Consider the following 226,848-nt stretch of genomic DNA (forward strand, 5'->3'; position numbering starts at 1 on the left):
TGTGACAGTTGTAGTGACTGTTGCGTGGTAGCGGAGCGTTCCGTAAGTCTGTGAAGGCGGACCCGTGAGGGCTGCTGGAGATATCGGAAGTGCGAATGTTGACATGAGTAACGATAAAGGGAGTGAGAGACTCCCTCGCCGAAAGACCAAGGGTTCCTGCTTAAAGTTAATCTGAGCAGGGTTAGCCGGCCCCTAAGACGAGGCGGACACGCGTAGTCGATGGGAACCACGTTAATATTCGTGGGCCTGGTGGTAGTGACGGATCTCGTGTGTTGTACATTCTTACTGGATTGAATGTGCGGCGAAGAGGTTCCAGGAAATAGCTCCACCGTATAGACCGTACCCGAAACCGACACAGGTGGTCAGGTAGAGTATACCAAGGCGCTTGAGAGAACTATGTTGAAGGAACTCGGCAAATTGCACGCGTAACTTCGGAAGAAGCGTGACCCCATTTTACGCAAGTATGATGGGGTGGCACAGACCAGGGGGTAGCGACTGTTTATCAAAAACACAGGGCTCTGCGAAGTAGCAATACGACGTATAGGGTCTGACGCCTGCCCGGTGCTGGAAGGTTAAAGGGAGGGGTGCAAGCTCTGAACTGAAGCCCCAGTAAACGGCGGCCGTAACTATAACGGTCCTAAGGTAGCGAAATTCCTTGTCGGGTAAGTTCCGACCTGCACGAATGGCGTAACGACTTCCCCGCTGTCTCCAACATAGACTCAGTGAAATTGAATTCCCCGTGAAGATGCGGGGTTCCTGCGGTCAGACGGAAAGACCCCGTGCACCTTTACTATAGCTTTACACTGGCATTCGCCAAGGCATGTGTAGGATAGGTGGTAGGCTTTGAAGCAGGGACGCCAGTTCTTGTGGAGCCATCCTTGAAATACCACCCTTATCTTCGTGGATGTCTAACCGCGGTCCGTTATCCGGATCCGGGACAGTGTATGGTGGGTAGTTTGACTGGGGCGGTCGCCTCCGAAAGAGTAACGGAGGCGCGCGATGGTGGGCTCAGACCGGTCGGAAATCGGTCGTCGAGTGCAATGGCATAAGCCCGCCTGACTGCGAGACTGACAAGTCGAGCAGAGACGAAAGTCGGTCATAGTGATCCGGTGGTCCCGTGTGGAAGGGCCATCGCTCAACGGATAAAAGGTACGCCGGGGATAACAGGCTGATGACCCCCAAGAGTCCATATCGACGGGGTTGTTTGGCACCTCGATGTCGACTCATCGCATCCTGGGGCTGGAGCAGGTCCCAAGGGTATGGCTGTTCGCCATTTAAAGCGGTACGTGAGTTGGGTTCAGAACGTCGTGAGACAGTTCGGTCCCTATCTGCCGTGGGTGTAGGAATATTGACAGGATCTGTCCCTAGTACGAGAGGACCGGGATGGACGTATCTCTGGTGGATCTGTTGTCCTGCCAAGGGCATAGCAGAGTAGCTATATACGGAATGGATAACCGCTGAAGGCATCTAAGCGGGAAACCAACCTGAAAACGAGTGTTCCCTATCAGAGCCGTGGAAGACGACCACGTTGATAGGACGGGTGTGGAAGCATGGCAACATGTGAAGCTTACCGTTACTAATAGCTCGATCGACTTCTTCGTTCCCATTGTTCATGCTCATCAAAGATGAGCATCATCTGTTCTGTCCTGACGCGCATAGCGCTCCGGACGGGCCGCGCCACAGGGCGCGACGACCTCTGGTCTGTATGGCAAACATACGGATGGGTCGCAGAAAGACGTGTTAAATTAAATGAAGCGCAAGCTTCCCAGCTTCTCGAAACAACACTCATGTGAAAACATGAACTGTGTTGCGTTTTGCCGACCTGGTGGTTATCGCGGGGCGGCTGCACCCGTTCCCATTCCGAACACGGCCGTGAAACGCCCCAGCGCCAATGGTACTCCGTCTCAAGACGCGGGAGAGTAGGTCGCTGCCAGGTCTGCAAAACGCAACAAATATCTTCTCAGTCACAAAAAGGGCTTCAAGCCCTAATCAAAAGGCCGCTGAAGCGGCCTTTATGCTATAATAATGCAGCGCACAATGTGCCGAAACAAATCGGTCACCCAATTAGGGTGCGTCCCTTAAAGGAGACAAATCGCCTTCGGCAATTTGACCCCAAACAGATCCGTCTTCGCTAAAGCAAAGACGGAAGCGCGACATTCGGCAGAGCCGAATGCGATGGTAACGCGGGGTGGAGCAGCCCGGTAGCTCGTCAGGCTCATAACCTGAAGGCCGCAGGTTCAAATCCTGCCCCCGCAACCAATATTCCAAAAACCCCTCGCATTAGCCGCAGGGGGTGGGAAATACCTCAAATAACCTCCAAACCAATATAAGTCTGCATCGTCCACAATTGGCGCTCTTCTTTCTGCGACTGATTCTGCCTTTTTGCGTTGCGATAGCCCCTGATTTGGCCATGATGCGCAAACCGTCCAGCTCATAAGAAAGCCAACGTGATCACCGACCCCTTGCAGATTCTCAAGACCGTCTATGGCTACGATACGTTTCGTGGACAGCAGGCGGAAATCATCCGGCAAGTGATGGCAGGCAACAATGCTTTTGTGTTGATGCCAACAGGGGGCGGGAAGTCGCTTTGTTACCAGATTCCGGCGCTCGCCCGTAAGGGAATGGGGCTGGTTGTTTCGCCCTTGATCGCGCTGATGGTCGATCAGGTCGCCGCCCTGCGTCAGGCAGGTGTGCGGGCAGAAGCTCTCAACTCCGATCTTTCCCAAGAAGAGCGGCGGGCACTCTGGCAGGATATGCGGGCTGGCAAGGTCGATATTCTCTATGCCGCGCCCGAGACCCTTCTCAAGCCGGATGTTCTGGATGCGCTTCAACCTATCAGCCTGTCGCTGATCGCGATCGACGAAGCTCATTGCCTTTCGCAGTGGGGGCACGATTTCCGTCCCCCTTACCGCCAGCTAGACACGTTGATCGAGCGCTTTCCGGATACGCCACGCATGGCGTTGACGGCGACTGCGGACGAGCCAACCCGCGCCGAAATTCTGGGTCATCTGGGGATCAACGGAAGCGACGCCTTCATAGCCGGATTCGATCGGCCAAATATCCGCTATGCGATCATGGAAAAGGATAATCCACGTACGCAGCTGAAGCGCTTCCTGACGGGTCGCGAGGACGAAAGCGGCATCGTCTATTGCCTTTCCAAACGCAAGGTCGATGAGACGGCAGCCTGGCTGCGTGAGGAGGGGCGCGATGCGCTGCCCTATCACGCCGGCATGGACAAGGCCGCCCGGGAGGCGAACCAGACCCACTTCCAGCATGGTGAAGCGGTCATCATGGTTGCAACCGTGGCTTTCGGCATGGGCATCGACAAACCGGATGTGCGCTTCGTCGTGCATATAGATCTGCCCAGCAGCATCGAAGCCTATTATCAGGAAACCGGTCGTGCCGGCCGTGATGGTCTGCCGTCCGACGTGCTTATGCTTTACGGTTATGAAGACATCGCATTGCGCAACCGCTTCATCGAAGAGTCGGATGCGGGCGACCAGCGCAAAAACATGGAGCGCCGGAAGCTCGATGCGTTGCTTGGCCTCGCGGAAACAGCCGGTTGCCGTCGGCGGGTGCTTTTGTCTTATTTCGGCGACTATTGCGAGCCCTGCGGCAATTGCGACACCTGTGCGGAACCGCCGGACCTGTTTGATGGTGCCATTGCCGCGCAGAAGTTGCTGTCCTGCATTTACCGCACGGGAGAACGTTTCGGCCAAGCCTATGTCATCCGCGTATTACTGGGCATGGAAGATGAACGGATATCGAGCTTCGGTCACGATCGGATCACGACCTACGGCATCGGCAAAGAGCACGACAATCGCACCTGGCGGGCCATCCTGCGCCAGATGGTTGCGTTACGCCTGATCGAGGTTGATCTGGCCGGTCACGGGGGATTGTCCATTTCCGAAGAAGGGAGGCGGTTCCTGCGCGAAAAGCCGTCCCTGATGTTGAGGATACCGACCGCTCCCCGTTCGGCGCGACAACAGACGACTCGCAAGTCCACCGCCATTGTTTTACCGGAGGCCGATCGCAGTCTCTTTGAGGCGCTGCGTGCGAAGCGCATGGAAATTGCCCGCGCACAGAACGTTCCGCCCTATGTGATTTTTCACGACAAGACACTCATTGAGCTTGCGGCAGCAAGACCGGCCTCTGTGGGGGAAATGGCGCAGATACCGGGAGTGGGAGACACAAAGCTGGAACGATACGGCCCTGCTTTTCTGGCGGCGATCATGGAACATGCAGCCAGCGAGTGACCATTTGAATCCGGCAAAGAGTCCCGCCAGGAAATTTCGGTAGGGCCTGAAACCTCAGCCTGTCGTGTCCTTGAACAGAACGTTCTGGTCAATGAGATAACGGGAAAACAGGGGCAGGCTCGCTCCCCCGATGGCCCGGGCCTGGCTACCGACCGCTCCCTCGATTATCTCCGGCAGAGTAACACCCTGAAGATCGTGATGTTTGAGGGCAAGCCGGGTAGCGGAGACTATTCTTGCTCTGACCCAATCCGGAAAACCGCCATCAATGATAACGCTGGAAAAATCGATGATGGAGGCTGCAGCGATGACGGCTTGCGCAAGGGCCGCGGCCGTTTTTCCGATCCAGCTTTCCAGCGGCTCGCCGAAATCGATCCACTCGTCCGGGGAGAACCACAGGGGACGTGGATCGATGCCGCGTTCGCGCAGCATGTTTTCTAGAACGAAGATGGAGGCGATTTTCAGAAGCTGGACCGTGTTGCCGTCCTGCCCCTGAACCGGCAAGGGGCCGATTGCACCGGCGGTGCCCGTTTTTCCGGAAAACAGTGCGGAATTTAAAACGACACCGCCACCGATGAAGGATCCGATGAAGATATAGAGAAAATCGGGGTAGTTCTGGCCTGCACCAAAAACCAGTTCTGCACCGCAGGCACTGGTCGCATCGTTCTGCAGGAAAACCGGATAGCTGACGCCATCCGCAATTTCGGAACGGATATCGACGTCGCGCCAGCGCTCCATCTCATTCTGCGGCGCGCCCACCTCCTGCGCCCAGTTCCACAATTCGAACGGCGCGGCAATGCCGACACCGGCAATTTTTTGCCGTTCGGCCGGAGAGAGCTTGGATTCGAGTTCCGTGATACCCTCGATGACGAATGGCAAAATCCATTCCGGCATAGGATAGGGGTAAGTTCTGCGGAGCTTCAGCTTGATGCGGCCGACGAAATCCATCAGTACGAGATCGACGCTGCGACGGCCGATTTTCACGCCAAACGAGAAGACGGCATCGGGATTGAGGCGCATCGGCGTCGAAGGCTGCCCGACTTTGCCGCGCAGTCTTTCGCCACGAATAAGAAGACCGTCACTTTCGAGCGAGCGCATGATGACCGAGACGGTCTGCGCCGAGAGACCGCAAAGCCTGGATATTTCGGCTTTCGACAAGCCGCCGTGGCGGCGAACCAGCGACAGCACAAGCCGCTCGTTATAGGCACGCACCCCGATCTGGTTGGCGCCGCCGCTCATATCCATGTTGGTGGACGGCGCGGGCGGCGCCGTCTCGACAGATTGTCTCATAGTTTCATCCTCCCGCCCGCCATATCCGCCGCGACCGATACATGCAGGCTTTATGGCAATCTTGCTATCGCAACGTTAAACGACGCGGCGATATTCCTCCCTGCCGCTTGTTAGAATGCCATAGGGAATTAATAATTCAATCGGATTTATTTATTGACAGCCGTTTCCTTTGGTGGTTCCATCTGTGTCAACGGTCGCTGTTCTCGGAGGAGACGAGATCGTCGGGTAACCGTCACGGTACTCAAACATTCAATGGGAGGATTACAATGAAGACGACTGTTTCCGCTCTTCTGGGCGCGCTTGCGCTCGGCGTTTCTTTCGCGTCCGTCGCGTCCGCCGCCGATACTTCGGTTTGCCTGATTACCAAAACCGACACCAATCCCTTTTTCGTCAAGATGAAGGAAGGCGCCACCGCAAAGGCTAAAGAACTTGGCGTGACGCTGAAGTCCTATGCCGGCAAGATCGATGGCGATTCGGAAAGCCAGGTTGCCGCGATCGAGACATGCATTGCCGATGGCTCCAAGGGTATCCTGATTACCGCATCGGACACCAAGGGCATCGTTCCGGCCGTGCAGAAGGCGCGCGATGCCGGTCTTCTGGTCATCGCCCTCGATACACCTCTCGAACCCGTTGATGCCGCTGACTCCACTTTCGCTACCGACAATCTTCTGGCCGGCGAGCTGATCGGCAAATGGGCTGCTGGCACCCTCGGCGACAAGGCCAAGGATGCGAAAATTGCCTTCCTCAACCTCACGCCTTCCCAGCCAACCGTTGACGTTTTGCGCAACCAGGGCTTCATGAAGGGCTTCGGCATCGACGTGAAGGACATCAACAAGATTGGTGATGAAGACGACAAGCGTATCGTTGGTCATGATGTTACCAACGGTAACGAAGAAGGCGGCCGCTCTGCGATGGAAAATCTGCTGCAGAAGGATCCGACCATCAACGTCGTTCACACCATCAATGAACCTGCAGCTGCCGGTGCTTACGAAGCGCTGAAAGCCGTCGGCCGCGAAAAGGATGTTCTGATCGTTTCCGTCGATGGCGGTTGCCCTGGTGTCAAGAACGTTGCGGAAGGCGTGATCGGCGCAACGTCTCAGCAATACCCGCTGCTGATGGCGGCACTCGGCGTGGAAGCGGTCAAGAAGTTTGCCGATACCGGTGAAAAGCCGAAGCCAACGGCAGGCAAGAACTTCTTCGACACCGGCGTAACGCTGGTAACCGACAAGCCGGTCAAGGGTCTCGATTCGATCGACACCAAGGAAGGCCTGAAGAAGTGCTGGGGCTGATACTTCACCGTTGAAATCGGCTGGGGCAATTTGCCCCCGCCCTTGAACCGGAATGGTTAAAAAGAACGATCTGGGTGATCGGACAGGAACAAACGAGCGCGCCCGGCGTCCGTGGACGTAACTGAGGCACGCTTCTCAACAGTTTGAATCTACGCATTGTCCCCTCTGGAGAATAATCCCGGGTTCGGGGCTGATGTGATGGAGCGATCGGGAGGAAAATCCATGAGCGATCAGCCAGTGCGGGCTCAACCGCATAATGAATTTGAAAAAGTGCTGTCGGGAAGTTCGACCCAGGTCGCTGCTTTCGATACGCACAACAAGAGTTTGCTTGAAAAATTCCAGCACTTTCTGCATTCCAGCCCGGCAGCCGTACCGCTGATCGTTCTGGTGTTGTCGCTGGCTGTCTTCGGCATGACCCTGGGCGGCAAGTTTTTCTCGGCCTTTTCGCTGACCCTTATCCTTCAGCAGGTGGCAATCGTCGGCATCGTCGGCGCGGCACAGTCGCTAGTCATTCTGACAGCAGGTATCGATCTTTCGGTCGGTGCGATCATGGTTCTGTCCTCCGTCGTCATGGGACAGTTTACGTTCCGCTATGGTTTGCCTGCCGAACTCTCGATTATCTGCGGTCTCGCAGTCGGCGCATTTTGTGGCTTTATCAATGGCGTGCTGGTTTCGCGCATGCGGCTGCCGCCCTTCATCGTCACACTCGGCATGTGGCAGATCGTATTGGCCACCAATTTCCTCTATTCGGCCAACGAAACGATCCGCTCACAGGATATCGTCCAACAAGCGCCCATTCTCCAGTTCTTTGGCAACAATATCCGCATCGGCAGCGCCGTCTTCACCTATGGCGTCATTGCCATGGTTCTGCTCGTTGCCCTGCTCTGGTATGTGCTGAATCGCACCGCCTGGGGTCGACATCTCTATGCAGTTGGTGATGATCCTGACGCAGCCGAACTTGCCGGCGTTAACGTCAAGCGCATGCTGACGACCGTCTACACACTTTCCGGGCTTATCTGCGCCTTCGCGGGCTGGGCTCTCATCGGCCGCATCGGCTCGGTATCGCCGACCGCTGGTCAGTTCGCCAACATCGAATCCATCACCGCAGTGGTCATCGGCGGCATATCGCTGTTTGGCGGACGCGGCTCGATCATGGGCATGATCTTCGGCGCGCTGATCGTCGGTGTCTTCTCTCTCGGCTTGCGACTTATCGGAACAGACCCACAATGGACCTATCTGTTGATTGGCGTCCTTATCATCTTGGCTGTCGCAATCGACCAGTGGATCAGAAAGGTAGCAGGCTGATGGCAAAAGAACCTATCCTCACAGCACGCAATCTCGTTAAACGCTACGGTCGTGTGACTGCGCTCGACAATGCCGATTTTGACCTTTATCCGGGCGAAATCCTCGCCGTCATCGGTGATAACGGCGCTGGAAAATCCTCTCTCATCAAGGCGATTTCCGGTGCGGTAACACCCGACGAAGGGGAGATCAGGCTGGAAGGCAAGCCGGTACAGTTCCGCTCGCCGATCGAGGCGCGCAAGGCTGGTATCGAAACCGTTTATCAGAACCTTGCGCTGTCTCCCGCATTGTCCATAGCCGACAATATGTTTCTCGGCCGTGAAATCCGCAAACCCGGCATTCAGGGAAGCCTGTTCAGGGCACTGGACCGTCCGGCGATGGAAAAGTTTGCCCGTGAGAAACTCTCTGAACTCGGCCTGATGACGATCCAGAACATCAATCAGGCGGTGGAAACCCTCTCCGGTGGCCAGCGCCAGGGTGTTGCGGTGGCGCGTGCAGCCGCCTTCGGCTCCAAGGTTGTCATCCTTGACGAACCGACGGCGGCGCTCGGCGTCAAGGAAAGCCGCCGCGTTCTCGAGCTCATTCTGGATGTGCGCTCGCGAGGGCTACCGATCGTTCTCATCTCGCACAACATGCCGCATGTTTTCGAGGTTGCTGACCGGATTCATATTCATCGGCTGGGCAAGCGTTTGTGCGTCATCAATCCGAAGGACTATACCATGTCCGACGCTGTCGCCTTCATGACGGGCGCCAAGGAAGCGCCAAAGGAAACGCTGGCCGCATGACGCTGAAGCTTGAAACGATCGTCGAAGACGTTCTTCGGCGGGCAGAGGATAAATCTCGTTTTATCATTGCCATTGCCGGTCCCCCTGGGGCCGGCAAATCTACGCTGGCGGATGCCCTGTGCGGTGCCCTCGTGGCGGGCGGCGAGGCTGCGGCTGTCCTGCCCATGGACGGCTTCCATATGGATAACGGTATTCTCGAAGAACGGGGGCTCTTGCCGCGAAAAGGCGCACCGGAAACCTTCGACGTGCGCGGCTTTCTTGATATCGTCTCCGCAGTTCGTCAGGGCGGGCAGGAAGTTCTTGTCCCGGTTTTTGACCGCTCCCGCGAAATAGCCATTGCCTCCGCTCGCGCCATCGCGCCCGAGACACGCTTCATCCTTGCCGAAGGCAACTATCTGCTGTTGAACGAGGCGCCGTGGACGAAGCTTTCCGGCAGCTTCGATCTTACCGTCTTCGTAGGCCCATCCGTTGCGGTGCTCGAGGAACGCCTGAGGGATAGATGGCAGGGCTATGGTCTCGATGCGACCGAGATTCACGCCAAACTTTTCGAAAACGATCTTCCCAACGGAAAGCGGGTGATCGAGAACTCCCGCCCCGCCGATATTCGCATCGATATCTGGGAATAAACCCGCCGCTTCCGTCCGTAGGCGGCATCGAGCATTTCCCGTTAAGCCTTTGTTGACCATGTGTTGAATCTTTTTGATCCACAGGGTGGGGCTTTGGCATGTCTAATTATTGACGAAAAAAATTCCTCATATACTATATGTGGTGTTCAAGGTTCTTTCGATTCGCAAGCGTCGGGAGCTAAGACGGGAATTCGGTGCGCAACACCATTATGGTGAAGCAATGCCGAAACTGCCCCCGCAACTGTAAGCGGTGAGCATCGTTCCGATTTGAGCCACTGGAGCTAAAAGCTCCGGGAAGGTGGGAATGGATGTTTTGACCCGCAAGTCAGGAGACCTGCCTTGAGCGAAAACGTCCACGGGCGGGGTGTCCGGAAGGAAGGTGTATGACGCAAATGAATTGCGTGCGCCCTTTTCTGCCCCCTCCAGAACAAGCTTCGGGGTGAAGTCATGCCAGTGCATTTTTATGAGTTTCTACGCTCGTCGGCGTAGACAGCGATCTTACGCGGCCTAAGCCGCGCGCCTCGCCAGAATGAGAGAACCGTCGCCACCCGCTTGCGATTGCAGGCGGGCAATGTTGAGCCGTGCGTAAAGGCGGCTTCGAAAGAGGAAACAATGACCGTCACCGTTTACAGCAAACCCGCCTGCGTCCAGTGCACTGCCACCTATCGTGCGCTTGACCGCATCGGCGTCAGCTATGAGATCGTCGATATCTCCGAAGATGCGGATGCCCTCGATCGCGTTCGCGGCCTTGGTTACATGCAGGTTCCCGTGGTCGTTGCCGGCGAACGCCATTGGGCGGGTTTCCGTCCGGACATGATTGGCTCGATCAGCTGAGGAGGCGGTGCGATGGGGCTGATCGTCTATTATTCCAGCCGGTCTGAGAACACTCATCGCTTCCTTCAGAAACTGGGGCGACGATTGCTTCGCCTGCCGCTCGGCGCCGAGGAAGACGTTCCTCACGTGTCGGAGCCCTATGTTCTCGTCACCCCCACCTATGGGGGCGGCGGCATGAAAGGAGCGGTACCGAAACCGGTTATCCGGTTTTTGAACGAGCCCTCAAACCGAAATCTCATTCGCGGCGTCATCGCGGCGGGAAATACGAATTTTGGCGCAGCTTTCGCATCCGCCGGAGATATCGTGTCGCGTAAATGCGCGGTGCCGTTTCTCTACCGCTTCGAGCTTCTCGGCACGGAGGAAGATGTCGCCAACGTCAATCATGGATTGGAACGATTTTGGACACGCTGACCTCGAGCGCGGTGCGCAACACGGATGCCAAACAACAAGTAACCGCCGCGCAGAAACACCTGGACGCGGGACTGGACTATCACGCGCTGAACGCGATGCTGAACCTTTACGATGAAAACGGGAAGATCCAGCTCGACAAGGACCGCCTTGCGGCACGGCAATATTTCCTCCAGCACGTCAACCAGAACACGGTGTTTTTCCATAATCTCAGGGAAAAGCTCGATTATCTCGTGACCGAGGGATATTACGAACAGGAGGTGCTGGACCAGTATTCCTTCAATTTCGTCCGTGACCTCTACGACGAGGCCTATGCCAGAAAGTTCCGTTTTCCGACATTCCTCGGCGCCTTCAAATATTATACGTCCTATACGCTGAAGACATTCGACGGAAAGCGTTACCTGGAGCGTTATGAGGACCGCGTCTGCATGGTGGCGCTGGCTCTGGCGCGTGGCGACGAGCAGCTTGCCCGCGATCTGATGGATGAAATCATTTCCGGCCGCTTCCAGCCAGCAACCCCGACCTTTCTCAACGCCGGCAAGAAAAGCCGTGGTGAACTGGTTTCGTGTTTTCTGCTGCGTGTGGAAGACAATATGGAAAGCATCGGCCGGTCCATCAATTCAGCATTGCAGCTTTCCAAGCGTGGCGGTGGCGTAGCACTGTCCTTGACCAATATTCGCGAAGCCGGCGCGCCGATCAAACAGATCGAAAACCAGTCCTCCGGCGTCATTCCTGTCATGAAACTGCTGGAAGATTCGTTCTCCTACGCCAATCAGCTTGGCGCGCGCCAGGGCGCTGGCGCGGTCTATCTGCATGCCCACCACCCGGACATCATGCGTTTCCTCGATACGAAACGTGAAAACGCCGACGAAAAAATCCGCATCAAGACCCTTTCGCTCGGCGTGGTGATCCCTGATATCACCTTCGAACTCGCGAGAAACAACGAGGATATGTACCTGTTCTCGCCCTATGATGTTGAGCGGGTCTATGGCGTGCCGTTTACCGAGATTTCCGTCAGCGAAAAATATCAGGAAATGGTCGCAGACAGCCGCATCCGTAAGAAGAAGATCAAGGCACGCGAGTTCTTCCAGGTCATCGCAGAAATCCAGTTCGAAAGCGGTTACCCCTACATCATGTTCGAGGATACGGTTAACCGCGCCAATCCGATCGCCGGCCGCATCAGCATGAGCAATCTCTGCTCGGAAATCCTGCAGGTCAGCGAGGCGAGCGAGTTCAACGACGATCTCTCTTACAGCCATATGGGCAAGGATATTTCCTGCAATCTCGGCTCGCTCAACATTGCTTCAGCAATGGATTCGGCCGATTTCGGCAAGACGATCGAAACCTCCATCCGGGCGCTGACGGCTGTTTCTGACATGAGCCACATCTCGTCTGTCCCTTCCGTGGAAAAGGGCAATGATGCGAGCCACGCCATCGGGCTTGGTCAGATGAACCTGCATGGCTATCTGGCGCGCGAGCGCATCTTCTACGGCTCGGAAGAAGGCATCGATTTCACCAATATCTATTTCTACACGGTGACCTATCACGCCATCCGCGCCAGCAATCGCCTCGCCGCGGAAAGGGGCCAGAGTTTCAAGGGCTTTGAAAACTCCAAATATGCCTCGGGCGATTACTTCGATAAATATACCGACCGGGAATGGCTGCCTGCGACGGAAAAGGTCCGCGATCTCTTTGAGAAAGCCGGCATTTCCATTCCGACACAGGAGGACTGGAAAGCGTTGAAGCAGGCCGTCATGGAGACCGGCCTCTATAACCAGAACCTTCAGGCCGTGCCGCCCACTGGCTCGATCTCCTACATCAACCATTCGACGTCCTCGATCCATCCCATCGTCTCGAAGATTGAAATTCGCAAGGAAGGCAAGATCGGCCGCGTTTATTACCCGGCTTCTTATCTTTCGAACGATAATCTCGAATATTATCAGGATGCCTACGAAATCGGTCCGGAAAAGATCATCGACACCTATGCGGCGGCCACCCAGCACGTCGATCAGGGCCTGTCGCTGACGCTGTTCTTCCGCGATACGGCGACGACGCGCGATATCAACCGGGCGCAGATCTACGCCTGGAAAAAAGGCATCAAGACCATCTATTACATCCGTTTGCGCCAGATGGCGCTGGAAGGCACGCAGGTTCAGGGCTGCGTATCCTGCACGCTCTGACTTGAGGGACAAGACAATGAACATTGCCGTAAAACCCGCGTCCCGTATTCGCGCGGTCAACTGGAACCGCATCGAGGATGACAAGGATCTCGAAGTCTGGAATCGCCTGACATCGAATTTCTGGCTACCGGAAAAGGTGCCGCTCTCCAACGATATCCCGTCCTGGGGAACGCTGAAGCCGGAAGAGCAGACCCTGACGATCCGCGTCTTCACAGGGCTGACATTGCTGGACACGATCCAGAATGGCGTCGGCGCCGTGCGCCTGATGGCGGATTCGGCGACGCCGCATGAGGAGGCGGTGCTTTCCAACATCTCCTTCATGGAAGCGGTCCACGCCCGCTCCTATTCCTCGATCTTCTCGACGCTCTGCTCCACGCCTGACGTCGATGACGCCTATCGCTGGTCGGAGGAGAACGAATTCCTGCAACGCAAATCCGCGCTCATCATGCGCGAATATGATAGCGGAAATCCGTTGAAAATGAAGATCGCCAGCGTGTTTCTGGAGAGCTTCCTGTTCTATTCCGGCTTCTACCTGCCGATGTTCTGGTCAAGCCGCGCCAAGCTTACCAACACGGCCGATTTGATCCGTCTCATCATTCGCGATGAGGCCGTGCATGGCTATTACATCGGCTACAAGTTCCAGCGCGCGCTCGAACGTCTGGGCGAAGCGGAAAAACAGGAGATCAAGGATTTCGCCTTTGATCTTTTGCTCGAGCTTTACGACAACGAGACGAAATATACCCAAGACCTCTATGACGGCGTTGGCCTGACGGAGGACGTCAAGCAGTTCCTGCATTACAACGCCAACAAGGCCTTGATGAATCTGGGTTACGAGGCGCTGTTTCCGCCCGAGGCCTGCCGGGTCAATCCGGCGATCCTATCGGCGCTGTCTCCCAATGCCGACGAGAACCACGACTTCTTCTCCGGCTCGGGCTCTTCCTATGTCATCGGCAAGGCGGTCGCCACCGAAGACGAAGACTGGGATTTCTGAACCGGTTGTCGCCAAAAACCCGCAAAAGTTATTGCGGGTTCACGACCTGGCTCGCAAGCCGGAAGGGGCTGGATACTGTTGCTCCGATAGCATCGAACACAAAGGCACCCGCGCGGCCTATGCCATTTTCGCCGTTGCCGTTCCGGCTCGCCTCCAGTTGCGGCACCAGCGACGCGAGTGCCGCATAGCGGTCGTGGTTGAGCGGATCCGACGCCTTGAGGTTGGAGATGTCAACGAACTGAACGCCCTCTTTCAGGGCGGCTTCCTGCACTTGAGGATCGGTCACATCCAGCGCGCCGATGCGGGTTACGTCGGCTCCCAGGATGGAGGAAGCCTTCAGGGCGCGGTCGTCCTTGGAGACGAGAACAGTAAGCGGCGGATTGAGCCTTCCCACCACCTCGATCTGCTTGCGGAAAACATCGGCGTCGATATCCGGCGCGGCCAGCACCACCTGTAGTTTGGAGAGCACATCGTTCCTGCCTTCGAAGCGCAATTGTCGCAGCGCTTCCATGACCAGCCAGCCGCCCATGCTGTGACCGAACACGACAATGCTTTTTTTCGGTGTCTGCCTGGTAAGGTCGGTCAGCACCATGGCCAGCGCGTCTCGCGAATAGGTCGCTGATTCCTTGTCGGCCACGTAACCGGTGACGCTCGCCTGAGACGGCCAGGAAAAGACCAGCGGCACACCATCCATATTGGCATCGGCTGCCATTTGCGCCGCACGGAACAAGGCTTCCTGATAGCTGTAATTATAGCCATGCACAAAAAGGGCGATCTGCTTGCCGGAGCGGGTGACGTCGCCAAGATCGGAATTGAAACGCGTTTTCGTCAGCATATCGGCTTTGGTGACGACAAGATCCTTGCTCGGGTTCGGCTTACCTTTGGACCATTCGATATTTCCGCTTTTATGGCTGGGAGGAATGGAAATGTCGAAGCGCGCATAATTCAGCTCAGCCGCCCGCCCAGCGCCAAAGCCCTTTTTGGCCTCGTTGTTTTTCTCCCGCGTGCTCGCCACATAGGCTGTCACGATTTTCGTATCGGTGGTCTTGGTGTTTATGGCCTGCAACACATCCGCCCCCGGTCTGCCCGCGCAGGATGAAAGAAGGCTGAAAGCGAGGAGGAGCGAAAAAATCAGGCGCATGGATGGGGTTACCGATAATGAGGGACCACGCATAAATAACCGGCCGCTCAAAAAGTTGCTACTGGAGACTGGATTGCGGTGTGGTGGCATTGTGTTCAATGCGAACGACGCATTCCCCACCTTGCTATCCAGCTATGTTCGTTTTAGGCCGTACAGATGACGAATAAGGTGTCGCTTTTACGGCTGAAACTCACGGACTTCCGCAACTATGCGGCGGCGTCGCTTACGCTGGATGACCGCCACGTGGTGCTGACGGGCGACAACGGTTCCGGCAAGACCAATCTCCTAGAGGCCGTTTCGTTTCTTTCGCCCGGAAGGGGCCTGCGCCGCGCCACCCTGTCCGATGTGACGCGAGTGGGGGCGGAGGCCGCCGGTTTTTCGATTTTTGCGGATGTCGACGGCATGGACGGCGAGGTCGCCATCGGAACCGGGATCGAGGGTGACGGCGAGGTAGTGTCGCGCCGCCTGAGGCTGAACGGGACATCGGTGAAGTCGGTCGATGAATTGACGGATCATCTGCGGGTGCTGTGGCTGACGCCTGCCATGGATGGGCTTTTTACCGGTTCATCCTCGGATCGCCGGCGTTTTCTCGATCGGTTGGTGCTCTCGCTCGATCCCGCGCATGGACGGCGGGCAAGCGACTTCGAAAAGGCCATGCGCGGCCGCAACCGTCTGCTTTCGGAAGGCCGTTTCGATCCGGTCTGGCTGGACGGTATCGAGAAGCAGATGGCGGAACTCGGCATTTCCATGGCGCTCGCGCGCTATGAAATGTTGGGTCTTTTGAAGAGCCTCATCGAAGGCCGTTCCGGCAATGCTGCCTTCCCCTCGGCGGCGCTGGCGCTCTCGGGTTTCATGGACGACACGCTCAACCGGCCGGCTGTCGATCTGGAAGACGAGTATAGGTTTACGCTGCGCGAAGGCCGGTATCGGGACGCGGCGGCAGGCCGCACGCTTGATGGGCCACACCGTGTCGATCTGTTCGTGCGCCATGCGGAAAAGAACATGGAGGCAGAGCGTTGCTCGACTGGAGAACAGAAGGCGCTGCTGGTGGGATTGGTGCTTGCGCATGCCCAGCTCACCGCCAACATGACCGGCCATGCGCCGGTTCTGCTGCTCGACGAAATTGCCGCGCATCTGGATGAGGGCAGGCGGGCGGCTCTGTTCGATCTCATTCACGCGCTCGGTGGTCAGAGTTTCATGACCGGAACGGATGCGGCAATGTTCTCCGCCCTTGGCGACAGGGCGCAATTCTTCAATGTCTCCCACGGGGGCATCACGGCATGACGGCAAAAAAATGGAGTGCGACATGGACCCGCTGAGCCCGGACGAAATCGAACGCTACAAGCGCCATATTCTTCTGCCGGAAATCGGCGGTGCCGGGCAGCAGCGTCTGAAGGCGGCGAGGGTGCTGGTGATCGGGGCTGGTGGCCTTGGCGCGCCTGTCCTTCATTATCTTGCTGCAGCCGGTGTCGGCACGCTTGGCCTGATCGATGACGACGTGGTCTCCCTGTCCAATCTCCAGCGGCAGGTGATCCACGATACCGGCACGATCGGTGAGCTGAAAACGGCAAGCGCCCGCGCAGCCATCGCCCGGCTCAACCCGCATGTGCGTACCCTTGTTTTTGAGGAGCGTTTTTCGCAGGTCTGGGCGCACACCCATCTGCCATCATTCGATCTCCTTATCGACGGCTCTGATAATTTCGACACACGTTATGCCGCTGCCGATGCCGCAGAGGCTGCTAAAAGGCCACTGGTAACGGGCGCTGTCGGCCGTTTCGATGGTTCGGTAACGGTGCTGAAACCCTATGAGGCGGGTGCCGATGGTAATCTGCTGCCGGGGTATCGCGATCTGTTTCCGGAGCCACCGCCGCAGGGGCTTATTCCGAATTGTGCGGAAACGGGCATCGTCGGTGCTTTGACCGGCGTGATCGGCACGATCATGGCCATGGAGGCCATCAAGGTGATCACCGGTGCCGGCGAGCCATTGGTCGGCCGCCTGCTTCTTTATGACGCCCTGTCGGCCCGCTTCGAAACCGTGCGTTACAAGCGCCGCCCTGCTGGAAAAAAAACATGACCGAGATCACAAGGATTGGCGAAGAATTCGAGCGCTGGCAGGAGCTGCTTGCGCTTATCATGTCGTCCTTCGCCTATATGGACGGCGTCATCGACCCACCATCGTCGGCTCACCGTTTGACGCTCGAAAATCTCGCGGAGAAGGCGAGGGTGGAGACCGCTTTCGTGGCGCTGGATGGTGATGAGATTGTTGGCTGCCTGTTTTGCCGGCCGGAACCACCGGCCTGCCTTTACGTCGGCAAGCTGTGCGTCTCCCCGAAAGCGCAGGGCAAAGGCATCGGCAAAATGCTTCTGGAGCGGGCCGAAGCATTGGCCCGCGAATTGGCGTTACCGGCGCTGCGGCTGGAAACGCGCATCGAGCTTGTCGGCAATCACACGAAATTCGCCGCCTGGGGTTTCATCAAAACCGCTGAAAACGCCCATCCGGGTTATGACCGCACGACTTCGATTGAAATGACGAAATTCCTCGGCTGAGACGGCTCAATTTTTGCTCCGCTTAAAAGCCTGCTTTTCCCTCCCATGTCACGATCGGACACGGCTTGTCTGAACCGGTTCAGTTCCGCCCCGGCAGCACCCGGTTCGGCGGTCGGTGTCCGTCGAAAAGCGTGCGGATGTTGATGATGACCTTGTCACCCATCTCGATCCGTCCCTCGATCGTCGCTGAGCCCATATGGGGAAGCAGCACGACCTTGCCTTCTCTCGCGAGCTTGATGAGCTTGGGATTGATTGCGGGTTCGTTCTCGTAGACATCAAGACCGGCTCCGGCGATCTTTCCCTCGCGCAGGCACTGGATCATTGCCGCCTCATCGATGATATCGCCGCGCGCCGTATTGACGATGTAGCTTGTCGGCTGCATCAGCGCGAGCCGTCGTGCCGAGATCAGGTGATAGGTCGCAGGTGTGGAGGGGCAATTGACGGAAACGATATCCACCCGCGCCAGCATCTGGTCGAGGCTATCCCAATAGGTCGCCTCAAGCTCCGCTTCCGTCGCCGGGTTGACGCGTTTGCGGTTGTGATAGTGAATGGAGAGGCCGAAAGCCTTGGCGCGCCGCGCAACTGCCGTACCGATGCGGCCCATGCCGACAATGCCGATGCGTTTGCCGGAAATGCGCCGTCCCAGCATCCAGGTCGGCGACCAGCCCAGCCATTCGTCGGCGCCATTGGCAAGCACGCGCGTGCCTTCGATCAGGCGGCGCGGCACGGCCAGCACCAGCGCCATGGTGATATCGGCGCTGTCTTCGGTCAGCACATTGGGCGTGTTGGTCACGGTGATGCCCTTTCGGGCGGCCGCGTCCACATCCACATGGTCTATGCCGTTGGAGAAGCTGGCGATCAGTTTCAGTTGCGGCCCCGCTTTCTCGATCATGGCGGCGGTGATGCGGTCCGTGACTGTTGGCACCAGAACGTCGACCCGCTGCATGGCGGCCACAAGCTCTTCCTCGCGGCGCTGCGTATCGTCGATATTCAGTTCGGCATCGAAGAGTTCCCGCATTCTGGTTTCGACGACGTCAGGCAATTTGCGGGTGATATAGACTGTCGGTCTCTTCTTGTGGGTCATCGTTTGCCGCTGCCTTGTTCAGAAGTCATTAACCAGAAAGAGCGATAATTTCTTTCAATCAGGGCGTTTCTACCAGACCCACCGGCGAAGACAAATAAAACTCGCCGAAGCTTGAGGCGTGTGGAAACGAGCCTCCTCGAATTTAATCCGGTTTGCAGAAGGCAGGAAACGGAAATGGGCATGCGCAGTGTAGTTTCTATGGTTTGCATTGCATTGTCTCTGGGCCTCTTTGGTGTGGCGAACGAGGCCATGGCGCAAGGCGCTGCCAAAGGCGCAAGCGGCCTGCCTTTGCCCCGTTTTGTCAGCCTGAAATCCAAGCGCGTCAACATGCGCATCGGACCCAGCACGGATTATGCCGTTTCCTGGATGTATATGAAATCGGGAATGCCGGTTGAAATCATTCAGGAATATGAGAACTGGCGGCGCATCCGCGATGCCGATGGCACGGAAGGCTGGGTTAACCAGGCGCTGCTCTCCGGCGAGCGCACGGCCGTCGCCGCGCCCTGGATGCGCGGCAAGGGCAAGGATGTCTACGTGAACATGCGCCGCGACGCACAGTCGGGCGCCTCCGTCATCGCCCGGCTGGAGCCGGGTGTCGTCTTCAGGATCGGTGAATGCAACGGCGACTGGTGCCGCGCCGAGGCCGGTCAGGCCTCAGGCTGGGTGTCGCAGGGTGAAATCTGGGGTGCTTATCCCGGCGAGGCCTTTAAATAAGGCCGTTTTTCTCGCCCAGCGCCTTGAGCGATGACATCGGGCGCGGCCCGACCTGCTGAATGACGGCGGCAGCAGCAAGGCAGCCGAGTTTGCCGCAATCTTCCAGAGACCGATCCTGCGTGTAACCGAACAGGAAGCCGGCGGCGAAAAGATCGCCGGCACCCGTTGTGTCGACCACGTCATATACCGGATAGGCTTCTACCTTCACGCGTTCCGTGCCGCGCAGGATAACGGCGCCTTCTTCGCTCATCGTTACCGCTGCGATCTTGCAATCGGCAGCGATTTTCGTCAGCGCCAGCTCGAAATCGTCGGTTTCATAGAGCGAGAGAGCTTCCTGCTTGTTGGCGAAAACGATGTCCACGGTGCCGGAACGCATCAGGTCGAGAAATTCTTCGCGGTAGCGGCCAACGCAGAAACTGTCGGAAAGCGTCATGGAGACTTCACGGCCGTTCTCATGCGCAATGCGGGCGCAATCGCGAATGGCATCCTTGGCGCGCGGCGGATCCCACAGGTAACCTTCGAAATAGGTGATCTTCGTGTTCGCTACGACGTCTTCTTCTACATCTTCCGGACCGAGATCGACGCAGGCGCCGAGATAGGTGTTCATCGAGCGCTCACCGTCTTCCGTGACGAAGATCATTGAGCGGGCAGTCGGCGGAAACGTGCCTTCCGGCTTCGTTTCGAAATAGACGCCCTGCGCGCGGATATCGTGCTGGAAGATTTCGCCGAGCTGGTCTTCGGCCACCTTGCCGAAATAAGCCGCCCTGCCACCGAAATTCGCCACGCCCGCCGCCGTGTTGCCCGCACTTCCGCCGGAGGCCTCGAGAGCTGGTCCCATCAGCGAATAGAGCAGTTCGGCCCGCTCCGCGTCGATGAGGTTCATCGCGCCCTTGGTGATGGCGTTATCATTGAGGAAGCGATCATCACAACGGGAAATGATGTCGACGATGGCATTGCCGACAGTCAGTACGTCGAATTTCGTCATAGGCCCTATCCGGTTTGCAGGGTGCACATTTTTGAACGGTCTTAAACAATTCTGGCGGCAAGAAAAGCCCAAAGGGAAAATATGCGGTTCTCCACCAGAGACAGAAACGCGTCATGTGCCTGTAATGTGGTTAAGCTATCACTCCGATCAGAGCAAACGGTGTGTGAATACGTACCAGAATAGGAGACATGAGGTCTTCTGGCTCACCCGTTATCTCCGTCACGGATGTACTGACGGCGTATAACGGATATGACAAAAGGCGGGGGAAACCCCGCTTTTTCTTTTGGTCCACCTTTGCGGCGCCCCTTTCTAGAATGCCGCAAGCGGGTTTTCATTACAGACGGTACTCGAAAAACCGACCGCAGCGCCACTTGATCCAGTGACCGGTTTTGAGGGGCTTTCTGCAAAAATACCTCACGGAGCTACGTCGCGTATTGAATGAAACATCGGGGTGCAGCGTTTTCGCGATTCCATTCCTGTGGAAAAGGCTCTAAAGCGGAGTATCTCCCGCAAAAGCCGCGAAAGCTCTCCCTCCATGTCTGCCGTTGCCGCGAACGTCGCTCCGATTTTCATTCTCATCCTGATCGGCTGGCTCACCGTCAAGGCAGGCTTGTTCAGAGCTGATGCCGGTGAGATTCTCAGCGATTTCGTGTTCAAGATCGCCGTGCCGACTTTGATCTTCCGCACTCTTGCGGAAGCGAATTTTCACGGCGCATCGCCCTTCCGGCTGTGGCTGACCTATTTCGCCGGCGTTGCCGTAACCTGGACGGTTGGGCATATCGTCACGCGGTACATCTTCAAGCAGGATAGTCGCATCGCCGTCATAGCCGGCATATCCTCGGCCTTTGCCAACAATATCTTCATCGGCCTGCCGCTCGTCGGGCGGTCCATCGGGGATGAGGGGCTGGTCGCCCTCTCCATTCTGCTGGCCATCCATCTGCCGGTCATGATGATTGCCGGTACCATCCTGATGGAGAACGCCACGCACAAGGCGGTGGGCGGCGAAAAGCGCAGCATGGCTTCTGTCTTCAGGCAGGTCGGCCGCAACCTCATCACAAATCCGCTGGTGATCGGACTTTTCATCGGGCTTTCGACCAATGTTTCAGGCGTGACGCTCACGCCCATCCTCAAGACCGTGGTTGACCAGATCGCGTCCATGGCGGGACCGGCAGCGCTCATCTCGCTCGGCATGGCGCTGACGAAATACACCATTCGCGGTAATCTGGGGATTGCCGTCACCATGACGGTTTTCAAACTGCTGCTTCTGCCTGCCTGCGTGTGGGCCATGGGCCACGCTCTCGGCCTCAGCCGGGAATGGACGGCTGCCCTCGTGCTCACCTCGTCGGTGCCGACAGGGGTGAATGCATGGCTGATCGCCAACCGCTTCGGTATCGGCCACAGCGTTGCGGCCTCCACCATCAGCATTTCCACGGCGACCGGTGTTCTTTCCGTGTCGCTGTGGGCATGGCTGTTGAGCTGATGATGCTCGAATTGCTTACTTCTGGGCGCTCAGGATCTTGAAGCGCGCGTTGCGGCATACCTCGGCGCTGGTGCGGAATTCCGCCGCCAGAACCGGCTCATAGGGCATGCCGCGATTGGCGACCATTAGCAGCTTTCCACCGTTGCGAAGCGCGCCGGCCGCCGTCTTGATAAAGGCCTGACCGAGCGCGGGTTCTGCCGCCTGTCCTGCCGCGTGGAAAGGCGGATTCATGATGATGAGGTCGTACTTTTCTTTCGGCGGCTCGTTTGCAAGGTCCTGCCAGAAGAAGCGTGCCGTCAGGCGCGGATTGTTTTCAAGAAGATTGGTCTTGGCGAATTCAAGAGCGTTCCAGTCCGCTTCGAAAAGATCGATACGCGCCGTGCGCGGCGATTTTTCCGCCAGCATGACCGAGAGATAACCCCAGCCTGCGCCGAAATCGGCGGCGTTGCCGTCGAAGTCCGTCGGCAGGCGCGACGCGAGCAGCTCCGAGCCATCGTCCACGCGGTCATGCGAGAACATGCCGGGCATGGCGGTGAAACGGCCAGCAACCGTAACGGAATGTTGCGCGAGTTTCGACACGGCAGATGCAACGTCTTCCGGCCGTTTGAACCAGAGGGCGACGCCGTGGTACTTCGGCGTCGATTCCGCCTCGATGCCAAGCTTTGCCAGTGTCTTGCGCAGCGTCAGGATGCCGTCTTCCTTCGATCCTGCCGCAACGATCAACCCACCCGCCTTGACGCGCGAGAGCGCTTCAGCGACGCGGTTTTCGTTCTCGCCGCGATGTTTGCCGCAAAGCAGCAGTGCCGCATCGTAGTCCTCGCCGGAAATATCCGGGGTGACTTCTGCGTTCTGCGCCTGAAGAGCCCGGTAAAGCGGTCGAAAATTCTGAACCGAGACGATGTCAGCGTTAAAACCGTCTAGCCGCGGGCCGGCTTCCGCTCCCAGAAACAGAACGCGCTCGCCCTCTTTCGGCAAGTCGAGCATCTCTGCGGCAAAGGGATGGAAAAGGGTTTTAACAGCGTCACGGCTCATTTGGAGCGTCCTCAAGATGGAATAGAAAAAAGGCGCGGGCAAAACCCGCGCCTCGATAGGGTCTGGCGAGACTGCCTTATTCGGCAGCGGCTTCGCCATCTTCCTTCTTCTTGTCTGCGGCAACTTCCTTGCCGGTTGCCTGGTCGACAACCTTCATGGACAGGCGAACCTTGCCACGCTCGTCGAAGCCCATCAGCTTGACCCAGACCTTGTCGCCTTCCTTGACGACGTCGGAGGTCTTGGCGACACGCTCGGAAGCGAGCTGCGAGATATGAACGAGGCCGTCGCGGGCGCCGAAGAAGTTGACGAAAGCGCCGAAGTCAGCGGTCTTGACGACCGTACCTTCGTAGATCTGGCCGACTTCCGGTTCTGCAACGATCGAATGGATCCACTTGCGAGCCGCTTCGATTTCCTTGCCGGAAGCAGAAGCGATCTTGACGGTGCCGTCGTCTTCGATGTTGATCTTGGCGCCGGTCTTTTCGACGATTTCGCGGATGACCTTGCCGCCCGAACCGATGACTTCACGGATCTTGTCGACCGGAATGTTCATCACTTCGATGCGCGGTGCGAACTCGCCAAGCTGGCCGCGGCTCTCGGTGATGGCATTCGCCATTTCGCCGAGGATGTGCTTGCGGCCACCCTGTGCCTGCTCCAGAGCGATCTTCATGATCTCTTCGGTGATGCCGGCGATCTTGATGTCCATCTGCAGCGAGGTGATGCCGTCGGCTGTACCTGCAACCTTGAAGTCCATGTCGCCGAGGTGATCTTCGTCACCCAGAATGTCGGAGAGAACCGCAAAGCGCTCGCCTTCGAGGATAAGGCCCATGGCGATACCGGCAACTGGCTTGGCAAGCGGTACGCCAGCGTCCATCAGTGCAAGCGAGGTGCCGCAAACCGTTGCCATCGACGAAGAGCCGTTGGACTCGGTGATTTCGGAAACGACGCGCAGCGTGTAGGGGAACTGTTCCGCGGTCGGCAGCATCGGACGGATAGCGCGCCATGCGAGCTTGCCGTGACCGATTTCGCGACGGCCCGGGGAGCCCATACGGCCCGTTTCACCGACCGAGTAGGGCGGGAAGTTGTAATGCAGAAGGAAACGTTCCTTGTACATGCCGGTCAGGCTGTCGACATACTGTTCGTCTTCGCCGGTGCCGAGCGTTGCAACAACGATCGCCTGGGTTTCACCACGGGTGAACAGCGCCGAGCCGTGCGTACGCGGCAGGATGCCAACTTCCGAAACGATCGGACGAACGGTCGACAGGTCGCGGCCATCGATACGGCTCTTGGTGTCGAGAACGTTCCAGCGAACGATCTTCGCCTGAAGGTGCTTGAAGACAGCGCCGATTTCTTCCGGGCTATACTTCGCTTCGCCTTCTTCCGGCAGGAAGTGAGCCTTGACCTTCGCCTTTACGGCGTCGACGGCGGCGTAACGGGCAGCCTTTTCGGTGATCTTGTAGGCGGTGCGCAGTTCGGTTTCGGCAAGGCCGAGCATTTCGTTTTCGAGCGCGGAGAAATCTTCCGGTTCGAATTCGCGCGGTTCCTTGGCGGCAACTTCAGCTAACTTGATGATCGCGTCGATAACCGGCTGGAAGCCGCGATGGCCGAACATGACGGCGCCGAGCATGACGTCTTCGTTGAGTTCCTTGGCTTCCGACTCCACCATCAGGACGGCGTCCTGCGTGCCGGCAACAACCAGATCCAGAACCGATTCATCCATCTCATCAAGATGCGGGTTCAGAACATATTCGCCGTTGATGTAGCCAACGCGCGCGCCGCCGACCGGGCCCATGAAAGGAATGCCCGACAGTGTGAGCGCAGCGGATGCGGCAACCATCGACAGAACGTCCGGGTCATTTTCGAGGTCGTGCTGAATGACCGTTACGACAACCTGCGTGTCGTTCTTGTAGCCTTCAGGAAACAGCGGGCGGATCGGACGGTCGATCAGGCGGGAAACCAGCGTTTCCTTTTCCGACGGACGGCCTTCGCGCTTGAAATAGCCGCCGGGGATCTTGCCGGCTGCGTAGGTCTTTTCCTGGTAGTTCACGGTGAGCGGGAAGAAGTCCTGTCCCGGCTTCGGAGACTTTGCGGAAACCACCGTCGCAAGAACCATCGTCTCGCCGTAGGTTGCGATGACGGCGCCGTCAGCCTGACGGGCAACCTTGCCTGTCTCGAGCTTCAGCGGGCGGCCAGCCCATTCGATTTCCACGGAGTGTTTATTGAACATATCTTGTCCTTGTTTGTGTATGCCCGCCTTGCGAGGGGGCAACGAACGACGCAATCACGGGCAAGACAGCCGGAGGCTTTCAAGGTGCAAGCATCCGGCAATCCTGCCCCATGACAGGTCTGCGGTTGAAAAGGCTGCACCGGCCCATCCGGGGCTGCCTTATCGTCCGGGGGCCACATCTATGGCGAACGCCCGGAAATTGAAGATGACCTTCAAAAGGCCAGATATAAAAACCGGCGGGTATCGTTGCGAAACCCGCCGGATAAGGTTTTAGCGGCGAATGCCGAGAGCACCGATCAGCTTGCTGTAACGGGCTTCGTCCTTCTTCTTCAGATAGTCGAGAAGCGAACGGCGGCTCGAAACCAGCGTCAGAAGGCCACGACGGGAGTGGTTGTCCTTCTTGTGGTCCTTGAAGTGACCGGTCAGGTTGTTGATCCGCTCGGTCAGAATAGCGACCTGAACTTCCGGAGAACCGGTGTCGCCTTCGTTCGTTGCATATTCCTTGATGAGGGCGGCTTTGCGCTCTGCAGTAATCGACATCGGACGATCCTTTCTATTTTAAGGAAAAATGGGACGCCTAGAGCCGGGATGTCGTCCAGCTCTGGCCATTCGGCAGCATAGGCAAAGCCCAAGCTGGCGCTGCCTATAAACTATTCCGGGTACAATTGAAAGAGGCGATTGACGCCGCCCCTCAAGGCTCGTCTCAACCGAAAACGCGCTTCGGCCGGAATTCGCCCTCGCCGATCTCGCCGATGGCAATGAGCTTGCCATGCGCAGTGGCGTAGGCCTCCGGGTGATTGGCCGGCGCATCACGCCCGCGCAGCAGGATCGGGTTGCCCATCTTCAGCCGGTGTGCCTGATCATCATTGATGATGAGGTGGGGAAGGGATGAAAGCGCTTCCGCCGTGTTGATCAGAAAAGCATCGAGCGCTTCGAGCCGCTCGTCGCGGTCTTCGATGGCTTCGAGCGCCGTCAAGGTTTCGAGCGGCACCATCATGTCCTCGCCGAATGGCGCGACCATGGTACGGCGCAATTGCGAAATATGACCGAAACAGCCGAGATCCCGGCCCATGTCGCGCGCAAGTGCCCGCACGTAGGTACCCTTGCCGCATTCCACTTCGAAATGCGCTGTGCTGGCGTCGGGGCAGGCGAGCAGCGTCAGGCGGTGAATTTCCACCTCGCGCGCGGGAATCTCCACCGTTTCGCCTTCACGCGCCAGATCATAGGCCCGCTCGCCGGCAATCTTGATGGCGGAAAACTGCGGCGGCGTCTGCATGATCACGCCGGTATAATTGGGCAGAATATCGCGGATCGCCTGTTCGTCCGGGCGCTGGTCGGAGGAGTTGACCACCTCGCCTTCCAGATCGTCGGTTGCGCGTTCTTCACCCCAGGTGACGGTAAACTCGTAGATTTTCCGGCCGTCCATGACGTAAGGAACGGTCTTGGTGGCGTCACCGAGGGCAATCGGCAGCATGCCGGACGCCAAGGGGTCGAGCGTTCCGGCGTGACCTGCCTTCTGGGCGTTGAACAGCCATTTGATCTTGGAAACGGCTTCGGTTGAGCCGAAATCGAGCGGCTTGTCGAGAATGAGCCAGCCCGAGATCGGGCGGCCCTTGGGTTTGCGGTTCTGCTGTTTGCGTGGTTTGGACATGCTTCAGTTCTGTTCGTCGTCTTTTTCGTTCGAAGGTCCCAGATCGCGCTGCACCTCCGGTGACCGCAGGAGTGCGTCGATCTTCTGGTAGTTGTCGAAACTCGTATCGTCGCGGAAACGCAGTTCCGGCATATACTTCATCTGTCGCAATTGCGGGCCGAGGCGGCCGCGCATGAACTTTGCGTGGCGGTTCAGGGCGTTGATGATGTCGGTATGATCCGCAACGCCAAGCGGCGTCACGTAAGCGGTCGCTATCTTGAGATCGGGCGACATGCGCACTTCCGAAATGGAAATGACGGTGCCTTCGATCAGATCGTCGCGGACTTCACCGCGCTGGAGAATTTGGGTCAGTGCGGCGCGCACCTGTTCGCCAACACGCAGCATGCGTTGCGAAGGGGCCGATGATGTTGCTTTTGCCATGGGTAATGCCTCAAACGGAGCGAGCGCCGGTGAAGCCGGCGCCCGACAGAAAAGTCCTGTTTTGCGGCGAGACGCTTAGAGCGTTCTCGTGATGTGTTCGACGCGGAAGCACTCGATGGTGTCACCGGCGCGAATGTCTTCGTAATTCTCGAAGGCCATACCGCACTCCTGACCAACAGGCACTTCGTTGACTTCGTCCTTGAAGCGCTTGAGGGTCTTGAGCTTGCCTTCGTGGATAACGACGTTGTCGCGCACCAGACGCACACCCGCACCACGTTCCACCTTGCCCTCGACGACGCGGCAACCCGCGACCTTACCGACCTTGGTGATGTTGAACACCTCGAGGATTTCGGCATTGCCGAGGAAGGTCTCGCGACGTTCCGGCGAAAGCAGACCCGACATCGCCGCCTTCACGTCATCCACCAGATCGTAGATGATGTTGTAGTAGCGGATTTCGATACCGGCGCGTTCGGACGCCGTACGTGCCTGTGCGTTGGCGCGAACGTTGAAGCCGATGATCGCGGCGTTCGATGCCTCGGCAAGCGAGATATCCGATTCCGTGATGGCACCAGCACCAGAGTGAACGACACGAGCGCGGACTTCGTCTGTGCCGAGCTTGTCGAGCGAAGCGATAATGGCTTCGACCGAACCTTGCACGTCCGCCTTGATGACCAGCGGGAATTCCTTCAATCCCGAAGTCTGCAACTGGCTCATCATCTGTTCCAGCGAGCCGCGCTGACCGGTCTGACGGGCAACAGCCTTGTCGCGTGCCAGACGCTGGCGGTATTCGGAGATCTCGCGAGCACGACCTTCGTTTTCGACAACCGCAAAACGGTCACCGGCCGACGGCGTACCGGAGAGGCCGAGGATTTCGACCGGCATGGCCGGACCGGCTTCCTTGACGTGGTCGCCCTTGTCGTTGACGAGCGCGCGCACACGACCCCACTGGTCACCGGCAACGATGATCTGGCCGGGCTTCAGTGTACCCTTCTGCACGAGAACGGTCGCGACTGCACCACGTCCACGGTCCAGCTCGGCTTCGATGACCGTGCCTTCCGCAGTGCGGCTTGGATCCGCCTTGAGATCGAGGATTTCCGCCTGAAGCAGGATCGCTTCGAGCAGCTTGTCGAGGTTGAGCTTGTTCTTGGCCGACACTTCGACATCAAGAACTTCACCACCCATCGATTCCACGAAAACTTCGTGCTGCAGCAGCTGCTGGCGAACCTTTTCAGGGTTTGCCTCGTGCTTGTCGATCTTGTTGATCGCAACGACGATCGGAACACCGGCCGCCTTCGCATGGTTGATCGACTCGATCGTCTGCGGCATCACGCTGTCGTCGGCTGCAACAACCAGCACGGCGATGTCGGTTGCCTGCGCACCACGGGCACGCATTGCCGTAAAGGCGGCGTGGCCGGGGGTGTCGATGAAGGTGATCTTCTGACCGTTCTTTTCGACCTGATAGGCGCCGATATGCTGGGTGATGCCACCGGCCTCGCCAGCAACGACATTCGCCTGACGAATGGCGTCGAGCAGCGAGGTCTTGCCGTGGTCGACGTGGCCCATGATGGTCACGACCGGCGGACGGGAAACCATCTCGCCTTCATCGTCAGCCTTGTTGAAGAGACCTTCTTCAACGTCGGATTCGGAAACGCGCTTGACCGTATGGCCGAATTCGACCGCGATCAGTTCCGCCAGATCGGCGTCGATCACGTCGCCCGGCTTCAGCATCTGGCCTTCCTTCATCAGGAACTTGATGACGTCAACGGCGCGTTCGGACATGCGCTGCGACAGTTCCTGAATGGTGATGGTTTCCGGCAGGATGACTTCGCGCAGAACCTTTTCGCGGGTTTCCTGCATCTGGCTGCGACGGAATTTCTCCTGGCGGCGGCGCATGGATGCCATGGAGCGGCCACGCGGCGTACCATCTTCTTCCAGATTGGCGGCGGTCACGGTCAGCTTGCCACGACGGCGCTCTTCTTCGGTCTTCAGGCGGGCTGCAGGCTTGGCCGGAACCGGAGCCACGACCTTGCCGCGAGCCGGAAGGCTGCTGCCACGACGGACTGCGCCGCGATCGTCCTCGTCGTCGCCACCGGTGCGGCGTCCGCGGGGAGCGGCGGCATCGGGCGTGGCGGGAGCGGAACGGGGAGCCGCGGGCTGGGGACGGGCGTCAGCGCGTGGCGCCGGCGCAGCGGCCGCAGCCGGCTTTTCGCCGGACAGATCGGATTTCGCTTCCGTAACAGGCTGGCTCGCAGCGATCTTTGCCGCCGCAGCCTCTTCGGCAGCGCGGTTTTCGGCTTCGATCTTTTCAGCGGCGATGCGGTGTTCTTCTTCCACCTTGCGGCGGGCTTCGTCTTCGGCGCGCTGCTTGGCTTCGATAACATCGCGAGCCTGCGCTTCTATCAGCGCACGGCGGCGGGCTTCCATCTCGCCTGCGGACAGGTCGTGCAGAACGTTGCCGCGCGGACGGTCAGGCTGGCGCTGCTGCGGTGCGGACGAGCCGGGGCGCTGCTGCGAATGGGAAGAACCCGGACGCTGCTGTTGGTTGCTCGGCTGTTGAATGCGTTGCTGGGGGGCCTGCGGACGCGGTGCCGAAGGGGCAGGCGCTGCCGGCTTCGGCGCCGGTGCTGCCGCCACGACAGGCTGAACCGGCTTCTCGTCTTCGGGACGCAGGGGGCGGCGCTTGCGTGTTTCCACGACAACCGCGTTGGTGCGACCTCGACCCATGTCCTGCCGCACGGTGCCCTGATTCATCCCGCCCGGTTTCAGGGTAAGAGTCTTCTTGGCCGGCGCATTGAGTGTCTTGTCGTCGTTGTTGTCGGTCATTCCGTTCCCGTTCCTACGGACGAGAACCGGATGACATCCATCAGGTCTCGTCGTTCAATTGCTGCATCGGAACGCGGCGGCCGTTCATGTTTGGCAACCGCGTCATTGTACTGTCCGGGCAGCGTCGCGTTCCGCCTCAGGCTGACCGCCAAGGCGGTACTGCTTAAGCATCTTTGCGCGCTTCACTACACCCTCACCCGCCTGCCCCGCAAGCGCGCAAGCATGGATAAAAGCATTCTGGCCCATCAACTCGTCCATTTCGGCTTCGCTAAAGAGCCGGAAGGACGGAATTTCATTACCGGCATCGCTGCCGAGCTCCCAGGCCTTGCGGGCCTGGTCCAGTTTTCGCACGCCGTCTGCCGCGGCATCGGTTGCGTGGAACACGGCAATCGCATTCCCCGAACGGACGGCGGCATCGACCTTCGTCGCGCCGCTGATGAACTGACCCGCCTTGCGCGCCATGTTCATCATTCCGGCAAGCTGCTGCGACATCAGCCGGTCGAGAAGAGCGAGAAGCTCCGGCCCGGCCTTGACGTCGCGTTTGAGTGCCCGTGCGAAAATCTTCTTCGCGATGGCTTTCTCTATCAGGGCGCGCTCCGGCTTTACCCAGCATCCGCGCCCCGGCAATTGGCGTTTCAGGTCCGGAACGACGTTGCCGTCCGGCCCTGCGACGAAGCGGATCAACTCGTCTGGAGATCCGCTCTGCCTTGTCACAATGCACATACGTCCATTGACGTTGCCTTCCAGCCGCCCGTCCTCATCGGTTTCGGGCAGCTCGTCCGGCTCATGCACCTGCAATGTCATTCCTGTTCGGCGGTATCCGCCTCCTCAGTAGCTTCCGCATCGACTTCCTCTTCGGAAGCCAGATCCTCGGCCGTGATCCAGCCTGCCAGAAGACGGGCCTGCACAACCATGTTCTCAGCTTCGACGCGCGATACGTCGAGCTTGGAGAAGATGCCTTCGAACTTCTTCGTCTCGCCGTCCTTGCGTTCGCTCCAGCCGACCAGATCGTCTGCGGCGCAACCGGCAAAGTCCTCGATGGTCTTGATACCGTCTTCACCAAGGGCGACCATCATCTGCGAGGTCAGGCCTTCGATCTGGCGCAGCTCGTCGGCAACGCCGAGTTCCTTGCGCTTGGCGTCCATTTCGGCTTCCAGGCGTTCCAGATATTCGCGGGCGCGGGTCTGGATTTCGTCAGCGGTGTCGTCGTCGAAGCCGTCGATTGAGGAAATTTCGCCGAGATCGACATAGGCAAGTTCTTCAACCTGCGCGAAGCCTTCGGAAGCCAGAACCTGACCGACCATCTCGTCAACGTCGAGGGCGTCCATGAAGAGTGCCGTGCGCTCGTTGAATTCCTTCTGGCGACGCTCGGATTCTTCCTGCTCGGTCATGATGTCGATATCCCAGCCGGTCAGCTGCGATGCCAGACGTACGTTCTGGCCGCGGCGGCCGATGGCGAGCGAAAGCTGCTCGTCGGGAACCACAACTTCGATGCGCTCGGATTCTTCGTCCAGAACGACCTTGGCCACTTCAGCGGGCTGCAGGGCGTTGACGATGAAGGATGCCGGCTCCTGGCTCCACGGAATGATATCGATCTTTTCGCCCTGCAATTCGCCGACAACGGCCTGAACGCGCGAACCGCGCATACCGACGCAGGCACCGACCGGATCGATCGACGAGTCGTTCGAGATGACGGCGATCTTGGCGCGCGAACCGGGGTCACGGGCAACCGACTTGATCTGGATGATGCCGTCGTAGATTTCAGGAACTTCCATGGTGAATAGCTTCACCATGAACTGCGGATGGGTACGCGACAGGAAAATCTGCGGGCCACGCTGCTCGCGGCGAACGTCGTAGACGTAAGCGCGTACACGGTCGCCATAACGCATGTTTTCCCGCGGAATCATCTCGTCGCGACGGATGATGCCTTCGCCACGGCCCAGATCGACGATGACATTGCCGTATTCGACGCGCTTGACGGTGCCGTTGACGATTTCGCCGATGCGATCCTTGAACTCGTCATACTGACGGTCGCGTTCTGCTTCGCGCACCTTCTGAACGATGACCTGCTTGGCGGACTGTGCGGCGATACGGCCGAAATCCATCGGCGGCAGCGGATCGGCGATGAAATCGCCGAGCTTGGCGTCCGGGTTGCGGTCGCGGGCAAGTTCGAGCGGGATCTGGGTCGAATAGTCTTCGGCCGTCTCTACCACTTCCAGAAGACGCTGCAGGCGGATCTCGCCGGTCTTGGAGTTGATGTCGGCGCGAATGTTGGTTTCCGAACCATAGCGCGAGCGGGCGGCTTTCTGGATAGCGTCGGCCATTGCGGCAAGCACGATTTCGCGGTCGATGACCTTTTCGCGCGCCACAGCATCGGCGATCTGCAGAAGCTCAAGCCGGTTAGCACTCACTGCCATTTTTTTGTCTCCGTAAGTCGCATAATTGCGGGGATCACCCGTTTTCCGGGCTTTTACGTTGGAATTAGTCTTCGTCTGCTTCGTTTTCGTCGTTCTGGTTTGCGGCGGCGGCCTTTGCCGCCTTGTCTGCCCGCAGCGCATCACGAATAAGGTCGTCCGTCAGAATGAGCTTCGCATCGGAAAGCGCGCTGAACGGAATGGTGACTGTCGGTTCGTCGCCATAGGCGATCTGGTCGCGTTCCAGCTTGAAGCCGTCCGCATCCACCTCGACGATCTTGCCGCGAAACCGCTTGCGGTTTTCGACCAGAATGGAGGTTTCGGCCTTCACCAGATGGCCCTGCCAACGGGTGAAATCCGACTTGCGAACCATCGGCCGGTCGATACCGGGCGAGGAAACTTCGAGATGATACGCCTTATCGACCGGATCTTCCACATCAAGAACCGGTGAAATCGCCATTGACACGGCTTCGCAGCCCTCGACGGTCATGGTGCCGTCTTCCCGCTCGGCCATCACCTGCAGGGTCATGCCGTTCTGGTTGGAGAGCCGCACGCGCACCAGAAGATATCCCATGCCCGTCAAAACAGGCTCGATGATTTCGGCGATGCGCTGGTCGATGCCCGTTTCGGTTATCAGTCGCGGTTCATGTACGGTGTCTGCCATCTGGCCTTCCGGTCTTTAGATTTTCACCGGGCGCTCAGCCCGTGGTTTCCGGTTCGCCTAACGAAAAAGAGCGGAGCCTTGCGGCCCCACTCTTCATCAAGCGATCAAGAATTTCAAAGGTCATATAGACCCATCAGGGCAGGATTGCAAGGTTTTCGCGGGCAGGGCGCGTCAGTCACGGCTTCGGCCACATTTTCACCGTCACCGTGTCGGAAAGGGTGGCATGATTTCCGGCACTGTCTATAGTTGCCGTTTGACAAATCGCAGTTGCATCAAGTGGACTGATCGTGCCTGACCGTAAATCGCCACTCGCGCCTTTAAGGCATTTGACTTACAGACGAATCTGGATCGCGAGCCTTGCCTCGAATTTCGGCGGTCTCATCCAGGCGGTTGGCGCCGCGTGGATGATGACCTCGCTGTCGAGTTCCGAAAACATGATCGCGCTGGTACAGGCCTCCACCTCGCTGCCGATCATGATGTTTTCGCTGATTTCAGGCGCACTGGCCGATAGTTTCGACCGCCGCCGCATCATGATTTCCGCCCAGATCCTGATGCTGACGGCTTCCGTGCTGCTGACGGTTTTTGCCTGGTCCGGCTGGCTCACGCCGTGGTTGCTGCTCTTCTTCACCTTCATGATCGGCTGTGGCACGGCGCTCAACAATCCGTCCTGGCAGGCGTCCGTCGGCGAAATGGTGCCGCGTGAGGATCTGCCCGCCGCCGTGACACTGAACAGCGTGGGCTTTAACATCACCCGCAGCGTCGGTCCTGCCATCGGCGGCATCATCGTCGCTGCCGCCGGCGCCGCGGCTGCGTTTTTCGTGAACGCGCTCAGCTATTTCGCCCTGATCTACGCGCTGGTTCGCTGGCAGCCGCCCAAATATGCCTCGACCTTGCCGCGCGAGCAGCTTCTTGCCGCCATATCGGCCGGGATGCGTTATGTGGCGATGTCGCCGAATATCGGCAAGGTTCTGGTGCGTGGCTTTCTTTTCGGCCTTTCCGCCAGCGCCATCCTGGCGCTGATGCCGATCGTTGCCCGCGATCTGGTCGAGGGTGGCCCGCTGACCTACGGCGTCATGCTGGGTGCGTTCGGCGTCGGCGCCATCGGCGGCGCGCTCGTCAGCGCCAGACTTCGTGAGGTTCTGTCCAGCGAATGGATCGTGCGGGTTGCCTTTTTGGGCTTCGCCTTCAGTTCCGGCGTGACGGCGATCAGCACGAACGCGATCGTAACCTCGCTTGTTTTGACTATTGCCGGCGCCTGCTGGGTTCTGGCGCTTTCCCTGTTCAATACCATCGTCCAGCTTTCTGCCCCGCGCTGGGTGGTGGGCCGGGCGCTGTCGCTTTACCAGACGCTGACCTTCGGCGGCATCGCCGTCGGCAGTTGGCTGTGGGGCGAACTGGCGGAAGATTACGGTATTTCCTATTCCCTTCTCGGTTCGTGCGTGCTGATGCTGCTTGGCGTCGTCGTCGGCCTCAAACTCGCCATGCCCGCTTTTGCTTCACTCAATCTCGATCCGCTCAACCGCTTCGTCGAACCGCCGCTAAGGCTCGATATCAAGCCGCGCAGCGGGCCGATTGCCATTCTCATAGACTATGAAATTCATGACGAGGATCTCGGCGAATTCCTGCCGTTGATGGCCGAGCGCCGCCGCATCCGTCTGCGCGATGGCGCGCGCAACTGGAACCTGATGCGTGATCTGGAAAATCCAGATATCTGGACGGAAAGCTACCATGTACTGACATGGGTGGAATATGTCCGCCACAACCACCGCCGCACCCAGGCGGATGCGGAAGCCTGGGACCGGCTGCTGGCCCTTCATCGCGGCAAGACACGGCCCCGCGTGCACCGGATGATCGAGCGGCAGACCATTCCGCCGACAGATGACATCTTCCACAAGCCGCATACGGACCAGCATTGAGAGACGATAGGGCTAAGTAGTGGCGATGTCATGCTCGGGACAAGCCCGCGCATGACGGAGGAGAGGTTTTCAAGCGTCGCCAGTAAGCTGCTATTTCAGCTTCGCTTTCAGCGTAGCATCGGGAAAGCAGGTCGGTGACAGACCGTTTTTCGCCTGCCAGTCGCCCAGTGACCGGCGTGTCTTGAAGCCGGCCAGCCCGTCCGCCTTGCCGACATCATAGCCCTTGGCGACCAGCGCCTTCTGCATGGCAAGAACGTCGGAGCGCAACATCGATCCGACATTGCCCCATTCGCCCTTGAACGGCCCCGTCCCAAGGGAGATGCGGTCGGCGAGATTGCCGATGAACAGCGCGTAGAGATCGGAATTATTGTATTCCTTGATGACGTAGAAATTCGGCGTCACCACGAATTCCGGCCCGTGCCGCCCGGCCGGCACAAGCATCATGCCGTCGGCGGAGAGGTCATTGGATGGAAAGGCCTTTCCGGAAATGCGGGTGATCCCCATCTTCGCCCACGCACTCACCGGCCGGGCAAGATCCGGGCCTTCCTGGGCGCAGGAGACGTTGCCGGGTATAGACACTTCGAAGCCCCAGTCGCGATCCCTCTGCCAGCCGCGCTGCGAAAGATAGTTCGCTATGGATGCCAATGCGTCCGGCACGGAGTTCCAGATATCGCGGTGGCCGTCGCCATCGAAATCAACGGCATATTTGAGATAGCTCGACGGCATGAATTGCGGCTGACCGAGCGCGCCTGCCCAGGACCCCATCATGCGCGAGGCCGCAATATCGCCGCTTTCGACGATCTTCAGCGCATCGATCAACTCGGTGCGGAACATCTCCTTGCGGGTCGATATATAGGCTTTCGTCGCCAGCACATCGACGACCGAATGCGGAAGTTTCGCACGGCCGAAACCGGATTCGCGGCCCCAGATCGCCATGACGACATCGCCGGGCACGCCATATTTGGCTTCGATCCGGCGAAGGGTGACGGCATGCGTGGCGGCCAGAGAGCGGCCGGTGGCGGCAAGCCCCTGCAACCGCTTTTCGGAGAAATAAGCGCCGGGCGATGAAAATTCGGCCTGGCTCTGGCTCTGCTCCTTCGGCGGCTTCTGGCCGGGGATGACGAGATCAGGCAGGCTCCAGTTGATGGAAAGATCGCTGAGCGCAGCCTCCAGCGTCTTTTGCGAGATACCCGCCTTGCGCGCTTCCGGCCAGATTTCCTTTTTCAGCCATGCGTTGAAATCGGCATCGTACCGGGCAGCAGCGGCACCTGTCGGCGCGGATTGCGCTAAAGCGGCCGTTGCTGAAAAAACGGAAAGAATGGCGGCCAATGCCTTGAGGCTTTTCCAGGAAAAGTGGAGGCCGGTTTTCCGTCTGGAAATGCGCCAAAACAAAGAATCAAATCGGTTTCGCATTCGGTCTCCTCTTCGAGTGACGGACAGGGAAAGAAGGCGTCAGATCGTTGTGCGAGCGCGCAGCGCCGCCGTCAATGTGCCCTCGTCGAGATAGTCCAGCTCGCCGCCAACAGGCACGCCATGCGCAAGCCGGGTGATCTTGATTCCGAGATCGGCCAGCCGGTCGGTGATGTAATGGGCTGTTGCCTGTCCCTCCACCGTCGCATTGACGGCGATGATGAGCTCGCGAATACCGCCGGCGCTGACGCGATCGATCAGTCCCTTGATGTTCAGATCTTCCGGCCCGACGCCATCGAGCGGCGACAGCGTGCCACCAAGCACATGATAGGCGGTATTCATGGCGCCTGCTCGCTCCAGCGCCCACAGATCCGACACGTCTTCCACCACGATGATGACCGACTGGTCACGTCTATCATCGGCGCAGACCGTGCAGGGATCGATGGTATCGACATTGCCGCAGCACGAGCAAATCTTCACCTTGTCATAGGCTTCACCCATCGCGTGGCCCAGCGGTCCAAGAAGCTGTTCCTTCTTCTTGATGAGATGCAGCGCCGCCCGCCGCGCCGAGCGGGGCCCAAGCCCCGGCACTTTTGCAAGCAGCTGGATCAGTTTTTCGATTTCGGGACCGGTGACTCGTTTTGCCATGAGCGCTTTCTACTGCATAAATCGGGAAACGGGAATCATGAAGCGCGAAGGGCAGTCCATGAAAATACGGGCAGTGTGCCGGGGCGAGGCGAAGGCCCTGCCGGGAAAGACGGCAAAGACGGGTATTTTCAAACATTCCGTGCAGGGCGCGGTGATGGTCGATGCGCAAGGCATCGTCAGCGACGCTGTCTGCAATAGTAAACATCACGGCGGGCCGGATCAGGCGATCTACGCCATGGGCTCCGTCGATCTCGATTTCTGGTCGCGTACGCTGGGTTTTGCGGTTGAGCCCGGATTTTTCGGAGAAAATCTGGTTCTCGAGGGTGTCGACAGCGCAAAACTGCATGTCGGCGACAGGTTCTCAGCCGAGGAAGTGGTGCTGGAAGTGACCGCCGCCCGCATTCCCTGCGCCACCCTGTCAGCCCGGCTCGGCGATCCCGGCTTCGCGCCGCGTTTTCGGCAGGCGGGTCAGCCGGGCTTTTATTGCCGGGTTCTGAAAGGTGGAATGCTCAGCGCCGGTGAAGGCATCGCTTTCGAACCCTATCAGGGAACGAAACTGCCCATACCGGTCATTCTCCAGCGCTTCCGCCCCATGCAGCTTACCAGGGACGAACGTGCCGCATATCTCGGCACCCCGCTTGCGAGCCGGTTCCGCGCCATGCTGGAAGTCTGAATTCGTAAGAATATCAGAACGGCAGCTTCATGCCGGGTGGGATCGGCAGGCCAGCCGTGATTTCCTTGGTCTTTTCAGCGGTGATGGCCTCGGCGCGCTCCTTGGCGTCATTGTGAGCGGCGACGATCAGGTCTTCGAGAATTTCGACGTCGTCTTCCTTGAAGAGAGACGGATCGATCTTCAGGCCCAGCAGGCTGCCCTTGCCATTCAGCTTAACGGTGACGAGACCGCCGCCGGACTTGCCTTCGACTTCAAGCGCGGCGATATCCGCCTGCATCTTTTCCATCTTGGCCTGCATTTCCTTGACCTTGCCCATCATGCCCATGATGTCGCGCATGTGCCAAACTCCTGTTTTTGTTATGTATTAAAATTCGATGTCGTCGCCGGGAAGGATGTCGCCCTCGCTCGATTCGGCAACCGAAGGCGGCGGGGCGATCTCGTCCGGTTCGTCCTGCTGGGTGACGCGAATGCGCACGTCGGTGATTTTTGCACCTGGAAACTGTTGAAGAATGGCTGCCACGTCAGGGTCCTGCCTCGCATCCACGAGGCGGGCGTCGCGCGCACTGCCCTCGGCTTCAACCAGCGTCGGCTGACCCTGTTCCTTGCTAAGGCTGACGATCCAGTGGATACCGGTCCACTCTTTCAGCTTCACACCAAGCTCGCCGGGGAGCGATCCGGGTGCGCCATCGCCGAGGCGCATGTCGAGCCGGCCCGGCTCCAGCCGCACCAGTCGCACGAAGTTGCGAACCTTTGCCCGCATGACGGGATCGCGATTTTTCTGGCACAGGTCGGCAATGTCCTGAAGAGAGTTGACGGGAACCTTCGGCTCCGGCCGTTCTTCGGTTTTCGGTGCTGCGACCTGCATTTCCTGCGGGCGGCTGTCAGGCACGGCGCGCAGCATGGTCGAAGGCTGCGAGCTTGCCGGCCTTTGGGCGGAAAGCTCCACAGGTCTTCCTGCGGCCACTGTCTGTCCTGAGGAATAGGCGCGCGCACCGCCGCCATTGCCGCCACCCGAAGGCGCGCCATTGGAATAGCCGCCATCGCTGTTGGAAAGTTCGAGCAGGCGTCGCGCCGCGTCTTCCGGTGCCGGAAGATTCGCGGCATGCGAAAGGCGGATCAACACCATTTCGGCCGCACCCGCAGGACGTGAGGCATTTTCAGTTTCCGGAATACCCTTTAGCAGCATCTGCCAGATACGCGACAGCGCAGTCACGGCGATTGTCTCGGCAAATTCCGCGCCACGCACGCGTTCGATCTCGGACAGCGAGGGATCTTCCGCCGCATCCGGCACATATTTCATACGGGTGACGAGGTGAGTGAAATCGGCAAGGTCGTTGAGCACGACGACGGGGTTGGCGCCTGCCTCATATTGACCGTTGAATTCCGAAAGTGCCGCCGCGACATCGCCTTTGATGATGTGCTGGAAAAGATCGACGATGCGCGCCCGGTCGGCAAGACCCAGCATGCCGCGCACCGCCTCAGCTTCTACCCGTCCGCCGCCATGGGCGATCGCCTGATCGAGCAGGGAAAGACCGTCACGGGCGGAACCCTCAGCCGCGCGGGCAATCATTGAGAGCGCCTGTGGTTCGGCCTCGAAACCTTCCTTGCCGGCAATGGCGGTGAACAGGCCGACGAGATCGGCGGCGCTGATACGGCGCAGGTCGAAGCGCTGGCACCGCGACAGCACGGTAATCGGAACCTTGCGGATTTCAGTGGTTGCGAAGATGAATTTCACATGCTCCGGCGGCTCTTCCAACGTCTTTAGAAGACCGTTGAAAGCCTGCGTCGAGAGCATGTGCACTTCGTCGATGATATAGACCTTGTAGCGCGCCGAAACCGGGCGGTAACGCACCTGCTCGATGATCTCGCGAATGTCGTCAATACCGGTATGGGAGGCGGCGTCCATCTCGATCACGTCGACATGACGGCCTTCCATGATCGCCTGACAATGTTCGCCGGGGATACGGAGGTCGATGGTCGGTTTGTCGATGGTGTCGGTCTTGTAATTCAGCGCACGGGCAAGAATACGCGCGGTGGTCGTCTTGCCCACACCGCGAACGCCGGTCAGCATATAGGCCTGCGCGATGCGGCCGGTCTCGAACGCATTGGTCAGCGTGCGGACCATCGGCTCCTGGCCGACCATCAGATCGGAAAAATCCTTCGGACGATATTTGCGTGCCAGTACCCGGTAGCCGGTCCCGCCCTGGGATTCGCTTGATGTGGTGGGTAAGGTGTCGCTCATCGCCTCGCCAGTTTATTTTGCCAGTTTGTCCTAGAGCGCCGTGCGTCCCATTGGACGCATCAGGCACGCTCTATTCCTCTAAAGTCTGCACATCATGCCGATACGCAGGGGCCGCTTTCAGGCTGAACCGGCCCGGCGAAAGCTGAGCGGAATTTAAAAAAGGTGGGAGGCTGGCACGGCGACCCGTGCCTGGCTCGTTAGGGCTGCTTCCTTCCGGACCTGACCCGGTTGGCGAGTGGCTCGTCCACCACCAACCTCCCGGGGCCACATATCGGCAATATCGAAAGCAAATGCAAGCCAAGCCTTCAAAAAACTGCTATCACGATGAAAACAAACATGGAGGACGCCTTGGAGACATTCCGGCTGGACGACAGGCTGGCGCGAGACAGTGCGCTTGTAATGCGTTTGGGACTATGCGAGCTGCGTTTGCAGAACGACAGCCGCTGGCCCTGGCTGGTGCTGGTGCCACAGAGAGGCGGTGCCAGCGAGCTGTTCGATCTTACTCCGCTCGATCAGGCCGTGCTGACGTTCGAGACCAATCTCGTCGCCTCCGCGCTGAAGGACGTTACCGGAGCCACCAAGATCAATGTCGGCGCGCTGGGCAATATCGTCCGGCAACTTCACGTCCATATTATCGCCCGCAACGAAGGCGACACCTGCTGGCCCGGCCCTATCTGGGGTCACGGGACGCCAGTGCCCTATGGTCCGGGCGAAAAGGAATCCTTGATGAAAAAAATATCCGGCGCGCTCTGATGATATCAATGACTATTTTCGAAACCACTGCTCCCCATCCCGAAGCAAGCCTGCTGACAGCCTTTTCCAAGAACGCCCTCAACCGGTTCGCCGAAAAGCGGACGGAAGATTGCGTTGCCGATGCGCTGAAAGTCGATGGCACCCATATTTTTGCCTTCTCCGGCAACCGGCTTGTCCTGAAACATGACGAACAGGTCATAGATCCCCTGTTTTCCGCCTATGAGCTGGCGGAATTGCAGCCGGATTTCGACAATGCCGTTCTGCTTGGATACCGCGAAACCGGCGAACCGAGAATTGCGGTGCCGGTCGCCGTCACGGAAGACACGCTGGCGAGCCACTACAAGCTGGCCGATGCCCGCACCCTTTATCGCGACCATCTTCTCGATGAGGAATTGCTGAGCGAGGTTGCCCAGGCTGTCAGCCTTACGCACTGGAATGCCGATAACCGCTTCTGCGGACGGTGCGGCGGCACGATGGAATTGCGTATCGGCGGCTACAAGCGCATCTGCGCCGCCTGCAATCACACTATTTTTCCCCGAACCGATCCCGTCGTCATCATGATGACGATCGATATCGAGCGCGATCTTTGCCTGCTCGGACGCGGTGCGCATTTTGCGCCGGGCATGTTTTCGTGCCTTGCCGGTTTCGTGGAGCCGGGCGAAACGATCGAGCAGGCCGTGCGCCGCGAGACGCATGAAGAATCCGGCGTTGAAATCGGCCGCGTGCGCTATCACGCTTCCCAGCCCTGGCCGATGCCGCACACGCTGATGATCGGCTGTTATGCCGAGGCTCTCTCGTTCGATATTTCCCGCGATGAGATCGAGCTGGAGGATTGCCGCTGGTTCACGCGGGCGGAGGTGGCCGCGATGCTGGAGGCTGCTGCGGGCGAGGGCTTTTCCGCGCCTCCGGGCGGTGCCATCGCGCACCGGCTGATGCGCGACTGGGTGGAATGGACGAAATGAAGATTTGCGGCAGGCTCAGCTCTGGTTGAGCTTGCCGCGCATCGCATGACCCTTGTAGACGCCGAGAATTCGGACCTTCTCGGAAAAGAAGCGCAGCTCGTCCAGCGCGTGCCGCACCGGCTCGTCATCCGGATGGCCTTCGATATCGGCATAGAACTGCGTTGCCACGAACCTTCCGCCGAGCTGGTAGCTTTCCAGCTTCGTCATGTTGATGCCATTCGTCGCGAAACCGCCCATTGCCTTATAAAGCGCCGCCGGAATGTTGCGGACATTGAACACGAAGGTCGTGACGATGGTTTCATCTGGTGCTTCGCCTTGGGACTGGCGTTTGACCCAGTTCTCATCGCGCGAAAGAATTACGAAACGGGTAATGTTGTTTTCTGAATCCTCGACATTTTCAGCCATGATATCAAGGCCGTAGAGACCGGCGGCAAGACGCGGTGCAAGCGCTGCCATGCTGCGATCACCCTTTTCAGAAACCAGTCTCGCCGCTCCGGCCGTATCGCCGGCAACGACGGGCTTCCAGCCGTTGGAACGGATGATCTTGCGGCACTGGCCAAGCGCGTGGATGTGGCTGTGAACGGTGCGGATCTCGTCTTTCTTCACGCCCGGTATAACCATCAGCTGGAAGCGGATCGGCATGAAATATTCACCGATGATGTGAAGGCGAGATTCCGGCAGCAGATGGTGGATATCGGCAACGCGACCGGCCAGCGTGTTCTCGATCGGGATCATGCCGAGATCGGCTTCGCCGTTTTCGACGGCATTAAAAGCATCCTCGAATGTCGGGCACGGCAAAGGCTCCATATCCGGGAACATGTCGCGGCATGCCATGTCGGAATTCGCGCCAAATTCGCCCTGAAAGGCAATGCGGTTTGTGCTCAAGGTCATGGAATTATCCATTAGAGGGTTCGGTTTGCGAGAATAGTGCGGGCTTTTTCGAGATCGTGCGGCGTATCAACGCCAAGCGGCACGGAGTGAACGATTTCGGCATCAATACGCATGCCCGCTTCCAGCGCGCGCAATTGTTCCAGCCTTTCGCGCTTCTCGAGTGGCGAAGGCTGAAGCCTCACGAACGTTTCGAGGGCGGCGCGGCGATAGGTATAAAGGCCGATGTGATGATAAAGCGGTCCGTCGCCATAGGGCGCAGTCGCGCGGGTAAAATAAAGGGCGCGCAATCGCGTCTCGGAAAGCGGGCTGCCAACCACTTTCACCACGTTCGGATTGGTCTTTTCTTCCTCGTCGGTGATCTCCACCGTCAGCGTGGCAATGTCGACGGCGGCATTTTCCAACGGGCGCAACGAGGCGCGGATCGTTTCCGCTTCGATGGTCGGAAGGTCGCCCTGAACATTGATGATATATTCGGCGTTGCCATAGGGGTCAGCCTTCTGCAGCGCCTCGAAAATGCGGTCCGAACCGGATTGGTGATCATCGCGCGTCATCATGACGTCGAAACCGGCATTTTTAACGGCTGAAAATACCTGTTCGTCATCGACTGCAACGACGATGCGCGTCGCGCCAGCTTCACGCGCCCTGAGTGCAACCTGCACAATCATCGGTTTGCCGCCAATATCCGCGAGAGGCTTGCCCGGAAGCCGTGTCGATGCCATCCGCGCCGGTATAAGGACGACAGCTTTCTCGAAATCCCGATTCTTCATCCGACACCCTTCAAATCCCAACCGAAAAGTGTCAAAACGTCACGGAGTGGGGAATATTATTCAAGTTGCGCAGGCTGTGCAAAAGCCATAGCTTTTGAATAATTTCAAGATGCCCGGTTATATGGAGCGGATGCGAGGGAGCGCATATAGATGAATTCTTATGTAAATATGGGCGTTGGGGCGTTGCTGGGCACGGTTTTCGTTCTGATGTCGGTGTCAATTGCGTCTGAGGGCATTTTTCATGCGCCCACCCCGGAAAAGGAAGGTTACGCCATCGTCGCGGAAGCGAGCGGCGGCGAGGCTGCAGGCGAACCCGCTGCAGCGGCAACCCCGATCGCGAAATTGCTCGCCAGCGCGGATGCTGCCAAGGGTGAGGCGGTCTTCAAGAAGTGTACGAGCTGTCATACCGGAGAGAGTGGTGGTGCAAACAAGGTCGGCCCCAATCTCTTCGATATCGTCAACCGGCCGATCGCCAGCCATGCGGGTTTCAGCTACTCCGCAGCAATGAAGGATTTCTCCAAGGGCGGTTCCGTGCATTGGGATTACGATCATCTCAGCTACTTCATCGAAGCTCCCAAGAAACACGTTCCCGGCACGGCCATGGGCTTTGCGGGTGTGAAGAAGGAGACGGAACGCGCCGATCTCATCGCTTATCTGCGCACGCTGTCGGCAAACCCGGCGCCGCTGCCGGATCCGGCTGCGGCTCCCGTGCCGATAAACTGACGGAATATGGTGATTCAGAAGAAAAGCCCGGCATCGCTGCCGGGCTTTTTTGATTCTATGTGTCTGATTTCTGAAAGATCAGAAACCCTTGCCGCCGCGCAATTCGGAAATGACCGTTCCGATCATGATCTTGATATCCAGCCAGACGGAAAAATTGTCGACGTAATAAAGATCGGACACGATGCGGGCACGCGCCTTGTCGCTGCGATCCGTCGGGCCGCGTAACCCCCGCATCTGGGCAAGACCGGTAATGCCTGGTCGCATCCGGTGCCGCAGGTGGTAGTGGGGAACAAGTTCCTCATAAAGACGGCCGGCGGCCAGCATGCCGATGGCATGGCAGCGTGGACCCACCAGCGACATGTCGCCTTTCAAGACGTTGATGAGCTGTGGCAGCTCGTCGACATTTGTGCGGCGAAGCACGGCGCCGATCCGGGTTATCCTCGGATCGTTCTTTACCGTTTGCGCCACGCCGGTGGCATCGCCCAGCTCGGTCCGCATCGAACGAAATTTATAGACCCTGATCTTTCGCCCGTTCATGCCCCAACGGACTTGTGAGAACAGGACCGGCCCTTTGCTGTCGAGTTTGACCAGCGCCGCGACGGTCAACAATACGGGCGCGAGTGCGACAAGGGCGATCGACGCCCCTGCAATGTCGATCGTTCTCTTGAGCACAAACTGGCTGCGCAGGAACACCGATGTGTTGGTTTCTGAAATGGAAGGTTGCGTTTCCGCCGCGTCAAAAGTGACAGCCGCAGGATAAGGGGCGCCGTAAAACACGGCATGCGATGAGCTTTTAGTACCCAGCATAATATGAAGCCCTGAAAAGTTATTTTGAAACAAGAAAATTAATTTATATGATCGATTAATAATTCATTTACCGTAAAAAGTCATCCGAAATGTAATCGTTTTTGCGCAAATAGCAATCTACGGTTAACGTGGGCGCACGCATATGTTGCAAACACAAGCGCGGTCTCCGCTCTTGGCTGCGTTGGCTGCCCATTCGGTGTAATCAAGTCTTTGGAAAATTAGGTATTTGCGGGAAAGGCGACAGGATCGTTGCCGGCCCATCGCTTGCCAGGTAACCGGCGAACCGGTTACCCAAAAGGCAATTAATTTCCCATCAGAATATCAAGAAGGGTCGTCTGCTTCGGCCCGGAAGTTGCCGGCGCCCGGCCGCCGATATCGGCTGGCGGCACAGGCCCATTGTCGGCTGAATAGCCGGGTTCGATATCGCGGGAAGGGATGTTTCCAGGCGGCATGGGGACGCCCGGCTGACCAGCGTTTGGCGAGACGGGCGCTTCGGGATAGGCTCGGGTGTTTGTCGTTCCGCCGCCGCCGAGAGCATTGGAAATGATGTCGCCGATGGAGGAGGGCGCGCTCTCGGGCGCCGGTTGCTGTATTTCCCCAAGCGGCGGCACGCCGCCTGCGCCGAGACCGAAGAGCGGCGAGGGCGAGAGCCCGGAATGGGCGGCGGTCATGAAATCTTTCCAGGCCTTCGCAGGCAAGCCGCCGCCGGTGACCTTTTTCATCGATGTGCCGTCGTCGTTGCCGAACCAGACGCCCGTTGTCAGGTTGCTTGTGTAGCCGACAAAAAGCGCGTCGCGGAAAGACTGTGTCGTGCCGGATTTTCCCGCTGCCTGCCAACCCTGGAGGCGGGCGGCTTTCCCTGTTCCTTCGGTGATGACGCGCGACAACATGCCGTTCATCGTCGCGGCGATCTCCTCGCTCAGCACGCGCGGCGGGTTGTCGTATCTGTTTTCATAAAGCACCTTGCCGTCAGCATCGGAGATGCGTTTGACGATATGCGGCGTCGCCTTGTAGCCGCCATTCATGAAGGGAGCGTAGGAGGCGGTCAGCTCCATCAGCGACACTTCCGAGGTGCCGAGTGCGATGGAGGCGTTGTTCTGCAGCTCCGATTCGATGCCCATGCGATGCGCCACCTGCGTCACCCGCTCAGGACCGACTTCCATCACCAGCTGCGCGGCGATCGTGTTCAGAGAATTGGCAAGCGCAGTGGCAAGCGTCACTTCGCCACGATATTTCTTCTCGTAATTTTCCGGTGTCCAGTTTCCGATACGGACCGGCCCGTCATTGCGAATGGTACTGGGGGTCAGACCCGATTCGAGCGCGGCGACGTATACGAATGGTTTGAACGCCGATCCAGGTTGCCGTTTCGCCTTGGCGGCCCGGTTGAACTGGCTTTCGGCATAATCCGCCCCGCCGACCACGGCCCGGATAGCGCCTGTGCCATCGATGGAAACGAGAGCCGCTTGGGAAGCGCCCTGCTTTTTACCGTCACCCTGCAGAACATGGGTCAGTGCTTTTTCGGCGTCGCGTTCAAGATTGGGGTCGATGGTCGTATCGACGACGATGTCCTGCTTGACGTCGCCAATCAGGCCACGGACTTCCTCCATCACCATATCGGCAGCGTAATGTTCGGCACCGGACCAGAAACGTTTGGCCTTTGTTGGCGGCTGCGACATCGCGGTCTTGATCTCGTCATCGGTGATGAAGCCGACATCGCGCATGGATCTCAGCACGACCTGCGCCCGCTCCTCCGCCGCCTGCGGGTCGCGCGCCGGTGAAAGGCGCGAGGGGGCCTTGAGAAGTCCGGCAAGCGTTGCCGCCTCGCCAAGATTGACGTCGCGCGCGGATTTGTTGAAGTAGCGTCTGGAAGCGGCTTCGACGCCAAAGGCGTTGGAACCGAAATAAACGCGGTTGAGATACATCGCGAGGATCTGGTCCTTGGTGTATTTATGCTCCAGCCAGAAGGCCAGCAGCACTTCCTGCACCTTGCGCTCCAGCGTCCGATCCTGTGAGAGGAACAGGTTTTTTGCCAGCTGCTGCGTCAGCGTCGAGCCGCCCTGCACGGTTCGGCCCGTCATCACATTGGTCACGATGGCGCGGGCCAGGCCGAGCGGGTCCACCCCGAAATGCGAATAGAATCGCCGGTCTTCGATCGCCATGACCGCTTGTGGAAGGTAGGGCGACATGTCTTCAAGTGCGAGAGCCTCGCCACCCGTGGTGCCGCGATTGGCAAGCACGCCGCCGTTCACCGAAACGATCTTCACATTCGGGGGTCGTTCGGGAATGGTCCAGCTGCTGGCGCTCGGCATGCGCGCGCCGTAATAAAGGACAAGACCGGCAACGCCGATACCGCCCCAGATGCCGAGCACGATGCACCAGTAAACGAGGGACCGGATAAAGCCTGTTGCGCCACCGCCGGAACTGCGTGTGCGCTTTTCCTTTTTTTGCGATTTGGCGCGGCCGGATGTGGACTTCGGTTTTCTGGCGGGCTGCTTTGCGGTTCCGCCAATGCGCTCGCTGGCATCAAGACGCAGATCGTCACCGGATTCGTGGAAATCCCCGAAGGAAGGCTCTACCCGATCGCGTGATTTACCCTTGCCTGCCATCCAGCCGAAGTCGCTCCTTATATTCGCGAAACCGTTCGCACTTCAGGCTTCTATGCCTGCGCGATCCTTAATCCAGGATGAAGAGTTTAAATGCGGCAATTTAAGGCGGGGTTAAGTCCCTGCCGGATCAAATCGGCGTCATTGGCAGACGTCGACCCATTCCGCTCCCGTCAGTCGTGCCATCATGTCAGGCGAAATCCTCACCGCCGCATTGGTCGCACCCGCTGCAGGAACCACCTCGGGATAGTTTTTCAGGGATATGTCGCAAAACACCGGAAGGGGCGAAGGCAATCCGAAAGGGCACACCCCGCCGACGGGATGGCTGGTCACCGCAACGACTTCTTCCGGCCCCAGCATGCGCGGCTTGGCGCCGAAATGATCGCGGAATTTACGATTGTCGAGCCGTTTCGTGCCGGCGGCAACGACGAGAAGAATTGTGTCGCCCGCCTTCAGGCAGATCGTTTTGGCAATCTGGTCGGGATCGACGCCGTGCGCTTCGGCAGCCAAAGCGACTGTCGCCGAACTCGTTTCCGTTTCGATAACGGTCACTTCGGGGGAATTCTCGGTAAAAAAGGCTCTGACGGATTCGATGGTCATGCGTATTTATTAGGCGGTATGCCAAGAGGCTTCAAGGTGTCGAGAATTAGCTATGCATTTTATGCAATGCTGCGCTGCGATGAAACGTCTGTTTTTTGAGCGGAGATCCTGTATCTTCAAATCATCGAAGCGACGCACTCCTCCTCCCAGCGTCGCCCGATTGGACTGACAATACTCCTCCTCCCAATTGTCAGTCAGTTTCAAGAACCCGGCGCACCTCCTCCCGCGCCGGGTTTTTGCTGTTTAAAGTCTTGTTTCCCGCGACTTTTATTTGTCGACGCTTCACAAAAATCGGCGGGCTTTTTCAAAGAAACTTGACTTTCGGCCCCTTCCAACCTAGGTGTTCGCGCATCGATATTTGTTTGACGACCAGAGCTTCGGCGCCTTTTTTAGGTGCACACGACGATCTTTCCTTCAAATTCGACCCAAGACCGCACTGCGCGCAGTGCAAATACAATTTGCCAACGGAAGGAAATCGTTATGGCGACTGGTACAGTAAAGTGGTTCAACGCAACCAAGGGCTACGGCTTCATTCAGCCTGACGACGGTTCGCAGGACGTATTCGTTCACATCTCCGCCGTTGAGCGCGCTGGTATGACCTCCCTCAACGACGGTCAGAAGCTCTCCTACGAGCTGACGCAGGACCGCCGCTCGGGCAAGATGTCTGCAGGCGAGCTCGTCGCTTCCTGATAAGCGGCCTAGCCTGAACGGGTCATTCGCATGAATATGAAAGGCCGGATTTTTCCGGCCTTTTTCTTTTGGAAGGTGCACCGGGTCCGGCCGCTCTTGAAAAAGCTGGAGTGCATACCGATATAGGGTTCAACAGTGCTCCGCACGGAATTGTCAGGCTGGTGCTTTTAAAGTGCCGCTGTTGTTGCGTTAACCAAAGATTAACCAAAGCAGCCGATCCTGATCGTGAAAAGCAGCGTCGACTTTGTTGGCGCGCTCTGGAGCATCGGACCGTTTGAACGCTTTGACCACGGATGTACTGGCACTGACGAAAAACGGATGGAAAGGTCGGGCTTGCCCGGCCTTTTTGTTTTGAACCACCGAAATATAAGAGAACGAGGAGGCATCGGGTGACCGGCGCCTCCTTTCTTTTTGACTACTTCGCGGCCAGGGCGTCGAGAATGCGGATCCAGGAGCGGATGCCCTTGTGGAACGACTGGAGGTCATATTTTTCATTCGGCGAATGAATGCGGTCATCGGTAAGGCCGAAACCGACGAGCAGCGAATCCATGCCCAGCATCTTCTGGAAATCGCCGACGATGGGGATCGAGCCCCCCATGCCGATCACGACGGCAGGTTTGGGCCACTCTTCCGAAAGCGCGTTTTTCGCCTTCGTCAGCACTGGAGAATCATAGGAAAGCTGGATAGCCGGCGATGCACCATGCTCGTGAAATTCCACCGAGCAATCGGCTGGAATTTTGGAGCGGACATAGTTCCGGAAGCTCTCGCGGACCGCTTTCGGGTCTTGCTCTCCGACGAGACGGAAGGACACTTTAGCAGAGGCCTTTGCGGCGATAACCGTCTTGAAGCCGTCGCCGGTATAGCCGCCGATGATGCCGTTGACTTCCGCCGTTGGCCGCGCCCAGGTCTGCTCCAGCACGGAGCGGCCCTTTTCGCCCGAGGGAACCGAGAGGCCGACTTCGCCGAGGAAGGCCTCGGCGGTGCGGCCCAGCGTTTCCCATGAAGCCTTGATGTTGGCGGGGGTTTCTTCCACGCCGTCATAGAAGCCCGCAAGTGTCACGCGGCCGGTTTCGTCATGCAGGCCGGCGAGAATATCGGTCAGGATGTGAATGGGATTTGCGGCCGCACCACCGAAAAGGCCCGAATGCAGGTCGCGGTCGGCTGCGGTGATGGTGATTTCCTCGCCGACCAGGCCGCGAAGGGCGGCGGCGATGGCGGGCGTATCGCGGTCCCACATGCTGGTATCGCATACCAGTGCATAGTCGGCCTTCAGCTCATCGGCATTGGCGTCGAGGAACGGCTTCAGCGAGGGCGAACCGGATTCCTCCTCGCCCTCGAAAAGAATGGTGACGCGCACCGGCAGACTGCCATTGACCGCCTTATAGGCCCGGCAGGCTTCCACGAAGGTCATCAGCTGACCCTTGTCATCAGCCGTTCCACGCCCGGTGATCACCTGCCGGCCGCCGCCGATATCTTTCACGGCCGGTTCGAACGGATCGTTTTCCCAAAGATTGAGCGGATCGACCGGCTGCACGTCGTAATGGCCGTAGAAAAGCACATGCGGCGCGTCTTTTGTCGCGGCGTCGTGATGCGCCACCACCATTGGATGACCGGCGGTATCGCGAACGGAAGCCGCAAAGCCCAGTGATTCAAGCGTTCTAACCAGCCATTCCGCTGCCTTGCGGCACTCCGCCTTGTAGGCGGGGTCCGTGGAAATGGACGGGATGCGCACCAGTTCGAACAATCGCTCGAGGCTGGAGGTGAGGTTGTCGTCGGCCGTGGAAAGAATGGGGGAAACGTCTGTCATCGCTGATCCTGTCATGTCTGTCGTAACCCGGCGATGGACGAAACATCCTGGTATCGCGCATCGCGTGGGAACAAGGGGCTGACGTGTCGTTGAATCGGCAAGCGCGCAGCCGCCGGAACGATAGAGCAGTTCAGGAAAAGTGCGAAGTGGTTTTCCGTCCTAAATTGCGCGGAAACAAAACCTTGGAGGCTGCAGGCGATAGAAGGCCGGGAGCAAAGAAAGAGCGTTTCGAGTTGTAAATGCTATTTCGCTTTTTTGGCGCGGTCGATCGCCCGGCGCATATATTCCAGCAGAAGCTGCCTTTCGAAACGGCGGAAATCCGCCAGCAGCGTATCTTCCGTGGCTTCGGAAGCGGCAATGGCGTTCGCCTCGAGATCCCTGCCGCGCTGGGTCAGTTCGATGATCTGCGCGCGGCGGTCGCTTGGGTGGGATTTGCGCACGATCAGCCCGTCGCGCTCCATGCGGGACAGCGTATTGGCAAGCGTCGCCTGTTCCACGTCGATTCTATCCAGCAATTGCCGTTGCGTCAGTCCCTCCTCATGCCACAGTTCGATGAGGATGGGGAATTGTCCAGGAGAAAACCCCAGCGCTGCGGCTCTCTTCTGGAGCGCCATGGTGAATTCCCTCGCCATTTTTGCGGCGAGATAGATCGCCGATTCGTCCCGGGAAAAACCCATTCATCAATCCGTCTGGCATCTGGTCGGCGCAATCGCGCAATTTCGATAGTGGGATATATATCGCATGGTATGTTTATGCCAGTCAGAAACCCGGCACAAATAAAAACCGCCATGGCCGGGAGGGGACGGCCATGGCGGTCATATAAGAGGACAAAGGCCCGGAGAGGGGGGAAAGGCCTTTGTCCGGTCTGATGCGGCGGGGGACGAGCCTACAATCAGACTACGGCGTGATCAGGCGCCGTCCTCTAAGAAATGTGTGTGCAAATGCGGCTTTTCAAGGGAAAATCTATTACAAATTCGTAAGGTTCACGCGAATTTTTCCGGTGCCTCCAGCGGCTTAGGCACATGCGCTTTGCGGTGCGTTGTTTGAACTTTCTGTGGACGTCAAAACGGCCCCGCGCTATCCATATCGCCATGAAAAAAGGCGATCATCTCTTCCTCGTTGACGGCTCCGGTTTCATTTTCCGGGCGTTCCATGCCATTCCCCCGCTGAACCGCAAGTCGGACGGGCTGCCGGTCAACGCCGTTTCCGGCTTCTGCAACATGTTGTGGAAGCTCTTGAAGGATGCGCGCAATACTGATGTCGGCGTCACGCCCACGCATTTTGCCGTGATTTTCGACTATTCCTCGAAAACCTTCCGCAACGAACTTTATGATCTATACAAGGCCAACCGCTCCGCGCCGCCGGAAGATCTGGTGCCGCAGTTTGGTCTGATCCGCGAGGCGACACGGGCCTTCAACCTTCCCTGCATCGAGACGGAAGGCTTCGAGGCGGATGACATCATCGCCACTTACGCCCGTCAGGCGGAGGCGATTGGCGCCGATGTCACCATCATTTCTTCCGACAAGGATCTGATGCAACTCGTCACGGCCAATGTGCATATGTACGACGCCATGAAGGACAAGCAGATCGGCGTTCCCGATGTCGTCGAAAAATGGGGTGTAGCCCCGGAAAAGATGATCGACCTTCAGGCGATGACCGGCGATTCCACCGATAATGTTCCGGGTATTCCTGGTATCGGGCCGAAGACGGCCGCGCAATTGCTGGAAGAATACGGCGATCTCGACACGCTGCTGGCGCGGGCAGGAGAAATCAAGCAGCAGAAACGCCGCGAAAACATTATCGCCAATGCGGAGCTTGCCCGCCTTTCCAGACAGCTCGTGGCGCTCAGAACCGATGTGCCGCTGGAGCAGTCTCTGGAAGAACTGGTGCTCGAACCGCAGAACGGCCCGAAACTCATCGCTTTCCTGAAGGCGATGGAGTTCACGACGCTGACGCGCCGGGTAGCTGAAGCCACCGATAGCGATGCCTCTACCATCGAAGCCGCCAATGTGCCGGTGCAATGGGGCGCTGATGCCCATGGACCAGACCTCGACGCCGCGCCTGCAGTTGCCGCAGCTGATGACAAGACCGCGGCGCCAGCGTCAACCACCGCTCCGGCACGGAAGGTGACGGGGGAGGGCAGTGCGCCCACCGATCTCGCCACGGCACGGCAGACGGTTTTCTCCGCCGCCAAGATCGACACGACCGCCTATACGACGATCAGGGATCTGGCGGAGCTGGATCGTTGGGTTGCCGCTGCCCGCGAAACAGGGGTCGTCGCCTTCGACACGGAAACGACCTCGCTCGACCCCATGCAGGCGGAACTCGTCGGTTTCTCGCTGGCGATTGCCGATAATGGCAAGGATGCCTCGGGCACCGATATCCGCGCTGCCTATGTGCCCTTGACGCACAAGACCGGCTCCGGAGGCGATCTTTTCAGCGATGGCATCAGGCTTGCTGAAGGACAGGTGCCGTTTGCCGAGGCGCTAGCACGTTTGAAGGATCTTCTTGAGGATGAAGCCGTTCTGAAAATCGCGCAGAACCTCAAATATGACTACCTGCTGATGAAGCGCCATGGCGTCGTCATGCAGAGTTTCGACGATACCATGCTGATTTCCTACGTTCTTGAAGCGGGAAAGACCACGCATGGCATGGATACGCTGTCCGAACGCTGGCTGGGCCACACGCCGATCGCCTACAAGGACGTGGCGGGATCGGGCAAGTCGAGCATAACCTTCGATTTCGTCGATATTGATAAGGCAACCGCTTACGCCGCGGAGGATGCGGATGTCACCCTGCGGCTGTGGATGGTGCTGAAGCCCCGGCTTGCCGCAGAGCGGCTGACCAGTGTGTATGAGCGGCTGGAGCGCCCTCTGGTGCCTGTACTGGCGCATATGGAGGAGCGTGGCATCACCGTGGACCGACAGATCCTGTCACGTCTCTCCGGTGAACTCGCCCAGAAGGCGGCTGCTTTCGAAGAGGAAGTCTACCAACTGGCAGGCGAGCGTTTCAACATCGGATCGCCAAAGCAGCTCGGCGACATTCTGTTCGGCAGGATGGGCCTGCCTGGCGGCTCCAAGACCAAGACGGGCCAATGGTCCACATCGGCGCAGGTTCTTGAAGATCTGGCGGCAGAAGGTGCCGAATTGCCGCGCAAGATTGTCGACTGGCGGCAGCTGACCAAGCTGAAATCGACCTATACGGATGCGCTTCCCGGATATGTTCATCCGCAGACGAAACGGGTTCACACGTCCTATGCGCTGGCCTCCACCACCACGGGGCGCCTGTCATCCTCGGAGCCGAACCTTCAGAACATTCCGGTGCGCACGGCGGAAGGCCGCAAGATCCGCACGGCTTTCATCTCCACGCCCGGCCACAAGCTTCTTTCCGCCGATTACAGCCAGATCGAGCTACGTGTGCTTGCCCATGTCGCCGACATTCCGCAGCTTCGCAGCGCATTCGAAAACGGCATCGACATTCATGCGATGACCGCATCGGAAATGTTCGGAGTGCCGGTGGAAGGCATGCCGTCTGAAGTGCGCCGACGTGCCAAGGCCATCAACTTCGGCATCATCTACGGTATTTCCGCTTTCGGCCTTGCCAACCAGCTCAGCATCGCCCGCTCCGAAGCGGGGGAGTATATCAAGAAATATTTCGAGCGTTTTCCTGGCATTCGCGATTACATGGAAGCGACCAAGGCTTTCGCCCGCGAGAACGGCTATGTCGAGACGATTTTCGGCCGCCGCGCCCATTATCCGGAAATCCGCTCCTCCAACCCTTCCATGAAGGCCTTCAACGAGCGTGCGGCCATCAACGCACCGATCCAGGGGTCTGCAGCCGATATCATCCGCCGTGCGATGGTCCGTATCGAGCCGGTGCTGGAGGCGGAAAAGCTTTCCGCCCGCATGCTGCTGCAGGTACATGACGAACTCATCTTCGAAGTCGAGGAAGGGGAAATTGAAAAGACCCTGCCCATCGTCGTCTCGGTCATGGAAAATGCAGCTATGCCCGCGATTTCCATGAGGGTTCCGCTCAAAGTGGATGCCCGCGCGGCCGATAACTGGGACGAGGCGCATTGACGGGAATTGACCGGCCATTGACCGATTAATGTCATTGGTTTGTTGCGTGCGCAGATTAGGGGAAACCTCTCAAAAGGAGTTCCCCCATGCACGCCCCGCTCGTTTCAAAAGATCTGGAATCTTTTTCCGCTGCCAGTCACGATCAGCCGCCGCGCCATCTCGGTAGCCGCTATAACGCCGATGGTGAATTCCTGCCCGAGCCTGGCAATACCGTGGTCTGCCATCTCGCTGAAGGGTCGAAAACTGAAAGCGCGATCATCGGGACACGCCAGCGTTTTCTGGATATGCCCGAGGCACCGCAGCTGGCCTTCACGCCGGTTTCCAGCCTGCATATGACGGTATTTCAGGGCATTATCGAATATCGCCGTGCATTTCCCTACTGGCCGGAAGACATGCCACTCGATACGCCCATTGACACGATGACTGAGTATTATTGCGATCGTCTGGCGGATTTTCCGGCCCTGCCTGGTTTCAATATGCAGGTGACTGGTCTCAAGCCGACGGGGCTGGTGCTGATGGGTGCCACCGCCGAAGACGATCGTACCATTGCGCTGTGGCGTGATACATTTGCCGAAGCTTTCGGTTATCGGCATCCCGATCACGACACCTATCAGTTCCATATTACGCTGGCTTATGTCACGCGCTGGTTCGATCCGGAGTGCCTGCCGCGATGGCAGGCGATGCTGGATGAAGAGCTGGAAAAACTGCGTGCGGCAGCGCCGATAATCGAGATGCGCGCGCCAGCTTTCTGTGAATTCAGGGACATGAACCACTTTAGGGAACTCGTGGTTTTTGATAGGAAGTGATGCATGATTTGCAAAGGCCTGCCGCCTGCCCGTCGCAGCAATCCGGCTTAATCGGAAAAAATGCGCGTCAGGGCTGGTCAAAGCCCGTTTGGGCATGTATAAGCGCGCCAAATTTCCGATATCGAGACACCCGACATTCGGCCTTTGGTTATGGCCGGTTACGTTGTTTCGCCGCTAAAGTGGAGTAACAAAAATGGCTGTACCAAAAAGAAAAACAAGCCCGTCCAAGCGCGGCATGCGCCGCTCGGCTGACGGTCTCAAGGCTTCGACCTACGTTGAAGACAAGAACTCCGGCGAACTGCGCCGTCCGCACCATATCGATCTGAAGACCGGTATGTATCGCGGTCGTCAGGTTCTGACGCCGAAGGAAAGCGCATAAGCTTTCTGAAATAATCTTTACGGAAAACCGGCCCTCGTGGCCGGTTTTTTGTTTTCGGGCCGTTTAGCTGCTTTTTTCGGTTACTTGGAAAATCCGATCACTCCTCCTACACTCTGTTCGGGAGAGCAGGTCTGGTGCCTGCAACGGGGAGGGGAGCTTCGGTGAAATATCGCTGGATTTTATTGACGCTGCTCAGCCTCGGCCTCGGTTACGGCGCCGTGACCAAGGGCAGCGGCATCATTGCGGAAAGCTATTTCGGCGAAGTCTCCGATCAGGGCCGCACCACCCTCAGGCTGGCCGTCTCGGCTCTTGGCGGGCTTTTGAGCCGTTTCGAGCCGCTGCCCGCCCTGATCGCCGATCATGACGACATTGAGGAGCTTGTCGCGCATCCGCAGGATGAGGCGATGCGTCAGCGCGCCAATATATATCTCAAATCCATCAATACATTGCTGGAATCCTCCGACATCTACATCATCACGCTGGACGGAGTAACCATCGCCGCCAGTAACTATGATGGACCCACGAGCTTCGTCGGTGAGAATTTCAGCTACCGTCCCTATTTTCAGGATGCCGCCAAGGGCTTCCCGTCGCGTTTCTTCGCGCTAGGCACCACCTCCCACAAGCGCGGTTATTATTTTTCCGCGCCTATTCTCTTCAACGAGGAGATCAAGGGCGTCATCGTCTTCAAGGTCGATATTGAAGGCATAGAGGCGTCGTTCGGCGATGGTGAAAACCGCATTCTCGTATCGGACCCGGAAGGCATCATCTTCATGACCGGAACGCCGCAGTGGCTTTATTCCGGCCTGATGCCGCTGACACCGGAAAGGCTTGCGCGCACGGCGGCATCCCGCCGTTACGCCAATGCCGACCTGAAGGAACTGCCGCTGAAAAACGGCAATTTCGGCTCTCATCGGTTGATGACGATCAGCCAGAACGACGGTGACAGGGAATATCTCGTCCTGTCGCAGCCGATGCCCGACGCGGGTTGGACGGTCAGCGTGCTGATGGATACCGGCTCACTCAGGACGCAGGTCAAGACGGCGATGATCGCGATCATCCTCTGCCTGTGTCTTGCCGCCGCCGTGGTCGCCGCCATGCTGCAAAGACGGCGGCGCCTGCGCGAACGCCTGACCCACCAGGCCGAGGCTCAGGCGGAGCTGGAGCGGCGTGTGGAGGAGCGCACAGCCGATCTCGCGCGAGTGAACCGTGAGATCGAACACGAAATCGCCGAGCGCCGCCAGACGGAGAAACAATTGCGCAAGATGCAGAATGACCTGGTTCAGGCGGGCAAGCTTGCAGCGCTCGGGCAAATGTCGGCAGCACTTTCGCACGAGTTCAACCAGCCGCTCGCAGCCGCCAAGAATTATGCGGAAAACGCCTCTCTTCTCGTGGAACGTGGACGTCTGGAAGAGGTGACGGAAAACCTCAGGCGTATTTCAGGCCTTATCGATCGCATGGCTTCCATCAGCAGGCATCTGAGAAATTTTGCCCGCAAACCCAATGAGAAAATGGCTGCGGTCGCGCTGGATGCCGTCCTTCGCGATACGCTGGAAATTGTTGGAGCACGGCTGAAGGCCGCCAATGCGGTGCTGGATGTTGATCTTGGTCCGGTGCCGCTTGCGGTGAAGGCCGGGCCGGTGCGGCTGCAGCAGGTGCTGGTCAACATCATCTCCAATGCCGCCGATGCGGTGGAAGGGCGCGAGGATCGTCGCATCGCTTTGAAAGCCGTGCTGCACGGTCAGACGGTTTCGATTTTCATTCGTGACCGAGGTCCGGGCGTTCCTCCGGCGATTTCGGAGCGCATCTTCGATCCCTTCTTCACCACCAAGGGCGTGGGGCGTGGCCTCGGTCTCGGCCTTTCCATCACCTACAACATCATCAAGGATTTTGGCGGCCAGCTGCGTGTGAGAAACCATGAAGACGGCGGGGCGGAATTCGAGATCGAATTACCGGCAGCAGCCTATCGTGTGGAGGCGGCGGCGGAATGACCATGTCGCGGGTTCTGTTGATTGATGACGAGGAGGAGCTGCGCTTTTCCACCGCGCAGGCGCTGGAACTTTCCGGTTTTGCGGTGACCATGCTGGCAAGCGCCGAACATGCGCTTGAACTCATCGGCTACAGCTTCGATGGCGTCGTGGTCAGCGATATCAGGATGCCCGGCATGGATGGCATGACGCTGCTGCAGAAGGTGCGGGAGCTTGACCCGGAAATACCTGTCATCCTGATGACGGGCCATGGCGATGTGCAGCTTGCCGTCAATGCCATGCGCAACGGTGCTTATGACTTCATCGAAAAGCCCTTCACCCCGCAATATCTCGCCGGCATCATAAAAAGAGCCAACGACCGGCGGGCACTGGTACTGGAAAACCGCCGCCTGAAGGCGGTGGCGGGCAAGCATGACGATCTCGAAACGCGTCTGCCCGGCAGAACCCAGGTCATGGTCGATCTGCGCTACCGCATTCGCGCCATCGGTGCGACGGATGCCGATACGCTCATTGTCGGCGATACCGGTGCGGGCAAGGAAGTGGTGGCGCGCGCACTTCACGATATCAGCACCAGAGCCAACCGGCCCTTTGTCGCCATCAATTGTGCCGCCCTTCCGCAAACGCTGATCGAAAGCGAGCTGTTCGGCCACGAGGCTGGCGCTTTTCCCGGCGCGCTGCGCCCGCGCTACGGCAAGTTCGAGCATGCCCGCGGCGGCACCATATTGCTGGACGAGATCGGCTCCATGCCCTTTGAATTGCAGGGCCGGTTCCTGCGCGTGTTGCAGGAACGGGTGATCACCCGTCTTGGCTCCAATGAAACAGTCGAGCTCGACGTCCGCTTCATCGCCACCAGCAAGGTCGATCTGGAGCAGGAAGTCGCGGCAGGGCGGTTCCGTGCCGATCTTCTTTACCGCCTGAACGTGGCGACGCTTCTCGTGCCGTCCCTCTCGCAGCGCAGTGCCGACATACCGCTGCTTTTCCTGCATCTGGTGCGGGAGGCTGCCGCCCGTTACGGGCGGGAAGATATGGACGTTCCGCAGCATCTACTCTCAGTTATTTCCCTGCGCGAGTGGCCGGGCAATGTCCGGGAATTGCGCAATGCGGCGGACCGTTTCGTTCTCGGTCTGGAAAGCGATGTCTCCGAAACCTCGCTGCCATTTGAGGACGATGGCAAGTCGGCGCTTGCCGCAAGGGTCGCGGCTTATGAAAAAAGCCTGATTGCGCGCGCGATCGCCGCCCACGGTGGAAATCTGAAATCCGTCTATGAGAGCCTCGGCATTTCACGCAAAACGCTTTACGAAAAAATGCAGAAATACGAGCTGCACCGGCACATGACCGAGGTGTGATGGGTGGATTTCCACCCATGGATGAGCGCGTATGGGTAGAAATCCACCCATTGCTGCCCATGATGGCGATAAAAGCGCGCCTTGAAGCAAGACCACCGTTGCTGAACGGCAATCCCGGATCGCAAATGGCTCACCCCGGTCGCCATGGAGGAGCATGCGCGGCTGAAGTGGCGAACATTTTCATCCGGGAGGAATCGATGAAAATACTGAAGACAGTTACCGGCCTTGCTGCCGCCGCTGCCGTTTCCCTTTTTGCGCTTTCTGCATCCGCTCAGAACTACCCCGAGCGCAACATCACCATGGTCGTGCCCTTTGCCGCCGGTGGCCCGACAGATACGGTCGCGCGTCTTGTCGCTGAATCCATGTCGAAGGATCTCGGCCAGCAGATCATCGTCGAAAATGTCGGCGGCGCTGGTGGCACGCTGGGCGCTGGCCGCGTGGCGTCGTCGGATCCGGACGGTTACACCGTTCTGCTGCATCACATCGGCATGGCGACGAGCGCCACGCTTTATCGCAAGCTCGCCTATGATACCCTGAATGCTTTCGAATATGTCGGTCTGGTCACGGAAGTGCCGATGACCATTCTGTCGCGCAAGACGCTCGAGACCAAGGATCTCAAGGGTCTGATCGACTACGCCAAGGCGAACAAGGACAAGGTCACCGTTGCCAATGCCGGCATCGGTGCTGCCTCGCATCTGTGCGGCATGTTGTTCATGAGCGCGATCGAGACGCCGCTGGTCACTGTTCCCTATAAGGGCACTGGCCCGGCCATGACCGACCTGCTCGGCGGCCAGGTCGATATCATGTGCGACCAGACCACCAACACCACCAAGCAAATTCAGGGCGGGACCGTTAAAGCCTATGCCGTAACCTCGGCCAAGCGGCTCGACGTGTTGCCGGACGTACCGACAGTTGCCGAATCGGGCCTGCCGAAGCTTGAGGTGGGTATCTGGCACGGTATCTACACGCCGAAGGGCACGCCGGCCGAGATCAACGAAAAGCTCTCCAAGTCCCTTCAGGTCGCGCTGAAGGACAAGAACGTGGCGGCCCGTTTTGCCGAACTCGGCACCACGCCTTCCCCGGAAGCCGATGCGACGCCCGCAGCGCTCAAGACCAAGCTTGAAAGCGAAATCGCCCGCTGGAAGCCTGTGATCGAGGGCGCCGGCCAATATGCCGACTGATGGTTGAAGCAATTGCCGGCGGCACCCTGCCGCCGGCTTCTTGCCGTCAATTTAACGCGCGGAACGGTGTGTGGCCGGCCGCAGTGGAGGGGCATCTTTCATGAAGTCGTTTTTCATTGACCCTGCCGAGGCAGCCTGTGGGGCAATTTTCATCGGTTTTGGCGCTTTTTTTGCCTTGCAGTCTTTCGGGCTGGATATCGGAACCGCCTTCCGCATGGGGCCGGGTTATTTTCCGCTTGTTCTGGCAATCGTGCTGATCCTGCTTGGCGGGGTAATATTCATTCGCGCCACCCGTGTGCAGGGCGATGCCCTCGGTGCAATCGCCTGGCGGGGGATTTTTTTCATCCTGCCCGCGCCGATCTTTTTCGGTTTCACGGTCCGGGGGCTGGGTTTCGTACCGGCGCTTTTTTTCAGCGCCCTTATCGCAGCCTTCGCCTCGCACAAGATGAGCCCGCTCATGGCCGTCATTATTTCCGCCGCCATCACGGTCTTTTCCGTTGCTGTGTTCAATTATGGTCTCGGCCTGCCATTCCAGCGCTTCGGCCCCTGGCTTAAATTTTGAGGTGCCGCAATGGAATTGCTTGATAATCTTGCTCTCGGTTTCGTCACGGCCACGTCGCTGGCAAACCTGTTTTTCTGCCTGATTGGCGTGCTGCTCGGCACGCTGATCGGAGTGCTGCCGGGCATCGGCGCAACCGCGACCATCGCCATGCTGTTGCCGATCACCTTTCAGCTTGAGCCCGTCTCGTCGCTCATCATGCTCGCAGGCATCTATTACGGCGCGCAATATGGCGGCTCCACCACGGCGATCCTCATCAACATGCCGGGGGAATCCTCATCCGCCGTTACCGCCATTGACGGCTACCAGATGGCGCGCAAGGGCAAGGCGGGCGCCGCACTTGCGATTGCCGCCATCGGCTCGTTTTTCGCCGGCACGGTTTCCACCTTTCTCGTGGCAGTCTTTGCACCGCCCTTGACGGCGATTGCGCTGGAATTCGGCGCGGCGGAATATTTCTCGCTGATGGTCGTCGGCCTCGTCTCGTCCATCGCGCTTGCCCACGGTTCCATCGTCAAGGCGCTGGCCATAGTCGTGCTTGGCCTGCTGCTGGGTCTCGTCGGCACGGATATCTACAGCGGCGCGCCGCGCTTCACTCTCGGCATCCGCGAATATGCCGATGGGCTGAATTTCGTTGCGGTGGCGGTGGGCGTATTCGGTATCGCCGAAATCCTGCGCAATCTCGAAAACGAGCGCACGCGCTCGGTGCTGATCGCCAAGGTCAGCAGCCTGATGCCGTCGAAGGAAGACTTCAAGGCCATGGTCGGCCCGGTGCTGCGCGGTACGGCCATCGGTTCGGCACTGGGCATCCTGCCCGGCGGCGGTGCAATTCTCGCTGCCTTTGCATCGTACACCGTCGAAAAACGCGTCTCCAAGCATCCTGAGGAGTTTGGACACGGTGCGGTTGCTGGTGTTGCCGGTCCGGAATCCGCCAATAATGCCGGTGCCCAGACCTCGTTCATCCCGCTTCTGACGCTCGGTATTCCTGCAAACCCGGTGATGGCGCTGATGATCGGTGCGATGATCATTCAGGGCATCGTGCCCGGCCCGAACGTTGCGACCGAGCAGCCGGCGCTGTTCTGGGGCATCATCGCCTCGATGTGGATCGGCAATCTGATGCTCGTCATCCTCAACCTGCCCCTGATCGGGCTTTGGGTGAAGCTGCTGACGGTGCCTTATTACGTGCTTTTCCCCATCATCATGGCCTTCTGCGCCATCGGGGTTTACAGCGTCAATTCCAACGTCTTCGATCTCTACGCCGTCGCCTTCTTCGGCTTCATTGGTTATGTGCTCGTGAAGCTGCGCTGCGAGCCGGCGCCGCTGTTGCTGGGCTTCGTGCTTGGGCCGCTGCTGGAGGAAAACCTGCGACGCGCCATGATCCTGTCGCGTGGCGATCCGACGACCTTCGTCACCCGACCGATCAGCGCCACCCTGCTGTTTATTGCTCTGGCCGTGCTGATCATCGTCTTCCTGCCCAGCGTGAAGAAAAAGCGCGAAGAGGTTTTCGTAGAAGAAGACTGAGCGGGTCTCGAAAAATTTGGAACGCCGGTGATGGAAACGTCGCCGGCGTTTCTGCGTTGACGGAACGCTGTGAGGAATCCGGTTCACCAAAGCGGCATATGGTTGACTTGAAGCTTTTTAGGGCCAAGGAAGGGCGGGAAAGAGAGGTCGATATGACGTCGGAAACCGAAAAACGGATCATTGCGCTTGAGGAAACGATCGCGCATCAGGCCAAGACTATAGAGGAACTGTCCGACCAGCTGACGGAACAGTGGAAGGTGGTGGAACAGACCCGCGCCAAGCTAGACCGGTTGACGGAAAGGTTCCTGAGCCTCGAGGAGCAGTCGCTGGACGCGCCCGCAATTACCCGGCCGCCGCATTATTGATGAGGGAGACCCGATGAAGAGCGATACAGCCGCACTTGCCGCCGAAATTGTGGATTTCTGGAAGAAGGCAGGACCGGACAAGTGGTTCGACAAGGATGCCGCCTTCGACGATCACTTTCATGACCGTTTCCGCGATGCCCATTTTGCCGCTGCAAGGCGCGAATTGGATGGCTGGCTGGACGGTGCGGAAAGCAGCCTCGCGCTGATGCTTCTGCTGGATCAGTTCCCGCGCAACTGCTTTCGCGAGACAGCGCATATGTATGCGACCGATCCGCTGGCACGCATGTTCGCCAGCGAGGCCATCCGTCGCGGCCACGATCAGGCGGTGACCGAGGATTTGCGGGTCTTCTTCTATCTGCCCTTTTCCCATTCGGAAAGCATCGAGGATCAGGAGCGTGCCTGCAGGCTCAACCGGCCGCTTGGTGGGCTTTATCTCCACCATGCCGAAGAGCATCGCGATATCGTCGCGCGTTTTGGCCGCTTTCCGCATCGCAACGACATATTGCTGCGGGAAACGACACCGGAGGAACGGCAATATCTTGATGAGGGCGGTTTTACTGGCTGATACGAACGAAAAACGCCGCCAGTCCCGAAAGACGGCGGCGTTTTTTATGGTGGGTAACGGCCGCAGATCAGCCGTCGAAGAATTCCTTCATCCGGGCAAAGAAGCCGGTCGATTCCGGATTATTCTCCTGGGACGAGAGTTGCTCGAACTCCTGCAACAGCTCGCGCTGGCGCTTGCTGAGCTTCTGCGGTGTCTCGATCTGGATCTGGATGTAGAGGTCGCCCGTCTGCGCCGAACGCAGCACCGGCATGCCCTTGCCCTTCAGGCGGAACTGCTTGCCTGGCTGGGTGCCTTCCGGAACCGTGACGCGAGACTTCGTGCCGTCGAGCGTCGTGACATCGAACGTGCCGCCAAGAGCTGCCGTCGTCATGGAGATCGGCACGGTGCAATAGAGATCGGCGCCGTCGCGCTGGAAGAACTCATGCGGACGCACGGACAGGAAGATGTAGAGATCGCCCGCCGGGCCGCCACGCATGCCGGCTTCGCCTTCGCCTTGCAAGCGAATGCGGGTGCCATCCTCGATACCAGAGGGAATGTTGACCGAAAGCGAACGCTCTTCCGTCACGCGGCCCTGGCCGTGGCACTTGCTGCACGGATCGGAAATCGTCTGTCCACGCCCGTGGCAGGTGGGGCAGGTGCGTTCCACCGAGAAGAAGCCCTGGGCTGCGCGCACGCGGCCGGAACCCTGACAGGTGCCGCAGGTTTTGGGTTGCGTGCCGGGTTTTGCGCCAGAACCGGAACAGACATCGCAGGTGATCGAGGTTGGAACCCTGATCTGCGCCGTCTTGCCGGCAAAGGCTTCTTCCAGCGTGATTTCCATGTTGTAGCGAAGGTCGGCGCCGCGCTCGCGACCGCCGGAAGAGCGGCGTGCGCGTCCGCCGCCCATCATCTCGCCGAAGATGTCTTCGAAGATATCCGAGAAGCCGCCATTGGCGAAACCGCCGCCGCCCATACCGCCGCCGCCCATGCCGCCATTTTCAAAGGCGGCATGGCCAAAACGGTCGTAGGCCGCGCGTTTTTGCGGGTCCTTCAGCGTTTCATAGGCTTCGTTGATTTCCTTGAACTTACGTTCGGAATCAGCATCATCCGGGTTCTTGTCCGGATGGTATTTCATCGCGAGTTTGCGGAAGGCGCTTTTCAGCTCTTTTTCGTCCGCGGTCTTGCTGACGCCGAGTGTTTCGTAAAAGTCTGCTTTCGCCATTAAGATAACAAGCCTCGCAAATGGATTTCCGGCTGCACGTCGGCAGCCGGATGTCTTGCATGTATCGACAGGAGACGGGAAGTCACGCGATTATGCGGACTTCTTGTCGTCCTTGATTTCCTCATAGTCGGCGTCGACGACGTCGTCCTTGCCGCCTTCTCCGTCAGCGCCGGCTTCAGCCTGCTGGGCTTCGTAGATGGCCTGACCGAGCTTCATGGAAACTTCCATGAGGGTCTGGGTCTTTGCCTGAATGTCGTCGGCATCCGGTTCGGAAGCCTCAACTGCCGTCTTCAGGCTGGCAATGGCGTCTTCAATGGCCTTGCGGTCGGTTTCGGAAACCTTGTCGCCATATTCCTTCACCGATTTCTCGGTGGAGTGAACGAGGCTTTCGGCCTGGTTCTTGGCTTCGACACCCGCACGACGCTTCTTGTCGGCTTCGGCATTGGCTTCAGCGTCCTTGACCATCTTCTCGATGTCGGCGTCGGAAAGACCACCGGAAGCCTGGATACGGATCTGCTGTTCCTTACCGGTGCCCTTGTCTTTCGCCGAAACCTGCACGATGCCGTTGGCGTCGATATCGAAGGTTACTTCGATCTGCGGAACGCCGCGGGGTGCCGGCGGCAGGCCGACGAGGTCGAACTGGCCGAGCAGCTTGTTATCCTGCGCCATTTCGCGCTCGCCCTGCGAGACGCGGATCGTAACGGCCGACTGGCTGTCTTCGGCGGTCGAGAAGGTCTGGCTCTTCTTCGTCGGGATCGTCGTGTTGCGATCGATCAGACGGGTGAAGACGCCACCCAGCGTTTCGATGCCGAGCGACAGCGGGGTCACGTCGAGAAGCAGAACGTCCTTGACGTCGCCCTGCAGAACGCCGGCCTGAATGGCGGCGCCCATGGCAACCACTTCATCAGGGTTCACGCCCTTATGCGGCTCCTTGCCGAACAGCTGCTTGACGACTTCCTGTACCTTCGGCATGCGGCTCATGCCACCAACGAGAACGACTTCATCGATCTCGGCAGCGGTAACGCCGGCATCCTTGAGGGCAGCCTTGCAAGGGGCGACGGTGCGCTGCACCAGATCGTCCACCAGGCTTTCGAACTTGGCGCGGGTCAGCTTCAGCGTCAGGTGCTTCGGACCGGAAGCATCAGCCGTGATGAACGGCAGGTTGATTTCGGTCTGCTGCGAGGACGAAAGTTCGATCTTGGCCTTTTCGGCAGCTTCCTTGAGGCGCTGCAGAGCGAGCTTGTCGTTCTTCAGGTCGATGCCCTGATCCTTCTTGAACTCGCCAGCCAGATATTCGACCAGACGCATGTCGAAGTCTTCACCGCCGAGGAAGGTGTCGCCGTTGGTGGACTTCACTTCGAAAACGCCGTCGCCGATTTCCAGAACGGAAATATCGAAGGTGCCGCCGCCAAGGTCGTAAACGGCGATGGTCTTGCCTTCCTTCTTGTCGAGGCCGTAAGCGAGGGCTGCCGCGGTCGGCTCGTTGATGATGCGCAGGACGTCCAGACCGGCGATGCGGCCAGCATCCTTGGTGGCCTGGCGCTGGGCGTCGTTGAAGTATGCCGGAACGGTGATGACGGCCTTCTCGACCTTTTCACCGAGATAGGATTCAGCCGTTTCCTTCATCTTCTGAAGGATCATCGCGGAAATCTGCGAAGGGGAATAGTTCTTGTCCTGAGCCTTCACCCATGCGTCGCCATTGTCGCCCTTGACGATTTCAAAGGGAACGAGGGCCTTGTCCTTTTCGACGGTCGGGTCTTCATAACGGCGACCGATGAGGCGCTTGACCGCAAACAGGGTGTTGGTCGGGTTGGTGACCGCCTGGCGCTTGGCCGGCTGGCCGACAAGGCGTTCGCCATCGTCGGAAAATGCCACCATGGACGGCGTAGTGCGCGCGCCTTCCGCGTTTTCAATAACTTTCGTGTCCTTGCCGTCCATCACTGCAACGCAGGAATTGGTTGTGCCAAGGTCGATACCGATTACTTTTGCCATGCTCTTCTCTCCTTGAAGCGAGCTGTCGGAACCCCGTGAGGCATTCCATGGACAACTCCTTGACTTGGATTTGCAGTATTCGCTGCTGTTATGCGGCGTATATAAGGAGCGATTTTTCCTGCTGCAAGGCGCAAGAGAGGGTGAAGCGCTGCAAAAAAGCGGATGAAACCCCTGTCTGTGCAGAAGCATAGCCATCAAGGCTTGCAGAAGGGCAAAAACGTGACTTTGACTGCCACGGTAATGGCGATGCGGAGGCGCGCTTATAAAGTCATTGAGGTGAGGTGAAATGGCGGACAGGGTGGGATTCGAACCCACGGTACGCTTTCACGCACACACGCGTTCCAGGCGTGCGCCTTAAACCACTCGGCCACCTGTCCTTTTTTCAAATCTGCATGTTTTGAGGAATGCAAATCACTGGAACGGCGCGATATATACCGATGAATTCGCTGGGATCAACACGAATCTGACAGTTTTTTGAATTGTCGGCAATTTCCTGCCTTCCGATGCGATTGCAAACCGGTTTTCCCGCCTTTATCGATGCAATATATCTTTCAAAACATGGCTGTCGAAACGACGGGCCGCAACCGAGGTATCCTGATGAAAGCTTTTTTGCGGTTTTTGAGCTTTCTTCTTCTGATTGCAGCGGTTTTTCTTGGCGTACTCGATTCGATCCGCTCGGTTTCCACATCCTCGGTCAACATCACCGGCATCCTGTCAGTCTGGAACTATCTCCTTCCTGCCTCGCGCACCATGGTGGAAACGGCCTTGGCTCACTATATTCACCCTGAAGCGTGGCGCTTCATTGAAAATGCCCTGTCGGGACTGCCGGCATTCGCTTTTTTCCTCGCGCTATCCCTGCTTTGCTGGATGGCCGGTTACAGGAAGCGCAAAGTCATGAGGCGTTCGTCAGTCTGAATTTATCAACTGACAGCGCGCGCGCCCCGCAGATGTGAACCCTGAGAAGCGGCAGAACCGGCCGCACGGAGGACCGAATGTTCCTGTTCGATACGCTTTCAAAAAAGACGACGATGCCGACCGAAGAGACGGCTTTGCCCGGCCGTGAAGAGGCACTTGCCGTGCCTGAGACCCATTTCGTCAATGGCCGGCCTTTGAAGGGGCCTTATCCCGATGGTTTGGAAATCATCTATCTGGGCATGGGTTGCTTCTGGGGTGCGGAGCGCCTGTTCTGGCAGACGCCGGGTGTGTGGGTGACGGCGGTGGGTTATGCTGGCGGTTTTACCCGCAATCCCACCTATCAGGAGACGACGACGGGCCAGACGGGCCACGCCGAAGTGGTCAAGGTCGTCTACGATCCGGCCGTCATCTCGCTGTCAGGCCTGCTCAAGATATTCTTCGAGGAGCATGATCCGACTCAAGGGATGCGGCAGGGAAACGATGTCGGCACGACCTATCGTTCCGCCATCTATGCCAATACCGAAGGCCAGTTGCAGCAGGCGCAGAAGGCGCACGACGCTTTTCAGCAGGCTTTGGACGAGGCGGGGCATGGCCGCGCCATCACCACCGAAATTGGACCGCTTGAAACATTTTATTACGCGGAAGACTATCACCAGCAATATCTTGCCAAGAATCCGGGAGGCTACTGCGGGCTCAGGGGAACCGGCGTAAGCTGCAATATCGACTAGATTTTTTGCACGTTGCCCAGGTGGAAAGACCAAAAAAACGCCAGAATAAAGTTTTTCCACCGGGTCAAAAAAACCGGATGAATTTTTCATTGAGCCATGCAAGGATATGAGCCAAGCACAGCCGGGATAACGGCTGGCGGTTCCGCAGACATTCCCGGTCAACGGGTTTGCGGGAGGACCCTTAAAATATCAATTGCAACAACAGGGCTGCACAATGAAAAAATCCCTTCTGACGCTTTTTGCGCTCGCCGCCATGTCGGCTTCCGCGCTTGCTGCCGATATCAAGCCGGCATTGGTTTATGGTACGGGCGGCAAGTTCGACAAGTCTTTCAACGAAGCCGCCGCGGCTGGCGCTGAGAAGTTCAAGGCAGAAACGGGCATCGAGTTCCGCGATTTTGAACCGACCAGCGATACGCAGGGCGAGCAAGCTATCCGCAACTTCGCCAGCAAGGGCTTTAACCCGGTTGTTGCCGTGTCCTTCGCCTGGACGTCGGCCATGGAAAAGGTTGCAGCCGAATTCCCGGACACCAAGTTCGTCATCGTCGATTCCGTCGTCGAGCTGCCGAATGTCCGCTCGGTCGTCTACAAGGAGCACGAAGGCTCTTATCTCGTCGGTCTTCTGGCAGGCATGGCCTCCAAGACCGGTAAGGTCGGCTTCATCGGTGGCATGGATATTCCGCTGATCCGTAAATTCGCCTGTGGTTATGCGCAGGGCGCCAAGGCTGCCAACGACAAGATCGAAGTCTTCCAGAACATGACCGGCACCACGGGTGCGGCCTGGAACGATCCGGTGCGCGGTGGCGAACTGACCAAGAACCAGATCGACCAGGGCGCTGACGTAATCTACGCGGCAGCCGGTGCGACCGGTATCGGCGTGTTGCAGACCGCCGCCGACAACAAGAAATTCTCGATCGGCGTCGATTCCAACCAGAACCACCTGCACCCCGGCTCGGTTCTGACCTCGATGGTTAAGCGCGTCGATCTGGCCGTCTACAACGCCTACAAGGATGCCAAGGACGACAAGTTCACCCCCGGCATCGTTGCTCTCGGCGTCAAGGAAGACGGCGTCGCTTATGCTCTCGACGACAACAACAAGGCCCTGATCACGCCGGAAATGACCGCCGCCGTGGACAAGGCGAAGGCCGACATCATTGCCGGCACCATCAAGGTTCATGACTATATGGCGGACAATTCCTGCCCGAAATGATATGATATGTGTCTGGGGCGCATGGTGATTTTTCACCTTGCGCCCTTTTCATATCCAGCCTTCGGAGAGGTTTCGGTTTGAGTATGGACCCAGCAATCGAACTCGTGGGCATCGATAAAAAATTCGGTGCCGTTCACGCCAATAAGAATATCAACCTGACCGTTGCCAAGGGTACGATCCACGGCATCATCGGGGAAAACGGTGCCGGAAAATCGACCCTGATGTCGATCCTCTACGGATTTTACCAGGCTGATGCCGGTGAAATCCGGGTAAACGGCGCGCCGGTATCGATCCGCGATAGCCAGGCGGCGATCAGTGCGGGCATCGGCATGGTGCATCAGCATTTCATGCTGGTGGAAAATTTCACCGTGCTGGAAAACGTCATGCTGGGCGCTGAAGGCGGTGCTTCGCTTGCCAAGGGCCGGGCCGCTGCGCGCAAGGAGTTGAAGCGCCTTGAGGACGATTACGGGCTGGAAGTCGATCCGGATGCGGTGATCGAGGAATTGCCGGTCGGCCTGCAACAGCGTGTCGAAATCCTCAAAGCCATGTATCGTGGCGCCGAAATCCTGATCCTCGACGAGCCGACCGGCGTTCTCACGCCTGCGGAAGCCGATCATCTTTTCAAGATCCTCGGTGTCCTGCGTGAGCAGGGAAAAACCGTCATCCTCATCACTCACAAGCTGCGCGAGATCATGGCGATCACGGATTCCGTCTCCGTCATGCGCCGCGGCGAAATGGTGGCGACCCGCAAAACCTCCGAAACCAGCGTCGAGGAACTGGCCGAATTGATGGTCGGCCGTCGCGTGCTGCTGCGGGTGGAAAAAGGCGAGACGACGCCGGGCGAGGTTCTCCTTTCCATCCGTAATCTGACCGTCAAGGACAGCCGCGGCGTCACCATGGTGGACGATGTCTCGCTGGATGTCCGCGCCGGCGAAATCGTCGGCATCGCCGGTGTGGCCGGCAATGGCCAGTCTGAGCTCCTCGAAGCGATCGCGGGCATCCGCAAGCCTTATTCAGGCGAGATATGGGTGGCCGGGCAGAAGGTTGATCGACCCGATCCCTCCATTCTGCGCGAACTCGGTCTCGCGCATATCCCGGAAGACCGGCACCATATGGGGCTGGTGCTGAAATTCGAGGAATATGAAAATTCCATCCTCGGCTATCACCATGACGAGCGTTACGGCAAAGGCCCTTTCCTCAACCCCGAGGCCATCCGCAAGGATGCGGTCGAAAAAATCGAGAAATACGATATCCGCCCGCCGAACCCGCAGCTGAAGACCGCCAATTTTTCCGGCGGTAACCAGCAGAAGATCGTCGTCGCCCGCGAAATCGAGCGTGACCCCAAGATGCTGATCATCGGCCAGCCGACCCGCGGTGTGGATATCGGCGCCATCGAATTCATCCATCGCCGCATCATCGAAATGCGCGATGCCGGCAAGGCGATCTTGCTGGTTTCGGTCGAACTCGATGAAATCCGTTCCCTTTCGGACCGGATCATGGTCATGTTCGCCGGGCGTGTCGTTGGAGAAAAAACGGCGGAAGCCGAAGAACAGACGCTGGGCCTGATGATGGCCGGCATCGCCGCATGAGGCATGAATGAGCACCGCTTCTGTATCCCTGCCAAACTGGATCACCTACGGCCTCCTGCCGTTTTTAAATGTAGTTACCGCATTTCTGATTTCCGGCCTCGTCGTCTGGTCGATCGGTGAAAATCCGTTCGCGGCGCTTCGCCTGCTCATCGAAGGTGCGCTAGGTCGTGGCGATGCCATCGGCTTCACGCTGTTTTATACGACGAGTTTCATCTTCACCGGCCTCTCTGTGGCGGTCGCCTTCCATGCCGGTCTGTTCAACATCGGTTCCGAAGGTCAGGCCTATATTGGTGGACTGGGCGCGGCGCTGGTGGCGCTGGCGCTCGACCGTTACGTGCCGTGGTACGTTACGATGCCCTTCGCCGTCATCGGCGCTGCGGTTTTCGGCGCGGCCTGGGCGTTTATTCCGGCATGGCTGCAGGCAAAACGCGGTAGCCACGTCGTCATAACCACCATCATGTTCAACTTCATCGCTGCGGCTTTGATGGTCTATCTACTGGTGAACGTGCTGATCGTGCCTGGCAAGATGGCGCCGGAAACGCGCACCTTTCTGCCAGGTGGGCAATTGCCGAAGCTCGACTGGCTGATGGCGCTGTTCGGCCTGAAGCTTGGGCCGGCGCCGTTCAACGTCTCCTTCATCATCGCACTGGTCATGTGTTTTCTGGTCTGGGTGCTGATCTGGCGCACCAAGCTCGGTTATGAGATGCGCACGCTCGGCGTCAGCCCCTCGGCTGCCGTCTATGCCGGCATTCCTTATGCGCGCACCGTCATCATCGCCATGCTTATTTCCGGCGGTCTGGCAGGCATGATGGCGCTGAACCCGGTCATGGGCGCGTCCGCCCGCCTGCAGGTGGAATTTGTCGGCGGTGCGGGTTTCGTCGGCATCGCCGTCTCGCTGATGGGGCGAAGCCACCCGCTCGGCATCCTGTTTTCGGCGCTGCTGTTCGGCATTCTCTATCAGGGTGGTGCAGACCTCTCTTTCGAGATGCCGAATATTACCCGTGAGATGATCGTCGTCATCCAGGGTCTGGTTATCCTGTTTGCCGGCGCACTCGAATATATGTACCGGCCGGCGATCGTCCGCATCTACCAGCGCTTGGCAAAGGGGTGAGCTGATATGGATTTCTTCGATATGCTGGTCAGCATTCTCGGCTCGACCGTCCGTCTCACCATCCCGCTTCTGTTCACGGCGCTTGCGGGGCTGTTTTCCGAACGCGCGGGCGTGTTCGATATCGGCCTTGAAGGCAAGATGCTGGCGGCAGCCTTTGCTTCGGCTTGTGTCGCCTATCTCACCGCAAATCCCTGGGCCGGCCTGCTTGCGGGCATTGCCGTCTCCATCCTGTTCTCGCTGATCCACGGCTTTGCCGTCATCACAAATCGCGGCAATCAGATCGTGTCGGGCGTGGCGCTCAACTTTATTGCCGCCGGTCTGACGGTGGTTCTGGGGCAGGCGTGGTTCGGGCAGGGCGGGCGCACACCGCAATTGCCGGGCGAGGGCCGTTTCGCACCCATCATCCTGCCCGGTGCGGATGCGATGCGTGAAGTGCCTTTCATCGGCCCGCTCTACGCCAATGTCATTTCCGGCAACAATATCCTGACCTACCTCGCCTTTCTGGCGGTGCCGCTGTCCTGGTGGGTGCTTTACCGCACCCGTTTCGGCCTTCGCCTGCGCGCGGTGGGTGAAAATCCGGGCGCGGTCGATACGGCGGGCATTTCGGTGATATGGATGCGTTACCGCGCCGTCATCGTTGCCGGCTTCCTCTGCGGTTTTTCGGGCGCCTATCTCGCCGTTGCGCAATCGGCTGCCTTCATCGCCAACATGTCGGCCGGCAAGGGCTATATTGCACTTGCCGCGCTGATCTTCGCGAAATGGAAGCCGGTGCCGGTCATGTTCGCATGCCTGCTCTTCGGTTTCCTGGATGCTTTCGCCAACTTCATGCAGGGCAAATCCGTGCCGGGTATCGGCGAAGTGCCGGTGCAGATTTTCCAGGCCATGCCCTATATTCTGACCTGCATCCTGCTTGCCGGTTTCATCGGCGTCGCCAAGCCCCCCAAGGCCGGTGGCGTTGCCTATGCGAAGGAGCGTTAAATCCATGTCCCGTGAACCAATGTCCCATCAGTTGTTCGAGGCAGCAGTGGAGGCCATGGCCTTTGCCCATGCGCCCTATTCGAAATTCCCTGTCGGTGCGGCAATCCGCGCTGAAGACGGCAATATCTACAAGGGCGCCAATATCGAGAACCTCTCCTTCCCTCAAGGCTGGTGCGCCGAGTCTTCGGCCATCAGCGCCATGATCATGGGTGGAGCAAAGAAGATAAGCGAGATCGCCGTCATCGCGGAAAAGCTTGCTCTCTGCCCGCCCTGCGGCGGCTGCCGGCAGAAGATCGCCGAATTCGCCTCGCCGGACACCAAGGTCTATCTTTGTGACGAAACCGGTGTTCAGAAGGTCATGACCATGGATGAACTTTTGCCCTTCAGCTTCAAGACAGAGCTGCCCTGATGCCGGATACGCTGATCGATATTCTGGTGGAGCGTCTGAATGGCCTGATGCCGCGCATCGCCATCGTGCTGGGCTCAGGCCTGGGGTCGCTGGTGGACGAGGTCAGCGATGCGATCCGCGTGCCCTATGCCGAACTTCCCGGTTTCCCTGCAAGCGGCGTTTCCGGCCATGCGGGCGAGTTGGTGGCCGGTTATCTCGGTGGCGAGCCGGTGATGATGTTGTCCGGCCGGGTGCACTATTACGAAAAAGGCGATCCGGCCGCCATGCGCGCGGTCATTGAGGCGCTCGCTGGTCTTGGCGTGCAGTCGCTCATCCTCACCAATTCGGCAGGCTCGGTCAGACAGGACATACCGCCCGGCTCGGTCATGCAGATCACCGATCATATCAATTATTCCGGCATGAACCCGCTGATTGGCGAAGAGAGCGACAACCGTTTCGTCGGCATGACTACGGCTTATGATCCGGACCTGATGCTCGCCATGCGTAATGCCGCGATCCGCGCGACGGTGCCCTTGTTCGGCGGCGTCTATATGTGGTTTTCCGGCCCGAGCTTCGAAACGCCGGCGGAAATCCGCATGGCGCGGCTGCTGGGTGCGGATGCCGTCGGCATGTCCACCGTGCCGGAAGTCATCCTCGCCCGCTTTTTCGGGATGCGCGTTGCCGCCGCATCGGTTATTACCAATTACGGTGCCGGCATGACCGGCGCTGAACTAAGCCATGAGGAAACCAAGGACATGGCTCCGGTAGGCGGCAAGAGGCTTGCCGCCATCTTGAAAGAAATGATCGCAGGAGGAGCGTGACCATGGAACTCCAGCGTCCGCGCGAAGCGGCTGCCCTGACACTATCCTTGCTGGACCTGACCAACCTCAAGGAAGACTGCACGCCCGAGCAGATTGCTGCTTTGTGCCAGAGGGCTCATACTGAATACGGCAATACGGCCGCGATCTGCATCTGGCCGCGTTTCGTCGCCCAGGCGCGTGCCGCTTTCGGAAAAGACCATGCGATCCGTATCGCTACGGTCGTCAATTTTCCCTCGGGCGATCTGGATGTTGCGACCGTGGTCGCGGAGACCGAGGCGGCTATCCGCGACGGTGCCGACGAAATCGATCTGGTCATCCCCTATCGTAAGTTCATAGCAGGCGATGAGACGGCCGTTTCCGAGATGGTGGCTGCCGTACGCAAGGTCTGCGTCGCACCCGTTCTTCTCAAGGTCATTCTCGAAACCGGCGAGTTGAAGGACAAGGCTCTCATTCGCCGCGCTTCCGAACTCGCCATTGCCGAAGGGGCCGATTTCATCAAGACCTCAACAGGCAAGGTCGCCATCAACGCCACGCTGGAAGCCGCCGATATCATGTTGCAGGCGATCCGCGACAGCAGGCAGAAGGTGGGCTTCAAGCCTGCCGGCGGTGTCGGCACGGTGGAAGACGCCACGCTTTATCTGCGGCTGGCGGAAACCATCATGGCGCCCGACTGGGCCATGCCGTCCACGTTCCGTTTCGGCGCTTCCGGCATTCTCGATGATGTCCTGAACGTGCTGGCCGGTGGCGAACCGGCCAAGGCCGCCAGCGGGTATTGAGCTTGATCCCGCAGGAAATCATCCGCCGCAAACGTGATGGCCTGTCTCTTGCGCCGCAGGAGATTGCCGCTTTTATCGAGGCGCTGTCCAAGGACGGCATATCGGAAGGCCAGGCCGCTGCCTTTGCCATGGCGGTGTTTTTCCGGGGTATGAACCGCGACGAGATGGTGGCGCTGACGCTCGCCATGCGCGACAGCGGCGATGTCCTGTCCTGGAGCGATATTGGCAGGCCGGTGACGGACAAGCACTCGACTGGCGGCGTCGGCGACAACGTCTCCCTGATGCTCGCCCCGATGGTTGCCGCCTGCGGTCTTGCCGTGCCGATGATTTCCGGCAGGGGCCTTGGCCATACCGGCGGCACGCTCGACAAGCTGGAAGCGATCCCCGGTTACGATGTGATGCCGGACGAAGCCCTGTTCCGCCGGACGGTCAAGACGGTCGGCTGTGCCATCATCGGCCAGACGGGCGATCTCGCCCCCGCAGACAAGCGCCTCTATGCTATCAGGGACGTGACCGCGACGGTGGATTCCATCCCGTTGATCACCGCCTCCATTCTGTCGAAGAAGCTTGCGGCCGGGCTTCAGACGCTGGTTCTGGATGTGAAGGTCGGCAACGGCGCTTTCATGCAGAGTGTGGAGGATGCCCGTAATCTCGCCGTCGCACTGGTCGATGTGGCAAATGGCGCGGGCCTGCCGACGACGGCTCTTATAACCGACATGAACCAGCCGCTTGGCGATGCCGCAGGCAATGCGGTCGAAATCGTCAATTGCCTGGACTTTCTGGCTGGCCGCAAGGCGGGAACACGTCTCGAAAAGGTGGTTCTTGCCTTTGCTGCGGAAATGCTGGTGCAAGCGGGCAGCGCGGCCACTCTGGATGAAGGCGAGGCGCTGGCTGAGGCCGCCCTTTCCTCCGGTCGTGCCATGGAAGTCTTTGCGAAAATGGTCGCAGCACTTGGCGGGCCTGCGGACTTTGTCGATCATCCGTCGCGTTACCTGCCATCTGCGCCGGTCATTCTCCCGGTCTCGGCTGAGCGCAGCGGCTGGCTGGCATCCTGTGCGACGCGCGATCTCGGCATGGTCGTTGTCGAGCTTGGCGGCGGCAGAAGAATGCCGTCAGACAAGATCGACCCTTCGGTCGGGATCTCCGATATCCTGCCGCTCGGCACAAAAGTGGAAAAAGGCGAACCAATCGCCAGCGTCCATGCGGCCTCTAAGGAAGAAGCGGAACTTGCCGTCAAAAGGATTGCGGCCTGCTATGGGGTTGCCGACACTGCGATGGAAACCGGCACTGTGGTCCTCGAGCGAATTACCTGACCAGCCTCATTTCGCCACCCGATACCTTGAATGACGATAGTTGTTTCAGGAAGCTCATGCCAACAAGCATGTTGCTCAACGCATTGTCTTTCAGCACCATGGCGTCGACATTCTGAACGCGGATCGTGCCGATTTCCACCCGGTCGAGCTTCAGATAGGCCGCCATAGTCTGGCCGTTGGCGGTTGAGATCGGATATTTGAAATCGAGGCTGTTGACGCCGAAACCGAGCCGCCGGGCGATAGTCTCATTGATGGCAACCATGGAGGCGCCGGTATCGACAAGCCCGTCGAAAGATTTACCGTTGATACGGAAGGCGGCGTTGAAGTGGCCGCGTGCGTCCGCCTTCAGATTGACGCCACCAAGCGAAACGGGTTCCGGTTTGACGGCTTCCGATTTGACTTCAGCTTTTTCCACCTTGGCTTCCGGGCGCGGCTGAAATTTTTCCACCAGCGCCGGAATCTGCGTGGCGCTGACCGAAAGACCGATAAGCAGAAAAATCGTACGCGCCAGCAAGTCGTCGCTCCCGAGAAGGCAGGGTTATCCCTATGCAGAATAGACGCAAAACATGCTGAAATCTTAAAAGAAAAAGCCATTCGCCGCTTGTTGGTCGGCGAATGGCTCAAACGGTTAAGCGATGATGAACGGTGTTATTTCGTGCCGTACATGCGGTCGCCGGCATCGCCGAGGCCGGGAACGATATAACCCTTTTCATTCAGCTGCTTGTCGATTGCGGCAGTATAGATCGGCACATCGGGATGCGCTTCACGGAAATTCTTGATGCCTTCGGGTGCAGCCAGCAGACACAGGAAGCGGATGTTCTTCGCGCCCCGCTCTTTCAGCTTTTCAACCGCAGCGATGGAGGAATTGCCGGTCGCCAGCATTGGATCGACGACGATTATAAGGCGGGCATCGAGGCTTTCAGGAGCCTTGAAGTAGTATTCGACCGCCTCCAGCGTATCGTGATCGCGATAGACACCGATATGCGCAACACGCGCCGAAGGCACGAGCTCGAGCATGCCTTCCAGAAGGCCGTTGCCAGCACGCAGAATGGAGGCGAAAACCAGCTTCTTGCCCTCCAGCACCGGAGCCTCGATGGTTTCGAGCGGCGTATCGATGGTTTCCATCGTCATTTCAAGGTCGCGCGTCACTTCATAGCAGAGTAGCGTCGAGATTTCCCTGAGCAGGCGGCGGAAGCCGGCTGTCGAGGTTTCCTTCTTGCGCATGATGGTAAGTTTGTGCCGCACCAGCGGATGTTCGATGACTGTGACGCCGTCCATGAAACTGGCCTTCCTTTTTTATCCTGTGCCCCTGTAATTCACCGAAAGCAGGCTTTTCGCAAGCCTTCTTCGCGGTTTTACCCCGCCAACCGATGCCTAGTGGCTATCGAGTTTCGCAAGCAGCCGGGCGCGTGTGATTTCATCCACAAAGGCGCTTTCCAGAGCGGTTCGAGTCATGCGGTTGATCTCGGCATCGCTGAAACCGAATGCATCCGCAGCCAGCGCATATTCCCGGGCAAGCGAGGTAAAGAAGAATGGCGGATCGTCGGAACTGATGCAGACGCGCACCCCGGCATCGCGCAACGCCCTCAGCGGATGGCTGCCGAAATCGGGATAAACATTGAGCGCGATATTTGATCCGGGGCAGACCTCAAGCACTGTTCCCGCCTCAACCAGCCGGGCGACGAGAGCGGCGTCTTCGATGGCGCGCACGCCATGGCCGATGCGCGACGGCTTTACGAGATCGAGCGCATCGACGACGCTTTCTGGTCCGCAGACCTCACCCGCATGGATAGTCAGCCCAAGGCCGGCATCGCGGGCAATGTCGAAGGCTCGCGCATAATCGGCGACGCGGCCCATGCGCTCCTCGCCTGCCATGTTGAAACCGGTCACCAGCGGGTGTTTCGTGCGTGCTGCATACTCAGCCGCCGCGATCACCCGTTCAGGACCGAAATGCCGCTCGCCGGTCACGATGATGCGGGTTTCGATGCCGGTCTTTTCTTTCGCGATCCGGATGCCCTCGGCGATACCGGAGAGATAGGCGTCAGCGCCGAGCCCGATGCGGTCGCCATGATCGGGCGAGATGATGAGCTCGCTATAGATCGTGTTGGCCTCGGCAAGTTCGGTCAGATAGGTTTGCGTCAGAACCGCATAGTCCTCATCGGTCTTGAACACCTGCGCCACCGCATCGTAGCACTGGATGAATTGCGCAAAATCCGACCAGACGTACTGGCCGTCGCGCAGAAAGCTACTGGTGTCTATGCCGTATTTCTCGGCCTGTTTTGCGACGAGGGCGGGGGGTGCCGCACCTTCCAGGTGGCAGTGAATTTCCGCTTTCAGCAAATGCGATGTCAAATGAAGCTCCTGCCGTGCGAACCGGCCTCGATTCCTAGATGGTGGGCGATGCTTTCGCCGATGTCGGCGTAGCTTGAACGAATGCCGACATCGCGGGAGCGGATGCCCGGCCCGAATGCCATGATCGGCACTCTTTCCCGTGTATGGTCCGTGCCCCGCCATGTGGGATCGCAACCATGGTCGGCGGTAAGAATGGCGATGTCGCCCGGCGCCATTTTGCGATGGATTTCCGGGATGCGCGCATCGAAGGTTTCAAGCGCCGCCGCATAACCGGCAACATCGCGGCGATGGCCGTAGAGCATGTCGAAATCGACGAAATTGGTGAAGACAAGATCGCCGTTTTCGGCTTCGTCAATAGCGTGCAGTGTTGCGTCCATCAGGGCGCTGTTGCCATTTGCCTTGATGATGCGCGAGACACCCTTGTGGGCATAGATATCGCCGATCTTACCGATCGCGTGCACTTTCCTGCCAGCCTCCACAAGGCGGTCGAGTAATGTCGGTTCGGGCGGCGGAACGGAGAAGTCGCGGCGGTTGCCGGTGCGCTCAAAAGTGGCGACCGTCTCGCCGATGAAGGGACGGGCAATGACACGGCCGATATTCAGCGGATCGAGTAGCTTGCGCACCGTCTCGCAGAGCGTGACGAGCCGCTGCAATCCGAAATGGGTCTCGTGCGCGGCGATCTGGAACACGGAATCGGATGAGGTGTAGCAGATCGGCTTGCCGCTCCTGATGTGCTCTTCGCCAAACTTGGCGATGATCTCAGTGCCGGAAGCGTGGCAATTGCCGAGAATGCCTGGAATATCCGCTTGCGTGCAGATGGCCTCCACCAGTTCGGGAGAAAAGGCGTCGCCCTCTGTCGGGAAGTAGCCCCAGTCGAAGGTGACGGGCGTGCCCGCGATCTCCCAATGGCCTGAGGGCGTATCCTTGCCCTTCGATATTTCGCTGGCGGAGCCATGCAGGCCGAAAATACGCTCCGGCGGCTCCATGCCGGCGGGAATGTCGCCGCTTGATTGTCGTGCAATCTCCAGAAGACCGAGCGAAGACATGTTGGGCAGCTTCAGCGGACCCGCCCGAAGGCCTGGCCTGTCGGCAGCACCTGCCGCACAGAATTCGGCGATATGACCGAGCGTATTGGCACCAAGGTCGCCATAATGCTCCGCGTCAGGCGCACCGCCGACACCGAAGGAATCCAGAACGAGAAGAAATGCTCTTGCCATAACTCACCGAAACGAAAATGCGCCGACGGGCAATGTCAGGCCGAACTGTCGTTATAGATCAGCAAAACGTGAAGAAGGAAGTGATTTTATGAACCATCCGGTAAAACCGGCTGCTCAATCCTCTTCCCGTTTCGATTTCGGCGCGTTGAGATTGCGCAGCACGTACCATCCAGCGGCAATTACCATGGCCGCCAGAATATACCATGTGATGGCGTAGGACAGGTGGTTGTTGGGGAAGGTGAGCATGGTCTTGCCGCCGACCGGTAGGCCACCCGGATTGGGCGTCGCATCGGCATCGACATAAAAGGGCGCCACGCCGGAAAGGCCGGATGCCTGCGATATCTGCGGGATATTGCGGGAGTACCAGCGCCGATTTGCCGGATCGTTGGTTCGGAGGAAAAGCCCGCCGGTTTCTGGCGCGCGCATCAGCCCGACGATCTCGACCTGCCCGGTTGGCTCGCCTTCCCGGCGCGAGGATGGATCGCGTTTGTCGGAAGGCACGAAGCCGCGATTGACGATGATATTCGATCCGTCATCGCGTCTCAGCGGCGTCATCACCCAGTAACCGGGGCCGAGATCGCTGACCGTATAGACCTGGATCTCCTTGTCGTTGAGGAAGGTGCCGGATAGTTTCACGCGGCGATATTCATAGTCCGCGGGGTCTGCAAGGGCCGGCCATTCGCTCGCTGCCGGTGCATCCACAGGTGCGGCATGGGCGCGCGCTTCGACGCGTTCGATGAGATCGAGCTTCCAGAAGAGGCGTTGAACCTGCCATGTTCCAAGCGCCAGCAGGAAGCCTGTCAGTACAATGGTCAGAAGCAGAACGACGATTGCTGCGGGGCGGATGCGTCGCGTGTGCGGGGCGGTTGTGGACGGATCGGTCATGGTTTCACAGTCCTTGCAAGGCCATGCGGTTTGCCACGGCGACACTGTCGGCTGCCGGCATCCGGGTCTTCCAGCAAATAACCCCATAAATCGCGCCGACGATTCATGGGGTTATGCGCTGCGGGGGTCGTGTGCTGGCGCAGAAAGCGGCCCGCCGGAAATCCGGCAGGCCGTTGATCTATGGCTGCTCAGGGCAGGTTTTTCACATCCTCGATGTGCAGCGGCATCATGTTCTTGTTCATGTTGTACATGACCCAAAGTGAGCCGGAGAGCGTGATCAGCAGCACCACGACGGTGAAGATCAGCGCCATGAAGGTCCAGCCGCCTTCGGACTTGGTGTCCATGTGCAGGAAGTAGATCATGTGAACGAAGATCTGGATGACGCCGAGACCCATGATCGCGATGACCAGCAGCGTCTTGTTTTCAAGAACGTCGCCCATGACCAGCCAGAACGGGATCGCCGTCAGGATGACCGACAGGACGAAGCCGATCATGTAGCTTTTGAACGTGCCGTGGCTGGCGCGATCATGGTGATGATGGTCGTCGCCATGCGCGTCGTGGTGTGCGTGTGCTTCGGAACTCATCAAAGAACTCCCATGAGATAAACGAAGGAGAAGACGCCGATCCAGATGACGTCAAGGAAGTGCCAGAACATCGACAGGCACATCAGGCGACGCTTGTTTGCGGCGATCAGACCATGTTTTGCGACCTGGAACATCAGTGTGACGAGCCAGATCACGCCGAAGGTGACGTGCAGACCGTGCGTTCCAACCAGCGCGAAGAAGGCGGAAAGGAATGCCGAACGCTGTGGACCTGCACCTTCTTCGATCAGGTGATGGAACTCGTAAAGTTCCACGGCGAGGAATGCGAGGCCGAAGAGACCGGTGATGCCGAGCCAGGTCAGCGTCGTCTTCACCTTCTGCTTTTCCATTTCCAGCATGGCGAAGCCATAGGTGATGGAAGAGAAAAGCAGGAAGGCGGTGTTGATCGCCACAAGCTTCAGATCGAACAGATCGGCGCCCGAAGGGCCGGCCGCGTAGTTGCGGCCGACAACGGCATAGGTGGCAAACAGAGTTGCGAAGATGAGGCAGTCGCTCATCAGATAGAGCCAGAAGCCCAGCGAGGTGCCGTTCTCCGGGTGGTGGTCTTCCTTGAGGTAGAAGACCGGTGTTTCCGCGCCCGCGGCGCTTTGTGCAGGTGTATGAGCCATATTCGTTACGCCTGTTCCGCAAGCAGCTTCGTACGTTCCGCCTCGACTGTCGAAACATCGGAGGCAGGAATGTAGTATTCGCGGTTGTAGTTGAAGGTATGGGCGATCGAGACCGCGATGATGGCGAGCATGGACAGAGCCGCCAGCCACCAGATGTGCCACACCAAGGCAAAGCCAAGCACGACGCTGATGGCGCTGATGATTACGCCCGCACCGGTGTTCTTCGGCATATGGATCGGGATGAAGCCTTCCTTGGGACGGTCGTAACCGCGCTTCTTCATATCCGCCCAGGCGTCGACGTCATGGACAACCGGCGTGAAAGCGAAGTTGTAGGCAGGCGGCGGCGACGAGGTCGACCACTCCAGCGTGCGCCCATGATAGGGATCGCCGGTCACGTCACGGAGCTGATCGCGCTTCAAGAAGCTGACGATGAGCTGGATGACGAAGGAAGCGATGCCGAGCGCGATCAGGAAGGCGCCGAAGGCTGCGATCAGGAACCAGATCTGGAGCGAATTGTCCTCGAACTGGCTGATACGGCGGGTCACACCCATCAGGCCGAGAATGTAGAGCGGCATGAAGGCGAAGTAGAAGCCGATGAACCAGAACCAGAAGGACAGCTTGCCCCAGAACGGATCGAGGCGGTAGCCGAAGGCCTTCGGGAACCAGTAGACGATACCCGCAAGCACACCGAACACCACGCCACCGATGATGGTGTTGTGGAAGTGGGCGATGAGGAACAGCGAGTTGTGGAGCACGAAGTCCGCCGGGGGAACAGCGAGAAGAACGCCGGTCATGCCGCCGATGACGAAGGTGATCATGAAACCGATCGTCCAGAGCATCGGAACGTCGAACTTGATACGGCCCTTGTACATGGTGAAGAGCCAGTTGAAGATCTTCGCACCGGTCGGGATCGATATGATCATCGTGGTGATGCCGAAGAAAGCGTTGACGCTTGCGCCGGAACCCATGGTGAAGAAGTGGTGCAGCCACACTATATAGGCGAGGATGGTGATGACACCCGTCGCATAGACCATCGAGGCGTAACCGAAAAGACGCTTGTTGGAGAAGGTCGAGACGATTTCCGAGAAGACGCCGAAGGCTGGCAGCACCAGGATGTAAACTTCGGGATGGCCCCAGATCCAGATGAGGTTGACATACATCATCGGGTTGCCGCCGAGATCGTTGGTGAAGAAATTCGTGCCAACGTAACGGTCAAGGGTCAGAAGGGCGAGCGTGCCGGTCAGGATCGGGAAGGATGCCACGATCAGGATGTTCGAACACAGCGACGTCCAGACGAAGATCGGCAGGCGCATCATGGTCATGCCAGGTGCGCGCATCTTGATGATCGTGACGATCAGGTTGATACCAGAGAGCGTCGTGCCCACACCGGCGATCTGTAGACCCCAGATGTAATAATCCACACCCACGCCCGGACTTCCATCAATGCCGGAAAGCGGCGGATAGGCAAGCCAGCCAGTCTGCGCATATTCACCGATGAACAGCGAGATCATGGTGATGACGGCGCCGGCCGTGGTCATCCAGAACGAGAAGTTGTTGAGGAAGGGGAACGAAACGTCGCGGGCGCCGATTTGCAGCGGCACGACGAAGTTCATGAGACCGGTGATCATCGGCATGGCCATGAAGAAGATCATGATGACGCCATGGGCCGTGAAAATCTGGTCGTAATGGTGCGGCGGAAGATAGCCTTCCGATCCGCCCGAGGCGATCGCCTGCTGGACGCGCATCATGATGGCATCTGCGAAACCGCGCAGCAGCATGACGAGTGCCAGAATGATGTACATGATACCGATCTTCTTGTGATCGATGCTCGTGAACCATTCATTCCAGAGATAACCCCACAGCCGGAAATAGGTGAGGGCGCCGACGACGGCGATGCCGCCCAGAGCCACTGCCGCAAAGGTCGCGACGAGAATGGGCTCGTGAAGCGGGATGGACTCCCATGTCAGCTTCCCGAACAGGAATGACGTTTGATCGGAATTGACGATCATTTTTAGCCTCTTGCGATTCTAAGACATAAGATCGGCGCAGCCATTGGCCGCGCCGCATAATGCCGGGACTTATCCGTCAGCCAGCGACTTGTTTCGTTTCCGGCAGCGCCGCGGGTTCGAAAGTCTGTCCTTCGATCGCAGCCGGAGTGGATTGGGGTCCGCTGGCGACACCGTAAGGTGAAAGCGGCGTACAGACGACGGAGTTCAGCGCCTTGGCGATATCGATGCCTTCCTTGCCGCCGCCGCCCTTGGCGTCGATATGCATCATGTCACGCATGCAGAGCTTGTTGGGCTCGACGCAGCGGTTGAGGATGGCATCGTAAAGCTGCGGATCGACGGAGGCGAAATATTGCACCGGCTCACGTTCCGAAGGCTTGGCGAAGTCGAGATATTCCTGGCGGCCGAAGCCTTTGCCGCCATCCTTGATCTTCGCAACCCACTGATCGAAGCCCTGCTGGCTGAGACCATGGAACTTGAAGCGCATATGCGAGAAGCCGGGGCCGGAGAAGTTGGCCGAGAAGCCGTCATAAACGCCTTCCTTGTTGATGACCGCGTGCAGCTTGGTCTGCATGCCACCCATGGCGTAGATCTGGCCGGCGAGTGCGGGAACGAAGAACGAATTCATCGCGGTCGTGCCGGTGATCTTGAAGTTGATCGGAACATCGACCGGAGCTGCGAATTCATTGACGCTGCCGATGCCGAGCTCGGGGTAGAAGAACAGCCACTTCCAGTCCATGGCCACCACTTCCACCGTAAGCGGCTTGGTCTCGGCGGTAACCTGACGGTTTTCGTCGATACGCTCCAGCGGGCGGTAGGGGTCGAGACGGTGGGTGGAAATCCAGGTCACCGTGCCGAGCATCAGGATGATGGCGACCGGGGCGGACCAGATCACCATTTCAAGGCGCGTCGAGTGATGCCACTCGGGATCGTAATCCTCGGCCTTCGCCGATTCGCGATACTTCCATGCGAAGAACAGCGTCAGGGCGATAACCGGGACGATGATGAGCAGCATCAGAACCGTGGACGTGATGATGAGGTCGCGCTGCTGGATGGCGACGTCGCCCGAAGGGTTCATCACCACGAGGTTACAGCCGCTAAGCAGCAGCAGTGCGGGGATTGCCAGAAGGGCAGATGTGATTTTCTTGATCATGCGCACGTTCTTTGAACTCGTACAGTTTGGATTATGCCGCGATTAATTGCCGAACATCATTTTTGAAATGAGGTATATTGTCGCGGTGCAGCGAAACCTTCGCGATGCACCATAGGCTTAGCGGAGCCGCGTTTGAAGGCGGAGCGGCTGCATTATCGCATAGCGCGCTTCCGGGGCAAGCCTTTCTTATCAAACTTCAATTGACGTTACGTAGGGTGCGTGTGACAATCCGTCGCATCGTAACGCTAAGGAAGAGGAGCCGGCGCGTTACAGGAAATGGTTCGTCCATGACGCAGGAGGGATATTATGAGTTATACTGATGCTGCTCCATCTTTTGGGCGGGCGCCGGAAGCGAACGGACATGGGAGCGATCCGGTCAAGGTCGATCCGGATCGCATTACAATTGCTGTCATTCTTGCGAGAATGACGGAGTTTTTCGACTTTTTCATCTACGCCATCGCCTCCGCGCTCGTTTTTCCGCATGTCTTCTTTTCCTTCGTCGATCCGCTGACGGCGACGCTTTATTCCTTTGCGGTCTTCTCGCTGGCCTTCATCGCAAGGCCGATCGGTTCATTGATCTTCCTCCAGATCGACCGAAAGTTCGGACGCGTCGTCAAGCTGATGGCGGCCCTGTTTACGCTCTGTGGTTCCACGATGGCGATCAGCTTTCTTCCGTCCTATGCGGAAGCCGGCATGCTTGCCCCCTGTCTACTGGCGGTATTCCGTATCGGTCAGGGACTTGGTCTTGGCGGTGCCTGGGATGGTCTTGTCTCGCTCCTCGCCATGAACGCACCGCCGAAGCAGCGCGGCTGGTACGCCATGATGCCGCAAATTGGTGCGGCGATGGGCTTTGGTCTTGCCAGCGCATTCTTCATCGTGTTCGTGACGCAGCTCTCCAGCGCGGAATTCCTGGCCTGGGGCTGGCGTTTCCCGTTCTTCGTTGCACTGGCGCTCAATGTTCTCGCGCTCTTTGCCCGCCTGCGCATGATTGTCACGCCGGAATTCCAGTCCATGCTGGCACAGCATGAGCTGGAGCCGCGTCCCATGTTCAAGATGCTGCGCTCGCAGTTTCCGGTCGTGCTGACGGGCGCTTTCGTGCCACTGGCAAGCTTCGCGCTCTTCCATCTCGTCACGGTCTTCCCGCTGAGCTGGGTTTCCCTTAATACCACCCAGCGGGTTTCGGACTTTCTGTTCGTGCAGTTCGTCAGCGCCATCATCGCCGGCGGCATGATCGTGGTGTCCGGTATTCTCGCCGACAAAATCGGCCGGCGGAAGCTTCTGGCTTTCGCCGCAGTGCTGATCGGTCTTTTCAGCCTCGTGGCACCGCTCCTGCTGAGTTCGGGCGATATAGGGCGTTATCTTTTCGTCTTGGTCGGCTTTGCATTGCTTGGCCTTTCCTTCGGTCAGGCGGGCGGTGCGCTCGCCTCCCGCTTCAGTCGCGAATACCGTTATACCGGCGCTTCGCTAACCTCGGATATTTCCTGGCTGATCGGCGCGGGTTTTGCACCGCTCGTCGCGCTCGGATTTTCGTCCAAATTCGGACTGTTTGCGGTCGGTATTTATCTGATGTCGGGTGCAGTCTGTACACTGGTCGCACTGTGGTTCAGCCGAACGCTGGACATGCCCTCGGAGTGAACAGGGCAATATAACCATCTTTGCAGCCATCGCGCCGCGGAATCCTGTCGGATTTCGCGGCGTTTTTGTTTTTTTATTGCGTGGGACCGATTTTAATCTTGACTCGCTCCATCATGAAATATTATGTAAGCAATACTGACGTAATTCAATGTGTCTCACTGCCGGAAATGCCGGCCATCAGGGAACGCAATGCGAACGATGACGATCATTATTTGCGAGAAAGCGGCCAATGCCGCCACGCCGTTTGGCGGCCGCAAAACGACCGTTCGCGCCATTAAACGCCGATAAGCAGAAAAGAAGAGGAGCAGCCAGGTCGCCTGCGGCTCCGCCCGCAGAGTGCCGGCTGACGCGCCGGGTTTCGGGAAAAGGGCGATGCCGCGCGGAATGCGCAACGAGAGGAGAGAACCTTGAGCGTGACGGAGCAAAAATTCGGCCTTTACGATGCGGCTTTTGAAAAAAGCAGCTGTGGCGTCGGTTTCATCACCCGCAAGGACGGCGTGCAGACGCATGATGTGCTGAAGCGCGGTCACGAGGCGCTCTGTGCCGTGCCGCATCGCGGAGGCATGTCGGCGGAGGGCGTGGGCGATGGTGCTGGCGTGTCGCTCGATCTTTCACTCTCATTTTTCCGGAAGCTGACGGACAACGATTCCTTGCAGGCAGGCCGGTTCGGCGTCGGCAATTTTTTCCTGCCGCAGAACCCTGCTTTTCATGACCAGGCGATCGGCATCATCGGCAGTGCGCTGGAGGAACAGGGCTTCTCGATCCTGCTCGTCCGCAATGTACCGGTGAATGACGCGGCCATCCGCGCGGCCGCCATTTCCTATCAATTGCCGATCCGGCAATGGGTCTTTTCGGCGCCAGCGGAATGCGCAACCCTTGCCGAGTTTGACTGGCGTATCCACAAGGCGCTGCTCGCTATCGAGGCGCTTGCCTACACCGCGCCGGAACTTGCCGGTTTTTATCCGCTTTCGCTCAGCGCGCGCACGCAGGTTCTGAAAGGGCGTCTGAACTCGCATGAGGTCATGCCCTATTTCTGCGACCTGACCGATCCGCGCCATGAAGTGCATACGATGTATTTCCACACGCGGTTTTCCACCAATACCGATCCGCATCCCTCCATGGCGCAGCCCTTCCGGCTGATGGCGCATAATGGCGAACTCAACACCGACAAGAAGAACCGGCTGTCGGAAGCGGCCGTGGCGCTGGCGAAAAATGCCAGCATCATCCGGCCGAAGGGCCAGTCTGACAGCTGCCGTCTGGACCAGACATTGCAGGCGCGGGTGATGGAAGACGGTCTCGATCTCGTCACCGCCGTCGTCTCGATGATGCCGCCCGCCTGGGAAAACGACGACACACTGTCGCCCGGCGTCAAGGCGATGCTGGAATATTTCTCGCTCTACGAAGAGAAGAACGACGGCCCGGCTGCGCTGATTTTTGGCGACGGCACCATCATCGGCGCACGGCTCGATCGCCTCGGCCTGCGCCCGCTGCGGACCGTCGAGACGGACGATTATCTCTGCGTCATGTCGGAGGCGGGGCAGATTGCCTTTCCGGCCGAAAGCGTCATCCGTCGCGGCCGCATCGAGGCCGGCGGCATGCTTTATTACGACCACGCCGAACGGCGCGCCTTTTCCACCGTCGAGGCGCTGGAGCTTCTGGCGGCGCGGCGGGACTACCCGTCGCTATTGTCTGAAGCGCGCGTCATGCTTGCGGATTTGCCGGAGGTGCCCGCCGAAAAGCAGGGATCGCCGCTTCGTTACAATGGCGATCTGGAACGGCATCAGCGTTATGTCGCCTATTCGCACAATCAGGAAAGCTTCAAGTTCCTGATGGATCCGATGCTGGCGTCGGGTGCTGAAAAAATCTCGGCCATGGGTTATGGCAATGCCATCAACGCGCTCTCCGATCAGGAAGGCGGGGTTGCCAAATATTTCTCGCAACGCTTTGCGCAGGTCACCAACCCCCCGCTCGACAGCATCCGTGAGGCCGATGGCATGACGCTGCGCGTGGCGCTCGGCGCAAAGCCGAATAGCGGTGCGAAAGCGGCCCGCCAGATTGTCGTGCGCTCCCCGATCCTGACCCATCTCGACATGCTGCGCATTCGCGAGCAGTCGGAGACGCCAGTTCGTCGTTTCGAAATGCTCTATGCGCCGATCTTTGATGCTGCGAGTGCCAACGAAGCGGCCTTGCGTCAGGCTATAGATGGCCTCTGCGGTGAGGTTGTGGCTTTCGCGGCTGGGGAGGGCGGTATTGCCGTCGTCACTGACCGGCATGTTTCGGTAGGTCGTGCGGCCTTGCCGATGATCATGGTCGTCTCCGCCATCAACCAGCGGCTGATCGAGGAGGGTCTGCGGCTGCGCGTGTCCCTGATCGTTGAAAGTGGGCAATTTTCTTCCTCGCATCACATCGCGGCGGGCCTTGGCTTCGGGGCTTCGGCTGTCTACCCACTCGGCGTGCAGTTCCGTGCGGAAGAGAAATTCGGCGCCGATGCTGACAAGGCCTTCAAGCGTTTTGCCAAGGCGGCTGAAAAGTCGCTGATGAAGACCATGGGCAAGGTCGGGCTGTGCACGGCGGAAAGCTATATTGGCGGCGAGTTCTTCGAACCGAACTTCCTCGACACCAACGATCCTGTGCTGAAGCGTTATTTCCCCAATGTTAAGACCCCGGTCGGTGGCGTTACCTTCGCTGTCATCGCGCAGGCAGTAGTGGACTGGCATCGAAAGGCGCTGTCGGTAAAGGGTGAAAACGACATTCCGCTGCTCGGTCTCTTCAAGGAGCGCGCCGAAGGTGCGGGCCATTCCTATGGTACGACGGCGGTTCGCGGTTTCGTTGATATGACCGAGGAAAAGATCGGTTTCGACAAGGGAACCGACAACGAAGAGGCGCTGCGTCTCCTGCCGCTCAACCGGCTGGAGGATGCTTTCGGCCTCAACGATGCGGCCTATTATCACAACAGCTTCGACCGGCTGACGCCCGAATCAATCGACGCTTTCGAGGTAACGCCCGGTTACCGCGCCTTCGCACGCATGATGGCCGAAGAAAGGGCCCGCCGTCCGGCAGCCCTTCGTGATGTTCTGGAATTGCCGGCCGATGTGACCTTTGCCGGTTCGGCCGAAGAATTCCGCCGCGAGATGGGGCGCTTTTCCAGACGTGGCAACAACAGCTTCATGGTGCGCGGATTGCTCTGCGAAAGTGCGGGCGAAGGCGCGTTCCGGCTGCAATTGACCGGCCCGCACGGTCATGAGCTTGCCCGGCTTGCCGCACTCGGTCAGTCGCTGCTCGACCGTTTCGGTGAGGATATTGCCGGCCATTGGCTGGAGGGCGGCGCGCTTCTGGTTCAGGCGAAGGGTGAAGCATTCACCTATCTGTCGCTGATCCGCACCGCACCTGACAGCATTGCGCTCGACGCCGTGCAAAAGGCGAGTGAAATCACCAAGACCCTCGCTTCGGGTGCGATGAGCCATGGCGCGCTGGTCGCAGCCGCCCATGAGGCGGTGGCGCATGGCACCAATATGGTCGGCGGCATGTCGAATTCGGGGGAGGGCGGCGAGCATATTTCCCGTTACGGCACCATCCGCGCCTCGCGCATCAAGCAGTTCGCCTCTGGCCGTTTTGGTGTCTGGGCGGGTTATCTTGCCGACCCGATGCTGGAGGAAATAGAGATCAAGATAGGCCAGGGTGCAAAGCCCGGCGAGGGCGGGCAATTGCCGTCCCCCAAGGTAACGGTGGAAATAGCCGCGGCCCGTGGCGGCACCCCAGGCGTCGAGCTGGTTTCGCCGCCGCCGCACCATGATACCTATTCGATCGAGGATCTGGCCCAGCTTATCCACGACGCCAAGGCGGCGCGCGTGCGCGTCATCGTCAAGCTCGTCTCGTCGGAAGGCATCGGCACGATTGCAGTCGGTGTTGCGAAAGCGGGTGCGGATGTCATCAATGTTGCCGGCAATACCGGCGGCACAGGTGCGGCCGCCGTCACCAGCCTCAAATATACCGGCCGCGCGGCGGAAATCGGCATCGCCGAGGTGCATCAGGCGCTTTGCGCCACGGGCCTTCGTGCCAAGGTGCTGCTGCGCTGCTCCGGCGCGCACCAGACGGCGAGCGACGTGGTGAAATCGGCCCTTCTTGGCGGCGACAGCTTCGAGTTCGGCACCACGGCGCTGATGATGCTGAAATGCGTCATGGCGAAGAACTGCAACATCAAGTGCCCCGCCGGCCTCACCACCAATCAGGAAGCCTTCAACGGCGATCCACGCGCGCTGGCGCAATATCTCATGAACATCGCCCATGAAACCCGCGAGATATTGGCCGCACTCGGGTTGCGCTCGCTGCGCGAAGCTCGGGGCCGCTCCGATCTTCTTCACCTCCTCGATCATCCGGCGAGCGTCGGCCAGCTTGACCTGCGCGCGATGCTTTCGGTGGTGGAGGAAGTGAAGATCGACAGCCCGGTCTATATGGAAAAGGACTTCGCGCTGGACGATGCCTTCATCGAACTCGTGCGCTCGGCTCTGATCGACAGCAGACGGGAAAACATCGAGCTTGGCGGCAACCGCTTCCTCAACAATTGCAACAAGAGTGTTGGCGGCCAGCTCGCCGTCGATATCGAGCGCATGCTGAACCACGAACTTTCCGACGAAGAGGCGGATGCGCTTCCGGCTGTGAAGCGGGATAGCCGTGGCCGCCGTTTTCTGGAGGCGGGTTCGGTGCGCATCGACACATCAGGGTCGGCCGGGCAGTCCTTCGGCGCTTTCTGCAATGACGGCATGGTCATGGTCCATACCGGTACCTGCAATGATGGCGTCGGCAAAAGCGCCTGCGGCGGCACCATCGTGGTGCGCTCCCCCGGTGGCGGTTCGCAAGATGCTGATGGCAATGTGCTGGTCGGCAATTTTGCATTGTTCGGCGCCACCGGCGGTCGCACTTTCGTGGAAGGGCAGGCGGGCGACCGTTTCGCGGTGCGCAATTCGGGTGCGACAGCCGTTGTCGAAGGTGTGGGCGACTTCGCCTGCGAATATATGACCAATGGCGCTGTGCTTAACCTCGGCAGTTTCGGCAAGGGTTTCGGCAACGGCATGAGCGGCGGCTTCGTCTATCAATATGACCCTTACGGCGATCTGCCGAAGAAGGTAAGCCATGATTCCATCCTGCTCGGCTCCATCACCGGCGAGGACGAACAGGCATCTATCCACAATCAGGCCGTTCACCAGCTTTTGACCTGGCATGTCGACGAAACAGGGTCGGCCAAGGCCGCATGGATTCTGGAAAACTGGGAAAGCGAACAGCACAATTTCGTCTATGGCATGCCGCGCGCCCTGCTGCTTTATCAGGACAGCGACGAAATTCTGAAAGCCAAGCCCCGCAAGGAGCTGCTGGAGGAACTGGCATCCGCGCTTGCGGCGCATCAGGTGCGGAAGTTCAAGCTGGCCTATCGCGAGCGAAAGGCCGTCTTGAACGGAACCGTCCCTGGTTATGGTGAGACGGATACGGAAGACATGTATGCGCTCATCAACAACTACACGGTTTTGAGTATGGCGCAGGCCATTGCTCTCCAACGGTTGCCGATGGCATCCGGTCCTTCCGATCCCGCCGTCGAAAAGGCCGTGCGTAATCTCGTCCTCACGGAAGACTATGCGCTGATGCAGCGGCTGCTGAAATATGCACGCGAGGCGCTTTCCGATCATGATGACGAGCAGCTTGCGGTGATGATCGCCGCCAAGCGGCTCGACGATTACAAGCAGGCGCTTGCGCGCCGCAACATCTGGTCGGTGGATAGCCCCGGCACCTATGGCTGGATCATTCAGCAGAACCGCAAAAACATCGAGAAGATCGGTCGTCTGCCGGGCTTTGAGGAGCTTTTCGCGGCGCGTGCCATTCCCGACCTTGCCACCGCATCCAGCCAGAACAGGGCAGCATGATGAAGATACCTTACATTCCTCAAGATGCCCCGTTCAATGGCGACCAGCGCGCCTGGCTATCCGGCTTCCTGGCCGGGCTTCATTCCCGCGCAGCGATGGGTATGGACACATCAGTTGCCGCTGCCGCTCCCAAGGCGGCGGCCAGCGTGCTGAACATTCTCTTCGGCACCCAGACCGGCAATGCCGAGGCGCTGGCGATGGATATAGCCGACGCCGCCCGTGCCCAGGGCATGCAGCCTGTGGTGAAGGCCTTGGACGATGTGTCCATGGATAGTCTGGGTGCCATGAAGCGCGTCATTGTCGTCACCTCCACCTACGGCGAAGGTGAAATGCCTGACAATGCCCAGCTTTTCTGGGAGGCACTTTCCACGGAGGCCGCACCCCGGCTGGATGAGATGAACTTTGCCGTGCTTGCGCTTGGCGACACCGGTTACGATGGCTTCTGCCAGGCGGGCAAGCTCATCGATACCCGCTTCGAGCAGCTTGGCGGCAAACGCATGAAGACGCGTATCGATTGCGATATCGATTTCGAAGATGTCGCAGCCAACTGGATCGGAGAGACCCTGCCGCTCGCGCTCGCTATCGATGGTGGCAATAAGGCGGCGGTTGTGCCGGTGATCGCCGAGGCGCCCGCGCGGGCAAAACAGGGCTGGAGCCGCAAGAACCCCTATGCTGCGCAGGTGAGCGTCAATCGCCTTCTTTCCGGGCCTGCTTCGTCCAAGGAAATTCGCCACTACGAATTTGATCTCGGCGAAAGTGGTCTCGACTATGAGGCGGGGGATGCTCTGGGCGTCGTTCCCCTAAACGACCCGAAACTGGTAGGTGCGCTGCTCGAACGCTTCGGAGTGAACGCGGATGGCGAGGTCGCCGGACTCGACCGTCCGGTCGGCGATGCGCTTCTCAATATGTTCGAGATATCGACACCGTCGCGTGAACTGGTCGCCGAGATCGGCAAGCGCGCAGGGCACGATGAACTCAGCCACATCCTTGCGAATGGAGACAGGGAACAGCTTGCCGCCTTTCTCTGGAGCAAGGATATTCTCGACCTGCTTAGTCTCGGTGAAAAACCCGTATTCGACCTTGCTGAATTCGTGACTTTCCTGAAGCCGTTACAGCACCGCGCCTATTCGATCTCTTCCAGCCCTCTGGCCGCGCACAACAGCGTGCATCTGACAGTCGCCAGCGTGCGTTATCGCGCCGAAGGTCGCGAGCGTGGCGGCGTGTGCTCCACTTATCTCGCGGACCGGGTAGAGGCGGGGCAGAATGCCGGGATTTTCGTCTCTCCGAACAAGGCGTTTCGCGTGCCTCAGGACAATGAGGCACCCGTTATCATGGTGGGACCGGGCACGGGCATTGCGCCATTCCGCGCATTTTTGCAGGAACGGCAGGCGCGGGGCGCAAAGGGCAGGAACTGGCTGTTTTTCGGCGATCAGCACCGGCAGTCGGATTTCATCTACGAAGATGAGCTTGGAAAGATGAGTCGCGATGGCGTGCTGACCCGTCTCGATCTCGCTTTCTCGCGGGATCAGGCCGAAAAGATCTATGTTCAGACCCGCATGCGCCAAAACGGCAAGGCACTCTATAAATGGCTCGAAGAGGGCGGCCATTTCTATGTTTGCGGCGATGCGACCCGCATGGCGAAGGATGTTGACGATGCCCTGCACCGGATCGTTATTGACGAGGCGGGCATCTCTGCGGAAGCCGCAAGCGACTATGTAAACCGGCTGAAGCGCGAAAAACGTTATCTGCGAGATGTTTATTAGAGCAAGGCGCTGAGGCCCATCAGCAATTGGAGCAGGTGATCTCTGCGTCGCGCTGTTTGAAGAAATAATCGCGTGCGATCGTGATCGATCGTACGCCGGACGAAGAAATATCTGGCATGAACATCAACAATTCATGCGGCACGGAAAGCTCGACATGGATGAGGAAACTGTCCGCTACAAGCAAACGTGTGGGAACGGAGACTGGCGATCCCACCACATAGGGCCTCGCGTTTTTCTCGTTCCAGGACCAGGCGATAGTCGCCTGTTTCTGCTTGTCGATCTTGATACCGCTGATTTTCAGCTGCAGCCCCTTCGTGCTGTAAGGCGCAAAGACGGCAGCCGTTACGTCCTGCATGCTTGTCATATAAGCCTTGTCGACGGAATTTGTTTTGGAGATCAGGTCGTTGATCGTTGCGGAGGCGCTGCTTGCCCGCTTGTAGGTATTATAGCCGATGGTGAGTTCGAAGGACGTTAGATAAAGCGCAAGCAATATCGGGAAGACGATTGCAAATTCTACCGCACCCACGCCACGGCGATCCCGTGCGAAGCGTTCAACGAGCGCGATGAAACGAAGTCGGCCGTTCGTGATGGTGGAAACAAGCCCTGCCATCATGAGCCCCCGCTCGTGGTATATTTCTCGTTCATGAAAGCATCGGTCGCGACAATGAGGAAATGCGAGGGCATCGACCCGTCGGCTGGGCGTATTTTGGTAAGATATGGTCGGATGATATCTGCGACTACGCGCCAGCGATAATAGACGCGCAGCATGTTGATCGTGTCCGGCCCACCCGGCTTGAAGTCGAATTGCGCCGTGTCGAGATCGTAATATTCGCCGTTAGCTTTCAAGGGTATCGTAGTTGGAATATCCTTGAAGGCGGTGAAGGAGCGAAGGTCTATATAAAGCTTCTGTTCTTTTTTGATCTCATCATCGCAGGTGATAATCACCGAAACTTCGTTGCAGAAACTCTTGCGAAAATCCTCTTTGGAAATCGAACTGCTGATCTGCCCGGTGCGCAGACGCCTCGCCATCGTGTCGGTAGCATTGACGACCACTTGCTCCGCCATCAGGGCGATGAAAGTTTCGATGATCGCAAAGACGACGAGGAAATAGGGAAGCGCCAGGATCGCGAATTCGATGGCTGCTGTCCCGTCACGCGAGAGCCCGAATTTTTCCAGCAATGGCTTCAATTTGGCCAGTCGCATATGTGGGTGTCGATCTTTAGAATATGCGGCAAGCGCAACCGTTGAATTTGTTGCGGACCATAACCAGCCGGTGTTTAAATTCAGTTACCCCGACGAGTTATACTTTATCAGTTCGCAAAAATGGCACAGGCTATAAACGCAAAAAGCCCGGCATATCGCCGGGCTTTTACTTACTGGAAAAACGATAGCTTATTCCGCGTCCGCTTTTGAGAGAACCTCAAGGGTGGGTGTGGAGGTGATATTGTAGCCGCAATCCACGTAGTGGCACTCGCCGGTAACGCCGCGCGACATGTTGGACAGCAGATAAAGAGCCGATCCGCCGATATCGTCGATATCCGCTGTCCGCCGCAGCGGTGCGTTTTTCTGGTTCCACGCATAAATTGCGCGCGCATCGGAAATGCCGGCGCCCGCCAGTGTGCGGACCGGGCCGGCCGAGATGGCGTTGACGCGAATATCGCGCGGACCATAGTCGGCAGCGAGATAACGCACGGACGCTTCGAGAGCGGCCTTGGCAACGCCCATAACGTTGTAGTTGGGGATGACCCGCTGCGAACCGTTATAGGTCAGCGTCAGCATGGATCCGCCATTCGTCATCAGTTCGGCGGCACGCTTGGCGATTTCCGTGAACGAGAAACAGGAGATGACCATGGTGCGGCTGAAATTCTCGCGGGTTGTATCCGCGTAAAGACCCTTCAGCTCGTTCTTGTCGGAAAAGCCGATCGCGTGCACGACGAAATCCAGCGTACCCCATTTTTCGCGGATTGCCGCAAAAAGCGCGTCGACCGAGGCGATATCCTCGACATCGCAAGGCACGATGAAGTCGGATCCGAGCTCGGCGGCGAGCGGCTTTACCCGCTTGCCGAGCGCCTCACCCTGATAGGTGAAGGCGAGCTCTGCGCCCTGCGCCGCAAGCGCCTTGGAGATACCCCAGGCGATGGAGTGATTGTTTGCGACGCCCATGATGAGGCCGCGTTTACCCTGCATGATGCCGTTCATGGCAATTATCCATTATGACGCTGGAAGACCAGCGTGGCGTTGGTGCCGCCGAAGCCGAAGGAATTGGAAAGGATCGTGTCGATCTTGGCATTGTCGATGCGGCTGCGAACAATCGGGACGCCCGCAAATTCCGGATCGAGTTCGGAAATATGCGCGCTCTCGCCGATGAAGCGTTCCTGCATCATCAACAGGCCGTAGATCGATTCCTGAACGCCTGCTGCGCCCAGCGAGTGGCCGGTGAGGGACTTGGTCGACTGGATATGCGGGATCTTGTCGCCGAAGACTTCCCGGATCGCGCCGATTTCCTTGCTGTCGCCGACCGGCGTCGAGGTGCCGTGGGTGTTGATGTAGTCGATATCGCCCTTGACGGTGGAAAGGGCCTGACGCATGCAGCGGATCGCGCCCTCGCCGGAAGGAGCCACCATGTCGTAACCATCCGAGGTTGCGCCATAACCGACGATCTCGGCGTAAATCTTGGCGCCGCGCGCCTTTGCATGCTCCAGCTCTTCAAGAACCAGTACGCCAGCACCGCCAGCGATCACGAAACCGTCGCGGTTGACGTCATAGGCGCGGGAAGCGAGGTCTGGCGTCTCGTTATATTTGGACGACATCGCGCCCATGGCGTCGAAGAGGTTGGACATGGACCAGTCGAGATCTTCATGGCCGCCAGCGAACATCACGTCCTGCTTGCCCCACTGGATCATCTCGGCGGCGTTGCCGATGCAATGAGCCGATGTGGAGCAGGCCGAAGAGATCGAATAGTTGACGCCGTGGATCTTGAACCAGGTCGCAAGTGTGGCCGATGCGGTCGAGGACATGGCCTTCGGCACGGCAAACGGGCCAATACGCTTCGGGCTGTTATTCTTCAGCGTGATATCGGCGGCTTCGACGATGGTGCGGGTGGAAGGACCGCCCGAACCCATGATGATGCCGGTGCGCTCGTTGCCGCTGATGTCGCTTTCCTCGAGACCGGAATCGGCAATCGCCTGCTTCATGGCAACGTGGTTCCATGCGCCGCCCTGCGAAAGGAAGCGCATGGCGCGACGGTCGACCAGCTCGGTCGGATCGAGAGACGGCTTGCCCCATACCTGGCACTTGAAACCGTGTTCGGCAAAATCCGGTGAAAATGAAATGCCGGATTTGGCGTCGCGCAGGGATGCGGTGACTTCGGCGGCATCACCACCGATGGAAGAAACAATGCCGAGGCCGGTGACAACAACTCGTCTCATGAAATGGACCTTTTCTTAAGATTTCGGCTGGACGGCCGAAGCCGCCCGGCGTTTGCCAGGACTATTCCGTCCGCTTCAGGCGGTCTTTTCCTTCGACAGCCCCACACGAAGGTCCGTCGCTTGATAAATGGTTTCGCCGTCTGCCTTCAACCATCCGTCTGCGGTACCCAGAACGAGACGTCCGCGCATCACGCGCTTGAAGTCTATGCCGTACTGGAGAAGCTTCGTCTCCGGGCGAACCATGCCCTTGAACTTGACTTCGCCGGTGGAGAGCGCCATGCCGCGGCCTTCTTCGCCCAGCCAGCCGAGGAAGAAGCCAGTCAGCTGCCACATGCCGTCAAGGCCGAGGCAGCCCGGCATGATCGGGTTGCCCTGGAAATGGCAGGGGAAATACCAGTCGTCTGGGCTGACATCGTATTCAGCGCGGATGAAACCCTTGTCGAACGCGCCGCCGGTTTCGGAAATTTCGGTGATGCGGTGAACCATGAGCATGGGAGGCAACGGAAGCTGGGCATTTCCCGGGCCGAACAATTCGCCGCGTCCGCAGGAAAGGATCTCCTCGTAATTGTAACTTGATTGCCTCGTTGCCATACCGCTTTCACTTCCTCAATCACTGGTGTTTATCGACTTCACTAGAGCAAGTTAGGTTCAAAATGAAGCGCTGCAAGGGCAGAGGCCATTATGCCCCCATTCTTTGTCTTCGAACCTTCTTCACAGAAGTCATTACCTCAATATGCCGTCCGCATACAGGAACCATCCGGCAGGAACCAGAGGAAATTTGCAAGAATGGCCGGTTTGCAGCCATTTGCGACACTCGGCGACGCTGAAACTATTGAAAGCATTCACCGCAAAAGATATATGCTATTGCAATTGATGGGTTTCACCCCTGTGTTTGGAATGGGATTGCATGGCATTTGACGCCACATTGGATATTGGAACGAGGCTGCGGCGCTCGGGGCTGCGCCCCACGCGCCAGCGCGTGGCTTTGGGCGATCTTCTCTTTGCAAAGGGCGACCGCCACCTGACGGTGGAGGAACTGCATGACGAGGCGATCACCGCCGGCGTGCCCGTTTCTCTCGCCACGGTCTACAATACCCTGCATCAGTTTACCGAAGCCGGTCTCATCCGCGTTCTGGCTGTCGAGGGTGCCCGCACCTATTTCGACACCAACGTGTCGGACCACCATCACTTCTTCGTGGAAGGAGAGAACGAGGTTCTCGACATCCCCGTCAACAATCTCCAGATCGACAATCTGCCAGAGGCGCCCGAAGGCATGGAAATCGCTCATGTGGACGTGGTCATTCGCCTGCGTCGCAAGCGGAGCTGAGGCTTCGGTTTGATAAACAAAACAACATGGCGCCCAAGGGCGCCATTTTTGTTTCAGGCAGCCTTCGCCGCCTCACTTCAATATATCTTCGGGCCGTCTGCCGGGCTTGCCCTTGTAGGGCGGAAAGGTCCATCCGAAGATCAACGCTCCGGACCGGACACCGAAAGCCGTCAATACGCCGATGCCCGACGCGATATAAAGCGGCGCGCCGAGGAAATAGGCGCCGGTGAAGATGGAGGCCCCCAAAAGCGCGCAGGTGATGTAGATTTCCGGGCGCAGCAGCACGGAGGGTTCTCCCGCAAGAACATCGCGCAATACGCCGCCGAACGTCGCTGTCAAAACGCCTGTCACGATGGCCACGGTTGCGGAGCCGCTTGCAGCCAGACCCTTGGCGGCGCCCATGACGCAATAGGCTGAGAGGCCGACGGCATCGAGCCAGATAAGCACCCGATACCGGGATTCGAACAGGTAGGCGGTGAAGAAAAGCAGAACCGCAACCGATACGCAGACCAGAATATAGGTCGGGTTCACCACCCAGAACACGGGCGCCCTGCCCAGCACGAGATCGCGCACTGTGCCGCCGCCGATCCCGGTCGCGGCGGCGAAAAACAGGAAGCCGATCAGGTCGAGCTGCTTGCGTGAGGCGGCCAATGCGCCGGTTGCGGCAAACACGGCAACGCCGGCATAATCGAGAAAACCCAGCAGTGTCATGGAAAAGGTCCCCCCGGAAATTTGGATGCGTTTGCGTCAGTGTCGCGCAAGCACGGAACTCTAGGCTGGCCGCCCGGATGATCGCAACATCCATAAACGAAACGGATGCAAAGGAAAATGCCGTGCGAATCGCTATCGTTGCCGCTCTTCAGGCGCTGGTCCTCTTGATGTTTCCGGTCGCGCTGGCGGCACAGCAGCAGCTGGTGAACGATCCCGAGATCTATGAAAAGGATCATTTCCGCAAGGAGTGCAAGACGGCTGGCTTCGGCGATGATTTCATCACCAGACTGGATATCAACAATGATGGCCTGATGGATGCCGTCGTCAATCACGGCGTGCTGGATTGCGATGGCGAAAAAGGCCGCAGCTGCGATGAGGAAGGGTGCCCTTACAATTTTTACGTCCAGGTCAAAGAGGGCGGATATCTGATGATCGCGACGGCTCGGATTTACGGCTACGATTTCATCAAGCGTTTCGGCAACATGGTCTTCGTACTGAAGATGCACCCGCGTTATTGCGATCGAACCGACAAGGAAACCTGCCTGATGACGGTGCGGGTGCGCGGCACGAAATTCGTCACCATATCACGCAAGTGACGACGCATTACGTCAGGGCGCGACGCGCCTGATCCGGACCCTTTGATTATAGCGGTGGCGAAGCGAACGCGGAATGACGAGTGTGGCGATGGCGACCGCAAAAACGGTTGCCGCAACCACCCACAGGGCATCGTACTGCAGCGTGGCGCCCAACACCGCCCCGCAGATTGCGCCGCTGATCATACCGAGCCAGGGCACGATCTGGATGCCCCAATCGAGGCTTCGCTCCCCCAGAAGATAGCGACCGATGCCACGGCCAAAACGGGAAAGGGCACCGGTCACGTAGGTAAGACCGATCGGCAGCCCCTCAATATGCTCGACGGCAGCGTTGACCATGCCCATGGCGAAAACGACAAGATAAAACTGCGTCAGGGCGGAAGCATCGCCGCGCAGCAATGCGGCGATCGCCACCAGCGATCCCACGGCCACGAGAACGGCAAAGATGCTCCGGTCGAATTTATGTGCGACTACGATGCCGCCGGCATTGCCCGCCACGAAAGCGACGATCGCGAAGAGCAGTTTCGCCGCATGGGAATAAACGCCAGCTTCGACCGAGATGGCCGCGCGGGTGGTATTGCCGGTCATGAAGGAAACGAAATCGCCGGAAAGATGAAGACCCACCGCATCTGTCATTCCGGCGATGAATGAAATGGCGGCGACGAGCGCAATACCGGTGCCGGTGCGCCTTGCCCTGATGATGTTACGGCGTCTCTGTCTGGTCATGGAAAAGCTCGATATGGAAAACAGCGGGCCGATGCGCCGGGCTGTGTTATCCTATGTCTAGAATGCCGGGCGGCTTGTTTGCAATCTTTCTGGAAGCGTTTGAGTGCCTCTATTTTGTCTAGACAAATGTAAAATCCCTGCCTAGCATGCCTCAAATAAAGCGAAAAAAATATCGCACAAAAATAAATCAAAAGGGGTTCCGATCATGAAAAAAACATGGGTTATCGCCGCAATCGCGACGCTTGTTTCATCTGCTTCCACCTATGCCGAAACATCGGTTACAATAGGCATGTCCGGCTGGACCGGCTTTGCGCCACTGACGCTTGCCAAGCAGGCCGGCATTTTCGAAAAGAATGGCCTCAAGGTCGATATCAAGAAGATTCCGCAGGCAAGCCGGCATCTGGCGCTTGCTTCCGGTGACATCCAGTGCGCCGCCACCACGGTCGAAACATGGATTGCCTGGAATGCCAACGGCGTGAAGTCCACCCAGATTTTCCAGATGGACAAGTCGCACGGAGCCGACGGCATTGCGGTGCGCAGCGATGTTGCAAAGGTCGCGGACCTCAAAGGCAAGACGGTTGCCGCTTCTGCACCGGGCACATCCCCCTATTTCTTCCTTGCCTGGATACTGAAGGAAAACGGCCTGACCCTGAAGGACGTGAAGGTCGTCAACCTTGAGCCGGGACCGGCCGCACAGGCATTCGTCGCCGGCCAGAATGAAGCCGCCATGACCTATGAGCCTTATCTGTCCACAGTGCGCGCCGCACCGGACAAGGGGAAAATCCTTGCGACGACGCTGGATTATCCCGCCGTCATGGATACGTTCGGCTGCACGCCGGATTTCTTGAAGGCCAATCCGCAGGCGGCAAAAGCCCTTGCGGACAGCTATTTCCAGGCGCTCGAACTCATCAAGACGGACCCTGCAAAATCCTATGAGACCATGGGAGCGGACGTAAAACAGACGGGCGAGGCATTCGCAGCTTCGGCGAAATTCCTGGAATGGCAGGACAAGGCCGCCAACCAGAAGTTCTTCGACGGTGAATTCAAGACATTCTCCGAAAAATCGGCTGATCTGCTTCTGGAAATCGGCGTGATAAAATCGAAACCCGATCTTTCGACACTCGCGGACACGTCCTTCATCAAGTAATAGAAGCAAACCGCTGCTTTTCCTTCGGGGATTACTGCAGCCAATGAGAAGCCTTGCAGCGCCTGTGCGTCATGGACGACGCACGGCGCTTCGATGGCGCGGCGATAGAGTGCCGCGCCCGTTTTCCGGACAGGCGACAGAATGCAACCTCTTCAACCCATAAAGAACAGCACGCGGATTTTTCTCGGCATTCTGTTCTTCGTGCTTTTTTTCTCCGCCTGGGGCTTTGCCACGCTCGGCGGTTTCGTATCGCCGACCTTTCTGGCGGACCCGATCACCATGCTGAAGGACGGCATCTATCTGCTGACCGATCAGGGATTTGCCGGCGATATCGGCATGACGATCTGGCGTGTTGTCGGCGGTTTCGTGCTGGCATCGCTCGTTGCCGTACCGGTCGGCATAGCCATGGGCGCTTACAAGCCGGTCGAGGCGCTGCTTGAGCCGTTCGTCTCCTTCGCGCGCTATCTTCCAGCTTCCGCCTTCGTGCCGCTGCTTATTCTCTGGGCCGGCATCGGCGAGATGCAGAAACTGCTGGTGATCTTCATCGGCGCGGTTTTCCAGATCATTCTCATGGTTGCCGTGGCGGTTGCCGGCACAAGACGCGATCTTGTGGAGGCTGCCTATACACTTGGCGCAAAAGACCGGGGCGTGGTCCGCCGCGTTCTCATTCCCGCCAATGCGCCCGATATTGCGGAAATTCTCCGTCTCGTCCTCGGCTGGGCCTGGACCTATGTCATTGTTGCGGAGTTGATCGGCGCGTCGTCGGGCATCGGCTATATGATCATCAACAGCCAAGCGCTGATGGCGACCGGGCAGATCATCTTCGGCATCATCGTCATCGGTGTCATCGGACTTATTTCTGACTTCGCGTTCAAATCGCTGAACCGGAAGCTTTTCGCCTGGAGGCTTGCCTGATGAGCGAACTCGTTATCAAGGGCGTCAGCCGCACTTTCCCCGGCGTTCAGGGCGGCCAGCCAACGCTGGCCTTGCAGCCCACGGATCTGGAAATCTCCCGCAACGATTTCGTCACGATTCTCGGCCCGTCCGGATGCGGAAAGTCGACTTTGCTGCGCATCATCGCCGGTCTTGACCGTCCAACGACGGGTGAAGTCCTTTTGTCCGGCCGGGCAGTGACAGGGCCGGGGGCGGATCGCGGCATGGTGTTCCAGTCCTACACGCTGTTTCCGTGGCTGACGATTCGGGAAAACGTCGCCTTCGGCCTGCGCGAACGTGGTGTCGCCGAGAAGGAAAAATGGGAGATCGTCGACAGCTATATCGACAAGGTCGGCCTGCGCGGCTTCGAGAACCATTGGCCGAAACAGCTGTCCGGCGGCATGCAGCAGAGAACAGCCATCGCGCGTGCTCTGGCAAACGGCCCGAAAATCCTGCTGCTCGACGAGCCTTTCGGCGCACTCGACAACCAGACGCGCGGGCTGATGCAGGAATTGCTGCTCGGCATATGGGAGCGCGAGCAGAAGACCGTCATTTTTGTGACGCATGACATCGAAGAGGCGGTGTTCATGGCGTCGCGGGTTGTGACGATGTCAGCGCGGCCGGGGCGCATCAAGTCGATCATGCCGGTCGACCTGCCGCATCCGCGTCACTACACCGTCAAGGCCAGCCCGGAGTTTTCGCAGCTACGCGCCAGGTTGACGGAGGAAATTCGCAGCGAGGCGATTGCCGCCGCTGCTCATGGATAGTTGATCCATAGAACCGGGAGGAAGGAAGCATCGGTATGAGGGGTACAGGCGCCGATCTTCAGGAAAAATCACTGCACGAGCGCATCCGCAACGATGTCGAGCGCCACATCATGTCGGGCGAGTGGCCGCCGGGGTACCGTATTCCCTACGAACACGAGATGACCCGGCAATATGCCTGCTCGCGCATGACGGTGAACAAGGCGCTCGGCGAACTGGTGCAGCGCGGCCTTATCGAGCGCCGCCGGCGTCTCGGCACCTTCGTTCGCCAGCCCCATGCGCAATCGGCCGTGCTGGAAATCCACGATATCGAACGGGAGGTGCAGGCGCTCGGTCTCGTTTACGGATACCGTCTAGACACGCGACGGCTGCGCCCTGCAGGTGAAAAAGACAGCGCAACCATGGCGCTTGCTGCCGATGCCCAGGTTCTTGAGCTTACCTGCACGCATTTTGCCGGCGGCGTTCCCTTTTGCCTTGAAGAACGCGTTATCAATGTCACCGCCGTGCCGGAGGCGGAACTGGCGGATTTTTCACAAGTTGGGCCGGGTACTTGGCTGCTGAAAATGGTTCCCTGGAGTGCTGCGGAACATCGCATCAGCGCAGTTTCCGCTGATCGCAAAAATGCGACCGCGCTCGGCATTGCTTCCGGTGCGGCGTGCCTCGTCATCCACCGCCGCACCTGGCACGGAGCGGATTATGTCACCAGTGTCCGGGTCACCTATCCCGGCGACCGACACGCGCTGGTGGCGCAGTTTTCGCCCTCGCAAAACACCTGAAGACCGCAGGTCGGTCAATTTTTTGTAAAGAAGAGTTTACGGTTCCTCTTTTGGCAATATAATAGTTGTCAAAAGAACTCAGGTTTATTATCGGAACGTCAAGCTTTCACGACGGCGTCCGTTCATGGCCCCGGTTTCAGGACCGGCCGATCTGCGGATGAGTTCATCGACGGAAATCCGGGATAAAAATTATGTCAGCTGAGACCTCAACTTCTTCCGCGTCCTTAACCAAGGCAAACAAAACACGGCATATCTCACTTGCCATGACGGTCACCTTGCTGGCCGGCTTGAGTGCCGGAGCGGTTTTTGCTCAGTCGGCATCGGAAACCCAGATACAGTCCGCACCGCAAACGGAAACGGTTCAGCCCGCGCAGCCGCCGGCAACTCCTGCGACGCCGAGCGCTCCGACGGCCACGCCCGTCCAGCCTTCCGCGACAGCAGCGGAGCAGCCGGCCGCCACCGCGCCCTCGCAGCCCCAGTCAGCTCAGCCTCAGTCAGCTCAGCCCGCACCGGCCCAGTTTGCGCCTGCTCAGTCCTCAGCCGAGCCCGCGCCGGTGTCCGAAGGTGACGCGCCGCAGCCGACGCAGACCGAACAGCCCGCGCAGACGAACCAGACGGTCGCGCCGAGCGAGACCTCCACCCCGCTGGAGCCTGTCAGCGCCGAGCCCGCGAGCGCCGAACATCGTGCTGATATCCCGCACAACCTGTCCCCCTGGGGCATGTTCATGGCGGCGGACTGGGTCGTGAAGGGCGTGATGATCGGTCTCGCTTTCGCATCGCTCGTCACCTGGACGGTCTGGGTTGCGAAGTCTATCGAACTTGCCGGAGCGCGCGTGCGTGCCGGTGCGACGCTCAAGGTCATCCGCCGGGCGAAAACCCTGAACGAGGCGACTGAGGCCGTCGAAAAGAAGGGCGGGCCGGCAGCGCTCATGTTGCGCATGGCAACTCACGAAATGCAGCTTTCCGACGCGGTGGTCGAACACACCGACGGCGGCGGGATAAAGGAGCGTGTATCCTCGGCCTTGTCGCGCATTGAAACCCACGCCGGTCGCCGCATGTCGCGCGGAACGGGCGCCTTGGCGACCATCGGCTCCACCGCTCCATTTGTCGGTCTGTTCGGTACCGTCTGGGGCATCATGAATTCCTTCATCAGCATCTCGGAATCGCAGACCACCAATCTTGCCGTCGTGGCACCCGGCATTGCCGAGGCGCTGCTTGCCACGGCAATCGGCCTTGTCGCTGCTATTCCAGCGGTGGTGATCTACAACGTCTTCGCCCGCTCGATCACGGGATACCGGCATTTGCTGGCGGATGCCGCAGCCGGCGTGGAACGCCTCGTCAGCCGCGACCTCGATTTCCGCCGCATTCCGCCGGGCAGCAGCAAGCCCGCAGTGTCGCTGGTTGGGCGGTGATCGGTCATGGCTGGCGGTATTCGCGAAAATAGCGGAGACGATCTCTCCGAAAACCACGAAATCAACGTCACGCCTTTCATCGACGTGATGCTGGTTCTGCTCATCATCTTCATGGTGGCCGCACCGTTGGCGACCGTGGATGTGAATGTCGATCTGCCCGCATCCACCGCCAAGCCGGCGGAGCGCCCGGAAGAGCCGCTTTATCTGACCGTCAAGGATGATCTGTCGCTCAATCTCGGCAATGATGCGGTTGCCCGCGAAGCCCTGGCAGCGGCGATCGACCGGCAGACGGGCGGCAAGAAGGATACGCGAATTTTCCTGCGCGCCGACAAGGCCGTCGACTATGGCCACTTCATGGAAATCATGAACCTGCTTCGCGATGCCGGATATCTGAAGATCGCTCTGGTAGGGCTGGAAAATGCCGCTGTGGCAACGCAGCCAGCCGGTGCCGTTCCGCCCGCCGCGCCTGCTGTGCCAGGAACCGCGCCATGACTGAAAACGGCTACCCGCAGTCCCGACATTCCCGCCTCGGGGAAGCGGCGTTGTGGTCCGCCGCAGCACTGCTCATGCTGGGCGTTCATGCGGGTTTTGCCTATTACCTGATGCAGGAACCAGAGGAACTGGATGCCGGCGGGCCGCCGCCCGCCGCGATCATGATCGAAATGGCGGCCATACCGGAAGCCGTGAACACCGAGGAAACGACGCCTGCGCAGGACGTTGAAGATGCCGAAGAGGTAAAGAGCGACAACAGCCAGCCGGTGGAGGAAGTCACCCCGGAGGAGCCGCCGCCGCCTGAGCCGGTTGTGGAAACGCCGCCGCCGGAACCCGTGCAGCCGCCGGAGCCTCCGGTCGAGGAGATCGTCGAACCGCAGGAAATCCCTGAACCGGTGGAGCCGATCGATCCCGTGCAGGAACAGATGATGGCGGAACTCGAAAATGTCGAGGTTCCCTTGCCCGTCATCCGGCCACCGCCGCCGCCGGTCGAAAAGAAGGTGGAAAAGAAAGAACCGGACGACAAGAAGAAGGTCGAGCGCCAGCGCCCCAAACCGCAACAGGCATCGGAACTGCGCGAAACGGCCAAGGCCGAGACACAGCAATCCGACCGGACGGCGGCATCGCGCAACAATGCCGGTTTCTTCTCTTCGGCGTCCGTTTCGCCCGCAAAATGGGGCGCTAAAGTTCATGCACATATCAAACGTCGTAAACCCCGCTCTCTTCGTGGTGGTGATATGACGGCGACTGTGCGCTTCCGGGTCAACGATGCAGGTGTCGTTAGTGGGGTGAGTATTGTGCAGTCTACGGGTGATTCCTCTGTCGACCAGCAGATCGCAGCCTGGGTACAGAGTGCCTCACCGGTCCCGCCTCCTCCTCCGGAGATAAATAAGACGATCACTTTGCCGATCAGTATCCGTTAGAGCCATACCAGCGGCGCGGATTTTCGAAGTGAAAATATGTGCTCACTCGATATTTCATGCGATACCGATTTAGGCCTGAATTGCATTTCGCGAATGTTTTCGATGGTGTAGGTCTTGTCGACTTGACACGCAGAGGCATTCCGGAATGAAATTCTCAATCGCAGAGGCGGAGGATCTCGTATCCTCTATCTTTGAGCGCAACGGCGTTCTGCCGCAAAACGCCCGCTCCGTGGCGAAGGCGCTCGTGGCATCCGAGGCTGCAGGCCAGGGCGGCCACGGTTTTCGGCGTATCCCCGTTTATGTCCGTCAGGCGCGGGTTGGCAAGGTCGATGGCAATGCGCGGCCGGTGGCAAGTCGTGTCAAACCGGGTGTGCTTTCAATCGACGCTAACAACGGTTACGCCTATCCCGCGATCGATTGCGCCGTAGACGAGTTGCCGGACATGGCCCGGCAGCAGGGCATCGCGCTCGCCGCGATCCATCGCTCCCATCATGCGGGCGTCATGGCGCTTACAGTCGAGCGTTTCGCGGAAATGGGCCTCGTGGCGCTGATGTTCGCCAATGCTCCGGCATCCATGGCGCCTTGGGGTGGCACCAAACCGCTCTATGGCACCAATCCGATTGCATTCGCCAGCCCTGTTGGCGAGGCAGATCCGCTGGTGATCGATCTGGCGCTTTCCAAGGTTGCGCGCGGAAAGATCATGGCGGCCCGCCAGAAGGGCGAAACCATTCCGGGCGACTGGGCGCTTGATACGAATGGCCGGCCCACGACTGATCCCGAAGAAGCCATAGCCGGAACGATGGTGCCTGCAGGCGAGGCCAAGGGGGCTGCCCTGGCGCTGATGGTGGAGATCATGGCCGCCGCGCTCACCGGTGGAAGCTTCGCCTTCGAGGCCTCTTCCCTTCTGGACGACAAGGGTGCGCCACCCTCTCTCGGCCACACGATCATCGCCATAGACCCCGTATCGTCGGGCGGTGCGGCCTTTACCGAGCGACTGGCGCTTATCGCCGGAGAGATAGAAAAGCAGGAAAACGTGCGTTTGCCCGGTCGGCGAAGCCAGGGCATTCGAAGGCAGGCGCTGGAAAGCGGTATCATCGTCGAAAGCGATATTCTTGCCGAAATCCAGTCGCTATGAACTGAAAATGAAAACCCGGCGGACCGGAAAGTCCGCCGGGTAAACCGTGTATGGCTGCCTCGCATTTGCGCCGATAGGCCGGAAATCATTTCCGACCCGCCTTTTGGTCCGCCGTCCCGCCATCGAAATGGTGGGTTTTTGGCGCAGAAAGCAACACATCCGGTTTTGGCTTACGGGAAGGGGACGATTTCACGTAAGCTTTTGGAGCGAGAGGGAAGCTCTAAATATCCTGTTCGATCAGTCCGCGCAGCAGGGCAATGCTGACGGCATTCAGCAGATTGGCCGCACCCAGCCTTAGGCGGACCCGTTCCAGAGTATCTTTAACATCCGCTTCGTCCGCTCCCGTTATCAAGGCAATGTGAGAAGGATGTCGGCCTCGCGCAACGAGCCCCAGATATTGCCGCTCACGATCCGAAAGGACGATTTCACGCGCCTGGTGACGTTCATGCTGCGTTTTTGACGACATAGTCTTTCAGCCTCAAAAGAGATTGACCTTCCCAAAGCCGGATGTGGCCTCAGGAACCAAGCAATAAGCGGCTGATCTCGCAGCCAGCCGGTCCCGGCATGGGCATATCCTCGGCGATGAAAGAATGACTGCACCGTCCTTCCCAAAAACCTGAAATCGGTCCTTGTCCAGAACAATGTAAAATTCAAAGCTTTGGAATATTTTCCGTTATGCCCGAAGGCATATTGCGGCGTTCTATTAGGCGGCCTGCCATATGAAGAGAATAACATCTCACGCCAAGTTTTGCGTTTTTATTGTTATGTTTCGATACATAATCCAATCAACGCCGACATATTTCCCAATTTTATTTTGGATATGTGGAATATTGATGCCGGGAATACGCCCTATACGGCGGAATGATGCGCGTGTTTCTTGCGAATATACGTGGGCGTTGCCCCGAACCAGCGGGAAACGGAACGCGAAAACGCACCCGGCGTCGAATAGCCGAGCCTGTAGCTGATATCGGAAACCGGAAGATCGCTTTCCACGAGGAGCTTGAAGCCGGCATTCTTGCGAATGGCGTCCTTTATCTCGTTGAGATTGGTCCCAAGCTCGGCAAGCCGTCTTTGAAAACTGCGTTCCGACAGGTTGAAATAGGGGGCGATCTCGCTCAGCGAAAGCTCGGCATCCGACAGCCGCACTTGCATGTAACGCTTCACCTGATCGATGAAATGCGTGGCGTCTGCCGATGTCTCCGGCCGCAGCATCCGGCATTGCAAATTCATCAGCTCGAACAGCCGCTCATCTGCATTTGGGTTGACCACGTCCAGAAGCGATGTGGGAAGACGCATGGTGTGGATGGGTTGCGAAAAGCTGACGCGCTTGGTCATTCTTTCTTTAAATAGCTGAATATTAATCGGTTTCGGCCGTTCCAGACCGATCTCGATCAGGTTGACGCGCTCCCCCAGAATATCGCGAAGGCGCTGGATCAGAGCTGTCAGCGACAAATCCACATATTGATCGCGTTTGGCGATGACAGGCGCAAAGGACCACGACAGGGTTACGTGCGCGGCATCCGTGACCATGGTGAAATTGCTGTTATTGGTCGCGTAATAAACGTGATCCTGAAGAAAACGCAGGAAAGCCCGCACTGTCGGCGCGCTGATCAGGCCATACCCGAACGCGCCGGATGCGCCGGCGGGAAAGGTGGACGCGCATTGCAGACCAAAGGCGTCGTCGCCGGAAATCAACGCACATGTCTCGAGCAGGCGGCAAAATCTGTCGAGGCTGATGCGCTCCGTCACGCTGCCGAAAGTGGCAGGATCGATATCGAGAGCCTTGCAGATGGGGGCGATATCAATGCCCCGCGACCGTGCATAATTGGCAACGCCGGCGGCCAGACCGGCCACCACTGTTATCTCGTCGCTGACCCTCTTTTCAGGCATCCCTCGCCTTGGCGTACCATGTTTGGAAATTGTCGCCTGATGGTAAGCGTTGGGAAGCCATTTGTCGAGCAGTTCGGCCTGTGGAGTTTAAATGTGGCGACGGCAGGCGCTCTGCTCCAGCACCTGCATGATGGTTTTGCCCGCATCTTCCATGGCACCGCTATTGTCCACCGTTGTCACGTCGAAATCCCCGACGACTGTCAGCGAACTGCGTTCCAGCCGCCGGAGAATATCCTCCCGGCTTTCCCGCCCGCGCTGCTCCAGCCGCTTCGCCAGCACGTCCGGCCGTGCAACGATGTTCACGACCTTGAGGCGGGCAAACGCGGTGCCGAACTGGGGCAGGGCCCGAGCGGGAGCCGTTGGCGATGACCACGTCTCCCGCATTAAGATGGCGATAGACGGCGGCCGGAATGCCATATTTCAGCCCGTGCGCCTGCCAGGAAACGGCAAAAGCACCTTCCTCTTCCAGCCGGTTGAACTCGTGCATGGAAACCGCATCGTGATTTTCGCCGCCGGCATCGCCGCTGCGGGTAATGACCCGGCGGGTGAAATGGAAGCCCGGCCGCCCGGACAGCTGCGCTGCCGCATAATCCATCAGCGTGTCCTTGCCGGCCCCACTCGGGCCGACAATTACGATCATGGTTCCGGGCACCGTACCCAGCGTCTGGCCGCCAAGCCGGCTATCCTGTCCGTTGCCGGTCATGCCACACGTTTGCCCTGACGCCAGACCGAGCGGGCGACGGGAACGCCGTCCTCACGGTGAACTCGGACCAGATCGGCCCGCAATCCCGTTGCGATGCTGCCGCGATCGCGAAGGCCCACCGTTCGTGCCGGCGTGGAGGTGACCATGCGCAGCGCTTCCGGCAGAGTGATGGCTTCCACCTGGTCGGCGAGCAGGAACGGCGCGTAAAGCAGGCTGAACGGTACATAGTCGGAAGAGAGAACATCCAGCACGCCAAGTTCGGCAAGATCACGGGCGGCGATGTTGCCGGAATGGGACTTGCCGCGAACGATGTTCGGTGCGCCCATCAGCACGCTCATGCCGGCGCTGTGCGAAGCCTTTGCCGCCTCGACGCTGGTGGGGAACTCCGCGAGTTTCACCCCGTGTCCGATCGCTTCGCCCACATGCGCTTCTGTAGCGTCGTCATGGCTTGCAACGGTTATGCCGCGCTCGGCGCAGCGGGCTGCCAGGTAATCCCGGTGCTTGGCAGAAAACTCCGCCGATGCCGTCTGCCGGCGTCTGACGAACTCGGCGAAAGCCTCGTCGCTCAGTCCGCGCTTCTTCTGGTAATAGAAGATGTATTGGTCCATCGACTGGAACTGGCGCTGCCCCGGGGAGTGGTCCATCATCGAAATCAGCCGCACGCGCGGATCGGTCTCAAAATCTTCGAAATGCTCGAGCACATCGGCTGAGGCGACTTCGCAGCGCAGGTGCAGCAGGTGATCTGCCCGCAGGCGGTTCTGATCGGCAGCGGTTTCAATGGCATCCGCCATTTCCCGCATCTCGCCCTTCTTGAACCCGCCATCTTCGTCGGAGCCGAGCCGCAGGCAGTCGAAAACAGTGGTAATGCCTGATGATGCGACCTGCGCATCGTGAGCCTGAATGGCGGCGATCTTATCCCAGATAACCCCGGGACGCGGCGAATAGTGCTGTTCCAGATGGTCGGTGTGCAGTTCCACCAGACCCGGGATGAGGAAATCGCCTTCGAGATCCTCACCGGTTTTGGAGGCGCCTTCGCTGATATCGGCGATCTTGCCGTCACGGATCAGAACGGATCCCAGAATAATATCGTCTTCCAGGACGATACGGGCGTTGGAAAGGGCGTGCTCGGTCATGGGTCAGCATCTTTCTTTGGCGGCTGGCCAAGCGGGTGCCAGCGATGAACGGTAAATGGTGCGCCGCGCGTTTCCTCAACGAACAAAGCGAGGCCGGAAATGGTGAGAGGCCGGTCGACGAACTCGGAAAACCGGGTCGAAAGCACATCCTGGATAGCGGGCGCGTCGCTTTCGTCGATGCGGCCCGTCAGCGTCATATGAAAGCGGAAGTCGTCCATGACATGCGGATAACCCCAGAGCGACAGATTTTGCCGCTGGCTTTCGGTCAGGTTTTGCGGGCGCCGGCGGGCAATGTCGGTCTCGGACAGGGGCGCGCGAAACCGGTCGAAATGGTCGACGATCTCAGCGGCAAAATCCTGCAGCGGCTGGTAGGTGCGATCCGGAACGAGCGCGAAAAACGGCCCGAGTGCGCCGATGACAACACGCGGAATATCGAAGACGGATTGGCTGGCCGCAAACTGTTCGAGGGCGGCGACGAGATCCGCTTCGCTGTATTTTTCGGCAAGCTCGAAGGGGGCTTTCAGCGTCGCGTGGAAACCGTAACGGCGCGGCTCTTCCGTCATCTCCGCATAGGCGGCATGGTCATCATGTTGGGCGCCTGAAAACGCATTGCGTCCCAGCCAGCGCGACGCCGCTTCAGTCAGTGGATGATCTTTAGCCGGAGAAAAATAGATGGCGTAGCGCACGGCAAGCACTCTTCGGTGTCATGGAAAACCTGGATGAAAAGCTATTTGGCGTGACTCGCCCGCTTCCCGCAAGGTCAGGAGTGCGAGGTAATCGCTTTCCGTGACAGAATGATGATGCCCCAGGAAAAAAAGCGCTTGAAACGCCGCGTGTCTCTCGAATGTCCGGAAGACGGATGCTGGCACATTGAAGGGATGTGTCGGGCTTTTGCAAAAAGGTTCCGGTTTTGCGCAGGTCTCAGGGAGCGGGATAGCGAAACCCCGCCTCTGTTTCATCACTTAGTGCTGGGTTTTCCCGATCAGACGCGACCGCAGGGAATTCGAGATGTGGTCGAACAGGAAAACCACGAAGAGAATGAGAAGGACCATATAGGCGACCTTGTCCCAGTCGGCATTGGTACCCATCGCTTCCAGCAGTTTCAAACCGATGCCGCCGGCGCCAACCGCACCGATGATCGTGGCGGAACGGGTATTGCTTTCCCAGAAATAAAGCGACTGGGAAATGAAGACCGGCAGGACCTGCGGAAGCACGCCGAAACGATTGACGGCAATGGGGGAAGCACCAACCGATTTGACGCCCTCGCGCTGCTTGTCGTCAACATTCTCCAGCGCCTCGGCATAGACCTTGCCGAGCGCACCGGTATCGGTGAAGAAGATCGCGGCAATGCCGGGGATCGGTCCCGGGCCGAAGCTGCGGGTAAAGAACAGCGCCCAGATCAGCATGTCGATCGAGCGCAGGAAGTCGAACAGACGCTTCATGCCCCAGTTGGCGGCCCTGTTGGCGGTGATATTGCGTGCGGCGAGAAAGGCGAGCGGCAGGGCAACGAGCGTGCCGAACAGCGTGCCCACAAAGGCCATCACCAGCGTCTGCATCAGCTTGGAAAGAATATCGGCGTGCTGCCAGACACCATTGTCGAGGAAATCATCGACCATGTGGCTGATGTTGGAGCGCATGGGATCGAGCCTTTCCCCCCACAGCGCCAGCGCGGCAAGGTCGCCGTAGCCCTTGCCCCAGAATTCCGATTTGGTATCGAACAGGAAGTTCGCCCACCCGAGGAACCGCCGCTGCACGTAAACCTGACTGGTGCGGATTTCCGCCTGTCCGGCAAAACCGTAATGCACGAGAACCTTGTTGCCGTCCTGCGTGATCTCTTGCGGCAGGATCTCAGGCGCCAGAGCCTTGTCGCCATTGATGATGACGGGATAGTTCTTGCCGTCGACATACACGTCCACCCGGGTCGGCGTTACGTCGAGACGGTTTTGCGTGCCCGCATAAACAACGCTGTAGCCACCATCCGGCAAGGGTTGCAGCCAGTCAATCGGCGCATCGGTGGGATATTGCATGCGGCTTGACCACTGGGGGTTCACCTTGCCGTCTTCGAAACGAAGGCGTGGCTGGGCCCGCCAGGAATACCAGTCCTGAATGTAGCTCGAAGCGCGATCCCATCGGCCCTGCATGAAAGCGGGGCCGACATTGAAGAAGAAAAAGCAGGCGGTGAGATAGACGAGGACGGCGACAATACCGGTCAGCAGGCCGTATCGCTGCATGAACCCGCGATTGAAAATTGCGGGATGTGCGGCCGTCAGCCTCTCGCGGTCTGCGGTATTGAGAATGAAGCTGGACGACATCAGGCCGCTCCCCGTCCGAATTCGAAGGATTGATGGCCGATCAGCCTGCGGCGCAACCAGCTGGAAAATTGGTCTACGGCGATGATGGTGATCAGCAGCAGGATGATGATGGCATAGGTCTTGGAGGCGTGATCGTTACCGATCGACAGCCGGAAGACCTCGCCAATGCCGCCACCACCAACGGCGCCGATGATGGTCGAGGCGCGTACGTTGATTTCGGCACGCAGTAAGGCGTAGGATACGAAATTGGGCAGGACCTGCGGCACGATGGCAAAGCGCACCCGCTCCAGCCAGTTGGCACCCGCGGCACGGAGACCTTCATCCGCCTTCATGTCGGCATTTTCCACGACTTCGAAGAATAGCTTCCCCAGAGCCCCGATGGTGTGCACGGAAATCGCGATGATCGCCGCGATTGGCCCGATCGATAAGATCGCAGTCAGCAATCCGGCGACGACGATCTCCGGAAAGGCGCGCAGGATCTCCATTACCCGGCGTACCACCCAGCGCACGAGGCCGGCACCGATAAGGTTGGTGGAGGCAAAGAAGCACAGCACAAAGGCGAAGGTCGTGCCTATTATCGTCGAGACCAGCGCGATGTTGAGCGTGATGATCAGCTGATAGATGAAATGCGGTATGTAGAAACCGTTGGTGATGTAAACGCGATCCGCGACATAGTTGTATTTCAGCGAACCGTTGTCATAGGGCGACGGCAGGTCGAACATCGCCCGGAAGACCTCCAGGGGACTATCCGGCACGAATGTTTTCATGAAGTCGAAAAAATAGGGCAGGCGCTCGAAGAACTTGCCTGAATTGGCCTCATTGGCGAAATTCAATGAGGCGGCAAGGACGATGAGGAAGATAACGAGCGACATAACGGTATAAATCCGCCGTGTCCTAAGCTGCTGTTGATAATGACGCATCACCGTTCGGGACGATGCGCTCAATCCCTCGGGCGTGAGGGTACCATGTTGCAGTGTGGTCGCCATGCCGCTTTCCTTTATTGGCAAAAGCGGCGATGCCGCAAGGCACCGCCGCTTCTGGATATGATCTGAGGATCAGCCGCCGATAACGGACTTACGGGCGTCGATGATCGTCTGGTAGAAAGCCGGGTCGACCTTGATGTAGGCAGTGTTCTTGCCCTGGGTGTAACCCTGGAAGCAGGCGAGATCCTTCTTCGGCAGTTCCATGAAGAAGTCTTCGACCTTCTGCTTCATGCTGTCACCGATCTTGTTGGCAACGAGAAGCGGACCGTTCGGGATCAGCGGGGACTTCCAGACCTGAACGATATCGTCCATGTCGAGGTTGCCCTTCTTGACCATCTGGTGAAGGTTGCCGCCGGAGTAGCCTTCTTCCCACTTGCCGACGCCCGAACCGAATGTCGTGCCGACGTCGAACTTTTTATCGAGAACGGCGAGAACGAGGTTCTCATGGCCGCCGCCGAAGCCGGTTTCGGAGAAATATTCCTTGACCGGAACGCCGGTTTCCTTCGGGATCGATACGTTCGGGACGAGGAAGCCGGAGGTGGAGTCAGGGTCGGCGAAGCCGATCTTCTTGCCCTTGGCATCAGCCAGAGACTTGATGCCGCTGTCCTTGCGGGCAACCATGATCGTGTAGTAGCCGCTGGAACCGTCAGAGCCGGTATAGGTCAGGATCGGATCGACGGCCTTGGGATCGGCAATGGCGATCTTGGCGTAGGAAGAAGCGCCCATGGAGGCAATGTCGATGGTGCCGCCGAGCAGGCCCTGGATAACGCCGTTATAGTCCGGCGACGGGAAAACCTGAACTTCGGAAACGCCGGTTGCAGCCTTGAGGCCATCGGCAACGCACTTCGTGTTGCGGATCTGGTCGGCTTCATTTTCCGAACCGTCGAGACCGATACGCAGGACCTTGACGTCCTGAGCCATGGCCGAACCGGCCAGAACGCCGAGGGCGACTGCCGAAAGAAGGATTTTCTTCAACATGGACTTTCTCCTGTTTCCCGGCGAGCCGGAGTTTGTTGTGAAGTATCGGCCCTTGACGCGGGCGCAAACGATGCTGAGCGGTTCCTCAGAGCCCGGCGAGAGCCAGCGGTTCGGGACCGGCAGATTGCTGAACCGGACGCGCGGCAAGCTGCGCGCCGGGAATATTGATGCTGGTCGAGGTCATGGTCTCGTCGATGCCGGCGCCGTGTGAATCCGTGCCGTAAATCTCCGTGACCGCCGCCGCCGTCAGTTCGGCGGGCGTTCCGTCGAAAACGACTCGACCCTGCGACATGCCGATGATGCGTTCGCAATAATTGCGCGCCGTATCCAGCGTATGCAGATTGGTGATGACGGTGATGCCTTCACGCTCGTTGATGTCGCGCAGGGCGTCCATGACGATCTTGGCGTTCAGGGGATCGAGAGAGGCGATCGGCTCGTCGGCGAGAACCATCTTCGGAGACTGCATTAGTGCCCGTGCGATAGCGACGCGCTGCTGCTGGCCGCCGGAAAGCGTGCCTGCCGCCTGCATGGCTACGTGCTCGATGCCGAGCCGCTCGAGGGCGGCAATCGCCATCAGGCGCTCTTCATCCGTGAAGATGTTGAACAGGCTGAGCACGGTCGAACGGTGGTTCAGGCGGCCAAGCATGACATTGGTGAGCACGTCGAGACGCGGCACCAGATTGAACTGCTGGAAGATCATCGCGCAGTCGCGCTGCCAGTTGCGCAGGGCGGCACCCTTCAGCGAAGAGACTTCCGTGTCGTTGAAATGAATGGAACCCGAGGAGGGATCGACGAGGCGGTTGATCATGCGCAGCAGCGTTGACTTTCCTGCGCCAGAACGTCCGATCACGCCAACCATCTGGCCTTGCGGAATTTCCACATTCACGGAATCGACCGCAGTGTGGTTGCCGAAACGGCGCGTGACTTGCTTCAGGTGAAAGCTCATTTCCCCGTCCAATCTTCTTCTGATGGGGTTCGACCTAACAGCGGTGCGTGAAGCGTGAATGTCAGTTTGATGAAGAAAATATTACAGAATGCGCAGATAAGGCGTGCGCGTAGTCGCCTGCGAACCTTTTAGTAGTCGTGCCAAGGGCTTGAAGCCCGCGCTGTGTCTCGCAGACATGGTTAGGGAGACCCCGGAGCATGACCCCGGAATCTGCAGTTTCTTCGGTGTGGGGCGATTTTACCCGGCGTATTTCGCCACGAAATCCTCGGCGGCGAGGGTGCGGAAATCGTCCAGTGCGCCGCGCAGCGTTGCGTGGTCCCAGTCCCACCATTTGAGATCGTCCATGCGCTGGCCAAGGTCCGCCGGGAAGCGGTTCCTGATCAGCCGGGCGGGTACGCCGCCGACGATGGTATAGGGCGCAACGTCTTTCGACACGACCGCACCGGCCCCGATTACCGCACCGTTTCCGATTGTGACGCCAGGCAGGATGGTCGCGCCATGGCCGATCCAGACATCGTGGCCGATCACCACGCGCTTGGCGCGGCGGGCGGCGAAGAAGTCATTTTCATCTTCGGCGTCGTCCCAATAGCTGCGGGCACGGTAGGTGAAATGGTGAAGTGTGGCGCGCGACATCGGATGATTGGTCGCGTTGATGCGGACGGATGCGGCGATGTTGACGAATTTGCCGATGGTGGCGCACCAGATCGCACCGTCCTGCATGACATAGGAATAGTCGCCCATCTCCACTTCCTCGATGCGGCAGCGTTCCGAAATTTCGGTATAGCGGCCGATCGATGAATTGGTGACGCGGGCACTTTCGTGGACAACAGGTTCGAGACCGACCTTCACACTCATGCCGCTGCCTTCCGGGGGGAGAATTGCGAGACATCCAGAACGCGATCGGCCACAGCTTCCCGCACTTCCTCGTCATGGAAAATACCGAGCAAGGCGGTCCCTTTGCGCTTCTTTTCGGCGATCATCTCCACGACCACCCGTCGGTTGGCGGCATCGAGGGATGCGGTCGGTTCATCGAGAAGCAGGATCGCGTGATCGGTGATGAAACCGCGTGCGATGTTGACGCGCTGCTGCTCGCCGCCGGAAAAGGTTGCTGGCGGCAGCGACCACAGTTCCCGTGGCAGGTTGAGTTTCGAAAGCAGAACGGCTGCCTGCTCGCGGGCCTCTTCCGCAGCAACCTTGCGCGCAAAAAGCGGCTCGGCGACGACGTCGATAGCCGGAACGCGCGGCACGGTGCGCAGAAACTGGCTGACATACCCGATGGTGCGATGGCGAATCTCGAGGATTGTGCGCGGCGAGGCGCTGCCCATGTCGATGACCTGATCCTCGTGGCGGATGAGGATCTGGCCGCTGTCGATGGCATAATTGCCATAGAGCATTTTCAGGATCGAGCTTTTGCCGATGCCGGACGGGCCGCCGAGCACGACACATTCTCCGCCGGAAACGGAGAAACTGACATCGCGGACAACAGGCAGTTCGATGCCATCGCGAAGATGCATGGTGAAGCTTTTGAAGACTTCCGAAACGATAAGGGGTGTCGGCATGGCGTCAAACCTGCAAAATGGAGGAAACAAGCAATTGCGTGTAGGGTTCGCGCGGATCATCCAGCACCCGGTCTGTCAGACCGTGTTCGATGACGTCACCACCCTTCATCACCATCATGCGATGGGAAAGCAGCCGCGCTACCGCCAGATCATGGGTGACGACGATAACGGCGAGGCCGAGATCGTTGACGAGACCACGCACGAGATCGAGCAGGCGTGCCTGCACCGAGACATCGAGGCCGCCGGTCGGTTCGTCCATGAAGACGAGGCGCGGTGAGGTCACCAGGTTGCGGGCAATCTGCAGACGCTGACGCATGCCGCCGGAAAAGGCGCGCGGCTGGTCGTCAATGCGGTCTGTGCCGATTTCCACCCGTTCCAGCCACTCGCTGGCCGATTGCCGGATGTTGCCGTAATGCCGGTTACCGACAGCCATAAGCCGCTCGCCGACATTGGCGCCGGCCGAAACCGCCATGCGCAGCCCATCCGCTGGGTTCTGGTGCACGAAACCCCAGTCTGTCCGCATCAGGAAACGCCGTTCGGCCTCGCCCATATGATAGAGGTCTCGCACCGAGCCGTCGCGCATGCGATATTCCACGCTGCCAGCCGTCGGCACGAGCCGTGTGGAAATGCAGTTGAGAAGCGTGGTCTTGCCGGAGCCGGATTCACCGACGATTGCCAGAACCTCGCCCGGATAAAGCTCGAAGGAGACGTTGCGGCAACCGGCGCGGTCGCCGTAATATTTGGAAACGTCCCTGACTTTCAGAAGCGGTGCGTCGCTCATTCTGCGGCCTCCTTCACATCCGCCAGCAAATGGCCCTTGTGGCCATGGGCGCGGCGGTCTTCGCAATGGTCGGTATCGGAGCAGACGAACATCCGCCCGCCCTTGTCGTCCAGCACCACCTCGTCCAGATAGACATTCTCACCGCCGCACAGCGCGCAGGGCTTGTCGAAGCTCTGGATTTCAAACGGATGGTCCTCGAAATCCAGGCTGACGACATCCGTATAGGGTGGCACAGCATAGATGCGCTTTTCGCGCCCGGCCCCGAACAATTGCAGGGCGTCCGACAGGTGCATTTTCGGATTGTCGAACTTCGGGGTCGGCGAGGGGTCCATCACATAGCGCCCCGCAACCTTCACCGGATAGGCGTATGTGGTGGAGATACGACCGTTGCGGGCGATGTCCTCATAAAGCTTGACGTGCATCAGGCCGTATTCCTCCAATGCATGCATGACGCGGGTCTCGGTCTCGCGCGGCTCGAGGAACCGCAAGGGTTCAGGAATGGGAACCTGATAGACAAGCACCTGCCCCGAATGCAGTTCTTCTTCGGGAATGCGGTGCCGCGTCTGGATGATGGTTGCATCCTTGGTGCGGGTGGTGACGGCGACATCAGCGACTTTCTGGAAGAAGGCGCGGATGGAAACGGCGTTTGTGGTGTCGTCGGCGCCCTGGTCGATAACCTTCAGGACATCGTCTGGACCGAGGATGGCGGCAGTCACCTGCACGCCGCCGGTGCCCCAGCCGTAAGGCATGGGCATTTCACGGGAAGCGAAGGGAACCTGATAACCGGGGATGGCAATTGCCTTCAGGATCGCCCGGCGGATCATCCGCTTGGTCTGTTCGTCCAGATAGGCGAAGTTGTAGGCAGCCAGCCCGTCGTCGAATGAAACTTCTTTAAGCATTGCGCGTTAACCTTGCGAAAAAAGGAGTACAAGCTCATGGAGATTGGAATTCTTGCAGCCGTGTTCTTTGCCGCTTTTGCAGCATTGACCGTCTTTTGCGCCTATTGGTTCGGCGAGCAGCACAGTCGCTGATTTATTCGGCGGCATCGCTCATCCATTCCCCGGCATCGGTGTCGGCCGCGTCGAAATCGGCGCGCATTTTGCGCACCAAGCCCAGTTCGGCCTGAAAATCCACGTAATGCGGCAATTTCAGATGTTCGACAAAGCCCGTAGCCTGCACATTGTCGGCGTGTGAGATGACGAATTCCTCATCCTGCGCCGGAGCAACCACATCCTCACCAAATTCACCGGCGCGTAGCGCACGGTCGACCAGCGACATTGCCATCGCCTTGCGCTCGCTCTGGCCGAACACCAGACCGTAACCGCGGGTGAATTGCGGAGGCGCCTTGGCAGAACCCTTGAACTGGTTGACCATCTGGCATTCGGTGACCTTGATGTCGCCGAGCGATACAGCAAAACCGAGCTCCGGCACATCCAGTTCAACCTCCACCTCGCCGATGCGGATTTCACCGACGAAGGGATGTGTACGGCCGTAACCGCGCTGCGTCGAATAGGCGAGCGCCAGAAGAAAGCCCTCGTCGCCGCGTGCAAGCGATTGCAGGCGCAGGTCGCGCGCCATCGGAAACTCTATCGGTTCCCGGGTCAGATCGCCGGCAACGTGGTCGTCCGGCATGTCGCCGTCACTTTCGATCAAGCCTTCTTGGGCGAGAATGTCGGATACGCGCATGACGTATTCTGTCTCGCCTTCACGGATGGCAGGGATCTCGACAGCTGCGTCCTCCAGAAGCGAGGGATCGAGCAGGCGGTGGGTATAATCGAAGGTCGGTCCCAGCAATTGCCCGCCCGGCAAATCCTTGTAGGTCGCCGAAACGCGCCGTTGGACCGTCATCTTCGCAGTATCCACGGGAACAGAATAGCCGAAACGGGGCAGGGTCGTGCGGTAGGCGCGCAGCAGGAAAATCGCTTCTATCATGTCGCCGCGAGACTGCTTGACGGCAAGGGCGGCCAGCGACTGGTCGTAAAGCGAAGCCTCCGCCATGACCCGGTCAACGGCGAGCGAAAGCTGCGAAACGATCTGCGCCACCGTCATGGCGGGCAGGTCGCGGTCTCCGCGCCGCTTGTCGGCCAGAAGCCGGTGGGCGTTGGCGATGGCGGTTTCCCCGCCTTTGACAGCAACATACATCTTATGCCTCCACGGGTTGAATGCGCGTCGTGCGCGGCAGGCAGACGAATTTGTCGCCAGCCGTCAGGATGACGTCGATGCCGCGCGGGAAGATGGCGTTGTTTTCCGCCCATAGCCTCGGGAATATGTCCGGCAGGCCGGATGGGCTAATGATGTTGATATGGCGGATGCCGGGGCCGGACAGCAGCAGTTCCCGTCCGCCGTCAAGATCGGGCAATTCAATGATGACCGTCGTGGAACGGTCGGGGTATTCCTGACTGCCCTGGGCAAAGAGACCGAAGGAGGCAATTGCGCTTCCCGCCTCAATGACGGCGAAATGCGCCGCGCTTTTTTCCTCTGTTGTAACCGCCCCGGTGTGAAATCCGATCCATCCCGGCACCGTGGTTTTGCGTAGCGCGCCGCTCAGCCAGACCGGCGTGTCATGGTCGCAAAGTGCAAGAAGAACGGCGCCGCTGGCCGCGCCAAGCGGCAGCGGCGGGGCAACTGTTGTTTCGATCGTTTGCGCTGTGCCTGGCCGGGCCATGCCGTCCATGAGCTTCTTGAAGATTCGCTGTGAATCGAAAACGGCGTCGGAAAAACCGCCCGTCAATGCTTCGGCTTTCACGCCCATCAATCCTCTCCTCGAACCATGGTGAAGAAATCCACACGAGTTGCGGCTGTTTCTTTTGTTTTCCTGTCTTTCTCCTCGGCCAGTCTTTTTTCGACCGGTGAAAGAAGCTCGGTCTCGATGAAGCCGCGTGTCGGGTTTTCCTGCCAGAGCGCATCGAAAACCGCAGCGTACCAGGCCTTCTTGCGACCGGTGCCGAGCACATGCGCATGGCCGACGGTGCCGGATGCAAGCTTCACGGTTGCCCGGGTCACGGTGGTTTCGCCCAGATTAAAGGGCGCACCGCCGCCGCCGATACGGCCCTTGACCATCACGAGGCCGGTTTCAGGCCCCCGCACGTTTTCCGTCTGCGGGCTGGCATCCTGCCGGCTCCAGACCGCCTCAAGTTCCTGAACGGTGGCGCGGGCAAGAAGTGCTGCCACCCGTTTCCTTTCCGCATGTGAATTCGCAGCTTCGTTATTCATCGCTTGACCTCTAATGTCTATTGATATAGACAACTATACAATATAAGTTACAATTAACGTCGATGAATGACAAGCGTGTGACATGAGCCCTTCGGCAGCGATGAAAAGAAAGAACGGCGTGGCGCTCTGGCGACAGATCGCCGACAGGATCAGGGGCCAGATCGCAGCGGGCGATTACGACGAAACCGGCATGTTGCCGCCGGAAATGACGCTGGCCGAAAAATTCGGTGTCAACCGCCATACCGTCAGGAGCGCCATTGCCGCGCTGGCAAGCGAAGGCATTCTCGAGGCGAGGCAGGGGCGCGGCACGATGATTGCGCGCAAGGAACGACTGAGCTTTCCGATTTCACTGCGCACACGGTTCACTGCTGGTATCAGCGATCAGGTGAAGGATATGCAGGCGCTGCTTCTTTCCCACACCACCGAGCCGGCAAATGCCGACCTAGCGGCACGGCTGCAATTGCAGCCGGGTGCACCGCTTGTGCGTCTGGAAACCCTGCGAAAGGCCGATAGCCGGCCGGTTTCCCGCTCGACCACGTGGTTTCCGGCGGACCGTTTTTCAGGGATAGGGGAAGCCTATCAAAAAAGTGGGTCGATCACCGCCGCCTTCGAAATGCTGGGCGTCGCGGATTATGTGCGCATCTCTACCGTCATTTCCGCGAGCCACGCTGATACACAGGATTTGGCCGATCTCGAATTGTCGCCGGGCGCAATCCTGCTCGTCACCCAGGCGCTGAACGCGGATATGGACGGCATTCCCGTGCAATATGCCATCAGCCGGTTCTCGGCCGATACGGTTGAGTTTACCGTGGAAAATTAAGGCCGTTATTCCGCCTGCGAAAGGCCGAGAACATCCAGCATGGAATAGAAGCCCGGCTTCTTGTCGAGGGCCCAGACCGCCGCCGCAATCGCGCCGCGTGCGAAGATGGAGCGGTCGCCGGCGTAGTGGGAAAGCTCGACGCGCTCTCCCTCGCCAGCGAAGATCACCGAATGTTCGCCGATCACCGAGCCGCCGCGTAGCGTCGCAAAACCGATTGTGCCTGCTTCACGCGCACCCGTATGCCCGTCACGCACGCGAACGGAGGAGGTGGCGAGATCGACCTTGCGGCCCGCTGCCGCCGCTTCGCCGAGCAGCAGCGCTGTTCCGGAGGGCGCGTCCACCTTGTGTTTGTGGTGCATTTCAAGGATTTCGATATCCCAGTTCTGCGCATCCAGTGCCTTGGCGGCCTGCTGCGTCAAAACGCTGAGCAGATTGACGCCGAGGCTCATATTGCCCGATTTGACGATGCGGGCATGGCGTGACGCTGCCTTGAATTTTTCCTCGTCGCCCAGTGAGCAACCTGTAGTGCCGATGACGTGCACGATGCGGGCCTGCGCGGCGAGACCGGCGAAAGTGACGCTGGTTGCAGGCGAGGTGAAGTCAATCACTCCTTCCGCATGCAGGAATGCCTGCAAGGGATCGCTGGTGATCTCGACGCCGATTGGTCCGAGACCGGCAATCTCGCCGGCATCGCGGCCAACAAAAGCAGACCCTTCGCGCCCGACGGCGGCATGCAGCGTTACACCCGGCGTCTGGTGAATAAGGCGGATCAGCGCCTGTCCCATGCGGCCCGCCGCACCAACCACCACCAGTTTCATATCGCTGCCGCTCATGCCTTCACTCACTTTTCACGTCCTGCCGTTCAAAGTCGCCATTCAATAGACCGACCCATACCTCACCGACGTTAAAGACCGCCCGCCCGCTTCGCAAGCCTGTCCCAAGCGCCGATCAGGCTCTCCAGCGCCGCCCGTCGAGTGAAAGGCCGAAATCCGAAGGGGTGCGCGCGTAGGTGGCGAGACCTGAAAGAGCCGCCTGTGGATGGGTAACGACGAAGGTGGGAATGCTGCGCATCAGGGCACTGTGCGGCGCCTTGTCTTCGAACGCCGCCCGGAATTCAGGGCTTTTCAGCGCGGGAACGATTTTCTGCGAAATGCCACCTGCGAGATAGACACCGCCCTTGGCCATGAAGATCAGGGCAAGGTCACCCGCCACACGGCCGAGATAGGTGCTGAAAAGCGAAAGCGTCTCTTTCGCCTGCGGGTTCTGGCCCGAAAGCCCCTGCGAGGTTATGTCGGCCGGATCGGAAAAGATCGGCTCGATGCCATCGGCGGTGCAGATGGCCCGGTAAAGATTGACCAGCCCGCGCCCGCAAAGGATCTGTTCGCCGGCGACACGGCCCTCGATGGTCTCGATATGCGGAAAGACCGCATAGTCACGCGCGCTTCTGGGGCCGATATCGATATGGCCGCCTTCGCCGGGCACTGGAAACCACATATGTCGGGCGTAAACCAGACCGGCAACGCCAAGGCCTGTGCCTGGTCCGAGAACGACGCGCGATGCCAGCATGTCTTTTTTGCCGGAACCGATAGAATCGCGGTTGTCGTCGTCGAGCGCGGCAATAGCCAACGCCTGCGCCTCGAAGTCGTTGATGACGATGACGTCCTTCAGGCCGAGTTTGGCCAGCATATCCTTCGGCTTGACGACCCAATGGCAGTTGGTCAGCGGAATTTCGTCGCCTTCGATGGGGCCGGCGATCGCAAGGATGGTCGAGACGGGCTGAAGCGAGGTCTTGTCCAGAACCGCCTGCTGGATGGCGTCGTCAATTGTCGGATATTCCGCTGTTTTCACGGTGGTGAGGTGCACCGGTTCCGCAAAGGAATCGATCAGAATGGAAAAGCGGGCATTGGTGCCGCCGATGTCGCCAAGAAGGATCGGAAAGGAAAGATATTCGGTATCGGACGTCTTCGGCATTACCTGTTCCATGTTGGCGCATCATTCGGCGAGGTTGAAGTCGATCAGGTTTTCTGCGGTGGCGCGATTGAGCGCCATGGGAATATCGTAAACCGTGGCAAGCCGCGTCAGCGCCTTCACATCCACATCATGCGGCATCGCCGTCAGCGGGTCGGTGAAGAAGATAAGCATATCGACCTCACCGGTCGCGATCATCGCACCGATCTGCTGGTCACCGCCAAGTGGGCCGCTTTTGAGACGAATGACGCTGAGTTCGGGGCAGGCTTCCTGAACGCGCCCGCCGGTGGTGCCGGTGGCGACGATCTTGAAGCCCGAAAGCACCTTTTGGTGATGACGCGCAAAATCCGCCATATCGTCTTTTTTCTCGTCGTGAGCGATGAGTGCGATACAGCGTTGTCCTGCCATGTCCCCAGCCTGTTCCCATAAAGAATTAAATCGATTTGAAGCCTTCTATAACAGCTTGTCCCCATTTGAAAAGGGAAGCTGTTTAATGCCGCATTTCTGTTTCAGTTCAATGTCGGGCGCTGGGTCGGAAGCGGAATATCCGCAGGTGGCTGAATGGCCGGAGCGTTCTGGATGATCTGTTCCACGCCTTGCTGGCGCACGGCCTGGGCCGGGGAATATGCCTGTGCAGCAAAACCTTCCGTATTGGCGGATGGGGCGGCGGCCACGGCGGCACAGGCTGCGGGCAGATCGGAGACCATGACCTGACGGGGTTTCACCGGCTTGGCATTGGGGTCTTTCTTCGGCGGCGCCCATGGTTCCTTGGTGAACCACCAGGCCAGCGACTTGTCGCAACCGTCACCTTTGCCAACTTCGGCCTGAGGTTTGCAGTTGGGCGCGCCGGGCGGGCATTCCAGCCGGATGTGGAAATGTTCGTCGTGACCGTAGATCGGCCTGATCTTGCCCATGAAGGTGCGGTCGCCGGTCCATGTCTGGCAGAGTTTCTGCTTGATTGCCGGGTTCACGAAGACCCGCTCCACCTGCGGATAACTCGCTGCCATCATCACCAGCCGTGCATTGAGCGGCGACCATTTGCGGTCGTCGACCGTCAGGAACTTGGACTTATCAAGCATGGAAACGAAAGGCAGCGTCTCGCGCTGCTGCACCGTCAGCCTCGGGTTCGGCATGGGCCGCCACCACACATCGACATCGAGGCCGATCTGGTGCGAGGCATGGCCGGTCAGCATCGGTCCACCGCGCGGCTGTGAGATATCGCCGAGCAACAGGCCCGGCCAGCCGATTTTCTGTGCATCCTGCGAAAACCGCTCGAGGAAGGAAATGAGCTGCGGTTGGCCCCAGTTGCGATTGCGGGAAAGGCGCATGGCTTGCCACGTCGGGCCATCCGCGGGCATGGCGATGGCGCCGGACTGACATCCCTTTGCATAGGAGCCGATCGGCTGGGAGCTATTCGCAGATGGCAGGTCGATATGGCCGAATACTTCTTTCGCGGGCCTGTCCTCGGCCGATGCGATTTGCGTCTGCAACTGGAGCGCCGAAACGACCGAAATCGCCAGCATGGCCGCCTTGAAAACTCTGGATGATCCCGCCGTCATATATTCGTGCCCGTTCCGACTAAATGATTCTCTCGCCCCTCAGGATAAACTGGATCGGGATTTTGTTGAAACCATGTTTCAAGCCGCCCGCACCAAGGCATGCGAATAAAGGCCTCAATAAAGAGCTTGTGAGCCGGAGCATCTGTTTTTTGCCAATGTTTGTTTTATGCTCTCTTCTACAAACACGAAAACAGGGAACGTCCCGAATGAAATTGGCACCGCTGAAATCCCGGCTTCTCGTCGCTCTTGCGGCCTCCGCCATGCTGATGCCGGCGGCCGCCTCCGCACAGTCTGCGGAGGTGTGGCGAAAGGGAATCTCGACGGTCGGGGAATTAAGGCATCCCGATGGTTTTGATCATTTTGACTATGTGAACACCAAGGCGCCAAAAGGCGGCACGCTACGCCTGTCGACGTCGGGAACGTTCGACACGCTCAATCCGCTGCTCGCAAAGGGTGAGGCGGCCACAGGTCTTTCACTGGTTTTCGACACTCTGATGAAATCGACGGAAGAGGAACTCTCGGCCTCCTACGGTCTCCTGGCAGAGGGCGTGAGCTATCCCGACGATATCTCCAAAGCCACCTTCAGGCTGCGCGCAGAAGCGAAATGGGCCGACGGCAAGCCGCTGACGCCGGAAGATGTCGTCTTCAGCTTTGAAAAAGCCAAAGATCTCAGCCCGCAGCTTGCGACCTATTACACCCATGTCACCAAGGCAGAGGTGACGGGTGAAAGGGACATCACCTTTACCTTCGATGAAAAGAACAATCGCGAATTGCCGCAGATCGTCGGGCAGTTGCTGATTGTTCCCAAACACTGGTGGGAGGGCGTTGGTCCGGATGGCAAGCCGCGCGACATATCGCGTGGCACGTTGGAGCCGGTGATGGGGTCTGGCCCGTATAGAATAGCGTCGCTGTCTCCCGGATCGACGATGACCTATGAGCGACGTGACGACTATTGGGGCAAGGACATCAATGTGAATGTCGGCCAGCACAATTTCAAAACAATCGCCTATACCTTCTTCGCCGATCAGGACGTCGAGTTCCAGGCTTTCAAATCAGGCACAGTCGATTTCCGGCAGGAAGCTTCTTCCAGCCGCTGGGTCACTGGTTATGATTTTCCGGCCGTCAAGGATGGCCGCGTCAGAAAGGAGGAATTGCCGAATATCTACCGCTCCGTCGGCATCATGCAGGCCTTCGTGCCGAACATGCGGCGGGAGAAGTTCCAGAACCCGAAACTGCGCAAGGCGCTTAACTATGCTTTCGACTTCGAAGAGTTGAACAGGACGCTGGCTTACGGTCAGTTTCAGCGCATCAACAGCTTTTTCATGGGCAGCGAGCTCGCCTCTTCCGGCCTGCCGACCGGTCGTGAACTCGAAATTCTTCAGGAGTTGAAGGATCAGGTGCCGCCGGAGGTCTTCACCACCGAATATAGCAATCCCGTCGCGGGTGAACCCGCCAAACAGCGTGACAATCTGCGCGAGGCGGTCAAGCTGATGAAGGAGGCAGGTTATGAGCTGCGCGGCAACCGCATGGTCAACGCGGCGAGCGGGCAGCCGCTGGATATGGAGTTTCTGATCGATTCCTCCGGCATGGAAAGAACCATCCTGCCCTATGTCCAGAACCTGAAGAAGATCGGCGTCAACGCGACCATCCGCACCGTCGATGCCTCGCAATATACCAACCGTACCCGCAGCTTCGATTTCGACGTGGCGGTCAAGCTCTGGGCGACGTCGGCAAATCCCGGAAACGAACAGGCGGATTTCTGGGGTTCGGCGGCGGCCGACCGGCAGGGCTCCAACAATCTCGCCGGCATCAAGAACCCCGCCGTCGACGCTTTGGTCAGGAAGGTCATATTTGCGCCCAACCGGGATGAGCAGGTGGCCGCCGCGCGGGCGCTTGACCGGGTGCTTCTGGCAAACAGCTACGTCATACCGCAATTTTATCGCGGCGAGATGTTCATCGCTTACTGGAACACGCTCATCCGTCCGGAAAACCTGCCGCAATATGGCATCGGTTTTCCGGAAGCATGGTGGTCCAGCCAGGCCTCGAACTGACGCCGCGCTTGCTTTCGCGCCGAAGGCTTGATTCACATAGGGCGAGACGAATCGCTTGGATCGCGCAAGGCAGCGCTTTCAGGAAAGGACCGGGTTTGACAGAAACGAAAACCGCTGACGTATCGGCCGGGAGCAAAGGCTGATGGGCGCCTATATTCTCAGACGTCTGGCGCTGATGATCCCGACCATTATCGGCATTATGGGCATTTCGTTTCTTGTCATCCAGTTCGCGCCGGGCGGGCCGGTGGAACAGGTCGTCGCGCAACTGACTGGGCAGGGCGACAGCGCCTCCGACCGCCTCTCCGGCGGCGGCGATCTTATGGGCCAATCCGGCGGTTTCGATGAAAGCGGCTCGAAGTATCGCGGTGCGCAGGGCCTTGATCCGGAGCTGATCGCCAAGCTTGAGAAACAGTTCGGTTTCGACAAGCCGCCGCTCACCCGTTTTCTCGAAATGATGTGGAATTACATACGCTTCGATTTCGGCGACAGCTTCTTCCGCAATTCCTCGGTCATCGATCTCATCATCGACAAGCTGCCGGTCTCGATGTCGCTCGGCTTCTGGATCCTGATCATCTCGTACATGATCTCCATTCCACTCGGCATCAAGAAAGCCGTTTCCGACGGCTCGACCTTTGATATCTGGACATCAGGCATCATCATCATCGGTTATGCCGTTCCGAGCTTCCTGTTCGGCATTCTTCTCATCGTGCTTTTCGCCGGTGGATCGTTCTTCGACTGGTTCCCGCTGCGCGGTCTGGTATCGGACAATTTTGACCAGCTGAACTGGTGGCAGAAGATCATCGACTATTTCTGGCACCTGACCCTGCCGCTGATCGCGCTGTCGCTTTCTGCTTTCGCGACGACGACGCTTCTGACGAAGAATTCCTTCATCGACGAGATCAAGAAGCAATATGTCGTGACCGCCCGCGCCAAGGGCCTTAGCGAACGCAAGGTTCTTTATGGCCACGTCTTCCGCAATGCGATGCTGATCGTGATTGCCGGTTTTCCGGGCGCCTTCATCTCGGCATTCTTCACCGGCTCGCTGCTGATCGAGAATATCTTCTCGCTGGATGGCCTAGGCCGCCTCGGTTATCTCTCGGTCGTCAATCGCGACTACCCGATCGTGTTCGGCACGCTCTTCATCTTTTCGCTGATGGGCCTCGTGGTCAGCCTCCTATCCGACCTTATCTACACATGGATCGATCCGCGCATCGATTTCGAGCGGAGGGACGTGTGATGACGCTTGCCCATACCGCCGCAACGGAAACGTTGGTAAAGCCGAAGCGCCCGTGGTTTTCACCAACCACCAAGCGCCGATGGCAGAATTTCAAGGCAAACCGGCGCGGTTACTGGTCCTTCTGGCTGTTCCTGATCCTGTTTTTCCTGAGCCTGATTGCGGAATTCATCGCCAATGACAAACCCATTTTCGCTTCCTACAAGGGCGAATTTCTGGTGCCGGTCATGGTCGATTATCCGGAGGAAAAATTCGGCGGCTTCCTTGCCCAGACTGACTACAAATCCTCCTTCATTCAGGACGAGATCAACGCCAATGGCTGGATGATCTGGCCGCCGATCCGTTATTCCTATCAGACGGTCAATTCCAACATTCCGCATTCCGCGCCCACGGCACCCTTCTGGCTGATGGATGAAAAGGACCGTTGCTCGGCCTACCCGCAGGGTAATGCCGATCCCGGCTGTACGCTCGGCAATCTCAATTGGCTCGGAACCGACAATCAGGCACGCGACGTCACGGCGCGGATGATCTATGGCTTCCGTATTTCCGTGCTTTTCGGCCTGACGCTGACGATCGCTTCCGCTCTCGTTGGGGTGACTGCCGGCGCCATCCAGGGTTATTTCGGCGGCTGGACGGACCTGCTGTTGCAGCGTTTCATTGAAATCTGGTCATCCATGCCAGTGCTTTACATCCTGCTGATCATCGCGGCTATTCTGCCGCCGGGTTTCTTCGTGCTGCTTGGCATCATGCTGCTGTTTTCATGGGTCGGCTTCGTCGGCATCGTGCGGGCGGAATTCCTGCGTGCCAGAAACTTCGAATATGTCCGCGCCGCCCGCGCCCTTGGCGTCGGCAACTGGACAATCATGTTCCGGCATCTCCTGCCAAACGCCATGGTGGCAACACTGACCTTCCTGCCGTTCATCCTCTCCGGCTCGATCACCACTTTGACCTCGCTCGATTTCCTCGGCTTCGGCATGCCGCCGGGATCGCCGTCGCTGGGCGAGATGATCGCGCAGGGCAAGAACAATCTTCAGGCGCCCTGGCTTGGCCTCACGGCCTTCTTCACCATGTCCATCATGCTGTCGCTGCTGATCTTCGTCGGCGAGGCGGTGCGAGACGCCTTCGACCCACGCAAGACGTTCCGGTGATCGCCATGATGGAAACAAAGACCCAGCCGCTTCTCTCCGTCCGTGATCTCTCCGTTGCTTTCCATCAGGGTGGCGCCACCAGCATCGCCGTAGATCATGTCTCCTTCGACCTGATGCCGGGCGAAGTTGTCGCCCTAGTCGGGGAATCCGGCTCCGGCAAATCGGTCACGGCGAACTCCATTCTCAAATTGCTGCCCTATCCGGCGGCGAGCCATCCTTCGGGCAAAATCCTGTTCGACGGGAAGGATATGCTGACCCTGCCGGAACGCGCGTTGCGCGCTGTTCGCGGCAACGACATCACCATGATTTTCCAGGAGCCGATGACCTCGCTCAACCCGCTCCACACCATCGAGCGGCAGATCGGCGAGATTCTGGAGCTGCATCAGGCAATCACCGGCGCTGAAGCGCGGGCGCGCACGCTGGAACTGTTATTGCAGGTGGGTATCCGCGAGCCGGAAAAGCGCCTGAAGGCCTATCCGCATGAATTGTCCGGCGGCCAGCGGCAGCGCGTGATGATCGCCATGGCGCTTGCCAACCGGCCGAAACTGCTGATCGCAGATGAACCCACGACCGCACTCGATGTAACCGTTCAGGCGCAGATCCTTGAACTGCTGAGCGACCTCAAAAACCGGCACGGCATGTCCATGCTGTTCATCACCCACGATCTCGGCATTGTCCGTAAGTTTGCCGATCGTGTCTGCGTGATGACCAAGGGAAAGATCGTCGAGACCGGCACGGTGGAGCAGGTGTTTACCGATCCGCAGCATGCCTATACCCGCCATCTTCTGGCTGCCGAACCCAAGGGCGAGCCGCCGCTTTCCGATGCCAGCAAACCTGTCGTCATGCAGGGCGACGACATAAAGGTCTGGTTCCCGATCAAGGCGGGGCTGATGCGCAAGGTGGTCGACCACGTGAAGGCGGTTGACGGTATCGATATTACCCTGCGCGCAGGACAGACGGTTGGCGTCGTGGGCGAATCCGGTTCCGGCAAAACGACACTCGGTCTCGCCCTCTCGCGTCTGATCGCGTCTGAGGGGCGTATCAGTTTCATCGGTCAGTCGATCGACAGCTATTCCTATGAAATGATGAAGCCGCTCAGAAACCGGCTTCAGGTGGTGTTTCAGGATCCTTACGGTTCGCTCAGCCCACGCATGTCGGTGGGCGAAATCGTCGCCGAGGGTCTGAAGGTGCATGAGCGGCAACTTTCCGCCGATGAGCGGGATACCCGTGTCGCCCAGGCGCTGGAAGAAGTCGGGCTCGACCCGGCGACGCGCTGGCGCTATCCGCATGAATTTTCCGGTGGCCAGCGCCAGCGTATCGCCATTGCCCGCGCCATGGTGTTGAAGCCCCGCTTCGTCATGTTGGACGAACCCACATCGGCGCTCGACATGAGCGTGCAGGCACAGGTGGTCGATCTCTTGCGCGATCTTCAGGCCCGCCACGAACTCGCCTATCTCTTCATCAGCCACGACCTGAAGGTAGTTAAAGCGCTTGCCAACGACGTAATCGTCATGCGCAACGGCAAGGTGGTGGAGAGCGGCCCGGCAGCGGAGATATTCGCTGATCCGCAACAGGAATATACCAAGGCCCTGCTGGCTGCTGCCTTCAATATCGAGGCAGTCGAAACCAAAGCGGTGAGCCAGTAACGGGCGCATTGCTGTTTCTATTAAGACGATGATTTTTCTGTTGCTTTGCGCAAAATGCCGACCCATGTTGCGGGGACGAGATACGCAAACGGATTGAATGCCATGGCAGCGGATGTGATCGTTTTGGGGGCGGGGATCATCGGGGTCTCCGTCGCTTTGCAACTGGCCCGCAGGGGCAAATCGGTGGTGCTGGTGGACCGGCGGGGACCGGGTGAGGAAACCTCCTTCGGCAATGCCGGACTGATCCAGAGAGAGGGTGTCGTTCCCTACGCCTTCCCGCAGGAAGTTAGCCGGCTTCTCCGCTATTCCCTGAACAACAGCATCGATGCCCGTTATCATCTCTCGGCCCTGCCCAGGATCGCGCCTTTTCTTGGCCGCTACTGGTATAATTCTGCGGCCACGCGCCACGCAGCAATTGCCCGCGCCTACGCGCCACTGATCGAGCATTCGGTCTCCGAACACAGCATCCTTATCGATGAAGCCAAAGCCGGCGATCTAATCGTGAAAAACGGTTGGATGGAGGCCTACAGGACCGCCGAAAGGCGGGATGCAGACTTTGCTTTCGCCGAACGTCTGGCGCGCGACCACGGCATCTCCCACACGAAACTCGATGGGGCGGAACTCGCCGCGGCGGAGCCGCATCTCAGCCGGGATTTCGTCGGCGGTTTGAAATGGAACGATCCATGGTCGGTGCGCGATCCACATGCGCTGACGCTCGCCTATGTCAAACTGTTCGAGAGCCTTGGCGGAACCTTTGTCCGGGGCGATGCATCCACGCTCAGCCAGACGACAAGTGGTTGGACGGTACGCACCGAAACCGGGGCGGTGGAGGCCGAACATGCCGTTGTCGCACTGGGCCCCTGGGCGGATACGGTGACGGAAAGGCTCGGTTACCGCTTCCCGCTCGGCGTCAAACGCGGATATCACATGCACTATGCGCCGCAGGAGGGCACCAAGCTCAACAACTGGCTGATCGACGCCGAGCGCGGTTATTTCCTCGCGCCAATGCGAAAGGGCATCCGCCTGACGACCGGCGCGGAATTCGCCGAACGCGATGCGCCGAAATCCCCTGTACAGATCGAGCGTGCGGAACGGGTGGCCCGCACCGTCTTTCCTCTGGGCGGCAGGCTGGATGCGGAACCCTGGATGGGCGCGCGTCCCTGCACACCGGATATGATGCCGATCATCGGCAAGGCGCCGCGCCACAGGACATTGTGGTTCTCGTTCGGTCACGCCCATCACGGCCTGACACTCGGGCCCATCACCGGCCGTGTGCTGGCGGAAACCATGCTGGGAGAAACGCCCGTCATCGCCATCGATGCCTACCGACCCGAAAGGTTCAATCCCTAGATCCTGATGAACTGAAGTCATCTCTGGCGAAAACCGTGCACACTTTTCGCCATCCCGCTCTGATGGCCGAATCCGCTGGCCTTCCTAGGGCGGGCCACGTAACATGAGCTTATCCAAAGGGAAAAGGGGCAAGCGTCATCATGACGGCGAGGTTTCTCATCTATCAACAGCAGGACGATTTTCGTTAGCGAAGCGCTTCTGCGCGCGAAACAGAAGAGAAACGGCCTGCTGGTGCATGATGGATGATATTGAAAAAGCAAAGAAATTTTTCGACGATAACCCCGATATCGAAATTCTCGAAGCCTTTGTCATAGACGCGAACGGCGTGCCGCGCGGCAAATGGATTCCGCGCGAAAGGGCGATTGACGTTCTTGAAAAGGGAATGGCGATCCCACGCTCGGTCTATGCGCTGGATATCTGGGGCCGCGATGTGCATGCCGCAGGCCTCGCCGAAGGGACGGGCGATCCGGACGGGTTCTGCTTTCCTGTCCCGGGCACGCTGTCTCGGGTGACATGGCTTGGCCGGCCGACCGCGCAAGTCCTGCTCGCGATGAAAAATCCGGATGGAACCGGGTTTTATGGCGATCCGCGCAATGTTCTGGCACGGGTGCTGGAAGCCTACAAAAAGGCCGGCCTCACGCCGGTCGTGGCGACCGAACTCGAATTTTACCTGATCGATCCGGTTCGCTCTGCGCTTGATCCCGTTCGTCCGCCGCACAGCCGCGAAGGCCGGTGGCACACGGGCCAGACACAGGTTCTGTCGATTTCCGAATTGCAGGATTTCGAGGATGTCTTCCATGATATCGCCACCGCTTGCCGGGCGCAGGGTGTTCTTGCCGATACGACGCTGCGGGAAAACGGCCCCGGCCAATATGAAATCAACCTCAATCATGTGCCTGACGCGTTGCGGGCCGCCGATTTCGCTGTCTTCCTGAAACGTATCGTCAAGGGTGTGGCGCGGCGGCACGATCTCGACGCCACCTTCATGGCGAAGCCCTACGGGTTGCAGGCCGGCAATGGCATGCATGTGCATTTTTCCGTTCTCGATAGTGACGGCAGGAATATCTACGCCGGGGAAAACGGCCCATCGGACGCGCTGATGCATTCGGTCGGCGGCCTTCTGGAAAACATAGGGGAGAGCATGGCGATCTTCGCTCCCCATGCCAATTCCTATCGCCGCCTGACGCCCAGCGAACATGCGCCCACCTATGCCTCCTGGGGCATAGACAACCGCTCGGCGGCGGTGCGCGTTATCACTGCCAGCAAGGCCGCAACCCGCATCGAACATCGTGTCGCAGGCGCCGATACCAATCCCTATCTTGTTGTGGCGATGATCCTGAGTGCTGCCCTTGCCGGCATGAAGGAAAAACGCCAGCCGGGCGGCGCGATTTCCGGGGACAGCCACGCTATCAATCACGAACCTCTGCCCACCAACTGGGATTATGCATTGCAGCGCTTCACGCGTTCGAGTTTCGCCTATGCGACGCTCGGCCAGCGTTATCGCACGCTGTTTTCCGCCTGCAAACAGCAGGAACTTTCCGAATTTTCCCTGCGTGTAACCGACGTCGAATATGACGCCTATATCAGAACGGTGTGAGATGGCTGAGGTGACGACTATTCCCAATCCCGGCCACACATCCTCCTGGTATGCGGCCTCCGCCAATGTCAAATCCGTGCGGCCCACGCTTGAAGGCGCAATGGAAGCGGATGTCTGCGTCATCGGTGGCGGGTTTACCGGCATTTCCGCAGCACTCGAACTTTCCGAACGCGGCTATTCCGTTATCGTGCTGGAAGGCGTGCGGGTCGGCTTTGGCGCCTCGGGGCGCAATGGCGGCCAGATCGTCAATGGCTATAGCCGCGACCTCGAAACAATCGCCAGTCGTTACGGCCACGACAAGGCGGTGAAACTCGGCGAAATGTCGCTGGAAGGCGGGGCGATCATCCGCAGCCGCATTGCGAAATACGCTATCGATTGCGATCTCGTCGATGGCGGTTTCTTTGCGGCCTTCACGACGAAACAGATCCGCGAGATGGAGGCCCACAAGGCCCATTGGGAAAAACACGGCCATGGCGGGCTTGATATAGTCTCTAAAGCCGATGTCGGAAAATACGTGCGGACCGATCGTTATGCCGGCGGCATGATCGACCGTTTCGGCGGCCACATCCATCCGCTCAATCTGGTGCAGGGGGAAGCAGCGGCGGCCGAAAGTCTCGGTGCGCGCATATTCGAAAATTCGCGGGTCATTTCGCTGGAGCAGGGCGTAAACCCTGTCGTGCGCACGGCGACGGGCAGCGTGAAGGCGAAATATGTTCTCGTCTGCGGCAATGCCTATCTCGGCAAGCTGCTGCCGGAAATCGGCGACCGGATGATGCCGGTCTCAAGCCAGGTCATGGCGACAGAACCGCTTGATGCCGATCTGATCGAGGAACTCCTGCCAGCCAATTATTGCGTCGAGGATGCCAATTATATTCTCGATTATTATCGCCGCACCGCCGACAACCGCCTGCTGTATGGCGGTGGTATCGGTTATGGCGGCAGCGATCCGGCGGATCTGACCGGGGTGATCCGTCCGAATATGCTGAAGACTTTCCCGCAACTGGAAAAGACGAAGATCGATTTCGCCTGGAGCGGCAATTTCGCGCTGACGCTGACGCGCATCCCGCATATGGGCAAACTATCGGACAATGTCTATTTTTCGCATGGCGACAGCGGCCACGGTGTCACCACCACGCATCTGCTCGGCAAGATATTGGGCGAGGCCGTTGCAGGCCACGCCGAGCGTTTCGATGTCTGGAGTTCCCTGCCGAATTATCCGTTCCCGGGCGGTAAAACGTTCCGCGTGCCGCTGACCGTGCTTGGTGCATGGTGGTACGGCATGCGCGACAGGATCGGATTTTAAAAAGCCACCGCTTTCAGGCCCGAAAGTGCGTTTGCGGTAATTTCCTCCGGCGTGGCGCCGATGCTGACGGTTACGACGCCGGGTTCGCCGGTCGGCACTTCCAGCGTGGCAAGCTGGGTCTGGAGCAGCGAGAGCGGCATGAAGTGGCCCTTGCGTTCGCCCATGCGCCTGCTGAGAAGTTCCAGGCTGCCGTCCAGATAGACGAAAGCGAGCGGGCCACCGGTAGCCTCGCGAAGGCGGTCGCGATAGATTTTCTTCAGCGCCGAGCAGGAAACGACGACACCGTTATTTTCGTTTCCCTTGCGCAGTTCTGCGCCAATGAGATCGAGCCAGGGCCAGCGATCTTCATCGGTCAGCGGAATCCCCTCTGACATTTTCTCGACATTGGATTTCGGGTGAAGCTTGTCGCCCTCAATAAAGGCAATGCCCAGTTTTTCCGCCAGTTCCTCTGCGACCGTGGACTTGCCAGAGCCGCTCACTCCCATCACGACGATTGCCTTTGTCACCCGAACCTCGAATGTTTCTGTTTCGACGGTCAGCCCCTAACATGCGCGGCGGATGTCGGGAACATAAAAATGAGGAGCTTGCGTTTGTCAGTGCCCGGTTTTGCGGGCCGCTGCCTTTTCCAGTGCTGAAAAGCCGGCGTGGATCAGGATTGCCAGCACAGCGACGATCAATCCGCCCTGAAGGATGAAGGCGAGATTGTTGGATTGCAGGCCGGCGATGATCACCTCTCCGAGCGTGCGGGCCGCGACCGTGGAACCGATGGTTGCTGTTGAAAGGCTGATCACCGCCGAAAGCCTGGTGCCTGCGAGGATCGCCGGAAGCGCAAGTGGCAGCTCCACTTTGACAAGCCGTTGCCAGCCGGTCATGCCGGCGCCCTTTGCGGCATCCATGACGGTTGGTGGCAGCGTGGTCAGCCCTGTCAGCGTATTTTCGAAAACCGGTAAAAGCGCATAGAGAAACAGTGCGATGAGCGTCGGTTTCTCGCCAAAACCGATCATCGGCACGGCAAGCGCCAGCACCGCCACCGGCGGAAAGGTCTGGCCGATATTGACGATGCTGCGCGATAGCGGCAGAAAATCCGCGCCGAAAGGGCGGGTGACGAGAACCGCAAGGGCTCCCGCCACCAGCGTGGCCAGCCCCGTTGCGATTCCGACAATGGTCAGATGCGACAGTGTCAGGGAAAGCAGATTGGCCTGGGTGTAGATCGCCGGCGCATTGGTCTGCACAAGAGGGCGGAATATCGGTGCGAAAACCTGCGGCGCCGAGAGAAAGGCGATCAGCGCCAGCACCAGAAGCCCGGGGGCGAAAAACGAAGCGGCATTTTTCATGGGGTTCCGGCAGCCCGCTGGAGGAGAACATCGCGCCGCACGATACCTGCGGGTTTGCCATCGTCTTTCAGCACCGGCAAGGTATCGCAGCCCGCCCACAACATTGCAGACAGGGCGTCGCGCTGGCTGGTATGTTCATTCAAAGGTTCGCCTTCAGCGCTTCCCGGCTCCACGACGTCTGCAACCGACAGGACGGATAGCAGTTTCAGGGCGCGCTCGTTTTCGCCGATCATGGTGCGGACGAAATTCGTTGCCGGTTTTAGCACCAGCTCGGCCGGCGGGCAGTCCTGAACGATACGGCCCTTGTCCATGACGGCAATGCGGTCCGCCAGGTGAAAGGCCTCGTCCATATCGTGCGTGACAAGAACGATGGTGACGCCGAGCTTCTTCTGAATATCGAGAAGATCGTTCTGGGCCTTGGCGCGGATAACCGGGTCCAGAGCACCGAAAGGTTCGTCCATCAGGAGAATGTTCGGCTCGGCCGCAAGCGCACGCGCCACGCCGACACGCTGTTGCTGGCCGCCTGAAAGCTCATGCGGAAAGCGGTTGGCATAAAGCGCCGGGTCCAGCTGGAAGAGCCGCATCAGCGCGTCGATTTTCGCATCGATTCGTTTGCGGTCCCAGCCGATCAGCTGGGGCACGGTCGCGATATTCTCCGCCACGGTGCGATGCGGAAACAGCCCATGGCCCTGAATGGCATAGCCGATCTGACGGCGCAGCTTGTAGCCCGGCATGGTGCTCACATCGTCTCCGTCGATGCGGATAGTGCCGGAGGTCGGCTCCACCAGCCGGTTTATCATGCGCAGCAGTGTGGTTTTTCCCGACCCGGAAGTGCCGACGATGACGGTGACGGTGCGCGGCGCCACGGTCAGGGAGACCTCGTCGACCACGGTCGTATCGCCATATCGTTTCGTGATGGTGTCGATCTCGATCATGCCTTTTGCCTTCCGCCTGCGCTGAAGAGATTGCTGTCGATAAGGGCATCAAGCGTAATCGCGGCGGCGAAGCCGAGCAGAACGGTCGGCACGGTGCCGAGCAGTACGAGGTCCATCGCCGTCTGCCCGATACCCTGAAACACGAAAACGCCAAATCCACCGCCGCCGATCAGTGCTGCGATGGTCGCAAGACCGATATTCTGCACCAGCACGATACGGATGCCGGTGAGGATGACGGGCATGGCGAGCGGAAACTCCACCCGCAGCAGTCTTTGCAGTGGCGTCATGCCAAGCCCGCGCGCGGCTTCCCGCACTGCCTGCGAAACGCCGGACAGGCCGACCACCGTATTGGAGACGACGGGCAGCAGCGAATAGAGAAACAGCGCCACGAAGGCAGGCGCCATGCCGATGCCGGCGATGCCGATCTTCGCCGCACCCGGCACATTGGCTGCCATCCATCCGAGTGGCGCGATCAAAAGACCGAAAAGTGCGATGGAGGGAATGGTCTGGACGATATTGAGAGCGTTCAGTACACCGGAGCGCAATCGCTCGACCTTGTAACAGAGAATGCCGAGCGGGATACCGGCGAGGGTGGCCGCAACCAGCGAGCCGATGGCAAGTTCCACATGCCGCAGGGCTTCGGTCCAGAAGATATCTGCCCGGCCGGTATATTCCTTGATGATGGAGAGATCGTCCCAGAGGCCGCTTGTCAGGACCGCCGCAAGCGTCCCGGTTGCCACCAGCAACAGGAAAATCCGCAAAGTGGGTTTCGGCTGGAGACGTGCAATGCAATCGGTGGCGAGCAATGCAAGCCCTGCAAACATCAACCAGAAACCGCTGGCGGGCGAAACGCGGGCAAAACTGTTGCCCTCAGGTGTCAGCGCAGACGCCGCCTGCCCGACGAAGATCGCCAGCGCCGCGAGACCGACCAGCGCGGCGGCGAGTTTCAGGCGCGCCGGAAACCGGAAAAAGGCGATGAAGGCGGCGACAACAATGATGGCGATGAGGAGCGCAGCAGCAGCAACCGGAAGCGCTTCGAAGATCGTTCGCGTTTCACCCTGAATGATCCGGTTGGCTCGGAATGTCATGAAGGGGGCCGCGAAAAGCGCGTAGAGAAGCAGGCACGAAATCAGCACGCCTACCTTGTCAGGCCATTTCGTCAAGTTCCGCTCCCCCGGATCATAGGTTCGGACGGGATGGTGAAAACCTCACATGGTTTCCGCTATCCCGCCCCAACGGTTCTCTGGCAATTACTTGAGGAAACCGTTCTTCGTCAGGAAGTCGGCCGCAACTGCCTTGGCCTGTTCGCCCCCCACCTGCACGCGGGCGTTCAGCTCCTGCAAGGTTGCCAGATCCAGCTTTTCGAAAACGGGTTTCAGCAATGCCTCGATATTGGGGTTCTTTTTCAGAACTTCCTCGCGAATGATCGGCGCGGGCTGGTAGACGGGTTGAACATGCCTGTCGTCCTCAAGCACGACAAGACCGGACGGCGCGATGCCACCATCGGTGCCATAGACCATGGCAGCATTGGCATTGTTCGTCTGATTGGCGGCTGCAGCGATAGTGGCGGCCGTATCGCCACCGGAAAGCGTGATCAGCTGATCCGGTTTCATGGTGAAGCCGTAGGTGGTCTGAAATGCCGGCAGGGCGGCTGCGGAATTGACGAATTCCGAGGAGGCGGCAAGAACCACCTCACCGCCACCGGAGATGTATTTGCCGAAATCCGAAAGCGTCTTCAGATTGTTCTTGTCGGCAACATCCTTGCGCAGCGCAATCGCCCAGGTGTTGTTTGCGGGCGATGGTGTCAGCCAGACGATCTTGTTGGCGTCATAGTCGAGTGTCTTGGCTTCCTGGTAAGCCTTGGCGGCATCTTTCCAGAGCGGGTCGTCCGCCTTGGAGAAGAAGAAGGCGGCGTTGCCTGTGTATTCCGGATAAATGTCGATCTCGCCCGCAGTGATCGCTTTTCTGACGACCGGGGTAGCGCCGAGCTGGATGCGATCCGTCGTCTCGATATTGTTCTTGTTCAGCACGGCAAGGATGATGTTGCCGAGAACGCCGCCCTCCGTGTCGATCTTAGACGACACCACCACCTGCGCCTGAGCGAAGGAAACAGAAAGGGCAAGCGCAAATCCGGCGCCTGTCAACATCATCAAGCGGTTCATGAATAGTCCTCCGGTGGGTCAGCCTGTCGAACACGCGAAAAATCGCCGCCGCAATTGCGGAGAAAAAAGAACGGCCAGAGGAACAAATGGTTGCAACGCCATTGGCGTTTTTTACCTGAATGGCGAGGGCGCTGGCCCGGCTTAGATTTCGCCGTCCCGCTTGCGTGCATCCTTGCCCATGACGAGCGGCATGAGAACCGACAGGAACAGAAGTCTGAGAACGTGATGTGAGCCGACATAGGCGGTATCGGCATGCATCATCACGGCCATCGCCGCCATGGTTTCAAGCCCGCCCGGCGAATAGGCGATCATCACCGCATTGAGCGGAACGCCTGTAATGTTGGAAATCATCCAGGCGATACTTCCGGCGATCACCATCACGGCGATGGTGACGACGAAACCCGCCAGAAAGCCTTTTCGCACATCCATCAGCGACACATTCGAAAAGCGCGTGCCGATGAGGCAGCCGATCAGCACATAGACCGGCAGGCTGAGCCAGCTCGGAACACCGCCCTCGGTAAGGCCGGTAATATGGGTGCCGATGGAAACCGCGACGCCGCCGAGCAGCAGGGCTGCGGGAAATCTCCAGCGAAGGAACAGCCATCCCATCGCAAGCGACGCACCAATGGTCAGGGCCAGTGTGAACAGGCCCATCGGTGGATTGGCGATGAGCGGTTCCGTGCTGACGAGATCGAAATATTCAACGATCAGCGGCACGGAAAGCGTCAGCGCCAGCACCCGCACGCTTTGCACGATGCTGACGGTCGCAAGGTCGCTTTTCGTCTCGGCGCCGAGGCTGATAATATAGCTGAGGTGCCCGGGCGAAGCGCCCAGCATCGCCGTCGTCCTGTCGTATCCGAAGCCGTAATGCAGGATCCAATAGGCGACATACAGCATGATTACGACTGCAGCGAGCACGATGACGAAGCTCAGTGGCCATGTCTTCGCGGCATCGATCACCGACGGCGTTACGCTCGTTCCCATCGAAATGCCGACCACAACGAAACAGGCATTGCGGATGAAGGCGGGAATCCCAAGCTTCACGCCCGCCAGTCCCGTAATCGTCACGGCGAGCGCAGGACCGGACAGAAACGGCGCTGGAACGTTAAGGAGACTGGCAAGCAGCGCACCCATGCTGCCGACGAGCGCGGTAAGTGCAAATGTATGGAATTCAGGCTTGATGATCATTGCGACGCTGGCTGATTGCTTCAAAAAAGCTCGCGACCAAATGCGCCGCTTCGTCTCCTGGCGTCAACACGCTCGACCAAAAATATTGCATTTCCGGAGTATTCTATAAAAGAAAAGCCCGTGACCTGCGGACACGGGTTAGCGCAATTGCCGCTTGGGCAATGGGATGATCAGGCGGCCGGCAAGGCGGCGATCTTCGGCATTTCCGTGTCGATGCCGAGCAGGAAGTTGATCTGCGGCCGCGCCTTGACGAGATCGTCGATGGAATATTCCGCCAGCACATCGAAGAAGGCATTGAGCGCCTTGCGAAGCGCCGAGTTGAGGCCGCAGCTGTCCACAAGCGGACATTCGACAGCGCCGTCCTCGAAGCATTCCGCCATGGCAAAGCTGTCTTCGGTCACCTTCACCACGTCAAACAGGCTGATTTTCTCAGCGGGTTTGCCAAGACGCACGCCGCCGTTACGGCCGCGCACGGTTTCTACCAGACCGGCCTTGTTGAGCGGCTGCAGAATTTTGAAAAGGAACAGCTCAGATACGCCATAAGCCCTGGCGATCTCCGGAATGCGGCTCAACTTGCCTTCATTTGCGGCGCAATACATCAACATGCGAACGGCATAGTTGGTCTGTTTGGTCAAACGCATGCTGGTCTCCTAACTCTCAATGTGGAGTTATATAGTCTCTTTTTCAGTTTAGAACAATTCCAGAAACTGAAAAAACTGGCAGCCATCCGATATTTCTCGGACAGCCTTGTTGACCGCTTTGATGATTCATGAACAACAAGTCAAGAATCTGAATGTAATGGAGGCATTCTCAATGGCAAGCTTGAAATCGTGTTTTTCCGCTGCCGTTTTTTCGGGTCTGACGATCCTCTCGGCCGCGCCCGCTGCTTTTGCGGACGGTGAGGTGAACGTCTACTCCTACCGGCAGCCCGAGTTGATCCAGCCGCTGCTCGATGCCTTCACGAAAGAAACGGGCATAGAGGCCAACGTTCTCTTCCTCGACAAGGGTCTGGTGGAGCGCATTCAGGCGGAAGGCGTCAATTCGCCGGCCGACGTGCTGTTGACGGTCGATATCGCCCGGCTTGTCGAGGCGAAAGAAGGCGGCGTCACACAGCCGGTGCTGAACGATCCCGTCATTGAAAAGGATATCCCGGCCAATCTGCGCGATCCGCAAGGCGAGTGGTTCGGCCTGACGACGCGTGGCCGCGTGGTCTATGCCTCGAAGGATCGGGTCACCCAGAAAGACATCACCTATGAAGAGCTTGCCGATCCGAAATGGAAGGGCAAGATCTGCATTCGCGACGGTCAGCATTCCTACAATATCGCGCTGATCGCCTCGATGATCGCCCATCATGGTGTCGATTATACCCGGACATGGCTGACCGGCCTCAAGAACAATCTTGCCCGCAAGCCTGATGGAACAGACCGCAGCCAGGCCAAATCGATATTTTCCGGCGAATGCGATATCGCGCTCGGCAATACCTATTATGTCGGCCTGATGCTGACCAACGACCGCGAGCCGGAGGAAAAGGTTTGGGCGGGATCGGTGCGGGTGATCTTTCCCAATGCGGGCGACCGAGGAACGCATGTGAATATTTCCGGCATGGCGCTGACGAAATACGCACCCAACAAGGACAATGCGCTGAAGCTGATGGAATTCCTGGCATCGCGCGAGGCGCAGGAAATCTATGCCAAGCAGGTCTTCGAATACCCGGTGCTGCCCGGCGCGGAGCCTTCCGATGTCGTGAAGGGCTTCGGCCCCATCAATCCGGACAAGCTGCCACTGACGGATATTGCCGCCCACCGCAAACAGGCATCCGAGCTGGTGGACGAAGTGGGTTTCAACGACGGCCCGACCAATTGACGCCGTTTACACGCCTGTGACCGGTTAGGATACCGGCGGGTCAATCGCCCGCCGGTTTTTCGTCCAGAAACGCGTTGTAGTCGATGATCGCCTTGCGCCTTTCCGGCGTTCCGGGATGGGTGGACACGATGCTGGTGCCGCCCTTGTCGCCCAGCTTGTCCTCAAGCAGTGCAAAGAAACGTTCGATTGCGGTGGGATCCAGCCCGGCCTTGCGCATCAGTTCCACGGAGCGCTGGTCGGCCTGACGTTCGGCATCACGCGAATGCGACAACGCCAGAAGACCGCCACCCTGGGTGAGAATGTCTTCCATGGCCGAACCGACGTCGCCGGCAATCAGCATGACGAGACCGGCGACCCCGGCAGCGCGGTAGAGTTGCCGTAGGCTGTGTTCATATTCGACATGGCCGATTTCATGCGCGAGAACGCCGATGATCATCTGCCTGTCGTCGCCAGCCAGCTTCACCAGCTCGTCGGTCAGCACGAGCGTCCCGTCCGGAAGCGCGAAAGCGTTGGGACCGATGTAACCGCCACTACGAAAACTCAGCTTGTAGTCTTCGGGCGGGCCCTCCGCATGGGCGACTATTCTGGCGAAGTCCGAACGGATCGCGTCCTGTTCCGCCTGTGGCAGGGTGCTTGCAGAAAACACCGTTTTGTCGAAGGCTTGCAGCGTGCTGGCCGACATGACCTGCGGCACGATCGGAGGGGTCACGGCAACCGCCACTTCCACCAGCGCCGGAAGCGCCAGCTTGTAGGTGCCGTAGGCCAGAAGAACGGCCGCCGCCGTGATGCCGACCAGCCGCGGGCGAAATTGTTCCAGCCAATGAACAAAGCCGGCACGTCTCGTGATGTGCCTGCCGAGCAGCCGGTCCACGCCGTCATTGTCGCGTGTTTCAAACAGGGAGCCGTCAGGAAAATGCAGCTCGCGGGGAATGGCCCCGACCCGATGGCTGATCTCGACAGTTTTTATCTCGGCCTGCGTTCTGACATGGTTGTCCTTCGCGTCGAGCACGAGAAGGACTGTGCCGCCAAGTTTTAATCTGGCGGCGCTCGAAAGGTTTGAGCGAGCGGCATGCCACTCGCCCGAAACGGTTTCTCCGGTATCAGAAACCAAATTCGAAACCTTCCATATCCATATATTCGGCGCTGACGGCAGCGCCCGTCGCCTCCATCGATGAGAGCACTTCGCCCACATCGCCGTTGAAACGGATTGCCGTGCGCTCGACGGTGTAGCGCGCTTCACGTACCGCAGCCCACGGCCGCATCAGGCCAAAGGTGAAAACGGTGACGATCAGGTTGGAAATGACGATCCACAGATATCGGCCCCGATGAAGGTCGCTGCGCAATTCGTGCTTTCCATCAAGCAGCATGGACGAGATGACGACGTTGCGCACGCCAGTGCGATAGACCACGCCGGCAAGACCGTAGACCAGAAACGCGCCAAAAAGGCCGATATAGAGGGAGGCAAGCGCGGTTACCATGGCAGCCGTCTCATCTTCAAGCATCGCGCTGTTGGCGGCAAAGGCGGCAATGCCGAAAAAGCCGACCAAGATGCTGCCGATCACGACCATGATGGCGGGAATGATCCAGACCCGGTAGAGCGCGCCGATCTTCGGATCGGCGGTGAACGGACGATCGCCATAATGCAGGTTGCTGAAAATGTAGCGGTTCGCCCAGCGGCTGGCCAGAGGCGCCAGAATCCCGAAGGAAAAGAGCGCAACGAGGCCGCCGAGCAGAATGGAGACGAAAGCGCCACCGGCCGTACCGACAAAATCAAAACGCACGTTACGATAGCTCGTCACCCGCGCATTGAATCTGATGCTGCGTGTAATGAGCCAGGGAAAGAAGATCAGAAGCAGGATCGCCGGCACGAAAACCAGGAACGGGTGGATGAGGCCGACAAGTTGCGAGATGACGATGAAGGCAAAGGCGATCAGGCGACCTTTGAAGATTTGTCCGCCGGTGGCGTGATAGCCGAAGGCGCGGCCGGCGAGTACGGTATTGCCGTTGAAATAACGCTTGCGGCGTACCTTCGCCCAGGCGGAGTAAATGCCGATCGTTATGATCGTCAGTAGAATATTGACGATCCAGATGCCGAAATACTCCTTGGCATTTCCGCTGAAAGAGCCACGTTCGATCGCGCGCTGATCCGCGTTGACAGAGATGTCACTCATAAATAGTCCCTCATGGCATGCCCCTCTCCGGGCAGATTGAGTTTGCAAGCTTCCCCGTTATTCGTCGGTTTGGCAGCGTCCCCACGCCGCAGCGGACTCTTACGCGATAACAGCTTTAAGTGGAATTATTTTGACAGAAGAAAACTTGATATTTCTGGTTATCTTTTTAACCAAAAAAGCCCCGCTGTGAAAACAGCGGGGCTTTTTGTAAGATCGCGGGTTGCTCCAGTTTATTTCATCGTCGGCATGACGAATTCGGCACCCGACTTGATGCCGGACGGCCAGCGCGAGGTGATCGTCTTGGTCTTCGTCCAGAACTTGATCGAATCCGTGCCGTGCTGGTTGAGATCGCCGAAGCTGGAAGCCTTCCAGCCGCCGAAGGAATGGTATGCGAGCGGAACCGGGATCGGAACGTTGATGCCGATCATGCCGATATTGATGCGGCTTGCGAAGTCGCGGGCGGCGTCGCCGTCACGGGTGTAGATCGCAACACCGTTGCCATATTCATGCTTCATCGGCAGTTCCAGCGCGTCTTCGTAGTTCTTGGCGCGAACGACGGAGAGAACCGGTCCGAAGATTTCCGTCTTGTAGATGTCCATGTCAGGGGTGACGTGGTCGAACAGGCAGCCGCCAACGAAATAGCCGTCTTCATAGCCCTGCAGCTTGAAGTCGCGGCCATCGACCAGCAGTTTCGCGCCCTGCTCGACACCGCTGTCGATCAGTCCCCTGACGCGCGTCTGGGCTTCCTTGGTAACGAGCGGGCCCATATCGGCCTTGTCGTCGGTGTAAGGGCCAATCTTCAGCGCTTCGATCTGCGGGATGAGCTTTTCAACGAGACGGTTCGCCGTCTCTTCGCCAACCGGAACCGCAACGGAAACGGCCATGCAGCGTTCGCCGGCCGAACCGTAACCAGCGCCCATCAAGGCGTTCACGGCCTGATCAAGATCGGCATCCGGCATGATGATCATGTGGTTCTTCGCGCCGCCGAAGCACTGCGCGCGCTTGCCGTTCATGGCGGCGGTGCCGTAGACGTAGCGGGCAATCGGCGTGGAACCGACGAAGGAAACCGCGCCAATATCCGGATCGGTCAGGATGGCGTCGACAGCGGCCTTGTCACCATTGACGACGTTGAGGATGCCGGCCGGAAGACCTGCCTCGATCATCAGTTCGGCAAGGCGGATCGGCAGGGACGGATCGCGCTCGGAAGGCTTTAGAATAAAGGCGTTGCCGCAGGCGATTGCCGGCGCAAACATCCACATCGGGATCATGCCGGGGAAGTTGAACGGCGTGATGCCCGCACCGATGCCGACCGGCTGGCGGATCGAATACATGTCGATGGCGGGACCTGCGCCCTCGGTGAACTCACCCTTCTGCAGATGCGGAATGCCGCAGACGAATTCGCAGACTTCGAGGCCGCGCACGATATCGCCCTTGGAATCTTCAACGGTCTTTCCGTGCTCGCTGGAGAGCAGCACCGCCAGCTCATTCATGTCGCGGTTCAGAAGTTCGACGAACTTGAAGAAAACGCGGGCGCGGCGCTGCGGGTTGGTGGCGGCCCACTTCGGCTGTGCCGCTTTTGCGCTTTCCACGGCAGCGCGCAGCTCGGCGTCGCTGGCAAGCGCGACAGTCGCCTGCACTTCGCCGGTTGCCGGGTTGTAGACGTTAGACGTGCGGCCACTGGTGCCGGACACATGCTTGCCGTTGATGAAATGACCGATTTCCCTCATGGGGCTTTCCTCCGCGATTTTTTGATGGGTGCAGCATTGCACTTGAATTTGTACAAATCAATGAACTCAGATAAGAAACCGTTGTGCGTAAATTGAAGCAAGGCGAGCATTTTGAGGGTGGCGGCGGATTTCCGACACCGACACGTTCGCCGGTCAACAGAAGGTCAGAAGCTTGATGAGCGATGAACCGGTCGTGCGGATGGCTGAAATCGAAATCGATCCAACCCAGCTGGATGCCTATCGCAGACTGCTTGCAGAAGAGATCGAAGCTTCGGTCAGCCTGGAAATTGGTGTGCTTGCATTAAATGCGGTGGCAATCAAAGGCAGCCCGGAAAAGATTCGCATCCTCGAAGTTTACGCGGACCGGGCGGCATATGAAGCGCATCTGCAAACGCCGCATTTCCTGAAATACAAAGAGGGCGTGGCAGGAATGGTGACGTCGCTGACCTTGCTTGACGTCGAACCCATAATGCTGCGCAGCAAACCATGAATTGGGATGACGTCCGCATCTTCCTCGCCGTTGCCCGCTCCGGGCAGATCCTTGCCGCATCGAAACGGCTCGGACTTAACCACGCAACGCTTTCGCGGCGATTGACGTCGCTGGAGCAGGCACTGAAAACCCAATTATTTATTCGCCGGACGAACGGTTGCGAACTGACCGAAGAAGGTCAGCTGTTTTTGGGCGCCGCCGAGCGCATGGAAACCGAAATGCTGAATGCGCAGGCAAATCTCGGTCGCGTCGATACGGCAGTGGCGGGAACGGTGCGCATCGGCGCGCCCGATGGTCTCGGGGTTTCTTTTCTTGCGCCACGGCTTGGCCGGCTGACCGCGCGTTTTCCCGACCTGAAAATCCAGCTCGTGCCGGTGCCGCGCTCCTTTTCCCTGTCACAGCGCGAGGCCGATATCGCCATCACCATAGAGCGGCCGGAACAGGGTAGGCTGATGTTTTCCAAGCTCACCGACTATTCGCTGGGGCTTTACGCATCCAAGTCCTATCTCTCCGAATACGGAACGCCGGCGGATGTGGAAACACTCAAGCGCCATCGGCGCATCGGCTACGTCGAGGACCTGATCTTCTCGCCTTCTCTGAACTATACCGGCGAGATCATGCGCGACTGGGACGCCGCCTTTGAAATCTCTAGCGCCACCGGTCAGACCGAGGCGGTGCGCTCGGGCGCCGGCATCGGCATCCTGCACAATTACATTGCCGGACAATATCCCGAACTTCTGCGGATCATGCCGCATATGGGCATAAGCCGGTCCTATTGGACGGCCTATCACGAATCCGCCCGTCAGTTGGTCCGCGTGCGCACGGTGGTCGATTTTCTCCAGGAACTCGTTGCGGAAGAGAGGCGCATGTTCGCGTGACATCGAAATTGCCGATTTATTAGTATTATTAATGCGCGAGTCCTCCCGCTCCGGGCTTGACAAAGGAGGGCTGGCTGAACGACCAATGCAGCCATTGGGAGAGAACGGAACCTGACATGCCGAATATATTACGAAAGCTTTCGCCGACTGGCCTCGGCGTGGCCGTCATGCTGCTTGGAATGCTGCTTTTCGCGTTGAACGACGCCATGGGGAAATGGCTGGTTTCGACCTACAGCCAGGGGCAGGTGATCCTCATCCGCAGCGTCGCTGCCCTTGTCATTCTGGTTCCGATCGTGTGGAAAGGAGGTCTTTCCGGCCTCATGAAAATCGAGCGACCGTCTCTTCAGGTGGCGCGCGTATTCTTCTCCACCGCCGAGCTTTTCTGTTTCTATTTCGCAGTCGCTGCCCTGCCGCTGGCAGACGTGATGACCTATTGGCTCGCCGCCCCCATTTATGTGGCGGCTCTATCGCCGTTTCTCCTGGGAGAAAAGGTCGGCTGGCGTCGCTGGACGGCCATCGCCATTGGTTTCGTCGGTGTTCTCATTGCCTTGCAGCCAAGCTCGGCAAGCCTCACCTCGGCCGCACTGTTTTCCATTCTCGGCAGCGCCGCCTTCGCCTTCATGATGTTGTCCGGACGCCAACTGCGCAACACGCCCGATACGGTGCTCGCTTTCTGGCAGATCATCGGTGCGGGGCTTGCGGGCGTCGTTGCGGTGTTCGTCACGCCGTCGGGCTGGTTGCCTGTCCAGTCTGGTTTCGATCTCGCGTTCCTCGGCCTGCTCGGCGTGGTCGCCATGGCGGCGCATGTGCTGGTCAACCGCGCTCTGAAGCTCGCGGACGCCGCGACCGTCGCGCCGCTGCAATACACATTGCTGCTCTGGGCGGTGGTCTTTGGCTGGCTGTTCTTCGGGGATGTGCCGCAGACCAGTATCGTCGTCGGTGCGGGCCTGATCGTTCTTTCCGGCCTTTATATTTTCTTCCGTGAAAATACGCTCAAACGCGGTCGCGAAAAGGTGGATATACTGGCTGCGGACTAGACATTTCCTCTGTTTACCCGTGATGTTGCCGCCGAAATCATCACGGGACTTGACGAAGAGGTGATCTTCGAGGAGTAAGAGAAGGTCCTGCGATCATATGTCTCGCAAGGGCAGAGGAAACAAAGGTGCCGGGCCCCTCTGGCGAGAGTTTTACGGCGCTCTCGTGATGTCGGTACCGCCTGCAAAAATTGGCCGGCGGATTAAAAACTATGAAAAACCTGAATGTGCTTCGCGCGCGTGCTTTCTGCGTGCGGCCCGACGTCCTGCGTCGTTCCGCAATCGCTCTTGTTACCGGAGGTAACCGGACATGAGCGCCACCCAGAAAACCACACTTTCCTACTTCAAGTGGGCTTTTATCGTCACCATCGTCGGTCTGATCCTTGGCGGCTATCTCGGCTGGGAAATGACCGGAACTGTCAGTGGAACAGCGACGATCTTCTTCATTTGCGCGGTGCTTGCCGTGCTGGAAATTTCGCTTTCCTTCGACAACGCCATCGTCAACGCCAACAAGCTGAAAGAGATGACGCCGGTCTGGCAGCATCGCTTCCTGACCTGGGGTATTCTGATTGCCGTTTTCGGCATGCGTATCGTCTTCCCGCTGCTGATCGTGGTCGTTGCCGCCAATGTCGGCCCCTGGACGGCGCTCGTCATGGCGGCCACGCAGCCGGAACGTTATGCAGAAATCATGCGTGACGCCCATCTGCCGATCGCTGCTTTCGGCGGTACCTTCCTGATGATGGTCGGTCTCAACTTCTTCTTCGACCATGAAAAGGACGTGCACTGGGTGCGCTGGATCGAGGAAAAGGCTGCGGTCTATTCCTCCGTCAAGGGCATCGAGATCGCCTTCGTGCTGGTCGTCATGCTGGCCTTCTCTCGTATCATCGGCGCCAGCGACAATCCGGAGCTTGGTCCGGTTGCGGCCAACACCTTTTTCCATGCGGCAATCTGGGGTCTTTTGACCTTCCTGCTGGTGGAAGTCGTCGGCGGTATTCTCGATCGTAGCCAGGAAGTGCTCGAAGGCGCTGCAAAAGGCGGCTTCGGTGCGTTTCTCTATCTCGAAGTGCTCGATGCAAGCTTCTCCTTTGATGGCGTCATCGGTGCTTTTGCGCTGACGCAGAACCTGTTCATCATCGCCATCGGCCTCGGTATCGGCGCCATGTACGTGCGCTCGATGACGATCATGCTGGTGGAAAAGGGAACGCTTGCCGAATACCGCTATCTGGAACACGGCGCTTTCTACGCGATCCTCATCCTGTCCGTCATCATGTACGTGCAGACGATGTTCCACATTCCGGAGGTCATTACCGGCCTTGGTGGCGCGACCCTGATCGGCATTTCGCTCTGGTCGTCGATCCGACATAACCGGCGGCACAATGCAGATGCGACCGATGCCGCACGCGGCGCGGAAATCTGATCCATCCCGATCCCAGCCTTCCGCTGTTATGGCGGAAGGCAGTTTTTAAGCACTGAATTGCTGATTGCCTGTTTTTGTTGCTATTCCCGCCTTGCGGAAAATTTGAACATAATATCGGAATCGTACCTCAAGCATCTGTTTTTGCTCGTATTTGTGCACTGCAGTAAAACTGGCACGCTTCCTGCATCTCATCTTGCAAGTCCAGAGGGGACAGTAAAGGCCCGAAAAACGGGTTTAAACAACACCGCCGCGCCGCGCGATCTTTTATGGTCTGCGAAGGCGCGGCGGTTCTGTTTGTGCGGTATGCTTCTTGAGTTTTCCGCTCCGTTGAATGAAAACGGTGGGATAACGACTGGAAGGTTACCGGTTTGCCTGCAGAACTTTCGCCTACGGAGGCCTTGGGGCTTTGGCATCGCGTATCTGCGGCGCAGGTCACGGCCGATGCGCCGGATTTGACCTTGCGCCAGACTACAATCCTGCTGCAGATATACCTCGTGCCGCCGCCACATACCGTCCGGGGCCTCGCTGCCTTGCTGGGCGTGACCAAACCGGTCATCACCCGCGCACTCGACAGCCTGGGGGCGCTCGGGCTGGTTGACAGGGTGCGGGACGAACGGGACAAGCGCAATGTCGTGATAAAACGCACCGTGGCAGGTGCGCTCTATCTGGAAAAATTCGGCGATCTGATTATTGATCAGGCACGCAAGATCTAACCTCTGGATGTGAAACCATGATGCTCGACCGCCGCCTGAATGTCTTCCGCTCCGATCTGGCCGATGAGAAACTGCAAGGCGTGGTTCAGGCCGAGCGTTTCGTCAGCGGTTCGCCCGCCCAGATCGCGGTTCCGGTTATTGGCCTGCGGCCAACGCCTGACCTTGCCGCCGGCATCGATACGGAGCTGCTGTTTGGTGAAACCGTGCGCATTTTCGACCGGGCGAATGGCTGGGCCTGGGTGCAGGCGGATGCGGATGGTTATGCCGGTTACGTGCCGGAGACGGCAATCGGCGATGTCGTTGCCGTTACCCACCAGGTGGTTGCGCCACGCACCTTCCTCTATCCTTCCGCCGAATTGCGCAAACCGCCGGTCGCAGCCATTTCCATGGGCAGCATGGTCCGGATCGTTGGTGAGGCCGAGACACGCGGCACCCGCTATCTGCTGACCGAAAAAGGCGAGGGCATAATCGCCGCCCATTGCCGACCAGCCGATGCCGCTCTCGAAGAGGACTATGTTGCGGTGGCCTTGCGCTTTATCGCGACACCTTATCTCTGGGGCGGCCGCTCCGGCTTCGGCATCGATTGCTCGGGCCTCGTGCAATTGTCCATGGCGATGACGGGCCGACGGGTTCTGCGCGATACAGACATGCAGGTGAAATCGCTCGGCGTGGAAATAGAACGTGATGAATTGCGCCGCGGCGATCTGGTTTTCTGGAAGGGCCATGTCGGCCTCATGGAAAACGAAGAGACGCTGCTGCACGCCAATGGCCACACGATGAATGTTGCACGCGAAAATCTCAATGAGGCCATCGAGCGCATCGGCTGGCTTTACGAAAAGCCGACGGCTTTCCGGCGTCTGGAAGGCTGAGGCGGCGGCTTTCACGAAATTGTGCCTGCCTCGCCCTTTGTGCGACCACAGCCGAAAGCCTACATCGGATGAATGATCGTACGGGACCGGCATCGATGAAGACAAAAATGGCAACACGATTGGCAGCGATCTTGGCAGCGGTGTTAATGAGCGCTTCCGCGCAGGCGCAGACCGTTTTTCAGAATGGTTTTGCCCCGGCTCCAGATGCCTATGCGAACCTGCCTGGTGTCAAGGACCCGCGAACGCTACAGCCTAGGGTGCGTTACAATTGCCATAGCGAACTTGGTGTAACTGGATATGCCCGCGGCCCATACCGGGATGTTTTCGGTAGCCGCGGTCTGCCGGTTCAGGGCTATCGCTGCACCGATGAGAACGGTATCTCCAGCTTCGGTGGCAGAAATCCCATCTCCAAGGACTGGTATCCTGGCATCAATCCTGTCGACCCGACCTTCTGAAGTAATATGACTTAAAGCGGCGTTTGCGCCGCCCGCACTCTGGACTTGTTGTTGCTTTTTCAGATAAATCTTTGACATGACAGGTTGATAATACCTGCCGAGGTGCGGGGTGACGTCGGCCCTGCCGATGTTCTGGGCCGATGCTGGGGAATGCAAGCATGACGAAGACCGATATAGCAACCCGTGTCCACAATCACACCTGGAAACTCGATCCGATCGTCCGCAGCCTGATCGATACGGATTTCTACAAGCTGCTGATGTTGCAGATGATCTGGAAACTCTATCCGGAAGTCGACGCGACGTTTTCGCTCATCAACCGCACGAAGACGGTGCGGTTGGCCGAAGAGATCGACGAGATGGAACTGCGCGAGCAGCTCGATCACGCGCGTACCCTGCGCCTCTCCAAGAAGGAGAACATCTGGCTTGCGGGTAACACCTTCTACGGCCGCTCGCAAATCTTCGAGCCGGAATTCCTCTCCTGGCTTTCGAGCTACCAATTGCCCGAATACGAGCTTTTCAAGCGCGACGGGCAATATGAGCTGAATTTCCACGGCCGCTGGATGGATACGACACTCTGGGAAATCCCGGCGCTGGCGATCATCAATGAGCTACGCTCGCGCAGCGCAATGCGCTCGCTTGGTTATTTCACGCTGGATGTTCTCTACGCCCGCGCAAAGGCCAAGATGTGGGAAAAGGTCGAACGGTTGCGGGAACTGCCCGGCCTGCGCATTTCCGATTTCGGCACCCGCCGCCGCCACAGTTTTCTGTGGCAGCGCTGGTGCGTCGAGGCGCTGAAGGAAGGCATCGGCCCTGCCTTCACCGGCACGAGCAATGTCCTTCTCGCCATGGATTCCGACCTCGAGGCGGTCGGCACCAATGCGCATGAATTGCCGATGGTGGTTGCGGCGCTGGCGCAGACCAACGAGGAACTGGCCGCAGCGCCATATCAGGTTCTGAAGGACTGGAACCGGCTTTACGGCGGCAACCTGCTGATCGTGCTGCCCGATGCTTTTGGCACGGCGGCCTTCCTGCGCAATGCGCCGGAATGGGTGGCGGACTGGACGGGCTTCCGTCCCGACAGCGCGCCGCCGATCGAAGGCGGGGAAAAGATCATCGAGTGGTGGCAGAAGATGGGCCGTGACCCCCGCAAGAAGATGCTGATTTTCTCAGATGGTCTCGATGTCGATGCCATCGTCGATACATACAGGCATTTCGAAGGCCGGGTGCGCATGAGCTTCGGCTGGGGCACCAATCTGACCAATGATTTCGCCGGTTGCGCGCCGAAGACCATCGCCAGCTTGAAGCCGATCTCCATCGTCTGCAAGGTCAGCGACGCCAATGGTCGGCCAGCCGTGAAACTCTCCGATAATCCGCAAAAAGCGACAGGCGAACGATCCGAGGTGGAGCGTTATCTGAAGTTCTTTGGTGAGGAAGATCTCAAGGAACAGAAGGTTCTGGTTTGATTAAGGCCGGGCGCTCCGCTTAACGAAGCGCCCGTGGGCCAGTTAGATCAACCGTGGTACCGACTTACTTCGCAAACTGGTGTGTGATGTAATGGAAGAGTGCTCTGATACCTTGAGCCTCGCCGCCGATCGATGAGTGGTGCCTTTCGCTCAAGGACCAGCCGTAAATATCGAAATGTGCCCATTTTTTCGTATTGGTGACGAAACGCTTCAGGAACAAAGCGGCGGTTATCGATCCTGCCATGCCGCCTGATGGCGCGTTGGTGATATCGGCCGCGCGTGAGCGGATATCCTTGTCGTACCCCATGTAGAGCGGCATGCGCCACAGGGGATCGTCGGTATCGATGCTGGCTTCCGCGATATCGTGGGCCAGATCGTCGTCATCGGTATAGAAGGGCGGCAGATCCGGGCCGAGAGCAACGCGGGCGGCACCCGTGAGCGTTGCCATGTCGATCATCAGGTCCGGCGCATCCTCGTCGGCATAGGCCAGCGCATCGGCCAGAACGAGACGGCCTTCTGCATCCGTATTGTCGATCTGTACCGTCAGGCCCTTGCGGCTCCTGTAGATGTCACCGGGACGGAAGGCGTTGGCGGAAATGGAGTTTTCGACGGCGGGCACGAGGACGCGAAGATTGACCGGCAGTTTCGCGTCCATGATCATCAGCGCGAGACCGAGAACATTGGCCGCACCACCCATGTCCTTCTTCATCAGCGCCATGGAGGCGGCTGGCTTGATATCGAGACCACCAGTATCGAAGCAGACACCTTTGCCAACGAGGGTCAGGCGCGGATTTCCCTTCTTGCCCCAGTTCATTTCCAGAAGGCGCGGTGCGCTTTCGCTGGCGCGGCCGACGGCATGGATGAGCGGGAAGTTTTCCTTCAGCAGATCGTCGCCGGTAATGACGCCCACCTTTGCCTTGTAGTGTGCGGCAAGGCTGCGGAAGGCGATCTCAAGCTCGTCCGGTCCCATATCGTTGGCCGGAACATTGATGAGATCGCGGGCGAGGAAGACGCCGGCCAGAACGCGCTTGATCTCGCCATCTTCGGCATCCTGCGGAATGAGAAGCTTTGCCCCGCTGGTTTTGGTTGTCTTGTATTTGTCGAAGCGGTAGCTGCCGAGGCCGAAACCGAGCGCCAGCCGATTGGCCGTCAATGGCGCGGTTTCAATATGCCACTCGCCTTCGGGCAGCTCGCGGGCCAGTTTTCCGGTTATGAACGGGATTTCGGAGGGATTGCCGCCAAGGCCGAGAAGAACGCCACCCAGCGAACCATCGGAAGAGGGAACAAGCAATACGGCGCCTGCTTCGGCCTTGAAACCCGCTTTTTTCGCCCAGTCCAGAGCAACAGGATCGATGGCACCCTGTTCGATATGGGCTGGCGTCACGGCGAAAACCGGCAGGGTGCTGCCAGCCTTGGAGCTGAAAGGTGTCGGGCGTTCGATGAACTGATAGGGCGCCATGGTCTGCTTTCGTAACTGTCGAGAATCGGTGCGATTAACGCTCTGTTAGGGTTAACAGATTATTGCTTAAGCGAAAGTTGCGTCATGTGAGTCTGTCGTATGTCGGGCGCAAGATCGATAATTCTTGGGCGGGGGCACTGCCATGACTGCTTTTTCTTTGAGCGAGACAGGTCGGACAGGGTTACTGCGCGGAGCATGTCTCGCAGCGCTGGTTTTTGCCGTTTCCGGATGCGCAAGCACCAACAAGCCGGATCGCATGTCCACCGGCTCCATTCCTGCGGCCACACGCTCCTATGACCACATGAACATGGACCAGCTCCGGCAGGCGGAAGAGACGGCCGGCAAGGCCTATGAACGCAGCCCCAAGGACAGGTCCGTCGGCATGAATTATGCCAACGTGCTGATGATGACCGGCAAGAACACGCAGGCGCTCGCCGTCATGCAGCAGATCGCCATCGCCAATCCGGCAGACCGCGAGGTGCTTGCCGCCTATGGCAAGGCGCAGGCAGCATCAGGCCAGCTCGAACAGGCCCTTTCAACCATCCAGAGAGCGCAGACGCCTGATCGTCCAGACTGGCGGCTCTATTCTGCCGAAGGTGCCGTGCTCGACCAGCTTGGCAGGTCGAACGAGGCCCGCACCAAATACAGACAGGCACTCGATCTCAAACCGAACGATCCGAGTGTGCTCTCGAACCTTGGCATGTCCTATGTCCTTTCGAGCGATCCCCGCACCGCCGAGACATATCTGCAATCGGCCATCGCCCAGCCGGGCGCCGACAGCCGCGTTCGCCAGAACCTCGCGCTCGTGGTGGGTCTTCAGGGACGGTTTGCCGAGGCTGAGCGCATCGCGGTTCAGGAGCTTTCGCCACAGCAGGCGCAGGCAAATCTCGGTTATCTGCGTGCAATGCTGTCGCAGCAGAATTCCTGGCAGCAACTGGCGAAGAAGGACAACAAGCCAGCAGGCTGATGCGGGTTCAGGCACGTCCATCAATGCCAGATCGCAGATAATTTCACAGTTCCGCCTCATCACGCGCTACCGCCTACAGTGCGGGCGCGTTTAGCGTGTCAGAACGTATCGGCGACGCGAATGCCGGCTGGTCCGAGAATGACTGCGATGAGCACCGGCAGGAAAAAAATGATCATCGGCACGGTCAGCTTTGGCGGCAGTGCGGCGGCCTTCTTTTCGGCCTCGTTCATCCGCTCGTCGCGACCTTCCTGGGCCAGAACGCGCAGCGCCTGAGCCAATGGCGTGCCGTATCGTTCCGCCTGGATAAGCGCTTGCACTACGCTTTTGACGCCGTCCAGCTGCGTGCGCATGCCAAAATTCTCAAGTGCGATGCGCCGGTCCTGAAGGAAGGAAAGTTCCGCTGTCGTCAGCATCATTTCCTCCGCCAGTTCGGGCGACTGCTCACCCATTTCTTCCGCAACACGACGCATCGCGGCCTCCATGGACACACCGGATTCGATGCAGATCAGCATCAGATCAAGCGCATCCGGCCAAGCGCGCCTGATCGAGGCCTGCCGTTTGTTCATGGCGTTGGAAACATAGATATTGGGTGCGTAAAAACCCAGATAACCAAAAATGAGCACTGCCATCAGCCGGACGACGAAAGCCTTATCGGCGAGGTTTCCGAGAACGAAAACCCAGGTAAATGCCAGGGCCAGAAAAACGAATGGCAGCACGAACCGGGCGGCAAGAAATGTGTTGAGCGCATTCTGTGAACGAAAACCCGCAGCGCGCAGCTTGTTCATCGTGTTCTTGTCGGCAAGCGCTTCCTGAAGGTTGAATTTTTCGACGATGCGTCGCGCTGATTTATTATTATTGCCACGCAGGGAGGCCTTGCCGTCCCTCGTGGCGGCGGCCAAGCGCTCACGCTCGCGGCTGCGAATGAGATCGCGCTCCGATGACACGGCTTTCATGCGCTTGGCGAAGTCTTTTCGCTCGAAGAGCGGCATGATGAGCGTATAAAGGGTTGCGAAAACCGCAAGGGTGACGAGAATGGCAATGATCGTTTGCGGGTCCGTCAGGCTGGAAAAGAGGCTTCCTGTCATGGTCGTACCCTCATATGTCGAAATTGATCATTTGGCGCATGATGAAAATCCCGATCAGCATCCATAATCCCGACACCCCCAGAATGATGTGCCCACGCATGTCGGTGAAGAGCACCGACAGATAGTCGGGCGAGGTGAAGTGCACCAGCAGCATGACGATGAAAGGCAGCGCGCCAATAATAACCGCCGAGGCCTTCGCCTCCATCGATAACGCGTTGACTTTGGCACGCATTTTCCTGCGTTCACGCAGAACTTTCGAAAGGTTGGAAAGAGCCTCCGAAAGGTTGCCGCCCGCCTGCGCCTGAATGTTGATGACGGTGCTGAAGAAGCTGACTTCGAAAAGCGGCACGGTCAGCATCATGCGCTCGATCCCCTGCGGAATGCCGATGCCGACCTGCTGCGCGTCGACGACGCGCTGGAACTCCGTTTTCACCGGTTCCTGTCCGTCCGACGCGATCAGTCGCACGGCGTCGTTGAGCGGCAATCCGGATTTGATCGACCGGCACATGACATCCAGCGCATTTGGAAATTCCTCGAGGAATTTTTTCTGCCGGCGCTTGAGTATAAATGCCAATACCCATCGCGGCAGTCCCAAGGCCACGACGGCTCCTATGAGCAGAGCGATAAGCATCGACAGGCCATAAAGAAGCGCAATGACGACGGAGAAAGCAGCCGCGCCTGCACTCAGAAGGTGGAACTGCCGGACAGAAAGTTGCAGTCCTGCCTGAACCAGCTTTTCGCGCAAACCGACATTCTTTGCTTTCTTTGCCTTTTCGCTTTGTTTCTTTTCCATTTCCCGCAGGCTGTCCTGCATGGACTTGCGGCGTTTGCCAAGTTCCTGAACCCGGTCCCGCGCGGCCTTGATGTTGGCGTGATCCGTTTCGGCGGCCTTGACCCGCTTGAAGCGACTGGTGGTCTTTTTCTCGACCTCGATCTGCTGGAAGAGGAAAGCATAAGCAAGCGCCCCTGCCGAAATAGCGACAAGTGCGGCCAGTAGCAGGATTGTGGGGTCCATGGCAGTCGCCTTCCTTAGAGCATTTCCAGTAAAATTGCGTAGTGGTTTTCCGTCCGGAAAATTCGTAGAAACAAAGAGTTAGAGCACGTTAGACGATTCCGTTTAAACAGGACGTGCTCTAGGATGTCTTTTCCATCTCGTCGAGCGCGGTGGCCAGGCGTTTTTCCTCGCCATAATAGCGCGCGCGATCCCAGAAATGGGGTTTGCTGATGCCCGTTGAGACGTGCTTGCCGATCAGCTTACCGTGCGCGTCTTCGCCGTCTATTTCGTATCGCATCAGATCCTGGGTCACGATGACGTCGCCTTCCATGCCGATCACTTCGGTGATCTGCGTTATCCGGCGTGAGCCGTCGCGAAGGCGCTGGGCCTGAATGACGATATCGATAGAGCCCGAGATGATTTCGCGTACCGTCTTTGCCGGCAGGGTAAACCCCCCCATGGCGATCATCGATTCGATACGGCTGAGGCATTCCCGCGGCGTATTGGCGTGAAGCGTTCCCATCGATCCATCATGGCCGGTGTTCATCGCCTGAAGAAGGTCGAAAACCTCCGGTCCACGCACTTCGCCGACGATGATACGTTCAGGCCGCATACGAAGGCAGTTCTTGATCAGATCACGCATGGTGATCTCGCCTTCACCTTCGATGTTCGGCGGGCGCGTTTCCAGCCGCACCACATGCGGTTGCTGCAGTTGTAGTTCGGCGGTGTCCTCACAGGTGATGACGCGTTCATCCTTGTCGATGAAGCTCGTAAGGCAATTGAGAAGCGTGGTCTTGCCCGAGCCGGTACCACCAGAGATGACGACATTGCAGCGGACGCGGCCGATGATCTTGAGCAGGGTCGCGCCTTCAGGCGTGATCGCGCCGAAACGCACCAGTTGGTCTAGCGTGAGCTTGTCCTTCTTGAATTTTCGGATCGTAAGCGCCGGACCATCGATGGCGAGCGGTGGTGCGATGACGTTGACACGCGATCCATCGGGTAAGCGGGCGTCGCATATCGGGCTCGATTCGTCCACGCGTCGGCCGACCTGGCTTACGATGCGCTGGCAGATGGAAAGCAATTGACCATTGTCACGGAACCGTATGTCGGATTCGATGGTCTTGCCGCCGACTTCGATGAAGGTCTGGCCGGAACCGTTGACCATGATATCGGCAATATCATCGCGTGCGAGAAGCGGCTCCAGCGGCCCATAACCAAGAACGTCGTTGCAAATGTCTTCCAGCAGCTCTTCCTGCTCGGCGATTGACATGGCGAAATTCTTGATCGTGATGATATCGTTGACGATATCACGAATTTCCTCGCGCGCGCTCTCCGCGTCGAGCTTGGCGAGCTGCGAAAGGTCGATCGTATCGATGAGCGCGGAAAAGACCTGGCCCTTGGTATTGTAATAATCTTCCGTGCGGGCACGCTTTTTCTGCGGCGATTGCATGGGAGATTGCGCCTGCCGCGTTGCAGGCGATTGGCCGGGCTCCAAAGTGTCGATCGCCAGAGACCGGGGCTCAGGTGTTGCCTTCACCTGCTGTATGGCAGGCGCGACAAAATCCGGCTTTGTGGTTCTGGCTGGGCCTTCTGGCCCGCGTTTTCCGAACATCGGCGTTTCCGTCTAAAGGCCCAGAAAGGGAGCCTATTTGCGCTTGAGAATATTCTTGAGCTTGTCCAGACCGCCGCGCTTGTTTTTGCGCAGAACGGTACGGCCTGTAATGGTATGGGCAATTTGCGAGAACGTTTCCGCGATCTGGGATTTTTCGTCCATCTCGCTGATCATGCGTCCGCTGTTGGCTGCATTTCCGAACAGCTGGGTGTCGAACGGAATGATGGCAACCGGCTCGATTTCCAGTGGGTCGAGAAAATCCGCAGGGGCGATCTCCGGGCGTTTCGGCATGCCGACCTGATTGAGAACGAGATGCGGTAACTTGTCGTTGGGTCTAAGTTTTATCAGCGCGTCGAACAGGTTCTTCGTATTACGCAGATTTGCGAGATCCGGAACCGCCGTAATGACCACCTCGTCGGCTTCCGCAAGCACTGCCCGCGTCCAGTCACACCATTGGTGGGGAAGGTCGAGAACCGCGACAGGCGCACTGCGCTGCAGGACCTCAAGAATCGGCAGAAACGCCTGACGATCGAGATCATAGGTCCTGTCGAGAAGAGAGGGTGCGGCCAAAAGTGAGAGGTGGTCGGAACATTTCGTCAGCAGACGGTCGAGGAACACCTCGTCCAGTCGTTCCGGCGAAAACACCGCTTCCGCCATGCCCTGAGCGGGATCCTGATCGAAATCGATGTTGGCCGTGCCATAGGCAAGATCCATATCCGCCAGAATGGTTTCAGTGGAGAAGAGGGTAGAGATGCCGAAGGCGCAATTATGCGCGATAGTCGACGAGCCCACCCCGCCTTTGGCACCGATGAAGGCGATGTTGCGACCGAGCGGCTCCGCTTCCGGATCAACGAAGATCGTCGCGATCGAGGCCAACAGATCGGCCATGTTGATCGGAGCGACGAGATATTCGGAAATGCCGTTGCGGATGAGATCGCGATAAAGCGTTATGTCGTTGTGCCGGCCAACGATGATGACACGGGTGGTGGGGTCGCAAACCTCTGCCAGAGGCGCGAGATCATCCAGCAGCGAAGCCGGTGAGCTTGCTGTTTCGAGAACGATGAGGTTGGGCGTTGGTGAGGCGGAAAACATCGTCGCCGCCGCGTTGATGTCGCCCTTGGTTACCCGCAGGGTGACCTTGCTCATGCGCCTGTCACTGGACAAGGCATCCATTACGCGCTGCATGTTTTCGCTGACGCAGAAGGCATGGACGGATATGCGGGGCAGGGGCCGCAGGCGATCCATATCCGAGGCACGCGGCGCCGGCTGTTCGGCTTCCGCGTCGCCGCTTGACTTGATATCGTATTCTACAGCGCTCATCGTCTTTCCTGCCCTGACAATTGTTGGAACCGCGTCAATTTGACGTCGCCGTGTTTTTGCCGCTGCGATAGGCGTCAATCACCACCGCTCGGCGCTCCGCGTCGATCGGGCTCATGCCACGCGGACCAACAAGATCCATGGGGTTGGCAACCTGTGCCGCGAGATTGCTCTGGGAAGCACATCCGAAATTGTACCAGTTCTTGTTGGCAAAGGTATTGTCGGAAAGGTCTTCGGGCCATTGGCCGCATTGCCCGGTCATGGCGGTAACGGCTACATAGCTCAGTCGAATGGGGGCGGCGTCGCCATTCGGGGATGCAGCGTAACGTGTTTCCATGATCTTGCCCGAGGGCACACCAGCGCCGGAAAGCGCGGAGCGGATTTGTCTCGCCATTTTTGAAGCCGCTGCCGAGTTGGCTGATCCCGATGGCATCTGGATATTGACGATACCGGTCGACATCGAGGCGTAATTCTGGGCGAAACCACGGACATTATCCGCCATTGCCGTGGTCAGCCGGCTATCGCCTGCTGATACCGGAATATCCAGCGAATGCTCGGCTTCCGACAGGGTGATCGGATGGCGCGTGCGGTAGTCGTCGGGAATGGCGTTGGTCGTCATCGGGTCGCGTGCGCAACCTTGCAACAGGCCGGCGGCAAGCGCCACCATGGCGACGAGACCTGCCCGTCGGCCCGGCAGGCTTGAGGAAAAGGAGGAAGGGTTTTCCTGCATGGCGTTTCCTGCCCGGACCGGGCTTGCTCTGAGGACGAGATTTCGTGCGCGTTTCGTCATTTGTAGATGAACCCCACTGATCCCTGATAGGGAGCCGCCTGAACCTGGTCCTTGCGGCCATAGACCTTGTTGACACGGTTCATGAAATACATGGCGGCATCGTTTTCCGGGTTGAAGTTGTCATCCGGCCGGGCGATCTGGTTGCGCGCAACGGGACGTACCAGATAGGGCGTTGCTATGATGACAAGCTCTGTCTCGTTGCGAATGAAATCCTTGCTGCGAAAAAGCGTGCCGAAGATCGGCACTTTGGAGATGCCTGGAAGTCCTGACATGGCCTGGCGAATATTGTCCTGAACCAGACCTGCGATCACAATCGAGCCGCCGGATGGAAGTTCGACTGTTGTCGATGTCTCGCGTTTGCGGATCGACATGTAGGTAGAACCTGGGATGGTGCGGCCCGCGTTTCCGGTTACAACGTTGCCTTCATATGTCGGCTCAGAAACATTGGTCTCGATTTTAAGGCTGATCCGTCCCGGTGAAAGCACGACGGGCCTGAAGTTCAAGGTGATGCCGTAGTCGACCGTGTTGGTGGTACGCGTTATGGTTGGCTGGCCCGTTTCCTTGTCGATGGTAACTTCCTGCTCTGCAGGCAGACGGAAATCGCCCCCCACGTAGAACTTGGCCTGTTCGCCGGAGATGGCGGTAAGACTCGGTTCGGCCAGAGTGCGCACGACACCCGCCTGTTCCATGGCGTTGAGATAGGAAGCAAAGTTGAGCGAGCCGGAGCCAATCGCGCCACTGGCTATTCGCGACGCACCGCTGATTGCATTTCCGAGATTGGACGGATTTGAAAATTCGAAACCGTTATTGCTTGTCGAGCTGCTGATGGAACCATTGAAGCCAAGCTGTTTCAGCACCTGCCGGCTAACTTCAGCAACGGTGACTTTCAGCGTCACCTGATCTTCGCCCTCAATCGTCAGCATATTGACGATCTGCGATGTCTGGCGGTTTTCGGCAAAAATCGCCGCGTCACCGCCATTGTTGCCGCCCGTCAGCGATATGTTGCGAGTAGTGGCTTCGCCGCCTTTCAGGAATGCTTCGGCAAGCTGGACAGCGCGTGCCGAATCCTGCGGCGTGCGCACTGACCCAGTGAGAACGATGTTGTCCGAAACGATCTCTACCTTGATGTCCGATTCGGGAATGAAACGGCGGATATTGGCCTCAAGCCCGGAGATGTCGCGCTCGACCTCAAGATCTAGGCTGACGATTTCGCGCCCGCCATTCCCGAAAATGAAGATATTGGTCTGGCCCACCGTTTTCCCGAACAGGTAGATGCGCTTGGACGTGCGCGTTACGGCATCGGCAAGGCTCGGATCGGCGACGAGAATATCATGGGCATCCTCCGGCAGATCGATGACCAGTGCCTTGTTGAGACCGAGCTTCAGGCGCTTGCGAATGCCAGTGCCGCTTTCGGTGATCCGCACGATGCTCGCGCTTTGAGCCTCGGCTTCGCTGATACGCAAAAACGCAGGTGAGTGCTGACCCGGAATACCTGAAAAAGCCAGGCAAAATGCAAGGCTGCCCGCCATTGAGGAACGCAGGTGTTGTTTAATGCGCTTTGCCATGGAACCCCCGGTCATTGCGATGCTCCCTGTCCGGTTTTGACGATCGAACCGGATTTGATCACCTGAATCTCCGGCTGCCCGGAGCCGCCGTTGAGAAGGTAACCTGCTGAAAGCGTGTCGTTTTCCTGCGCATCGGCGACTGAGCGCAAAGCCAGCGTAAGGCGATCCGCCATTTGTTGCGCCACGGTGATGATTTTGGCCTGTTCGGGTGTGAGTTCGAGCGTTGCGGTTGCACCCACGACGGCTGAGGTGCCGTCCTCGCCTTCCTTGATCTGCTGGTCGATCGCCAGAACACGGACATTGTTCAAAACATTTTCAGTCAAAAAATGGCCTGAATCGCCCTTGCGGACCATGATGACATCGACCCGGTCATTCGGCAGCACGAAACCGCCAGCACCTGTCGAGACGGAAATTTCCGTGGCGACGGCGCGTTTGCCGGCTGGCAAGAGCGAGGACATGATGCGGGTGCTGGAATCGACCACTTTTTCAGGCCGTACCGGCTCGCCCTGAAACAAAGGCAGCCGCACGACAGCGCCGGATAGTTCGGTTATGGCGTTCGGGTTTTTCGCTTCCGTTATGAAGCTGTCGATGACGTTACCAGTGGGCCAGGGCGTCCAGTGCACCGAACTATCGTTCAGGCGGCTGCCGACGGGTAGGTTGACCGAGGAAACGAGAACGTTAACCGTCGGTTCCTTCTCTATGATCGTTTCCGCTTTTTCGATGACCTGCTTCGCGCCGGAAATCTGCATGGCAACGATGCCGGCAAGACCGGCGGCGACCAGGGCAACTGACAGAATGACGATACGCGACGGTTTCATGCTCGATCCTTGAGGGAATCAGATTTTTCTCCCGTCAGGATGGCGCGTGATTGGTATAATTATGGTTAATATTTCGCCTGGATTTGTGCTTAATAGATTACTAATTTCGGATATTAAAGTATCCGGTCAATAAAGGCTGGCGATTGCTGCTTTTACAAGAGGAGTTTCCCCATAGGTCAAAAGCCCGGCAGCGGCGATACCAACACCGTATGGAATTTTCTGAGCCACCATCAGGGAGTCCGGGATTGGAATGCCGATAGCCATAATTTCTTGCGAGCGTGCTCGAAGAAGCAGGATCCCGACAGTTAACACACCACCAAACAGGGTTACCGCGAGCAGAAATTCTATGAGCGAGATGTTGAACCCATACCACACGGCCGCACCAGTCAACAACTTAGCGTCGCCTCCGCCCATGACATTCGCGGCGAAGAGCGTGAAACATGCCATAAAAACAAGTATTCCTCCGGCCAAACTTAAGCCAAAGGTCTGTAAATCCATACCCGTAAAAGGCGCGACTAAAGCAAAAGATAACAACAGCACGACGGTTATCACGTTAGGGATCGTCATGCTGAAAAGATCGTTTATCGCAGCAAAACTCAGGCAAAGCGGAAGAATTAAGAAAATCGCTGCGACAACCATAGGTGGCTGACCTTTGCTGAGATAAATTTTACAGAAGCTAGCAAATGCAGGTGATGTCCACGCGATACGTCGCATCACCTGCATTATGCATTTATAATCAGACGCCGCCGGTAGCTGCCTTGGAGTCCGTAAACTTCTTGGCGATGAAAGCAAAGGTGTCTTTAAGCTGGCCGCCGAGTGTCGTGGCACCGCCGATGATGGCAACAGAAATAAGCGCTGCGATCAGGCCGTATTCAATTGCCGTGGCGCCGGACTCATCCTTCAGGAAGCGAGCGAAAATCTTGGTCATGGGTCTCTCCTAACTCTTGTGTTGTGTTCAGCACGCCGACAACTGTTTTCCGTTGTTCGGTTGCGTTCAAATTACAGGTGAGCGATTTCCAAGCGCTTAAAGAAGAGGATTAATCCAAAGTAAACGGCAGGATGAATTTCTCTTGGTAAACAAAACAAAAAAGTATTGTCTCTATTTTTATAGTTGCTGATAAACAAATATATTACAGAGACTGTCAGTTTCTTATTTCCAGCAAAGTGTCCTCCAGGTGGGACATAGATGTTCAGTTTTGGTGCGGGACAGCGAGAGCCTCGAAAATATTGCCATGTCAGGCATGGTTACCGTTCACACTACGGGCCTCTATTATTTAACGCTTCATTCACTAAAAACGCGCATTCTGCTCCACAGTAAGTGCGGATAGTGAATAAGGGCGAAACGCGTGTCATCCGGAAAACTGGCGAAAATCGTGGTCGGCTTGTCCGTCATCCTATCGGGTTCGTTACAGCCCGTTTTTGCTCAGGAAGACATATTGCGCGTTTCGATGAACCACGCCCGTGTACTTCGCCTCGACCGCCCCGTGAGCAAGGTTATTGTCGGCAACTCGAAAGTCGCCGATGCGACGGTGGCAGATGCGACCACGATCGTGCTGACCGGGCGGAGTTTCGGTACGACGAATCTTGTTCTTCTCGATGCCGAGGGCAATCCGATCGTCGATGAGCGCATTCTCGTCTCCATCGATGAAGGCAATACGGTTCGCGTTTTCCGCCAGACGGAACGGACCGTGCTTTCCTGTACGCCGAATTGCGAACAGCATTCGCAAAACAGTGGCGACAAAGACGCCCAGCCTTAAGCGAACTGCAACCCAATACCAGGTCTGAAGATATCGGAATTCCGCGCGCGGGAATGGCTGGCATTTTGTCGAAGTGACAAAGGCTTAGCACTCATCCTAGATAGCATTTTTATGGGAAAAATCGGGGTTGATCGCCAGCCAAACGAAAAACCGCAACATCTTCCCCTGCGTTTTGCAAGAGGACTGAATGTTGCTGTTTTTTCGTCTAAGTGTTTGATCTGGCTAAGATCAAAAATGGAATGGTGCCCAGAAGAGGACTCGAACCTCCACACCCTTGCGAGTACCAGCACCTGAAGCTGGCGCGTCTACCAATTCCGCCATCTGGGCGACGGAGAGCGATGTACGAGGGCAGCCGCCCGGTGTCAACAGACTTTTTGAACTTTTATGACGATCATTGATTTTAAAGGGAAAAAACTTGGTTAGACGCTGTTGAAACATGTTGCCGCGTCAATTGTCGAGCTCTTCATGCTTCGTCCTGTCGACATGACCGAGGTCACGTTCCGGGTCGATGACATCGCGGATTCTCTGTTTGAGCTCTTTTGGACCGGGGAAACCGCCATCGCGCTTGCGCTCCCATATGGTTTCGCCATCTGCGGTGATCTCGAACAGGCCACCCGTTGAGGGAATGAGGCTGACTTCGCCGATATCAGAAGCGAAGGTTTGCAAAATCTCCTGCGCCATCCATCCCGCACGAAGCAACCAGTTGCATTGCGTGCAGTAGCGGATGGTTATGCGGGGCTTGGTCTCGGCCATGGTCACGTCTCCTTCAGCGCCCGGTGACAATAATGCTCACGATAATGTCAACTATAATACTCATGTTTTTACCTGCGGCATGCTTGTTCTTATCATGCTGCTTTGCGAACAGATAAGCCATCGAAGGCTAAAACGCGGAGATCCCATGGCCCAGTTCGACAATAATCGTCAGCGTCTTTTCGTTCCGGCGGTCGCACCTCTTTATAATTCGACACATGATCTGGTGGAGACCGTTCTGCGCGTCGTGGCCGGGCTTCTTCTTGTCACCCACGGCTTCGGCAAGATCGCCAATCCGTTCGGGGCTGTCGGCATGGTGGAGAGCCTCGGTTTTTATCCGGGTGTATTCTGGTCACCTCTCCTGGCCGCCACCGAATTTTTCGGTGGAATTCTCGTGGCCATTGGGCTGTTCACGCGGCCGGCTTCCTTTGCTGCAATGATCGTGCTTTTGGTAACGGTCTATTTTCACGGTATCGTAAAGGCGGAAGGTCTGGGTGGCGCGGAAAAATCAGTTCTCTGGGCAGCCATTTTCCTGTTCTTCGCTGTCCGCGGCGGCAACCGGCATTCCGTCGACGCGAAGCTGTCGCGGGAATTTTAAGATGCCCAAGGCCGGCTTGTCCGCTTATTGCCTTGCCGACGATATTGCGCCTCTTGAAAATCCGTTTTTCTCGTGGTGAAGCTGAATTTGATCGGCGACACCGGCCGATCGAATTCCCCGTTTTCGGCGAGAGGCCCCATGCGCGTTGCAATTATCGAAAACATGGCGGGCACGCCGCATGGACAGATCGGCGTCGCTCTGGAAGAGGCAAGGGCTGACGTGCATGTCATCCGCGCCTATGCGGGTGAGCCTCTTCCTCTCGATGCAGCTGCACACGATGCGCTTGTCGTTTTGGGCGGTGAGCAGAACGCTCTTGACGACGTGCTTTATCCCTATCTTCCAGACCTCGCACTTTTGATGAAAGCGTTTGGCGATGCGGACAAGGCCGTGATGGGCGTCTGTCTCGGCAGCCAGTTGCTGGCACGCGCCTATGGCGGAGAGAATATTCTGGCGGGCCCGCCCGAATTCGGCTGGGAAGACGTATCCCTCACGGAAGAGGGCGTGTCCGATCCGCTATTGGCGGGACTCGACAAGACATTTCCCATTTTTCAGTGGCATTGTGACACATTCACGCTTCCGCCCGAGGCGACGAGACTTGCGACCAATGGTGCAACGCGAAATCAGGCTTTTCGCGTTGGCCGCGCTGCCTATGGCACGCAATTTCATTTTGAGGCATCCACGGCCGTGGTCGACGGATGGTGTGAGGCATTCCCGGCTTCCGTAGAAAAAATGGCGCCCGGCTGGATAAACAATTACCGCGACCACCGTGGCGGGCGTGCAGATGTGGCCGATGCGACCGGTCTGGAAATTGCCCGTGCCTGGGTACGGCTTGTCTGATCTGGCAATTATCGGTTGCGAATATGGCCAAGGCCGCTCAGAATTGAGTGTGTTTCACCGACGTTTGCCAAGGAGGCACCAAGATCATGTATAAATTCGAAATCTATCAGGATAGGGCCGGGGAATATCGCTTCCGCTTCAAAGCATCCAACGGGGAAACGATGTTTTCCTCCGAAGGATACAAGGCCAAGGCATCGGCCATCCACGCCATCGAATCGATCAAGAAAAATTCCCCAGGCGCCGATACGGTCGATCTGAGCACGATGACCGCCTGAAGCTCTCCGTTTCGCGAAACCTCGAGGCATTCTCCTGCCAGAAATGACGGGCGCGTTGGAAGGTGTCGGCGTAAAGATAAGATTCAGTCTTTTTTGATAATCTTCCGTTAGCAATTGTATTTCGAGGTTCCCGGGCGGCGTCAGAGTGCCCCTGGATTGTTTTGCGTACAGGTTCTCATGCGTTCATCGGCTGTGCCAGCACTTCTCTTCGGTTGCCTTCTGCTTGGTGGCTGTACCTCCAGTTCCGGGCCGGAAAGCCTGATGGCCGGCCTGCCGTCGAAGGAAACCACGAGCTCGGTTACGCCATCCGCGCCGGTGCCGCAGGCAAGCGTGGGCAGCCAGCCCATCACGGCCCAGCCGCGACAGGAAGTTCTGGCATGGGGCGGGCCGGTGCCCGAAGAGCCAAAGGCCTTTTCAGCCGTTACCCCACGAGCGCCCGTGCCGCAGAACGCGCTTGAAACCCGTTTGCCGTCACCGTCACAGGCTGGAATGGTACGACCGGCAGAGCGCCCGATGGAGCGTCCGGTACAATTGGCCATGGCTGCCGCCCCGGCGGCGAGTGCCGGTGCGCAGATCCGCTCGCGCATTTTCCGCTCCAGCTTCAGCGATGCCAAGCCCATCAATTTCGGCAGGGTTCAGCCGCGCCATTTTCAGGTCCACGGGGTGGATGTCTCGCGCTGGCAGGCCAATATAGACTGGCCGCAGCTGCGCACACGCGGTGCCAACTTCGCCTTCATCAAGGCGACGGATGGCGGCGATCATCTTGACCCGATGTTCCGCACCAACTGGCAGCGTGCAAAGGAAGCGGGCATCCGTCGTGGCGCCTACCACTTCTTCTACTGGTGCCGCTCGGCCGGCGAGCAGGCGGATTGGTTCATTCGCAACGTACCGCGCGATCCGGATGCGCTGCCGCCGGTGATCGACGTGGAATATAACGGCGAATCGAGCTGCAAGATGCGCCATTCCCGTGAGCGTATTCTGGAAAAGATGCGCGTGTTCATGGACAAGCTCGAGCGCCATTACGGACAGCGTCCGATCATTTACACAGCGCCCGATTTTTATAAGGATAATCTGACCGGCGAGTTCCAGGACTATCCCTTCTGGCTGCGCGCCGTTGCCCAGCATCCGTCCGTGGTCTATCCCGGCCGCAAGTGGTTGTTCTGGCAATATTCCGGCTCCGGCCTGTCGCATGGTGTCGATGGCCGAATCGATCTCAATGTCTTCAACGGCAATGAGGATGCCTGGCATCGCTGGATAGACCGCCGCTCGAGCTGACGGGGCGGGCGTCAGCGCGAAAATTTTCGCGCGCCGGCAACGCAGAGCACTACCACCAGCGTGATGCCGATCATCGCAGGGCTGACCTCCTCGTGAAGCAGGGTTGCTGCAAGCACCAGCCCGAAGAACGGCTGCAGCAATTGCAGCTGGCCCACCGCGGCAATGCCGCCAAGCGCCAGCCCGCGATACCAGAAGATGAAGCCGATCAGCATGCTGAATAGCGAGACATAGGCAAGGCCGCCCCAGGCCTGCGGGTCGATGCCTGCGAGGGTTTGCGGCCCTGTGAAAAAGGCAAGCGGCAGCATCAGAGGCAGGGACAGGACCAATGCCCATGAGATGACCTGCCAGCCCCCAGTTTGCGGGAAAGGGCAGCACCCTCAGCATATCCCAGCCCACAGACGATAATCGCGCCCAGCATCAAGAGATCGCCGGCAAGTGAGGCTCCGAGCCCGGAGGCCAGCGAATTCGACAATGAAAAGCCGGCAACGAGAACGCTGCCCAGGCAGGAAAAGAACCAGAAGGCGGGCCGCGGGCGTTCTCCACCACGCAGCACGGCAAAAACCGCGGTTGCGAGCGGCAAAAGCCCTACAAAGACGATGGAGTGGGCCGAGGTGATGTGCCGCAAGGCGAGGGCAGTCAACAGCGGGAAGCCAACCACCACGCCGAAGGATACAATGAAAAGGGATGCCAGATCATCGCGCGCCGGGCGTTTTTGCCGGAACACAAAAAGCAAAGCGAGCGCCAGAAGGCCGGCTATGCTGGCGCGGGCGAGGGTCAGGAACACCGGATCGAAACCCGTTACCGCAACCCGCGTGGCGGGCAGCGAGCCGCTGAATATCACCACGCCGATAAGGCCGCTCAGCCAACCGCTTGTCGTCTTGTCCATGATCGTCTCCTGCAATTTCCCTTTCTTGATCAGGAACGGCTGGTGAAAACAGCGACAATAATATACAATTTCAAGAAACTGTTATGGTTGTTTGGGTGGTACGGTTGGAGAGAAATGTGGACGGATACCTTGCGTCGGGAACGCGCATAGAACAGGTGATGGCCAGCATGCGGCGACGCATCGCCTCGCGAAGCCTCGTTCCCGGCGCCAGATTGCCATCCGTTCGAGCGCTTGCGAAGGCCATGCAGGTCTCCACTTCAACCGTCGTCGAGGCCTATGACCGGCTGGTTGCCGATGGCACCATAAGCTCGCGACCGGGTTCGGGATTTTATGTGGCGGGTCCGCTAGCGCCCCTGTCTCTGGCCGATATCGAGCCTCGGCTGGACAGGGCGGTGGATCCGCTCTGGGTGTCGCGCCAGGCGCTGGACGAGGGAGCGGCGCTTGCCAAGCCCGGTTGCGGCTGGCTTCCAGCGTCATGGATGCCGGAGCAAGCGCTACGGCGGGCTATGAGGGGGCTTGCCCGCGCGGATGCTTCCCTGCTGACGGATTATGCGAGCCCGATGGGGCTGTTGACGCTACGCCAGCTTTTGTCCCGCAGACTTGCCGAACATGGCGTACAGGCGGGCGTCAGCCAGATCATGCTCACCGATTCCGGCACGCAGGCGATCGATCTCCTGTGTCGTTTCCTGCTGCAGCCGGGGGATACGGTGATTGTCGATGATCCCTGCTATTTCAACTTCCGCGCTCTCTTGCGGGCGCATCGGGTGAAAATCGTTGGTGTGCCTTATACGCCGGCTGGACCGGACCTGCCGCTTTTCGAGCAGGCACTGAAAGAGCATCAGCCACGTCTTTATATTACCAATTCCGCGATTCATAATCCGACAGGCGCAAGGCTTTCCGCCGTTTCCGCCCATCGCCTGCTGATGCTGGCCGAACAGGCGGGCCTCACCATCATCGAGGATGATATTTTTGCGGATTTTGAAACGCAGGCGGCACCACGGCTGGCTGCTTTCGATGGTCTGAACCGGGTCGTCCAGATCGGCAGTTTTTCTAAAACCCTGTCTGCTTCCGTGCGGTGCGGTTTCATCGCAGCGCCTCCGGCATGGGTGGAAGCCTTGACCGATCTCAAGATTGCCACTGCTTTTGGTGGAGCCAATTTTTCGGCTGCATTGATCCTGTCGCTTTTGACTGACGGTAGTTATCGCAAGCATGTCGAGGCTCTTCGACAGCGTCTCGCGGCGGCGGTGCCTGAGGCGGCGGCGCGTTTGAAAGCGCTTGGATGTGTGCCGTGGATCGAACCGCAGGCGGGCATGTTCTTATGGTGCCGCCTGCCGGAGGGGGTCGACGCCGCCGATGTGGCACGCCGGGCACTGGCGCAGCAGGTGGTGCTGGCACCCGGCAATGTTTTCAGCTCCGCGCAGAACGCATCCGCTTTCATGCGTTTCAATGTGTCGCAAATGGCCGCTCCTCAGGTCATGGCGGTGCTGGCAGATGCCCTCAGGCAGAGCGCGTAATTATCGCCCATATTGTGCGCGCCGAGGAGAATCGGAACAAAATCCCGTGAACGCCGTTTTCTTCTCAGAATGAAGAGGAGGAAATACCATGACATTCGATCCAAACAATCCGCGCCCGGACCGTGATCTTCGTCCGGAACTGAATATCAGCAATGAACCGCTTGCCCGGAAGTCTCCGTCGTGGATGCCATGGCTGGCGATTCTCGTTGTCGCATTGGTAGGCGTTTTCGCCTGGTCGCAGATGAGCGGCCCGAACACCGATCCGGCCACGACATCCTCGACCATGCCGCCTGCGGCAACGCAACAGGCACCGGCGCCCGTGACTCCGACCGTCCCGGCAACGCCGCCTGCCAACAATGCAGCACCGGCAAGCCCGAATACTGGCGGCACGCAGACGCAGCCGTAATGGGTTAGATAATCTTACAAAACCGCTTGCCTTCCGGCAGGCGGTTTTTTATTGCGCCAACTCCGCGGCGTCAGAGTTGCTCCATCGCAGAGGGGTGGTTGGACAATCTGGACCAGCGGCTGATCGATTCTTCCGCCAGCGCCGAAAGCGTAATGCTTCCGAAGCGGGAGAGGAGAATGGTCTCCGCCTCGTTCATGGCATCGAAAAGGGCAGCATTGACGGCCTGCTCTATGACGCAGTTCGGATTATCACCTGCCAGCCCGATCGAGAACAATTCCGGCGCGCCAAGCGCCCGGTAAATATCGAGCAGCGTGATTTCGCTGAGCGTTTGCGCCAGAACCCAGCCACCGCCATGGCCTTTTTCCGACGACACGTAACCGTGCTCCCGCAAGCCCGCCATGGTTCTGCGCACCACCACCGGGTTCGTCTGCAACATCGCCGCGATGCTTTCAGAGGTCGCCGCCCCGTCATGTTTTTCCATATGGATCAGAATATGCAGCACCCGTGAAAGGCGCGTGTCGTGTCTCATCGGTGAAATCCGCCTGTTTTCCGCGACATTACCAGTTTGCATATGACGTAACAATATAAGTTGCGTGACTATTGACTCCAAAATTCATGTAACAATATAAGTATCGTGAAAATGAACGGGCGCTTCCGGCTCGGTGAACGATAGGTGCATCATGAAATACGACGTCATTATCATCGGCGGCAGCTATGCGGGCTTGTCCGCCGCCTTGCAGCTCGGGCGCGCCAGAAAAAACATCCTGGTGGTGGATGCGGGTGAGCGGAGAAACCGCTTCGCCAGCCATTCCCACGGTTTTCTCGGACAGGACGGCAAGGCCCCGGGCGACATCATCGCCGAGGCACGTCGCCAGATCGAGCACTACCCGACGATACACTTGGCAAAGGGCAGGGTGACGAATGCCGAAGGATCATTCGATGACTTCGTCATCGAGATCGATGGCAATCGCCGCGAAAGGGCGGCCAGACTAATCCTTGCCACAGGCGTTGCTGATGAACTGCCTGATATAGCCGGGCTGAAGGAACGCTGGGGCAGCGCCGTCTTCCATTGCCCCTATTGCCACGGATACGAACTGGATCAGGGCAGGATCGGCGTCGTCGCGGCCTCACCGCTGGCCATCCACCATGCACTGATGCTTCCGGACTGGGGTGAAACGACCTTTTTTACCAATGGTATATTCGTGCCGGATGCCGAACAGAATGCGCTTTTGTCAGCCCGGGGCGTTCGGGTGGAAAAAGAGCGTATCAGAGAGATCGCAGGGCATGCGGATGTCGTTCTTGCGGATGGGCGCAGCATTGCTTTGGCCGGTCTTTTCACGCAACCGAAATTGCGGATTGCCTCGGATTGGATCGAAAAGCTCGGTTGCACCGTGGAAGAGGGGCCGATGGGTTCAAGCATCGTGACGGATGCCATGAAACAGACGACAGCGCGCGGAATCTTCGCCTGCGGTGATGTGGCAAGGCCCGCCGGCTCGGTTGCTCTTTCCGTGGGCGATGGCGCCATGGCAGGGACTGCGGCTCACAGGTCGATCATGTTTCCGGAATGATCAGTGCGAAACAAGGCTCAGCCAGCGCCCCGGAGGCATGCCGAAGGCATTCTTGAAGTGGCGGGTAAAATGCGCCTGATCCGCAAAGCCGCAGGCAAACGCCGTTTCCGCAAGACCCGCACCTGCCCGCATCATGTCCTTGCATTTTTGCAGACGCCGCATGATGAGATAACGGTGCGGGCTCGTGCCAAACAGGGAGCGGAAGTGCCGAAAGAGCGTGAAGCGATCAAGCCCGCTTACTTGCTCCAGCTTCTCTGAGCTGACGGCAAGCGCGCTATTCTCCAGCAGGTAATCCCGGCAACGGAAAACGGCGATCCGGTCGAGCCGCTTGATGGTTCTCTGGTTTCCGTTCGAATGCTTCCAGAGCAGATCCGAAAGTCTCGATTGCCAGTCGGTCAGGAGCAGATTGTCCGGCTCGCCTTCGAGATTGCCGAGAGCCTCTATCAGGCATTGCCGGAACTCATCGTCTTCGATGACGGGATTTTTTGCAAATGGCAGCGCGTGAAATCCGGTCGCCACCTCCATAGTTTTTTCCGGCGGAAGGTAGAGCATACGGTAGCGCAGGCCTTCGTCGGTGCCGGCACTACCATCGTGAACTTCGTCCGGATGCAGCACGATAACCTTTCCGGGCGTGCTGAAATGCGATGTGCCACGATAGGAAAACGTCTGGACGCCGGAAAGCGTCACACCGAGCGCATAGGTGTCATGGCGATGCGGTGCATAGGCGTTGCCGTGAAAGCGCGCTTCGATGCGCTCGATACCTTCGCTGGAAGGAGCCTGCACGATCCCTTCGAATTTGCACGAACGTTCAAGATCGCTCGTACCCTGAGGGGCTAGGGTCGCTTCTCTTTCGTAACCACAGCCAGATTGAGTTCGCATGTTTGATACCAAGATCGCCGTCATCCTTCGTGATGACCTTGCCGTGTGGCAAAAACTGAACGTCACCGCATTTCTCATGTCCGGCATCGTCGCCCAGACCAGAGAGATCATCGGGGAACCATACCGCGACGGGGCGGGTAACGTCTACAATCCCCTGTCCGTCCAGCCGATAGTCGTCATGGCCACGGATCAGGAAGCACTGCGCAAAATCCATCAGCGATCCCTGGAACGCGAGGTCACGACATCGCTCTATATCGAGGAAATGTTCGCAACCGGTCATGATGTTGCCAACCGCCAGGTGTTTTCGGAATTTTCTCCCGACAATGCAAAGGTCGTCGGCATGGCGCTAAGGGCGGACAAGAAAATCGTCGACAAGATTACCAAGGGCGCGAAGCTGCATGCCTGAGCAGATGCCGTGAATGTAAAAAGGGAGGCCGTGAGCCTCCCTTGTCAAATCAGCGACGATTTAGCGGTCGCTTATTCGTCGTTCATCTTCAGCGCAGCGATGAAAGCTTCCTGCGGAATCTCCACCTTGCCGAACTGGCGCATGCGCTTTTTGCCTTCCTTCTGCTTGTCCAAAAGTTTGCGTTTACGCGTCGCATCGCCACCGTAGCACTTCGCCGTCACGTCCTTGCGCAGCGCGCGCACGGTTTCGCGGGCGATGACCTTGCCGCCGATGGCCGCCTGGATCGGGATCTGGAACATGTGCGGCGGAATGAGTTCCTTCAGCTTTTCGCACATGCCGCGTCCGCGCCGGTCAGCCGCCGAGCGGTGGACCAGCATGGAGAGTGCGTCCACCGGGTCGCCGTTCACAAGTATCGACATCTTGACGAGATCGCCTTCACGATAGTCGATGATGTTGTAGTCGAACGAGGCGTAACCCTTCGAGATGGATTTCAGCCGGTCGTAGAAATCGAACACCACCTCGTTGAGCGGCAATTCATAGGTGATCATCGCGCGGTTGCCGACATAGGTCAGTTCCGTCTGCAGCCCGCGCCGGTCCTGACAGAGTTTCAGGATACCACCGAGATATTCGTCGGGCGTCAGGATCGTCGCCTTGATCCACGGTTCGCGGATTTCCTTGATCTTCACGACATCAGGCATATCAGCCGGGTTGTGCAGTTCCTTCTCGGTGCCATCCGTCAGCGTCATTTCATAGACGACCGAAGGTGCTGTGGCGACGAGATCGAGATTGAACTCGCGCTCGAGGCGTTCCTGAATGATTTCAAGATGCAGCAGACCGAGGAAGCCGCAACGGAAACCGAAGCCGAGAGCGGCAGACGATTCCATTTCGAAGGAGAAGGAGGCGTCGTTGAGGCGAAGCTTGCCCACTGCCGCGCGCAGATCTTCGAAGTCGGCTGCATCAACAGGGAAGAGGCCGCAGAAAACCACGGGCTGCGCTGGCTTGAAGCCGGGCAGCGCCTGCGCCGTCGGGCGCTTGTCGTCAGTAATGGTATCGCCAACACGCGTATCGGCGACTTCCTTGATCGAGGCGGTGATGAAACCGATCTCGCCGGGGCCGAGGCTGTCGACATTGACCATCTTCGGGGTGAGCACGCCAACGCGCTCCACGCCGTATTTCGCGCCGGAACCCATCATCCGGATCTGCTGGCCCTTGGTCAGCACGCCGTCGATGACGCGCACGAGAACCATGACACCCAAATAGGTGTCGTACCAGCTGTCGACGAGCAGTGCCTTGAGCGGCCCGTTCTCGCCGACTTCGCTCTTCGGCGGTGGCAGGCGGTTGACGATGGCTTCGAGAACATCGGGGATGCCAAGCCCGGTCTTGGCCGAAATCAACACAGCTTCGGAAGCATCGATGCCGATTACTTCCTCGATCTGTTCCTTGATGCGGTCGGGCTCCGCGGCCGGCAGGTCGATCTTGTTCAAGACCGTCACCAGCTCGTGATTGTTGTCGATTGCCTGATAAACGTTGGCCAGCGTCTGGGCTTCCACACCCTGAGATGCGTCCACCACCAGCAACGAACCTTCGCAGGCCGAAAGCGAGCGGGACACTTCATAGGCAAAGTCGACGTGACCGGGCGTGTCGATGAGGTTCAGCACATAGGTTTCGCCGTTATTCGCCTTGTAGTGCAGGCGCACGGTCTGGGCCTTGATGGTGATGCCGCGCTCGCGTTCGATATCCATCGAATCGAGAACCTGTTCCGACATATCGCGCTCGGCAAGGCCGCCTGTCGACTGGATCAACCGGTCAGCCAGCGTCGATTTGCCGTGATCGATGTGGGCAACGATCGAGAAGTTGCGGATATGGTCCAGGGGCGTGCGGGTCGAATTTGTGCTCATGCCCCGCGCTATAGCAGGGGCTTCTCATGCCGCAAAGCGGGAATTTGGTTAAAAGCCCTTTAAAATGGGCTTTTCAGATCGCAAACTGCTCCGGCCAGTCGCGGCGGGTGGCCACTTGTCCCTCGGTTCTAAGCTTAGCCACGGCAGCAAGGTCGATATCGGCGATCAGCAACGTGCTGTGTGTCACCGCATCGCTTTCGCTTTCCGCGACGATACCCGATGCCGGCATGCCATAGTCGGAAGGCACGTAAAGTGCTGCGCGGCCACGATTTTCATCAACCGCGGGAGACCATGGAGCCTCACCCGCCGTGGGGGAGGAAAGGACGGCATATTGGTTTTCCAGCGCCCGCGCCTGCGCTCCGATGCGCACCCGGTAGGCGCCGGCCAGCGTATCGGTGCAACTGGGAGCGAGAACCAGTTCGACGCCAAGCTCGGCCAGCTTCCGGCCAAGCATCGGGAACTCGTTGTCGTAACAGATGAGGATGCCGAGCCTGCCGATCGGTGTCTCGAAGGCTTTCAGGCCCTCGATGCCGGCATGGATGTTCCATTGCTCCCGCTCGAAGCGCGTCATGATCTGCTTGTCCTGATACCCGATCAGTCCGTTGGGGCCGAACAGCCATGCGCGGTTGCGGAACTTGCCGTCCTTGTCCTTCACTGGCGCGCTGCCCGGCTGAAACAGGATTTGATGTTGCCGCGCCAGCTCTTCGCAAAGCTCGACCCATGAGGGGATGAGCGGCTGTATCTCTTCGATGGAGCGGCGCAGGTCCGAGCGCGCATCGGGCGGCAACTGCCCGGTCAACGTCATGGCCGAATATTCCGGCAAAAGCAGCAGCTCGGCGCCTTTTTCTTTCGCCTCGCGCACGATGGCGGAAAGATGGGCGGCATAGCCTTCCCATGTCTCGATGAGTTCGATGGCATATTGGCTCGCGGCGAGTTTCGTCATCTGTTTTCCTCTCCGGCAGCAATGGTCTTCATCCAGAACGACAGGGGTTTCGGGCTTTCGGTGCTCTCGTCGAGATCCCGCCAGCTGAAGCTGGTGTGCAATTCCGGGTGATGGCGATAGCCGCGTTTTTCCCAGAAGGTATTCAGCGGCACGTAGTCCAATGGCCGGCGCGGGTGGTCGGCGGGGCGCTCGACCGCGCAGAAGGTGCAGCAGTTGAAGCCGAGCTTGCTTGCATGCGCCTCCCGCTCCGCAAAGAACCGCACTCCGATGCCATGCCCGCGATAGCTGGGCAGAAGCACGCTTTCGCCGAAGTAAAATATCCGGTCCGGATCGTAGCCCGCCTTCAGGAAGGGCGCCTTCACCTCGTCGGTTTCCGCCGCCATCGGCATGCCGGTGGACATGCCCACCACGTGTGCGCCATCAAGCGCCAGCACGAAAACCGCGCCTTTCGTGTCGGCATAGGTGGCGAGATATTTGCGCTCGTAATCCAGCGATCCGTCATAGAGATAGGGAAAGGCGCGAAACACTTCGATCCGCAGGCGCGCAAGGTCATCGAAATAGGGCGCGGCCTCGATGCCGGAAAGAGACTTGATTTCGACGGTCATGGACATTTTCACTTTCGGTTGTACTGGTTATACCGTCATGGAAAACCCGCGCAAGCATTGAACGGAGAAGACGATGACCGCCACTGAGACCATCCGCGCCTATTACGATGCCTTCAACCGTCAGGACATGGATGCCTTTCTGGCGCTTCTTCACGACGAGGTGGTACATGACATCAATCAGGGCGAGCGCCAGACCGGAAAGGCGGCTTTTGCGTCCTTCATGCAGCACATGAATCGCTGCTATAAGGAAAACCTCACCGACATGGTCATCATGGCGAGCGAGGACGGCAAGCGCGCCTCTGCGGAATTCATCGTGAACGGCGAATACCTCGCAACCGATGAAGGCCTGCCGGAAGCCGATGGCCAGACATACGTCCTGCCAGCCGGTGCATTCTTTGACCTGAAGGATGGAAAAGTTAGTCGAGTAACGAACTACTATAATCTGAACGATTGGATCGCCCAGGTCGGTGCCTGATGCATCTTTGCCGCGCGCAGAACCCGCGGTAAAAGCGGTCGAAATTTCCATTATGATAGATATTGACTCCATCATGTGAGAATGTATTCTCGCATGATGGAAAACGAAGATCATATTCTCGAACGCTCTATCGGCGACCGGATCAAGACGTTGCGCGCCGAAAATGGCCTGACGCTGGACCGGCTCGCCGCCGAATCCGGCGTCAGCCGCGCCATGATTTCCCGCATCGAACGTGGCGAGGCGAGCCCCACGGCCTCGCTTCTTGCCCGCATCTGCGCAGCGCTCGGCCTGTCGCTCTCCGGCTTTTTCGCCGAAGACGAAGAGGCTGTTTCACCGCTGGTGAAAAAGCGTGACCAGCAGCTCTGGAAAGACCCGGAGACCGGTTATGTGCGCCGTGCCATCTCCCCGCCACGCGTCGGTTCCGATCTCGATATCGTCGAGGTCGAGTTCCCGGCGGGCGCACGGGTCGGTTTCCCACCGCATGCGGCAAGCCGCGGAATGACGCAATATGTCTGGCTTTTCGAAGGTGTGCTGGAGATGACGAGCGGTGGAGACGTGCACCGGCTGGAACCCGGCGATTGCCTTTTCATGCCGGTGGGTGAAGGACATGTCTTCCACAATCCCTCAGAAAAACCTGCCCGTTATGCCGTCGTGCTGGATCAAAGACAGCGCTGATTTTCCCCGACAGGAGTTATTAATGGCCACCATCCGCGTATTGAACCGGGCAGAGACGATCAATGTCTTGCCCGAACTTTGTGACGTTATCGCCGACTGCGTGAATGGCGGCGCGTCTGTCGGTTTCATGCTGCCTTTCTCCCCTAAAGATGCCGAGCCGTTCTGGCAGGATGTAGCCGATGCCGTGGAAGCAGGCGGTACCATTCATGTGGTGGCGGAAGTGAACGATAAAGTGGTGGGCACGGTGCAGGTCGGTCTGGCCTCCAAGCCCAACCAGCCACATCGCGGTGATCTGATGAAACTTCTTGTGCATCGGTCGGCACGCGGGCTGGGACTTGCACGAAAGCTCATGGAAAAGGTGGAGCAGGAAGCGGCAAAACGTGGCCGTACCCTTTTGGTGCTGGATACGGCCACGGGAAGCGATGCGGAAGCAATTTATCCCCGTCTTGGCTGGGAACGCGTCGGCGTCATCCCCGATTATGCGCTTTTTCCCGACGGGCGTTATTGCGGCACGACCCTGTTTTACAAAAGGATCGGCTAGGTTCTTCTGGTTATTGACCCGGCTTCAGCGTGCGGTTGAAGGCGGTGACGATCATCGTTTCCAGCTGTGCATGAATATCCTTACGGTCGCGGGGCCCGGCCGGTTCGCAGATCGGATCGCGCTCGCCAACGGATTTGAGAAACGCGTCGGCATCCGGCTTGCAAAGGGGCAGGAAGCTGAAATGGTTGGCCTCGTCGACCTGTTGGTAAGTAGAGGCTGGCACTTGTGCTGCAAGCGCGTCGGCAAGCACGGCGGGCGGTATTTTACCTTCGCTGCCAAGATTGATGAAGGTCAGCGGAATATCGATTTGTCTGAGGCTGTCCGGCTGGAACGCCAGCGCCAGACCCGGATCGACCAACACGGCGGAACGGATGCGTGGATCGCGGTTCTGCTGCTCGAAACGGGCCTTGTCGAGGGTTCTGAGATCGAGCTTCGGCACGCTGACCGGCTCGTTATTGACATAGGCCCGGCCGCCGGCAAACCACTGGCAATCTGGCATCGTTGTATAGTCTTCGCAATAACGCGCATAGGCGCCGAGATCAGCGCGGGCGCCAGCAATTTCCATTCCGGCGCTGCCGCCCAGCGAAAAGCCGAGGACGCCAATCCTGCCCCCATCGATGGAGGCGAACCATTTGTCGTGTGTCGTGAGCGCCGTGGCGATCGTGGAAAGATCGCCGGTCCGCTCCCAGATTTTCGGCGTATTGGCCGGCGTGGAATCGCCGCTGGTCGTGCCTGGATGGTTGGTGCCAGCGACGATGAAACCCTCACTCGCAAGTTTCGAGGCGATCCAAGCCATGCTGCGCACGCTGGCACCGGAGCCATGGGAGAGAAGTACCAGCGGAAGACGGCCAGGCTGCACCGCAGCGTCCTTGAAGGCGGGTGTGCCTTGAAAAATCCGGTCCTCCCCGGAAAGCACCTGTGTGCCTTTACCATCGGATGGATACCAGATCGTCACGCCAAGCTCCTCGCCCCGTTCGGCCGAATGGATGGCGATGTCGCTGACTCCGACGGCCTCGCCCGCGAAAAGAGGTTGGATGGCGAGAGCTGAAAACAGAAAGGTCGTGATGGTCGTAAAGGTGCGCATGAAAACCTCTTGCGGTGAAAAGAACGAGATGCAGTCTGCGCCGTTACCGGTTTTTTGCGTCCTTGATCGCGTTTGAGGTCGTACCGAAACGCGATCTGGTCCATGACTGGGCAAAATAAGGTCTCGCTTAGGGGATATCGTTCGTGCTGTTCATTCCGCTGCCTTTTGTCGTGGCGCTTCTGCTGGTCGTCATGTTCATCGTCTTCCTGCGAAGCGGAGACGACGTGCGGACGAACCGGGCCTTTCTGGCGTCCATTGCCCTTTGTGCCGTGCAATCCGTTCTCGTCGGACTGCGTTGGGGTTATGGCATCAGCGAAATGCGCTATGCTCTGCCGATCCTTGCCGCCTGCCTGCCGCCTCTTATCTACATTGCCTTTCGCGGATTGATGGGGGCGGGGGTAGAGAGCCGCAGGGTGATGCTCGCCAGTCTGGCCTTGTCACCATTGTTGATCGTCGTGCTGGAATTTGCCTTGCCCGCTGCGATCGACCTCGCGCTGATCGTCATCTTTGTCGGATACGCCGTCGCCCTGCTTCTTCTAGGAAGAAAGGGGCCGGATGGGCTGGATGAGGCGCAATTCGCCAGCGTCGCCTCGGCGCACCGGGCGCTGATTATCGCTGCCATGGCCCTGTGCGTTTCCGCCCTGTTCGATCTTCTGGTGTTTTTCGATTTCGAATGGGCGCATGGGCAAAATGTTGCAGCGCTCGTCAGCAATGCCAATCTTTTAGGATTGTTGTTGATTGGTCTCATGGCCGCATTGGCCGGCGAGAGCAAGGCACCGCAAACGGCCATGGATCCGGTCGCGGAATTGCCGCCGCCGGAGCCATCCGAACAGGACCGCGACATCATTGCAAGGGTCGATCGGCTGATGGCGGCGCAGGCGCTTTACCGCGATGAGAACCTAAACCTGTCACGGCTCGCAAAACGTCTCGGTCTGCCGAGTCGGCAAATCTCGGGCGCCATCAATCGCTCGCTCGGCGTCAATGTCTCGCAATATGTCAACCAGTTGCGCATCCGCGAAGCCTGCCGGTTGCTGGAGGAGACGGATCAGTCGGTCACTGCGATCATGCTGTCTTCCGGCTTTCAGACCAAATCCAACTTCAACCGGGAATTTCGCCGCGTTACCGGCATGAGCCCAGTGGACTGGCGTGAACGCGAAGTGTGGAAGCTGGTATCGAATACAAAAACGGCCACCCGGCAGATGCCGGATGGCCGTTTGAAGATACTGAAATGAGGATCAGAGCGTGCCGTTGCGCTGCTGGATCATCATATAGGTGTCATAGGTATATTCGGCGATCTGTGCCCAGAGATAGGCGTCCTTCTTGAACGCCTGCTGGCTTTCGTAGATCTTCTTGAAGCTTTCGTTCTTGGCCGAAATCTCCGCATAGGTGTCCTGTGCCGCCTTGTGGCAAACGTCGAGGATTTCCTGGCTGAACGGCCGCAGGATGGCGCCCTGTGCCACGAGTTCCTTCAGAGCCTTCGGATTGCGCGCGTCATAACGCTCCAGCATGCTGGCGCTGCCGGCGGCGCAGGCGTCTTTCAGAATACGCTTGTAGTTTTCCGGCAACTCGTTGAACTTCTGCAGGTTCACGAAAGCATGAACGGCCGGGCCACCTTCCCACCATGCGGGGTAGTAGTAATATTTCGCAACCTTGTAGAAGCCGAGCTTCTGGTCGTCATAAGGACCGACGAATTCGGTGGCATCGATGGTGCCCTTTTCCAGAGCGGCGTAGACATCGCCGCCGGCGATCTGCTGCGGTGTCACGCCAACCTTCTGCATCACCTGGCCGGTCAGGCCGGCAATGCGCATTTTCAAGCCCTTCAGGTCATCGATGGTGTTGATTTCCTTGCGGAACCAGCCGCCCATCTGGGCGCCGGTATTGCCGAGCAGGATCGAGTAGATATTATGCTGGGCAAGAAACTCATTGAGCAACTCGTTGCCGCCCGCCTGGTTGAACCATGCATTCGTCTGGCGTGCATTGAGACCGAAGGGAACCGAGGTCCCGAGCGCGAAGGTCGGATCCTTGCCGACATAGTAGTACGAGCAGGTATGCGCCATTTCGACGGTTCCGGCCGTCACCGCATCCGCTGCCTGCAGCGCCGGCACGATTTCGCCACCGGCGAAATGCTGGATGACGAAGTTGCCGCCGGATGCTTCCTTGACATGATCGGCGACGATCTGGCCGGCACCGAATAGAATGTCGAGGCCCTTGGTGAATGACGACGTCATGCGCCAGGTGATTTTGGGGTTTTCCTGCGCAATGGCCGGAGCGGCCAGCACGGTTGCGGTAACACCGGCGCCAACAGCGCCCGCCTTGCGAATAAATGATCTGCGATCCATGTCGATAAGCCCTGATATGTCTGCATATTACAGGCGAACCGTACGGTACGCCTCCCACTGGCTACTAAACATTTATCCTTGCGGCCATCAAGGGGAATATTTGAACTTGCCGGGCCTGCGATCATCGCCCGGATGGGGCTACGGATGCATGCGTTTTAACGCCGGATCATCCATTGCAGGATTGTAAAACAGCGAAAGCGTCAGGCTTTTTGCGATGCGTTCCGCAGTTTCCATGAACCAGCTATGGGCTTGTGGGCTCGGCGCGATATCGTCAAGGGTGGCCGAAAAAAGCGCCAGCCATTGCGGGAACAGTTCCGCAGACATGCCTTTTACGCCAAGATGCGCCTGCACCGGCTTGCCGCCGTAGCCGCCATTCTTGAAGGCGACGGCCGCCCAGAACTGTTTCATCCTGGCCATATGCTCCGGCCAGCGCCCGGAAAGCCGCGCATCGAAGACAGGGCCGAGCGTAGGATGTTCCAGAACACGGCCGTAAAATGTCTCGACCAGCAGGTCGACGAAACCGGCGTCGATGCCGATAGCCGCCATGGCCTTTTCCGCCCTGTTCTGAATTTCCGCGTTGTGGGCGGCCTTTGCCGCGATCTGGTCCTGCATTGTGCTTCCTTTTGCGGCAGAACCTACGTGGCTCTTCAACACTCCGCAATGCGACCCTTTGGCATATTAGAATAATTCTAAAAGGCTTGATTGTGACGTGATCGGGATGTATTTAGATTTATTCTAAAGAGGTTCCAGCCATGTTCCGTAGTCTTTTTTCCCTGTCCAAACGCCCGTTCTCCTCGCTTGGCGAACAGGAAATCCTCGCACTCGCAATCTCGTCCGAAGAGGACGATTCCCGCATCTACCGCTCCTATGCCGATCATCTGCGCGCGCAATATCCGCAATCCGCAAAAGTCTTCGATGATATGGCCGAGGTGGAGCAGCAGCATCGAAACGTGCTGATCGACATGCACCGCAGGCGATTTGGGGAAACGATCCCCCTGATCCGCCGTGAGCATGTGCGTGGCTTTTACGAGCGCACGCCGGACTGGCTGGTGAAGAACCTGTCGCTCGACAAAATTCGTGCGCAGGCGGAATTGATGGAGGCCCAGGCGATCCGTTTTTACGAGGAGGCTGTCAAGCGCACCGGCGATGCCTCGACCCGCAAGCTGCTCGGCGATCTGGCCGAGGCGGAGCGTGGTCACGAAGACATCGCGCAGATGCTGGAAGAGAAACATCTCGACGAAAACGGCAAGACAGAAGAGGCGGAAACCGCAAAGCGGCAATTTCTTCTGACCTTTGTGCAGCCGGGTCTTGCGGGACTGATGGATGGCTCAGTGTCGACGCTGGCGCCGATCTTCGCAGCCGCCTTCGCCACGCAGGATACGTGGCAAACCTTCCTGATCGGCCTTTCGGCCTCCGTTGGCGCGGGTATTTCCATGGGCTTCACCGAGGCGGCCCATGATGATGGCAAGCTTTCCGGTCGTGGCTCTCCGGTAAAGCGCGGTCTCGCCTCAGGCATCATGACGGCTGTTGGTGGCCTTGGTCATGCGCTGCCCTATCTCATTCCGCATTTCTGGACAGCCACGGCCATCGCCGCCGTCGTCGTCTTCGTGGAACTCTGGGCCATCGCCTTTATTCAGAACCGTTTCATGGAAACGCCGTTCCTGCGGGCAGTGTTTCAGGTCGTGCTCGGCGGTTCGCTGGTGCTGGCCGCCGGCATCATCATCGGCAACGCCTAATGAATAAGAAAGCCCGCAGCGTTTGCTGCGGGCTTTCTGCATTGAACATATAATCTCTGTCGATCAGCGCAATGCGCCGACCAGAACGTCGCGGCCATCCTCGATGGAAACCCAGCGGCCCGAATTGAAGGACGCCTGCCGCTTCAGATAAGTGTAGTTCGTGTCGGTCCAGAGCTTCACGTCGTCGGTGAGATTGTCGAGAATGTAATCGCCATCGGTGGTGCGGAGCGTCAGCACGGCGTGGCCCTCGCCATCAGGCTTGCGCACGACAGTGATCAGCAGGTCAGCAACGGAAAACCCGCGCTCGACCAGCTTCTTGCGCTTCAGCAGCACGAAGTCCTCACAATCGCCAGCGGTCGTGGGATATTCCCAGACCTCTTCCTTGCCGTAGATTTCCATGTCGGTCATGGCGACGATCGAGGTGTTGACGGATGTGTTGATCTCGCGAACCACACCCCAGCCATACTCGGTGACGCGTGGCGGCGGCGTCAGCTTGCTTCGAATGTTGCACTCGCTCGCGTATTTCTGACAGAACTCATAATGACCGATCGGCTGGGATGTGATCCCGCCCGTCACCATGGAAGGGCTTCCCTTGGTTCCCGCCACGGCGGAGGCGGCAGTCAATAGCCCGGCGGCAACTGCAAACAGCAGCGCACGCGCCAGCGGTGCGTTCATCATGAAACCCGTCCCTTAATTCTTAATGAAAAGTTAAGAGGGTTGGGGGTCAGGAGTCAATCACTAGCCATCGGCGGCGCGCAAGACTCGTTAAATATGGTTAAGATCGTTGCGCAAATGCCTATGTTGCAAGGGCTTTGACGGCAGCCAGCATCCTGTCGATATCCTGCGGCCGGGAAAGCCGGTGGTCGCCATCGCGGATCAGCGTCAAGACGACGTCGTCGGCAGGAAGATGTTCGAGGAGTTTCAGCGCATGCTGATAGGGAACATCGGGATCGCGCATTCCCTGCAGGATGTGAACCGGGCAGCCCGTGGTAATGATGCCGGTGAGGACTCGGTTCTGCTGCCCGTCTTCCATCAGCGCGCGCGTAAAGATGTTCGGCTCGGGGCTGTATTCCGAATGTTCCTCGAAATATCCCTTCTCCTCAAGCGACCGCTTTTCCGCATCAGTGAGGCTCGGCTCTATCAGGTCCGCCGTGAAATCGGGGGCTGGCGCAATAAGGACCAGACCGGCGACGGACGGCGTGCCGCCAGCCTTGCGCAGTTCCTCGACCATGCGCAGCGCAATCCATCCACCCATCGACGAACCGATAAGGACGACGCGCGATGGCGCCTTTTCGCGCACGACGGCAAGTGCCTCTTCAAGCCATCTTGAAATCGTACCCTTTTTGAAGTCGCCGCCGGAAGCGCCGTGCCCGGAATAATCGAGCCGCAGGCAGGCAATGCCGTTTTCCGCTGCAAAGCGGTCGAGTTCCACCGCCTTGGTTCCCGTCATGTCTGAACGGTAACCGCCGAGCCAGACAAGCGTGGGTGCATCTTCTCGTGAAGTTGCCGGGCGATGAAGGACGGCGATGTCGCGGGCGTCGTCGCCCATGCCTACACGCAGGAATTCAGCAGCTTGTTCTGTCATGTATATGCAATTCTCCTGAATTTCGCGCAACAAAGGCGGCGTATTTGCAAAAACCGTGACAACAGGTGATCTTTTCGGGCAGATATGCTATTGACTTCGCCACGGCAATAACGACATTTCCGCCGCTTGTACCAAACAAGCTGTTTTTTGCCGATGTGATCCAGAAACAGATCAGGAGAATACGACCATTCGCAGACCTTTCAAAGCCGATGCCCCCGTCAAGGAGGGCCCGCGCTCCAACCGGGAAATCCGGGTTCCCAGAGTTCAGCTTATTGATGAAGAGGGCCAGAACCTCGGTAGCATGCCGACGGACCAGGCTTTGAAAATGGCGGAGGATGCCGGTCTCGATCTCGTTGAGATTTCGCCGAACGCTGAACCGCCGGTATGCAAGATCCTCGATCTCGGCAAGCTTAAATACTCGACCCAGAAAAAAGCCGCTGAAGCGCGCAAGAAACAGAAGATCGTCGAGGTCAAGGAAATCAAGATGCGCCCCAACATCGACACGCATGACTATGACGTGAAGATGAAGGCGATGAACCGTTTCTTTGACGAAGGTGACAAGGTGAAGGTGACGCTGAAGTTCCGCGGCCGCGAAATGGCCCACCAGGAACTCGGCATGAAGCTTCTCCTGCAGGTGAAGGAAGATACCCAGGCGATTGCCAAGGTTGAAGCCGAGCCGAAGCTCGAAGGCCGTCAGATGATGATGGTTCTCGCGCCGAAATAACTCTTTCGCGCACGCCGCCCGGGCGGCATGAAGCACCACCGCAAGGGGAAGTTCGTATTCCCCGTTGCGCTTTTAACCGACTGCGGTTATAAGCGCGCGTCCGAACGGTCCGGCAGGGCATGCCGAGGCCGTTCCTGAATAGCTTGAAATAGGCCTCGTCTGCCTGTTTCGATACAAAAACACGGAGTAGCAAAATGCCCAAGATGAAGACGAAGTCCGCTGCAAAAAAGCGGTTCAAGATCACCGCCACCGGCAAGGTTGTTGCAGCCGCCGCCGGTAAGCGCCACGGCATGATCAAGCGTACCAACAAGTTCATTCGCGACGCGCGTGGAACCATGGTTCTCGCCGAAGCTGACGGCAAAAAAGTCGTCAAGAACTACCTGCCGAACGGTCTCTGAGACTTTTCCGCACTTTTGGACACTTTAAGGAGATCATGACATGGCACGCGTAAAACGTGGCGTAACTTCCCGCGCCAAGCACACCAAGACACTCAAGGCAGCCAAGGGCTTCTACGGCCGCCGCAAGAACACCATCCGCGCAGCAAAGGCTGCCGTGGATCGTTCCAAGCAGTACGCTTACCGCGACCGCAAGGTCAACAAGCGCAACTTCCGCGCTCTGTGGATCCAGCGTATCAACGCTGCTGTTCGCGAATTCGGCCTGACCTACGGCCGCTTCATCGACGGCCTGAACAAGGCTGGCATCGAAGTTGACCGCAAGGTTCTGTCCGACATGGCTATCCATGAGCCGGCAGCATTCGGCGTGCTCGTCGAGACCGCGAAGAAGGCTCTTGAGTACCTCAAGGACGCTGGTACGACCAACGAGTTTGAAACCGCTGTAAAGTAATTACGGCGCGGACAATCTGTTGTTCATTTGAAACCCGCGCCGGTCCTCCGGCGCGGGTTTTTCGTTTTCAGTTTCTGATGCAGCTCTATCGGCGTTTTTTAATTTAGAAATTTAGAATAGTTGGAGTATTCACGCCGTTTGAAGCGAAATCCTTGGTGGACGGAAATGCTGGTCAATAAAATTGAGGTTGTGGAAGCAGAAGGCTTTCGCGTTCATCTCGACGACGACGACATCGCGACCCTGATGCGCGTCCTCCTGAAAAGTGACCGGCGCATTCAAAAGGTCGAGCTTTCGCACTTGACGGTGTGGATCAAACGGCAGGGCACGGAACGTGTGACCTGGTGGATGAAAATGCAGAAGCTGCTGTCAAAACTTCTGCCTTATGCTTTTCTTCGCCCTTCGGAACCACTGGACGGCGCCGGCCTCATGCAGCGAGAGCTGGAAACGTTGCAGCAGTTCCAGCAATGTGGTTTCCCGGTTCCGCCGCTGATCTACTCGTCGCGCACAGCAATGGTGTTGGGAGATGTCGGTCCGACGCTCATGGAGCGGATGGATGCGCTAAAGGCGTCCGATCCGGTGCAACATGACGCCTTGCTTGTGAAATCCGCAGAAGCGCTTGGCGAGCTGCATGCGGCGGGCCTATGCCACGGCCGCCCGCATGTGCGTGACTTCTTTTTAAAAGACGACCGTATCGGTTTCATGGATTTCGAGGAGCGCCCGCAGGAGGTCATGCCGCTGGAGACGGCGCAGGCGCGCGATATCTGGCTGCTGTTTTTGCAGGTCGCGACCCGCGCCTGCGATGCGCCTAAAACCTGTGACGCCGCCTTTGCCCGCTGGCGTGAAAACGCCCCGCCGCGGGCGCTTGAAGAATTGTGCCGTCTGATCGGCATTCTGGGGCGATTTTTACCGCTTGCCCGGTTGATCGGGCGCGTGCGGATGGGTAGTGATCTGCGACGCTTTATCATGGCGACCGACTATCTGATGAATGCTGTGAACCCCGAAGCCGCTGTTAAAAATACCGGCAAGGCAGGAAAAGATGACTGAACTTGATACCTTGAAATCGCAACTGATGTCGGAGATCGCCGCCGCCGCCGATGAGCCGGCCATCGAAGCCGTGCGCGTCTCCGCGCTTGGCAAGAAAGGCTCGGTTTCGGAGCTTCTGAAGACGCTGGGGTCGATGACGCCGGAAGAGCGCCAGACCCGAGGCGCTGCCATCAACCAGCTCAAGACCGAAATCACCGACCTGATCGGCGAACGCAAGAGCGGCCTGAAAGATGCCGCGATTGCCGCCCGCCTAAAGGCGGAAACGCTGGATGTCAGCCTGCCGGTCCGCCAGTCTCCGACCGAGCGCGGCCGCATTCATCCGATCAGCCAGATCGTCGATGAAATCACCGCGATCTTTGCGGATATGGGCTTCTCGATCGCCGAAGGTCCGGATATCGAAACGGACTATTACAACTTCACGGCGCTGAATTTCCCCGAAGGCCATCCGGCCCGCGAAATGCATGACACCTTCTTCTTCCAGCCGGATGAAAACGGCGAGCGCAAGGTGCTGCGCACGCACACCTCGCCGGTGCAGATCCGCACCATGGAAAGCCAGAAGCCGCCGATCCGCATCGTCATTCCGGGCAAGACCTATCGTCAGGATTCCGATGCCACCCATTCGCCGATGTTCCATCAGGTCGAAGGTCTGGTGATCGACAAGAAGGCGCATGTTGGCAATCTGCGCTGGGTACTTGAAGAGTTCTGCAAGACCTTCTTTGAGGTGGATAGCGTTGTCATGCGCTTCCGCCCGTCGTTCTTCCCCTTCACGGAGCCGAGCTTCGAGGTGGATATTCAGTGCGACCGCTCCGGCCCGATCGTCAAGTTCGGCGAAGGCAACGACTGGATGGAAATCCTTGGCTGCGGCATGGTGCACCCGAATGTGCTGCGCGCCGGCGGTCTGGACCCGGATGAATATCAGGGCTTTGCCTGGGGCATGGGTCTCGACCGCATCGCCATGCTGAAATACGGCATGCCGGACCTGCGTGATTTCTTCAACGCCGATGTCCGCTGGATGAACCACTACGGCTTCCGCCCGCTCGACATGCCGACGCTGTTCGGCGGTTTGAGCGTTTAATCCGGTTAGCCAAGGAGCAAAGACATGAAATTCACTCTTTCCTGGCTGAAAGAGCATCTCGAAACGGATGCGACGCTGGACGAGATTTGCGAACGGTTGACGGCAATCGGGCTTGAGGTCGAGGACGTCGACGACAAGGCGGCCTATAAGCCTTTCGTCATTGCCAAGGTCGTCTCCGCCGAAAAACATCCCGAGGCCGACCGCCTCAAGGTGTTGATGGTGGATGCCGGTGACGGCAAGCCGGTGCAGATCGTCTGCGGCGCACCGAATGCGCGCGCCGGCCTTGTCGGTGCGCTGGCGCGTCCTGGCGTTTACGTTCCGGGCATCGATGTCACGCTTGCCGTCGGCAAGATACGCGGTGTCGAAAGCCACGGCATGATGTGCTCCGAAAAAGAGCTGAACATTTCCGACGATCACGATGGCATCATCGATCTGCCGGAAGACGCGCCGGTCGGCACTTCTTTCGCAACCTATGCCGGACTTGACGATCCGGTCATCGAGATCAATCTGACGCCAAACCGCCCGGATTGCACCTCGATCTATGGCATCGCCCGCGATCTCGCCGCTTCCGGTCTCGGCAAGCTCAAGACCAGGACAGCGCCGTCCTTCAAGGTCGAAGGCGCAACGCCGGTCGACGTTAGGCTGGAGTTGGATGACGCGGCGCTTTGCCCCGGCTTTTCGCTGCGCATCGTGCGCGGTGTGAAGAACGGCCCGAGCCCGAAGTGGATGCAGCAGCGTCTGATGGCGATCGGCTTGCGTCCCATCAATGCGCTCGTGGACATCACCAACTACATGACCTTCGATCAGGGTCGGCCGATGCACGTCTTCGATGCCGCCAAGGTCAAAGGCGATCTCACGGTCCGCCGTGCGAAGGAGGGCGAGACGATCCTCGCACTCGATCAGCGCGAATACAAGCTCGGCCCGAACAATGTCGTCATCGCCGACGAAAAGGGCCTTGAGTCCATTGGCGGCGTCATGGGCGGCGAACATTCCGGCTGCGATGAAAACACCGTTGATGTGTTGATCGAGTCCGCTCTCTGGGATCCGATCAACATCGCCAAGACCGGCCGTTCGCTCGGCATCATCACCGATGCCCGTTATCGCTTCGAGCGCGGCGTCGATCCGGAATATATGGTTCCGGGTCTGGAACGCACCACCGAACTGGTTCTGGAACTCTGCGGCGGCGTTGCCGGCGAAGCCAAGGTCGTCGGTTACAAGGGGCATCAGCCCAAGGTCGTTGATTTTCCTCTCTCGGAAGTGAAGCGTCTGACCGGTCTCGAAGTTTCGGCGGAAGAAAGCCTGGCTATTCTCAAGGGTCTCGGTTTCGGCATCGAGGGAACGGGCGAGCGTGTTTCCGTCACCGTGCCGTCCTGGCGCCCGGATGTCGATGGCAAGGCCGATCTGGTGGAAGAGGTCATGCGCATTCATGGCGTCGACAACATCAAGCCGGAACCGCTGGAAAGCTTCGGTGCCGTCAACGGCCGCATCTTGACGACGCTGCAGGTGCGCACCCGCACCGCGCGCCGTGCGCTTGCCAGCCGTGGCATGCTGGAGGCCGTCACGTGGTCCTTCATCCCGGAAGCTCACGCGAAGCTTTTCGGTGGCGGTTCGCCCGCTCTGAAACTGGCCAACCCCATCGCGGCCGATATGTCGGATATGCGTCCTTCGCTTCTGCCGGGCCTTCTGACCGCAGCACAGCGCAATGCCGACAAGGGCCATGGCGATGTGGCAATCTTCGAGGTCTCCGGCACCTATGAGGGTGACACGCCGGACACCCAGCGCCGTGTTGCCGGCGGTGTACGCCGTGGCACGGCCTCGCTCGCAGGCAGCGGCCGCATGTGGTCCAATGCCACAAAGGGCGGCGGCAAGCCGGTGGATGTCTATGACGCCAAGGCCGATGCGCTTTCGGTGCTCGAAGCCTGTGGCCTGCCGATGGCCAATGTGCAGATCGAGGCCGGCGCTCCCGGCTGGTATCACCCTGGCCGCTCCGGCACCATCAAGATGGGTCCGAAGGTCGTGCTCGGCTATTTCGGTGAATTCCACCCGAAGACTCTGTCAGAGCTGGATGTTTCCGGTGTCTATAGCGGTTTCGAGATCTATCTCGACGCCATGCCGGAGCCAAAGAAGAAGGCGACCCGCACAAAGCCGGCCCTTGAGCTTTCGCCCTTCCAGGCGGTCAAGCGCGACTTCGCCTTCGTGGTCGACAAGTCGGTCGAGGCAGGTGCCATCATCAAGGCTGCAACAAGCGCTGATCGCAAGCTGATCACCGGCGTCAATGTCTTTGACGTTTTCGAAGGCGCATCGCTTGGCGAAAGCCGCAAGTCCATCGCCATTGAAGTTCAGATCCAGCCGGTCGACAAGACGCTGACGGACGAGGATTTCGAGGCGCTGACCGCAAAGATCGTCGGTAATGTCGAGAAATCGACGGGCGGCGTGCTGAGGGCGTAAAGCTCTGTTTCATGAATTGAAAAAGCCGAGGCAGTCGCCTCGGCTTTTTTTGTTTTTAGCGGTTTGCCATCTGGGACATACGCTCGGGATATCGTTGGCCGGCAACCTTTGCTGGAGAAAGCAACGCTCCAAGGCTGGCGACTTCTTCTGCCGTCAGCGATACATCCGCTGCCGCCACGTTTTTCTCAAGATTGGCGATTTTTGTCGTACCGGGGATCGGAACGATAAAGTCACCCTGCGCCAGAACCCAGGCCAGCGCCAGCTGCCCGGCGGTAACACCCTTTTCGGCAGCCATGTCTTCCAGAAGCTTGATGAGTGCGAGATTGGCATCGAAGTTTTCACTTTGGAAGCGCGGCAGGCCGCGGCGGAAATCGTCGGATGCAAGTCCGTCGAGCGACTTCAGCGCGCCCGTCAGGGCACCACGCCCGAGCGGGCTGAAGGGGACGAAACCGATGCCAAGTTCGCGGCAGGTTTCCAGCACGCCGTTTTCCTCCACATCGCGGGTCCACAACGAATATTCGCTCTGTATGGCAGCGATCGGGTGAGTGGAATGCGCCTTGCGAAGTGTTTCGGCACTCGCTTCCGATAGGCCTAGATGTTTCACCTTGCCCTGCCGGACCAGTTCCGCCATGGCGCCGACCGTATCTTCAATTGGAACATCCGGATCGACACGATGCTGATAGAACAAGTCGATGGTGTCGACGCCTAGGCGTTTGAGAGAGGCTTCGGCGACGGCGCGCACATTTTCCGGGCGGCTGTCGGTGCCCACCATCATCTGGCCTGCGGGTTTGCTGGCGTCGATTTTGAAACCGAACTTGGTGGCAATGACCACCTTGTCGCGATAGGGCTTCAAACCCTTGCCGACGAGGATTTCGTTGTTGTAAGGCCCATAGACCTCTGCCGTGTCAAAAAAAGTGACACCGAGTTCGACGGCGCGGTGCAGCGTCGCTATTGCACTATTTTCGTCGCCGGTCGGGCTATAGGCATGGGTCATGCCCATGCAGCCGAGGCCAAGCGCCGAAACGGAAAGGTTGTTTCCGAGAGTTCTTTTTTTCATCTGTTCGTCCTTCCATGAGGAACCGCCCGTTGTCAGGGGCGTGATGAGAAGATAGCGCCCTAAGACGGCGAAAATAATCGCTGCAAATCGGTGCGGGTTGTTCTATTATTTAGAACAATGAACCGTGTGCAACTCTCCCAACTCGCTGTCCTCGCTGCCGTTGCCGAAGGCCGCAGCTTTCGCAAGGCTGCCGCCGAACTTGCCATTGCGCCTTCCGCTGTCAGCCATGCGGTGTCGTCGCTCGAAGCGAGCCTTGGCCTGCGCCTGCTGCATCGTACCACCCGCAGCGTTTCGCCGACGGAGGAGGGCAGGCGGCTTCTCGAGACGCTTGGGCCGGCCCTTGCCGAAATCGATGCCGTCATCGATACGCTTGCCGAGCATGGCGGAAGGCCGGCCGGACCGTTGCGGATCACCCTGCCGAGACTTGCGGCGGAGGACCTGATCATGGCCCGGCTTGGCGAGTTCCTGCGGTTATATCCAGATATCTCGCTGGAGATTTCGACCGATGACCGCTTCGAGGATATTGTCGCGAAAGGTTTTGATGCCGGCCTGCGGCTCGGCGAGAATCTTGAAGCGGATATGATTGCCGTGAAGGCGAGCGGCCCATGGCGTGGCGCGATTGTCGGCGCGCCCACCTATTTCGCAGAAAATCCGCCGCCCCGTGAGCCGAGGGATTTGATGCGGCATCGCTGTATTCTCCGTCGCTTCTCCAGCGGGTTGCTCTACCGCTGGGAGTTGGAAAAGGACGGCAGACCTTTGGTGGTCGATGTGCAGGGGCCGCTCATCCTGTCGGACCAGAGCCTTATTCGCCGGGCGGCGATTGACGGTGCGGGTCTGGCTTTCGTTTTCGAACAGCGCGTAGAAGACGACATCAAGGAAGGCAGGTTGGTCCGGGTGCTGGAGGACTGGTGTGCGCCCTTTGATGGTTTTTATATCTATTACCCCTCGCGCCGGCAGATGCGCCCGGCGCTGAGGGCTTTCGTGGATTTCTTCCGCTTCAGAGGGTGATCAGAACTTGATGCGATAGCGGATATGGCCGTCGCTCTTCACATAGCTGTCGTAGAGTTTCTGGGCACGGTGATTGTGCTCGTCCGTGTTCCAGTAAAGCCGGGACCAGCCCTTTTCCTTGCATATGGCAATGAGGTCATCCATCAGCGCCCGGCCTGTTCCCTTGCCGCGGATCGCGCCGTCAACGAACAGGTCTTCCAGATAGCAGTCGGGCGTTTTCACCCAAGTGGAATCATGGAAGTGATGGATGGCGAAACCGGCCATCCTGTCGCCCAGAAGAGCCACGCGCATGGAAACGCGTGATGCCGGATCGAGGATACGCGCCCATGTATGGTTCGTAACTTCCTCGGCAAGGTGTACGTTGTAGAAAGCGAGATAGTCGTTCCACAGGCGCAGCCATTCCGCCCGATCTTCTGGCTCCGCGTCGCGAATTACAAGATCCATGTCACGCGCCTGCCTTATCGAGCAGCGTCATCATCTCATCCGTCAGCTTGAGATTGACGGCGCGTTTGAAGCTTTCGAGTTGCGACAGGCTGGTGGCGCTGGCAATCGGTGCCGTCACGGCCTTCTTCCGCAATAGCCACGCCAACGCGATATCGGCAAGCTTAGCTCCGGTTTCCACGGCAACCGCATCCATGGCGCCCAGGACGGCAAGGCCGCGGGCGTTGACATATTCACCCACCCGGTAGCTGCGGGCGACGCCTTCCGTATCCGCCTTGGCGCGATATTTCCCGGTGAGGAACCCGGCCGCGAGGCTATAATAATTGATGACACCAATTTCCTGGGCGACGCAAAGATCGGCAAGCGGGCCTTCGAAATCCGCACGGTTGTAGAGATTATATTCTGGCTGCAGCACATCGTAACGGGGCAGATCGTTCTTCGCGGCCGTGTCCAGCGCTTCCTGAAGCTGGCTCACCGAATAGTTGGAGCAGCCGATGGCGCGTATCTTTCCCTGTTCCTTCAGCTTTGCAAAGGCTGCAAGCGTTTCCTCCAGCGGCACATCCGCGTCCGGCTTATGGGCGAGGTAGAGATCGATATAGTCGGTTTGCAGCCGCTTCAACGAGGCGTCGACAGCCTCTGCGATCCATTTGGCGCTGAGGCCTGTCTTCTGACCGCGATTGTCGAAACCGACCTTGGTGACGATCACCGCGTCCTCACGCTTGACGCTCGACTGTTTCAGCCATTTTCCGATGATGGCTTCCGACTCGCCGCCCTCATGCCCGTCCACCCAGGCGGAATAGACGTCTGCCGTGTCGATGGCGTTGAACCCGGCGTCGAAAAATGCATCGAGCAGGGCAAAGGAAGTCTTTTCGTCCGCTGTCCAGCCGAACACGTTGCCGCCGAAGACGATCGGGGCGATGGAGAGGCCGGTGCGGCCAAGGCTTCGTTTTTCCACGGGGAATGCTCCTGTTGCTGTCTTTGGCGGCAAGGTTATCAACTGCTTGCCGGCATAACCATTCAATTCCTTTGATGGCATTCATCAGGCAACGGGCAAAAGCGGGTGAGATCAGGCCTGAAAGCCGCGATAGTGGCTGGGCGGGAGGCGATTGTGCTGTTGCCACACGCGCCGCAAATGCCGGGCGGAGGCAAAGCCCGCCCGCTCCGCAATGGTCTCCATATCCAGACGGCTGTTTGCAAGGATGTCGCGGGCAAGATTGACCCGCATCAGGTTGACGTAGTCGATGACGCTGATGCCGGTATGCTCGCGAAACAGGCGGGACAGGTGCCTCTCGCTGAGTGCGGCAATATCGGCCAGCCGTTCCAGCGACCAGTCCTGAGCCGGCTCAGTCATCACCCGGTCCTGCACCCGGTGAATGGCGGGGTGAATGTGGTTGCGGCCGGTAAGCCAGGGGGAGATTTGCGGATCATTGCCGCTGCGCCTGAGATAAACGACCATGTTTTTGGCAATGCGCGCCGCGACCGCAGGCGATGTCAGTCGGGAAACGACATGCAGCATGAGGTCGGTGCCGGTGGAAATACCGGCACTGGAGAAGCGGTTGCCATCCTCCACAAAAAGGCGGTTTTCGGCCACCTGCGACAGCGGTGCGGTGCGGCGCAGCGCTTCGACGCAATCCGCATGTGTCGTACAGTTCCGCCCGTCGAAAAGTCCGGCTTCGCCCGCAAGCAGTGCGCCGGAGCAAATGGAAATGACTGTGGTGTCCGCGCGCACTGCGCGGCGCAACCATGCCACCAGCGCCTGCCGCTCCCGTCGCATCTCCGGCGCGTTGTCGAAGCGGGAGATGCTGCCGGAAATCAGCAGGAAAGCATTGTCCGGCAGGGTTGCGGGCAAGGCCTCCAGCCCGCAAAGCCCAAGGCCGATGGAGGATTGCTGCTGGTCATGTTCCGCGATGTAGCGGCAGTCGAAATGGATGTCCCGCTGTTCCGCGTTGGCATAACGGATCACCTCCAACGGGCCGGCAATGTCGAGCAACAACGCGTGTGGCGGCACAAGCGTATAAAAGGGAATGATGCGCGTGCCGCCATTGTCCATTAGGCGGCCTTTCGTACCGTTTCGAGAACGTCGCCGACGGTCACGATGCGCGCAAAGCGACCGGCCAGCACCAACTCGGTTCGGGTGCGAATATCATCAGGGCTGAACACGGTGCCCGAGGCGTGCGTCATTGGAAAGGTAAGCGTCGCCTCGGTGACGTAATCGACTTTGTAACCGAGGTCCGATGCATGCCGGGTGGTCGTTTCGCAGCACTGTTCGGTGCGGATGCCGGATACGATCAGCCGGTTGATACCCTTTTGCGTCAGCCAGATATCGAGGCCGGTGCCGGCGAAAGCCGAGTGGCGGTTCTTGCGAAAGGTGACGTCAGGGGTAATGCGCACACCCTCGAGTGCGCGAATATAGCCGCTCTCCTCTGCAAAGGCTCGGTCGCCATCGACATGAAAGATTTGCACGACGGGAATGCCCGACGCCTCGGCGCCGTCGATCAGTGCCTGCTGTTTTTCCAGATAGGCGGGAAGTTCGCTTTCTTGGAAATAGGGGGTGTGCCGGAAGGATTCCTGAACGTCGATGACAAGGAGTGCCGTGTGAGAAGAGGACATTTCATGATTCTCCATTGGGTTCATGCATAGCATAATTCACCTTTGAAAGGCTGGATAAAAGCATGGAAACCGACAAAGGAAGGACGAATCCGGCCATAGCTTTTGCAGTTACGTCTCGCGCGACTTGCCAGGCGGCGCGACGATGGTAAGTTTTCGGGAACTACAGAGTGGGAGAATGAAATGCTGCGCTTCGGAATAATTTCAACGGCGAAAATCGCTCAGGATCACGTCATTCCGGCGATACAGGATGCGCGGAACTGTGTGGTCAACGCCATCGCCAGCCGCGATCATGCCAAGGCGCGCGCGGTTGCAGACCGTTTTTCCGTCCCGCATGCCTTCGGCTCCTATGAGGAAATGCTTGCGTCCGATGTGATCGATACCGTCTATATTCCGCTTCCCACCTCGCAACATGTGGAATGGACCATAAAAGCTGCCAATGCCGGCAAACACGTTCTGTGTGAAAAGCCGATTGCACTCAAGGCTGAAGAGATCGACGCCATCATCGCAGCGAGGGATGACAACGGCGTTGTCGTGTCGGAGGCCTTCATGGTCACCTATTCTCCTGTTTGGGCCAAGGTGAAGGAATTGCTGGCATCAGGTGCAATCGGAACGCTGAAGCATGTGCAGGGCGCTTTCAGCTACTTCAACCGCGATCCCTGCAATATGCGCAATATTCCCGAACTTGGCGGCGGTGCCTTGCCGGATATCGGCGTCTACCCGACCATCGTCACCCGTTTTGCCACAGGTGCCGAGCCGAAGCGCGTACAGGCGAGCGTCGAGCGTGATAAGGAATTCGGCACCGATATCTATTCCAGCGTCAGGGCTGATTTCGGCGGCTTCGAACTGAGCTTTTATCTGGCGACTCAGCTTGCCGCCCGCCAGATGATGGTTTTCCACGGCACGGACGGGTACATCGAGATCAAATCTCCCTTCAACGCCAATCGCTGGGGTGCGGAGGAAATCGAGTTGACCAACCAGGGCCATAACCAGTCGCAAGTCTTCCGGTTTCAGGACAGTCGTCAGTACAAGCTGGAGGCAGAGGCCTTTGCCCGCGCGGTGAAAGGTGAGGGCGAGGTCGTCACCCTGGAAAGCTCGAGGAACAACCAGCTTTTCATCGATGCCATCTACCGTGCGGCGGAAAAGGACGGTTGGGAGACGGTTTAATCCCGATCCGCACGCTGCTTTTGAAGCCGTCTGTAGCCGTAAAGCGCCAGCACCAGTGCCGCGAGTGCCGAAAAGGCAAGCGGGACCAGCGGCTGCACCAGTGGATTGCGCCATTGCAGCAGGGCAAACAGCCCGACGCCAACCATGCGGGAGATAAGCGTGACGGCGTTCATCAGAAAGCCGTTCAGCTCATTGGGGCCATCGCCATTCGAATGGTTTAGCCTCCAACTCGTCGCAAGCCCTGCCAAAGCGCCCGGAAGACGGGCGGCAAGCGGGTCGATGCCGATATAAAAGATCAGCAGAAAAGAGATGGAAAGGTCTACAGCCAGTCCGTAAACCTCGGTCAGGGCGAAGTGGCGAAGCCGCAAGGCCGTGTGCTTTAAAGCGTCGGCTGGGTGGAACGCGGACGTTGCAGCACGAGAAGGCCGATGACCACACTCACAACGCCGAAATTATAACCGGCAAGCGCCAAGAGCAGCGACATCAGCGGCACGGCGGTTGCAGAAATCGCCATTGCGACACCATAGGCGCCGATAACCATCAGGCAGATGAAAATGATGCTGAATACCGAACGCAACGCAACTGCGGTTACGCCGAGCAATGTGGCGGTAAGAAAAATCATGAATGCCGCCTCCTCTTTGGTTGCCGGGTCTGGGATAAGACGTAGCGTCCTCTTCCCTAACGAACCCTTGTTTTCTCCTCCCTCACCCATTTTCCTAACTCGTTAGTTGAGGATATGGTTTCATCGCCGTTAAAAATAGAGCCGGCCAGTGCCGGCATTTCCGAATCGACGGGTTTTGGTTACAAACGGGCATGAGCGATATTTTCTCCAATGCCGCATTGAGCAATCTTGCCGAGTTCTCGGTTTCCGAACTGTCGGGTTCCATCAAGCGAACGGTGGAGACGGCTTTCGATCAGGTGAGGGTGCGCGGCGAGATTTCCGGCTACCGGGGTCCGCATTCTTCGGGTCACGCCTATTTCTCCCTGAAGGACGATCGCGCCCGCATCGATGCGGTTATCTGGAAGGGTACTTTCTCGCGGCTGAAGTTCCGCCCGGAAGAAGGCATGGAGGTCATCGCCACCGGCAAGGTCACCACCTTTCCCGGCTCCTCGAAATATCAGATCGTCATAGAAAGCCTCGAACCGGCCGGCGCGGGCGCGCTGATGGCTTTGCTGGAGGACCGCCGCCGACGTCTGGCGGCGGAAGGGCTGTTCGATGCGGAACGCAAACGCCGCCTGCCGTTCATGCCGCGTGTCATCGGCGTTGTCACATCGCCCACGGGCGCAGTCATTCGCGATATTCTCCACCGCATTTCGGATCGCTTTCCGGTCCATGTCGTCGTCTGGCCGGTCAAGGTGCAGGGCGAGGGCTCGGGTGAGGAAGTGGCGAACGCCATTCGCGGTTTCAATGCGCTTCAGCCCGGCGGTGAGATTGCACGCCCCGACGTGCTGATCGTCGCCCGTGGCGGCGGCAGTCTGGAAGATCTCTGGAGCTTCAACGACGAAATCGTCGTGCGCGCCGCTGCCGAGAGCGAAATCCCGCTGATTTCCGCCGTGGGGCATGAGACGGATACGACCCTGATCGACTACGCCGCCGACGTGCGCGCGCCCACACCGACGGGTGCCGCCGAAATGGCCGTGCCGGTGCGTGCGGAACTGGAGGCGCAGCTCTCCGGCCTTGCAGCGCGCCTTTCCGGCTCGGTATCACGCCAAATGGACAATCGCCGACAGGGCGTGCGTGCGCTGGTGCGTGCACTGCCATCGCTTGACCAGCTTCTGGCTCTGCCGCGCCGTCGTTTCGATGAGGCCGCAAGCGGTTTGGGTCGCGGGCTTGAGATGACGACGCTGAACAAGCGCCGCGCGTTCGAACGCTCTGCTTCGGGTCTGAGGCCGGAAATCCTGCTGAATGGCCTGCGGCAGCATCGCCAGCGTGTTACGGAACGCATGCAGAGGGCCGAGGCGCTTGTGGAGCGCCGCCTGTTGCAGGCGCAGTCGAGAATTTCCTCGACCGATTCCGCGCTGCGTTCGCTGCCCGCCCGCTTGCTCGGCCAGTTGGAGCGGCAGAAGGAACGGGTCGTCACCGCAACGCGACGTGCCGACACCGCCGTGCTTCACCGCATGGTGCAGAACCGTTCGGGCCTTGCTGCCCATGACCGCATCCTGCAGTCGCTGTCCTACAAGAATGTGTTGAACCGCGGTTATGCTGTCATCCGCGACGAGGAGAACCGGCCGCTGACCCGCGCTTCCGCCATCGCGTCCGGTGCTGTGGTGTCGATGGAGTTCGCCGACGGCCGCGTGGCCGCCCTGACGACAGGCGAGGCTACTCCATCATCTGACGTTCCCACGCCTGCCGCTCCCAAAAAGAAGCCGGTGAAACCGGCCTCTTCCGACCCGGGAAATCAGGGCAGTCTGTTCTGATCAGATCGACGCCGCATCTGAAAAACGGCGGCTGACGGTGAAGGTCTTTTCAATGTCGGGATGCAGCTCCATGCCAAGGCCGGCACCCGGCGGCACGGTGATCATGCCGTTTTTAACTTCCGGCAATGCGGTAACGAGATCGCGGTACCACGTCTTGTAGAAAGCACGCACGCTTTCCTGAACCAGCGCATTCGGTGCGTTGAGCGACAGATGCGTGGAGGCGCAGAGCACCACCGGGCCGGTGCAATCATGCGGCGCGACCGGCAGATGCCAGGCTTCGGCCATGGAAGCGATCTTACGCGCTTCGGAAAGTCCACCACACCAGCTGATGTCAAGCATCACCACACCGGCAGCGCCAGTTTCCAGGAGATCTCGGAAAGCCCAGCGCGAGCAGAGCGTCTCCGATGCGGAAATCGGCGCGGGTGAAACGGCGGCATAACGCGTCAGGCTGGAAAGGCTGTCCATCTTGATCGGATCTTCGTGCCAGAAGGTCTGGTAAGGGGTGAGCGCCTTGGCAATCTGCATGGCGGGCAGAAGCTGCCACATGGAGTGAAACTCCACCATGATATCCATCTTGTCGCCGACTGCCTTGCGGATTTTCTCGAAAGGCTCGAGTGCGCTTTTCAGGTCAGGCATCGAGATATATTGGCCGCGCGTCTTTTCCGCCGCCGCATCGAAAGGCCAGATCTTCATGGCCGTGATGCCGTCTTCCAGCAGCGAATGGGCAAGCTCGTCCGCCCGGTGCAGGAAGCCGTTCAGGTCGTCATAATCCTTGCCGCCGGACAGGCCGTAATTGGCCGTCTGCTGGCCGGTCGCCTTCTTGATATATTCCGTGCCCGCGCAGGTATTGTAGGTGCGGATTTCCCTGCGGCTGAAGCCGCCAAGCAATTGCGCAATAGGCTGGTTGGTGGCCTTGCCGAAAATATCCCAAAGCGCGATATCGAAGGCCGAATTGCCGCGTACTTCCGCCCCCGATGAACGGAAGCCGAGATAACCGACGAGGTCCTGTGCCAGAAGGTCGATCTGCAGCGGATCGCGGCCGATCACGCGGGGTGCGATATATTCGTGCACATAGGTTTCAACCGTCTCGGCGCCGTAGAAGGTTTCACCAAGTCCGGTAATGCCCTCATCAGTGTGGACCAGAACCCAGAGCAGGTTTGCCCGTTCCGCCACGCGGACGGTTTCGAGTTTCGTAATTTTCATGAAGTGTCTCCTCCAGAGGCAGGCAGTTTTCGATCTGGAACTGCGTTTGAAAAATCAGGCGATGCCGGCGGCCAGAAGCGCATGCACGCTTTCATCGAAATGCCGCGCCATAAGTGTTGAGGCCGTTTGCGGGTCGCCCGCGGCAATGGCCTGTCCGATGGCGATATGAAGTTCAGTCGCGGCATGACGCTGCGCGTCGGATTTGCGGCTCTTCCAGCCGATCGGCCATGTCTGGCGCGTCACATTCTGAAAGGCGCCGAGAATGAGTTCGAAAACCGGGTTCTTGGAGGCTCTGGCAACGGCAAGGTGAAAGGCAAGGTCGTGTTCCATGACCGTGTCACTATTGCCGAAGTCCCGCTCCATATTGTTGGCGTGGTCGAGAATGGTGAGCGCCTCCGCATCCGTTCGCCGCAGCGCCGCCAACGTCACGGTTCTGACTTCGATAGTGCGACGTACGTCGTAAATCTGCTGGATGTTGATCTGCTCGGTGTGAATGCCATGTTCGAACATCAGCGACATCGCGCCATGATCCAGCGTCGCCACCGTAGCGCGCTTGCCGACGCTGACATCGATCAGCCGCATGGCCGACAGGGACCGGAAAGCCTCGCGAACAACGGTCCGCGAGACACCGAGCTGCTGCGAGAGCGAAAGCTCGCTCGGCAGCTTCGCTCCGGGGGCAAGTTCGTTTTCGCGAATGTGGCGCGTGATTGCGCCAATCGCGCTGCTGACGAGGTCGGTTTCATGCGAAATGGGCTTATACAATCTTTCCTCCAACCTGTAGGACAGGTTTATGGAAAATTGCTTATAGGATTTTTATCGCCGAAACAAGCGCCATCACCTGCGCGATTGCTGGTTCCTGTCCGCGTTGTGGGAAACCTAAGCTTCAAACCCCTGGAGGAACCGCTTCACAAGCTTGTTCAGCGCCGTGCGCTCTTCTTCGCTAAGCTGTGCGACCAGCCGTTGCTGGTTCTCGACATGGGCGCTGACCGCGTCCTCGACAATGGCAAATCCCCGCTCCGTCAATGATATCAACACGCTGCGACGATCCTGCGGGTTGTGGATGCGCTCCACCAGACCGGCTTTTTCCAGTTGGTCGATCCGGTTGGTCATTGTGCCGGAGCTTACCATTGTCATAGCCAGCAGATCACCGGGCGAAAGCCGGTAGGGTGCGCCCGCGCGCCGCAATGTCGCCAGCACATCAAAAGCGGAAGAGGAGAGGCCGTGTTTCAGCAGCACCGCCTCCACCTCGCGACCGAGATGCGTGGTTAGCCGTTTCAAGCGCCCAAGCAGCCCCATGGGCGCGACATCGAGATCGGGCCTCTCCTTGCGCCATTGCGCCAGAATGTGATCGACGTGATCGAGCGGTTCTTTGTTCATCTCCAAGGCATAACAAATGATATCTTGACGTCAAGATAAAATTGACTAGACTATATTTATCTTGATATAGAGATTCTTGAAATGAAGAAAAATACCACCTATGCCGCCGATGTGCTGGTGACCGCACTTGCCCCCGCCATCTGGGGAACGACCTACTTCGTCACCACCGAATTCCTGCCGCATGGATATCCATTCCATGTTGCGATGCTGCGCGCCTTGCCGGCCGGCGTATTGCTCTTGCTTCTGGTCAGAAAACTACCGGAGGGCATTTGGTGGCCACGCAGCCTTATTCTAGGTGCGCTGAATTTCTCGTTTTTCTGGGCGATGCTTTTCGTTTCGGCTTACCGGCTGCCGGGTGGTGTAGCCGCGACTGTGGGTGCGGTCCAACCCCTGATCGTCATCGGCCTTTCGCGGCTGTTTCTCGCCGCGCCGGTCCGGCCGCTGGCCATTGTCGCTGGTCTTCTGGGTATTGTCGGCGTCGCACTTCTGGTTTTGGCGCCGGGTGCTGCCGCGCTGGATGCCGTCGGCGTGGCTGCGGGTCTTGCAGGCGCCGTATCAATGGCCTTTGGAACCGTGCTCACCCGCAAATGGCGACCGCCGGTGTCGAACCTCACCTTTACGGCCTGGCAATTGACGGCTGGAGGCATTCTGCTTCTGCCGGTCGCATATTTCCTGGAACCGGCCCTACCTGCACCGACCGCGGCCAATATTCTCGGCATGGCCTATCTCGGCATTATTGGTGCCGCCTTGACCTATTTTCTGTGGTTCCGGGGTCTCGCCCGCATCGAACCCTCGGCTGCAGCCTCGCTCGGTTTCCTAAGCCCCGTCGTTGCGACCCTGCTTGGCTGGCTGGCGCTCGGCCAAAGCCTCACGCCAGTGCAAATCGTCGGGTTCGTTGCGGTGCTTTTCAGCATCTGGCTCAGTCAGCGGAGCCAGATGCCGAAATAGCTCTTTATCAGGCCCATTCGCCCTTGCGCATCACTGGAACCGTGGAGCCATCCGGCTTCACGCCATCGATATCCACCTTGTCGGAACCGATCATCCAGTCGATGTGAATCAGGCTCGAATTGCCGCCCTGCGCCTTGATCTGATCCTGAGACAGCGAAGCGCCATCAACGAAGCATTTCGAATAGCATTGGCCGAGCGCAATGTGGCAGGAGGCGTTTTCGTCGAACAGCGTGTTGTAGAACAGGATGCCACTTGCCGAAATCGGCGAGGAATGCGGCACCAGCGCCACTTCACCCAGACGCCGCGCACCCTCGTCGGTATCGAGCACCTTGTTCAGCACGGCTTCGCCCTTCGAAGCCTTGGCTTCCACGATGCGGCCGCCTTCGAATTTCACCTGGATATCGTCGATCAGCGTTCCCTGATGTGAAAGCGGCTTGGTGCTGGACACGTAACCGTCCACGCGCAGCGCATGCGGTGTGGTGAACACTTCTTCCGTCGGAATGTTCGGGTTGCAGGTGACACCGTTCTTGGCGGTGGAGGCGCCCCCATGCCATTCGTGGCCGTCCGCCAGGCCGATTTTCACGTCCGTGCCGGGACCGGTGAAATGCAGCGACGAGAAATGTTCACCGTTCAGCCATGCGGAACGCTTGGCGAGATTGGCGTTATGCTCCGCCCATGCCGCAACCGGATCGGCAAGATCCACCCGCGAAGCGGCGAAGATGGCGTCCGCGAGCTTGCGAACCGCTTCGTCTTCCGTCACACCGGGAAAGACCTGTTTTGCCCAGGACGGGTTTGGATAGGAGATAATGTTCCAGTTGATGTCGAAGTTGGAAATCTTCTCAAGCGCCGGCTTATAGGCCGTGGAATTGGCCTTGTTGGCGCGCGCCACCTTGGCGGGATCCTGTTCGGCCAGCAGCATCGGGTTGTCACCCGCAATCGCCAGCCGCGCCGCGCCATTGGCATAGGCCTTGGCCATGCCGTCATAGAGCCAGCCGGAAGCCCGGTCGAAATTGGCGTCGCTGGCGTGGCGGTAGCGGGAAAGCGTGGTTTCTTCGTCGGAATAGAAGGTGGTGACCAGCCCACCGCCGGCAAGATAGGCGTGTTTGGTCAAAAACCGCACCAGCGGCAACGCCGCCAGCGGAGCGGTGATCACCAGATCCTGATCCTTCTGCAATTGCAGGCCGACCTTAATGGCGACTTCAGCCAGTTTCTCGAGTTTGACGGGATCGATGGGGGAAACAGTCATGATCTGCCTTCGTATATTTCAATCGGAGGCGCCGACCATAGCCCATTCGCTTCGAAAGCCAAATGCTTTCAAAGCTGTGTTCAGACGTCAATCGGCCACCAAAGGTGCGACAACGGCTTTCAGCGCTGCCTGCGCGTCGCCGGGGGAAAGCCTCACCTGCAAACCGCGCTGGCCGCCATTCATGTAGACATAGGAATGTGTCATGGCCTCAGCCTCTATGGCGGTCGGAACCTGTTTCTTCTGTCCAAAAGGGCTGATGCCGCCCACATGATAACCGGTTGCCCGCTCTGCATCGGCGGGCTTCATCATGCTTGCGGATTTGCCCCCGAAGGCGGCGGCGAGCTTCTTCATGCTCACTTCCCGGTCGGATGGGACGACGACGCAGACCGGCTTGCCATCCAGCTCAGCCATCAGTGTTTTAAGAACCAGATGTGGCGGCTCGCCGATAGCTTCGGCCGCCTGCAGGCCGATCCGGTCGGCATTCGGGTCGTAGTCATAGGTAACTGTGGTGAAGTTCACACCGGCCTTGGTCAGCATCTGTGTAGCGCGGGTTGTCTTGGACATGGCGGCTTGCGCTCACGCAAAGAGGGACTGATAGGTTTCCGGCTTGAAGCCGACGGTTATCGTCGCCTTGGCCTCCAGAACCGGTCGCTTGATCATGGAGGGCTGCTCCAGCATCAGGCCAATGGCCTTTTCACGGGTAAGATCGGCTTTCTGTGTATCGTCCAGTTTTTTGAAGGTGGTGCCAGCCCGGTTCAGAACCGTTTCCCAGCCCGCGGCATCGCACCATGTTTCGAGATGGGCCTGGTCGATGCCGGCCGTCTTGTAGTCATGGAAAGAATAGTCGACACCGTTGGCTTCCAGCCAGCTTCTGGCTTTTTTCATCGTGTCGCAGTTCTTGATGCCGTAAATGGTGACCGTCATGTTGCCTGCCTCTTTGTCTTGAACTTCCGGCATAACAAATAATGCGCCGTATTCAACCCGCAGCCTGAAGCACGGGATTCAAGCCATGCAAAAATGCAGTGTCTGACATCCAAACGAGCGCGAGCAAAGCTGCATGGCTTCCCTGCTACATCATGAGTTGTAGCAGAGGCCGAAAATGCCCATTATCTGGGCATCAAAGATGGAGAGAAAAATGCGTCAGGTTGCAAAGACATCGCGTAACTTCTTTGGCGAAACTTTCGCCGTTCTCGGTGCCGCACTTTCGGTTTCGGCCGCTGTTCGCGCGCATCGCAAGCCGGCCCGCGCCGACCTCGAAGCGCTTGGCATCGACGGCAAGGCTTTCGACAAGGTTCAGCTCTAAGCTGATTATCGTTTGCAGCGAGGCGACATCGCCTCGCTCGTGCGTATATGTTGGCGGGCCTTAGCGTTCCGCCTGCTTTCGGTTAGGCCGTTTTCTCGGACCGATCAGTTTATCCGGTAAATGCAGCTGGCTTTCGAGCGGCTCATAACGATCCGCTTTTGCGGAAAGTGCGAAGCGTCCAAGAGACTCATGTCGCGTTTCGCCATTGTGGCTGAAAACAAGCTCGAAATTACCCGCAAGCCAGCTATAAGGCTTTCCGGCTGGCATCGGCTCTATCTTCCCGCAGCCATAAATCATCGTGATATGCGGCGTGAAAGATGGTGCCGCGATATAGGGAAGGTTCGCCTGTCGAAGCGCCCGTTGCAGCAGCTTCACCAGAGCGTTGATCTCCGGCAGATCACCACCGTTTCGCAGTACCAGACTGTTGCGATTGCCGAAAAGCGCGCTTCCGTCCAGGGTGACTGGAACAGGCCGCGCGCTTACCGCACCCATTGCCGCCTTCAGCCTGCTTGTCAGTCCGTGAGGGATTGTCTCGAAACATCCCAAACACAGCAGGGTTATGTGCAGAAGCTCGGCCGGATATGCCTCGCGCGTTGTCCGACCCATGGCATGATGCGACGCATCGACAAAAATTCTTTCCGCCAATTGCCGTGGTGGCTTCAGCAGTAGCAGGAGCTTGTTTCGAAAGCGCGGATTGATGCGCCGTATTTTCTGCGGCTCCAACCCATCAAAACAAAGCTGCCTTAAGGCTCTTTCGTCCGCCAACTCGCACTCCATGACGATGCTCCACAGCCTTATACCAAGGCCGGAAACCTATCATTGTGCGGTGATAAAATAAAGAACAAAAGAGGAACAAAGGCGGAATTGCTCCGCCTTCGTTTATTCCCACTCGATCGTGCCGGGCGGCTTGCTCGTCACGTCATAGACGACACGGTTGATGCCGCGGACTTCGTTGATGATGCGGGTCGCGGCGCGGCCGAGGAAATTCATGTCGTAGGGGTAGAAATCCGCCGTCATGCCATCCACGGAGGTCACGGCGCGGAGCGCACAGACGAAGTCATAGGTGCGGTAGTCACCCATGACGCCCACGGTCTGCACCGGCAGGAGCACTGCGAAGGCCTGCCAGATGGTGTCGTAAAGACCCGCCTTGCGGATTTCGTCGAGATAGATCGCATCTGCCTTGCGCAGAATATCGAGCTTCTCGCGGGTGATCGCACCGGGGCAGCGGATCGCCAGACCCGGGCCGGGGAAGGGATGGCGGCCGATGAAGCTTTCCGGCAGGCCGAGTTCACGGCCAAGCGCACGCACCTCGTCCTTGAAGAGTTCGCGCAGAGGCTCCACCAGCTGCATGTTCATGCGCTCGGGAAGGCCACCGACATTGTGGTGGCTCTTGATGGTGACGGAAGGACCGCCAGAGAAGGAAACGCTCTCGATGACGTCAGGGTAAAGCGTGCCCTGCGCCAGGAAATTCGGAGCACCCTTGCCGTCTGCTGCGATCTTGGCAGCTTCCGCCTCGAAGACCTCGATGAACAAACGGCCGATGGTCTTGCGCTTCACTTCCGGGTCGGAGACGCCCGAAAGCTGGCCCAGGAACATGTCTGCGGCATCCACATGTACCAGCGGAATATTGTAATGATCGCGGAACATGCCGACGACCTGCTCGCTTTCGCCAAGTCGCATCAGGCCATGATCAACGTAAACGCAGGTCAGCTGGTCACCGATCGCCTCATGGATGAGGATCGCCGCAACCGAGGAATCGACGCCGCCGGAGAGTGCGCAGAGCACGCGCCCGGTGCCGACCTGATCGCGGATCTTGCGGATCATCTCGGCACGATAGGCTGCCATCGTCCAATCGGATTTGAGACCGACGATCTTGTGCACGAAGTTGGAGAGCAGCTTGCCGCCATCTGGCGTATGCACCACTTCCGGGTGGAACATGGTGGTGTAATAGTGGCGTGTCTCGTCGGCAGCTATGGCGAAGGGTGCGTTCTCGGAGGTTGCGATAACCTCGAAACCTTCCGGCAGTTTCGTCACGCGGTCGCCGTGGCTCATCCAGACGGGATAGCTCTTGCCCTGTTCCCAGAAACCGTCGAACAGAGGGCTTGCCTTTTTGATGTCGATATCGGCGCGGCCGAATTCCGCCGCGTGACCGCCCTCGACAACGCCGCCGAGCTGGGTGCAGAGCGTCTGCTGGCCGTAGCAGATGCCGAGGATCGGAACCTTGCTGTCGAACACCGCCTGCGGAGCGCGCGGGCTGCCTTCCGCCGTGACAGATGCGGGGCCGCCGGAGAAGATCACGCCCTTGGGCTGGAGCTTCTCAAACGCCTCTGCGGCATTCTGAAACGGGTGGATTTCGCAATAGACCCCGGCTTCGCGGATGCGGCGCGCAATCAGCTGCGTCACCTGGCTGCCGAAATCGATGATGAGAATGCTGTCGGGATGGGCTATCTGGGTCATGGCGAGCCTTTAAAGAAAATGGCGGCTTTAGGCAACCCGGAAGCGGGCGTCAAACGCCGGAAATTTGCGGAAATCGCGAGGTTCAAAGGGTGATCGCACCGTCTTCGATGGCGTGGCAAAGCCTGTCGACGGCGTCTGCGAGCTTTTCATCGATGATATGCAGGTATTCCGTCCAGTCGTCCACATGGTTCACATCTTCCCTGCCATCGGAAATACCGCGCAGGCCGATGAGCGGCACGTCGAAGCGCTGGCAGGCCCGGAGCACGGCATAGGTTTCCATTTCCACCATATCGGCATCGATCGACCCATAAGTGGCACCAGAGACGACATTGGCGCCCGTGGAAAGCCGCGCCTCGGCAATATCGGGTATGCGCAGAGACAAGGCCACCTCGGCCGGCAGATCGAGAAACGGCGTGCGGCCCTTTTCAAAACCGAAGGCCGAGGCATCCATGTCGCGATAGGCAACAGAAATCGCCTGATAGATGCCCGTCTGGTCGAGCGTCCGCGAGCCGGCGGAGCCGAGCGAAACGACAAGGTCAGGCAGATGGTCCGCCGCATCGAGACCGGCAAGAATTGCCGTGACCGAAATCGCTGCCTCGACTGGGCCGACGCCGGTCATCAAGGGCGCGATGCGCGCCTGCAGGTGGGGGCCGTATTCGGCGGAAGCCGCCATGACGAAAAGTATGGATTTGTCTGCAACATGCAAAAGCCGGTAGCTCATCCGGTAATATCCTCGCGGCCCTTCACCACCATCATCGTGCCTGTCATGGAGGCGATCAGCTTCGCAGGCCCGTCCGAAAGGGCGTAAGCGCGGCCATCGGCCACGATCAGGTTGTTGCCCGGCTTGATGATTTCGCCACGAAACAGGAACCGCTCGCCGCGCCCCGGCGACATGAGGTTGACCTTAAACTCGATTGTCAGCAGCGAGGCTTCCGGCTCTATGATCGTATAGGCGGCATAGGTGCAGGCGGTATCCAGGCCTGCGGCAATGACACCGGCATGCAATATGCCGTGCTGCTGTGTCAGCTTTTCATGAAAGGGCAGCTCGATTTCCACCAGACGGTGTTCGATGCGGCTTATCTGCGCACCGATTGCCTGCACCACACCCTGCCGCGCAAAGCTTCTTTCTATCCGCTGACGAAAATCGCCGGGATCCGTGATCTCCATGGCTTACCTGCCTGCTTTTGTCCTCACCGCAAACTGACATGGCGTGTGGCGGCGGGCAAGGCAAGTGCCGCAGGAGCAATTAGTTCAGCACGGCGATGCTGGCGTTCAGCAGCGTGGCAAAGGCGACCCAAAGTGCGTAGGGCACGAAAAGCCACATGGAGATGCGGTCGCGACTATAGGTGAGCGCAATGAAAGCCAGAATGCAGATCAGCATCGGCACGATGATGACCAACGCGCCCGTCGGGCTTTGCATGCCGAAAAAGATGGGCGACCACAGGAAATTCAGCACCAGCTGCGTGAACCAGAGACGCATGCGCGTGCCCGCTGGTCTCACGATCCAAGTTCGCGCGCCTGTAATACCGATCATCACGTAGAGCGTTGTCCAAACGGGTCCGAATATCCAGTTGGGCGGGTTGAAGGGCGGCTTCTGAAGCGACTGGTACCATTCGCCCGGCACGTTGTTGATGCCGATGAGCGCACCCAGCGCAACAACCACAACCACGAAAATGATATACACGGACAGGTTTTTCATGACGCCTCAAATGCTTTTTGGTCTTTTTTGTTCCGGTGCATTTTCAGTATTTTAGCCTGAAATACGCACGATATGCTGGTCCCACGCCACGTCGCTGCGAATAGCCTCGAAAAATCCGTCATAGGAAGAAACCGCAATGCCCTTTGTGGCGGGGGCAACGCCCGCAGCCTCCCGCACGGTCGTCTCTGCTACGACACGCCCGGTTTTCGCATCCAGCGTCACGGCCGCGTTGCCATTGGGTGAGGTCAGGCCCACCAGGCCATCGCGTCGGTTGACGGCGATGGCACCGACATAATTGGCAAGGCGCACCGTCGTTTGCTCTGGTAGATCGACGAAGGCAAGGTCCTCGCCCTTCGAGAAATGGCCGACAAGCGGCGGAAGATCGTTGCGCGGTCCCTCATATTGGCAGGCGAACCAGACACGCCCGTCATCGCCGAGATCGACATGGCGGGTGGAAAGCTGTCGCAACTGGTCTGGCATCGCATGTTTCTGGATCAACTGGCCGCTGGCGGCGTCCAGAAGCACGAGCGACGGCTGCATGCTGTCGACATTGAGTTTGGTTCGGCCGAAATCCGGGTGGGTCTCGATGCCGCCATTGGCGATGACGATCAGCCTGCCATCGTCGCTCACGGTCATGTCATGGGTGCCAATGCCGTGGGCGTCGTATTCACCAATGCGGACAAATCCGTCGCGGGCATCGTAAAGCCCGATAACACCGCGATTGCCATCGAAGTCGTTTTCGCTGACGTAGAGGATCGCACCGTCGGGAGAAAATTGTCCGTGGCCGTAGAAGTGGCGATTTTCCGGCGTGTGCATCACGACAGGTTCGCGGCGTCGCGCGGGGTCAAAGGCCATGAAGAAGGTGCCGGGCCGGCGCGCAAAGGCCACTGTCACGCCGGTCGCATGGCTCGTTGCCATTCCATGGGCGCGGGCTGGAAGCGCAACACGGTCGATAATCTCGCCGCGTTCGCTCACAGTCGCAATGCCGTAGGAACCGTCATGGGCGCGAAAAGCGGAAGCGAAGACAGCGTCGGCGCGTTCGAGCGCATGCAGCGAGCCGGGAGCGAGCGTCGCAAGGAACGGAATGCCCGCCGCCTTGATGAAGCTGCGCCGGTCTATCAGCGTCGGCTTTTTGCCTGATATCACCGCCTCAGTCTCCGTCGGCGAAGGAAAAGCCGGAGCTGAGACCGATTGCGCCGCCATACTGGTCGTTGAGGCGGTAGATCAGGTCTTTGCCGTTCAGCAGCAGGTAATCCACCTTGGCGCGTTGCTGATCGTCATCAAGCGCCTTTTCCACGTTGGCATCAATCGTTCCGGCAATGCGGATCATCGATTTGGCGATGAAATCGATGGAGTTGACGATGGAGCGCTGGTCGGGTGGCACGAGTTCGACCATATTCGCCGTGTGCAGCAGGGTCTGAACGGCCTTGATGTTTGCGGCAATGCTTTTCCACGTCAGGCCGGACCGCCAGTAGATCGCCGTGCGGGGAAACTTCGCCTTGTCCGGCCCCTTGTAGAATGTCTCTATGCGCTGGTCGCGGATTGCTTCGGCGCCGTGCACGAGAATGCCAAGCAGGGCAACCAGCGCCTCACGCTCATCGCGAAAGACGGGATTATCCGCGCCGGGCTGCGTCCAGTTTTTCTGCGCTCCATCAGGTGCGTTCCAGCTGTCGGAAAGCTCCGCCGCCACATTGGCAACGTTGCCGGCAATCGCTGCGCCATAACGGCAACGGAAATCGGCCTTCTTGTCGAACAGGTCACCCGCACCGGTGCCATAGAGCACGAATTCCAGCGCGCCGAGCCCCTGCGCTGCGACACTCTTGCCCTTCAGGCTCTCGGCGCTGGTGACGCTTTCGTCCTTTTCCGCAAGGTAACGCTGTACCTGTTTCAGGCCAAGACCCTTCTTGTCTGGGTAATAGAGCACACGTTCGAAGCGGTTGTTCTCGATCACCGGACCGACCCGAACGATCTCGATGGTTGACCAGCTGGAGACCGTATCGGCAAAGGCCGCTTTGGCCGCCTCATCCGTCGTTTTGGAAGGGGCGGCGCAGAACGCCTTCATGCTGCCTTCCAGCTTCTCTGCCGATTGCCGGAAGTGGTCATAGCCGGGACGGATGAAACCGTTCACCGCTTTTTCCATCACGCCCCGCACCTGTACGGGGTCGAGCGGTGGCGGCGGCATCAGCTCCACATCCTGCGCCATTGCGGGCCGCATGCCCAAAAGCAGCAGCACGGAGATGAGACCGGGTATTTTTCGCATGGCATTTTTCATCAAAGGGACTCCAGAAAAGCCAGCAAAGCCTGCCGGTCGGATTTTTGCAAGTCGGCAAAGGCATCGCGCGCTTTTTGCGCTTCGCCGCCGTGCCATAATATCGCTTCTGTCAGGCTGCGCGCCCGCCCGTCATGCAGGTAAAAGCCGTTGCCATTCACGCTTTGCGTCAGACCGATACCCCAGAGCGGCTGGCTTCGCCATTCCTGCCCGCTTGCTTCGCCCACCTGCTGGCCGTCGGCAAGCTCCTCTCCCATGTCGTGCAGCAGAAAATCCGAATAGGGCCAGATCAGCTGGAAAGACTGCATGGGGTCTGCAGCGTCACGGCGGGTGACGAATTTCGGTGTATGGCAGGATGTGCAGCCGGATGCGTAGAAAAGCTGCTTTCCCCGCAACACGGTGGGATCACCCACATCGCGGCGCTGCGGCACTGCGAGGTTTTCGGCGTAAAAGGTCACGAGATCGAGGATGGGGTCCGGCGCTTCCACTGGCCCAAGCCGTGGCTGCACGCCGGTCGGCATGGCAAGACAGTCTTTCTGAACGTCTGTGCAATCGCCATAGGCGTTTTGTGCATCCGGCGTGGAAATGCCGATATCGTGGGAGAACGCGCTGGCGCTCTGGTCGCGGACGCTGGCGTTCTGGGCTTTCCAGCCAAATCGGCCGAGCTTCACTTCGCCGGTCCGGTGATCCCGTACAAAAGCAGGGCGCCCGGAAATGCCGTCGCCATTTTTGTCATCCGGATCGGCGCCGGCCTGAATATCGGCATCGGCAATGGCCTCGATCAGCCCAAGCCCAAGGGTTGGCATGGCAATCCGCGCCGACAAAGTCGTATCGACGCCCAGGGGGCCATAGTGCAGGCCTGCCACGGCATAGTCTGGCTTGCGCAGCATCACCACCTCGCCGTCGGCCAGCCGCACGGGCTTTTCGATATAGGTGACGACAGGTTTGCCCTCTGCGGCGAGGCCGGGAATGGCAAGGTTCTGAAGCTGCCGGCCATAGGTCTCGTCGGGAAAATTCAACACCTCGTGGCGCGCAATCGCTGCCCGTTCCGCCTCGTTGCGGGCAGGCCGGGCCAGCCGCAGAAACAGGGAGACGGCATCTTCGCCGGCACGTGGCGGTCGGCCTCTGCCGTCCTTCACATGGCAGGCCTGGCAGGATCGGGCGTTATAGAGCGGCCCCAACCCGTCCGAGGCTTGCGTGGAGGAGGGGGAAGACACCCAGAGCTTCTGGAACAGCGCATTTCCGAGCTTGAAATCCTGTTTTCGCTCGAACGGCATTGTTGCGGATGGATGCGAAAACGCGCCGCTATCGGCTTTGTTGGTGCTGGTCGTTGCCCCGCCGGACATAGCCTCGAAGGGCTCCGGCCTGGTAAAATCCATCGTCGGCGCGGTGACAGCCTGAACGCGGCTTCGGTCTTTTTCCGTCAGATCGTCTCGAAGCGGCGCGGCAAGCACCATCGATGCCACAAGGCAGGCTGCCCCGGCGAAGAAGAACGGCTTGCGGATCCGCGGCAGCGATGACTTCATGGAAAGCATGGGAATGGCGGGCCGCAGCGATCTGCGGCCCGCATTGGTTCTTATTTGAAGACGGCGTTCGGATTATCGAGGCTGGCGGAACCTTCAAGTTCGATCTTGCCGAGATCGAGTGCCGCAATCACGCGTTCGACGGTTTTCGTCTGGTCGAGAAGGCCGTCGATGGCCGTCTGAACCACGGCGTTGCCTTCCTTGTTGCCTTCGCCGATCATCTGGTCGTAGGCCTCGACGGTCTGGGCGCGCTTTTCCATGGCATGCATGGCGTCGAGCGTCTTGTTCAGCTTCGCCGTCATCTCGTCGTTCAGCGCCTTGTCCTTGGCGCCGACCAGCTCCGACAGCGAGGCGCCGGTCATCTTCGTTCCATCCACACGGGTATATTCGCCGGTATAGGCAGATGCGATGCCGATGGCGTCGTTAAGATGCGAATTATAGGTATTGTCGGAGAAGCAATCATGCTCCTCTTCCGGATCGTGCAGCAGAAGGCCGAGCTTCATGCGCTCGCCTGCCAGCTCGCCATAGGAAAGAGAGCCCATGCCGGTGAGAATGGCGGTCAGGCCGGCTTTCGGGTCGGCTTCCACTGTCTTGGTGGCTTCGCCTTCCGGCGCCCAGGCGTCCACCATTTCCTGAAGATCCTTGATCAGCAGGGTGGAGGCGGACTTCAGGTAATCGGCGCGGCGGTCGCAATTGCCGTTCGTGCAATTCTTCTTGTCGTAGTCGGTATAGGGGCGGTTGCCCGCACCAGGTCCGGTGCCGTTCAGGTCTTGGCCCCAGAGCAGGAATTCGATGGCGTGGTAACCGGTGGTCACATTGGCTTCGACATCGCCCGCCTCGTGCAGGCTTTCGATCAGTTCGGGGGTGATCTTCGAGGTATCGACATCTTCGCCGCTGATCTTGATCTTCGGATTGGCGATGATGTTTGCGACGTAAAGCTCGTTCTCGTCGCTCTCGGTGCCGTAGGAACCGTCGACATAGTCGATCAGGCCTTCATCCAGCGGCCAGGCGTTTACCTTGCCTTCCCAGGCGTCGACAACAGGGTTACCGAAACGATAGACTTCCGATTGCTGGTAGGGAACGCGCGCCTTGATCCACGCTTCACGTGCAGCTTTCAATGTTCCTTCGCTCGGCGTTGCGATCAGCGCGTCGATTGCCTTGTCCAGCGCCTTGGCCGTGGTCAGCGAATCCTCGTATTTCGCATGCGCGACGTCGGCGTAATGCTTGACGACAGCGGCGGCGTCGGTCGCAGCGCGGGCGGGAAGTGCGGTGAAGGTCGCGGATGCGGCCAGAAGCGCGAAAGACGCGCTGAGAATGGTTTTGCGGATCATGATCCCTCTCCTTGGGCAGGCGTGAAATAACTTCACGCTGCGGCAAGCGAGTTCTGACCCAATCGCAAACTTGTGTCAAATATTCTAGTTTAGAATGCTTTGAAACAAGCTACGCGGTATTTTTCGAAGTAAAATCAGCGCGTGTAAAACCTGTTTCAGGCTTTGCGTTTCATTACGCAGAAGAAGAAACCATCCGTATCTGTAGTTGCAGGCGTCAGCGTCACTGTCTTGCCGTCAGAGGAATGCGGTTTGTTTGCATTGCCGCCAAAAGTCGCCTGCCAGCGTTCCAGTGCCGAACCGATATAGAATTGCGGATTTTCTTCGCAGAAGCGCGTGACCTGCTGCTCGTTTTCCTCGGGCAGAACCGAGCAAGTGACATAAAGCAGCTCGCCGCCGGGGCGCACAAAACCCTTGGCCTGCGAAAGGGCCTCGCCCTGCTGCTGTACCCGTTCTTCCAGATTGCGTGTGGTCAGCCGCCATTTGGTGTCAGGCCGCCTGCGCCATGTTCCGGTGCCAGTGCAGGGGGCGTCCACCAGAACGCGATCGAATTTTTCATGAAAGGGGACAAGTCCGGCTGCGCGGTCATGAACCTGCACATTGCGCGTGCCGGCTCGTTTCAGCCGCTCGATGATCGGCGCGAGCCGCTTGCGATCGGCGTCGAAGGCATGAACCTGACCCTTGTTGTTCATGCTGGCGGCCATGGCCAGCGTCTTGCCACCGCCACCGGCGCAATAATCGAGGATCTGTTCGCCCTCATGCGCGCCAGCAAGATCGGCGACGATCTGCGATCCCTCGTCCTGAACTTCGAACCAGCCTTTCTGGAAGGACAGTTCTGCGGTCACATTCGGCAGGCGGGAAGGGCCTTCGCCGGCGGGGATGCGGACACCCTGACGGGCGATATGCGTGGCTTCCGCACCGCTCTCTTCCAGCGCCTTCAGTACCTTGTCGCGAGTGGCCTTCAGCGTGTTGGCGCGCAGATCAAGTGTCGGGCGTTGATTCAGCGCCTGCGCCTCGGCAAGCCAGCCCTCTCCGAACGCCGTCTCGAAGGATGCTTGAACCCATTCGGGAATGTCGCCCTGAATATGGGCTGGTGCGTCGGCGAGAGAACGGGAGAGAAAGGCTTTCTGCTTTTCTTCATCAGGCGCGGCAGGGGCGAATTTGTCGCCGTCGAACTCCGCCGCCAGTTCCGAAAAGCTCTTGCCCCATTGGCGCAGCAGAACTGCATAACCAAGCGAGGCGGCGCTGTCGTCATCCATCAGCCAGGCGTGTGACAGTTTCATGCGCAGCGCGTCATAGACGATGTTGCCGATCGCGGGCCCTGTCACCCGAACCTGCGAAACGATGGGCAAGTCCCCAGTCCTTCAGAGCATCGGCAACGGGACGCCTGCGTCCCTCAATATCCGCCAATACTTCGATTGCTCCGGCCAAACGCCCGCCCAAACGCATTGTCTACCTCATTTTGCTGATTAGCCCGGTTGGTAGACGCGAATGGCGGCAAGGGCAAGGCTCAATTGGCGCTGACGACCTCGTAGCAGACCTTGGCGGTGCCGGAACTGATCATGCCGATGTTTTTGGCAGCGGCCTTGGAAAGATCGAGAACGCGACCCTTGATGAACGGACCGCGGTCATTGATGCGTACCACAACGGCCTTGCCGTTACGGGCATTGGTAACCTTGACCTTGGTGCCGAACCGCAACGAGCGGTGAGCGGCGGTCATGTTGGCGGCGTTCATACGCTCGCCCGAAGCAGTCTTGGAGCTCAACGCATACCACGATGCCCCTCCACAACCATTTGCCGCATTCGCCTGAAGAGGCGCAATGATGGAACAGGCGGCTATAGTTGCGACGGTGAAAGTTATACGACGGATATTCAACAAACTGTGCTTCCCTGAAAATCGGCCCCGCGCCGATTGATTGTGCCCTTGCTAAACGGCCATTGTCTGGCCTGAACGCGTTTGAATGCGAGATTGTAGGGCGAGGGAAAAATGGCGAAAAAAAGCTTAGCTCAAATCACGAAATGTTACAGACTGTAACATTCGTGATCGTTAGCCGGAAAGGTGTCGCCGGTGCCTTATTGTTGAAAAGTGGAAAAAATGACGCAGAATCAATGCTCAATCGAAATGCTGTTACAAGTCACGCCTTCGTGAATCCAGTTCACGAAATGTGAGTGAAATATTTTTCTAATGGCTACGATTTTAGCGATTTTTGCATGGTTAATAAAAGCCTAATTGACTGAAAAGCCACGAAAACCATCCTCAAAAACGGGTTTGGAAGGATTTTTCATCGCTTTTAACTGGGGGATTTTCAGCCCCGCCAGAGGCCGCTTTCCCACAATTGTGTCAGGGAGATTTTGTACTCCGGAAAGCTGAAATCGAAACCGAGGCCACGTATCCTGGCGTTGGAAACACGCTTGTTCTCGCCGTAGAAGGAGCGTGCCATCGGCGTCAGATCGGCGGTCTCGAATGCCTGTTCGGGAGGCGGCTCGACGCCCATCAACGTGGCGGCGAAACTCACCACATCCTGCGGCGGGGCGGGCTCATCATCCGTCACATTGAAAACGCCGCGTTCATTTCTCAGCGCCAGAAAGGCGTGGGCCGCACCAATATCCTCAACCCGAATGCGGTTGAACACTTGATCTTTCTTCACCAGTCTGCGCGCCGTTCCCTTTTCGAAATTCATGAAACTATTGCGTCCGGGGCCGTAAATTCCGGAAAGGCGCAAGATGGCAAGCGGCACCCCCGCTTTTTCAGCCGCCGAAGTCCAGGCGATTTCCGCAGCAACGCGTTCCACGGACCGGGCGGACACCGGGCGGCACGGGGTTTCCTCATCCACCCATGCGCCGTCATGGTCGCCATAGACGCCAACGGTGGAAAGATAAGCGATCCATTCAAGCTTGGGCAGAAGCCTCTTCAGGTCGTCGCCCAAAAGTGCAAGCAGTGGATCTCCATCCTTGCCCGGCGCGATGGACTGCACGAGATGCGTGACATTGGTCATTGTGGTGATGAGATCGTCATTGAGATGGGCACCGTCGAACAGGAAGGGTGTCATGCCAGTTGCAGCAAGGCTTGCGAACTTGTCTGTGCTGCGCGTGGTGCCCGATATCGTTGCAGCTTCGGTTTTCAGCGCGTTTGCGATGGCCTTGCCCGAATATCCTGCGCCGAAAATCATCACATGCATGGGTCACGCCTCTGCCAGTTGCCATTCCATTTCCGCCTCCGGATCAGGCTCCGGCGCGCGGCCGGCAGAGTATGCACGGAATTCCTCGCTGTCCATAAGTTGCGACAAAGCCCATGCGGCCATGCCGCGCACCTCCGGTGCCGGATCTTTTTCGGCGAGAGACTTGCATTGCTGCACGAATTGCCCGTCGCGCGAGTTTCCAGCCGCTATCAGCACATTGCGGATAAACCGGTTACGCCCGATGCGCTTGACCGGTGAGCCGCTGAAGAAGCTGCGGAAGGCAGCGTCGTCCAGCGTCAGCAGGAAGGCGATGGAAGGTTCCTTCAAATCCTCGCGCGCCTGCAGCTTCATCTCTGAGGCGCTGGCCGCGAATTTGTTCCAGGGACAGGCGGCAAGGCAATCGTCGCAGCCATAGATGCGGTTGCCTATCATCGGCCGGAACTCGTGCGGGATGACGCCTTTGTGCTCAATGGTGAGGTAGGAGATGCAGCGGCGAGCATCCAGCTGGTAGGGGGCGGGGAAGGCCGCCGTCGGACACGCATCGAGACAGGACCGACAGGAGCCGCAATGGTCCTTCTCGGCCTCATCAAGACAAAGCTCGGCGGTGGTGAACATGCTGCCTAGAAACAGCCAGGAACCGTGGGTGCGGCTGACCAGATTGGTATGTTTGCCCTGCCAGCCGAGACCCGCGGCTGCGGCAAGCGGTTTTTCCATCACCGGCGCGGTGTCTACGAAGACCTTCACGTCCTCGCCGGCGCGCGCGGCAAAACGGGTGGCAATTTCTTTCAGTCGCCCTTTTATGACGTCGTGATAGTCGCGGTTGCGGGCATAGACCGAAATGGCTGCCTTGTCGGATTTGGAAAGAACGCCGCGAGGATCTTCCTCAGGCCCGTAATTCAGCCCGAACATGACGATGGAGCGCACGTCGCCCCACAGCGTTTTCGGCTCGGCGCGACGGGCCTCGGTCTCCTCCATCCACGCCATCGTGCCATGATAGCCCTTGTCAAGAAACTGCCTCAGCCGTTCCGGTGCCAGCGGAATACTGTCCGGCGCGGTGATACGACAGAGATCGAAGCCGAGCGAAAGCGCCTCCTGACGAACGAAGTCCGTCAGTTTGCGAGCGCGTATCCGCTGCTTGTCGCTGGCAACGTCGATGGTCGTTTCTCCTGCGGGTTAAGAGCGACATATATACTCTTAGCGTATGCCGCAGCAAATAACCGGGAGCGGGGGTTTAAAAATCCAGATCGGCGTAGTGGGAGGAGGGGGCAAGGCGCGGAATGCGCTCGCTGAGGAAAGGCCGGAATGACGGGCGCGATTTCAGTCGCTGATACCACTCCTTGGCAATGGGCGCTTCGAGCCAGTTGATTTCGCCGAGATAATCCAGCACCGAGACAGAGGCGGCCGCGGCCAGATCGGCATAACTCAACCGGTCGCCCGCCAGCCACGTACGCGAACCCGCCAGCCATTCGAGATATTTGATGTGCTGACGAACATTATTGCGGGCGGTGCGCAGAAGCTTGGAATCCGGGGGGCCACCACCCTGCGCGGCCGTCATCTGCAATTTATAGACCCGTTCCCGCACCAGCGGCCTGGTCACGTCGTTTTCCATCTTCTGCAGGAACCACTCCGTCAAGCGGCGGATTTCCGCCCGCTGAAACGGGTCTTCCGCCAGCAATCGCCTGTCACGCTTCAAAACCCCGTGCGTTTCGTCGAGAAACTCGGCGAGCACGTAAGGACCGCTGAGAGAGCGCATATTGTCATCGAGATAGACCGGCAGGGTGCCCGCTGGGTTCAGCGCCAGAAACTCCCGCCTTCTTTCCCACGGCTGCTCCTCCACGAGATCGGTCTGGAACCCGTATTCCGAAAGGATCAGACGAACGAACCGGGATGCGGTCGACATCGGAGAGTGATAGAGAGTTGGCATCGGTACTCAATTTTTACGATTGGTTGTCATGATCGACAATTGCCGGAAAACTTTTTCAGTTTCGCTTCATCAAGACGCTATAAGAGCTTGGCTACTTTAAAACAAGTTTAACGCAATTGCTTTCCCTTCCCGCTTTCCCCTGAAAAAAGGATACCTCATGGGTGACCAATCGATCATCAGCGCGCTTTTGCTGGGCATTATCGAGGGTCTGACGGAGTTCATTCCCGTTTCCTCAACGGCGCATGTGCTGCTGGCCGGGCATTTTCTCGGCTTCAAATCGCCGGGCAACACCTTTGCCGTTCTCATCCAGCTCGGCGCGATCATTGCTATACTTCTTGTTTATTTTCAGAAGCTTGTGTCGATCGCCGTGGCGATGCCGACAAGTGCCAAGGCGCGCCGCTTCGTGCTGGCTGTCGCTGTCGCCTTCCTGCCGGCGGCGGTGATCGGCGCTCTGGCGCATGATTTCATCAAGACGGTGCTGTTCGAAACGCCCATCCTCATCTGTATAGTGCTGGTTATCGGCGGCATCATATTGCTGGCCGTCGACCGGATGCCGCTGAAGCCCAGATATACCGATATCATGGATTATCCGCCGTCGCTTGCCTTCAAGATCGGTCTGTTCCAGTGCCTTGCGATGGTTCCAGGCACCTCCCGGTCTGGCGCCACCATTGTCGGCGCGCTGTTGATGGGCACGGACAAGCGCTCCGCCGCCGAATTCTCGTTTTTCCTGGCGATGCCGACCATGCTCGGCGCGTTTGTGCTCGATCTCTACAAGAACCGCGATGCCCTGAGCTTCGATGACAGCGCGCTGATTGCCGTGGGCTTCATCGCCGCTTTCGTCTCCGGCCTGTTCGTCGTGCGCTCGCTGCTGGACTTCGTCTCGCGACGCGGTTTTGCACCCTTTGCCTGGTGGCGCATCATCATCGGCTCGCTGGGTCTGGTGGCACTTCTGCTCTACCGTTGAGCCGAGCTTTAAAATAGCCGTTCGTTTTTAATACACGGACAAAATAAAAAGCGCCCCGGAGAATCCGGAGGCGCTTTTTATTTGAGACTTGTGAAAGCTGATCAGTTCGTGCTGATCGAAGCCGTTGCGCAAGGGTCGACACCGTAGGCGGGA

General features: G+C 58.6%; 216 protein-coding genes, 3 tRNA genes, 2 rRNA genes, 1 other RNA gene, 3 pseudogenes and 1 riboswitch (1 of these 226 only partly in view). Of the genes and pseudogenes, 101 read left to right on the plus strand and 124 right to left on the minus strand.

Features of this window, described 5'->3' with window-relative positions; translation table 11 throughout:
• From CRO62_RS17940 to recQ, 4 genes are all read left to right on the plus strand, one after another.
• Positions 1-1,601, plus strand: a 23S ribosomal RNA gene (locus tag CRO62_RS17940); it begins 1,206 nt to the left of the window's first position.
• Between the two features lie 220 nt (positions 1,602-1,821).
• Positions 1,822-1,936, plus strand: a 5S ribosomal RNA gene (gene rrf, locus CRO62_RS17945).
• A 246-nt stretch (positions 1,937-2,182) separates the two neighbouring features.
• Positions 2,183-2,259: transfer RNA gene (locus CRO62_RS17950), tRNA-Met, on the plus strand.
• A 188-nt stretch (positions 2,260-2,447) separates the two neighbouring features.
• Positions 2,448-4,256, plus strand: coding sequence for a DNA helicase RecQ (gene recQ, locus CRO62_RS17955; RefSeq protein ID WP_097101065.1), 1,809 nt, complete (start codon positions 2,448-2,450; stop codon positions 4,254-4,256).
• A 54-nt stretch (positions 4,257-4,310) separates the two neighbouring features.
• On the opposite strand, the gene CRO62_RS17960 is transcribed toward recQ, so the two are convergent.
• A complete protein-coding gene (locus CRO62_RS17960) occupies positions 4,311-5,543 on the minus strand; it encodes an ROK family transcriptional regulator (RefSeq protein WP_065661530.1) in 1,233 nt (410 codons plus the stop codon).
• Positions 5,544-5,809: 266 nt separating this feature from the next.
• On the opposite strand from CRO62_RS17960, the gene CRO62_RS17965 reads away from it, so the two are divergent.
• The 8 genes from CRO62_RS17965 (at position 5,810) to nrdF (ending at position 13,958) form a co-directional block, all read left to right on the plus strand.
• Positions 5,810-6,832 (plus strand): sugar ABC transporter substrate-binding protein, encoded by a 1,023-nt coding sequence (locus tag CRO62_RS17965; RefSeq protein WP_003514241.1) that lies wholly within the window; start codon positions 5,810-5,812, stop codon positions 6,830-6,832.
• A gap of 222 nt (positions 6,833-7,054) precedes the next feature.
• Positions 7,055-8,137, plus strand: coding sequence for an ABC transporter permease (locus tag CRO62_RS17970; RefSeq protein ID WP_038489298.1), 1,083 nt, complete (start codon positions 7,055-7,057; stop codon positions 8,135-8,137).
• Positions 8,137-8,919 carry an ATP-binding cassette domain-containing protein gene (locus tag CRO62_RS17975; protein WP_097101066.1) on the plus strand — a complete coding sequence of 261 codons (783 nt, stop codon included), beginning with the start codon at positions 8,137-8,139 and terminating at the stop codon, positions 8,917-8,919. Before CRO62_RS17970 ends, CRO62_RS17975 begins: the two co-directional genes overlap by 1 nt.
• Entirely contained in the window at positions 8,916-9,545 is a 630-nt protein-coding gene (locus tag CRO62_RS17980) for a nucleoside triphosphate hydrolase (RefSeq protein WP_097101067.1), read from the plus strand. The genes CRO62_RS17975 and CRO62_RS17980 overlap by 4 nt, the downstream gene beginning before the upstream one ends.
• Before the next feature lie 132 nt (positions 9,546-9,677).
• Positions 9,678-9,902: riboswitch (cobalamin riboswitch) on the plus strand.
• Between the two features lie 255 nt (positions 9,903-10,157).
• Positions 10,158-10,379, plus strand: a complete 222-nt coding sequence (gene nrdH / locus CRO62_RS17985; RefSeq protein WP_013635213.1) for a glutaredoxin-like protein NrdH — start codon at positions 10,158-10,160, stop codon at positions 10,377-10,379.
• Between the two features lie 12 nt (positions 10,380-10,391).
• Entirely contained in the window at positions 10,392-10,790 is a 399-nt protein-coding gene (gene nrdI / locus CRO62_RS17990; protein WP_003514252.1) for a class Ib ribonucleoside-diphosphate reductase assembly flavoprotein NrdI, read from the plus strand.
• Entirely contained in the window at positions 10,778-12,967 is a 2,190-nt protein-coding gene (nrdE, locus tag CRO62_RS17995; protein WP_097101068.1) for a class 1b ribonucleoside-diphosphate reductase subunit alpha, read from the plus strand. Before nrdI ends, nrdE begins: the two co-directional genes overlap by 13 nt.
• Positions 12,968-12,983: 16 nt before the next feature.
• Positions 12,984-13,958: a class 1b ribonucleoside-diphosphate reductase subunit beta gene (gene nrdF, locus CRO62_RS18000; RefSeq protein ID WP_097101069.1), complete on the plus strand. Its 975-nt coding sequence runs from the start codon at positions 12,984-12,986 to the stop codon at positions 13,956-13,958.
• Between the two features lie 28 nt (positions 13,959-13,986).
• Here the strand turns inward: nrdF and CRO62_RS18005 are convergent, their stop codons facing one another.
• Positions 13,987-15,099 carry an alpha/beta hydrolase gene (locus tag CRO62_RS18005; RefSeq protein WP_097101070.1) on the minus strand — a complete coding sequence of 371 codons (1,113 nt, stop codon included), beginning with the start codon at positions 15,097-15,099 and terminating at the stop codon, positions 13,987-13,989.
• A 156-nt stretch (positions 15,100-15,255) separates the two neighbouring features.
• On the opposite strand from CRO62_RS18005, the gene recF reads away from it, so the two are divergent.
• From recF to CRO62_RS18020, 3 genes are read left to right on the plus strand one after another with little or no spacing between them, the layout of a single operon-like run.
• Complete coding sequence (gene recF, locus CRO62_RS18010) at positions 15,256-16,383, plus strand: DNA replication/repair protein RecF (RefSeq protein ID WP_097101071.1); 1,128 nt, start codon at positions 15,256-15,258, stop codon at positions 16,381-16,383.
• 22 nt (positions 16,384-16,405) lie between these two features.
• Positions 16,406-17,173: a molybdopterin-synthase adenylyltransferase MoeB gene (locus CRO62_RS18015; protein ID WP_097101072.1), complete on the plus strand. Its 768-nt coding sequence runs from the start codon at positions 16,406-16,408 to the stop codon at positions 17,171-17,173.
• Complete coding sequence (locus CRO62_RS18020; RefSeq protein ID WP_097101073.1) at positions 17,170-17,646, plus strand: GNAT family N-acetyltransferase; 477 nt, start codon at positions 17,170-17,172, stop codon at positions 17,644-17,646. The genes CRO62_RS18015 and CRO62_RS18020 overlap by 4 nt, the downstream gene beginning before the upstream one ends.
• Before the next feature lie 79 nt (positions 17,647-17,725).
• On the opposite strand, the gene CRO62_RS18025 is transcribed toward CRO62_RS18020, so the two are convergent.
• Positions 17,726-18,730, minus strand: coding sequence for a 2-hydroxyacid dehydrogenase (locus CRO62_RS18025; RefSeq protein WP_097101074.1), 1,005 nt, complete (start codon positions 18,728-18,730; stop codon positions 17,726-17,728).
• A gap of 180 nt (positions 18,731-18,910) precedes the next feature.
• Here CRO62_RS18025 and CRO62_RS18030 point away from each other — a divergent pair, with 180 nt between their 5' ends.
• Entirely contained in the window at positions 18,911-19,444 is a 534-nt protein-coding gene (locus CRO62_RS18030) for an SH3 domain-containing protein (RefSeq protein ID WP_003514268.1), read from the plus strand.
• On the opposite strand, the gene CRO62_RS18035 is transcribed toward CRO62_RS18030, so the two are convergent.
• The gene (locus CRO62_RS18035; RefSeq protein WP_097101075.1) at positions 19,437-20,429 is read right to left on the minus strand and encodes an adenosine kinase; all 993 of its coding nucleotides are present in this window, start codon (positions 20,427-20,429) and stop codon (positions 19,437-19,439) included. The genes CRO62_RS18030 and CRO62_RS18035 overlap by 8 nt on opposite strands.
• 535 nt (positions 20,430-20,964) lie before the next feature.
• On the opposite strand from CRO62_RS18035, the gene CRO62_RS18040 reads away from it, so the two are divergent.
• A complete protein-coding gene (locus CRO62_RS18040) occupies positions 20,965-21,909 on the plus strand; it encodes an AEC family transporter (RefSeq protein WP_013635221.1) in 945 nt (314 codons plus the stop codon).
• 15 nt (positions 21,910-21,924) lie between these two features.
• On the opposite strand, the gene CRO62_RS18045 is transcribed toward CRO62_RS18040, so the two are convergent.
• The 9 genes from CRO62_RS18045 to rimP form a co-directional block, all read right to left on the minus strand.
• Positions 21,925-22,941, minus strand: coding sequence for a class I SAM-dependent methyltransferase (locus tag CRO62_RS18045; protein ID WP_003514275.1), 1,017 nt, complete (start codon positions 22,939-22,941; stop codon positions 21,925-21,927).
• Between the two features lie 76 nt (positions 22,942-23,017).
• Positions 23,018-25,165: a polyribonucleotide nucleotidyltransferase gene (gene pnp / locus CRO62_RS18050; RefSeq protein WP_003514278.1), complete on the minus strand. Its 2,148-nt coding sequence runs from the start codon at positions 25,163-25,165 to the stop codon at positions 23,018-23,020.
• A gap of 270 nt (positions 25,166-25,435) precedes the next feature.
• Positions 25,436-25,705: a 30S ribosomal protein S15 gene (gene rpsO, locus CRO62_RS18055; protein WP_003514294.1), complete on the minus strand. Its 270-nt coding sequence runs from the start codon at positions 25,703-25,705 to the stop codon at positions 25,436-25,438.
• A 163-nt stretch (positions 25,706-25,868) separates the two neighbouring features.
• Positions 25,869-26,816, minus strand: coding sequence for a tRNA pseudouridine(55) synthase TruB (truB, locus tag CRO62_RS18060; protein ID WP_097101076.1), 948 nt, complete (start codon positions 26,814-26,816; stop codon positions 25,869-25,871).
• A gap of 3 nt (positions 26,817-26,819) precedes the next feature.
• A complete protein-coding gene (gene rbfA / locus CRO62_RS18065; RefSeq protein WP_097101077.1) occupies positions 26,820-27,236 on the minus strand; it encodes a 30S ribosome-binding factor RbfA in 417 nt (138 codons plus the stop codon).
• Between the two features lie 75 nt (positions 27,237-27,311).
• Positions 27,312-30,059 carry a translation initiation factor IF-2 gene (gene infB, locus CRO62_RS18070; RefSeq protein WP_097101078.1) on the minus strand — a complete coding sequence of 916 codons (2,748 nt, stop codon included), beginning with the start codon at positions 30,057-30,059 and terminating at the stop codon, positions 27,312-27,314.
• A gap of 102 nt (positions 30,060-30,161) precedes the next feature.
• Entirely contained in the window at positions 30,162-30,863 is a 702-nt protein-coding gene (locus CRO62_RS18075) for an RNA-binding protein (protein WP_097101079.1), read from the minus strand.
• Positions 30,860-32,476: a transcription termination factor NusA gene (nusA, locus tag CRO62_RS18080; protein WP_003514298.1), complete on the minus strand. Its 1,617-nt coding sequence runs from the start codon at positions 32,474-32,476 to the stop codon at positions 30,860-30,862. The genes CRO62_RS18075 and nusA overlap by 4 nt, the downstream gene beginning before the upstream one ends.
• A gap of 64 nt (positions 32,477-32,540) precedes the next feature.
• Complete coding sequence (rimP, locus tag CRO62_RS18085; protein ID WP_003514299.1) at positions 32,541-33,137, minus strand: ribosome maturation factor RimP; 597 nt, start codon at positions 33,135-33,137, stop codon at positions 32,541-32,543.
• Positions 33,138-33,424: 287 nt separating this feature from the next.
• On the opposite strand from rimP, the gene CRO62_RS18090 reads away from it, so the two are divergent.
• Entirely contained in the window at positions 33,425-35,053 is a 1,629-nt protein-coding gene (locus CRO62_RS18090; protein ID WP_097101080.1) for an MFS transporter, read from the plus strand.
• Between the two features lie 90 nt (positions 35,054-35,143).
• Here the strand turns inward: CRO62_RS18090 and CRO62_RS18095 are convergent, their stop codons facing one another.
• Both CRO62_RS18095 and recR read right to left on the minus strand, forming a co-directional pair.
• Entirely contained in the window at positions 35,144-36,382 is a 1,239-nt protein-coding gene (locus CRO62_RS18095) for a lytic murein transglycosylase (RefSeq protein ID WP_373694481.1), read from the minus strand.
• Positions 36,383-36,505: 123 nt separating this feature from the next.
• A complete protein-coding gene (recR, locus tag CRO62_RS18100) occupies positions 36,506-37,111 on the minus strand; it encodes a recombination mediator RecR (protein ID WP_003514308.1) in 606 nt (201 codons plus the stop codon).
• A 37-nt stretch (positions 37,112-37,148) separates the two neighbouring features.
• Here recR and CRO62_RS18105 point away from each other — a divergent pair, with 37 nt between their 5' ends.
• A complete protein-coding gene (locus CRO62_RS18105; protein WP_179784565.1) occupies positions 37,149-37,784 on the plus strand; it encodes an MOSC domain-containing protein in 636 nt (211 codons plus the stop codon).
• Between the two features lie 13 nt (positions 37,785-37,797).
• On the opposite strand, the gene CRO62_RS18110 is transcribed toward CRO62_RS18105, so the two are convergent.
• The 3 genes from CRO62_RS18110 to ffs form a co-directional block, all read right to left on the minus strand.
• Positions 37,798-38,121, minus strand: a complete 324-nt coding sequence (locus CRO62_RS18110; RefSeq protein WP_003514318.1) for a YbaB/EbfC family nucleoid-associated protein — start codon at positions 38,119-38,121, stop codon at positions 37,798-37,800.
• A gap of 27 nt (positions 38,122-38,148) precedes the next feature.
• Complete coding sequence (locus CRO62_RS18115; protein WP_065688452.1) at positions 38,149-40,026, minus strand: DNA polymerase III subunit gamma/tau; 1,878 nt, start codon at positions 40,024-40,026, stop codon at positions 38,149-38,151.
• A gap of 162 nt (positions 40,027-40,188) precedes the next feature.
• Positions 40,189-40,285, minus strand: an RNA gene (gene ffs, locus CRO62_RS18120) — signal recognition particle sRNA small type.
• 65 nt (positions 40,286-40,350) lie between these two features.
• On the opposite strand from ffs, the gene CRO62_RS18125 reads away from it, so the two are divergent.
• Together CRO62_RS18125 and nudC are read left to right on the plus strand one after the other, a co-directional pair.
• A complete protein-coding gene (locus CRO62_RS18125) occupies positions 40,351-40,779 on the plus strand; it encodes an HIT domain-containing protein (RefSeq protein ID WP_161986907.1) in 429 nt (142 codons plus the stop codon).
• The gene (gene nudC, locus CRO62_RS18130; protein ID WP_097101081.1) at positions 40,779-41,741 is read left to right on the plus strand and encodes an NAD(+) diphosphatase; all 963 of its coding nucleotides are present in this window, start codon (positions 40,779-40,781) and stop codon (positions 41,739-41,741) included. Before CRO62_RS18125 ends, nudC begins: the two co-directional genes overlap by 1 nt.
• A gap of 15 nt (positions 41,742-41,756) precedes the next feature.
• On the opposite strand, the gene CRO62_RS18135 is transcribed toward nudC, so the two are convergent.
• Entirely contained in the window at positions 41,757-42,632 is an 876-nt protein-coding gene (locus CRO62_RS18135) for a prephenate dehydratase (RefSeq protein ID WP_097103112.1), read from the minus strand.
• A gap of 11 nt (positions 42,633-42,643) precedes the next feature.
• Positions 42,644-43,399 (minus strand): 3-deoxy-manno-octulosonate cytidylyltransferase, encoded by a 756-nt coding sequence (locus CRO62_RS18140; RefSeq protein ID WP_097101082.1) that lies wholly within the window; start codon positions 43,397-43,399, stop codon positions 42,644-42,646.
• A gap of 150 nt (positions 43,400-43,549) precedes the next feature.
• On the opposite strand from CRO62_RS18140, the gene CRO62_RS18145 reads away from it, so the two are divergent.
• Positions 43,550-44,122, plus strand: a complete 573-nt coding sequence (locus tag CRO62_RS18145) for a c-type cytochrome (RefSeq protein ID WP_003514328.1) — start codon at positions 43,550-43,552, stop codon at positions 44,120-44,122.
• A gap of 78 nt (positions 44,123-44,200) precedes the next feature.
• On the opposite strand, the gene CRO62_RS18150 is transcribed toward CRO62_RS18145, so the two are convergent.
• The 3 genes from CRO62_RS18150 to CRO62_RS18160 all read right to left on the minus strand — a co-directional run bounded on the left by CRO62_RS18150 (position 44,201) and on the right by CRO62_RS18160 (position 48,132).
• On the minus strand, positions 44,201-44,929 hold the full coding sequence (locus CRO62_RS18150; RefSeq protein ID WP_003514330.1) for a sugar transferase: 729 nt from the start codon (positions 44,927-44,929) through the stop codon (positions 44,201-44,203).
• A gap of 302 nt (positions 44,930-45,231) precedes the next feature.
• Positions 45,232-47,535, minus strand: a complete 2,304-nt coding sequence (locus CRO62_RS18155; protein ID WP_097101083.1) for a transglycosylase domain-containing protein — start codon at positions 47,533-47,535, stop codon at positions 45,232-45,234.
• A 138-nt stretch (positions 47,536-47,673) separates the two neighbouring features.
• Positions 47,674-48,132, minus strand: a complete 459-nt coding sequence (locus tag CRO62_RS18160; RefSeq protein ID WP_097101084.1) for a YbaK/EbsC family protein — start codon at positions 48,130-48,132, stop codon at positions 47,674-47,676.
• Positions 48,133-48,612: 480 nt separating this feature from the next.
• Between CRO62_RS18160 and CRO62_RS18170 the strand changes: the two genes are divergently transcribed.
• The gene (locus CRO62_RS18170; protein WP_003514335.1) at positions 48,613-48,822 is read left to right on the plus strand and encodes a cold-shock protein; all 210 of its coding nucleotides are present in this window, start codon (positions 48,613-48,615) and stop codon (positions 48,820-48,822) included.
• 415 nt (positions 48,823-49,237) lie between these two features.
• On the opposite strand, the gene CRO62_RS18175 is transcribed toward CRO62_RS18170, so the two are convergent.
• Together CRO62_RS18175 and CRO62_RS18180 are read right to left on the minus strand one after the other, a co-directional pair.
• Positions 49,238-50,629, minus strand: coding sequence for a dipeptidase (locus CRO62_RS18175; protein ID WP_097101086.1), 1,392 nt, complete (start codon positions 50,627-50,629; stop codon positions 49,238-49,240).
• Between the two features lie 242 nt (positions 50,630-50,871).
• Positions 50,872-51,306: a MarR family winged helix-turn-helix transcriptional regulator gene (locus CRO62_RS18180; RefSeq protein ID WP_097101087.1), complete on the minus strand. Its 435-nt coding sequence runs from the start codon at positions 51,304-51,306 to the stop codon at positions 50,872-50,874.
• Positions 51,307-51,720: 414 nt separating this feature from the next.
• Between CRO62_RS18180 and polA the strand changes: the two genes are divergently transcribed.
• The 10 genes from polA to CRO62_RS18235 all read left to right on the plus strand — a co-directional run bounded on the left by polA (position 51,721) and on the right by CRO62_RS18235 (position 63,412).
• The gene (polA, locus tag CRO62_RS18185) at positions 51,721-54,708 is read left to right on the plus strand and encodes a DNA polymerase I (RefSeq protein WP_097101088.1); all 2,988 of its coding nucleotides are present in this window, start codon (positions 51,721-51,723) and stop codon (positions 54,706-54,708) included.
• Between the two features lie 86 nt (positions 54,709-54,794).
• On the plus strand, positions 54,795-55,514 hold the full coding sequence (locus CRO62_RS18190) for a DUF1868 domain-containing protein (RefSeq protein WP_097101089.1): 720 nt from the start codon (positions 54,795-54,797) through the stop codon (positions 55,512-55,514).
• Between the two features lie 193 nt (positions 55,515-55,707).
• Entirely contained in the window at positions 55,708-55,893 is a 186-nt protein-coding gene (gene rpmF, locus CRO62_RS18195) for a 50S ribosomal protein L32 (RefSeq protein WP_003514347.1), read from the plus strand.
• Between the two features lie 161 nt (positions 55,894-56,054).
• Entirely contained in the window at positions 56,055-57,881 is a 1,827-nt protein-coding gene (locus CRO62_RS18200; protein ID WP_097101090.1) for a sensor histidine kinase, read from the plus strand.
• Positions 57,878-59,224: a sigma-54-dependent transcriptional regulator gene (locus CRO62_RS18205; protein WP_097101091.1), complete on the plus strand. Its 1,347-nt coding sequence runs from the start codon at positions 57,878-57,880 to the stop codon at positions 59,222-59,224. Before CRO62_RS18200 ends, CRO62_RS18205 begins: the two co-directional genes overlap by 4 nt.
• Before the next feature lie 197 nt (positions 59,225-59,421).
• Positions 59,422-60,405 carry a tripartite tricarboxylate transporter substrate-binding protein gene (locus tag CRO62_RS18215; RefSeq protein WP_097101092.1) on the plus strand — a complete coding sequence of 328 codons (984 nt, stop codon included), beginning with the start codon at positions 59,422-59,424 and terminating at the stop codon, positions 60,403-60,405.
• A 100-nt stretch (positions 60,406-60,505) separates the two neighbouring features.
• Positions 60,506-60,967 carry a tripartite tricarboxylate transporter TctB family protein gene (locus CRO62_RS18220; RefSeq protein ID WP_003514354.1) on the plus strand — a complete coding sequence of 154 codons (462 nt, stop codon included), beginning with the start codon at positions 60,506-60,508 and terminating at the stop codon, positions 60,965-60,967.
• Positions 60,968-60,976: 9 nt separating this feature from the next.
• Entirely contained in the window at positions 60,977-62,482 is a 1,506-nt protein-coding gene (locus CRO62_RS18225; protein WP_097101093.1) for a tripartite tricarboxylate transporter permease, read from the plus strand.
• Positions 62,483-62,634: 152 nt separating this feature from the next.
• Positions 62,635-62,847, plus strand: coding sequence for a SlyX family protein (locus CRO62_RS18230; protein ID WP_013635242.1), 213 nt, complete (start codon positions 62,635-62,637; stop codon positions 62,845-62,847).
• Between the two features lie 13 nt (positions 62,848-62,860).
• Positions 62,861-63,412, plus strand: a complete 552-nt coding sequence (locus CRO62_RS18235; protein ID WP_097101094.1) for a DUF924 family protein — start codon at positions 62,861-62,863, stop codon at positions 63,410-63,412.
• Positions 63,413-63,479: 67 nt separating this feature from the next.
• On the opposite strand, the gene dnaJ is transcribed toward CRO62_RS18235, so the two are convergent.
• The 3 genes from dnaJ to CRO62_RS18250 all read right to left on the minus strand — a co-directional run bounded on the left by dnaJ (position 63,480) and on the right by CRO62_RS18250 (position 66,982).
• Complete coding sequence (gene dnaJ, locus CRO62_RS18240; RefSeq protein WP_003514371.1) at positions 63,480-64,613, minus strand: molecular chaperone DnaJ; 1,134 nt, start codon at positions 64,611-64,613, stop codon at positions 63,480-63,482.
• 90 nt (positions 64,614-64,703) lie between these two features.
• Entirely contained in the window at positions 64,704-66,605 is a 1,902-nt protein-coding gene (gene dnaK / locus CRO62_RS18245) for a molecular chaperone DnaK (RefSeq protein ID WP_097101095.1), read from the minus strand.
• A gap of 287 nt (positions 66,606-66,892) precedes the next feature.
• Positions 66,893-66,982, minus strand: a tRNA-Ser gene (locus CRO62_RS18250).
• Positions 66,983-67,202: 220 nt separating this feature from the next.
• Here CRO62_RS18250 and CRO62_RS18255 point away from each other — a divergent pair.
• The 10 genes from CRO62_RS18255 (at position 67,203) to deoA (ending at position 76,431) form a co-directional block, all read left to right on the plus strand.
• On the plus strand, positions 67,203-67,520 hold the full coding sequence (locus CRO62_RS18255; protein ID WP_013635245.1) for a hypothetical protein: 318 nt from the start codon (positions 67,203-67,205) through the stop codon (positions 67,518-67,520).
• A 77-nt stretch (positions 67,521-67,597) separates the two neighbouring features.
• Entirely contained in the window at positions 67,598-68,248 is a 651-nt protein-coding gene (gene msrA, locus CRO62_RS18260; protein WP_019564547.1) for a peptide-methionine (S)-S-oxide reductase MsrA, read from the plus strand.
• Between the two features lie 214 nt (positions 68,249-68,462).
• Positions 68,463-69,455, plus strand: coding sequence for a BMP family lipoprotein (locus tag CRO62_RS18265; RefSeq protein WP_003514392.1), 993 nt, complete (start codon positions 68,463-68,465; stop codon positions 69,453-69,455).
• Between the two features lie 83 nt (positions 69,456-69,538).
• Positions 69,539-71,044 carry an ABC transporter ATP-binding protein gene (locus tag CRO62_RS18270; RefSeq protein ID WP_003514394.1) on the plus strand — a complete coding sequence of 502 codons (1,506 nt, stop codon included), beginning with the start codon at positions 69,539-69,541 and terminating at the stop codon, positions 71,042-71,044.
• A 7-nt stretch (positions 71,045-71,051) separates the two neighbouring features.
• The gene (locus tag CRO62_RS18275; protein ID WP_097101096.1) at positions 71,052-72,155 is read left to right on the plus strand and encodes an ABC transporter permease; all 1,104 of its coding nucleotides are present in this window, start codon (positions 71,052-71,054) and stop codon (positions 72,153-72,155) included.
• A gap of 6 nt (positions 72,156-72,161) precedes the next feature.
• A complete protein-coding gene (locus CRO62_RS18280) occupies positions 72,162-73,133 on the plus strand; it encodes an ABC transporter permease (RefSeq protein WP_097101097.1) in 972 nt (323 codons plus the stop codon).
• A gap of 19 nt (positions 73,134-73,152) precedes the next feature.
• Positions 73,153-73,542: a cytidine deaminase gene (locus CRO62_RS18285; RefSeq protein WP_179784649.1), complete on the plus strand. Its 390-nt coding sequence runs from the start codon at positions 73,153-73,155 to the stop codon at positions 73,540-73,542.
• The gene (locus CRO62_RS18290; protein ID WP_003514406.1) at positions 73,542-74,342 is read left to right on the plus strand and encodes a purine-nucleoside phosphorylase; all 801 of its coding nucleotides are present in this window, start codon (positions 73,542-73,544) and stop codon (positions 74,340-74,342) included. Before CRO62_RS18285 ends, CRO62_RS18290 begins: the two co-directional genes overlap by 1 nt.
• A 2-nt stretch (positions 74,343-74,344) precedes the next feature.
• Positions 74,345-75,118: a deoxyribose-phosphate aldolase gene (gene deoC / locus CRO62_RS18295; protein ID WP_097101099.1), complete on the plus strand. Its 774-nt coding sequence runs from the start codon at positions 74,345-74,347 to the stop codon at positions 75,116-75,118.
• Entirely contained in the window at positions 75,115-76,431 is a 1,317-nt protein-coding gene (gene deoA / locus CRO62_RS18300) for a thymidine phosphorylase (RefSeq protein WP_097101100.1), read from the plus strand. Before deoC ends, deoA begins: the two co-directional genes overlap by 4 nt.
• Here deoA and CRO62_RS18305 read toward each other — a convergent pair.
• From CRO62_RS18305 to cyoA, 9 genes are all read right to left on the minus strand, one after another.
• On the minus strand, positions 76,424-76,945 hold the full coding sequence (locus CRO62_RS18305; RefSeq protein ID WP_013635250.1) for a TIGR02281 family clan AA aspartic protease: 522 nt from the start codon (positions 76,943-76,945) through the stop codon (positions 76,424-76,426). The genes deoA and CRO62_RS18305 overlap by 8 nt on opposite strands.
• 134 nt (positions 76,946-77,079) lie before the next feature.
• Complete coding sequence (gene upp, locus CRO62_RS18310; protein WP_003493096.1) at positions 77,080-77,709, minus strand: uracil phosphoribosyltransferase; 630 nt, start codon at positions 77,707-77,709, stop codon at positions 77,080-77,082.
• Positions 77,710-77,805: 96 nt separating this feature from the next.
• Entirely contained in the window at positions 77,806-78,783 is a 978-nt protein-coding gene (locus tag CRO62_RS18315) for an adenosine deaminase (protein ID WP_097101101.1), read from the minus strand.
• Complete coding sequence (locus CRO62_RS18320) at positions 78,780-80,000, minus strand: phosphopentomutase (protein WP_097101102.1); 1,221 nt, start codon at positions 79,998-80,000, stop codon at positions 78,780-78,782. The genes CRO62_RS18315 and CRO62_RS18320 overlap by 4 nt, the downstream gene beginning before the upstream one ends.
• A 114-nt stretch (positions 80,001-80,114) precedes the next feature.
• A complete protein-coding gene (locus tag CRO62_RS18325; protein ID WP_097101103.1) occupies positions 80,115-80,885 on the minus strand; it encodes an SURF1 family protein in 771 nt (256 codons plus the stop codon).
• A gap of 188 nt (positions 80,886-81,073) precedes the next feature.
• On the minus strand, positions 81,074-81,469 hold the full coding sequence (gene cyoD, locus CRO62_RS18330; RefSeq protein ID WP_097101104.1) for a cytochrome o ubiquinol oxidase subunit IV: 396 nt from the start codon (positions 81,467-81,469) through the stop codon (positions 81,074-81,076).
• The gene (cyoC, locus tag CRO62_RS18335; RefSeq protein WP_097101105.1) at positions 81,469-82,095 is read right to left on the minus strand and encodes a cytochrome o ubiquinol oxidase subunit III; all 627 of its coding nucleotides are present in this window, start codon (positions 82,093-82,095) and stop codon (positions 81,469-81,471) included. The genes cyoD and cyoC overlap by 1 nt, the downstream gene beginning before the upstream one ends.
• Positions 82,096-82,100: 5 nt before the next feature.
• Positions 82,101-84,104, minus strand: coding sequence for a cytochrome o ubiquinol oxidase subunit I (gene cyoB / locus CRO62_RS18340; RefSeq protein ID WP_003514419.1), 2,004 nt, complete (start codon positions 84,102-84,104; stop codon positions 82,101-82,103).
• Positions 84,105-84,180: 76 nt separating this feature from the next.
• Positions 84,181-85,254, minus strand: a complete 1,074-nt coding sequence (gene cyoA, locus CRO62_RS18345) for a ubiquinol oxidase subunit II (protein ID WP_003514421.1) — start codon at positions 85,252-85,254, stop codon at positions 84,181-84,183.
• Positions 85,255-85,560: 306 nt separating this feature from the next.
• Between cyoA and CRO62_RS18350 the strand changes: the two genes are divergently transcribed.
• The 3 genes from CRO62_RS18350 to CRO62_RS18360 all read left to right on the plus strand — a co-directional run bounded on the left by CRO62_RS18350 (position 85,561) and on the right by CRO62_RS18360 (position 94,564).
• Entirely contained in the window at positions 85,561-86,889 is a 1,329-nt protein-coding gene (locus tag CRO62_RS18350; protein ID WP_097101106.1) for an MFS transporter, read from the plus strand.
• Between the two features lie 407 nt (positions 86,890-87,296).
• Positions 87,297-92,801, plus strand: a complete 5,505-nt coding sequence (locus tag CRO62_RS18355) for a glutamate synthase-related protein (RefSeq protein WP_097101107.1) — start codon at positions 87,297-87,299, stop codon at positions 92,799-92,801.
• A complete protein-coding gene (locus CRO62_RS18360) occupies positions 92,798-94,564 on the plus strand; it encodes a sulfite reductase subunit alpha (protein ID WP_097101108.1) in 1,767 nt (588 codons plus the stop codon). The genes CRO62_RS18355 and CRO62_RS18360 overlap by 4 nt, the downstream gene beginning before the upstream one ends.
• A 19-nt stretch (positions 94,565-94,583) precedes the next feature.
• Here the strand turns inward: CRO62_RS18360 and CRO62_RS18365 are convergent, their stop codons facing one another.
• The 5 genes from CRO62_RS18365 to fabA all read right to left on the minus strand — a co-directional run bounded on the left by CRO62_RS18365 (position 94,584) and on the right by fabA (position 98,583).
• Positions 94,584-95,177 carry a TadE/TadG family type IV pilus assembly protein gene (locus CRO62_RS18365; RefSeq protein ID WP_097101109.1) on the minus strand — a complete coding sequence of 198 codons (594 nt, stop codon included), beginning with the start codon at positions 95,175-95,177 and terminating at the stop codon, positions 94,584-94,586.
• Positions 95,174-95,767: a TadE/TadG family type IV pilus assembly protein gene (locus CRO62_RS18370; protein WP_097101110.1), complete on the minus strand. Its 594-nt coding sequence runs from the start codon at positions 95,765-95,767 to the stop codon at positions 95,174-95,176. The genes CRO62_RS18365 and CRO62_RS18370 overlap by 4 nt, the downstream gene beginning before the upstream one ends.
• Positions 95,768-95,956: 189 nt before the next feature.
• The gene (gene fabI, locus CRO62_RS18375; RefSeq protein ID WP_003514436.1) at positions 95,957-96,763 is read right to left on the minus strand and encodes an enoyl-ACP reductase FabI; all 807 of its coding nucleotides are present in this window, start codon (positions 96,761-96,763) and stop codon (positions 95,957-95,959) included.
• Positions 96,764-96,768: 5 nt separating this feature from the next.
• Positions 96,769-97,992, minus strand: coding sequence for a beta-ketoacyl-ACP synthase I (gene fabB / locus CRO62_RS18380; RefSeq protein ID WP_097101111.1), 1,224 nt, complete (start codon positions 97,990-97,992; stop codon positions 96,769-96,771).
• Between the two features lie 75 nt (positions 97,993-98,067).
• Positions 98,068-98,583, minus strand: a complete 516-nt coding sequence (gene fabA / locus CRO62_RS18385) for a 3-hydroxyacyl-[acyl-carrier-protein] dehydratase FabA (RefSeq protein WP_003514441.1) — start codon at positions 98,581-98,583, stop codon at positions 98,068-98,070.
• Positions 98,584-98,778: 195 nt separating this feature from the next.
• Between fabA and CRO62_RS27685 the strand changes: the two genes are divergently transcribed.
• Positions 98,779-98,910, plus strand: coding sequence for a hypothetical protein (locus CRO62_RS27685; RefSeq protein WP_003514443.1), 132 nt, complete (start codon positions 98,779-98,781; stop codon positions 98,908-98,910).
• Positions 98,900-99,319: an iron response transcriptional regulator IrrA gene (gene irrA, locus CRO62_RS18395; RefSeq protein ID WP_097101112.1), complete on the plus strand. Its 420-nt coding sequence runs from the start codon at positions 98,900-98,902 to the stop codon at positions 99,317-99,319. Before CRO62_RS27685 ends, irrA begins: the two co-directional genes overlap by 11 nt.
• A 72-nt stretch (positions 99,320-99,391) precedes the next feature.
• Here irrA and CRO62_RS18400 read toward each other — a convergent pair whose 3' ends face one another.
• On the minus strand, positions 99,392-100,030 hold the full coding sequence (locus tag CRO62_RS18400) for a trimeric intracellular cation channel family protein (RefSeq protein ID WP_097101113.1): 639 nt from the start codon (positions 100,028-100,030) through the stop codon (positions 99,392-99,394).
• A gap of 77 nt (positions 100,031-100,107) precedes the next feature.
• Here CRO62_RS18400 and CRO62_RS18405 point away from each other — a divergent pair, with 77 nt between their 5' ends.
• Positions 100,108-100,626, plus strand: a complete 519-nt coding sequence (locus tag CRO62_RS18405; protein ID WP_097101114.1) for a hypothetical protein — start codon at positions 100,108-100,110, stop codon at positions 100,624-100,626.
• Between the two features lie 12 nt (positions 100,627-100,638).
• Here the strand turns inward: CRO62_RS18405 and CRO62_RS18410 are convergent, their stop codons facing one another.
• Positions 100,639-101,349, minus strand: coding sequence for a YoaK family protein (locus CRO62_RS18410; RefSeq protein ID WP_097101115.1), 711 nt, complete (start codon positions 101,347-101,349; stop codon positions 100,639-100,641).
• Between the two features lie 205 nt (positions 101,350-101,554).
• Here CRO62_RS18410 and CRO62_RS18415 point away from each other — a divergent pair, with 205 nt between their 5' ends.
• From CRO62_RS18415 to CRO62_RS18450, 8 genes are all read left to right on the plus strand, one after another.
• A complete protein-coding gene (locus tag CRO62_RS18415) occupies positions 101,555-102,496 on the plus strand; it encodes an ABC transporter substrate-binding protein (protein ID WP_097101116.1) in 942 nt (313 codons plus the stop codon).
• A gap of 141 nt (positions 102,497-102,637) precedes the next feature.
• Positions 102,638-103,411, plus strand: a complete 774-nt coding sequence (locus tag CRO62_RS18420) for an ABC transporter permease (protein ID WP_003493144.1) — start codon at positions 102,638-102,640, stop codon at positions 103,409-103,411.
• Positions 103,411-104,196: an ABC transporter ATP-binding protein gene (locus CRO62_RS18425; protein WP_097101117.1), complete on the plus strand. Its 786-nt coding sequence runs from the start codon at positions 103,411-103,413 to the stop codon at positions 104,194-104,196. The genes CRO62_RS18420 and CRO62_RS18425 overlap by 1 nt, the downstream gene beginning before the upstream one ends.
• A gap of 35 nt (positions 104,197-104,231) precedes the next feature.
• Complete coding sequence (gene hutC / locus CRO62_RS18430; protein WP_097101118.1) at positions 104,232-104,969, plus strand: histidine utilization repressor; 738 nt, start codon at positions 104,232-104,234, stop codon at positions 104,967-104,969.
• A 191-nt stretch (positions 104,970-105,160) separates the two neighbouring features.
• A complete protein-coding gene (gene exbB / locus CRO62_RS18435) occupies positions 105,161-106,381 on the plus strand; it encodes a tonB-system energizer ExbB (protein WP_097101119.1) in 1,221 nt (406 codons plus the stop codon).
• A gap of 6 nt (positions 106,382-106,387) precedes the next feature.
• A complete protein-coding gene (gene exbD, locus CRO62_RS18440) occupies positions 106,388-106,873 on the plus strand; it encodes a TonB system transport protein ExbD (protein ID WP_097101120.1) in 486 nt (161 codons plus the stop codon).
• Positions 106,870-107,796: an energy transducer TonB gene (locus tag CRO62_RS18445; RefSeq protein ID WP_025592088.1), complete on the plus strand. Its 927-nt coding sequence runs from the start codon at positions 106,870-106,872 to the stop codon at positions 107,794-107,796. The genes exbD and CRO62_RS18445 overlap by 4 nt, the downstream gene beginning before the upstream one ends.
• Before the next feature lie 145 nt (positions 107,797-107,941).
• Positions 107,942-108,931: an Ldh family oxidoreductase gene (locus CRO62_RS18450; RefSeq protein WP_097101121.1), complete on the plus strand. Its 990-nt coding sequence runs from the start codon at positions 107,942-107,944 to the stop codon at positions 108,929-108,931.
• A gap of 220 nt (positions 108,932-109,151) precedes the next feature.
• Here CRO62_RS18450 and CRO62_RS18455 read toward each other — a convergent pair whose 3' ends face one another.
• From CRO62_RS18455 to phnG, 16 genes and pseudogenes are all read right to left on the minus strand, one after another.
• Positions 109,152-109,397 (minus strand): LuxR C-terminal-related transcriptional regulator, encoded by a 246-nt coding sequence (locus CRO62_RS18455; protein WP_003514469.1) that lies wholly within the window; start codon positions 109,395-109,397, stop codon positions 109,152-109,154.
• Between the two features lie 383 nt (positions 109,398-109,780).
• The gene (locus tag CRO62_RS18460; protein WP_097101122.1) at positions 109,781-110,821 is read right to left on the minus strand and encodes an AraC family transcriptional regulator; all 1,041 of its coding nucleotides are present in this window, start codon (positions 110,819-110,821) and stop codon (positions 109,781-109,783) included.
• Positions 110,822-110,908: 87 nt separating this feature from the next.
• Positions 110,909-111,524, minus strand: a pseudogene (gene phnN / locus CRO62_RS18465) (phosphonate metabolism protein/1,5-bisphosphokinase (PRPP-forming) PhnN).
• Positions 111,521-112,657 carry an alpha-D-ribose 1-methylphosphonate 5-triphosphate diphosphatase gene (locus tag CRO62_RS18470; RefSeq protein ID WP_003514474.1) on the minus strand — a complete coding sequence of 379 codons (1,137 nt, stop codon included), beginning with the start codon at positions 112,655-112,657 and terminating at the stop codon, positions 111,521-111,523. Before CRO62_RS18470 ends, phnN begins: the two are co-directional and overlap by 4 nt.
• Positions 112,654-113,352 (minus strand): DUF1045 domain-containing protein, encoded by a 699-nt coding sequence (locus CRO62_RS18475; protein WP_179784566.1) that lies wholly within the window; start codon positions 113,350-113,352, stop codon positions 112,654-112,656. The genes CRO62_RS18470 and CRO62_RS18475 overlap by 4 nt, the downstream gene beginning before the upstream one ends.
• A 267-nt stretch (positions 113,353-113,619) precedes the next feature.
• Positions 113,620-114,969: a phosphonate ABC transporter, permease protein PhnE gene (gene phnE, locus CRO62_RS18480; protein ID WP_097101123.1), complete on the minus strand. Its 1,350-nt coding sequence runs from the start codon at positions 114,967-114,969 to the stop codon at positions 113,620-113,622.
• Entirely contained in the window at positions 114,969-115,955 is a 987-nt protein-coding gene (gene phnE, locus CRO62_RS18485) for a phosphonate ABC transporter, permease protein PhnE (protein ID WP_013635271.1), read from the minus strand. The genes phnE (CRO62_RS18480) and phnE (CRO62_RS18485) overlap by 1 nt, the downstream gene beginning before the upstream one ends.
• 69 nt (positions 115,956-116,024) lie before the next feature.
• Positions 116,025-116,930 carry a phosphonate ABC transporter substrate-binding protein gene (gene phnD, locus CRO62_RS18490; protein WP_003514479.1) on the minus strand — a complete coding sequence of 302 codons (906 nt, stop codon included), beginning with the start codon at positions 116,928-116,930 and terminating at the stop codon, positions 116,025-116,027.
• 85 nt (positions 116,931-117,015) lie between these two features.
• Positions 117,016-117,876, minus strand: coding sequence for a phosphonate ABC transporter ATP-binding protein (gene phnC, locus CRO62_RS18495; protein ID WP_003514481.1), 861 nt, complete (start codon positions 117,874-117,876; stop codon positions 117,016-117,018).
• A gap of 237 nt (positions 117,877-118,113) precedes the next feature.
• Positions 118,114-118,731 carry a DapH/DapD/GlmU-related protein gene (locus tag CRO62_RS18500; RefSeq protein WP_097101124.1) on the minus strand — a complete coding sequence of 206 codons (618 nt, stop codon included), beginning with the start codon at positions 118,729-118,731 and terminating at the stop codon, positions 118,114-118,116.
• On the minus strand, positions 118,728-119,435 hold the full coding sequence (phnL, locus tag CRO62_RS18505) for a phosphonate C-P lyase system protein PhnL (RefSeq protein ID WP_003514486.1): 708 nt from the start codon (positions 119,433-119,435) through the stop codon (positions 118,728-118,730). Before phnL ends, CRO62_RS18500 begins: the two co-directional genes overlap by 4 nt.
• Before the next feature lie 4 nt (positions 119,436-119,439).
• Positions 119,440-120,216 carry a phosphonate C-P lyase system protein PhnK gene (phnK, locus tag CRO62_RS18510; protein ID WP_003514488.1) on the minus strand — a complete coding sequence of 259 codons (777 nt, stop codon included), beginning with the start codon at positions 120,214-120,216 and terminating at the stop codon, positions 119,440-119,442.
• Positions 120,213-121,115 (minus strand): alpha-D-ribose 1-methylphosphonate 5-phosphate C-P-lyase PhnJ, encoded by a 903-nt coding sequence (locus CRO62_RS18515; protein ID WP_003514490.1) that lies wholly within the window; start codon positions 121,113-121,115, stop codon positions 120,213-120,215. Before CRO62_RS18515 ends, phnK begins: the two co-directional genes overlap by 4 nt.
• Before the next feature lie 133 nt (positions 121,116-121,248).
• Entirely contained in the window at positions 121,249-122,358 is a 1,110-nt protein-coding gene (locus CRO62_RS18520) for a carbon-phosphorus lyase complex subunit PhnI (RefSeq protein ID WP_097101125.1), read from the minus strand.
• A 1-nt stretch (position 122,359) separates the two neighbouring features.
• Positions 122,360-122,968 (minus strand): phosphonate C-P lyase system protein PhnH, encoded by a 609-nt coding sequence (gene phnH / locus CRO62_RS18525; protein ID WP_013635274.1) that lies wholly within the window; start codon positions 122,966-122,968, stop codon positions 122,360-122,362.
• Positions 122,968-123,429 carry a phosphonate C-P lyase system protein PhnG gene (gene phnG / locus CRO62_RS18530; protein ID WP_003514497.1) on the minus strand — a complete coding sequence of 154 codons (462 nt, stop codon included), beginning with the start codon at positions 123,427-123,429 and terminating at the stop codon, positions 122,968-122,970. The genes phnH and phnG overlap by 1 nt, the downstream gene beginning before the upstream one ends.
• A gap of 82 nt (positions 123,430-123,511) precedes the next feature.
• Here phnG and phnF point away from each other — a divergent pair, with 82 nt between their 5' ends.
• The gene (gene phnF / locus CRO62_RS18535) at positions 123,512-124,249 is read left to right on the plus strand and encodes a phosphonate metabolism transcriptional regulator PhnF (protein ID WP_097101126.1); all 738 of its coding nucleotides are present in this window, start codon (positions 123,512-123,514) and stop codon (positions 124,247-124,249) included.
• Between the two features lie 5 nt (positions 124,250-124,254).
• Here the strand turns inward: phnF and dapB are convergent, their stop codons facing one another.
• The 4 genes from dapB to mepA form a co-directional block, all read right to left on the minus strand.
• Positions 124,255-125,082 carry a 4-hydroxy-tetrahydrodipicolinate reductase gene (gene dapB, locus CRO62_RS18540; RefSeq protein WP_097101127.1) on the minus strand — a complete coding sequence of 276 codons (828 nt, stop codon included), beginning with the start codon at positions 125,080-125,082 and terminating at the stop codon, positions 124,255-124,257.
• Positions 125,083-125,197: 115 nt separating this feature from the next.
• Positions 125,198-126,220, minus strand: coding sequence for a glucokinase (locus tag CRO62_RS18545; protein WP_065703630.1), 1,023 nt, complete (start codon positions 126,218-126,220; stop codon positions 125,198-125,200).
• Positions 126,221-126,241: 21 nt separating this feature from the next.
• A complete protein-coding gene (locus tag CRO62_RS18550) occupies positions 126,242-126,625 on the minus strand; it encodes a methylglyoxal synthase (protein WP_097101128.1) in 384 nt (127 codons plus the stop codon).
• 101 nt (positions 126,626-126,726) lie between these two features.
• Complete coding sequence (gene mepA, locus CRO62_RS18555) at positions 126,727-127,776, minus strand: penicillin-insensitive murein endopeptidase (protein ID WP_065661497.1); 1,050 nt, start codon at positions 127,774-127,776, stop codon at positions 126,727-126,729.
• A 206-nt stretch (positions 127,777-127,982) separates the two neighbouring features.
• On the opposite strand from mepA, the gene CRO62_RS18560 reads away from it, so the two are divergent.
• The 7 genes from CRO62_RS18560 (at position 127,983) to CRO62_RS18590 (ending at position 138,105) form a co-directional block, all read left to right on the plus strand.
• Positions 127,983-129,827: an extracellular solute-binding protein gene (locus CRO62_RS18560; RefSeq protein ID WP_097101129.1), complete on the plus strand. Its 1,845-nt coding sequence runs from the start codon at positions 127,983-127,985 to the stop codon at positions 129,825-129,827.
• A 142-nt stretch (positions 129,828-129,969) separates the two neighbouring features.
• Positions 129,970-131,064: a microcin C ABC transporter permease YejB gene (locus CRO62_RS18565; protein ID WP_003514512.1), complete on the plus strand. Its 1,095-nt coding sequence runs from the start codon at positions 129,970-129,972 to the stop codon at positions 131,062-131,064.
• On the plus strand, positions 131,064-132,209 hold the full coding sequence (locus CRO62_RS18570) for an ABC transporter permease (protein ID WP_003514514.1): 1,146 nt from the start codon (positions 131,064-131,066) through the stop codon (positions 132,207-132,209). The genes CRO62_RS18565 and CRO62_RS18570 overlap by 1 nt, the downstream gene beginning before the upstream one ends.
• A 5-nt stretch (positions 132,210-132,214) precedes the next feature.
• A complete protein-coding gene (locus CRO62_RS18575) occupies positions 132,215-133,855 on the plus strand; it encodes an ABC transporter ATP-binding protein (protein WP_034501848.1) in 1,641 nt (546 codons plus the stop codon).
• Positions 133,856-133,957: 102 nt separating this feature from the next.
• Positions 133,958-135,205 carry an NAD(P)/FAD-dependent oxidoreductase gene (locus CRO62_RS18580; RefSeq protein ID WP_065661495.1) on the plus strand — a complete coding sequence of 416 codons (1,248 nt, stop codon included), beginning with the start codon at positions 133,958-133,960 and terminating at the stop codon, positions 135,203-135,205.
• 235 nt (positions 135,206-135,440) lie between these two features.
• On the plus strand, positions 135,441-136,802 hold the full coding sequence (locus CRO62_RS18585) for a glutamine synthetase family protein (protein ID WP_179784567.1): 1,362 nt from the start codon (positions 135,441-135,443) through the stop codon (positions 136,800-136,802).
• 1 nt (position 136,803) lies between these two features.
• Positions 136,804-138,105, plus strand: coding sequence for an NAD(P)/FAD-dependent oxidoreductase (locus tag CRO62_RS18590; protein ID WP_179784568.1), 1,302 nt, complete (start codon positions 136,804-136,806; stop codon positions 138,103-138,105).
• Here CRO62_RS18590 and CRO62_RS18595 read toward each other — a convergent pair.
• From CRO62_RS18595 to rirA, 7 genes are all read right to left on the minus strand, one after another.
• Positions 138,102-138,590, minus strand: a complete 489-nt coding sequence (locus CRO62_RS18595) for a gluconokinase (protein ID WP_179784650.1) — start codon at positions 138,588-138,590, stop codon at positions 138,102-138,104. The two genes, CRO62_RS18590 and CRO62_RS18595, sit on opposite strands and share 4 nt — an antisense overlap.
• 108 nt (positions 138,591-138,698) lie before the next feature.
• Entirely contained in the window at positions 138,699-139,439 is a 741-nt protein-coding gene (locus CRO62_RS18600) for an ABC transporter permease (RefSeq protein ID WP_097101131.1), read from the minus strand.
• The gene (locus CRO62_RS18605; protein WP_097101132.1) at positions 139,436-140,374 is read right to left on the minus strand and encodes an ABC transporter ATP-binding protein; all 939 of its coding nucleotides are present in this window, start codon (positions 140,372-140,374) and stop codon (positions 139,436-139,438) included. Before CRO62_RS18605 ends, CRO62_RS18600 begins: the two co-directional genes overlap by 4 nt.
• Positions 140,371-141,537, minus strand: a complete 1,167-nt coding sequence (locus CRO62_RS18610; RefSeq protein WP_179784569.1) for an ABC transporter permease — start codon at positions 141,535-141,537, stop codon at positions 140,371-140,373. The genes CRO62_RS18605 and CRO62_RS18610 overlap by 4 nt, the downstream gene beginning before the upstream one ends.
• An 87-nt stretch (positions 141,538-141,624) precedes the next feature.
• Entirely contained in the window at positions 141,625-142,536 is a 912-nt protein-coding gene (locus tag CRO62_RS18615; protein ID WP_097101133.1) for an ABC transporter substrate-binding protein, read from the minus strand.
• A gap of 141 nt (positions 142,537-142,677) precedes the next feature.
• Complete coding sequence (locus CRO62_RS18620; protein WP_097101134.1) at positions 142,678-143,724, minus strand: AbrB family transcriptional regulator; 1,047 nt, start codon at positions 143,722-143,724, stop codon at positions 142,678-142,680.
• Positions 143,725-143,894: 170 nt separating this feature from the next.
• On the minus strand, positions 143,895-144,365 hold the full coding sequence (gene rirA / locus CRO62_RS18625; RefSeq protein WP_003514531.1) for an iron-responsive transcriptional regulator RirA: 471 nt from the start codon (positions 144,363-144,365) through the stop codon (positions 143,895-143,897).
• Between the two features lie 172 nt (positions 144,366-144,537).
• Between rirA and CRO62_RS18630 the strand changes: the two genes are divergently transcribed.
• The gene (locus tag CRO62_RS18630) at positions 144,538-145,587 is read left to right on the plus strand and encodes a Fe(3+) ABC transporter substrate-binding protein (RefSeq protein WP_323455509.1); all 1,050 of its coding nucleotides are present in this window, start codon (positions 144,538-144,540) and stop codon (positions 145,585-145,587) included.
• Between the two features lie 40 nt (positions 145,588-145,627).
• Here the strand turns inward: CRO62_RS18630 and CRO62_RS18635 are convergent, their stop codons facing one another.
• The 3 genes from CRO62_RS18635 to CRO62_RS18645 all read right to left on the minus strand — a co-directional run bounded on the left by CRO62_RS18635 (position 145,628) and on the right by CRO62_RS18645 (position 149,485).
• Positions 145,628-146,698: a M48 family metallopeptidase gene (locus CRO62_RS18635; protein ID WP_097101135.1), complete on the minus strand. Its 1,071-nt coding sequence runs from the start codon at positions 146,696-146,698 to the stop codon at positions 145,628-145,630.
• A complete protein-coding gene (locus CRO62_RS18640) occupies positions 146,688-147,758 on the minus strand; it encodes a YjgN family protein (protein ID WP_097101136.1) in 1,071 nt (356 codons plus the stop codon). The genes CRO62_RS18635 and CRO62_RS18640 overlap by 11 nt, the downstream gene beginning before the upstream one ends.
• Before the next feature lie 230 nt (positions 147,759-147,988).
• Positions 147,989-149,485, minus strand: coding sequence for a CoA-acylating methylmalonate-semialdehyde dehydrogenase (locus tag CRO62_RS18645; protein WP_097101137.1), 1,497 nt, complete (start codon positions 149,483-149,485; stop codon positions 147,989-147,991).
• Between the two features lie 175 nt (positions 149,486-149,660).
• Between CRO62_RS18645 and CRO62_RS18650 the strand changes: the two genes are divergently transcribed.
• The 8 genes from CRO62_RS18650 (at position 149,661) to pncB (ending at position 156,804) form a co-directional block, all read left to right on the plus strand.
• Positions 149,661-149,975 (plus strand): putative quinol monooxygenase, encoded by a 315-nt coding sequence (locus tag CRO62_RS18650; protein WP_013635289.1) that lies wholly within the window; start codon positions 149,661-149,663, stop codon positions 149,973-149,975.
• Positions 149,972-150,853 (plus strand): LysR family transcriptional regulator, encoded by an 882-nt coding sequence (locus CRO62_RS18655; protein ID WP_097101138.1) that lies wholly within the window; start codon positions 149,972-149,974, stop codon positions 150,851-150,853. The genes CRO62_RS18650 and CRO62_RS18655 overlap by 4 nt, the downstream gene beginning before the upstream one ends.
• A gap of 116 nt (positions 150,854-150,969) precedes the next feature.
• Complete coding sequence (locus tag CRO62_RS18660) at positions 150,970-151,890, plus strand: DMT family transporter (protein ID WP_097101139.1); 921 nt, start codon at positions 150,970-150,972, stop codon at positions 151,888-151,890.
• 307 nt (positions 151,891-152,197) lie between these two features.
• Positions 152,198-153,304 carry a DUF475 domain-containing protein gene (locus tag CRO62_RS18665; RefSeq protein WP_097101140.1) on the plus strand — a complete coding sequence of 369 codons (1,107 nt, stop codon included), beginning with the start codon at positions 152,198-152,200 and terminating at the stop codon, positions 153,302-153,304.
• Between the two features lie 368 nt (positions 153,305-153,672).
• A complete protein-coding gene (locus tag CRO62_RS18670) occupies positions 153,673-154,017 on the plus strand; it encodes a MarR family winged helix-turn-helix transcriptional regulator (RefSeq protein ID WP_003514544.1) in 345 nt (114 codons plus the stop codon).
• 17 nt (positions 154,018-154,034) lie between these two features.
• Positions 154,035-154,886, plus strand: coding sequence for a C40 family peptidase (locus CRO62_RS18675; RefSeq protein WP_097101141.1), 852 nt, complete (start codon positions 154,035-154,037; stop codon positions 154,884-154,886).
• Between the two features lie 68 nt (positions 154,887-154,954).
• Positions 154,955-155,341, plus strand: coding sequence for a hypothetical protein (locus CRO62_RS18680; RefSeq protein ID WP_179784570.1), 387 nt, complete (start codon positions 154,955-154,957; stop codon positions 155,339-155,341).
• A gap of 158 nt (positions 155,342-155,499) precedes the next feature.
• Complete coding sequence (gene pncB / locus CRO62_RS18685) at positions 155,500-156,804, plus strand: nicotinate phosphoribosyltransferase (protein WP_003514549.1); 1,305 nt, start codon at positions 155,500-155,502, stop codon at positions 156,802-156,804.
• A gap of 64 nt (positions 156,805-156,868) precedes the next feature.
• Here the strand turns inward: pncB and CRO62_RS18690 are convergent, their stop codons facing one another.
• Positions 156,869-158,263 (minus strand): leucyl aminopeptidase, encoded by a 1,395-nt coding sequence (locus tag CRO62_RS18690; RefSeq protein ID WP_013635292.1) that lies wholly within the window; start codon positions 158,261-158,263, stop codon positions 156,869-156,871.
• Positions 158,264-158,405: 142 nt separating this feature from the next.
• Between CRO62_RS18690 and CRO62_RS18695 the strand changes: the two genes are divergently transcribed.
• Positions 158,406-159,230 carry a tetratricopeptide repeat protein gene (locus tag CRO62_RS18695; RefSeq protein ID WP_065659772.1) on the plus strand — a complete coding sequence of 275 codons (825 nt, stop codon included), beginning with the start codon at positions 158,406-158,408 and terminating at the stop codon, positions 159,228-159,230.
• 98 nt (positions 159,231-159,328) lie between these two features.
• Here the strand turns inward: CRO62_RS18695 and CRO62_RS18700 are convergent, their stop codons facing one another.
• The 9 genes from CRO62_RS18700 to CRO62_RS18740 all read right to left on the minus strand — a co-directional run bounded on the left by CRO62_RS18700 (position 159,329) and on the right by CRO62_RS18740 (position 168,339).
• Positions 159,329-160,315, minus strand: coding sequence for a type II secretion system F family protein (locus CRO62_RS18700; RefSeq protein WP_013635294.1), 987 nt, complete (start codon positions 160,313-160,315; stop codon positions 159,329-159,331).
• Between the two features lie 10 nt (positions 160,316-160,325).
• Positions 160,326-161,330, minus strand: a complete 1,005-nt coding sequence (locus tag CRO62_RS18705; RefSeq protein ID WP_097101142.1) for a type II secretion system F family protein — start codon at positions 161,328-161,330, stop codon at positions 160,326-160,328.
• A 118-nt stretch (positions 161,331-161,448) separates the two neighbouring features.
• Positions 161,449-162,921 (minus strand): CpaF family protein, encoded by a 1,473-nt coding sequence (locus tag CRO62_RS18710; protein WP_097101143.1) that lies wholly within the window; start codon positions 162,919-162,921, stop codon positions 161,449-161,451.
• Positions 162,922-162,954: 33 nt separating this feature from the next.
• Positions 162,955-164,241, minus strand: coding sequence for an AAA family ATPase (locus CRO62_RS18715; protein WP_097101144.1), 1,287 nt, complete (start codon positions 164,239-164,241; stop codon positions 162,955-162,957).
• A gap of 34 nt (positions 164,242-164,275) precedes the next feature.
• Positions 164,276-164,968: a CpaD family pilus assembly protein gene (locus CRO62_RS18720; protein ID WP_097101145.1), complete on the minus strand. Its 693-nt coding sequence runs from the start codon at positions 164,966-164,968 to the stop codon at positions 164,276-164,278.
• A gap of 56 nt (positions 164,969-165,024) precedes the next feature.
• Positions 165,025-166,608 (minus strand): type II and III secretion system protein family protein, encoded by a 1,584-nt coding sequence (locus CRO62_RS18725; protein WP_097101146.1) that lies wholly within the window; start codon positions 166,606-166,608, stop codon positions 165,025-165,027.
• Entirely contained in the window at positions 166,605-167,411 is an 807-nt protein-coding gene (gene cpaB / locus CRO62_RS18730) for a Flp pilus assembly protein CpaB (protein WP_097101147.1), read from the minus strand. Before cpaB ends, CRO62_RS18725 begins: the two co-directional genes overlap by 4 nt.
• Positions 167,412-167,537: 126 nt before the next feature.
• Positions 167,538-168,050 carry a prepilin peptidase gene (locus tag CRO62_RS18735; RefSeq protein ID WP_097101148.1) on the minus strand — a complete coding sequence of 171 codons (513 nt, stop codon included), beginning with the start codon at positions 168,048-168,050 and terminating at the stop codon, positions 167,538-167,540.
• 97 nt (positions 168,051-168,147) lie between these two features.
• The gene (locus CRO62_RS18740; RefSeq protein ID WP_097101149.1) at positions 168,148-168,339 is read right to left on the minus strand and encodes a Flp family type IVb pilin; all 192 of its coding nucleotides are present in this window, start codon (positions 168,337-168,339) and stop codon (positions 168,148-168,150) included.
• Between the two features lie 445 nt (positions 168,340-168,784).
• On the opposite strand from CRO62_RS18740, the gene CRO62_RS18750 reads away from it, so the two are divergent.
• On the plus strand, positions 168,785-169,168 hold the full coding sequence (locus tag CRO62_RS18750) for a pilus assembly protein N-terminal domain-containing protein (protein WP_046205577.1): 384 nt from the start codon (positions 168,785-168,787) through the stop codon (positions 169,166-169,168).
• Positions 169,169-169,408: 240 nt separating this feature from the next.
• Here the strand turns inward: CRO62_RS18750 and CRO62_RS18755 are convergent.
• Positions 169,409-169,495 (minus strand) — tRNA-Leu (locus CRO62_RS18755).
• 120 nt (positions 169,496-169,615) lie between these two features.
• On the minus strand, positions 169,616-169,921 hold the full coding sequence (locus tag CRO62_RS18760) for a SelT/SelW/SelH family protein (RefSeq protein ID WP_097101150.1): 306 nt from the start codon (positions 169,919-169,921) through the stop codon (positions 169,616-169,618).
• 145 nt (positions 169,922-170,066) lie between these two features.
• On the opposite strand from CRO62_RS18760, the gene CRO62_RS18765 reads away from it, so the two are divergent.
• From CRO62_RS18765 to CRO62_RS18780, 4 genes are all read left to right on the plus strand, one after another.
• Positions 170,067-170,516, plus strand: a complete 450-nt coding sequence (locus tag CRO62_RS18765) for a DoxX family protein (protein ID WP_003514571.1) — start codon at positions 170,067-170,069, stop codon at positions 170,514-170,516.
• A gap of 138 nt (positions 170,517-170,654) precedes the next feature.
• Complete coding sequence (locus tag CRO62_RS18770; RefSeq protein ID WP_179784571.1) at positions 170,655-171,353, plus strand: type 1 glutamine amidotransferase; 699 nt, start codon at positions 170,655-170,657, stop codon at positions 171,351-171,353.
• Between the two features lie 86 nt (positions 171,354-171,439).
• Positions 171,440-171,628: a YegP family protein gene (locus CRO62_RS18775; protein WP_003514584.1), complete on the plus strand. Its 189-nt coding sequence runs from the start codon at positions 171,440-171,442 to the stop codon at positions 171,626-171,628.
• A gap of 177 nt (positions 171,629-171,805) precedes the next feature.
• Positions 171,806-172,903 carry a GH25 family lysozyme gene (locus CRO62_RS18780; RefSeq protein WP_097101151.1) on the plus strand — a complete coding sequence of 366 codons (1,098 nt, stop codon included), beginning with the start codon at positions 171,806-171,808 and terminating at the stop codon, positions 172,901-172,903.
• A gap of 11 nt (positions 172,904-172,914) precedes the next feature.
• Here the strand turns inward: CRO62_RS18780 and CRO62_RS18785 are convergent.
• A pseudogene (locus tag CRO62_RS18785) lies at positions 172,915-173,789 on the minus strand (DMT family transporter).
• A gap of 116 nt (positions 173,790-173,905) precedes the next feature.
• Between CRO62_RS18785 and CRO62_RS18790 the strand changes: the two are divergent.
• Both CRO62_RS18790 and CRO62_RS18795 read left to right on the plus strand, forming a co-directional pair.
• On the plus strand, positions 173,906-175,303 hold the full coding sequence (locus tag CRO62_RS18790) for a PLP-dependent aminotransferase family protein (RefSeq protein ID WP_179784572.1): 1,398 nt from the start codon (positions 173,906-173,908) through the stop codon (positions 175,301-175,303).
• Between the two features lie 88 nt (positions 175,304-175,391).
• Positions 175,392-175,709 (plus strand): hypothetical protein, encoded by a 318-nt coding sequence (locus CRO62_RS18795; protein ID WP_003514590.1) that lies wholly within the window; start codon positions 175,392-175,394, stop codon positions 175,707-175,709.
• A gap of 70 nt (positions 175,710-175,779) precedes the next feature.
• Here CRO62_RS18795 and CRO62_RS18800 read toward each other — a convergent pair whose 3' ends face one another.
• On the minus strand, positions 175,780-176,238 hold the full coding sequence (locus CRO62_RS18800) for an Rrf2 family transcriptional regulator (protein ID WP_097101153.1): 459 nt from the start codon (positions 176,236-176,238) through the stop codon (positions 175,780-175,782).
• A 151-nt stretch (positions 176,239-176,389) separates the two neighbouring features.
• On the opposite strand from CRO62_RS18800, the gene CRO62_RS18805 reads away from it, so the two are divergent.
• Entirely contained in the window at positions 176,390-177,277 is an 888-nt protein-coding gene (locus tag CRO62_RS18805) for an NAD(P)/FAD-dependent oxidoreductase (RefSeq protein ID WP_097101154.1), read from the plus strand.
• Here the strand turns inward: CRO62_RS18805 and CRO62_RS18810 are convergent, their stop codons facing one another.
• The gene (locus CRO62_RS18810) at positions 177,278-178,060 is read right to left on the minus strand and encodes an AraC family transcriptional regulator (protein WP_179784651.1); all 783 of its coding nucleotides are present in this window, start codon (positions 178,058-178,060) and stop codon (positions 177,278-177,280) included. It lies immediately after the preceding gene.
• A gap of 94 nt (positions 178,061-178,154) precedes the next feature.
• On the opposite strand from CRO62_RS18810, the gene CRO62_RS18815 reads away from it, so the two are divergent.
• Positions 178,155-178,562: a DUF2000 family protein gene (locus tag CRO62_RS18815; RefSeq protein ID WP_003514594.1), complete on the plus strand. Its 408-nt coding sequence runs from the start codon at positions 178,155-178,157 to the stop codon at positions 178,560-178,562.
• 71 nt (positions 178,563-178,633) lie between these two features.
• Here the strand turns inward: CRO62_RS18815 and lepA are convergent, their stop codons facing one another.
• The 3 genes from lepA to CRO62_RS18830 all read right to left on the minus strand — a co-directional run bounded on the left by lepA (position 178,634) and on the right by CRO62_RS18830 (position 182,008).
• On the minus strand, positions 178,634-180,472 hold the full coding sequence (lepA, locus tag CRO62_RS18820; protein ID WP_025592156.1) for a translation elongation factor 4: 1,839 nt from the start codon (positions 180,470-180,472) through the stop codon (positions 178,634-178,636).
• Between the two features lie 61 nt (positions 180,473-180,533).
• Positions 180,534-181,403, minus strand: coding sequence for a carbon-nitrogen hydrolase family protein (locus CRO62_RS18825; protein ID WP_097101155.1), 870 nt, complete (start codon positions 181,401-181,403; stop codon positions 180,534-180,536).
• Positions 181,400-182,008, minus strand: coding sequence for a GNAT family N-acetyltransferase (locus tag CRO62_RS18830; RefSeq protein ID WP_179784573.1), 609 nt, complete (start codon positions 182,006-182,008; stop codon positions 181,400-181,402). Before CRO62_RS18830 ends, CRO62_RS18825 begins: the two co-directional genes overlap by 4 nt.
• A gap of 73 nt (positions 182,009-182,081) precedes the next feature.
• Here CRO62_RS18830 and CRO62_RS18835 point away from each other — a divergent pair, with 73 nt between their 5' ends.
• From CRO62_RS18835 to CRO62_RS18845, 3 genes are all read left to right on the plus strand, one after another.
• Complete coding sequence (locus tag CRO62_RS18835; RefSeq protein WP_097101157.1) at positions 182,082-182,483, plus strand: ketosteroid isomerase-related protein; 402 nt, start codon at positions 182,082-182,084, stop codon at positions 182,481-182,483.
• 93 nt (positions 182,484-182,576) lie between these two features.
• On the plus strand, positions 182,577-183,158 hold the full coding sequence (locus CRO62_RS18840) for a helix-turn-helix domain-containing protein (protein ID WP_097101158.1): 582 nt from the start codon (positions 182,577-182,579) through the stop codon (positions 183,156-183,158).
• Positions 183,159-183,180: 22 nt separating this feature from the next.
• On the plus strand, positions 183,181-183,699 hold the full coding sequence (locus tag CRO62_RS18845) for a GNAT family N-acetyltransferase (RefSeq protein ID WP_097101159.1): 519 nt from the start codon (positions 183,181-183,183) through the stop codon (positions 183,697-183,699).
• A gap of 10 nt (positions 183,700-183,709) precedes the next feature.
• Here the strand turns inward: CRO62_RS18845 and CRO62_RS18850 are convergent, their stop codons facing one another.
• Positions 183,710-184,783 carry an alpha/beta hydrolase family protein gene (locus CRO62_RS18850; RefSeq protein ID WP_097101160.1) on the minus strand — a complete coding sequence of 358 codons (1,074 nt, stop codon included), beginning with the start codon at positions 184,781-184,783 and terminating at the stop codon, positions 183,710-183,712.
• Between the two features lie 143 nt (positions 184,784-184,926).
• Here CRO62_RS18850 and CRO62_RS18855 point away from each other — a divergent pair, with 143 nt between their 5' ends.
• Positions 184,927-186,015, plus strand: coding sequence for a helix-turn-helix domain-containing protein (locus CRO62_RS18855; RefSeq protein ID WP_179784574.1), 1,089 nt, complete (start codon positions 184,927-184,929; stop codon positions 186,013-186,015).
• A 3-nt stretch (positions 186,016-186,018) separates the two neighbouring features.
• Here the strand turns inward: CRO62_RS18855 and CRO62_RS18860 are convergent, their stop codons facing one another.
• On the minus strand, positions 186,019-187,122 hold the full coding sequence (locus CRO62_RS18860) for a TRAP transporter substrate-binding protein (protein WP_003514611.1): 1,104 nt from the start codon (positions 187,120-187,122) through the stop codon (positions 186,019-186,021).
• Between the two features lie 138 nt (positions 187,123-187,260).
• Entirely contained in the window at positions 187,261-187,734 is a 474-nt protein-coding gene (locus CRO62_RS18865; RefSeq protein ID WP_097101164.1) for a group III truncated hemoglobin, read from the minus strand.
• 140 nt (positions 187,735-187,874) lie between these two features.
• Here CRO62_RS18865 and mbfA point away from each other — a divergent pair, with 140 nt between their 5' ends.
• The gene (mbfA, locus tag CRO62_RS18870) at positions 187,875-188,858 is read left to right on the plus strand and encodes an iron exporter MbfA (protein WP_097101166.1); all 984 of its coding nucleotides are present in this window, start codon (positions 187,875-187,877) and stop codon (positions 188,856-188,858) included.
• Positions 188,859-188,921: 63 nt separating this feature from the next.
• Here the strand turns inward: mbfA and CRO62_RS18875 are convergent, their stop codons facing one another.
• Positions 188,922-189,536 (minus strand): transglutaminase-like cysteine peptidase, encoded by a 615-nt coding sequence (locus CRO62_RS18875; RefSeq protein WP_097101168.1) that lies wholly within the window; start codon positions 189,534-189,536, stop codon positions 188,922-188,924.
• A 118-nt stretch (positions 189,537-189,654) separates the two neighbouring features.
• Positions 189,655-190,443 (minus strand): alpha/beta hydrolase, encoded by a 789-nt coding sequence (locus CRO62_RS18880; RefSeq protein ID WP_097101171.1) that lies wholly within the window; start codon positions 190,441-190,443, stop codon positions 189,655-189,657.
• Between the two features lie 187 nt (positions 190,444-190,630).
• Between CRO62_RS18880 and infC the strand changes: the two genes are divergently transcribed.
• From infC to pheT, 6 genes are all read left to right on the plus strand, one after another.
• Positions 190,631-191,167, plus strand: coding sequence for a translation initiation factor IF-3 (gene infC, locus CRO62_RS18885; protein WP_060641871.1), 537 nt, complete (start codon positions 190,631-190,633; stop codon positions 191,165-191,167).
• A 194-nt stretch (positions 191,168-191,361) separates the two neighbouring features.
• Entirely contained in the window at positions 191,362-191,565 is a 204-nt protein-coding gene (gene rpmI, locus CRO62_RS18890) for a 50S ribosomal protein L35 (protein WP_003493355.1), read from the plus strand.
• A 40-nt stretch (positions 191,566-191,605) separates the two neighbouring features.
• Positions 191,606-192,010 carry a 50S ribosomal protein L20 gene (rplT, locus tag CRO62_RS18895; protein WP_097101173.1) on the plus strand — a complete coding sequence of 135 codons (405 nt, stop codon included), beginning with the start codon at positions 191,606-191,608 and terminating at the stop codon, positions 192,008-192,010.
• 165 nt (positions 192,011-192,175) lie between these two features.
• The gene (locus CRO62_RS18900) at positions 192,176-193,054 is read left to right on the plus strand and encodes a lipopolysaccharide kinase InaA family protein (RefSeq protein ID WP_097101175.1); all 879 of its coding nucleotides are present in this window, start codon (positions 192,176-192,178) and stop codon (positions 193,052-193,054) included.
• The gene (pheS, locus tag CRO62_RS18905) at positions 193,047-194,129 is read left to right on the plus strand and encodes a phenylalanine--tRNA ligase subunit alpha (protein WP_003514626.1); all 1,083 of its coding nucleotides are present in this window, start codon (positions 193,047-193,049) and stop codon (positions 194,127-194,129) included. Before CRO62_RS18900 ends, pheS begins: the two co-directional genes overlap by 8 nt.
• A gap of 24 nt (positions 194,130-194,153) precedes the next feature.
• The gene (gene pheT, locus CRO62_RS18910) at positions 194,154-196,577 is read left to right on the plus strand and encodes a phenylalanine--tRNA ligase subunit beta (RefSeq protein WP_097101177.1); all 2,424 of its coding nucleotides are present in this window, start codon (positions 194,154-194,156) and stop codon (positions 196,575-196,577) included.
• Positions 196,578-196,632: 55 nt separating this feature from the next.
• Here pheT and CRO62_RS18915 read toward each other — a convergent pair whose 3' ends face one another.
• Positions 196,633-197,634: an aldo/keto reductase gene (locus CRO62_RS18915; protein ID WP_025592182.1), complete on the minus strand. Its 1,002-nt coding sequence runs from the start codon at positions 197,632-197,634 to the stop codon at positions 196,633-196,635.
• A 117-nt stretch (positions 197,635-197,751) separates the two neighbouring features.
• Between CRO62_RS18915 and CRO62_RS18920 the strand changes: the two genes are divergently transcribed.
• Positions 197,752-198,642 carry a LysR family transcriptional regulator gene (locus CRO62_RS18920; protein WP_097101179.1) on the plus strand — a complete coding sequence of 297 codons (891 nt, stop codon included), beginning with the start codon at positions 197,752-197,754 and terminating at the stop codon, positions 198,640-198,642.
• Here the strand turns inward: CRO62_RS18920 and CRO62_RS18925 are convergent, their stop codons facing one another.
• The 4 genes from CRO62_RS18925 to CRO62_RS18940 all read right to left on the minus strand — a co-directional run bounded on the left by CRO62_RS18925 (position 198,643) and on the right by CRO62_RS18940 (position 201,693).
• Entirely contained in the window at positions 198,643-199,086 is a 444-nt protein-coding gene (locus CRO62_RS18925; protein ID WP_097101181.1) for a GNAT family N-acetyltransferase, read from the minus strand.
• 1 nt (position 199,087) lies between these two features.
• Positions 199,088-200,038: an aldo/keto reductase gene (locus CRO62_RS18930; RefSeq protein ID WP_038492642.1), complete on the minus strand. Its 951-nt coding sequence runs from the start codon at positions 200,036-200,038 to the stop codon at positions 199,088-199,090.
• 111 nt (positions 200,039-200,149) lie between these two features.
• Positions 200,150-201,133, minus strand: coding sequence for a GlxA family transcriptional regulator (locus CRO62_RS18935; RefSeq protein ID WP_097101183.1), 984 nt, complete (start codon positions 201,131-201,133; stop codon positions 200,150-200,152).
• Positions 201,133-201,693 (minus strand): cysteine hydrolase family protein, encoded by a 561-nt coding sequence (locus CRO62_RS18940; protein WP_097101185.1) that lies wholly within the window; start codon positions 201,691-201,693, stop codon positions 201,133-201,135. Before CRO62_RS18940 ends, CRO62_RS18935 begins: the two co-directional genes overlap by 1 nt.
• Positions 201,694-201,873: 180 nt before the next feature.
• On the opposite strand from CRO62_RS18940, the gene CRO62_RS18945 reads away from it, so the two are divergent.
• The gene (locus tag CRO62_RS18945) at positions 201,874-202,857 is read left to right on the plus strand and encodes a Gfo/Idh/MocA family protein (protein WP_097101187.1); all 984 of its coding nucleotides are present in this window, start codon (positions 201,874-201,876) and stop codon (positions 202,855-202,857) included.
• On the opposite strand, the gene CRO62_RS18950 is transcribed toward CRO62_RS18945, so the two are convergent.
• Positions 202,854-203,225: a hypothetical protein gene (locus CRO62_RS18950; RefSeq protein ID WP_065688403.1), complete on the minus strand. Its 372-nt coding sequence runs from the start codon at positions 203,223-203,225 to the stop codon at positions 202,854-202,856. The two genes, CRO62_RS18945 and CRO62_RS18950, sit on opposite strands and share 4 nt — an antisense overlap.
• A gap of 11 nt (positions 203,226-203,236) precedes the next feature.
• Complete coding sequence (locus CRO62_RS18955) at positions 203,237-203,479, minus strand: hypothetical protein (RefSeq protein WP_003514644.1); 243 nt, start codon at positions 203,477-203,479, stop codon at positions 203,237-203,239.
• Between the two features lie 191 nt (positions 203,480-203,670).
• On the opposite strand from CRO62_RS18955, the gene xseA reads away from it, so the two are divergent.
• A complete protein-coding gene (gene xseA, locus CRO62_RS18960; RefSeq protein ID WP_097101190.1) occupies positions 203,671-205,275 on the plus strand; it encodes an exodeoxyribonuclease VII large subunit in 1,605 nt (534 codons plus the stop codon).
• Here xseA and CRO62_RS18965 read toward each other — a convergent pair whose 3' ends face one another.
• The 3 genes from CRO62_RS18965 to CRO62_RS18975 form a co-directional block, all read right to left on the minus strand.
• Positions 205,276-206,478 (minus strand): mandelate racemase/muconate lactonizing enzyme family protein, encoded by a 1,203-nt coding sequence (locus tag CRO62_RS18965; RefSeq protein WP_097101193.1) that lies wholly within the window; start codon positions 206,476-206,478, stop codon positions 205,276-205,278. It lies immediately after the preceding gene.
• 54 nt (positions 206,479-206,532) lie between these two features.
• Positions 206,533-207,240: a FadR/GntR family transcriptional regulator gene (locus CRO62_RS18970; RefSeq protein ID WP_097101195.1), complete on the minus strand. Its 708-nt coding sequence runs from the start codon at positions 207,238-207,240 to the stop codon at positions 206,533-206,535.
• A gap of 114 nt (positions 207,241-207,354) precedes the next feature.
• Entirely contained in the window at positions 207,355-207,855 is a 501-nt protein-coding gene (locus CRO62_RS18975; RefSeq protein WP_097101197.1) for a MarR family winged helix-turn-helix transcriptional regulator, read from the minus strand.
• Between the two features lie 81 nt (positions 207,856-207,936).
• Between CRO62_RS18975 and CRO62_RS18980 the strand changes: the two genes are divergently transcribed.
• Positions 207,937-208,803: an EamA family transporter gene (locus CRO62_RS18980; protein ID WP_097101199.1), complete on the plus strand. Its 867-nt coding sequence runs from the start codon at positions 207,937-207,939 to the stop codon at positions 208,801-208,803.
• Positions 208,804-208,810: 7 nt separating this feature from the next.
• Here the strand turns inward: CRO62_RS18980 and CRO62_RS18985 are convergent, their stop codons facing one another.
• The 3 genes from CRO62_RS18985 to CRO62_RS18995 all read right to left on the minus strand — a co-directional run bounded on the left by CRO62_RS18985 (position 208,811) and on the right by CRO62_RS18995 (position 210,973).
• A complete protein-coding gene (locus tag CRO62_RS18985) occupies positions 208,811-210,049 on the minus strand; it encodes an aminopeptidase (protein WP_097101201.1) in 1,239 nt (412 codons plus the stop codon).
• An 87-nt stretch (positions 210,050-210,136) separates the two neighbouring features.
• Positions 210,137-210,613, minus strand: coding sequence for a Cys-tRNA(Pro) deacylase (gene ybaK / locus CRO62_RS18990; protein ID WP_097101203.1), 477 nt, complete (start codon positions 210,611-210,613; stop codon positions 210,137-210,139).
• 12 nt (positions 210,614-210,625) lie between these two features.
• Positions 210,626-210,973, minus strand: a complete 348-nt coding sequence (locus CRO62_RS18995; RefSeq protein ID WP_097103132.1) for an ArsC family reductase — start codon at positions 210,971-210,973, stop codon at positions 210,626-210,628.
• Between the two features lie 211 nt (positions 210,974-211,184).
• Between CRO62_RS18995 and CRO62_RS27240 the strand changes: the two genes are divergently transcribed.
• On the plus strand, positions 211,185-211,352 hold the full coding sequence (locus CRO62_RS27240; RefSeq protein WP_003503889.1) for a hypothetical protein: 168 nt from the start codon (positions 211,185-211,187) through the stop codon (positions 211,350-211,352).
• Between the two features lie 60 nt (positions 211,353-211,412).
• Here the strand turns inward: CRO62_RS27240 and CRO62_RS19005 are convergent, their stop codons facing one another.
• The 14 genes and pseudogenes from CRO62_RS19005 to CRO62_RS19070 all read right to left on the minus strand — a co-directional run bounded on the left by CRO62_RS19005 (position 211,413) and on the right by CRO62_RS19070 (position 225,731).
• Entirely contained in the window at positions 211,413-212,129 is a 717-nt protein-coding gene (locus CRO62_RS19005; RefSeq protein WP_097101207.1) for a 2'-5' RNA ligase family protein, read from the minus strand.
• Between the two features lie 102 nt (positions 212,130-212,231).
• Positions 212,232-213,809, minus strand: coding sequence for a glutamine-hydrolyzing GMP synthase (gene guaA / locus CRO62_RS19010; protein ID WP_097101208.1), 1,578 nt, complete (start codon positions 213,807-213,809; stop codon positions 212,232-212,234).
• An 82-nt stretch (positions 213,810-213,891) separates the two neighbouring features.
• Entirely contained in the window at positions 213,892-214,530 is a 639-nt protein-coding gene (locus CRO62_RS19015) for a 5'-methylthioadenosine/S-adenosylhomocysteine nucleosidase (protein ID WP_097101210.1), read from the minus strand.
• On the minus strand, positions 214,527-214,976 hold the full coding sequence (locus CRO62_RS19020; protein WP_003514669.1) for a PaaI family thioesterase: 450 nt from the start codon (positions 214,974-214,976) through the stop codon (positions 214,527-214,529). Before CRO62_RS19020 ends, CRO62_RS19015 begins: the two co-directional genes overlap by 4 nt.
• 79 nt (positions 214,977-215,055) lie before the next feature.
• On the minus strand, positions 215,056-215,508 hold the full coding sequence (locus tag CRO62_RS19025; RefSeq protein WP_013635337.1) for a TspO/MBR family protein: 453 nt from the start codon (positions 215,506-215,508) through the stop codon (positions 215,056-215,058).
• 51 nt (positions 215,509-215,559) lie between these two features.
• Positions 215,560-216,654, minus strand: a complete 1,095-nt coding sequence (locus CRO62_RS19030) for a DUF1513 domain-containing protein (RefSeq protein ID WP_097103134.1) — start codon at positions 216,652-216,654, stop codon at positions 215,560-215,562.
• A gap of 4 nt (positions 216,655-216,658) precedes the next feature.
• Complete coding sequence (locus CRO62_RS19035; protein WP_097101212.1) at positions 216,659-217,780, minus strand: imelysin family protein; 1,122 nt, start codon at positions 217,778-217,780, stop codon at positions 216,659-216,661.
• On the minus strand, positions 217,780-219,312 hold the full coding sequence (locus CRO62_RS19040) for a di-heme oxidoredictase family protein (RefSeq protein WP_097101214.1): 1,533 nt from the start codon (positions 219,310-219,312) through the stop codon (positions 217,780-217,782). The genes CRO62_RS19035 and CRO62_RS19040 overlap by 1 nt, the downstream gene beginning before the upstream one ends.
• A gap of 41 nt (positions 219,313-219,353) precedes the next feature.
• Positions 219,354-220,631 carry an imelysin family protein gene (locus CRO62_RS19045; RefSeq protein WP_097101216.1) on the minus strand — a complete coding sequence of 426 codons (1,278 nt, stop codon included), beginning with the start codon at positions 220,629-220,631 and terminating at the stop codon, positions 219,354-219,356.
• A gap of 155 nt (positions 220,632-220,786) precedes the next feature.
• Positions 220,787-222,077, minus strand: a pseudogene (locus tag CRO62_RS19050) (RsmB/NOP family class I SAM-dependent RNA methyltransferase).
• Between the two features lie 61 nt (positions 222,078-222,138).
• The gene (locus tag CRO62_RS19055) at positions 222,139-222,507 is read right to left on the minus strand and encodes a septal ring lytic transglycosylase RlpA family protein (protein ID WP_097101218.1); all 369 of its coding nucleotides are present in this window, start codon (positions 222,505-222,507) and stop codon (positions 222,139-222,141) included.
• A 427-nt stretch (positions 222,508-222,934) separates the two neighbouring features.
• The gene (locus tag CRO62_RS19060) at positions 222,935-223,807 is read right to left on the minus strand and encodes an SDR family oxidoreductase (protein WP_097101221.1); all 873 of its coding nucleotides are present in this window, start codon (positions 223,805-223,807) and stop codon (positions 222,935-222,937) included.
• 3 nt (positions 223,808-223,810) lie between these two features.
• Positions 223,811-224,962: a tRNA epoxyqueuosine(34) reductase QueG gene (queG, locus tag CRO62_RS19065; RefSeq protein ID WP_097101223.1), complete on the minus strand. Its 1,152-nt coding sequence runs from the start codon at positions 224,960-224,962 to the stop codon at positions 223,811-223,813.
• Positions 224,963-225,038: 76 nt separating this feature from the next.
• The gene (locus CRO62_RS19070) at positions 225,039-225,731 is read right to left on the minus strand and encodes a glutathione S-transferase family protein (RefSeq protein ID WP_003514689.1); all 693 of its coding nucleotides are present in this window, start codon (positions 225,729-225,731) and stop codon (positions 225,039-225,041) included.
• Positions 225,732-225,888: 157 nt separating this feature from the next.
• Here CRO62_RS19070 and CRO62_RS19075 point away from each other — a divergent pair, with 157 nt between their 5' ends.
• On the plus strand, positions 225,889-226,695 hold the full coding sequence (locus tag CRO62_RS19075; RefSeq protein WP_097101225.1) for an undecaprenyl-diphosphate phosphatase: 807 nt from the start codon (positions 225,889-225,891) through the stop codon (positions 226,693-226,695).
• Positions 226,696-226,848 lie beyond the last annotated feature (153 nt).

It is taken from the genome of Rhizobium sp. AN6A (assembly GCF_900215635.1).
In the GTDB taxonomy this organism is placed as follows: Bacteria; Pseudomonadota; Alphaproteobacteria; order Rhizobiales; family Rhizobiaceae; genus Agrobacterium; species Agrobacterium tumefaciens.

Bases quoted from the DNA above. Each gene is read 5' to 3' on its own strand.
- CRO62_RS18705 (WP_097101142.1), bottom strand. From the start codon at position 161,330: ATGGACCCCACAATCCTGCTACTGGCCGCACTTGTCGCTATTTCGGCA.
- CRO62_RS18110 (WP_003514318.1), bottom strand. From the start codon at position 38,121: ATGCGCGACATCATGGGCATGATGGGCAAGGTCAAGGAAATGCAGGCC.
- CRO62_RS18585 (WP_179784567.1), top strand. From the start codon at position 135,441: ATGATGGATGATATTGAAAAAGCAAAGAAATTTTTCGACGATAACCCC.
- CRO62_RS18655 (WP_097101138.1), top strand. From the start codon at position 149,972: ATGAATTGGGATGACGTCCGCATCTTCCTCGCCGTTGCCCGCTCCGGG.
- CRO62_RS18565 (WP_003514512.1), top strand. From the start codon at position 129,970: ATGGGCGCCTATATTCTCAGACGTCTGGCGCTGATGATCCCGACCATT.
- CRO62_RS18160 (WP_097101084.1), bottom strand. From the start codon at position 48,132: ATGACCATCGAATCCGTCAGAGCCTTTTTTACCGAGAATTCCCCCGAA.
- CRO62_RS18690 (WP_013635292.1), bottom strand. From the start codon at position 158,263: ATGGCGCCCTATCAGTTCATCGAACGCCCGACACCTTTCAGCTCCAAG.
- CRO62_RS18545 (WP_065703630.1), bottom strand. From the start codon at position 126,220: ATGCCGAAGACGTCCGATACCGAATATCTTTCCTTTCCGATCCTTCTT.
- CRO62_RS18830 (WP_179784573.1), bottom strand. From the start codon at position 182,008: ATGACCGTCGAAATCAAGTCTCTTTCCGGCATCGAGGCCGCGCCCTAT.
- CRO62_RS18925 (WP_097101181.1), bottom strand. From the start codon at position 199,086: ATGGATCTTGTAATTCGCGACGCGGAGCCAGAAGATCGGGCGGAATGG.
- irrA (WP_097101112.1), top strand. From the start codon at position 98,900: ATGGCATTTGACGCCACATTGGATATTGGAACGAGGCTGCGGCGCTCG.
- CRO62_RS18415 (WP_097101116.1), top strand. From the start codon at position 101,555: ATGAAAAAAACATGGGTTATCGCCGCAATCGCGACGCTTGTTTCATCT.
- phnC (WP_003514481.1), bottom strand. From the start codon at position 117,876: ATGAGCTTTCACCTGAAGCAAGTCACGCGCCGTTTCGGCAACCACACT.
- CRO62_RS18270 (WP_003514394.1), top strand. From the start codon at position 69,539: ATGGACCCAGCAATCGAACTCGTGGGCATCGATAAAAAATTCGGTGCC.
- CRO62_RS27685 (WP_003514443.1), top strand. From the start codon at position 98,779: ATGGCCGGTTTGCAGCCATTTGCGACACTCGGCGACGCTGAAACTATT.
- mbfA (WP_097101166.1), top strand. From the start codon at position 187,875: ATGTTCCGTAGTCTTTTTTCCCTGTCCAAACGCCCGTTCTCCTCGCTT.
- phnD (WP_003514479.1), bottom strand. From the start codon at position 116,930: ATGTTGAAGAAAATCCTTCTTTCGGCAGTCGCCCTCGGCGTTCTGGCC.
- ybaK (WP_097101203.1), bottom strand. From the start codon at position 210,613: ATGTCCAAGACAACCCGCGCTACACAGATGCTGACCAAGGCCGGTGTG.
- CRO62_RS18285 (WP_179784649.1), top strand. From the start codon at position 73,153: ATGTCCCATCAGTTGTTCGAGGCAGCAGTGGAGGCCATGGCCTTTGCC.
- CRO62_RS18280 (WP_097101097.1), top strand. From the start codon at position 72,162: ATGGATTTCTTCGATATGCTGGTCAGCATTCTCGGCTCGACCGTCCGT.
- CRO62_RS18180 (WP_097101087.1), bottom strand. From the start codon at position 51,306: ATGGGTTTTTCCCGGGACGAATCGGCGATCTATCTCGCCGCAAAAATG.
- CRO62_RS27240 (WP_003503889.1), top strand. From the start codon at position 211,185: ATGCGTCAGGTTGCAAAGACATCGCGTAACTTCTTTGGCGAAACTTTC.
- CRO62_RS17980 (WP_097101067.1), top strand. From the start codon at position 8,916: ATGACGCTGAAGCTTGAAACGATCGTCGAAGACGTTCTTCGGCGGGCA.
- CRO62_RS18845 (WP_097101159.1), top strand. From the start codon at position 183,181: ATGGCCACCATCCGCGTATTGAACCGGGCAGAGACGATCAATGTCTTG.
- dnaK (WP_097101095.1), bottom strand. From the start codon at position 66,605: ATGGCAAAAGTAATCGGTATCGACCTTGGCACAACCAATTCCTGCGTT.
- CRO62_RS18425 (WP_097101117.1), top strand. From the start codon at position 103,411: ATGAGCGAACTCGTTATCAAGGGCGTCAGCCGCACTTTCCCCGGCGTT.
- CRO62_RS18590 (WP_179784568.1), top strand. From the start codon at position 136,804: ATGGCTGAGGTGACGACTATTCCCAATCCCGGCCACACATCCTCCTGG.
- CRO62_RS18740 (WP_097101149.1), bottom strand. From the start codon at position 168,339: ATGACCAAGATTTTCGCTCGCTTCCTGAAGGATGAGTCCGGCGCCACG.
- cyoD (WP_097101104.1), bottom strand. From the start codon at position 81,469: ATGAGTTCCGAAGCACACGCACACCACGACGCGCATGGCGACGACCAT.
- CRO62_RS18150 (WP_003514330.1), bottom strand. From the start codon at position 44,929: ATGCTGGGTACTAAAAGCTCATCGCATGCCGTGTTTTACGGCGCCCCT.
- pnp (WP_003514278.1), bottom strand. From the start codon at position 25,165: ATGTTCAATAAACACTCCGTGGAAATCGAATGGGCTGGCCGCCCGCTG.
- CRO62_RS18865 (WP_097101164.1), bottom strand. From the start codon at position 187,734: ATGCAGGACCAGATCGCGGCAAAGGCCGCCCACAACGCGGAAATTCAG.
- CRO62_RS18135 (WP_097103112.1), bottom strand. From the start codon at position 42,632: ATGACCTTGAGCACAAACCGCATTGCCTTTCAGGGCGAATTTGGCGCG.
- phnF (WP_097101126.1), top strand. From the start codon at position 123,512: ATGAGCCCTTCGGCAGCGATGAAAAGAAAGAACGGCGTGGCGCTCTGG.
- CRO62_RS18215 (WP_097101092.1), top strand. From the start codon at position 59,422: ATGAAAATACTGAAGACAGTTACCGGCCTTGCTGCCGCCGCTGCCGTT.
- CRO62_RS18015 (WP_097101072.1), top strand. From the start codon at position 16,406: ATGGACCCGCTGAGCCCGGACGAAATCGAACGCTACAAGCGCCATATT.
- CRO62_RS18190 (WP_097101089.1), top strand. From the start codon at position 54,795: ATGCACGCCCCGCTCGTTTCAAAAGATCTGGAATCTTTTTCCGCTGCC.
- CRO62_RS18795 (WP_003514590.1), top strand. From the start codon at position 175,392: ATGACATTCGATCCAAACAATCCGCGCCCGGACCGTGATCTTCGTCCG.
- CRO62_RS18605 (WP_097101132.1), bottom strand. From the start codon at position 140,374: ATGATCGAGATCGACACCATCACGAAACGATATGGCGATACGACCGTG.
- CRO62_RS18980 (WP_097101199.1), top strand. From the start codon at position 207,937: ATGAAGAAAAATACCACCTATGCCGCCGATGTGCTGGTGACCGCACTT.
- nusA (WP_003514298.1), bottom strand. From the start codon at position 32,476: ATGGCAGTGAGTGCTAACCGGCTTGAGCTTCTGCAGATCGCCGATGCT.
- CRO62_RS18460 (WP_097101122.1), bottom strand. From the start codon at position 110,821: ATGCCTGAAAAGAGGGTCAGCGACGAGATAACAGTGGTGGCCGGTCTG.
- CRO62_RS18630 (WP_323455509.1), top strand. From the start codon at position 144,538: ATGGCAAGCTTGAAATCGTGTTTTTCCGCTGCCGTTTTTTCGGGTCTG.
- CRO62_RS18275 (WP_097101096.1), top strand. From the start codon at position 71,052: ATGAGCACCGCTTCTGTATCCCTGCCAAACTGGATCACCTACGGCCTC.
- phnE (WP_097101123.1), bottom strand. From the start codon at position 114,969: ATGTCGTCCAGCTTCATTCTCAATACCGCAGACCGCGAGAGGCTGACG.
- CRO62_RS18640 (WP_097101136.1), bottom strand. From the start codon at position 147,758: ATGAGTGACATCTCTGTCAACGCGGATCAGCGCGCGATCGAACGTGGC.
- rpmI (WP_003493355.1), top strand. From the start codon at position 191,362: ATGCCCAAGATGAAGACGAAGTCCGCTGCAAAAAAGCGGTTCAAGATC.
- phnH (WP_013635274.1), bottom strand. From the start codon at position 122,968: ATGGGCGTGAAAGCCGAAGCATTGACGGGCGGTTTTTCCGACGCCGTT.
- CRO62_RS18155 (WP_097101083.1), bottom strand. From the start codon at position 47,535: ATGGCAGGCAAGGGTAAATCACGCGATCGGGTAGAGCCTTCCTTCGGG.
- CRO62_RS18230 (WP_013635242.1), top strand. From the start codon at position 62,635: ATGACGTCGGAAACCGAAAAACGGATCATTGCGCTTGAGGAAACGATC.
- CRO62_RS18235 (WP_097101094.1), top strand. From the start codon at position 62,861: ATGAAGAGCGATACAGCCGCACTTGCCGCCGAAATTGTGGATTTCTGG.
- CRO62_RS18940 (WP_097101185.1), bottom strand. From the start codon at position 201,693: ATGTCCTCTTCTCACACGGCACTCCTTGTCATCGACGTTCAGGAATCC.
- CRO62_RS18175 (WP_097101086.1), bottom strand. From the start codon at position 50,629: ATGACAGACGTTTCCCCCATTCTTTCCACGGCCGACGACAACCTCACC.
- CRO62_RS18145 (WP_003514328.1), top strand. From the start codon at position 43,550: ATGAATTCTTATGTAAATATGGGCGTTGGGGCGTTGCTGGGCACGGTT.
- CRO62_RS18500 (WP_097101124.1), bottom strand. From the start codon at position 118,731: ATGAGTGTGAAGGTCGGTCTCGAACCTGTTGTCCACGAAAGTGCCCGC.
- CRO62_RS18985 (WP_097101201.1), bottom strand. From the start codon at position 210,049: ATGACTGTTTCCCCCATCGATCCCGTCAAACTCGAGAAACTGGCTGAA.
- CRO62_RS17965 (WP_003514241.1), top strand. From the start codon at position 5,810: ATGAAGACGACTGTTTCCGCTCTTCTGGGCGCGCTTGCGCTCGGCGTT.
- CRO62_RS18835 (WP_097101157.1), top strand. From the start codon at position 182,082: ATGACCGCCACTGAGACCATCCGCGCCTATTACGATGCCTTCAACCGT.
- CRO62_RS18765 (WP_003514571.1), top strand. From the start codon at position 170,067: ATGGCCCAGTTCGACAATAATCGTCAGCGTCTTTTCGTTCCGGCGGTC.
- CRO62_RS18140 (WP_097101082.1), bottom strand. From the start codon at position 43,399: ATGAAGAATCGGGATTTCGAGAAAGCTGTCGTCCTTATACCGGCGCGG.
- CRO62_RS18935 (WP_097101183.1), bottom strand. From the start codon at position 201,133: ATGGACAATGGCGGCACGCGCATCATTCCCTTTTATACGCTTGTGCCG.
- CRO62_RS18455 (WP_003514469.1), bottom strand. From the start codon at position 109,397: ATGTCGTCAAAAACGCAGCATGAACGTCACCAGGCGCGTGAAATCGTC.
- CRO62_RS19025 (WP_013635337.1), bottom strand. From the start codon at position 215,508: ATGAAAAACCTGTCCGTGTATATCATTTTCGTGGTTGTGGTTGTTGCG.
- CRO62_RS18715 (WP_097101144.1), bottom strand. From the start codon at position 164,241: ATGAGCGCTGTAGAATACGATATCAAGTCAAGCGGCGACGCGGAAGCC.
- deoC (WP_097101099.1), top strand. From the start codon at position 74,345: ATGGAACTCCAGCGTCCGCGCGAAGCGGCTGCCCTGACACTATCCTTG.
- CRO62_RS18720 (WP_097101145.1), bottom strand. From the start codon at position 164,968: ATGCAGGAAAACCCTTCCTCCTTTTCCTCAAGCCTGCCGGGCCGACGG.
- CRO62_RS18975 (WP_097101197.1), bottom strand. From the start codon at position 207,855: ATGAACAAAGAACCGCTCGATCACGTCGATCACATTCTGGCGCAATGG.
- CRO62_RS18620 (WP_097101134.1), bottom strand. From the start codon at position 143,724: ATGATCATCAAGCCTGAATTCCATACATTTGCACTTACCGCGCTCGTC.
- CRO62_RS18255 (WP_013635245.1), top strand. From the start codon at position 67,203: ATGAAAGCTTTTTTGCGGTTTTTGAGCTTTCTTCTTCTGATTGCAGCG.
- CRO62_RS19060 (WP_097101221.1), bottom strand. From the start codon at position 223,807: ATGCATGTGATGATTTTCGGCGCAGGATATTCGGGCAAGGCCATCGCA.
- CRO62_RS18760 (WP_097101150.1), bottom strand. From the start codon at position 169,921: ATGGCCGAGACCAAGCCCCGCATAACCATCCGCTACTGCACGCAATGC.
- CRO62_RS18860 (WP_003514611.1), bottom strand. From the start codon at position 187,122: ATGGATCGCAGATCATTTATTCGCAAGGCGGGCGCTGTTGGCGCCGGT.
- CRO62_RS19040 (WP_097101214.1), bottom strand. From the start codon at position 219,312: ATGCTTTCCATGAAGTCATCGCTGCCGCGGATCCGCAAGCCGTTCTTC.
- phnL (WP_003514486.1), bottom strand. From the start codon at position 119,435: ATGCCGACACCCCTTATCGTTTCGGAAGTCTTCAAAAGCTTCACCATG.
- CRO62_RS18680 (WP_179784570.1), top strand. From the start codon at position 154,955: ATGAATGATCGTACGGGACCGGCATCGATGAAGACAAAAATGGCAACA.
- CRO62_RS18400 (WP_097101113.1), bottom strand. From the start codon at position 100,030: ATGACACTGCTGGGTTTTCTCGATTATGCCGGCGTTGCCGTGTTTGCC.
- dnaJ (WP_003514371.1), bottom strand. From the start codon at position 64,613: ATGGCGAAAGCAGACTTTTACGAAACACTCGGCGTCAGCAAGACCGCG.
- CRO62_RS18520 (WP_097101125.1), bottom strand. From the start codon at position 122,358: ATGTATGTTGCTGTCAAAGGCGGGGAAACCGCCATCGCCAACGCCCAC.
- CRO62_RS18125 (WP_161986907.1), top strand. From the start codon at position 40,351: ATGAAAACAAACATGGAGGACGCCTTGGAGACATTCCGGCTGGACGAC.
- CRO62_RS18560 (WP_097101129.1), top strand. From the start codon at position 127,983: ATGAAATTGGCACCGCTGAAATCCCGGCTTCTCGTCGCTCTTGCGGCC.
- fabA (WP_003514441.1), bottom strand. From the start codon at position 98,583: ATGGCAACGAGGCAATCAAGTTACAATTACGAGGAGATCCTTTCCTGC.
- CRO62_RS18660 (WP_097101139.1), top strand. From the start codon at position 150,970: ATGCCGAATATATTACGAAAGCTTTCGCCGACTGGCCTCGGCGTGGCC.
- dapB (WP_097101127.1), bottom strand. From the start codon at position 125,082: ATGAGCGGCAGCGATATGAAACTGGTGGTGGTTGGTGCGGCGGGCCGC.
- CRO62_RS19075 (WP_097101225.1), top strand. From the start codon at position 225,889: ATGGGTGACCAATCGATCATCAGCGCGCTTTTGCTGGGCATTATCGAG.
- CRO62_RS19035 (WP_097101212.1), bottom strand. From the start codon at position 217,780: ATGAAAAATGCCATGCGAAAAATACCCGGTCTCATCTCCGTGCTGCTG.
- CRO62_RS18600 (WP_097101131.1), bottom strand. From the start codon at position 139,439: ATGAAAAATGCCGCTTCGTTTTTCGCCCCCGGGCTTCTGGTGCTGGCG.
- CRO62_RS18875 (WP_097101168.1), bottom strand. From the start codon at position 189,536: ATGATGAACGCACCGCTGGCGCGTGCGCTGCTGTTTGCAGTTGCCGCC.
- CRO62_RS18850 (WP_097101160.1), bottom strand. From the start codon at position 184,783: ATGCGCACCTTTACGACCATCACGACCTTTCTGTTTTCAGCTCTCGCC.
- CRO62_RS18825 (WP_097101155.1), bottom strand. From the start codon at position 181,403: ATGACGAAACTCGCCGCGAGCCAATATGCCATCGAACTCATCGAGACA.
- nrdH (WP_013635213.1), top strand. From the start codon at position 10,158: ATGACCGTCACCGTTTACAGCAAACCCGCCTGCGTCCAGTGCACTGCC.
- CRO62_RS18800 (WP_097101153.1), bottom strand. From the start codon at position 176,238: ATGAGACACGACACGCGCCTTTCACGGGTGCTGCATATTCTGATCCAT.
- hutC (WP_097101118.1), top strand. From the start codon at position 104,232: ATGAGGGGTACAGGCGCCGATCTTCAGGAAAAATCACTGCACGAGCGC.
- CRO62_RS18025 (WP_097101074.1), bottom strand. From the start codon at position 18,730: ATGACCCACAAGAAGAGACCGACAGTCTATATCACCCGCAAATTGCCT.
- rbfA (WP_097101077.1), bottom strand. From the start codon at position 27,236: ATGGCAAAAGCAACATCATCGGCCCCTTCGCAACGCATGCTGCGTGTT.
- fabI (WP_003514436.1), bottom strand. From the start codon at position 96,763: ATGAACGGCATCATGCAGGGTAAACGCGGCCTCATCATGGGCGTCGCA.
- infB (WP_097101078.1), bottom strand. From the start codon at position 30,059: ATGACCGACAACAACGACGACAAGACACTCAATGCGCCGGCCAAGAAG.
- fabB (WP_097101111.1), bottom strand. From the start codon at position 97,992: ATGAGACGAGTTGTTGTCACCGGCCTCGGCATTGTTTCTTCCATCGGT.
- CRO62_RS18420 (WP_003493144.1), top strand. From the start codon at position 102,638: ATGCAACCTCTTCAACCCATAAAGAACAGCACGCGGATTTTTCTCGGC.
- cyoC (WP_097101105.1), bottom strand. From the start codon at position 82,095: ATGGCTCATACACCTGCACAAAGCGCCGCGGGCGCGGAAACACCGGTC.
- CRO62_RS18915 (WP_025592182.1), bottom strand. From the start codon at position 197,634: ATGAAAAAAAGAACTCTCGGAAACAACCTTTCCGTTTCGGCGCTTGGC.
- CRO62_RS18570 (WP_003514514.1), top strand. From the start codon at position 131,064: ATGACGCTTGCCCATACCGCCGCAACGGAAACGTTGGTAAAGCCGAAG.
- CRO62_RS18650 (WP_013635289.1), top strand. From the start codon at position 149,661: ATGAGCGATGAACCGGTCGTGCGGATGGCTGAAATCGAAATCGATCCA.
- CRO62_RS18580 (WP_065661495.1), top strand. From the start codon at position 133,958: ATGGCAGCGGATGTGATCGTTTTGGGGGCGGGGATCATCGGGGTCTCC.
- CRO62_RS18450 (WP_097101121.1), top strand. From the start codon at position 107,942: ATGAAATTCTCAATCGCAGAGGCGGAGGATCTCGTATCCTCTATCTTT.
- CRO62_RS18880 (WP_097101171.1), bottom strand. From the start codon at position 190,443: ATGACAGAACAAGCTGCTGAATTCCTGCGTGTAGGCATGGGCGACGAC.
- phnG (WP_003514497.1), bottom strand. From the start codon at position 123,429: ATGAATAACGAAGCTGCGAATTCACATGCGGAAAGGAAACGGGTGGCA.
- CRO62_RS18035 (WP_097101075.1), bottom strand. From the start codon at position 20,429: ATGACGAAATTCGACGTACTGACTGTCGGCAATGCCATCGTCGACATC.
- nudC (WP_097101081.1), top strand. From the start codon at position 40,779: ATGATATCAATGACTATTTTCGAAACCACTGCTCCCCATCCCGAAGCA.
- CRO62_RS18965 (WP_097101193.1), bottom strand. From the start codon at position 206,478: ATGAAAATTACGAAACTCGAAACCGTCCGCGTGGCGGAACGGGCAAAC.
- CRO62_RS18955 (WP_003514644.1), bottom strand. From the start codon at position 203,479: ATGATTTTTCTTACCGCCACATTGCTCGGCGTAACCGCAGTTGCGTTG.
- CRO62_RS18645 (WP_097101137.1), bottom strand. From the start codon at position 149,485: ATGAGGGAAATCGGTCATTTCATCAACGGCAAGCATGTGTCCGGCACC.
- CRO62_RS18470 (WP_003514474.1), bottom strand. From the start codon at position 112,657: ATGACCGAGCACGCCCTTTCCAACGCCCGTATCGTCCTGGAAGACGAT.
- rirA (WP_003514531.1), bottom strand. From the start codon at position 144,365: ATGCGTTTGACCAAACAGACCAACTATGCCGTTCGCATGTTGATGTAT.
- CRO62_RS18370 (WP_097101110.1), bottom strand. From the start codon at position 95,767: ATGCGACTGGCCAAATTGAAGCCATTGCTGGAAAAATTCGGGCTCTCG.
- CRO62_RS18265 (WP_003514392.1), top strand. From the start codon at position 68,463: ATGAAAAAATCCCTTCTGACGCTTTTTGCGCTCGCCGCCATGTCGGCT.
- recF (WP_097101071.1), top strand. From the start codon at position 15,256: ATGACGAATAAGGTGTCGCTTTTACGGCTGAAACTCACGGACTTCCGC.
- CRO62_RS17970 (WP_038489298.1), top strand. From the start codon at position 7,055: ATGAGCGATCAGCCAGTGCGGGCTCAACCGCATAATGAATTTGAAAAA.
- truB (WP_097101076.1), bottom strand. From the start codon at position 26,816: ATGTCCAAACCACGCAAACAGCAGAACCGCAAACCCAAGGGCCGCCCG.
- cyoB (WP_003514419.1), bottom strand. From the start codon at position 84,104: ATGATCGTCAATTCCGATCAAACGTCATTCCTGTTCGGGAAGCTGACA.
- CRO62_RS18220 (WP_003514354.1), top strand. From the start codon at position 60,506: ATGAAGTCGTTTTTCATTGACCCTGCCGAGGCAGCCTGTGGGGCAATT.
- pncB (WP_003514549.1), top strand. From the start codon at position 155,500: ATGACGAAGACCGATATAGCAACCCGTGTCCACAATCACACCTGGAAA.
- CRO62_RS18170 (WP_003514335.1), top strand. From the start codon at position 48,613: ATGGCGACTGGTACAGTAAAGTGGTTCAACGCAACCAAGGGCTACGGC.
- rpsO (WP_003514294.1), bottom strand. From the start codon at position 25,705: ATGTCGATTACTGCAGAGCGCAAAGCCGCCCTCATCAAGGAATATGCA.
- pheT (WP_097101177.1), top strand. From the start codon at position 194,154: ATGAAATTCACTCTTTCCTGGCTGAAAGAGCATCTCGAAACGGATGCG.
- CRO62_RS18735 (WP_097101148.1), bottom strand. From the start codon at position 168,050: ATGGTTGTCGCAGCGATTTTCTTAATTCTTCCGCTTTGCCTGAGTTTT.
- CRO62_RS18410 (WP_097101115.1), bottom strand. From the start codon at position 101,349: ATGACCAGACAGAGACGCCGTAACATCATCAGGGCAAGGCGCACCGGC.
- CRO62_RS18615 (WP_097101133.1), bottom strand. From the start codon at position 142,536: ATGAACCGCTTGATGATGTTGACAGGCGCCGGATTTGCGCTTGCCCTT.
- exbB (WP_097101119.1), top strand. From the start codon at position 105,161: ATGTCAGCTGAGACCTCAACTTCTTCCGCGTCCTTAACCAAGGCAAAC.
- CRO62_RS18665 (WP_097101140.1), top strand. From the start codon at position 152,198: ATGAGCGCCACCCAGAAAACCACACTTTCCTACTTCAAGTGGGCTTTT.
- CRO62_RS18225 (WP_097101093.1), top strand. From the start codon at position 60,977: ATGGAATTGCTTGATAATCTTGCTCTCGGTTTCGTCACGGCCACGTCG.
- CRO62_RS18725 (WP_097101146.1), bottom strand. From the start codon at position 166,608: ATGACCGGGGGTTCCATGGCAAAGCGCATTAAACAACACCTGCGTTCC.
- CRO62_RS18350 (WP_097101106.1), top strand. From the start codon at position 85,561: ATGAGTTATACTGATGCTGCTCCATCTTTTGGGCGGGCGCCGGAAGCG.
- CRO62_RS18075 (WP_097101079.1), bottom strand. From the start codon at position 30,863: ATGACATTGCAGGTGCATGAGCCGGACGAGCTGCCCGAAACCGATGAG.
- CRO62_RS19015 (WP_097101210.1), bottom strand. From the start codon at position 214,530: ATGAGCTACCGGCTTTTGCATGTTGCAGACAAATCCATACTTTTCGTC.
- CRO62_RS18360 (WP_097101108.1), top strand. From the start codon at position 92,798: ATGATGAAGATACCTTACATTCCTCAAGATGCCCCGTTCAATGGCGAC.
- CRO62_RS18805 (WP_097101154.1), top strand. From the start codon at position 176,390: ATGAAATACGACGTCATTATCATCGGCGGCAGCTATGCGGGCTTGTCC.
- CRO62_RS19045 (WP_097101216.1), bottom strand. From the start codon at position 220,631: ATGATCCGCAAAACCATTCTCAGCGCGTCTTTCGCGCTTCTGGCCGCA.
- CRO62_RS18780 (WP_097101151.1), top strand. From the start codon at position 171,806: ATGCGTTCATCGGCTGTGCCAGCACTTCTCTTCGGTTGCCTTCTGCTT.
- CRO62_RS18710 (WP_097101143.1), bottom strand. From the start codon at position 162,921: ATGTTCGGAAAACGCGGGCCAGAAGGCCCAGCCAGAACCACAAAGCCG.
- CRO62_RS18040 (WP_013635221.1), top strand. From the start codon at position 20,965: ATGTCTGCCGTTGCCGCGAACGTCGCTCCGATTTTCATTCTCATCCTG.
- CRO62_RS18445 (WP_025592088.1), top strand. From the start codon at position 106,870: ATGACTGAAAACGGCTACCCGCAGTCCCGACATTCCCGCCTCGGGGAA.
- CRO62_RS18550 (WP_097101128.1), bottom strand. From the start codon at position 126,625: ATGGCAGGACAACGCTGTATCGCACTCATCGCTCACGACGAGAAAAAA.
- recR (WP_003514308.1), bottom strand. From the start codon at position 37,111: ATGGCAAAACGAGTCACCGGTCCCGAAATCGAAAAACTGATCCAGCTG.
- pheS (WP_003514626.1), top strand. From the start codon at position 193,047: ATGACTGAACTTGATACCTTGAAATCGCAACTGATGTCGGAGATCGCC.
- rpmF (WP_003514347.1), top strand. From the start codon at position 55,708: ATGGCTGTACCAAAAAGAAAAACAAGCCCGTCCAAGCGCGGCATGCGC.
- CRO62_RS19005 (WP_097101207.1), bottom strand. From the start codon at position 212,129: ATGGAGTGCGAGTTGGCGGACGAAAGAGCCTTAAGGCAGCTTTGTTTT.
- CRO62_RS18995 (WP_097103132.1), bottom strand. From the start codon at position 210,973: ATGACGGTCACCATTTACGGCATCAAGAACTGCGACACGATGAAAAAA.
- CRO62_RS18030 (WP_003514268.1), top strand. From the start codon at position 18,911: ATGCGCAGTGTAGTTTCTATGGTTTGCATTGCATTGTCTCTGGGCCTC.
- xseA (WP_097101190.1), top strand. From the start codon at position 203,671: ATGAGCGATATTTTCTCCAATGCCGCATTGAGCAATCTTGCCGAGTTC.
- CRO62_RS17975 (WP_097101066.1), top strand. From the start codon at position 8,137: ATGGCAAAAGAACCTATCCTCACAGCACGCAATCTCGTTAAACGCTAC.
- CRO62_RS18775 (WP_003514584.1), top strand. From the start codon at position 171,440: ATGTATAAATTCGAAATCTATCAGGATAGGGCCGGGGAATATCGCTTC.
- CRO62_RS18405 (WP_097101114.1), top strand. From the start codon at position 100,108: ATGATCGCAACATCCATAAACGAAACGGATGCAAAGGAAAATGCCGTG.
- cyoA (WP_003514421.1), bottom strand. From the start codon at position 85,254: ATGATCAAGAAAATCACATCTGCCCTTCTGGCAATCCCCGCACTGCTG.
- polA (WP_097101088.1), top strand. From the start codon at position 51,721: ATGAAAAAAGGCGATCATCTCTTCCTCGTTGACGGCTCCGGTTTCATT.
- CRO62_RS18900 (WP_097101175.1), top strand. From the start codon at position 192,176: ATGCTGGTCAATAAAATTGAGGTTGTGGAAGCAGAAGGCTTTCGCGTT.
- CRO62_RS19020 (WP_003514669.1), bottom strand. From the start codon at position 214,976: ATGGAGATCACGGATCCCGGCGATTTTCGTCAGCGGATAGAAAGAAGC.
- CRO62_RS18695 (WP_065659772.1), top strand. From the start codon at position 158,406: ATGACTGCTTTTTCTTTGAGCGAGACAGGTCGGACAGGGTTACTGCGC.
- upp (WP_003493096.1), bottom strand. From the start codon at position 77,709: ATGGACGGCGTCACAGTCATCGAACATCCGCTGGTGCGGCACAAACTT.
- mepA (WP_065661497.1), bottom strand. From the start codon at position 127,776: ATGACGGCGGGATCATCCAGAGTTTTCAAGGCGGCCATGCTGGCGATT.
- CRO62_RS18840 (WP_097101158.1), top strand. From the start codon at position 182,577: ATGATGGAAAACGAAGATCATATTCTCGAACGCTCTATCGGCGACCGG.
- CRO62_RS18320 (WP_097101102.1), bottom strand. From the start codon at position 80,000: ATGGCAAGAGCATTTCTTCTCGTTCTGGATTCCTTCGGTGTCGGCGGT.
- rplT (WP_097101173.1), top strand. From the start codon at position 191,606: ATGGCACGCGTAAAACGTGGCGTAACTTCCCGCGCCAAGCACACCAAG.
- CRO62_RS18290 (WP_003514406.1), top strand. From the start codon at position 73,542: ATGCCGGATACGCTGATCGATATTCTGGTGGAGCGTCTGAATGGCCTG.
- CRO62_RS18115 (WP_065688452.1), bottom strand. From the start codon at position 40,026: ATGAGCGACACCTTACCCACCACATCAAGCGAATCCCAGGGCGGGACC.
- phnK (WP_003514488.1), bottom strand. From the start codon at position 120,216: ATGAGCGACGCACCGCTTCTGAAAGTCAGGGACGTTTCCAAATATTAC.
- guaA (WP_097101208.1), bottom strand. From the start codon at position 213,809: ATGACCCAGATAGCCCATCCCGACAGCATTCTCATCATCGATTTCGGC.
- cpaB (WP_097101147.1), bottom strand. From the start codon at position 167,411: ATGAAACCGTCGCGTATCGTCATTCTGTCAGTTGCCCTGGTCGCCGCC.
- CRO62_RS18515 (WP_003514490.1), bottom strand. From the start codon at position 121,115: ATGCTTAAAGAAGTTTCATTCGACGACGGGCTGGCTGCCTACAACTTC.
- CRO62_RS18005 (WP_097101070.1), bottom strand. From the start codon at position 15,099: ATGCGCCTGATTTTTTCGCTCCTCCTCGCTTTCAGCCTTCTTTCATCC.
- CRO62_RS18920 (WP_097101179.1), top strand. From the start codon at position 197,752: ATGAACCGTGTGCAACTCTCCCAACTCGCTGTCCTCGCTGCCGTTGCC.
- CRO62_RS18105 (WP_179784565.1), top strand. From the start codon at position 37,149: ATGAAGCGCGAAGGGCAGTCCATGAAAATACGGGCAGTGTGCCGGGGC.
- nrdF (WP_097101069.1), top strand. From the start codon at position 12,984: ATGAACATTGCCGTAAAACCCGCGTCCCGTATTCGCGCGGTCAACTGG.
- exbD (WP_097101120.1), top strand. From the start codon at position 106,388: ATGGCTGGCGGTATTCGCGAAAATAGCGGAGACGATCTCTCCGAAAAC.
- CRO62_RS18325 (WP_097101103.1), bottom strand. From the start codon at position 80,885: ATGACCGATCCGTCCACAACCGCCCCGCACACGCGACGCATCCGCCCC.
- CRO62_RS18675 (WP_097101141.1), top strand. From the start codon at position 154,035: ATGATGCTCGACCGCCGCCTGAATGTCTTCCGCTCCGATCTGGCCGAT.
- CRO62_RS18595 (WP_179784650.1), bottom strand. From the start codon at position 138,590: ATGGGAGTGAGCGGCTCTGGCAAGTCCACGGTCGCAGAGGAACTGGCG.
- rimP (WP_003514299.1), bottom strand. From the start codon at position 33,137: ATGGCAGACACCGTACATGAACCGCGACTGATAACCGAAACGGGCATC.
- CRO62_RS18205 (WP_097101091.1), top strand. From the start codon at position 57,878: ATGACCATGTCGCGGGTTCTGTTGATTGATGACGAGGAGGAGCTGCGC.
- msrA (WP_019564547.1), top strand. From the start codon at position 67,598: ATGTTCCTGTTCGATACGCTTTCAAAAAAGACGACGATGCCGACCGAA.
- CRO62_RS18045 (WP_003514275.1), bottom strand. From the start codon at position 22,941: ATGAGCCGTGACGCTGTTAAAACCCTTTTCCATCCCTTTGCCGCAGAG.
- CRO62_RS17960 (WP_065661530.1), bottom strand. From the start codon at position 5,543: ATGAGACAATCTGTCGAGACGGCGCCGCCCGCGCCGTCCACCAACATG.
- CRO62_RS18700 (WP_013635294.1), bottom strand. From the start codon at position 160,315: ATGACAGGAAGCCTCTTTTCCAGCCTGACGGACCCGCAAACGATCATT.
- nrdI (WP_003514252.1), top strand. From the start codon at position 10,392: ATGGGGCTGATCGTCTATTATTCCAGCCGGTCTGAGAACACTCATCGC.
- CRO62_RS18365 (WP_097101109.1), bottom strand. From the start codon at position 95,177: ATGATGGCAGGGCTTGTTTCCACCATCACGAACGGCCGACTTCGTTTC.
- CRO62_RS18770 (WP_179784571.1), top strand. From the start codon at position 170,655: ATGCGCGTTGCAATTATCGAAAACATGGCGGGCACGCCGCATGGACAG.
- CRO62_RS18945 (WP_097101187.1), top strand. From the start codon at position 201,874: ATGCTGCGCTTCGGAATAATTTCAACGGCGAAAATCGCTCAGGATCAC.
- CRO62_RS18815 (WP_003514594.1), top strand. From the start codon at position 178,155: ATGTTTGATACCAAGATCGCCGTCATCCTTCGTGATGACCTTGCCGTG.
- CRO62_RS18575 (WP_034501848.1), top strand. From the start codon at position 132,215: ATGATGGAAACAAAGACCCAGCCGCTTCTCTCCGTCCGTGATCTCTCC.
- CRO62_RS18020 (WP_097101073.1), top strand. From the start codon at position 17,170: ATGACCGAGATCACAAGGATTGGCGAAGAATTCGAGCGCTGGCAGGAG.
- CRO62_RS19070 (WP_003514689.1), bottom strand. From the start codon at position 225,731: ATGCCAACTCTCTATCACTCTCCGATGTCGACCGCATCCCGGTTCGTT.
- phnE (WP_013635271.1), bottom strand. From the start codon at position 115,955: ATGGCGACCACACTGCAACATGGTACCCTCACGCCCGAGGGATTGAGC.